The following is a 230,686-nucleotide window of genomic DNA, read 5'->3' on the forward strand; positions in this document are numbered from 1 at the left end:
TGCATTGTAGCTATGATGAATTATAACCTTCTTTCACGTTGATGAAAGCGGTAACAGGAGCGAAGCTAATGGACAAAAAAACGGGTAACGGGCAACTATGGTCGCTATGGTACAAGCAGCCGGCCTCACGATGGGAGGAGGCGCTCCCTGTCGGCAACGGCCGCATGGGCGGCATGGTTTTCGGAGACGCATATAACGAACGCATTCAATTGAACGAGGATACGTTATGGTCGGGATTTCCCCGCGATACGAACAATTACGAGGCGCTGCGCTATTTGAAGCGCGTGCGAGAACTGATTGCGGAGAAGAAATACGTAGAAGCCGAACAGCTCGTCCAGTCGAAGCTGCTTGGACGCAATGTGGAATCGTATCAGCCGCTCGGTGATTTGTGGTTGAAGCAAACGTTTGACGGCGGCGGCAAGCAGCAGGCCGCCGAGTATACAAGGTCGCTTGATCTGGATCATGCGATTCAGTCGGTTAGCTTCCGCATGGGCGATACGTTCTATCGCCGAGAGCTGTTCGTCAGCGCCGTCGATCAGGTGCTGTGCGTCAGGTATGAGGCGGAGGGGGAAGACGGCTTAACGATCGAAGCATCGCTCACCTCCCCGCAGCCATACGAGTCGAGCAGCGAGAATGACAGCCTGCTTACGCTTAACGGCCGTTGTCCTACGCATGTGGCGGACAACTATATGGGGGATCATCCGAGATCGGTGCAATACGAAGAGGATCGAGGCATCGCTTTCCAAGCGCGTCTTGCCATTCAACTTGGCGATGGCGTGACAACGACGGCTAGCGCGCACCGGCAAAGTATGACGGCGAAGCATGGGCGGACGATTACCCTGATCCTCTCCGCCGCAACGAGCTTCAAGGGGTACGACAAACAGCCGGAGGGCACGGCGGACGAGCTGCGCGAGGCCAACGACCGCCTATTAGAGGCGGCTGCCGCCCTTGGATACGATAAGCTGCGCGAGCGGCATATTGCGGAGCATCAGAAGCTGTTCCGGCGCGTTCAGCTGCATTTGGGCGTGACGGAGAACGGGCTCCTGCCGACCGATGAGCGGCTTGCCGCGTACAAGCGCGGCGAGAGCGATCCGGGGCTTGAGGCGCTCTACTTCCAATACGGCCGCTACCTGCTAATGGCAAGCTCAAGACCAGGCACGCAGCCTGCTAATCTGCAAGGCATATGGAATGATCGAATCCAGCCGCCTTGGAACAGCGACTATACGACGAACATCAATACCCAAATGAACTACTGGCCGGCAGAGCTCGCTAATTTGAGCGAATGTCATGAGCCGCTGCTGCGGATGATCGAAGAGCTTAGCGAGAACGGCACGCGGACAGCGGCGATCCATTATGGCGCGGAGGGCTGGGTCGCGCATCATAACGTCGATCTATGGCGCGCGTCCACTCCGACCGCCGGACATCCGAGCTGGGCGTTCTGGCCGCTTGGCGGCGTATGGTTGACGCAGCATCTATGGGAGCATTATTTGTACAATCCGGAGCTGGCGTTTCTGCGCGACAAAGCATATCCGCTCATGCGCGGCGCGGCATTGTTCTGTCTCGACTGGCTGGTTGAGTCCGAAGACGGATACCTGATGACGTCGCCTTCGACGTCGCCGGAAAATAAGTTTCTGACGGATGAGGGAGAAGCGTGCAGCGTAGCCGTTTCATCGGCGATGGATATCACGCTGATCCGCGAGCTGTTCGAGCATATGCTGGTTGCGGCTAACCTGCTTGGAGCGGATGAGCAATTGTCAACTAGGATTGAGTCGGCTCTCGGCAAACTGCCGCCTTTGCGAATTACGCCAAACGGGTTGCTTCAAGAATGGCATCATTGCTTTGAGGAGCAAGAGCCTGGGCACCGCCATGTGTCCCATCTCTACGGCATTTATCCGGGAACGGCCGTTAACCGCGAGAGTACGCCCGAGCTGCTAGAAGCGGGCAGGCAGTCGCTTGCGAGCCGGATTGCCAATGGCGGCGGGCATACGGGCTGGAGCTGCGCGTGGCTAATCAACTTGTACGCCCGTCTTCGCGAGCCGGAGCAGGCGTATCGGTTCATTCATACGCTTCTCGCCCGGTCGACGCATCCGAATCTGTTCGATGACCACCCTCCGTTCCAAATCGACGGCAACTTTGGCGGAACGGCCGGCATTGCGGAGCTGCTTCTCCAAAGCCATTTGGACAAGATCGAGCTATTGCCCTCTCTGCCGGAAGCATGGCCGACAGGGTATGTTAGAGGCTTGAAGGCCAGAGGCGGCTTCGAAGTCGATCTTAGCTGGGCTGATGGCAAGCTGACGGAAGCCCGCATCCATTCGACGCATGGGCAGAATTGCAGTTTGTCGTACGCGGATAGAGCGCTTGACGTTCGTTCGGCGAACGGAACGGCAATGGATGCAAGCAAGCCATTCACCACTACAGCCGGACAATGGTATACCATAACAGTCAAATAAATAAATAACGATGAAATGCGAAATAGACGAGGAGAGTGTCTTAATGACGAATCAAACGCGTTACCCTTATGAAAATTCGGCTTTGCCGGCGCATGAGCGCGCGGTCGATCTCGTGTCCCGCTTTACGCTTGAAGAGAAGGTCGAATCGATGGTGCAATACCAGCCGGCGATTGATCGGCTTGGCGTGAAGGCTTATAAACACGGTACGGAAGCCGCCCACGGCATGGCTTGGCTGGGCGAGGCGACGACTTTCCCGCAGCCGATCGGCCTTGGCTGTACCTGGAATCCGGAAATCATGAAGGAGATCGGATCGGTTATCGGCGACGAGGCGCGCGTCTATTATCAGCGCAATCCGGCAATTAACGGTCTTACTCTATGGGCGCCGACTGTCGATATGGAGCGCGATCCGCGTTGGGGGCGTACGGAGGAAGCGTACGGCGAAGATCCGAAGCTGACCGGAGAACTGACGGCCGGACTTGTACAGGGTATCCAAGGCGACCATCCGAAGTACTTTAAGGCGGTCGCGACGCTGAAGCATTTTATCGGCAACAACAATGAAATCAATCGAGGCAGCTGCTCGGCAAGCATCGACCCGCGCAACATGAAGGAATATTATCAAGCCGCGTTCAAGCCTGCTTTCGTTAAGGGCGGCGCGCATTCGATGATGACTTCGTATAATTCGGTCAACGGCACGCCGACGATTCTCCATGACGACGTTAACAAGGTCGTGAAGGAAGAGTGGGGCATGAACGGCTTTATCGTCAGCGATGCGGGCGATCTGCTGGGCATCGTGAACGATCACCACTATTACGACAATTATAAGGAAGCTGTCGCGCATTCGATCAAAGCGGGCATCGACAGCATTACCGACGACAAAGACAAGTCCTGCGCGGCTATCCGCGAAGCACTTGCAGAAGGGCTGCTAGCGGAAAGCGATCTTGACGTGGCGCTCATTAACACTTTCCGCGTGCGTTTCTTGCTAGGCGAATTCGATACGGATGAAGAAGTGCCTTATGCGAATACGCCAGAGTCGAAGCTATGCGCGCCTGAGCATGCCGAGCTGTCGCTCCGTGCCGCGCGTGAATCGATCGTATTGCTGAAGAACGAGAACAATGCGCTTCCGCTTAATAAAGAGAAGCTCCGCAGCGTTGCCGTTATTGGACCGCTTGCCGATATCGTGTACCGCGACTGGTACTCGGGCTCGCTCCCTTACAAAGTAACGCCGCTGCAAGGCATAACCAGCAAACTCGAAGGAAAGAACGTCACGTATAGCAGCGGAAACGACCGCATCGTTTTGCAATCGGCGGCAAGCGGCGAAGAGCTGCGTATCGCGGCTGACAACGGGAACCGTCTACAGGCTGCGGGCAAGGGCATCGCCGGCGATACGTTCGAGCTGGCCGATTGGGGCTGGGGCAGCTATACGCTGCAAAGCATCCGGAACGGCAAGTTGCTCACGAGCGCGGACGATGCGAACATTGCAGCCAACGCGGACGAAGCGTTCGGCTGGTTCGTGAAGGAAGTATTCAAGCTGGACGAGCAAGAGGGCGGCCAATTGGCTATCCGTACTTGGAACGGCAAGCCGGTCGTCGCTTCGGAAGGCGGAGCGGGCTCGCTCGTCGTATCCGAAGAGGACGGCGAAGGCGCGAACAAGCAATCCGGACTGTTCGCTAAGAAGGTCGTAAGCGATGGTATCGCCGAAGCAGTGGCAGCGGCGAAATCGGCAGAAACGGCAATCGTGTTCGTCGGCAACAATCCTCTCATTAACGGCAAAGAAGAGATCGATCGTCCGAGCCTTGACCTTGCCGCATCGCAGAACGAGCTGATCAGCGCCGTTCACGCGGCGAACCCGAATACGATCGTTGTCGTCATCGGCAGCTATCCGTTCGCGCTGAATGAAGTGAACGGCAGCATTCCGGCAGTCGTTTACTTGTCGCATGCGGGACAAGAGCTCGGCAACGCCGTAGCGGATGTTTTATTCGGCGACTACTCGCCGGCCGGACGCCTGAACATGACGTGGTACAAGTCGGAGGAGCAGCTTACCGACCTGATGGACTACGACATTCGCAAAGGAAAGCGGACTTATTTGTACTTCGACGGCGAGCCGCTTTATCCATTCGGTCACGGTCTTAGCTACGGTCGATTCTCGTATAGCGGACTAGAGATTGCCGACCGCACGAAAGGGATGAACGGCGAAGTTCAAGTCCAGCTTCGCGTTACGAATCATTCATCCATGAAAGCCGACGAGGTTGTACAGCTCTATGTCCGCGTTCAAGGCTCAAGAGTGGAACGTCCGCTCAAGAAGCTCGTTGGCTTCACGCGAATCGCGCTGCAGCCGGGCGAGACGAAGCTTGTCCAGCTTGCGGTACCGGCGGAAGAGCTGGCAATTTGGGACGTAACGCGCGACGTATTTTGTCTGGAGACGGCGGAATATACGTTCATGGCAGGCGGATCATCGGCCGACGTGAAGGCGGAGGCGTCGATTGCCATTGCAGGCGAAATCATACCGGCCCGCAATCTATCGCTTCAGACCCGAGCGGACAACTATGACGAGTATGCCGGCGTTTACTTGGACGAGAGCAAAGAAGGCGGCTCATGCATCCGTCTATCCGGTGAAACCGGCTGGATCGCCTTCAAAGACATCGATTGGAGCAATGGAGCCGCGAATATCGAGGTAAGAGCAGCCGGTGGCGAAGCAGGCGGCGCCATTACGGTTCGGTCAGGCGGCGAGAGCGGAGCCGTTGCGGCTATCCTCGAGGTGCGGGCGAGCGGAGAGCAACCTTGGAGCACCGTCTCGGTAAAGCTGGACGGAGTTGACGCATCGAAAGACTTGTATCTGGAACTGAGCGGCAGCGTTAAGCTGAGCAGCTTCCGGATCCACTAAGTACGCAATATTGCATGTCCTTTTGAAGAAGGAGACCCGAAGGAGTAAGCAGCGAGCATGCTGCAAGCTCCACGGGTCTCTTTTTTCACATCCGTATCTCCGATTCGAATCTGAAAAATTGTCTAATTATGAGGGTATGCTCCGGGTAAACAATGTTATATTATATAGGATGCTTATTTTAAAATAAGAAAACGCTTTCCTTGCCAAGGAGGCAGCTTGAGCGATGATCAGCATGAAAAAGATAACGAAAAAAATGAATAACGTACGTATCAAAAATAAACTGATTTTCTCGTTCGTCTTAGTCGTATTCGTGCCGGTGCTTATCGTGGGCGTGTTCTTGACCGTTGCATTCAGGCAGAACGTTCTCGACCAGGCCACGCAGCAGATTACGAATAACGTGGAGCGCATCAAGAAGCAGACAACCGACATTATCCGGATGCCGATCGAAATATCCGATACGCTGCTCGTGGACAGCCGCCTGACGAATGTCGTCAATACGCAGTATCAGTCTGCCTTCGAGGTTGTGAAGGCATTCTGGGATTATCGCGACTTCCGCGATTACATTAAGCTGTACAACGAGGTTTACAATATTCGTTTCTATACGACCAACATGACCATACTGGACAACTGGGAATTTCTGAAAGTAAAAGACGAGATTACTGCAATGCCCTGGTATAACTCCGCGCTGGCGCAAGAAGACATTGTTTGGGCGTATATTAACGACGAGACGAAGCAAAACAACAAATATTTAAGCCTTATTCGCAAAATATCATTCCCGACTTACCGTACGAGCGGCGTTCTCGTTATCGACGTTAATCCGCAGGAATTAAACGCGATGATCAGCCAAGAGCCGTTCGATACAATGATTATCGATGACAACGGTTATATTGTCGCTGCCAAAAACACCGGCTGGGTGGGACTGAGAATATCCGAGCTGGACTTTGCCAGCGAATTGACGGACAAGCCGGAAGGGACGTATGAATTCAAGTTCGAAGGCAAACCGTCCAAGGTTGTGATCGAGAATCTGATGCCGGCGTCCAGCAGCAACGGACTGAAGATCATATCGGTATTTACCATCGATAGTATAGTAAGCGGCGCTAACCGGATCAGTTTGTTAGGGTTCGGGATTATTATGATCAGTCTCGTCATCGCTTTCATATTGATCTACTTCTTCTCCTCCATTCTGGCGAAGCGCATGCTTGTGCTGAACAAAGATTTGAACAAAGTAGCGTTAGGCGACTTAAACGTGATTTCCGATGTGAGCGGCAATGACGAGATCGGACTGCTTTCGAGACAGTTCAACAACATGGTTGTCAGCATTCGGGGACTCATGGACGAAGTATCCGAATCGCATCAGCAGCAGGCGCAGTTGCAACTGAGGCAGAAAGAAATCAAGCTGAAGATGATGGCGAGCCAGATCAATCCGCATTTCCTGTTCAATGCGCTCGAATCCATTCGTATGAAAGCCCATATTAAAGGCGAGAAAGAGATATCCTACATTGTACGAATGCTAGGCAAAATGATCAGACGAAACCTCGAGGTCGGGACGAAGAAGATCGCGTTAAGGGACGAGATAGAGATCGTTCACAGCTATTTGGAAATTCAGAAGTTCAGGTACGGCGACGAGCGTCTCACCTTCCAGATTGATATTGCGCACCAAAGCGAAGGGATCGAGATACCGCCTCTCATTATTCAACCGCTAATTGAGAATGCGGTCGTTCATGGACTGGAGAACCGGGCTGAAGGCGGGTTCATATCCTTATCGACAAGAGTCGACGGCAATAAGCTCCGGGTGGAGGTTGCCGATAACGGCGTCGGCATCAGCGAGGAAAGAATGGGTCAAATTATTGCGTCGCTGCACGATATGGAAGAAGAAGACGAATACCGGATCGGACTCCGCAACGTTCATCAGAGACTGACAATGATATACGGCGAGGCTCATGGCCTCCAAATTCAGAGCGGAGCCGAGGGCACCCGCATTACGTTCGAGATACCGATGGGGGGTCATCATTATGCATAAAGTGTTGATTGTTGACGATGAACCGATGATACGCGAAGGGTTAAAAACGATTATCGAATGGGACAAGCATGGCTTTGTCGTTATAGGCGAAGCATCGAACGGTCTCGACGCGCTGGATAAATATCAAGCGCTGCAGCCCGATCTTATTCTTATCGACATCCGTATGCCGGGCATGGACGGTTTGCAGTTTATTAACGAAGTTAGAAAAAACGATACAACGACGAATTTTATCATTTTAAGCGGATATGCGGACTTTGAATATGCGAAGAAAGCGATCGGTTTCGGCGTTGACGGCTATATATTGAAGCCGGTGGACGAGGATGAGCTTGAGACGTATGTCGAGCGAATCGCCGGGAGCCTGAAGCGGAGAGGCGAGCAGCAGGTAAACAGCGAGCAGACGCTTCTGCTGCGCAGGGAGGAATTGCTTCAGAAGCTGTCTGGCGGTCACCTGCTAGAGGAGGTACCGGCAGATAACGAGGCGCAGGCGCTGCTCGGCATGACCGCGAAGTATTATCAGCTCATGTTGATTGAAGTATACAGCCGCGAGCATTCGTTAACGAGGGGCGATACGTTCAAGAAGAAGCTTGCCGAGCTGATCGAGCAGAAAGAAATGGGGTTTGTGTTCAGCGCCGAGCCATACATTGGCGTGCTGCTGAAAGATTATTTGCTTCAAAGCGGCTCAAGGGAACAGATGACCGGCTGGCTGACGGAACTGTGCGGTCCGAACGCAAGATTTGCAGCAGCCGTTAGCGAGCCTGTTCGCGACTGGCGGGAGCTGCAGGGCTGGGCACAACCCGTTAACGACTTGCTGAAGAGCCGATTCATGCTCAAAGGACAGCAGATTCATATCGCGACATTGTCCGAAGAGACAAGAGAAGTCGAGGACGACCTCTCACAAATCGTTGAATCGTTTGCGTTGCAGCTTTATTATATGATTGACATTGGCAGCGTAGAGGGCGTAGAGAAGGCGCTCAGCGAAGCGGAAGCCAAGATTGCGGCGATGGGTGGCGCTACCGAGCAGATGCTGAAGTCATCCTGGGCGAGTATTGTGTCGATTGTGTTGAACAAGGTAGCCACGGCTAATCCTTCCTTGCCGATACAAGAGTATTTACCGATGATTACCGCGCTCTACCTGGAGCATCATTATAATGAGATGCTCGATAAGCTGCAGCTCAAGCTGGCTGATTTGGCACAGAGGGTCGGCCGTTCGGATGCTTCTTCGGTCATGAAGCAAATAACGGATTTTATAGAGCGCCATTATTACGAGAATCTTAAGCTGGAAACATTGGCCGATCTGTTCAACTACAATAGCGGGTATTTGGGCAAAATGTTCAAAAGCCACACCGGACAGCACTTCAACACCTACCTCGATCAGATCCGAATCCAGCATGCGATCGAGCTGCTGCAGGAGGGGATGAAGGTGCATCAGGTTTCGGAGCGCGTCGGATATGCCAACGTCGATTACTTTCACAGCAAGTTCAAGAAGTACAAAGGCGTATCGCCTTCCACGTACAAAAAAATATAAGCCGGGCTTGCCGATCGTTCTCGTTCAGAACAAATGCGGCTGCCCGTCTTTTTTTTTATTCATGTCAAAAATAAAAATGAAAGCGCTTGAAAGAACTTATTTTTATATGATTTTCTCACGGATTTGTCGGGTGCAAGGGTATCCTTTCCGTCGGGTATCATTAGGACATAAGAGAGAGGGCAAGCTTTAGAAGATAAATAATCGATGCTTGCCAAGCCGACTGTGTTCGTTAAATAGGAGGAGCATTCATGAAATCGCTAACAGCAACAGACGTTCCGCAGAAAGGGACGGAGAAGAAGCGGTCTTCCGTATGGAAGAGAGCCCTTCAGCAGCGTTATTTGTATCTGATGTCACTGCCTTTCGTCATTTGGGTCATTGTATTCGCATACGTCCCGGTATGGGGCTGGATCACCGCATTCCAGAACTACAAACCAAAAAATTCGTTCTTGGATCAGAAGTGGGTAGGGCTGGACAATTTTGTTGAATTGTTCGGAGATGAACGATTCTATCTCGTCCTTCGCAATACGCTGGCCATGAGCTCGATGGGCCTTATCGTTGGATTTACGATTCCTGTCATATTCGCGCTGCTGCTTAACGAAATGAAGGGGCAGTTTTTCAAGCGTTCGATTCAAACGATTTCGTATTTGCCCCATTTCGTGTCATGGGTCGTTGTAGCCGGTCTCGTATCGAAGATGCTGTCAACCGACGGCGGCGCAGTCAACCAATTGTTGATGTCGCTCCATCTCATTGAAGAGCCGGTTCAATTCATGGCAAAGGGCAGCTGGTTCTGGGGAATCGTCACGTTGTCGGATCTATGGAAGGAGCTTGGGTGGAATTCGATCATCTTCTTGGCTGCGATGGCTGGCATCGATCCGGAGCTGTATGAGGCCTCGACGGTTGACGGCGCAGGCCGCTTCCGCAAAATGTGGCATATTACGCTGCCTGGCATTCGCACGACGTTCATGGTGCTTTTCATTCTTTCCATCGGGCATTTGGTCAGCATCGGCTTCGAGAAGCAAATGCTTCTAGGCAATCCTCTCGTAACGGATTATTCGGAAGTACTCGATTTGTACGCGCTCAAGTACGGGATTCAAATGAGCCGCTATTCGTATGGTACGGCAATCGGCATATTCAACTCCGTCGTCAGCATTCTGCTCGTATTAATCGCGAACGGTATTTACAAACGAGTCACCAAAGAATCAATCATATAGGAGGATCGGCATATGCAAGGGATACAGAGAAGCAGCGACAAAATATTCGATATATTCATTTATGTGATCATGGCGATCGTCGGGATCGTAACATTATATCCTTTCCTTAACGTACTCGCTATTTCATTAAACGATTCGGTAGACACCGTACGCGGCGGTATAACCATATTCCCAAGGGAATTTACTTGGAAAAACTACGAAACGATATTTGGCTTTGAAGGTCTAGTCACCGGGTTCAAAAACTCGGTGATCCGAACGGTTGTCGGTACGCTCTTCGGCGTTATCGCAGCTTCCATGCTGGCTTATACGTTAAGCCGTCCTGATTTTCAGGGAAGAAGATGGATGTCCTTCTTATTCGCCATGACGATGTACTTCTCGGGCGGTCTAATTCCAGGGTTCTTGCTTATCAAAAACTTGGGTCTGATCGGTTCGTTCTATGTGTACATCATTCCGGCCCTATTAAGCGTCTGGAACGTGTTCGTTGTTCGTTCCTACATCGACGGATTGCCGTACGCCCTGCAAGAGTCGGCTAAGATCGACGGCGCGAACGACTGGACGATCTTCTGGCGGATCATTCTTCCGCTGTGCCAGCCGGTGCTTGCAACAATCGCGTTATTCATCGCCGTAGGACATTGGAATGCTTGGTTTGATACGTATCTGTACAATGCCCGCGTTCCGGAGAATACGACGCTTCAATATGAATTGATGAAGGTGCTTCAGTCGACGCAATCGGGCAACAACTATCGCGACCCGAACGCGCAGCAAGCGATCGCGGCCGTATCGCCCGAATCGATCAAGATGGCGATTACGATCGTCGTTACCGTTCCAATCTTGCTGGTCTACCCATTCCTGCAGAAATATTTCGTAAAAGGAATGACATTAGGCGCAGTGAAAAGCTAACATTGGTAATAGCAGGTTCCCTGTTATATACAAACTATCTTTTATACAAGAAAAGGGAGGCTTTTAAGCAATGAAGAGAAAAACACAGTATGCTATAACGTTGCTTCTGGCGCTTGTGTTCGTTTTCGTAACGGCATGCGGATCCAGCAATAACGGCAACAACACAGGCAAGAATGCCGGGAACGGCACGAATGCACCTGCGGAATCCGAAAACCTCGAACCGATGACGATCCGTTTCGCATCCGGCGACGTCAATGCGAACTGGGACGATAACCAAAGCGATATCGGCAAGTTTCTGACAGAAAAAACAGGCATTTCGATTAAAGCCGAGTTTCCAGTAGGCGGTACGGATGCAGATATGTTCGCACTCATGGTAGCAAGCGACGATTATCCGGATCTCGTAATGCCAAAAGGCAACATCGGCAAGCTTGTTGACGCAGGTGCAATGGTCGACCTTCGTCCATTGATCGAAGAGCATGGTCCGAATATCAAAAAAGTTTACGGCGAATACCTCAACCGTCTTGTGTGGAGCGCGGATGACGATGCGATTTACACGCTTCCTCTAGACCTTGTCGGCCATACGTATTTCGATGCGGGCGGCGGTTTCCAACTGCAGCACCAAGTGCTTGAGGCAACTGGATACCCTGAGATCAAAACCGTTCAAGATTACGAGAACGCGATTAAAGCGTACCTAGAGAAAAACCCTAAGACGGAAGACGGCCAACCGCGTATCGGTATGTCCCTTAACGGCGGCGAATGGCAAATTTTGATTTCCGTTACAAACCCTGCTTTCTACGCTACAGGCGCTCCGGATGACGGCGAATTCTATGTCAACCAAGATACGCATGAAGCGATCATGCACTACCAACGTCCTGAAGAAAGAGAATACTTCCGTTGGTTGAACCATATGAACGATGTCGGCTTGCTTGACAAAGAAAGCTTCGTTCAGAAGTACGACCAATACAAAGCAAAAATCGCTTCCGGCCGCGTTATCGGTCTGATCGACCAAAACTGGGATTATGCAGATGCCGAGAACGCTCTGAAAGCCGAAGGCAAATTCGGCGCGACATACGCTCGTTTCCCTGTAACGCTGAACGATTCGTACCAAGATCATTCTTTCCAAGGTACAGGTTACCTGTCCGGTTTCGGCGTAGGTATTACGAAATCCGCTGCAGATCCGGTTCGTTTGATCAAATACCTTGACTACCTTGCTTCCGACGAAGGTCAAGTACTCGTGAACTGGGGTATCGAAGGCAAGCATTACAATGTCGTTGACGGCAAACGCGTTATCCCTGAAGACGTACAAGCTATGAAATCGAACGACAACAACACGTTCAAGAAAACGACCGGTATCGGCAACTACTTCTTGTCCGCTCGTTATGGCGACGGCGTACTGGATCCGACGGGCAACTACTATACAACGACGTTCCCTGAACAAATCCAAACCAATTATTCCGAAGCCGACAAAAAGACGCTTGCCGCATACGGCGTAAAAGTATACAAAGATTTCTGGCCGGCTGACGATGCGTTCCCAGAGCGCAAATACGGCGCTGCATGGACGTTGCCGTTCGAGACGGGCTCCAAAGCGAACGTTATTTTCCAGAAGACGCAAGATATTATGAAGAAACGTATTCCTGAAGCGATTCTTGCTAAGCCAGCTGACTTCGACAAAGTATACGACGCTTTCTTGAAAGACCTTGAAGATGCGAACGTAGCCGAGTTGAATGCCGAGTTTACGAAAATGGTTAAGGACCGCGTTGAGCTTTGGTCCAAATAAGCTTAAAATAAGAACAAAACGGGGAGCTCATGAAGATGAGCTCTTTCCGTTGTTTATTCGAGGGAGAGTGGTCAACCATGATTAACGAAAAGCTTTCGAAAATTTGGTACGGCGGAGACTATAATCCGGAGCAATGGCCGGACGAAGTAATGGAAGACGATATTCGCATGCTGAAGCTCGCGGACATCGATGTTGCAACGGTTAACGTATTTTCTTGGGCGCGTATTCAGCCGAACGAGGATACATACAATTTCGAGTGGCTCGACCGTATTATGGACAGGCTCTACAAGGATAATATATATATTACGCTTGCGACGAGCACGGGCGCGCATCCGGCTTGGATGGCTAAGAAATACCCCGATGTGACGCGGGTGGACTATGACGGACGCAAGCGCAAATTCGGCGGACGCCATAACTCATGCCCGAACAGTCCCGCGTATCGAAAATATTCAGCGATTCTGGCCGATAAAATCGCGGAGCGCTACAAAAATCATCCCGGACTTGTCGTTTGGCATATTTCCAACGAATATGGCGGCTACTGCTATTGCGATAATTGCGCCGAGCAATTCCGCGTATGGCTGCAGGCTCGTTACGGCAGCATCGAGCAGTTGAACAAAGCTTGGTACACCGGCTTCTGGGGCCATACGTTCTATGAGTGGGACGAGATCGTGCCTCCTAACGCGCTAAGCGAGGAGTGGGGCGGCAATCGGTCCAACTTCCAAAGCATCTCGCTCGATTACCGCAGATTCCAATCGGACAGCCTGCTTGACTGCTACCGCCTGGAGTATGACGCCATCCGCAAGCATTCGAGCGATGTTCAGATCACGACGAACCTAATGGGTACTTATCCCGAACTTGATTATTTCAAATGGGCCAAACATATGGATGTTGTTTCATGGGATAATTACCCGTCCATTGACACGCCGGTCAGCTTCACCGCTATGACGCATTCGCTGATGCGCGGTCTGAAGAGCGGCCAACCGTTCATGCTTATGGAGCAAACACCGAGCCAACAGAACTGGCAGGCCTATAATGCATTGAAGCGTCCTGGGGTCATGCGGTTGTGGAGTTATCAAGCGGTGGCGCATGGCGCGGACACCGTCATGTTCTTCCAGCTTCGCCGCTCGATCGGCGCTTGCGAGAAGTATCATGGCGCAGTGATCGAGCATGTCGGCCATGAGCATACCCGCGTATTCCGCGAATGCGCCGAGCTTGGCCACGAGCTGCAGCAGCTTGGCGATACGCTGCTTGATTCGCGCAACGATGCGAAGGCGGCCATCGTCTTCGATTGGGAGAACCGTTGGGCGGTCGAGCTGTCGAGCGGTCCGAGCATCGCGCTCAAGTATGTAGACGAAGTGCATAAGTATTACGATGCCTTGTTCGAATTGAACATTCAAACGGATATGATCAGCGTTGAAGAGAGCTTGGAAAAATACGAGCTCGTGATCGCTCCGGTCATGTATATGGTTAAACCGGGGTTTGCCGAGAAGGTCGAGCAATTCGTTGCCCGCGGCGGAACATTCATTACGACATTCTTCAGCGGTATCGTGAATGAGAACGATCTAGTGACAATTGGCGGCTATCCGGGCGAGCTGCGCAAAGTTCTCGGCATTTGGGCCGAGGAAATCGACGCTCTGCTGCCGGGCCAGACGAATCAAATCGTCGTTAACCAAGCGCGAGGCGAACTGGGCGGATCCTATTCTTGCAGCATCCTATGCGACCTCATTCATTCCGAAGGCGCAGAGGTCATCGCCCAATACGGCTCCGATTTCTACCAAGGCATGCCCGCATTGACCGTTAACAAATTCGGCGAAGGCGAAGCATGGTACGTGGCTTCCAGCCCTGACAAGGCGTTGCTGCAATCATTGCTATCCACAATTTGCAAGGAAAAAGGCATTGATCCATTGCTTGCCGCCCCAACAGGCGTGGAAGTTACTCGCCGGGTCAAGGATGGCAAGTCGTTCACCTTCGTGCTTAACCACAATGCCGAAGCCGCGCTCGTTCAGCTTCAAGATGAGCCAAGCAAAGATTTGCTTACCGGCCAGCTTGTAAGCGGCGAGTACTCCTTAGCTGCCAAAGGCGTACTCATAATCGAGCAATAGCGAACGGTTAGCTAGAACGAGTATTTTTGATATCGGGCAACAGGACAAGCTCCGGTCTCGCATGCGGCGGCATATAATGCGGATAGAAGCCCACTGCAAGGAGGAACGGCAGATGTTAAGGAAACGGCGTACACCACTTTCGTTATCGATCATTCTGCTCGTGCTGTACGTACTGCTCGTCATCATATTACTCACTTCATGGCTATAATGAATTTCATCGAAACTCCACAAACAACCACGAGCTTCTTCTCCTCAGAGAAGGAGCTCATCCTTTATCTCATTATTTAACTCTTTTGCTTTAATCTCCCATCATCTCAGGAAGGGTAATGGTTGAACCGAAAAGCCCGCAACCTCGACCCCAATTTTTCCTTATTCACTCAATCACCTCTTTTAGCTCTTCCAGCTCCTTTGCTTCACACTCCTACCAGCTCAGGATGAAGGCAATGAAATAAAGAAACAGAAAAACCACTAAGCACAAGAGCTCAAGTTAAGAACTCAAGATAAGAACTCAAGATAAGAACTCAAGACAAAAACTCAAGACAAGAACCCAAGCAAAATTCCAAGAAAAAGAAGCTATCAAAAAAAGAAACCCATGAAATCCGCTCATACGAGATCGACATAGTTAACGGAACGAGTTTGGACAAGTTGGTTCGGCTATCTCCTGTCCGGAGTGCGTCGCAATTCAGGGAAGGTTGCGGTGGATTACTGCTGTTTGCTTATCGTGATGCAATTAACTAACAATGGAGTTTGTTAGTGATGGCCTATATACCGATGATAAGTCCATGCGCTGTCTTTCTATGTAGCGTTTGTTAATTACCGACAGCATGGATTCAGTCCATGTAGGCTTAGATTGGTGCGAGCATGGCTGCGCAAGACAAAGACCGAGCAAATGAACGAGAGGGGAGCAGGATGGGTTGGAAGAAAGCTGATTAGCTAGTTGAGGCAGCGTTGATGTGGATGTTGGAAGATTTGCATGCCATCGATTAATTGTAAGTTGCTCGAGATCTGGATGGACATGATCTTTAATGAAGGAAATTTCCGACGAAGAGGATAATCGATTGCGGGCCTGACCGCCGTCAATAGCCAGCTTTATTTTGAAATAGGAAGATTCGTTCGGAAGAGTGCCGCTTGCAACGATTGCGGCATGCTCCTTATTTCTGCTTCAGCGGAGGGGTGCCCTTCCGTATAGTTTTAAAGGGAAATCTGAAATGGAATGACAATCGATCCGAATTATTCCTGAACAGAAGGGATAGCGAATCAAAAGGAATAAAAACATGATGACAATTTAATCTAAGGAAGTCGATCAAGGTTGACTATAAGAAGGTGGAGCATAAGTAATGCCATCGTGACAAATAATGAACCGGAAGACAGCTTGCTCTGTCATGATGAACATGAACAGGCGGCATCTAATGCGATTTTGCCGTTCGAGAGAAGGAGGGTACAGCATTGTCAACGAAGAGCACGGGCAGTCAGAAGTACAAGAAGATGACGATGTCGCCTAAGGAGTATCAGTCATTCGCGAAGACACGAGAGCCTTCGCGATCGATCTTCGCCAATTGCATTAGGGCGTTTATAATTGGCGGTCTAATATGCGTTCTCGGACAAGCGATTCAGGAAATGTTCGTGCATTTGATGGGGATGGACCGAGAAGCCGCGAGCAACCCGACTGTGGCGGTGCTTATTTTATTGTCGGTCATATTAACTTGTCTTGGTGTCTATGACAAGATCGCCCAATGGGCCGGAGCGGGCTCCGCTGTTCCCGTAACCGGCTTTGCGAACTCGATGTGCTCCGCGGCGCTTGAGCATCGCAGCGAGGGACTCGTGCTTGGTGTCGGCAGTAACATGTTCAAGTTGGCCGGCTCGGTTATCGTATTCGGCGTTGTTGCGGCTTTTGTCGTTGGTATCGTTCATCTTATTCTTGGAACTGGAGGGCAATAAGATGCTGCTCGGCAAACAATCGTGGAAGTTCGATAAGCGCCCGGTAATTGTCGGCGCCGCTACTGTCGTCGGCCCCGATGAAGGCGACGGACCGCTGGCGGCCGACTTTGATCTCATTCATCCCGAGCTTGACATGCAGCAGAAGAGCTGGGAAAAGGCGGAGCGGCTGCTGCTTGAGCAAGCGTCGGAATTTGCCATTCAGAACGCTGGCATTCAGAGTGGCGATCTGCAATATTTCGTCGGCGGCGATCTCATGAACCAGATTATTAGCAACAGCTTCGCCGCGAGATCGCTTGGCGTTCCCTATCTAGGAGTATTTGGCGCTTGCTCGACTTCGATGGAGTCGCTCGCAATTACGGCCATGATCGTCAATGCAGGTGGAGCCCATTATGCGCTAGCAGGAACTTGCAGTCATAACTGTACGGCAGAGAAGCAATTCCGGTACCCAACCGAATACGGATCGCAGAAGCCGCCGACAGCGCAATACACCGTTACGGGGGCAGGAGCGGCCGTCATAGCCGCTAAAGGCGATGGCCCGGTTATCGAGTGCGCGACAATCGGCAAAATCGTCGATCTAGGCATTAAGGACCCTTTCAATATGGGCGCGGCAATGGCGCCTGCTGCAGTCGATACGATTCAAATGCATTTTAACGATACGGGAAGAACGCCGAAGGACTATGATTTGATCGTGACCGGCGATCTCGCCGGTGTCGGCCATCCGATTGCGAAGGAGCTGCTTATGAAGGACGGCGTGCCGATGGATGAAACGGTCTTCAATGACTGCGGTCTCATGGTTTACGACGTGCAGCGGCAGAAGGTACAAGCGGGAGGGAGCGGCTGCGGCTGCTCGGCGGTCGTCACTTATGGACATCTGCTCAAGCGCATGCGTCAGGGAGAGCTCAAGCGGATATTGGTTGTGGCGACCGGGGCTCTGCTCTCTCCGCTATCGTACCAGCAGGGCGAGAGCATTCCATGCATTGCACATGCTGTTGCAATCTCGAATGGAGGTGATTAAGCGGTATGATCTTTTTGTGGGCATTTTTAGTGGGCGGGGCGATTTGCGTCGTTGGACAAATCATGTTCGATGTGTTCAAGCTTACCCCGGCGCATACGATGGCGACGCTTGTCGTTATCGGGGCGATCGTGGACGGATTCGACTTGTACGAGCCGCTTGTTAAGTTCGCCGGCGCCGGAGCGACCGTACCGATTACGAGCTTCGGAAACGCCCTTGTCCACGGCGCCTTAACCGAGCTTCATGATCAAGGGTGGATCGGCGTTATTTCAGGTATTTTCAAAGTCACAAGCGCGGGCGTTTCGGCGGCGATTATTTTCTCGTTTCTTGCGGCGCTTGTCGTTCGGCCCAAAGGGTAATAATAAGCAAAAGACTGTAAATTGGAGAGTCCTGTGGGATTCTCCAATTTTTTTTGGAGTGAAAAAATTTGTGCTTTCTAAAGGAATTACTGTAAAATAGTACTAGTGCTATTTTCATACTTGTAACTTTCCGGGAGGTAATAAAATGGATATGCGTCCTGCTGACATGCAATTATGTTCTTCGATATTACGTAGCTTAGAATCTTGTATCCTGGGAAAACACGACGAAATCGAGAGATTGCTCATTGCGGTCATCGCCGGCGGGCATGTATTGCTGGAAGACGTCCCCGGTACCGGGAAAACGCAATTGGTGAAAGCGTTAGCAAAAACGATCGGAGGCCAATTTCGGAGAATTCAATGCAACCCCGATCTTCTTCCAACAGATATAACCGGCGTTTCCATCTATCACCCTAAACAAGAAACATTCCTATTCCGGCCAGGTCCAGTAATGGCGAACATTTTGCTGGCCGATGAAATAAATAGAGCGACGACAAAGACGCAATCCGCTTTGCTTGAGGCGATGGAGGAGGGACATGTTACGGTTGACGGCGATACGTATGAACTGCCTCAGCCATTTATATTGCTCGCTACTCAAAATCCGATCGAGTTCGAAGGAACGTATTCGTTGCCGGAAGCGCAGCTTGACCGTTTCATGATGAAGCTCTCGCTTGGCTATCCGAGCCAGGAGGACGAGCAGCGAATGGTGTTGTCCGCAGAGGACGTTCATCCTTCGGATCGCGTAGAACAGTTGATTAGCATGGAGGATATGATCCAGATTCAGAAGCAAGCAATGAATGTGCATATCGATGATGCTGTAGGCAATTATTTAGTCAGTCTTATTCGGAGTACGCGCGAGCATGCCAGCGTTTTGCTGGGAGCCAGCCCTCGTGCCGCAATCGCCTTGGCAAGAGCGGCCAAAGCAAGCGCTTACGTAAAGCAGAGGCAGTTCGTCACGCCGGATGATGTGAAGGAGCTTGCTCCATACGTGCTGGCTCATAGAGTGCTGCTGCGGACAGAATCGCGGATGAACGGTCTCCGTCCGGAGGATGTTATCTCGCAGGTGCTCCAGAATACGAAAGTGCCGGTCCGGCTAGAGCGCTAAGTCAATGTCAAGCGCGAGATCTTCCAAGAGGCGTTGGCAGTTAGTGACTTTTATTTATACGGTCAGCCTATTTTATTTTCTATTCCAAGGCGGCAAAACCGCGTTTATGCTATTTGTCATACTCAATTTATTGCTGATCTACTTATTGCTTGGCAAATGGAGCGGCATAAATCGCGTCGATGGCAGCAGAACGTATGCCAGCCAAGGGGCATTGGCGATGGATCAATCGCTTGCAGCCGGCAGTTCGCTGGAGGTTAACTTGAATGTAAAGATTCCGGGCGTATACCCGCTGCCATACGTGATCGTGAGGGATCGGCTCCAGCGTCATAACGGGCAAGCGCTATCCTTTGAAACTTCGTTCGTCCCGAACTGGAAGCGGATCGGCAAGGTTGCGTATCAGACGCCGCCGCTTGTGCGCGGCGAATATCGATTCGTAGGCACGGAATGCTTAACCTATGACGTGTTCGGCTTATTCGAGCATGCTGGACGATTCGGCACCGAGACGGTGTTTACGGTGCTGCCCCAGACGGTACAGCTTAGACGATGGCATGGCGTGCAGCGCGGCATAAGGGGGCCCTACTCTCACGCGATCGCTTCCCGTTCTGCGAAGGAGACGACGCAGATTAACGGCGTTCGCGAATATTTGTACGGAGATCGTCTGTCCCGCGTTCATTGGAACGCCACGGCGAAGACGGGTCAATGGAAGTCGAAGGCGTTCGAGCGCGAATCGCTGCCGCGTACGCTAATTGTCCTTGACCGCAGTCCTGGCGCATATGGAGGCGAATTGCCCGATCGCTTTGAGCTTGCGGTCTCCACAGCAGCTTCGCTGCTGGAGAACGGCCTGAAGGAAGATACGGCGATGGGATTGCTATCCATCGGAGCCAGTATTACGATGCTGCCTCCAAAGTCGGGACTCGAGCAGCGGAATATGCTTATGAGGCACCTCACCTTCGTGGATGCCGACGCCACTTATTCGCTTTATTCATCGCTAATGATGGCCGATCAAGCGATCGAGCCGGGCAGCTTTGCCGTCGTCATTACGCCCGACTCCGGGCCGGATGTGCTGAAAAGCATGGAATGGCTGGCGCGCAAAGGCGTTACCCCTTGCTTGCTTCATATTGCTTCCTCGAAAGATCTGCTTAGCCATAATACGGCTTGGAATCGCGTGATGAGCGAGAAGGGCTGGCCCGTATACTCGATTCGGCAATTACAGGAGCTTCCGGGCGTGTTGGAAGGAGGCGGAATCGCATGAGCAAGCTTCTTCGGATAATAGGGGCTGGGTTCGTAGATCAGTGGTACATGAAACTGACGATGCTATTTGTCACCCTGCTAATTTGGCAGACAATTGCTATTTTCGATGAATTTTGGTGGGAAGAAACGTATACGATCGCCAGAGGAACGTTGCTGGCGGGCGCTATTATAGTACTTATAATTCCTTATCGCTTCCGCTTCACTAAGATCGTGCTGCATATTGCCGCGGCGCTCGTCATTACGATTCAATACGCGCCTATGGAATGGCTGATATCCAGACCCGAGAGCTTCCGCGATTGGTTCTGGTGGCTCCAGGCTCACGCGGTGCAATTGCATCCGTTTATTGAGATCAGCGGAGCTTTGCTGCTCATTCAAGTGCTCTTCGGACTATGGACCACGACGCGGTCTAGAATGTTTGCTTTTCTGGGCTTTGCCATCACGACGTTAACGATAGCCGATTCATTCACGCCGATCTGGTTATGGGAAGAGGTCGGCATCGTCGTATTTGTCGGTTTGCTGTGGCTTGTCGCTGGGCATCTGCATCGCTTGCAGAAGGAGCATCCGCGAAGCTGGAGCGAGTTGATTGAATATCCGCTTCAATTAATATGGCCGATTGCGCTTGTACTGGCCGTGCTTATGACCGTAGGGCTGAATATGCCTTCTTTGTCTCCGATCCTGCAAGATCCGTACACGATATGGAAAGAATCGAAAGGCGAGACGGTTCAGGTATTTCTAGGAGAGAAAGGGCTTGAGGCCGTTTCGCCATTCGGCAAGGGCAGCTCGAGCTCGGGTTATAGCAGAAATGACGAACAGTTGGGCGGCGGCTTCGACTTCGATTATTCGCCGATGATGACGGTCTCGACCTCGCATCGAAGCTATTGGCGCGGCGAGACTCGCTCCCTCTACACGGGCGAGGGATGGATAACGACGGGCGAGGCGGATGACGATGCAGGCGTAACGGACATTCTTCGGAAGGAGGAGCTGCCGCTCCGCGATGAGCGTTCGCTTGCGAAGACGGTGGAGGTCAGCCAAATCGTCACGATGCTTCGCAATGACGTCTATCCGGTCTTGTTCGCAGCTACTCCGGTCAATAAAGTGAACTGGGTTGGCAGCGAACAGACGACGTTTCCTCGCAGCCTCGAGTGGCTGACTAGCTCGTGGGAGCTGCACTGGAGCGAACTGTACGGTGAGCCGTATCCCGAGACTTATTCGGTCACCTCGCAAGTGACAGTGCTGGACGAGGCAGCGCTCAGGCAAGCAAGCGCTGGCTGGAGCGATACGAATAGGGACGCGGTGTACCTGCAGTTGCCGGATACGGTGCCGGACCGCGTGCGCGAGCTTGCTCGGCAGGTGACGGCAACGGCGACGAATGACTACGATAGGGCGAAGCTGCTCGTCGAATATTTGAGGCTTAACTTCAATTATAATAATAAGCCTGATCTATCCAAGGCAACTGGCAAGAGCCATGACTTTGTCGATACGTTCTTGTTCGAGATCAAGGAAGGCTATTGCGATTATTTCTCATCCGCGATGGCCGTATTATCCCGCAGTCTCGACCTGCCAACGCGCTGGGTGAAAGGATTTTCGCCGGGAGCGTTGCCGGTCAGCTCTTTCGGCGGTCCTCCGGGCGATATGATGGAAGAAGATTTGAATCCGGATGGCTCGGGAACGTACACGGTTCGCAATTCGGACGCGCATTCCTGGGTCGAGATTTATTTTGAAGGCTTTGGCTGGATTCCGTTCGAAGCTACGGCAGGTTTCTCGTTCCCTTACACCCTCCCCGAAGAAGAGGTTGCCCCATTGCCCGACCTTAACGCCGAAGGAGGAGGCGGCGGGACGATTGCCGAATCCGAATCAGGCAGCATCCACCCGGCATGGCTGTGGAGCTCGACCTCGTTTATTGTATTGTTTGCTGCAGTGTGGATGTTCGTTCGTCGAGACCGTCTGGTCGGAGTTTGGCGGAAGGTTCGACACGGTGCCTTTACATCGAATGACCGCATTGTGTTGGAGACCCATAAGCTGCTTCGCATATGCAAGAAACGAGGCATGGAACGCGAAGAGCATGAGACGATGCGCGAGGCCGTGCTGCGATGGTCGCAGAGTCAGAAGCGGCTGCGCGACGACTTCAGAATCGTGCTGGACGGCTTCGAACAAGCTAAATACAGCACGAAGCTTGCATCGAATGACGAGGTCGAACGATTCGTGAATAAGGTGAGATCGCTGATCGATCAGCTCAAATGACCAAGTACCGCCTGCCGACCAGTTCGGCGGCGGTTTTTTTTGCAACAAATTTGCATTGTATGGTATAGTTTCGTAAGATAGCAGGCAGAAAGCAGAGGGATTAGAATTATGTTTGAACGGTTGTTGCCGAACATGCGCGTGAATACGGTGTATGATATTGAATTAGATGTGTTGCATGCGCAGGGCATTCGCGGCATCATTACGGATCTGGACAATACCCTCGTCGGCGCAAAGGAAGCTTTGGCGACGCCGGAGCTTGTCACATGGCTTGACTATGTGCGGTCGCGAGGGTTTAAAGTTGTTATTGTTTCGAATAATAATGAATCACGGGTAGGGAAATTTGCAACGCCGTTGCAAATTCCGTTCATCCATGCGGCCCGCAAGCCGGCTGCGAAAGCGTTTCGCAAAGCGCTCGGCGTGCTTGGGCTTCCTGCCAATGAGACGGTCGTTATAGGCGATCAGATGATGACGGATGTGCTCGGCGGCAATCGTATGGGGCTATTCACGATTTTGGTTGCGGCGATATCGCCTTCCGACGAAGGGATCATGACGCGCGTCAACCGTCTAATAGAAAGAATAGCGCTGAGGCAACTGCGCAAAAAAGGGTTATGGTACGAGGGGGATACAAAGTGAACGAACAACAACTTAGTCAGACTGCGAGGTCTTGTGCGGGCTGCGGCGTCCAGCTTCAATCGGAGCGCTCGGACTTGGCTGGATTTTTGCCGGAGTCGGCCTTGCTTAGAGATCCGGTTATATGCCAGCGATGCTTCCGCATTCGCAATTATAATGAAGCATCGTCCGTAGCGGTTGATCAAGACGACTTCCTGCGGCTGCTGAGCAGCATCGGCTCGACCGACAGCCTTGTCGTGCATATCGTCGATCTGTACGATTTCGAGGGCAGTTTGATTTCCGGTTTGCAGCGTTTTGTCGGCAATAATCCGGTATTGCTTGTCGTTAACAAAATCGACTTGCTGCCTAAAGCAATGAACGTGAATCGCCTGCGCAACTGGGTGCAGAAGCAAGCGAAGGCGGAAGGTCTGCGTACGGTCGATATCGTGCTTTGCAGCGCGAAGCGCAATATGGGCTTCGAGCATGTCATCGATGCGCTTGAGCGTTACCGTGGCGATCGCGATGTCTACGTTGTCGGAGCGACCAATGTCGGCAAGTCGACATTGATCAATAGGCTTATTCGCGATTACAGCGATATGGAACGCGAGCTTACAACGTCCCGCTATCCGGGCACGACTCTCGATGCCGTACATATCCCGCTTGAGGATGGCAAAGCGATCATTGATACGCCTGGGATTGTCTATACGACTCGGATGACGGAAGTTGTTCCGCGCAGTTTCCTTGGGTCTCTTTTGCCGGACAAGCCGATCAAGCCGCTCGTTTATCAATTAAATTCGGGACAATCGCTGTTTATTGGCAGCCTTGTGCGATTCGATTTTGTCGAGGGCGACCGCCAGTCGTTCACACTTTATATATCGAACGCATTGAATGTTCATCGTACGAAGCTGGAGAGAGCCGATGCGTTGTACGAGGATCACCGAGGCGAGCTGCTCGGCGGACCTACGCGCGAGGAGCTGGAGGAAATTCCGGCTTGGACAAGACATTCGCTTCGCGTTCCTCGAGGCTCGAATAAGGATTTGTTCATCTCCGGTCTAGGCTGGATTCAGGTGAACGGTACGAATGGAGCAATGCTGGATCTGTACGCGCCGAAGGGCGTTAAAGTCATGCTGCGCGATTCGATGATCTAGGCGAGAGCGACGGAGGAGGGAACGGGCGTTGACGATTGCAGGGGAAGGCAACCGGATAGATAGCCATACGGCTTTATATGGCGTCATCGGAGATCCGATTCGTCACTCGAAATCGCCGATTATGATGAATCGGGCGTTTCGCGAGACAGGGATTAACGGCGCTTATATGGCTTTTCACGTAACGAATGATCGGTTGAGCGAGTTTATCGCTGGCATAAGAGCGATGGGGGTACGCGGAGTGAACGTAACGATTCCGCATAAGCTTGACGTCATGGCGTTTCTGGATGAAATTGATGACGGGGCCAGGGCGCTTGGAGCCGTCAATACGATTGTGAACGATAACGGGCGATTGATCGGCTACAATACGGATGGGATCGGCTATGTTCGATCTTTGAAGGAAGAAGCGGCAAGCTCGCTTGAAAGCAAGCGTATCGTTGTTATTGGCGCGGGGGGAGCAGCGCGCGGCATCGTCTTTGCGTTGTCCGGCGAGAAGCCCGGCCGGATGACGATCGTGAACCGTTCGGTTGCCAGAGCGTCTGAACTGGCGGAAGCTTTCAGCAACCGCGCCGATATTGCGGCTTTACCGCCGGAGCAGTTGCAGGAGGCTTGCTCGGACGCGGACATCGTGATTAATACGACGATGATCGGCATGTTTCCGAACACGGATGCAAGCCCGCTTGACGCTTCGTGGCTGAAGCCTGGGACGGTGGTCAGCGATATCGTATACAATCCGCTGAAGACGAAGCTGCTTCAGGAGGCAGAGGAGCGAGGCTGCATCATTCACGGCGGCTTGGGTATGTTCGTCTATCAGGGAGCATACGCCTTCGAGTACTGGACAGGCAGGCCCGCACCTACCGCGGCGATGCGCGAGGTTGTCACGGCGGCGTTGCTCGGTCAAGTTTAGATCGAAAAACAATAAATACGATATAGATGAATGAAAGAAGGAAACAATAGATGCTTACAGGTAAACAAAAAAGGTATTTAAGATCATTGGCTCATCACCTGACGCCGATCTTCCAAGTCGGAAAGGGCGGTACAAACGATCATCTTGTCCGCCATATTGTGGAAGCGATTGAGTTCCGCGAGCTGATTAAGATCTCCGTATTGAACAACTGCTTGGACGATCCGAAGGAAATCGGAGCGGAGATCGCGGACGCGGCAGGCGCGGAGCTTGTGCAGGTCATCGGCAAAACGATCGTCCTGTACAAAGAGTCCAAGGACAACAAACAAATCGTGCTCCCTAAGGCGACTTCGAAGTAAACGCGCTGCTGCCGGCGCTTTCGCGCCTGCGTAATTGCAGCGAATGAACAAACAACACAAGCGAGGAGGTCGCTCCCACTTGAGTAAGATCGGAATTATGGGCGGCACGTTCGATCCGGTTCATACAGGCCACTTGCTTGCCGCGGAGAAAGCCCGCGAGCAATGCGGTCTGCAGGAAGTATGGTTCATACCTTCCTACATGCCTCCGCTGAAGGCGAACGAGCCCGGCGTAAGCAGCGAGCATCGCTACGGCATGGTCGAAGCCGCGGTCGCGACGAACGATGCGTTCCGCGTGCTCGATATTGAGTTGAAGCGCGGAGGCATCAGTTACTCCTATGACACGGTCAGCGAACTAATCAAGCGTTACCCCGGTCGTTCCTTTGCTTACATTATCGGCTCGGATCGTATTAATGACTTGTGCAAATGGCATCGTATCGAAGAGCTTGCGGAGCTGGTAACGTTCATCGGGCTGGAGAGGCCGGCCGAGCCTGCGCAGCCGGGCCAGCTGCCGTCCTTCTTGAAGCAAAGGCTTACGATCGTCGAAATGCCGCCGATCGGCATATCGTCGACAGACATCCGCAACCGGTTAACCGCAGGACATTCAGTCCAATACATGGTACCGGATACGGTGCTTGAGTACATAAGGAGGTACGGCTTGTATGAATCGCGAGCAGATGATTGAATCGGTCCGCGCTCAAATGCCGGAACGGAGATGGCTGCATACGCTTGGCGTAATGGAGACATCAATAATATTAGCGAAACGCTTCGGCGAAGATCCGATACGAGCCGAACGAGCCGCTATTTTGCACGACGTCGCTAAATATTGGGCAACCGATCGGATGGAGTCGGTCATTCGCGAACGAGGACTTCCGGCCATTCTTCTGGAATACGACAAAGAGCTGTGGCATGCTCCGGTAGGCGCATGGGTTGCGGAGCATGAATACGGCATCGACGATATGGAAGTGCTGGACGCGATCCGCTATCACACGTCGGGACGCAGAGGCATGACGAAGTTGGACAAGGTCGTATGTTTGGCGGACTATATGGAGCCGGGGAGGGACTTCCCGGGTGTCGATAACATACGCGAACTAAGCGAGCAGGATCTCGATAAAGCGCTTGTCGCAGGCTTCGACTCCACCATCTCCTTCCTGCTGCAGAAGAACAGGCGCATCTTTCCGCTAACGATTGAAGCGAGGAACGCATTATTGGAATCATATATTTAAAGGAGGCTGAGCAATGGCGGTACATTCAGACGAATTGCTTCAAATTACGGTTGCGGCTGCGGAAGATAAGAAAGCGATAAGAATCGTCGGGCTTAACTTGAAGGAAGTTTCGCTTGTGGCGGATTATTTTGTAATATGCAGCGGCAATTCCGATACGCAGGTGCAGGCAATCGCAACGGAAATTCGCAAGCAGGCCGAGAAAAACGGCGTGCGCGTGCGCGGCATCGAGGGCGTAGATTCGGCAAGATGGGTGTTGATCGATCTTGGCGACGTTATCGTACACGTCTTTCATCGCGATGAGCGGGATTACTATAATATCGAGCGGCTATGGTCCGATGCGAAGGTTGTGGAGTTTGCATGAGCCTGACAGCCGGCACGATCGAGAAATTAAGGGTGGCACGCGAAGTGTCGCCCTACGGTTATTTTCTAACGAACGGGGAAGACGATGTGCTGCTCCATTATACGGAGCTCGAGGGCAAGAAACCGAAGCTTGACGATGAGATCGATGCTTTCATCTATTACGATTCGGAGGATCGCCTCGCCGCGACGATGAAGCGTCCTTACATGTTGTTAGGCGAGCTGGCTCGTCTAAAGGTCGCAGATGTGCATCCCAAACTTGGCTGCTTCCTGGAGATGGGCCTTGGCCGACAACTGCTGCTGCCATTGTCCGAGCTTCCCGAGAGCATTGAATACCGGCCGCTCCCGGGCGATGAAGTATTCGTCGTCATGAAGCATGACAAGATCGGCAGGCTTGTCGCGAAGATCGCTTTCGAAGAAGAATTGTCCAAGCTGGTGTTTCCCGCACCGTCGACATGGAATAATCAATGGGTAGAAGGCTGGGTATCCAAAACCTTGCAGCTCGGGTCTTTCGTCATCGTTGACGGAGGCGTGATCGGCTTCGGCGTTTATGGACTCATCCCTAGCTCGGAGCGGACGAAGCCGCTGCGCCTTGGCGAACGCGTACGCGCTCGCGTTACGTTCATCCGCGAGGACGGACGCGTGAATCTGTCCATGGCTCAGCGCAAGGAGATTGGACGCGTCGAGGATGCGGACCGCATACTCGCGTTCATGAAGGAGCGCCCGAACGGCGGCATGCCTTACTCGGACGAGACGGAAGCCGACATAATCAAGCTGAAGTTCGGTATTAGCAAAGGGGCGTTCAAGCGGGCGATCGGCAAGCTGATGCGTGAAGGTGTCGTTACGCAGAAGGGAAGCTGGACCTATCTCGTTCCTACAGCTGAAGCTGAGCCTGCTTCCGGTGAAGCAGAAGGGGCTGAGGGCTAATGGCGCGTTCCTACGGGCAGTTCGCAGCCGTATACGACCAGTTGATGGAGGATATGCCGTATGCGGAATGGCTTGGATTCGCTAGAGCGGGCTGGGTGCGCTACGGCATGCCTTCTACGGTTGTCGACTTGGGCTGCGGAACAGGCAGTTTGTCGATTCCGTTAGCAAGATCGGGTTTCCATGTCTATGGCATCGATTTATCCGCAGATATGCTCGCGGTTGCGCGCGGCAAGTGGAATGAGACTCCCCAGCAGGCTGTTAGGCCGCGTGCGGGAACGATCCGATGGCTGCAGCAGGACATGCGCGGCTGGGAGCTGCCAGAGCCCGTGGACGCGGTTATATCGTTCTGCGATTGCTTGAACTACTTGACGGAAGAAAGCGACATCGAGAAAGCATTCCGCGCGACGTATGCGGGATTGCGTCCGGGAGGCGTATTCCTGTTCGACGTGCATCCGCCGAAGCAATTCATTCGTTATGCGGAAGAGCAGCCTTTCGTGCTGGACGAAAGGGACGTCGCTTACATATGGACTTGCGAATTCGAAGAGGAGCGTTGCGAGATCGCGCATAGCTTGACGATATTCGCACGCGATTCGGACTCGCGCTTCTATCGCTTCGAAGAGAAGCATGTGCAGCGCGCATATGAGCCGGACTGGATCGAAGCAGCGCTTCGCCGCGCGGGCTTCAAAAGCGTGGACCGGTATGCGGACTTTCAACTGCAGCCTGCGAGCAGCGAATCTGAACGGCTTTTTTTCGCGGCGGTGAAATAATGACAAAGGGAAGAGGGATTGCACCGATATGCCGTTACGACGGCACATTGGGGCTATCCTTTTTTTATTTGCCGCCAGCAAAGCTGCCGATGGCTAAGGCGTACAAAGAGGCGCTCCATATGCCCGTCATTGCTGTCGGCCATGAGCCGGACTTACCTATGCAATACAGGAGAGCTTACTGATCATTGGATTGGAGATTTGCACAATGGGGCAGCACAACATCTAGGGTGAGGGTCGCAGTTTCTTGTCGAATAATGTCTATTATAAAAAAGGCGTCGGAAGCTCTCAATCTTGTCCGCTTCATACATGCTATCGCAGCCGTTTACTCCCGAAGCGCATCCTTCAGTCTGCTGTTCATCCCTTGCGCCGATGGCGAGCGGCGAACGGCGTCAACCTTCAGCCTCCGAATTTCGAGCTTTAACTTTTCGTTCGCGCGTTCCAATTCGTCTATATAAGCGAGCAATTCAGGCACCTCATAACCGGCATCCCGGAACAATGCGGCGACACAATCGCGCAGTGGCGCGGCTTCTTTAGATTCGTCCATATTAACCTCCAAAATAACTATAAAATGTCACTATCCCATCATATCCGCTTCTGTTAAAATAGTCGAGTGCCTTAAAAATAGAGATTAATAGTTTCTCCATATTTTGCATTGACTCCACCTATATCTTGATGTAAAATCAAAAACATCAACTACATATTGATGTATATAGGTGCCTTCAAAGGACGAGCATTAGCAAATCTTGATAAAGCGCATCTGACGAAAGCGCAGTCAGAGAGCGCTTTTTGATTGCTGAAATTCTAGTAGGGAGCGAGTCGAAATGCTAGTCGTATATGATTCGAAAACAGGCAATGTCAAGCGATTTATTAACAAACTGAATATGCGTGCCATGCCTATTGACGAGGAGAAATCGGTAGACGAGCCCTTTGTACTCGTCACGTATACGACAGGCTTCGGACAAGTTCCCGAGAAGGTAGCTTCTTTCTTAAAACGCAACTTCGAGCATCTTCGCGGTGTCTCGGCGAGCGGCAATCGAAATTGGGGTACGGGCTTCGCAAAAAGCGCGGACACGATTTCACAGATGTACGATGTACCCGTTATATCGAAGTTTGAATTATCAGGTACGAGTCAAGATACTGAGCATTTTGTCGAAAGGGTGCGAACTATTGAAGCATATTGAATTGAACAACGAATTGATGCAACGCGGCGCGGACGGTTTCTATCAGCTCGAGAAGGATAAAGAGGCGGTAGCCGCTTTTATGGCGGAAGTAGAAGAGAAGAGCGTGAAGTTCGATTCGCTTCGCCACAAGCTGGACTATTTAATCGAGAACGACTATTACGACAACGTGTTCGACAAATATACATACGATCAGGTTGAGGCTGTATTTACTTTGACGGCAAGCAGCGGCTTCGAGTTCCAATCGTACATGGCGGCATCGAAATTCTATAAAGACTACGCCATGAAGACGAATAACAAGGCGCAGTACCTCGAGCAATATTCCGATCGCGTAGCGATCGTTGCTTTGCACCTCGGCGAAGGCGACGCAGACCGAGCGCTGCGTATCGCCGATGCGATGATCGAGCAGCGCCTGCAGCCGGCTACGCCGACATTCCTGAACGCGGGCAAAAGCCGCCGCGGCGAGATGGTTTCCTGCTTCCTGCTGGAAATGGACGACTCCCTTAACTCGATCAACTACGTACTCGGCACTTGCATGCAGCTCTCCAAGATCGGCGGCGGCGTAGCCGTCAATCTATCGAAGCTGCGCGGGCGCGGCGAGCCGATCAAAGGCGTAGAAGGCGCGGCCAAAGGCATTATGCCCGTGCTCAAGCTGATGGAGGATGCTTTCTCCTACGCGGACCAAATGGGGCAGCGCAAAGGCTCCGGCGCCGGCTACTACAATATTTTCGGCTGGGACGTTATCGAGTTCCTCGATTGCAAAAAAATTAACGCCGACGAGAAAACACGGATCAAAACGTTGTCGATCGGCCTGATCATACCGAACAAATTTTACGAGTTAGCCGCAAGCAACCGGCCGCTCGTCGTATTCGGACCTCATTCCGTACAGAAGGCATACGGCAAGCATTTGGACGATCTCGATATGGACGAGATGTACGAAGAGCTTCTTGCGAACGACAAAGTAACGAAGAAAACGGTGATGAACGCACGCGACATGCTGACGAAGATCGCTTCGATCCAGCTTGAATCGGGTTATCCGTATATCATGAACAAATCGAACGCGAACAAGATCCACGCCTTGAAGGATATCGGTTCGATCAAAATGTCCAATCTTTGCACGGAAATTTTCCAACTGCAAGAAACATCGGAAATTAACGACTACGGCTATGACGATGTCATCCAGCGCGATATTAGCTGCAACCTGGCATCTCTCAATATTGTGAACGTAATGGAACGCAAGAAGCTGAAGGAATCGGTTCATGTGGGCATCGAAGCGTTGACGACCGTGAGCGACTTGTCCAAAATCGACAACGCGCCAGGCGTGCGCAAGGCGAACGAGGAGCTTCACTCCGTCGGTCTTGGCGCGATGAACCTGAACGGCTACTTGGCGAAGAACAAAATCGCTTATGAGAGCGAAGAAGCGAAAGACTTTGCCGGCGTATTCTTCATGATGATGAACTTCTACTCGATCGAGCAAAGCATGCTTATTGCCAAGGAACGCGGCACTACATTCAAAGATTTCGAACGTTCGGAATATGCGAAAGGCACTTATTTCGCGCGTTATATCGAGAACGACTTCCGTCCGAAGACTGAGAGAGTCGCGGAATTGTTCGAAGGCATGGATATTCCGTCACCGCAAGACTGGGAACAACTTAAGGGTCAGGTTCAGAAGCATGGCTTGTTCCATGCCTACCGTCTAGCCATCGCTCCTACGCAAAGCATTTCGTATATTCAAAATGCGACTTCGAGCGTTATGCCGATCGTCGAGCATATCGAGACGCGTACGTACGCAAACTCGACAACGTATTATCCGATGCCTTATTTGGCGCAGGAAAACTACTTCTACTACAAATCGGCCTACAATATCGATCAGTTCAAGCTGATTGACCTGATTGCCGAAATCGGACAGCATGTCGATCAAGGCATCTCGACCGTATTGCATGTCAACAGCAACGTAACAACCCGTGAGCTGGCGCGCTTCTATGTATATGCTGCGCAGAAGGGGCTCAAATCGCTCTACTATACGAGAACGAAGCGTCTTTCCGTTGAGGAATGCACGAGCTGCGCCGTATAAGATCCATTATATCGTTGCTTACGTAGCAAAGAAGGAGCTCACCTAATGAAAGCAGTAAACTGGAATCGCCCGGACGACGATTTTACGCTGACGTTCTGGCAGCAAAATGTAATGCAATTTTGGACGGACGAAGAAATTCCGTTATCGGATGATAAAATGGATTGGATGGACATGACAGACGACGAGCGCATGCTGTACAAAAACGTGCTCGGCGGTTTGACCCTGCTCGATACGATTCAGGGCGGCGTTGGCATGCCGAAGATTCTTGAGCATGTAGAAGGCTTGCAGCGCAAAGCAGTGCTGTCGTTCATGTCGATGATGGAGCAAATCCATGCGAAGTCGTACAGCAGCATCTTCACGACGCTGGCTTCCAACGAGGAGATCGACGCGATCTTCAAGTGGGTAGAGTCGAACGAGCAGCTTCAGAAGAAAGCGAATCTGATCGCTTCTTGGTACTCGAATATTACGGGGCCGAAAGAACTGTACAAAGCGATGGCGGCTTCCGTATTCCTGGAAAGCTACCTGTTCTACAGCGGCTTCTTCTATCCTTTGTACCTGGCTGGTCAAGGCAAAATGACGAGCAGCGGCGAGATCATCGACTTGATTCTTCGCGACGAGAGCATTCACGGCTTGTACGTAGGCGTACTCGCACAAGAGCTCTACCAAAATTTCAGCATAGAAGAGCAGAAGCAGCTGCACGAAGAACTGATCGCGCTTCTGGTCGAGCTGTACGAGAACGAGGTTGTGTACACGAACGATCTATACAGCCCGCTTGGTTTGCAGGATGAGGTTAACACGTACGTTCGTTACAATGCGAACAAGGCTCTGATGAACCTTGGCTTCGAACCGTATTTCCCGGAGGAGCCGGTCAACCCGATCGTGTTCAACGGAATCAGCACGCATACGAAGCAGCATGACTTTTTCTCCAAAAAAGGCAACGGCTACGTTCGTACGATCCACGTCGAGCCGCTTAACGACGACGACTTCGTATTCAACTTCTAAATACATGCAAGATTGGGGAGCATCAGGTCATTACGGCCTGATGTTCTTTTTTTAACTACCCTTATACTGGGAAGACGTGTTACACTAAAGGCAGAGAAAGCTCATCCTAGCGTACAAGTCCTGAAGGAATCGAAGGAGGAAATCGCGTGGAAAACTGCTCAATCGTAACGAAGCCCGCACTCCAATTGGTTGGAATCAGCTATAGCGGTCCTTACTCGCAATTTCCAGATGAAGCGATTCGTCTGCAAACGGAGTTTCTGGCAAGGAAACATGAATTGTATGGCGCAGCCAAGTCGCCGGTGCTCTACAGCCCATACTTCGGCAACGAGGTGTTCGTAACGTATTGGGCATGCTATGAGGTATCACATATGGAGGAACTCCCTTCCGGCATGGTTCAGATCACCATTCCGGCCATGCGATATGCCATGGCAGGTTGTTCCAATAAACGAATTGGTGAAGGATACGAGCAGCTAAAGACTTGGATGAACGAGATGCGCTTAGAGAAGCAAAACGATGCAGTGGCGCTTGAGCTGTTCTATATCGATGAGCATCATGTAGAGGAAGAGCCCGTTGAGCTGCTTATACCGCTTAAGGGTTAACATATAAAATGGATAGGCTTGCGGCACCGTAGCAAGCCTTTTTTATTTCGAAGGCGAGTAGGGAGGGACAAGGTGATGAATGACGGAGTAGAGTTATTTATCGTCGATGCGTTTACGAATGAACCGTTCAGAGGGAATCCGGCTGCGGTATGCTTATCGGACAAGGATAGAGAAGAGAGCTGGATGCAGCAGGTGGCTGCGGAGATGAACCTATCGGAGACGGCTTATGTCGTGCCTGCCGGCGCAGGCTTCGGCTCTAACGATTATCGTCTTCGCTGGTTCACGCCAAAGGCGGAGGTTGACCTATGCGGGCACGCCACTCTTGCCGCAGCTCATCAGCTATGGCAGACGGGACGGCTTCCTGCAGATGCGCACGCGCGTTTTCATACGAAGAGCGGCCTGTTGACGGCTTGGCGTGACGGGGCTTGGATTGCGATGGACTTTCCGGCAGAGCCTCCGGCGGCGGAGCAAGTGCCTGAGGAGCTGATTCAGGCACTTGGTCTTATTCCAAGGTTCGCTGGACGAAACCGAATCGACTATTTCATAGAGGTGGACAACGAGCAGACTGTGCGGACATTGAAACCGGATTTTGCGATGATTGCTAGGTTGCAGGCTCGCGGTGTAGTGGTGACAAGCCGCGCAGACGCTGATAGCGGAGCCGATTATGACTTCGTTTCACGGGCGTTCTATCCGGCGATTGGCGTTAACGAGGATCCGGTCACAGGATCTGCGCATTGCGCACTGGCACCCTATTGGTCGAAGCGGCTGAGGAAGGACGAGCTGATCGGCTATCAGGCATCGGAAAGAGGCGGTATCGTGCGGGTCAAGCCGGGCGGTGATCGCGTTTGCTTGTCCGGTCAAGCGATTACGGTACTCAAGGGTCAATTGGAGGGATAATTCGATGCAAATAATAAAGCTGCCTAAAGAGCAAATGGATAAGGTGATCGGCAATATTCAGCAATTTTTCGAGCTGGAGCGCTCGGAGACGATCGGTTCGATCGCCGCTGAGCAGCTGCTGGATATGATGCTGAAGGAGCTGGCTCCGTATGTGTACAACGGAGCGATCAGCGATGCGCGCAAAGCCGTATTCGAGAAGATGCAAACGCTCGAGGACGAGCTGTACGCGCTGGAGAAGCCGATAATGACGAAGAGAAGCTAGCGCGGTTCACAGCCATCCCCGGCAAACCGTATGATTCGATATTCGTAAATGCCGACGGTAAGCCGGCCGGCAGCTAGGCGAGCTTGCGTCAAAGCGTCGGTGCCTTCTTGCGGAAGCGTAACGGAGCCGCCTGCGCCATCCATATTGACGATGACCCATAGCGTATAGCCGTCCCCCTGCCTCGGAGCAACGATGGTGCCGGATGTCGCGTCCGTACGCAACTTAAGACCGGCTTCGCCGGCATAATAGGCAAACAGCCTCTTCAGCATAGCATCCCCGTCTTCTCCAACCGGCATCGAGCCGAGCAGCACGAGCTTGCCCTTGCCTATTGCCCGTTCGGTAATGAAAGAAAGACCCGACGCAACGCCGCCGTTCCGAATCTTTCCGATCGATTTCGCCCCAGGCTCTCGAGGCTCGAATACGGCGCTCCACATGCCAAGCGAAGCAGAAAGCCCGAACGCCTGGCCGACCGTCCCCGTTCCGTCGATCGGATAGGTATAGACGGTCTCCACGCCCGCCAGCTTCTCCAGCTGTCCAAGCGCCTCATTCGTATGAATCGTATGCTCCTCCGTCCGTCCGCCCGTAAGCGGTCCGGCAATCCATATGCCGCCGTTCCTGACGAAGGCAAGGGCACGCTCAAGAAAAACAGGCGATATAGAGGGGAGGAACGGCGTAAGCAGAAGCTTATAACCGCGAAGCTCCGCACCCTCCATAATAAGTTCGCGATGTATGCCCATCTCAAGCAAACGCGAGTAATACTCGGTAACCAAACCGCGGTAATTCAGCTTGCGCAGCGGCTCCGTTCGAAAAAAAGCTTTTGCCCGGTCCGAATACGTCATGGCTGCCTCAGCTTGCATAGGAACGGTTGCCAGCAGCAGCGGCTCAAGCTCCTCTTTGGCTAACGACGCCTCCAGCACGTTCTTGAATCCGATCGTCGGCTTTCCCCATGCGCTTAAGACGGAGCCGTGCGGCTGCTCGCAGCCCGCGCGGTGCTGCCGCCAGTGCCAATAGCAGAAACCTTCCGCACCCAAAGCATATGCTGCAACGGCTTCGGCTCTCACATAGCCGCCAGGATGCGGGACGGAGCAGCTCTCGATAGAGCCGCTGAAGGAAGGGCTCGTCTCCATAATCCAAAAAGGGGTTCCCCGCTTTACCGTCCTCCACAAGTCGCAGTTGATTAAATAAGCGGCATAGTTGCTTGCGGAAGCATACGTATCGTAAGAGGCAAAGTCGAGCCCTTGAAACAGCTTCTCGTTGTCGACGTGGAACGCGATGCTGCTGTTATGCGTAATGGGTGCAGCGGAATAGCTTCTAATCATAGCGGCTTGCTCGCCAGCGAATTCAGCGATTTTCTCCATCGAAAAGAGCTGGTACATCGTCTTTAGCGATGCGTTATGCAAAAAAGGCGCGAGTCCCGGCTGGGGCACTTGTTCGAAGCTTTCGTACCGCTGGCTCCAAATCGCCGTTCCCCAGTTCTCGTTTAACCGCTCGATACGCCCGTACCGATCCTCTAGCCATTTATGCCATAGGGAGTGGCAGCTCTCGCACAGGCATTCCGATACATGCGCTTTAAACTCGTTATCGAGCTGCCAGCCGATTAAACCGGGCAAATTTCCTACCGCTTCCGCAATATGCTTGGTGATCAAGGCGCTTCTCGTCCGGAAATAACCGTTATTCGTGCAAGCATGCTGCCTCGAGCCATGGCCCATCGCCTCGCCTCGCTCGTTCACATGCATTCGTTCAGGGTGGCCGTGCGACAGCCAGATCGGGGGCGTTGCCGTCGGCGTGCACATGATCGTATCAATCCCATGGGCATGCAGCCTCTCTATGATTTGAACGAAGAAGGTCAAGTCTATGGCATTTTCCGAAGGCTCCATCGTGCTCCATGCAAATTCGCCGATTCGCACGACGTTGATGCCGACCTCCTTCATCCAAGCGATATCGTGCGCCAACGCTTCCTCCTCCCATAACTCAGGGTACCAAGCAACCCCGTAATACAGCTTTCGGCTCATCATACCCGCCTTCCTTTCCATCGATAGTCAGATTAACTTTATCCGATCGGGTAACCGCTTACAATGCGACTTTATTGATCGCATTAGACACATGGTTACGATACTTTTGCCGGCTTTGGACTTTCTTGCACAGCCATCAAACAAGGCGGCGAACGACCGATTCAAGAATGTCTAATTGCCGAAAATCAACAATGGCTAGCATAATGTGGATACACCGCTGACGAAGCGATGGAAGACAACCGGAGGTGAACGAATATGAAGCAGGCAACGGCACCCGTGTCCAAAGGGCCATCTCCCGTCTATCGGCCAAGCGTGCTGCGAAGGTTTAAGAAGGACAAGTGGCTTTATATGCTGCTGCTGCCAGGATTGCTGTACTTTCTCGTTTTCAAATACGTTCCCATGTGGGGCGTGCTGCTCGCTTTCAAAAACTATCAGCCCTATACCGGCTTTTGGAATAGCGAGTGGGTCGGCACGATGCATTTCGAGCTGTTTTTCTCCAATCCGGAGTTTTTCATGTTGCTGCGAAATACGCTTGTCTTATCCTTATATAACCTCCTGTTTTTCTTTCCGGCGCCGATCATCCTGGCTATACTGCTGAACGAGGTTCGGATCGCCCTGTTCAAGCGGACGGTGCAGACGTTGATCTACGTGCCGCATTTTATTTCGATGGTTATCGTCGCCAGCATGACTTACGTGTTTCTGACGACGCAGGGAGGACCGGTCAACGAGCTGCTGTTCTCTTATACCGGCCGAAAAATCGAGTTTTTGGCAAGTCCGGACTGGTTTCGTCCGATCATTATTTTGCAAACGATTTGGAAGGAATGCGGCTGGGGAACGATTATATTCCTTGCGGCGCTGGCGGCGGTCGACGTCGAGCAGTACGAGGCCGCGATCATGGACGGCGCGAACCGCTGGAAGCAGATCTGGCATATTACGCTGCCGTCGATTCGAAGCACGATCGTCATCCTGCTCATCCTTCGGATGGGCAACGTGCTGGAAAACGGCTTCGAGCAAATTTACCTGCTGCTTAATCCGCTTAACCGGGAAGCGGCCGAGGTGTTCGATACTTACGTGTACACGATGGGCATTACCCAAGGCGCATTCAGCTACAGCACGGCAGTCGGGCTGTTCAAAGCGATAGTCGGCGTCATTCTCGTGCTTGGCAGCAACTATCTGGCGAAGCGATTCGGACAATCCGGACTTTATTAACGAATAAAAGCCGTAAGAAAGGAGCCTGATCATGGCCAAAACCTATCGATCCGCAGCAGGCACCGCATTCGACGCGTTCAACTATGTATTCCTTGGCGTATTTGCGCTGGCGGCCGTCCTTCCGTTCATCTATGTTATTTCGGGATCGTTCGCAACCGACGCGGAGCTGACGAAGAGAGCCGTATTTCTCATTCCGGAAACGTTCTCCGTAGCGGCCTACAACTTTATTTTCTCGACCAACACGATCATGAAAAGCATCGGCGTCTCCATGTACGTTACGGTCATCGGGACGGCAGTCAATCTGTTCTTCACCGTTACGATGGCTTATCCTTTAGCTCGGCGAAGCTTAATGGGACGGAATACGGTGCTGAATCTAGTCGTCTTCTCCATGCTGTTCGGGGGCGGGATGATTCCGACTTATCTCGTTATTCGCGAGCTCCATTTGATCGATTCGTATTGGGCGCTTATATTGCCCGGCGCGATCAGCGCGTTTAATTTGATCATCGTCAAAAACTTTTTTCAAGAGCTGCCGCCCGGCCTTGAGGAAGCGGCCAAGATCGACGGCTGCACGGAGCTGGGGCTGCTATGGAGAATCGTGCTTCCGCTGTCCAAGCCGGTGCTCGCCACCTTTACGCTGTTTTATGCGGTAGGCCATTGGAACGATTTTTTCGCCGCTTTGCTCTACATCAACGATCCGATGAAATGGCCGCTTCAGGTGCTGCTGCGTCAAATCGTATTGCTATCGCAAGCGGCGGCAGGCGACATTAATGCGATGGACCCCAATTTCGTAAAGCCGCCGGACCAATCGATCAAGATGGCGGTCATCGTCGTCGGCACCGTCCCGATTTTGCTCGTATACCCGTTCCTGCAAAAGCACTTTGCCAAAGGCGTATTGATCGGTTCCATCAAGGGTTAGGTCGTTACATCCTCTGCCGCCGCGAGCTTAACCGAAGCCGCAGGCAGACGGTTTTACGATATAATACAACTAATTAAGGGAGGTACATGCATGAAAGGAAATCGAAAGAGAGCAAACAAATGGGCTCCAATTGCGCTCGTAACGGCGCTTGCCGCCGGTACCCTGATCGGGTGCTCGCAGCAAAACGAAGGAGCTAATGGGGAAGAGCCGGGCAACGCGTCGCCGGATGCGGTTCAGACGGACGGAGGCGTGAAGGCGGAGGCGCCGCTCGAGCTCAACATCATGCTGCCTATTTTCAAAACGAATTATCCGAAGGATGACAGTCCGGTAGCCACCGAGCTGGAGAAGAAGACGAATACGGACATTCATTTCGAGTGGGTGCCGAACGCCTCCTACGTGGATAAGTTCAACATTACGCTTGCCTCGGGCAAGCTGCCTAAAATCATGTATGTGCCCGACGTGAAATCGCCGAGCTTCGTTAATGCGGCAAAATCCGGCGCGTTCTGGGAGCTGGGCGGCTATTTGAAGGATTATGAGAATTTAAGCCAGGCGAATCCGGTCATCTTGAACAACTCCTCCATCGAGGGCAAAAATTACGGTATTTACAGGGGCCGCGCGCTTGGAAGAAACGGCGTCTATTACAGGAAGGATTGGCTGGACAACGTAGGGCTTCCCGTACCGGAAACGATCGACGATTTCTACAATATGCTGAAAGCGTTCAAGGAGAAGGACCCGGATAAAAACGGCCAGGACGACACTTACGGCCTTGTGCTCGTCAAATGGACCGGAGGCTGGGCCAGCGGCTTCGACAACATTAAGCTATGGTTCGGCGCTCCGAACAAATGGGGCGAAAGGGACGGGCAGCTCGTGCCCGATCATCTGACGCCGGAGTACTTGGAAGCGCTGAAGTTCATGAAGAAGCTATACGACGAGAAGTTGATCAATCAGGATTTTGCCATCATGGATTCCGCAAAATGGACCGATCCGATCGTTAACAATCAAGCGGGCGTTATCATTGACGTGATCGACGGCGCGGCCCGCGCCGACGATAAAATTCACGCCGCGCTTGCGGCGGAAGGCAAAGACCAGCCGGACGTGCACTTCATGGATGTGTTCGGCGGCGTCAAGGATGCGGTCGGAAAGCTGCATACGCTGCCGACCTCCGGCTTCGCCGGCATGCTGGCCATCCCGAAATCGGCGGTAAAAACCGAGGAGGAGCTGAAGCGCATACTGGCGTTCATCGAACAATTGAACGCGCCGGAATTGCAGACGATGCTCGGATACGGCTTGGAGGGCGTGCATCATACGATCGAGGACGACTCCGTCGTCGTGAGCAAAGATACGGCGCTGATGGAATCCGAAGTAGAGGGCCTCAACCAAATGCTGACCTTCATTCCGGAGGACCGCGCGAAGAAGGTGAAGCAAACGCCGCTGCGCCTCAAGCAAACCGAGCTGCAGAAGGAGAACGAGCAATATATCGTATCCAATCCGGCCGAACCTTTCATCTCGCAGGTATACACGGAGAAGGGCGCTCAGCTTGACAATATTTTGAACGATGCCCGTATCAAATTCATCGTCGGACAGATCGACGAGGCCGGCTACCAGGCGGCGCTTGAGCTGTGGAAGAAAAGCGGCGGCGACGATTTAATCAAAGAAATGAACGAGCTGTACGCTGCAAGCAAGTAAGAAAAGGGCAGCCATCTTCACCTATAGACAGAGTCCGTTGCGCAAGCACTCCGGGCTCTGTCTATTGCCGTAGTTCTCGGGAATCATTTCTGCGGCTTCCAGAAAAAGGTCTTGTTCTCTAGGCTGCATGAGGTTTATTCTTGAAAAATAGAATTGAATGCGTTTACAAACGGAAGGCCGTTCCGCTCGCAAAACCATTATAAAAACCGGTTGGTGAGAATATGCAGAGTCTGCTTTATGGCAGGTTAAGGAAGCTCGTTCATAGAAACAACGGCAAGGGGAGAGCGAAAGGAAGCTTTTATCGCAAAAGCCTGATTATGATGCTGATCGTGACGAGCGTTCCCGGGCTCATTACCGGCGCGCTCGTATACGGCATGGCAGGCGGCAAGCTGAAGAACGAGCTGCTGCATATGCACAACAAGCAGATCGAGCAGCGGGCTCGCAATATCGACGCGCAGCTGACGAATTTGGAGCTCATGCTGTCGCACTGGGCGTTCGATACGAAGTTCGATTACAGCCTTACGGGTCGCAACTTCATTCGGGATTTCGAGAGGGCGCGCGACATTACGAAGACGCTGCTCGTCATGCAAGGGTCGAACACGATGAATAAGCTGGTCGGGCTTTACCTGGGAGGCGACGGGCAGCCCGTTCTGTTCGATCCCGAATACGATACGCTGACCTCCACGCCCGATCAAGCGGCGATTTATGAAAGCTTGCTCGCGGCCGGCAAAGTCGCTTATTGGACGGATATGTCTTTTAATCCGCAGCGTCCCGATTCTAAAGAATTGACGCTTGTTCATCAAATTCCGGGCGGAAGCCTGAAGCCGTTCGGCGCGCTGTACATTAGGCTCGATAACGAAAAAGTAGGCGATATGCTTCGCACGATGACGCCGTATGACGGCGGAGAGACCTTCCTCTTGCAGGACAACGGCAATTTGTTTGCATCTGCCGGCGCGGGCGGCTCCGAATCGGCGTTCGTCGTACGGCTCAAAGAAGGGATTTCATCGCGCGGCACGGAGGAAGGCTCTTTCCTGCTCGAATGGAACGGGGCCACGTTCACGGTGACCTACGGCAAGTTCTCGCGCATCGCGGACAGCTGGACCTATGTGTCCGCTTCGCCGATTTCAAGCATTACGGCGCCGGTCGTGTTCATTTCGAAGCTTATATTTATGGTTAGTTTAAGCGCATTGCTGCTCGCGGCGGTCCTTGCCTGGTTTGCGTCGCGCACGATTTATTCGCCGATCAAACGGCTCATGAACGTCTTGCTCGGAGAAAAACCGCTGACGGATGGTCGAGGCGACGAATTTTCGCTTATCGAACGGCAATGGATTCATTTGAACAGAGAAAGCACGGAGCTGCATACCCGGTTGTCCGAGCAGCTTCCTTACGTCAAGGAGAGCTTCCTTCATCAATTGCTTCAGGGCTACCTATACGCTTATTCGGAGGACAACTTGCTCGAAAGGATGGGACGGTACAGATGGAAAGTAAACAACCATCGCTTTATCGTTTTGTATGTGCAGTTGACCGGCATTGCGAGCTTGGAAGGGAAATTCAAATACGGGGACGAGGGGCTGGTGACGTTTGCGGCGGTGAATATGATCGAGGAGTTTGCCGTCAAACATTTCGAGCAGAGCAAGGCGATCAATTTCCACGATCTTGCGGCCGGACTTCTCGTTATCGTACCTAAGGGAGTAAGCTACGACGATGAACTGGCGTCGTTCGGCGAGGAGCTGACCCATGCGGTCAACCATATATTAAATATGCGCCTGACGATTGCGATCAGCGAGCCGTCGGACGGCATCGCCCAAATTCCGCTATTCTTCGAAGAGGTTAAGCATGCCGCCAATCAGCGTTATTTCAATAACGAAAATCAAATGATCGCGATGGGCACCCTGCATGCTGGCGGGGAAGGCGCGGCCGAGACGCAATATCCTTTCGCGCTCGAGAGGGAGTTCATTCAAGCGCTGCGAACGGGTCAAGAAACGGATGCCTATGAGCTGCTCCGCGCTTTCCTTGCTGCGCTGTCGCATGCGGGAGCGAAGGCGGTCGACGTCCAGCAAGGGATGCTGCATTTGCTCGGCAGCGTACAGCATGCCATTATGGTATCCGGCATCCAGCCCAACCGCTTATTCAAATGCGCGAATATGTACGAGCAGCTTTCGCAAATCAGGGAGCCGCAGCTCATTCTCGCCTGGTTCCAGAACAAAGTATGCGCGCCGTTTCTGACGGAGCTTGGCAGCCGTTCGGACTATCAGGTGAAACGGTTAATCGAGCAAGCGATGGTATACCTGCAGCATAATTACATGAAGGATTTGTCGCTTGACCACTGCGCGGACCATATCGGGATGAACCCGTTTTTCTTAAGCAAATCGTTCAAGCAGGTAACCGGCAAAAACTTTATCGATTATTTGACGGGTTTGCGCATGGATAAGGCAAAAGAGCTGCTGCGCGAATCGGGGCTCAAAATCAACGATGTCGCCGAGCAGGTCGGTTATCAGCACAGCTACTTCAATCGCATTTTCAAAAAGCTGGAGGGGATGACGCCAAGCCGCTACCGGGAGCTCAGCCAGCCGGAATGAACGGATGGCAACATAGTGCAATCGGGTAAAAAAGTGCAAAGAGCAGGCGAGCTTCGCAAACAATAATGTCTAATTGCCGGCAAGCGAAAACCGCTATACGATGGCCGTATGCTCCAAACATACGCGGGAATGAGGAGGTTGATTCGATTGTCAACGCCATTGTCTGTAAAGCTTCGTTGGCTGAACGGTACGGCGGCCACGGCTGCCGGAGTAACGTGGGGGATTCCATGGAAGGAGGGCGAGCTGCGGCGGGACGATCCGCTTGCCCTGCATGCCGCCGACGGCAGCGGTTCGGTCGCGATGCAAACCTGGCCTGCCGCCTATTGGCCTGACGGCAGCGTCAAGTGGTCCGCCCATGCGGCGACCGCGCTAAGTGCGCAGCCGGAAGGCTATCGGGTCATAAGGGGAGAAAGCGCTGCCGCATCCGTGAAGGTTACAGTACATGAGACGGAGGAGTCGATTGTGCTCGATACGGGCGTCATGCGCTGTTCGATACGCAAGCATGGAAATAAGCTTATAGACAGCATCGTACGGGAAGGCATTGAGATCTGCAACGGCGGAACGCTTGTCCAGGTCAAAGAAAGCCGCAGCGAGGCTTCCGGCGCGACAACGACCCGCGAGGAGCCCTTCAAAGGGAGCATCCGTAAGGCGACGGTCGAGCAGAGCGGTCCGGTCAGGGCGGTCGTGAAGCTGGAAGGAATGCACCGCTCTGACGCCTTGAGAAGAGAATGGCTGCCGTTCTCGCTTCGCTTGTACGTTTATGCCGGGCTGGAGACGATTCGGATCGTTCACACCTTCCATTATGACGGCAATCCGAACGAAGATTATATTAAGGCGCTTGGCATTTCGTTTGCGGTTCCGATGAGGGGACCTTTATATAATCGCCACGTGCGGTTCGCGGGAGACAGCGGCGTCTTCAGCGAATCGCCGAAGACGTTGCATACGAGGCGAACGAAGGGGAAATACCGCGAGCTGTTCGAGAAGCAGACGCAAGGCAAGCCAGTCGAGTTCGATGCCGAGGAGGATCGGTATTTTCTCGGCTTGCTCGACGACTCGGCCGTATGGGACGACTATAAACTGGTGCAGCGCTCGGCCGATCATTACGGCATCTGGAAGCGTACGCAGGAGCAATGCTGTTGGCTGAAATCGGCCGAGGGCAAGCGGGCAGGCGGTCTCGGTTACGTCGGCAGCGAGGGCGGAGGGCTTGCGGCCGGCGTGCGCGACTTCTGGCGAAAGCACCCGTCCGGCTTGTCCGTTCACGGAACGGCGAGAAGCGAAGCCGCACTGACCGCGTGGTTCTGGTCGCCTGACGGAGAAGCGATGGATCTGCGCCATTACGATACGAAGACGCATGTGGAATCGTCGTACGAAGGGGCGGAGGAGCTGCGGGCAACGCCGTACGGCATCGCCAATACGAGCGAGTTGACCGTCTGGTGCACCGCGGAAACGCCCGATCCGGATCGTTTGCAAGCGATGCAGGAGCATTCGGAGTCGCAGCCGCTGCTCGTATGCGAGCCGGAGTACTTCCATGAAGCGCGCGCCTTCGGCTTGTGGAGCTTGCCGGATACGAGCACGCCGGCCAAAGCGCAGTTGGAGGCGCGGCTGAATGGCATCGCGGCTTTCTATTTGTCCGAGGTGGAGCAGCGTAAATGGTACGGCTTCTGGGATTACGGCGATTTCATGCATAGCTACGATCCGGTCAGGCATGTATGGAACTACGATTTGGGAGGCTGCGCTTGGCAAAATACGGAGCTCGTGCCGAATATGTGGCTGTGGGTCATGTTCCTTCGTTCGGGACGAGGCGACCTGTTCCGGCTTGCGGAAGCGATGACCAGGCATACGAGCGAGGTGGACGTTTACCATTTCGGCGAATACGCAGGACTCGGCTCCCGGCATAACGTCGTCCATTGGGGCTGCGGCTGCAAGGAAGCGCGGATCGCGATGGCCGGTCTTCACCGCTACTATTATTATTTGACCGCGGATGAGCGTATCGGCGATTTGATGGACGAAGTGAAGGATGCGGATTTTTCGACGGTCAATCTGGATCCGATGCGCGCTTATTTTCCGAAGGACGAGCATAAGACGCATATCCGAATCGGGCCGGACTGGGCCGCATTCAGCTCGAATTGGATGACGAGATGGGAGCGGTTCGAGGACGAGGCATACCGGGACAAAATCATAACGGGCATCGATTGCGTCAAGCAGGCAAATTTCGGACTGATATCGGGACCGACATACGGCTACGATCAGCGTACGAGCAAGTTAACGCCGCTCGGCGACGATAATTGGGGACGCCATTTGGCGATTTGCATGGGCGCCCCGCAAGTATGGTTCGAGTTGGCCGCGATGCTGAAGGACCCGGAGTGGGAAGCGATGATGGCCGATTTCGGCATTTATTACAATCTGCCCCAGGAGCGGAAGGATCTTATTACCGGAGGGGCGATCAGCCATGACAGCTTCCATCATCCGGTGCTGAGCATCGGCATCGCCGCCTTCGGCGCTTATTATAGACAAGATGATTGGACGGCTCGTCATGCGTGGACCGTGCTGCTCGACAATCCGTTCGCCAAAGTTGATTTGCGGAAAGAGGCGGAAACGGTTACGTATGTCGATCGCTTAAGCGAGATCGATTGGATCAACACGAACGAAGCTGCGCAGTGGTCGCTTAATACGATTATCAGCCTCGAACTGATCGCGGAATGGCTGCCCGGCGGCGATACGGTGACGGACCGATGATACCGCCGGAGTGGAGGCTTCTCTATGAAAATCCTCTAGGCGCCCGAGAGGATTTGGCCGGTTTCCGGATGGAAGGGGAGGCTGCCATGTCGTTTCCGCAAGGGAGGCTCCGGCTGGAGAGCGCGAGAGGCGCGGAAGAAGGACAAAAAGCGAATTTCGTATTATGGTGCCCGGAGCAATTTCCAGCCGATATAGCCATCGAGTGGCAATTTCGGCCGATTCGGGAGCCGGGGCTGGCGATCTTGTTTTTTGCCGCCAGCGGAGCAGGCGGCGCCGATTTATTCGATTCGTCGTTAGCGCCGCGTTCAGGCGAGTATGAGCAATATCATAGCGGCGACATCGATGCGTTTCACTTATCGTATTATCGCAGACGCTGGGCGGAGGAAAGGCAATTCCATACGTGCAACTTGCGCAAAAGCCGCGGCTTTCATCTGACCGCGCAAGGGGCAGACCCGCTGCCCTCCGTCTTGGATTGCACGGAATCTTACAAGATGCTGCTCATGAAGAGGGGGCCGCGCATCGATTTTGCGATCAACGGACTGCCAATCCTCGCATGGGAGGATGACGGGGAAATGTTCGGTCCGTTGCTTGGAGGCGGCAAAATCGGCTTACGCCAAATGGCTCCTTTTATAGCGGAGTATGCGAATCTGAAGGTATACGGCTGAGCATTAGGCCAGCGTAATCAAGAAAGAAGGATGAGGAGGGTACGGAATATGCCAAAGATATTGCTTTGTTTCCCGGATGGCAAGCACAAGGCGCTTACGATGAGCTATGACGACGGGACGACGGCGGACCGCAGGCTCGTGTCTATATTTAACCGTCACGGCATTAAGGGGGCGTTTCACTTAAACGGAGGCTTGTTCGGCAAGGGAAACCGGATATCCGAGGAGGAAGCCGTGTCGTTATATGAAGGTCAAGAGGTGTCGGCCCATACGTTGACCCATCCGACGATCGCGCGTTGTCCAAGAGAGCAGCTCGTGCATGAAATCATGGAGGACAGGAAAAAGCTGGAGCGGCTTGCCGGCTATACCGTCAGAGGGATGTCCTACCCGAACGGCTCGTTCAATCAAGAAATCAAACGGATGCTGCCTTATTTGGGGATCGAATATGCAAGAGTCGTTCAAACGACGGGCGGATTCGGCATGCCGGACGACTGGCTCGAGTGGCAGCCGACCTGCCACCATAATGACCGTTTATTGGAGCGGGCCGAGACTTTTATCGATCTTCACAAATCGCAATATCTGTATTTGATGAACGTATGGGGACATAGCTATGAATTCGACAACGATAACAATTGGGAGCTGATCGAAAGCTTCTGCGAGCGAATATCGGGCCATGAAGACATCTGGTATGCAACCAATATCGAAATCGCTGATTATATGAGAGCCTATGGCCAAATGAAGTTTTCGGCGGATTTAAGCTTTGTTTATAATACGACCGCCACAGGCGTCTGGCTTAGCGTAGACGGACAGATTGTCGAGGTAAAGGGCGGCAGTCAGGCAGTGTTAGCATAAAGAACGGTTCATGACTGAATACGGGGGAGTAAGCTCATCATGATTGAAGGGACTAGGGATGCGCTATTGCTTGGCGAGATTGACATTCGCGCTGCGGGGCCGCGCTGCAAGCTGCTCGTAGGCGATTTGAACGGCGACGGCCAGATGGAGCTGCTGCTGGTACAGCCGGACAACCGTCAGGATGTACGGTATATTCCGCATCAGGTGCAATGCTTGACCGCATACGATCTGAGAGGCAAGCTGTTGTGGCAGATCGGCAAGCCGGACCCGGGAGCGGGAAGTCAGGGCTCCGACTATCCATGCCAAATTTATGATTTGGACGGCGACGGCAAGCTGGAGGTTTTGTGCGTGATGGAGGATCGGTTTCAGGTATTGGACGGTGCTACCGGCGAATGCAAAGAAGATTATCCGCTTCCTGATCCGCATGCGCATGATTGCATCGTGATCGCGAATTTATCCGGCGGCGACCGTGCCTCCGATATTTTGCTTAAGGACCGCTATCATAAAGTATGGGCTTTGAATCGGGACTTCGAGCTATTATGGACGCATGAGGGCAATCCCGGCCATTATCCGTGGGCGCATGACTTGGACGGCGACGGGAAGGACGAAGTCATGGCCGGTTACGATTTGCTCGATTCCAAGGGACGATTGCTCTGGAGCTGCAGCGATCTGGAAGACCATGCCGACTGCATATGGGTCGGCGACGTTAACGGCGACGGCGAGCCGGAGCTCGTCATCGGCGGCAGCGTAACGGTCATGTACGACCGCGGCGGCAATGAATTATGGAGGCATCAAGACTCGGTGGAATCCCAGCATATCGCGCTCGGTAAATTCCGCAGCGACTTGCCCGGTCTGCAGATCGCGGGGCTCGACCGAATTGCGCGCGAGGATGACGGTCTCGAAAGAAAGGGCAAGGATGCGTTGTTTCTGCTGGATGCGGAAGGGCGTCAGCTATGGAAGGAAGACCGCAAGACGGACGGCTGGCTGACGATCATCGAAACGATTCGGAACTGGGAGCACGAAGGGCCGGATTACATCCTGGCCTATCGCCGCGGCGGCGGCGTGTATCCGGCGCTGTATGACGGGTATATGAATCGCGTCGTGCAGTTCCCGTCGCATGGCTATGCCGTACATGCCGATTTGCTGGGCAAAGGGCATGAGCAGGTTATCATCTATAACGACGAGAGGGTATCGATTTATTCCAGCCAAGCTGTCGACCTGGCGGAGGCGCCGAACGGAAGGGCACTGCAGCAGCCGAAACGTCTATACAGCTCGACGCTGTACCCGGGCGGGGAAGCTTGAACCGGGAATCATCCCAATCGTTAATGCTCGGTTTCCATTAGCAGCTTTATCAGGCGCTTAGGGGCTGCATGCATATAGGCTTCTTTCAACAAAACGCCCATTTCCTGCCAATCTGCGGGATCGCTAATAGAGACCCAGCCTCGATGGCCGATATAGGCGGGCTTAAAAAAACGGTCCTCCTGGAGCAATATTTCCTGATTGTTTAAGTCTGATTTAAAGGTGACGCCATGATCGCTCATGATGATGAAAGATTTGTCTTTGACCTTGAACGTCGTATGGCCATGGCCGTCAATTAATTCCGTAACCTCGGGCAGCGGTTTACAAATACCGCGTACGTGCTCGAGCATGCGGAGTCCTTTAGCTGTTTTTATACCGCTCAAATCATGTGTCATCGAAATCCTCCTTTGCAGGTTCAAATTATCTGTCCTATTGGCTATATTATCATGGCATGCTCCATGTTTCCAAAATACGGGAACGTTTTTTAAACTACAATGGACCATTCAACTAACATTCAAGTCAACTATGTTTGATTAAAGGGAATTCCTCTAGTTATTTATTGCTAAATTACACCAAAGTATATAATAACAGGAAATTCTCATGTTAATGAAAGCAATCTCACCCATCCGACCGTAAAACGAAGATATTAACAGGACAAATTCCATCTATTTGATAAAGTGGACGTGGAGCGGCTCTTAACGGGAGAAATTCCAGTTATTAAGTTCCATGCCATGTTGTATGTCGATTTTAATCGTAGAAAAGCCCCCGCTGTCGCGTAATACGCGACAGCGGGGGCTTTTGCCGTTTTACATTGATTTTTTGGAAGCGGCAGAAATCGCTTTGAACATTGTCACTTTGTTTTTGCCGGTCGTCTTGGAACGGTACATCGCTTCATCAGCCTGCTTGACGAGATCCTGTACTTCTTTGCCTTCCTTATTCGTACTGACGCCGACGCTGATCGTAACCATTGTTTCCTGCTCAACGCGTCTTCGGATCGCTTCGGCGACGATCTCCGGTTTTACTTTGTCGGCGCTCATGCAGGCTAGGAGCTCTTCTCCGCCATAACGGCCGGCCGAGCCGATGCCGCTCGTCTCCTCCTTAATAATCTCGGACACTTGCTTCAATACGCCGTCTGCCTTGTGATGACCGTATGTATCGTTAAGCTTCTTGAAGTTGTCGATATCGCAGAAAATGATAGCCATCGGCCGGTTCTGAGCGAGCAGCTTCTGCGCTCTGGCCGTGAAATGGCGGCGATTGTAGAGGCCCGTAAGACCGTCTACGACGGATGATTGATAGGTTGAGATGAGCCGATCGATAACCCAATCAAAAAGCAGTAAAAATAATATCGTATAATAGATGATCGGCAACAGATGACTAAGCAGAATGAGCCACGGCAGCGAGCCTTGGAACAAATAATCGTCAGCAAGCCGGGATAGCTCATAGACGAAGAAAACGATAAGGCTGGCATTGTACTTGGCATTCATCTCCGCGCCGCGCGTATCAAGCAGTATCATGAACGTAACGATGACCGCATAGAAGTCCAGAGCCGGAAAAGTCATTATGGAACCGGCCGGAACCGTCCCGGGCGCGAACGGTTGGATCGCAAATTGGACGCCTGCTATGACGATCGTTAACATCATCATAATAATGAACGGGATTACTTTAAGCTGAGCGGAACGATGAGTATATAATTTCATGAAAACAAAGTTTATAATAATAAACGAGATGATTTGCAGCACCGTGGCGGATAAATAGATCCATGGCGATAAGGACCAGCCGGGATAAGCGAGTAGAATAAGCAAAACTTGCTCTGCAATGATAAGAGGTATCGCGCCCGCGAGCCACTTGTATGTCTGCTTGTTGCGATAGCTAACGTACAGCTTGATGGACATGAAGAGCATCAGTATGAGAATGATAATGACGGCAGCCGAAGAGAATAGCTGCCCGTTAGGTCCAGTAAGCCAATCGATAATTGTCATGTGTAAACCTCGTTAGTATGTAGTTAATGTACTAGCTTTACAGAAACATATGTTCTAATATATCATGTTTTACGGCGATGGAAAAGCTTTTTGCGTATTATGCGTCGAGCACAGAACGGTTAGGAAGAAGGAGAGTGGGACACATGAATATATTGCAGGCTTTGTTTTTCCCCCCGGAACAACCGGGCGGGGTATCATCGATGGTCCCTTATATACAGGAAAGATTCATGAAGCTGGGCTGGCAGATGGAGTTGTTCTCGCTGCCTAAGCGCGTAAGAGGCAAAGGACAAGAGGACGTAGTGTTCGAAACGTTCGATTGGACGGAATTCAGCGGAAATGCAATGGTGGACAAATATATTCAAACCTATCGCGATTACGTATGGTGGACCCGGCTTCGGCTGAATCGCCCGTTTGATATCATACACGCGCATCATCCTATCGCCGCGTTAGTTATGAAGCAGTTGTTCCCGGATACGCCGGTTGCCATGACGATTCACTCCAGCTACGAACGCGAGCTTATTTTGAACGGGAAAATTGAAGAGGGCGGACCGGAGCATCAATTTTTGATGAAAATATACGGAGAATTGGAAGCGAAGACGGATCAGCTTCTGACCGTATCGGAATCGTTCCGTTCCTATATCGCTCCGCAGGTGAAGCATCCCGAGCGTATTAAAGTCATTCCGAACGGCTTCGACGAGAAAAGGTTCAGACCAAGCGCGCATGAGAACGAAGTTACGCAGCTGATTACGGTTTGCAGGCTTGTGCCGGCAAAGGGCCTTGATATATTGTTGAAGGCTTGCGCGGAGCTTAAGCGCAGAGGGAATCCGTTCGTGCTTCATATTATCGGCGACGGCCCGATTCGCGAGGAGCTGGAGGCGCTCGCGGTGGAGCTGGATTTGTACGACGATATTATTTTTTATGGCTACATGCTTCATCCGGAAGAATTCATGCCTTTCTTCGATGTGTTCGTCCTGCCGTCGAGGGCGGAGGCGTTCGGTTCCGTATTCGCCGAGGCGGCATTATGCTGGCTGGCGCTAGTGGGAACGAATGTAGGCGGCATTGCCGAACAAATCGATGACGGCGTCAACGGCCTGCTCGTACCGCCGGAAGATCCGATTGCGCTCGCCGAAGCGCTGGAGAAGGTCGTGACGGATCCTTCCTACCGTTATAATCTGGCGCGCGCCGGCTGGGACAAAGCGAAGAAAGTCTATTCGCTGCAACGGGTCATTTCACAGCTTAAGAAAGTGTATATCAACCTGAAGCCGGAGTAACAACACTAGGCTTATTATTATAGAAACAGAGGCGGGGATGGGGTTCATGGCAGTACCGTTTCGATTCATACATGCGGCGGATTTGCATCTGGACAGTCCGTTTCGCGGATTGGCGAAAGCGCCGGAAGCGCTTCGCGAAAGGCTGGTCGAATCGACTTTCGCGGCTATGCGTCAATTAACCGATACGGCGATTGCCGAGAAAGTCGATTTTCTCGTGCTAGCAGGAGATTTGTTCGACGCTGCCGACCGGTCGCTGCGAGCTCAGCTGCGGCTTGCGCGCGAATGGGAGAGGCTCGCCGAGCATGGCATCGCCGTATTCGTCATTCACGGGAATCACGATCCGCTAAGCGGGGCAAGGGTAGATTTGAAGCTGCCCTCCTCTGTCCATATTTTTAGCGCGGACCAAATCGAATCGAAGCCGGCTTACCGTAGAGACGGTGAGCTGGCTGCTTTTGTTTACGGCATTTCCTACGGTTCACGAAGCGTAACGGACAACTTGGCGCTTCGTTATAGGGCGATGCCCGGCGCTCCATTCCATATCGCGATGCTGCACGGCAACGTTGGCGGCGATAACGGACATGACCCCTATGCGCCTTGCACGCTGGACGAGCTTACCGGCAATGCAGGCTTCCACTATTGGGCGCTAGGGCATATCCATCACCGCAAAGTGCTGCATAAATATCCGCATGTCGTCTATCCGGGCAACACGCAGGGACGAAATCCCCGCGAAACCGGGCAAAAGGGCTGCTACCTTGTAGATGTGACGGCAGCCGGGGCGGTAGATTTGCAATTCATGCCGCTGGACGATGTGCGCTGGCTGGAAGATCAAGTGTCGATCGCAGCGATCCAATCGGAGCATGAGCTGCTGCAGCAGCTTGAATCGGCGATGACACGGCTTGGGATGGATCTCGAAGGCCGCTTCGCCATGGTCAGGTTGGAGCTTGCGGGGCGAGGCCCGCTGCATCGCCGATTATCGGAACCGCAAGCGGTAGCTGCGCTGCTGGAGCAGCTTCAAGAGCTTGGCGAGGAGCGAATGACGTGGGTTTATGCGCTGGACAATCGTACGGCATCGGAGCTGGATTGGGAGGAAATTGCGGCGGAGGACAGCTTCGCCGGAGAGCTTTGCCGATTGAGCGCCAAGCTTGCCGCCGGCGAAGAGAGCTGGGAGGCTTTCGCCAAAGAGGCTGTTCATGCGATGGCCGGGCATCAGAAGCTAGGCAAGCTGCTGCGAAGCAAATGGGAGGAGCTGCCCGAGCAATGGCTGGAGCGATCCCGCGAGCATGTGCTTGGACTGATTGCCGGAGAGGGGAATGGCCAATGAGGCTTATGGAGGCCGAGATCGACGGGTTCGGTCAGTTACATAACGAGAAGATCGATCTGAATGCGCCAGTCACTATCCTGTATGGACCTAACGAGGCGGGCAAAAGCACCGTATTCGGCTTTATCCGAACGATGCTGTACGGCTTCGCGAAGCGCGGATCGGCTCAAGCTGCGGAACGGCAGGAGCCGGTCAACGGCGGACGCCATGGCGGGCGTTTATTTTGGCGCGATGGAGCGGGCAACGCCTATGTGATTCAGCGCTATGCGGCCGACGGAACGGGGAAGCTTACGCTGCGACAGCTTGAAGCGGAAGCAAGCGGCGACAGCGGGCTTGCCGAAGGGATATGGCTGCTGCAAGCGGAGCTGGAGCGGCGTTATTTGGGCGGTATCAGCGAACGGATGTATCGGCAATTGTTCGCTGTGACGCTTTCGGAGCTTCAGCAGGTCGGCGCTTTGTCCGGCGAGGAGCTAGGCCAATATTTGTATCAGGCCGGCTGGGATAACGGCAAGTCTATCGCTGCGGCCGAGAAGAAGCTGCGGGATGAGATGGAGGAGCTATTCAAGCCCAAGGGATCGATCAAAACGATGAACAAACAGCTTAGGGAGCTGGAACAGATCGATGCGGAGCTGCGCAAGCACGAGGATTCCATCGATGCTTACAATTCGCTTGTGCGGCAGTCTGAGAGACTGGAGGAAGAGCTCGCGGAGCGGGATCTAGAGCTTCCTAGACTAGCGTCGAGGCAGCAATTGCTTGCGAAAGCCTGCAAGGCAAGAGCGGTTTGGCTCCAAAAGGAGAAGCTGCTTATTGAGCGGGAAAGGTTTGCTTATGCCGAACGGATCAGCTCTGAAGCTGAGCGGAGCTGGCATGAGCTTTCGCGGCTAAGCGCAGAGCATGCTGCAGAGCTGGAGCGTTACCGGCAGCAGTTGTACTTGACGGAGCAGCAGCTGGAAGCTGCCGCCTATGATCAAGTGTTGCTGGATGCCGCCGTTGAGACAGAGACGCTTGTGCAGTCGGCGGAAGGTTACCGGCTCCTTAAGCTGGAGCTGGCCGAGCTTCGCACAGAGCTGCTGTCTCATGATGAAGCGATAGCCAGGCTGCTTGGCAGCATCGCGCCGGAGTGGACGGAGCGCCAGCTGCGCGAGCTCCGCGTAACGGTTGCCGACCGCGATTATATTCGCGGCCTGCGGCAGCAGGAGGCGGAGCAGGCGCGCGGCGAGGAACGGATCGCCGCGGAGCTCGAGGCGCTGAAGCGGCAAGAGCGCGAGGCGGAGAGCATCCGCGACGAAGCTGCGGCGGCGCTCGAACGCGAGGCCATGGCCGGCGAGCATGCGGCGGGCGGCTTCGCGCTTTTGCCGCGTACGCGGGAAGCGCTGAGGGGGGCGTGGAACGCCCTGGATTTGGCTTTCCGCGAGTGGGAGCTCGAGCGGACGCGTCTTGTCGCAGCCGCAGCGGCCGACGGGGCGGAGCCGTCGGCCGAGCGCGGCGCGGCTGCGGGCCGAGGCGGAGCCGGCCCGTTATGGGCTGCGGCGGCTGGAGCGGGCGGAGCGGCGTTGGCGCTTGGTGCTGTTGCTGCGGCGTCCAGCGGCGCTGATGGCGCTGCCGGAATTGGTTGGATAGCCGCTACCGTGATGGCGCTCATCGCGCTGGTGTTGATGGCGTTGGCGCTTGGACGATCGCCGAAAAACCGATCGCGCAGCGGCGGACGAGCTGGAGCTGGAGCGAGAGCGGAACGTAACAAGGCGGATAACGAGTCTCTTCGCGAGAGGGAGCGGCGGCTCGTACGCGCGTTAGCTGCCGTAATACGAGAACCGGAGCAAGCGGCGGCATCGATGTTATTCCCGCCGCGAGGCGACGGGGGCGGATCGGCTGAACAGACGCTTGCCGCCGAGCGGATGCGCAGCGGATTGCATGCCGCCGTTGAAGCAAGATTGGAGCGTCTCCAGATCGTTGAGCGACTGGAGGGCAGTATTAGCGAGCAAGCGCGCAAGCTGGTACGCTTGCGCGAGCAGCTGAACGAACGCAGCGAGGCAGCCGCCTCCGCAGCGTCATCGAAACAGGCAGCCGCTGCGCAGTGGCGCGGCTGGCTGGAAGAGCGGGCGCTGCCGCCGCATATGTCGCCGGCGGCAGCGCTCGAAGCGATCGAGCTTGCCGAGCAAGCTTTGCACCGGCTGCGCCAATACGACAAGCTGACGGCGAAGCAAACCGCCGTCGCCGAGCAGATCGCCGCTTTCGAATCGCAAGCGGCCAAGCTTTGCGCAGCGTTCGCTGACGCCGCCAAGCAATTGCCGGCAGATCCGGCGCTAGGCCTGCGATTGCTGCAGGCCGAGACGCGCCGTCATGCCGCCGTCATGGAGGAGGCGCTTCGCGCCCGGCAGCAGCAGGACGAGCTGCTGCATGCAATCGCTCGCGCCGAAGCCTCGCTCGCCGAGCTTCAGCCGCTTATGCAAGCTTTGCTGCATGAAGCGGATCTGCCAAGCGTTGCAGCGTACAAGGAAGCGCTGCTCCACCGAAGCACGCTCGCCGAGCTGGATCTCGCGCTGGACAAGCTGCGGCTTGAGCTGACAGCCGGGCTTAGCGAACAGCGACTGCGGGAGCTGGAGGAGCTGCTTCACGGCTATGACGAAGAGCAACTGCGAGCGCTGAATGACGAAGCGGAGCAAGAGCTTGCGAGGCTCGAAGCACAGCAGAAGGAGAGGCTGGAGCAGAAGGGGCGGCTGGGGCAAAAGATCGACCAACTGCTGCGGACGAAGGAGAGGCAACGACTGCTAGCCGACAGAGAACTGCTCCTATCGCAGCTGGATAGCGATGCAGAGCGCTATGCCATGCTTGCCGTCAGCGCCGCCTTGATCAGCCGAACGAGGCGGATCTACGAGGAGGAGCGCCAGCCTGTCGTGCTGCGCAACGCTTCGGGCCTAATCCGGGCGCTTACGGACGGCAAATACATCCGGGTGCTTAGCAGTCCCGGGGAGACGGGCATTAGGCTGGAATCGGCCGACCTCCGCATCGTCGACAGCAACATGCTGAGCCGCGGCACGGCGGAGCTTGTCTACTTGGCGATGCGCTTCGCGCTAGCGGAGGAAGCATCGCATGCGGTTAAGCTGCCGTTGCTGCTTGACGATGTGTTCGTTAACTTCGACAAGGAACGGCTGAAGGCGGCGGCGAAGCTCATTGCAGAGTTGTCGCAGCAAAGGCAGGTCATCGTAATGACCTGCCATGAGCATGTGCGCGCTGCGCTTCTGGACTATTGCAAGGACGCTTCGCTCGTTACTATCCGTACAGCCGTTCGCTAACGAGCTGCTTCGTCACGTCTGGGTTTGCTTGCGGATGATAAGGAGCAGCCAGCCGAGACTGATTAAGCCGAATACCGGGTACAGCGTCGATAACAGCGGGCCGAAGCCGATCTGGCTGGCGATATAGCAGACGACGAGAACGATGATCGTCAGAACGCCGCGAGCCCATTTTAACCGCTCATGCAGTTGAAGCGACAGGCCATAGATGCCGGCAATGAGGGTCGTGAAGATCTCGGCGAATATAAGCATAATATAAATGTATTGCACGGTGCTCCCGAGCTGCCTTGCAATGCCGCCCATCGGAATGGCGAATTGCTGAATGCCGGGCATATGGACCGATAAGGCGATATGCCCGGCCAGCAGCATGAAGCCGATCCCGATGCCTCCGACCCAAGAGCCCGCGATGATCGTCTTCCGATCTTTCACCTCTGCCCCTAGCGGCACGAGAACGGCTTGAGACATCGTTAGATTGAACGCCGCGTACAGGAAAGGCGCGGACCATGCCGCCCAAGGCGAATAATCGCTTGTCAGAGTAAGGAACTTGTCCGCTCCCGGCGTATGGAACGTATCGAACATGACGAAGCCCGTGAAGATCAGCATGAGCGGAACGACGATCGCATTCACCGTCAAGATCGCCTTCATCCCTTTGCGGAGCAGAAAATAGCAGGCGGCGGCCGTAATCAGCAAGCCCGATTGGTACGAAATGTTCCAATGCTCGTAGAAGATCGTGCCAGCGCCGGCGAGCATGACGGCGGTGACGCCCAATAGGACGACGAGCATGAAGTGGCTGATCCACCTTCCATATTTGTCGCCGAACAACGCCTTATTCAGATCCTCATACGATTTGGCGTTTATTTCGCTTGCAATCAGCATCATCTTCGCTCCGAGCCAAATGAACAGAATCGTGGCGATCGCGATTGTAAACGTGCCGTAGAAACCGAAACGGGTGAAAAACTGCAAAATTTCTTGACCGGATGCAAAGCCTGCTCCTACAATCGTACCTACGTACGTTGAAGCGATTTGCAGTACTTTGCCAGTACGCTTCCACATCGTCTACCGTCCTCCAATCGAAAAACGAACTTCTCTATTAAGAAGTTATGTCGCGAAGAGGACAGGCATGACATTTTTGCCCGAAGGGAACGATTTTCATGACAATGACGATTTCAATTGCCGTATTTATAGCGGCTCTCATTCTTATATTCATTAAGCCCAAAGGGGTGAATGAAGCATTTTTCGCGCTAGCGGGCGTTATATTGCTCTTTATCGGAGGATTGCTGCAGGCAGAGGATGCTTCGTACATATGGGGATTCGTATGGAATGCGACGTTCTCGTTGATTGGCATCATGATCTTCACGGCGCTGCTCGATCAGAACGGCTTCTTCCGATGGGCTGCGCTGCACATCGTTCATCGGCTTCATCACCGGAAAATGCTGTTGTTCGTTGGTTTGTCGCTGCTTGCCGCGTTTATTACGATCTTCTTTAACAACGATGGCACGATACTCATAATGGTGCCGATCGTGCTAGAGGTGACGGCATTGCTGCGGCTTTCGCGCGGAGGCAGGCTTGCTTATTTGCTCGGAGTCGGACTCATGGCCGATACGGCAAGCGCACCGCTTATGATGAGCAACCTAACGAATATATTGACGGCGGATTTCTTCCAAATCCCCTTTGGGGAGTATGCCTCAAGAATGCTGCTGCCGGGTTTGCTTGCCATAGCGGCAACGATAGGCGTCACTGCGTTCATCCTGCGGAAGGGGATACTTAACGAAGAAGTTGATCGTTCGAGTACGGTTGCGTTCCCGAAGCCGGCTACGGCCATAGGGGACAAGCGGGTTTTTCGACTGTCGTGGGTTATTATCGTCATTATGATGTCAGGGTACATATTATCGGAGGAAATGGGCTTGCCTATCTCGGTTATTGCTTTGGGCTGCGCGGCAGCGCAATGGGCGGCCTCAGCGATGGCAGGTCGTGCCCCGTTCAAGCAAACGGTGCTTCAAGCGCCATGGCTTATTATCGTATTTGCTTTATCGATGAATTTGATCGTATACAGCCTTCATATCCATGGAGCAGTCGCGTGGTTTCCGTCCCTGCTCGCGAAGGTAGCCGACCAGCATGAACTGGCGGGCATCTACGGATCAGGGCTCCTATTCGCTTTGTTAGCCGCGGCCATTAACAACCTGCCGGCCGTATTAATCTCATCACTTGCGATTGAAGGGGTAAACGGCCCTGATTACTTGCCGTATGCCAGCTTGATCGGGACCTCCGTCGGTGCCAAGCTGACGCCAATCGGCTCGCTTGCGACGCTGCTCTGGATGCAGCTGGTAAAACGAGGCGGCGTCGAGATCGGATGGAGGGAATACACGAAATACGGTATCGTATTGACGCTGCCTATCCTACTCGTAGCTTTGATTGGTTTATGCACGCAAAACTGGTCTTAATTGTCCGTTGCAGTCAGCAGCTTAATCGACACGATGCTGTTTTGTGCGGGATCGAGATCGATCTTCAGCAATGCGCCTTCGGCTTCGTAGGTAAGCAAGTACTCGGTTTGGGTGGACGGCTTCCCGAGTTGGCCGATAGCCGTATCGGGCTTGTCTCCAATCGCGAGTCCGCTAAGACCTGCCGAAATATGATCGCTATACACTTCAATATATTGTACGGAACGCGATTCATTAATACCGATGGCGAACCCGTCGTACTCGTTGACGGTTACCGCATCCGCATCTTCTTCAAGGCTGTAGCTGTCTATCGGCTCGCCGAATAGACGGGTCATCTCGTCTGCCGAATCGCCTATGCCGATACCGACGAGCTTCGGATTCGATGTCGCCCAGTGCTGAAACTCGCTCTCCGTATTGACAACCGCTTTATCCGGCTCGTCATTATGAAGCGCGGACGTCTCCCCGGGAATGTTGCTTTCCGTGCCTGCGTCGCTTAGGCTCGGTTCTTCGGACGGGGCTTGTTTATGTTCATCCTCCAGATACGTCTTCTGGGGGCTGTTTGCGTTATTGTTTTCTTGAAAGGGCTGCTGCTCCGCTATTTCCGCGACTGGGGGAGCTGTCGGCTCAGCCTGATTCTGACAACCGGCGATAACAAGAGCGAATACGGCTGCTGAAGCCGCCTTCGCGAATGCGGGCCTGTCTCTCCTAGGAGTTCTCATCGCTATCATTCCTTTCATCTTCATAAATAAGACGCACAAAAACAGGAAAAAGTTTCTCCTTTCCCCCACCCTGTTGGAATATTTTTCTTGTGTAAATAGAAGTATTATAAGGTTTACTTAGTAACCTGCCATGAAGGTTGCACTATCCGCCTGACGTATGTTACGTTATCGAAAAGGGATTTTTGGCGGAGGGAAATAAGATGGAACGATTGAAGCAACGAATATTGGAAGAGTCATCGGTATTGTCGAATGATGTGCTGCGGATGGATGCCCTGATTAATCATCAGGTCGATCCGGCGCTTACGATGGAGATGGGGCAAGAGTTTGCAAGAAGATTCGCAGAAGAGGAGATCACGAAGGTCATTACGGTCGAGTCGTCCGGCATTCCGGCAGCTTTCGCAACTGCGTACGTGCTCGGCGTTCCGCTCGTATTCGCAAGACGCAAGAAGACGCTGATCGCCGATCCGGACGCATATTGCGAGCGGGTGCCTTCTTTCACCAAAGGGATGGTTACGGATATCATGGTGTCGAAGCAGTTTCTGTCCAAGGAAGACAAGGTACTGTTCATAGACGATATTATTGCGAATGGCGACGCGGCGCGCGGCCTGATCAAAATTATCGAGCGTTCGGGAGCGACGCTTGTAGGCCTCGGCATCGTGGTCGAGAAATCGTTCCAAGCGGGCGGTAGAACGCTTAGAGAGCAAGGGATCAGGGTCGAGCCGCTCGTACGCATCTCATCGCTCGACAACGGCGAAATTACGTTCGAGTAAGATGTTCCAGCGATTACGCACTTTCGCGACAAGACAAAATGGCTTATAATGATACAGAAGCGAATGAGGGGAGGCACATGCTATGGGGGAAATGTCTACTGATTTTATGAATGCGAAGTTGAATGACGCAAAAATTCATTTTGAGCGTGCTTTGGATTGCAAACATACCGAATTTGACGATTTATATCCTTATATGATTGAGCATCCGCAATTTTTCTGGTACAAAAGATATGTGGCGTGGTCGGAGCTGCTTACGATCGTGAAGCTGTCCGATGAGCTGTCGATTGAATGGCGCGGCCAATTCAGCGAACGCCAGGCTGAATATATTGCCAAGCGCGTGATGTCCTCGCGCGTGCTCGACGAATGGTATGAGACGAACGATTCCAAGGAACATGTCAGCTAAAGCTTAATTAGACTCGTATAGAATGACTTGAATTGAACCTCAATGAGTGCTGCGCGCATTCGTTGAGGTTTTTCAAAATACAGGCCTATCGAATCGGAGGAATTGCATTGATAAGCGAAGATCAGCTTAATCAATATCGTCTAAGCGGCGAGAAGGTGCGCGTCGTGCGCGACGAGCTTGAGATGAACGATGTCGTCGGAATCGTCGTGGCATGGGATGACTCTTCCGTCGTCGTGCGCCGTCCGAATCGCCGTGTCGTAAAGCTAAGCCGCATATACAGCATTGCGCTTGCTTCGGAAGAGAGACCGGCGCCATACACAGACCCTACATAAGATGATACGTTCATTGTGGCTTTGCGTATTTTGTGTAAAGAAGCATAATGGATGAACAATAAGTATAAGGAGAGAGACGGATGAAATGTCCCGTATGTAATGATGTTAGAATGCGCGAGGTCGTGAAGGACGATGTGCTTATCGACGTATGTCCGGACTGCAAGGGCGTATGGCTGGATCGCGGCGAGCTGGATAAGCTCATGCAGGGCGTGAAGGAAATGAAGCAGGAGGTTGAAAGGCTGGAGCAATATTCGGCGGGCGCCGGAGCGTTTGGCGGACCGGCAGCAACGCCGGCGCAGCCTGCGAGCGGTCCTGCGCCGGGCTCATGGGCAGCCAATAACAATAATCAGCCGGTTAACAATAGTCAGCCGCAAGGGCAAGGAACGCCGAGTTTCCCTCAGGTGAGCAGCGGCGGTCCATTCGTTCAGCCTAATCAGCAGGGCCAGCCCATTCCGCCGCAGCAGCAAGGCGGCTTCGGTCAGCAGGGCTTCGGCAATCCGGGCAATCCGCAGGTGACTCCGATGAACAACTACGGCGGTTCGCAGCCTCAAGTTTTCGGCGGTGGCCATCAGCCCCCATACGGGCAACAAGGCTACAATAATAACAGCCATACTCAAGGCGGCTATGACAAGCATGGCTACGACAAATACGGCTACGATAAGCACGGATATAACAAATACGGTCATTCCCATAAACGCAAAAAAACGGTGCTAGACGTATTCGGAGATTTATTCGATTAAAACACCGCTGCGAGATAGAAGAAGGACTGTTGCCGCCCGCCGGGCGTCAACAGTCCTTTTCGCTTACCGGATTTTCGAAACGTCGTCGCATCGGTCGAAAAACTGCGTTTGCAGCTCCAGGACGGATGCATCGTGCTTAATGGCTCGGACGGCTTTGGCAAAGTTGTCGGCGCAGAAGGCGATATAGTCTTTGCCGTAATCGGCGGTAGCGAGCGAAGGATCGCCGGCGATTTGGTTAGGGAATTCCATATACCAATGGATGCCGGCAGCCGTCTTGTTGTCGACAAGCAGCCGCCCTCGCTCCGTGGGATGCCATTCTCCCGGGTTTAATCGGTCCATATGGACAAGCGCGGGCGCGATATGCATCATCTCGGACGTTTCCATGTGATCGGCATGACCGTATTCGCCGGGCGTGACATATCGGCTCTCGAGCTGCTGGTGCTGCTCGGCCGACAATCCCCACAAATCGTAGGCATAGACGGCATAGTCCTTTCGCTCATCGAGCATCGTTTGGACAAAATAGTTCAGCATATGATTGTTGCCGCCATGGCCGTTGGCCAAAATAATTTTGTTGAAGCCGTTGCGCCTAATTTCTTTGCACACTTCTTGCAATAGGCGCGTTTGCATTTCTCCGCCAAGCGCGACCGTTCCCGCGTAATGCTTAACCTCGGAAACCTGGCCGAATATATAGTAGGGGAAAATAACGATAGGTTCGGCTTCGGCGGTTTGCTCCACGATCGTTCTCGCAATCATCATATCGGTGCCAAGCGGCAGATGGTCGCCGTGCTTCTCCAGGCAGCCGATCGGCAGCACGCATACGCGTTTTGTCGACAGGACGGCTTCCTCGAATTGCTTGACGGTCAAATTTTCCCACAGCATAGGCTATATCCTTCCTCACGTTATTATTTAGAAGCTTTTGAAAGATGGACCGTCAAGATTGAGCTTAAGTAATCCAAATCCGCCTTCATTCTATTTTTCACTTCATCGTTCAAATCTTTGTCAGCATCGATCTTATTGACTAATGTATTTATTTTATTGATGCTTTCCTTTGAGTTTCTCGCTCCGTCTTTTTTTTCCTTCCAAGCTTTCTCGATCTGCTCAAGCTCCATATCGTACTTTTTGCCGTCTGCCATGCCTTCGTTCGGCACGTAGATCGTTTTGATTTTGCGCTGCATTTCGGCAATGATCGTTATTAAGGAAGCTGCTGCATCTTTATCCGGTACGATCGCTTGCTTGCTGAACAAGCCGGCCAGCAGCGCTTTGTCGTAACCGTTCCCAAACAAAGATTCGAATTCAAATAGCGCAGTGCCGGAAGCGCCGACGTCGACGGACTGTTTAATTTGCTGCAGCAGCATTTCGTTCGAAAGCCCGAGATTCGTTCCTACGCCGATCGCGATCAGCGCTTTGCCACCCGCGAGCGCTACGGAATTTTCGGCATCGCTTGCGACGGACGAAGCGTCCGGGTGATAGGACATCGGGAACAGCTGGTCGATGTAATTTTTCGCTAACCAGTCTTTCGGTTCCTGATGCATGAATACCGGGCCAACCGCGTAATTCGGCCATACGGCAGCGGAAACCCGGAGGTTTGGCTTGATCCTCTTCGCTTCACTGGATATGCGATATACGAATTCATTGATCGTGTTCGTTCGCAAATCGACCCAAGCGCTCCATAGCTCGTCGCCCGGATGCAGATCAATCGGATCGACGCCATGCTTTTGCTGGAACAGGTTTCGGGTGTACGGATCGTATCCAAAATCGTTTGTATAGTCGCCGGCATCGGGATAACGGATATAATCCAAATGCAAGCCGTCTACGTTATATGTTTGAAGCAGCTCCTTGTAGACGTCGGATACAAAATCTCTGACCTCGGGCTGCACGGGATTCAGGAAATAATACTGCGTGTTATAAAGCGGTACATCCTGATAATCGTGGCCTTGCCTGCTAATCATCGACCACTCTGGCTTCAGCGATCGAACAGGGCCCGCCATGCTGCCGACGCCGATCAGGAAGTTCTCTACCCAGGCATGAACCTCGATACCCGATTTCTTCGCTTCGTCCAAATATGCCTCAAGTGCATCGAACCCGGCGTACATCGGATTGTGCGCGGCTAGCGGGTTCTCCGTCGGATAGATCGTGTAGCCGTTCCACCAGGTTTCCAAATAAATCGCGTTTATATTAAGTTTGCGCAGTTTAGCCACATGCTCTTGAACCTGCGCAAGACTCGTTTCTTTCGGACGGATCCAGACCGCGCGGTGTTCGACGGCGCGCGACTCGTAGCCCATATAGGCGGCTTGATCGATTTGATCGCCAAGCTCCGCAAAGCTTTCCGTAAAATCGGCAAAATCGCCTTGCTCGGTTTGTTCTCTTAAATCCGCCAGTTCGGCTTTGACCGATGCCAATTGCTGCCCGATTCTATCGTAGGCGATATCCAGAAACTGCTGCTTCGCAAGCATCAGGCTTTGCTCAGCCGATTCGATGCCGATCTCGGCTTTATCCAAATACGATTCAGGCGTGAAGAGGAAGAGTACTTGCTTCTTGTCGGGCAGCAGTTTGAAGGTGCTGCCGACGGACACGTTCGCGCTTAGCCAATCGGACATGACGCCATGCCCCGAGACGACATAACCGCCGGCTGGGATGGCGGAGTTGTTTCCTCCCGTATGAACGACTTTGCCTCCGGCATTCACAACGACCTCGTAACCCCATGGGTTCGTGCCGGTCGAAGAACCGTAGCCGCTATCGTAAATAATAAGCTGATCGGTTCCGCGATGACCGGGGTAAGGCGAGTTGCTTCCGTCATCCCAGCCGCCCGGGTTATCTTCCCTCGTCTTCGGGTTAAAGGCATCATAAACCGTCTTATAAGCCTGGATCAATGATTCATTGTCGATATTCAACTCTATCGCGTCTCCTTCCCGAACCGTGCCGTTCAGTATACCGTAATAAGGGCTGTCGGCTTGGATCGAAAGCACATAGCCGCCGGCCGGAATTCGCGAATCGTTGTCAAGCCAATTGCCGCCGGCATCCTGCGCGATGGCGACGACGAGCGTAACAATGCCTTGCTCCACCGTTATTTCCAGCCCCCACGGATTCGTCTTTGTCGATGAGCCGAATGCAGGTTCGTATAGGACGATGTCCGCCGCACCGCGGGCATTATTGACTTGCGTAATCGGCACCACTTGGCCGTTCAAGGCAAAGTATTTGCTAGGCAGGACGGGAATAGGGAAGTCGGGCGTTAACGATTCGCCGATACGAAGCGCGTCTACCAAACCGGCTGCGCTGCCCGTTCCGGACAGGACGTATCCGTTCGAAGGAATGTAGGTGCCGCGCGGGCTTCCCGCATACGTTGCAGCGACGATGCCGTTCGTAATAATCGCTTCAACCGTATAGGCATCCGACGGAGGAGTCGCCTTGCCGGAATTTCTAGTGAAAATCGAGAGCTTGCCGTCCTCGTTCCCTTGATCGATCAAGTCGATGACGTATACGGAGCCATCTTCTAGCGTAACGGTAGGCGGTGACGCAGTCGCCCGGGGAACCGGCTCGGAGTAAGCCGTTGCCGATACGCTGAACAGTAGAAGAACGATGCAAAGGAGAAGCTTGCAATTATGTGTTGTCTTCATGAAATTCACCCCTAATCCTAAAAGTTATAGATGATCAGGCCAACGGGTTTCTATGCCTTGCTCGCGAAGGACAGTGAGGAAAGCTTCCAAATGCTGCGGATCGTCTCGTGCTTCATGCGGTGAAATGCGGTTTGCAATTGCATAACCGGCCAGATAACCGGCAGACTCGCCGATGTTCCATTCCGTCGGATGGAGTCGGTAGCAGCCGTTCGCGATTTGCGTGGTGCCGATATTTTTGCAGGCGGGCAGCATGTTTTTGACCCGGACGGGCAGCAGCGCCCCGAGCGGAATTTCATAAGGCAAAGACGGGATGAAGAAGCCTCGGTTCGATTTGGTCGTCGTATGGAGATCGAGATGATAGCTGCCGACCCCAACGCTGTCTTCGTATCGCCGGATGCCTTGCTTGCCCCTGACTTCGACGCTTACATCGTTTTCCGTAACGGTATACCGCGCTTTGATCCGGCGGGATTCGCGAATATAAGGCGCTTTGGCGATGCCGTCCTCCGTGCCTAGCACGTCGCCCCGAAGCCGAAGTCCCGGATAGCCCTTGCCGCCGTCGGGACGCGGAGCCTCGGTTTGCAGCCAATAGACGAGCGATAAGCTTTGCTGACGCGCTCCTTCCAGGTGGTTTTGCCTTTCTTCATCCGATACCTCGTAGATCGGGCCCAAGTAATAATCGTTTTGCGCCCAGTTAATCAACGTGATATCGCTTGCAAATAAACCGTCCTCGAATAGCGAGCGGTCGATGATGCGGCGGTATGTCCAGAACGGCATCGGCTCTTTCCCGTCGGGGAAGAACTTTATTTCTTTGACTTGGCTAGGGTCGTGTATATCGCCCATCTTCCAGCCGAACAGAGGGAAGCGGGAGAAGGGAGGGACGAGCGTTCGCCAATACTCGTATTGCTGCGGCTTATCGATCGTAAAATCGCCTTGCTCGACGTAGTCGAGAGCAAATACGAACGTAAAGGACTGCATATCGAGCGGATCGGCTTCGTCCAGCGCATGCGGCTCGCCCGTATCGCGCCTGGACTCGGCGCCGGACACGTATTCGACGCCGGCCAGCGGGAGGAGGTCGCCGCATTCCGTCGCATCCATATAAATGGAACCGCGCAGCGTCCGCAGCGAGCCGTCCGAGGCATGCCCCACGGTGACGGATTCGATTCGGTCATTCGCAGTCGCCGCCGACTCTACTTTCCAGCCGAGCCAAACGGATATGCGCCCGCTGCTCGTATACGGCGCCAGCATCGATTCCAGCACATGAAGCGCAACCTTCGGCTCATGGCAGAGCCGGCTCACCCAACCGTTGCCGGGATTTAGCCGTTCATCGTTGTTTGCTGCCTCATGAAGAGGGTAGTTGTCCTTGTAATAGCGGCGGACGCGGTCGCGGAACTCGCGGTAAGTCCTCGTGCATCCGAAGCTCTCGATCCATGGATGCTCATCCGGCGGAACGGACTGGCTCGTTAGTTGACCGCCGATCCAATCCGTTTCCTCCGTCATAATGACCTTCATCCCGAGCTTGGCGGCGGCTAAAGCCGCCATGCAGCCGCCAAGTCCGCCTCCAAGCACGATAACGTCGGCCTTTCCGTCGTGCCTCGCCATTTCATTCCCGCCTTTCTAGCATAATTTTCGCGAAACGGCTATATCGTAATAGAGGATAGAGATAATATCCACTTTATGTGCCGGAATTAAAAAAAATATCTTTTTTTTATCGAAGCCGGAAGGGAGCTGCAAGGCATGGAACAGGCAAATGACGAAGACGACAGCCTAAGGATCGGGGATATTTGCCGGTATTACGGAATCGGGGCTCTGTCAGCCGAAGCCGAGCAAGTATTTGGCGGTTACCTGCATCAGATGTGGCTTATACATACGACTTCCGGCCGATATGCGCTCAAGAGGCTGAATCCGGAAATTATGGCGCGTCCCGAAGCCAGGCCAAATTATTTGCGGTCGGAGCGAGTCGCGCGGGCAGCTGCGGCGGCGGGCATTCCCGCCGTATTGGCGATAGCCTTGAAGAATAGCCCGTTAGCCGATATTGCGGGATCGACTTATATGTTGTTCGAGTGGATAGAGGGGAGCATGCTGTCTCCATCGGAACGGGATGACCGTCATGCGCGAACCATCGGAGAGCTGCTTGAGCGTCTTCATAGGCTTCAGCTCCCGGATATGCCCAGTCTATCTTGGAAGGTGTACCCGCAGAGCCATTGGGAAGCTTTGCTTGAACGGGGAAGCCGTTGCCATATGCCGTGGTCGCAATCCTTCGAAGCGAGAAGACAATCGTTGCTTGAATGGAACAAGCTGTTCGAAGACGCGAGCATGCAGTTGCGGCACAAGGCTGCCGTCAGCCACTGCGACTTGAATCCGCGAAACGTACTTTGGAGCAGCGGCGGCCAGCCTTCCATCATCGACTGGGAATCGGCCGGCCCGACCCATCCGACGCTGGAATTAATCGATGCGGCTTTGAGCTGGAGCGAGCGAGATGACGGTCAGATCGACCGCCTCGCTTTCATGGCCGTCATCGAAGCGTATGCGAAAGCGGGAGGAGAAGCGCATGCGCCGATCGAAGCCGCCATTTACGGACGTATGGGAGGCATGCTCGATTGGCTGGAGTACAATATGCGGCGTTCGATGGACACGGTCATTTTCGGAGAGGACGAACAGAAGCTTGGCGCCGAGCAAGCGGACTTCACGTTTGCCTCGTTGCAAACGCTGTCGGCGAACGTCCCGGTGTGGGCGGAATGGGCGGCTCAAGCCTTTCGTAACGGAATATTATCGCGAAGCGAGTGGATACGATGAAAATAGCGGGACAAAAAATCAACCAATCGAATACGCTGCTCCTTATATCGAGCATTTACAGCTCATTGACGAAAGCGGAGAAGAAAGTAGCCGACTTCGTAAGGAACAATCCAGAGGAAGCCGTTATGGCAACGGTGACCGATTTGTCGGAGCAAGCGGGCGTAGGAGAAACGTCCGTCATCCGGTTTTGCCGCAAGCTGGGCTTCCGCGGTTATCATGAATTCAAGCTTTCAATCGCGCAGGATATCGTCAATCTCCCCTCGGTCTCGAACGTCGAGATCGAATTGGAAGACGATACGTTGACGAAAGCCCGCAAGATGACGGCCCGCAACGAAATGAAGCTCAAGAACACGCTTGACCTCATTAATCCCGGCGATCTGGACCGGGCGGTCCATCGCATGCTTGCAGCCGATAAAGTATATATTTACGGCGTTGGCTCTTCGGGTATTACGGCGCTCGACCTTCACTATCGCCTGATGCGGATCGGGATGAATGCGGAGGCCCACAGAGATTCGCACATTATTGCGATGTCGGCTTCCCTCGTGAAGAAGGGGGATGTCGTGTTCGGCATCTCGACGTCCGGCAGCACGCGCGACTTGGTTGATCCGATGCGTCAAGCGAAGGAGAACGGGGCGGAGGTCATATGCCTGACCAGCCATATGCGTTCGCCGATTACGGCGCATGCCGGCACGATCCTGCTTGTTCCCTCGCGGGAAATGCCGACCGAAGGCGGCTCTCTCTCTACGAAGATTATGCAAATCCATTTGCTGGACATTTTGTGCACGCTCTTGTCGTATAAGAAAAGCAATGCGGCCGAGGCGCTGGACAAAACGGCCCGTTCCGTTGCCGATAAACTATATTGAACGCAGGCAGAAAACCAGCCAAGCGATAAGGAATCGCTTGGCTGGTTTTCGTAGCCTTATTGGCCGGCTTCGTCTTGTTTTTCCGCTGCAAAGCTGTCAATGCTCTGTTTACGACGTTCGTTTTTGGCTTCGATGTCCTGCTTCTCCGTAGCCGAGATCTCGCTAGCATGCTCGTCCAAGTAATCCTCGGCTTCTCGCAAATTCTCAGTGGTATTGTCGATATGCTGCTGCAGATGAACCTCGTTATCTGCACGGTTATCCGGTTTTGCCATGTAAATCCCTCCTTTGCCAGCAAAATACCTATTTATAGTGAGCTTAAACGAATGATTTTATGCTCCGCTTCAATAATCGTTTCCAACGGATTAGCGAAATGCCGCATGTAACCGCTTAATATTCCGGCAATGAAGAATAAAGGTTTTTTTCTCTAATATATAAGTAATAAGTGGAGAAAAAATCCTGCATGTCGGCGACGAAAATTGGAGCTTACTATGCATCGGGGGGGGATGACCGGACTGCCGGAACGGCCGCTGTTACAAAGGATTGGGAAATGAAGGCGTACATTTCGACCATTGGAGGGGTAAAGCTATGCGCAAAATGAAAGGGTTTGCTACGGTTTTATTGACGGTCGTACTCGTTGTCGTGTCGGCATGCAGCCAGAACTCCGGCGAAGGAAGTGAAGGAACGAACGACAACAAGGCTACGAATGCTCCGGTCGCCGAGACGGCTGCCCCTACCGAAGCCCCGCCGGCAGTAGAGGAGCCCGTCATCGACATGAACGGCGAAACGCTCAAAATTATTCACTGGATCGACGGTCCCTCCGAGGAAACGCCCGAAGGAGCGCTTGCGATTGCGAAATGGAAAGAGGCGGAGGAGAAATACAACGTTAAAATCGTCTGGGAAAAGGTGCCTTGGGGCGAAAACATTAAAATGGTGACGAATGCCGCGCTTTCCGGCGAGTCCGTAGCCGACATCGTGCCGCTTGATTACTATTTCGCGATTCCGGCCATCAATCAAGGGTTGTTCATGCCGGTAGACGATTTCTTCGACTTCAACGATCCGAAATGGCCTGCGGGCTTGAAGCAGCACGGCATGGTAAACGGCAAAATGTACGGGTTCACCTCCAATATAAACAATGCGTCGGGCATTTATTACAATAAAACGTTGTTCGAGCGCGAGGGATTACCCGATCCGCATGAATTGATCGCGCAGGATAAATGGAACTGGGACGCTTTCCTCGACATCGCGAAGCGGGCGACGAAGGACACGAACGGCGACGGCGTGATCGATCAATGGGGCTTAACGAATATCGCCAGCAACCTGTCCAGAATTTTGATCCATTCCAACGACTCGGCTATTATCCAGCAAAAGGACGGCAAGCACGTATACGCGTATGATGATCCGAACTTGCTCGAAGCGCTTCGCTTCTTCAGCGATCTGTTCAACGTGCACAAGGTCGTAGCGCCTAACAAAAACGAAAATTTCGAGGATTACAACGAATCGCAAACGTTGTTTAACTCCGGCAAAGCAGCGATGGTTACCGGCGAGCTATGGGAAGGCGCGACGCGCACGACGATGACCGACGAACAAGGCTTCGTCTTCTTCCCTAAAGGACCCAAAGCGACGAAATGGCAAGGAAGCATCGAAAACTACGTGCAATTCTATATTCCGGCGAATGTAAAGCGGGCCAAAGAAAAAGCGTATATTTGGGAACAAATCCAAATGTGGGACCGCGTCGAGCCGAACAACCGCGAGGAATCGGAAAAGCAACTGCTAGCCGACGAACAGGACATCGAAGTGATGCTGGAGGCCATGAAACACGCGGAGCCGATCTTCCTGCCGCTCGGCGGAGCGCTCGGCGATATTTCCTACTCGATCGCGAACCGCGGCGAATCGCCGGAAACCGCGCTGGAAAGAACGAAGCAAATCGCGCAGGATGCGATCGACGCGGATCTCAATAAACCTGCTGATGCAGCCGCAACGCAATAGCCGATAAGAACGGCTCGTCTTTCCAAGGAGAACGAGGGGAATCCCTTGCAAGGATCCCCTCTGCTTACTGTTTGCATCATCCGCATTATCTCGTCAACATCCGAACAGGAATGAGGGGTTCGCATGCTGAAGGCAACCGGGAGAACCAAGAGATTGTTTTACGTCCTGCTGGTCCTAATCATCGTTCTGACATTCGTCTTCATCGTTCCCGCGAACCGGTCGTCAGGAAGCGAATACGTGCTGGAGCCGATCAAGGAGATGTCAGAGCCGATTGTCGACCGCATCAAAGGCCAAGCCTCGGCAGGAAACCGCTACGAGGCGTATCTATCCGAACACGCCGATGCGGCCAGGCCGGCCATGGAACTAATGATCGAGGGTGAATCCTACGCGGCAGTCGACGGCATGGACGTCGCTACGCTTGAAAGCTATGAAGGGGCATCTACGCCTGTCGTTTCTACGGAGGAATCGGGAGCCATTCATTGGGATGTCGATGTGCCCGAGGACGGCCTATATCATTTGAGCTTGCGTTATTTTCCGGCAGAGGGCAACACCTCTCCGATAGAAAGAGAACTGCTGATCGACGGAAGCGCGCCTTTCGAGGAAGCGTCCAGACTCGTTTTCTCGCGGGTATGGCGCAATGAAAGGCCCGGACTTACGCAGGATGCCAGAGGAAACGATTTGAGACCGAGACAGGTGGAGAGCCCGCAGTGGCAGGAAAGCGTCTTAAGGGATGCGGAAGGCTATTATCGGGATCCGTTCTCGTTTTATTTGACCAAAGGCCAACATCGAATAACACTCGTTTCTCACCGGGAACCGATGATCATAGATTACTTGAAGCTTTATCAGCAGGAAGCGATCCCCGCCTACGAGCAAGTGGCGTCCGCCTATCTAGAACGCGGGTATGAACCGACCAACGGCTTGTTTATTAAGCTTCAGGGCGAAAACGCCGCTTTCAAATCCAATCCTTCCTTATACCCGCTGAACGATCGGTCGAGTCCGGGAACGGAACCGTACCATGTATCCAAAATCAGAATGAATACGATCGGTGGCGTCAATTGGAAAATACCCGGCCAATGGATTTCCTGGGAGGTCGATATTCCACAGGACGGTCTCTATGAATTCGGCCTTCGTTATAAGCAAAATACGGTGAGAGGCGTCAATGTCGTCAGAGAGCTTACGATCGACGGAGTCGTTCCATTCAAGGAATCGGAAGCCATTCCGTTCCCTTATGACGGCGTGTGGCAAATCGGATCGCCAGGGGAGAACGGAAGTCCTTATCTCTATCACCTCACCAAAGGCAAGCACCGGATCAAGCTTGAGCTGACGATGGGCGAGCTTGCGGAGATTATTCGCATGGTACGTTCAAGCATCCAGCAGTTGAACGCCTTGTATCTCAAAATCATTATGATTACATCGGCTGCGCCGGATCCGCTCAGGGATTACGAGCTGGACAAAAAAATTCCCGAGCTGCAGGCCGTCTTCCAGGAGCAGAGCGAGCTGCTTGCGAAAGCCGCCGACCGCATGGACGAAATGGTCGGAGGGACGAGCGCCAGCACGACGATTCTGCGGACGACGTCTTATCAGCTGGACGATCTCGGCAGCCGGACGGAGACGCTGACCTCGCGGCTTAAGAGCTTCAAGGATAACGTGACGGCGCTTGGCACGTGGCTCCTTACCGTGAACGAGCAGCCGCTTGAAATCGATTATTTGTATTTCAAATCGCCTGACGTTGCAGCCCCGAAGGCAAGCACAGGAATCGTCGGCAAATCGGTGCACGAGGTGATGTCCTTCGCGAGATCGTTCTCGGAGGATTACAGCCATATCAGCAACGGGGAGCAGGACGAGAAAAGCATCAACGTCTGGATTGCCGCGGGCAGAGACCAGGCGCAGCTGCTTCGCTCGATGATCGATAACTCGTTTACGCCGCAGACCGGGATCGACGTGAACCTGCAGCTTGTCAGTCCGGCGGTCGTGCTGCCGGCCACGCTGGCGGGCAAAGGACCGGATATCGCGCTTACTCAAGGCGACGTCATCAATTTCGCGCTGCGGGGCGCGCTGCAGGATTTGACGGCGTTTCCCGATTTCGAAGCTGTGCGCAGCCGCTTCAAGGAAAGCGCCTTTACCGGCTTCAACTATCGGGACGGCGTATATGCGGTTCCGGAGACGCAGTCGTTTCCGATGCTGTTTTATCGGAAGGATATTTTGGAGGAGCTGAAGCTTGACGTTCCGATGACATGGGACGATATGTACCGGATCATTCCGGAGCTGCAGAAGCACAACATGGATCTTGCCCTGCCGCAAAATATCGTTTTCGAATCGATGCTCTACCAGAACGGAGGGCAATATTACCAGCAAGACGGCATCGCGACGGATTTGGATTCGGATATCGGGATCGAAACGTTCCGCAAGTGGACGGAGCTGTACACGAACTACAAACTTCCGATCGAATTCGATTTCATTAATCGTTTCCGTACGGGAGAGATGCCGATCGGCATCGCCGACTACACGACCTTCAACTTCCTGACGATATTCGCGCCCGAAATCAGAGGCCAATGGGGTTTCGTCGCGGTGCCGGGCACGAGAGCGAAGGACGGCACCGTCCATCACGAAACGATGAGCACGGCAACCGGAACCGTCATGTTCGATAACGCCAAAAACAAGGAAGCGGGCTGGGCGTTCATCAAGTGGTGGACCGACACGGAAGCGCAGGTGACGTTCGGGCGCGAGATGGAAGCGATTCTCGGGGAATCGGCGCGCTATGCCGCGGCCAACCAGGAAGCGCTAAAGCGGTTGCCTTGGTCGGCCAAGGAGATGAAGCAACTGACGGATGAGCTCGAGTGGGTCGTCGGGCGGCCCGCCGTTCCGGGAGGCTATTCGCTGGACCGCCACCTGTACAATGCGTTCTACGAGGTATATACCGAAGGGAGCGAGCCGCGCGAAACGCTGGAAAACTATGTGCGGACGATCAATCAGGAAATAACGATCAAGCGCCAGGAATTCGACTTGCCGACGAAGTAGAAGGGAGAGTTCCGCATGATTCAGCTTGCCAAGAAGGCCAAACTTTCGCTAGGAAACAAGTCGCCGCGCATTCGGTGGAGTCAAACGTGGAAGGAAGTCAGGCGCAACAAAACGATTTACGCGATGCTGGCGCCTTTTTTCCTTATCTTCTTCACGTTTACCGTTCTCCCTGTCTGCCTGTCGCTGCTTGTCAGCTTCACGAACTTCAATATGCTGGAATTCCCGCAATGGGTCGGCTGGAGAAATTACGCGCAATTGTTCGTAAGGGACGACGTATTCCTGATCGCTCTCAAAAACACGCTCATATTCGCCGCGATAACAGGCCCCGTCAGCTACATCGCCTGCTTCGTGCTCGCTTGGATCATTAACGAATTTCCTCCTAAGCTCAGAGCGGTCGCCACGCTCGTGTTTTATGCGCCGGCGTTGTCCGGAAGTGCGTTTATCGTTTGGACGCTGCTGTTCAGCGGCGATTCGTACGGCTATATCAACGCCTTCCTGCTCAAATGGCATCTGATCCTGGAGCCGATCCTATGGCTGAAGACGCCCAAGTACATTTTGCCGATCATCATCATCGTCCAGCTCTGGCTTAGTCTCGGAACGAGCTTTCTGGCGTTTATCGCCGGCTTGCAAAGCTTGGACAAAAATTTATTCGAAGCCGGCGCGATCGACGGCATACGCAACCGCTGGCAGGAGCTATGGTTCATCACGCTGCCGTCGATGCGGCCGATGCTTATGTTCGGAGCGGTCATCCAAATTACGGCGTCGTTCGGCGTCGCCGAGGTGGCGACGGCGCTCGCCGGATTTCCGAGCGTCAAGTACGCCGGACATACGATCGTCACGCATCTGATGGATTACGGCTCCATCCGCTTCGAAATGGGCTACGCATCGGCCATTGCGACCGTCCTGTTCGCCATGATGCTCGGCTCCAACCTGATCGTTCGAAGGCTGCTTGCGAAGGTGGGTGAGTGAAGCGATGCTGGCTATGTTAAGGAGGAAGAGAGTAAACCGGTCGTGGGCGGGCGATATATTCCTGTTTCTCATTCTTGCAGCCGTCGGCTATTTCATGGCGATGCCGCTCGTGTTCGTGATCAGCAACGCCTTCAAGCCGATCAACGAAATATTGAAGTTTCCGCCCGATTTTTTCGTGCATCATCCAACGCTGACGAATTTCTCGGATCTGTATCATTTGCTGGCCGGCTCCTGGGTCCCTTTCACGCGATACATTTTCAATACGTTCTTTATCGCTATATTGGGAACCGCCTTGCATGTCCTAATCGCTTCGCTCGCGGCGTACCCGCTAGCCAAACGCAGATTTCCGGGTAGAGGAGCGCTGTTCGGGATCGTCGTTCTGTCGCTGATGTTCTCCGCCACGGTGACCCAAATTACGAACTACATGACGATGTCGTGGCTAGGCTTTCTCGATACGCACCTGGCGGTTATCGTTCCGGCGATCGGCTCCTCGCTCGGGCTCTACTTAATGAAGCAATTCATGGAGCAAATTCCCGATTCGCTGCTTGAGGCGGCGCAAATCGACGGCTGCAGCGAGCTTCGCATCTTCTGGAGCGTGGTCATGCCGGTCGTCAAGCCGGCTTGGCTTACCCTCATCATCTTCTCGTTCCAAGGGTTATGGGGAGCGGGCGGCGCGGCGGGCTCGATGTATATATATAGCGAGCAGCTCAAAACGATCGATTACGCGCTCGGCCAAATATTGGCGGGAGGCATTATCCGGACGGGGCCGTCTATGGCGGCCACCCTGCTCCTGCTGACGGTTCCGATCCTCATCTTCGTGTTATCGCAAAGCAGCGTGATCCAAACGATGTCAACCTCCGGCATGAAAGATTGACGGGAAAGGGGAGGCTTACGTTGAACCAATTAATAAAAATGTTGCTGCTCTTCCCGCTAATGCTGATTGTGGTTGGCACGGCAGTTCCGGTCTCCGCTGCGCCGTACGACGGCTACAACTATTCCTGGTGGGGCGAGCCCGAGCCTGCGCCGGCCCCTTATTTGCCGCTCTTGCAAATCGCGGGCGAGTCGCTGCCGACGGGGGCGTTCCGAACGCCGGAGGATATCTTCATAACGGCGGATAACCTAATTTACGTCGCGGACACGGGCAACAACCGGATCGTTCGGATCGATGAGGAAGCCGAGACCGCGCAATCGATCGAAACGTTCATGAACGACGGCAATACCGATCGTTTCCTCGCGCCGCAAGGGCTGTTCGTCCGATCGAACGGCAATCTGCTCGTGGCGGATACGGGCAATAAGCGGATCGTCGAATTAACGAAGGCTGGCGATTTGGTCGCCATTATCGGGGCGCCTCAAAGCGACGTGCTTGGAGACGGCTTCGTCTACGAACCGATCAAGCTCGTCGGCGACTCGGCCGGGCGGCTGTACGTGGTCGGCAAAGGCGTGTTCAACGGCATTATGCAGTTCGATTCCGGGGGTCGATTTTCCGGTTTTATCGGCGTCAACAACGTGCGGGTCAACGTCGCCGACCTTTTCTGGAAACGGATCATGACGAAGGAGCAGCGCTCCAAGATGGAGCTGTTCATTCCGGTCGAATTCAACAACGTCGATATCGACGGCGAAGGCTTCATCTATGCGACGACGAGCGAGGCGTTCTCGAATGCGCCGGTCAAGCGTCTTAACCCGTCGGGAGCGGACGTATTGAAGCGCACGGGCTATCATCCTCCCAAAGGGGACATCCGGTTCCGCATCGGAGGCACGAGATCCGGTACTTCCGCGATCCAAAGCGTCGCCCTTGACCAAAACGGCATTTATAGCATTCTCGACAGCACGCGGGGACGAATATTCACATACGACCGGGAAGGGAAGCTGATGTACATTTACGGGCTGCTCGGCGAGCAGGTCGGGACGTTCAAGACGCCGGCCGACATCGACATGCTCGGCGACAAAATGGTCGTGCTGGACAAAGGGCTGAACCAGCTCGTCGTCTTCGAGCCGACGCGGTACGGGAAGGTGATCCGCGACGCGGTCATCTACAACGACACGGGCGAGGAGCAGAAGTCGGTCGAGTTATGGCGCGAAGCGCTAGGTCTGAACACGAATTTGGAAATCGCCTATCTGGGCATCGGCAAAGCGGAGCTGCGGCAGGGCAATAACGACGAGGCAATGAAGCAGTTCAAGCTTGGCATGCACCGCGAGTACTATTCAAGAGCTTTCGAGAGGTACCGCAAAGACTTCATGTGGGAGCATTTCGGCAAAATCGCGGCGGCAGCGATCGCGGCAGCGGCGTTGATTATTGCCGCGAGGATTGCGATCAAGCGGAACAAAGCCGAACCGGGGATGGCGGGTTTTGCCTGGTATACGATGTATCATCCGTTCAACGGCTTCTGGGAATTGAAGTTCGAGCGCAAAGGGAAGGTTTGGTTCGCGCTGCTGCTGCTTCTGCTGCTGTCGCTGCTCTATGTGCTGAAGCGGCAATATACCGGATTTATTTTCAACCCCGGCGTAAGCGCCGATAGCGTAAACGTCATCGACGAGGTCAAGTTCGTTCTCTTGCCGTTTTTTCTATGGTGCATCGCGAACTGGTCGACGACGACGCTGATGGACGGCGAAGGCAAGTTCAAGGAAATCGTAACGGCCAGCGCCTATGCGCTGCTTCCCGTCATCCTTATGCAGATACCGTTGATCTTATTGTCCAATATGATCACCATTCAAGAAGGCCCGTTCTATCGGTTGCTGGAATCGGCCGGCTTTCTTTGGTTTGTCGGGCTGCTATTCGCGGGCATGCTCACCGTGCACCAATATTCGGTTGCCAAAACCGTTATAACGATGCTGCTGACGATGATCGTGATGGGCATCATTATATTTTTGGGCTTGCTATTCTTCAGCTTGGCGCAGCAGATGGTATCGTTCGTAACGACGATCTACAAAGAGGCGATGTTCAGGATCGGGGAGGGATAATGACGTGACCAAACATCGAATTCGAAGCTTGGCGGTATTATTCCTAACGTCCCTTCTGATCTTGTCTGCAGCTTGCACCTCCGCAACGGCCGGCACCGAAGAGCCGGTCGGCGCTAGCGTACTGGAGAACGGCAATCCGGATGAGACACTGAAGGCACTGGGTGCAACCGCGAGCGTAGTGCCGCAAATCCAAGGACTTGAGCCTGTATTGGAAAATCGCGCGCTGCGCCTGTATATCAGCAGGAAAACGGCGGAGATCGCGGTGCTCGACCTTGTCAGCGGACAGATCTGGCGCTCGAATCCGGACAGCTCCGGCGATAAGTTGGCTTCGCCTTATTTGAAAGGAAAGTTGGCGTCGCAGCTGTCGTTCGTTTATTTGACCAAAAACGGTCAGAACAAAGACTATGACAGCTATAACAACAGCGTAAAGTTTAATCAGTTCGAAATCATCCAATCGGGGAGCGGCGTTTCGGTCGCTTATCGTTTCGGCGATCCCGATAAAGGGCTAGAGTCGATTCCGCTTATGGTGAGCAAGGAACGGTTCGAAGAGAGGCTGCTGGCCCGGCTCGAGGACCCGGCCGACCAGGAGCAGCTTAAGATCCGCTACAAATTCAATGAGGAAACCGGGATTTATGAACGCCGCGATATACCGAAAGCGGTCGTGAAGAGGCTGCTTGCTTTATTCGAGAAGATGGAATATACGCAAGAGGATCTGGCTATCGACAATAGCGGAGGCGGCGGGGAGGGCGAAACCGAAGAGGGGGCCAACCCGAAATTTACGGTGACGCTTCATTATACGCTTGTCGGCAATCAGTTGATCGCATCGGTCGACGCGGGAACGATCATGGAGGAAACGCCGCCCTACCGTATCCATACGATCAGCCTGCTCGAAAATTTCGGCGCGGCGGGAACGGGCGACGACGGCTATCTATTTCTGCCTGACGGATCGGGCACGCTCGTTCGCTTCAACAGCGGCAAAAGCTTGGCGCAGCCGATATTGATTCCGATTTACGGCGACGATTCCACGATTTACGCGCGGGAGAAGTTCAATACGCTGGAGCCGAGCCGCTTGCCGGTGTTCGGGATGAAAAAAAACGATGCGGCCTTTCTGGCCATCATCGAGGATGGCGAAGCGCTCGCCAAGCTGTCCGCCGATATCAGCGGCAGATTGCATGAATTCAATACGGTCGCGCCGCAGTTCACGATATTGCCCAAGGACGAGGTGCGTTTGAGCGCTAACGAGATCATGCACAAGACGCCGGCGCAATCGTACCGAGGCAAGCTTAAGATCCGCTACTCGTTCCTAAGCGGAGAGCAGGCCGGTTATGCCGGCATGGCGGCCAGCTACCGTACCTACTTGGAGGAAGCGTACGGGATGCGGAAATTAAAGCCAGAGGGCGATGCGCCTTTTTATCTGGAGTTGACCGGCACCATTCCGAAGAGGAAAAACCGGCTTGGTTTTCCGTATGAAGCGATCGTGCCGTTAACCGATCTTGAGCAGGCGGAGACGATCGTGCAGCGGTTAAACGCCGAGCAAATCGGCAACGTTCGTCTTAGCTACAAGGGTTGGTTCAACGAGGGGCTGAACCATGAGCGAGCGTCGTCGATCGATATGGACGGCGTCATCGGCAGCAAGAGCGAGTGGAAGCAACTGACGGAGAAGCTTCAGGCAAGCGGAGGCGGATTTTATCCGGATACGGCATTGCTTCGCGTTTACCGCGACTCCGGCGGCTTCAGCCCGAGTAAAGACGCCGCGCAGTACATTTCGCGCCGCTATGCGAAGCTATATGAATTCGACCGGGCGGCTTTCTTCCGCAGCGATCGATTCTCGCATTATTTGCTGTCCCCGACCAAGCTCGAAGCGACGGTAAACGGATTTTTATCCGACTACGGGAAGCTGAATCCAGGCTCCGTCTCCTTGCGCGATTTAGGCTCGGAGCTCTATTCGGACTTCCGCAGAAGCGGGGAAGTGACGAGAGAGGACGCCAAACGGAAAGTAACCGCGGCATTCGAACAAATCCATGAGCAGTCGCCCGACATCATGGTGAACGGCGGCAATGCTTACGCGCTGCCGTTCGCGTCTCATATCTTGAACCTGCCGCAGAAGAGCAACGAATACCAGCTTGCCGGCGAATCCGTTCCTTTCATCCAAATGGCGCTTCACGGGTACGTTGAATATGCGGGTAAAGCGTACAATACCGCAGATGACCAGGACGTAAGGGAAAACATGCTGCGCTCGCTGGAGACGGGCTCGAACGTTTACTTCAGTTGGTTCTATGAAGAGCCCTCGGTTCTGAAGGATACGAGGTTCAGCTATCTGTACTCGAATCATTACGAGCAATGGCTGGACGAAGCGGTTCAGGCCTATGCCGAGGTGGCCGCCGTGCTCAATAAGGTACGCGGGCAGAGCATGACGGACCATGAGAAGCTGGCCGAGCAGGTGTACAAAACGGAATACGGGAACGGCGTAAGCGTCATCGTCAATTATAGCGACGAGCCCTATGAATACGAGGGGACAATGATCGAAGCCAATCATTATGGGGTCAGGGGGGATACGAATGGCTAGGAAACGAACAATCAGCCTGCAGCGGAAGAAAGCCATATACGGCGTGCTGTTCGTTACCCCTTGGCTGCTTGGCTTCCTGCTGCTGATGTTGATTCCTTTCATCCAATCGCTGCTGTTCAGCTTCAACAAGCTGACGCTGAACGCCGAAGGGTATTCGCTCGAGTTCGTCGGGCTGCAAAACTATCGCCACATCTTTTTCGTCGACGCCTGGTACGTAAGAACGTTAAACGATGCAGTAGCCGTCATGGTCCTCGACGTGCCGCTCATTACGTTCTTCAGCTTATTTACGGCCACGCTTCTAGCGCAGAAATTCAGAGGGAGAATGCTTGCGAGAGCGATTATTTTCCTGCCCGTCGTACTCGCCTCGGGGGTGATCGCCAAGCTGGACAGCGGCAACTTCCTGGCGCAAATGATCGGCTCCGCGTCCGCGGATGTGGAGGGCAATTACTCCGGCCTGCGAAGCATCGAGCTGAGGCCGCTGCTGCTGCAGGCGGGGCTGAGCATGGAAATCGTCAGCTACTTGACGGGAGCCGTGGACCGGATTTATCAAATCATCAGCTCGTCCGGCGTGCAAATCCTCATTTTTCTCGCGGGTCTTCAATCGATATCGCCTTCGCTGTACGAGGCGGCGAAGATCGAAGGGGCGACGGGTTACGAGTCTTTTTGGAAAATAACGTTTCCGATGATTTCGCCGCTAATTTTGACGAATGTGGTGTATTCCATTATCGATTCTTTCTATGACAACAGCCTGACGCAAATGATTCAGGATTCGGCCTTCGGAAGATTGGATTTCGGCGTAAGCGCCGCGATGTCGTGGATTTATTTTCTCGTCATTTCGCTCATTCTGACGATCTCGACCTATGTGATCTCGAAGCGCGTCTTTTATTACGATTAGGGAGGGGGCCTGCGATATGGATTCGAGCAAAAGATCCGGCAAACGACTGCCGGCAGCCGCGGCCTCTGCCGCCGCGACCGCCGCAAGGTGGAATGACCGCCATAATCCGATCGAGAAGGCGAAGCATTGGCTTTGGGTCATCGTCCGTACCGTTCTCGTCACGGGCATATGCTTTGTTATTTTGTATCCGATTCTAACGAAGCTATCGATCGCTCTGCGCGACAAGCAGGATATGTTCGATGCGACGGTCGTCTGGCTTCCGCGGCATTTGACGCTGGAGAACATCCAAACCGTCATGGATTATCTTCGCTATCCGGAGGCGGTCACGAATACGCTGCTGCTGAGCATCGGAACGTCGCTGCTGCAACTCGTTTCCTGCGCGCTGGCCGGCTACGGCTTCGCAAGATTGCGGTTTCGCGGCAGCGGGCTATTATTCGGCATCGTTATCTTCACGATCGTCGTTCCGCCGCAAACGATTATGGTTCCGACTTATTTGCATTACCGTTTCTTTGACGTATTCGGTCTGTATGGGCTGTTTACCGGCAGCAAGGGAGTGAATCTGCTGGAGAGCTTCTGGCCGTTCTTTATCTCGTCGGGTCTCGCCATGGGTTTGAAAAACGGCTTGTATATTTTTATATTCAGGCAGTTTTTCCGTTCGCTTCCGAAGGACTTGGAGGAAGCGGCCTATGTGGACGGGGCGGGCATTCCCGGCACTTTCGTCCGGGTCATGCTGCCTAACGCGGCGCCCGGCATAGCCACGGTGCTGCTGTTCTCGTTCATTTGGCAATGGAACGACAGCTACTTCGTCAATCTGTTCGCGCCGAACTATACGCTGCTGGCGAGAATGCTCGATTTGCTGCCGGGCGCCGTGCGGCCTGAATACGTAGGAGGAATCTCGCACACGTCGCTCTACTTGAACACAGGTATTTTGCTCGGCATTATGCCTATCTTTATTCTCTATCTATTCGCGCAAAAGTATTTTGTCGAGAGCGTGGAGCGCACGGGGCTGGTAGGATAGCGGAAGCGAGCCAGGCTATAATGGCAAACGACGGAGGAGTGCTGCTATGAGCTATGCGGTTGGAGTAGATATAGGCGGGACCAAGATTCACTTTGCCGTCGTGGACGAGGAAGGAACGATCACCGAGCAACGAATCGTACCGACGGGCGCGGCGCAAGGACCGGAGCATGTCATGCAAAATGTAATGGACGGCATTAGCCGGTTGATGGCCGGGGGCGGCGTCTCGATCGACGGCATCGGGATCGGCAGCGCCGGCCAAATCGACTGCCGCTCCGGCTCCGTTTCGTTCGCGGTCGATACGCTGCCGGGCTGGACGGGGATGCCGATCAAGCAAATCGTGGAGCGAGGCTTCGGATTGCCGACTTATGTCGATAATGACGTGAACGTCATTGCCATCGCGGAGAAATGCTTCGGCTCCGCCAAGCTATTCGATCATTTTGTATGTCTCGCTTTGGGCACTGGCGTGGGCGGCGCCATCGTGGAGGCAGGCAAGCTGCTTCGGGGCAGCTCCGGAGGCGCCGGGGAGCTCGGCCATCTATCGGTCGATTTCAACGGCCCCCGGTGCAGCTGCGGCAACTATGGCTGCATGGAGCTCTATGCTTCGGGCCCGAGTATAGCGAGGCTGGCGAGAGAGGCAGGGTTTAAGGGCGGTTTGCAGTTATCTTCATCCGGAGAGGTCACTGCCAAGGAGGTAATCGCGGGTTGGACCGAAGGCGACGCGCTTGCGGGAAAAGTGATGGATACGGTCATCCGCGCGCTCGCCGCAGCTATTGCCGGCCTCATTCACGCGTTTAACCCGCAAGCCGTCATTATTGGCGGCGGGGTAGCCGAAGCCGGAGAGCCTTTCTTTGCGGCTCTGACGGAGCAGGCGGAAGCGAGGACGTCGTCTAGCATGTGGAACGACTGTCGCATTATGCCTGCCTCCGTCGGCGCGAATGCCGGCGTCATCGGAGCGGCGGCGCAGGTATGGCCGTTCAATACTGGGGCGTTCGGCAACCGGGTGGCATTATGACCAATCCGATTGTCGCGGGACTCAAAGACGGATTCATCGTATCGTGCCAAGCGCTTGCGAACGAGCCTTTGTTCGGCTCGGATATGATGGCCGCGATGGCAGTCGCGGCGGAAGACGGCGGGGCGGCGGCCATCCGGGCCAACACGCCGCAGGATATTGCGGTGATCAAGAGGAGGTGCAGGGTACCGGTCATCGGCCTGTACAAAAAACATTATCCGGACAGCGACGTGTACATTACGCCAACGATCCGGGAGGTGGATGACGTCGTTCGCGCGGGCGCGGATATCGTCGCTATCGACTGCACCTCTATGACGAGGCCGGGCAACGAAAGGCTCGATCGGCTCATAGCGGAAATTCGCAAGAGCTTTCCCGAGACGCCCATTATGGCCGATGTATCCACCTTCGAGGAAGGCGCGGCAGCGATGCGGCTCGGCGTCGACGTCGTCTCTACGACGTTGTCGGGCTATACGCCGTACAGTCCGCAACAGCCTTCTCCCGATATTGCGTTGGTAGCCAGACTGGCTGCGCTAGGAAGGGCGCCGGTATTCGCGGAGGGCCGAATATGGACGATCGAGGAGTGCTTGCGCTGCTTCGAAGCCGGCGCGCATGCCGTCGTCGTCGGTACGGCAATAACGCGGCCGCAAGAAATCGTACGGCGGTTCGTCACGCGCATCAGCACGCAAATGCAAGGGTTCGAGGGTTGATTCGATTCGCAGGAGAAAAGGGAGCGATGTTGACGATGAAAAAAGTAAAGATCGGCGTAATCGGCGCGGGAAGCATCTCGGACATTCATCTTGGTTCTTATTCGCGCAATCCGGAAGTGACTATTTATGCGATTTGCGATTTGAATGGGGAGCGCGCCAAGCAAAAAGCGGCCGTTTACGGCGCGGAGCACACGTATACCGATTACCGCGAGCTGCTGGCCGATCCGGCTATCGATGCGGTCAGTATCTGCACCTGGAACAATTCGCATGCGGAGATCAGCATCGCCGCCGTGGAGGCCGGCAAGCATGTGCTCGTGGAGAAGCCGCTCTGCAAAACGGTTGAAGAGGCGCTGCGGGTGGAACATGCGGTGAAGAAGAGCGGCAAGGTGCTGCAGGTCGGCTTCGTCCGGCGTTACGGCTCGAATACCGATATATTGAACCGCTTCATCGAGGTGGGGGAGCTGGGCGACATCTACTATGCCAAAGCGACATGCTTGCGCAGGCTCGGCAATCCGGGCGGCTGGTTCGCCGACAAGGAACGGTCTGGCGGGGGGCCGCTTATCGATCTCGGCGTCCACATCATCGACTTATGCTGGTATTTGATGGGCAAGCCGAAGGTGAAATCGATCAGCGGAAACACGTACAACAAGCTTGGCAACCGCGCCAACATCAACAATCTCTCGTTCTATAAAGCGTCGGATTACGATTCGAGCAAAAATACGGTGGAGGATCTGGCCAACGCGATGATTCGCTTCGAGAACGGAGCGTCCCTGATGGTCGACGTAAGCTTCACGCTGCACGCGAAGCAAGACGAAATCACGGTCAAAATATTCGGCGACAAGGGCGGCGCGGAGATCGAGCCCGGCTTGTTCATCGTGACCGAGAAGCATGACACGATCCTTAACGTAACGCCGCAGGTCGACCAACTGGCGTTCGATTTCACGAACGGCTTCCAGAACGAGATCAACCACTTCATCGACAGCTGCCTCGGCAGACAGGAAACGAGAAGCCCCGTAGAGGACGGATTAGAGGTTATGAAAATGCTGTGCGGCATTTACGAATCGGCGGCGCTTGGCAAAGAGATTCAGTTCGGTTGATGCAAAGGCAGGGCTGAACCGAAAGCGTGCTCTATCCGTTGTGGAGTCCTTTGTGAACTTGTATGTTGGATTATTGCATTAACTTTACCCTGTAGGAGGGCTTTTCCAAACCTATATTGGATGTGTGCACTAAACTCTACTTAAAAAGACTGCCAGAAGGCCGTTCAAGAGCGAAGTTGTTTAGAACAAGAGCATGGATAACCAATCTAGAGGTCTTGTAAGCAATTTCAGATCAAAAAAAGAACAATGGCGGTGCAGGAATATCTCGCTTGCGCCGCCATTTTTACTTTTTGCACTTCTTTATCTGCTTCACATTCTTCTTCACAATTCCAAAGTCTATTACAGCGTCAGATCGACTTCGAACATCCGGTTCCAGGGGAGATCGGCCTGTAGGCCGTCAATAGCGCCGCTTGCCGTCTCGCTTAAGTATTCTTTGCAAAAATCGTGCAGCTTCCGCGTGACGAGCTGCGACATTTGCTCGCGGATATGGCCTACCTGGAAGTAGGTACCGCCTAATTCGCCCAAATGGCCGGCGGCTTCCTGCCGTACGATCGATTGATAGCCCCAGTCTTCGATAAGGCGGTATAAGTAGAAATAGCTGCTCATGCGGTCGGTATGGGCGGGGCGGGAAGCTTGGTTGCGGTAATAGGAAACGATAATCGCGTGCGATACGACGGTTCCGAGCGCGTTGCCCGACGTATTCCAGCCGGCGTATGCCGTTATGCGGGGCAATAGGTTTTTTTTGGCCAACAGACGCATCAACGTATGGTCGGCGCCGTTGCAGGAAGCGACATCGGCAAGGGCGATCAGCTTGCCTTTGCCGGCAAGCGCTTCGATCGCCGTCGCGAACTCGGGAATATGCACTTCCGAGAAGTAAGAGCGGTGGCGGTCCCGGTACGGATTAGGCGATTCGGCGATCTCGTGCTGCGAGACGGGAGGGGAATGGACCATAAGGACGAAATCAGCGGTTGCCGTGGAATCGCCCATGTAAGCGCCTCCCGAATTCAGATGGGATTTGACGCTTTCGTTCAAGCTGCGATCCTCGTATTTCGGGATGATGGCCGGCCCTAGCGTAGAGGAATAGCGGACGGCAGCTTCAGGCATATAATTTTTGACCCGGCAGAACACTCTCGCGAAAAGGATGCATCCGATCTCGTCGGCGCCGGGGTAGAGCAGCACCCGGTCCATCAAATTAAGCCGTTCCACCGATAAAAGCAGCTTGCGCTGTTCCATCGGGCTGAAGCCGTATTTGGAATTGTCGTCGAGCGGAATAACAAGATGATCGATAACGCCTTCGCCCACGAGGCCGATCGCAAGCTCGTTCACTTCGGAATTGATAGCCCTGCGGCGTAAAAAATCAGTGAGCACGGCAGGCGGAACAACGGTTTGAAGAGACTCCCATTCCATTCGTTCATCTTCAGCCAGCGTCTCCGAGGCCCCCTTATCGCTCAGCCAGCCGTACCGGAAGAGGGGATGTCCGTATTGCTCGTAATAATCCGGTTCCTCGTCGCTGCTATTGTATGCGGGCGCACGCATAATCAAATTAAAGGCGTAGATGCGCAGGTTGGGGTTCGTTTGTTTTAACTCGCGGAGAAAGCTTAGTCTGGCCGCGCATTCCGCAAGCGGAAGCAGATGAAGGCGGGAAGGCACGATTCCGCCGTAGACGAGCAAATCGGCCGACACGATCAAATAATCGGCATCCGCCGTCTCCTCCAGCAGCCAATTGCGAATGCCTTCGACATTCGCAGGCTGTTTCTTGGCGCCAAGCAGCGAATGAGGCGGCGAAGCAAGCGTCAAATCGGTAATGGCGGCAAGCAGCTTGGGGAACTTTGCATTGCAAGGACGTTCGTCGAGCGGTACGTACGCGACTTTACTCATACAATGACCTCCCTGAATGAAGATAAAAGATGAAGTTTGCCCTTATTATACAACAGGAAAAGCAATTGGAATTATTTTTTTAATTTGCTTCGGATAACGGATATATTCTTCTTATGTGCAGTCATACCTATTTAATAAGAGGATGCTTACGAAGGGATAAGGAGGCGCAGCCGATTGTCTGTTTGGATGGATGAAGGGTTAAGAAGGCGGGCGCTGGCGGGCCCAGGCATACAGATCGATCCCACCTTTGCTTATTATCGGAACCGCACGGCAGAGAGCATCGCCTCGGAAATCGAGCTGGCGGGTTTTTGCTGCGTTCACTACTTTGTGGTCAACGAGCATGTCGTGGACGCAAGTCTGATCGAGGCATTCCGCCAACGAGGCATTCCGGTTTGGGCGATGGTCATCGGCAACGGTACGTTCTCAACGGAGCGGTATCCCGAGGAATGGCCATCCTGGCAAATGAAGCTGTTAAAGGAGACGAATGACGGCTTCCGGCGGTTATCCCCTTTCAGCGAAGGTTATGTACGATGGAAGAAAGCCGCGATGGCAAGGCTTGTGTCCGACTATCCGTTTGACGGCATCGAGATCGCCGAGCCGTATTTTCCGGAATGGGGCGGTATCGAGCGAGGCGTATACGGAGATGTCGGCCCGCTTGCGGAAGCGGCGTTTCTAGCCGAGCACGGCGTTCGGATGCCGGATTTCGAGAATCCCGAATCGGAACGATATTATGCAAAGGATCCGGTAACTTACCGAAAGTGGGTCGACTTCCGCGTCGAGGCGGTGAACGGGTTTATCGGCGAGATGATCAACGGCAAAGGCGGCGTGCGCGAGGCGAGGCCCGACATCATGGTTGCTACATGGTCGCTCGCCATAAATGCCGGAACGGAAAGCGTAGAACGTCTTAGGGACGATCAAGGACTGGATGCCCCGTCGATGATCGAGCACGCAAGGTCGGATATTCATTATTTGCAAACGCATTGGCCCGATTGGACGCGCGGCGATCTTCCGGGCGATTACGCGAAAGAATATAAACCTTTCGTCGATCATATTCGCAGCCTTCACCCGCGGATTCCGCTTGGCATCCAAGCCGATGTCGGATCGGCGAGGCATATGATCAAGGGCGGGGACTGGTTGTCCGCATTCAGCCAAACGGCGTTTGGGCTTGGTTACTCGGCATGGACGGCATACGAGTATCATACGGGGGGTTACATGTACGAAGCGAAGCCTGCGCCGATGCGAGTCGAACGGTTAAGCGCAAGCGAGGTCCGGTTAACGTTCAACAAAAGGATCGAGATTAATCCGGCTTTGGCGGACGAAAGCTTTACGATCCGGAGGGACGAACGCGCAAGCAAGCCGGGATGGGACTCGGTAGCGGTGGACGGCAATCGGATCTTGCTGACTTCCCGGCAACTGCCGGTAACGGCTTTTGAACTGGAGCTAAGCGGCATTCGGGATACGCCGGAGCGGTGGCTGTTTCCGGAGAAGCCGGCGAATACGGTTGCGGCGGGCACAAGAGTAACCGTACCGGGAGCGTGGCGAGGGTGAAATGGGACGGACATACGCACAGCCACTTTTGCCGCCATGGCAGCGATATCGATTTGAAGCACTATTTGCAAAAGGCGGAAGCGCTAGGATTTAGCCGCTATACGGTAAGCGAGCATCCGCCGCTGCCGGAAGGTTGGCTGAAGGATACGTCTCTCATGCAATCATTAGCGATGAATGCGGAGGAGCTTCCCGCTTATATCGCATGCGTGGACCGGCTCAAGAGCGAGTTCGACGGACGGCTGGAGGTGACGACCGGACTCGAGCTCGACTATTTATACGGAGATGAGACCTTCACCGAGCGTATCGTAAGCGATTGGCACGGCAAGCTCGACGACGTTATCCTTTCGGTTCATTATTTGCCAGGCAGGAGGGGCATGCGCTGCATCGATTATACGCCCGCCGACTTTCGTCAAGGCTTGCTCGCCTATTACGGCACGATGGAGAAGGTCGTTAACGAATATTACGATCACGTCGAGCTCGCGATCGATTCCGCTGCGGGCTGGCCGGTTCGAACGCGATTGGGGCATGTCAATCTGATCGAGAAGTTCCGGCTGCTTCTGCCCGGGATCGATGCAAGGCAGAGCGAGGAACGTTTGCGGAACATGATTCCGAAGCTGGCAGCCGCCGGTATAGGGATAGACGTCAATACCGCGGGAATGCGCAAGAGCACTTGCTTGAAGCCCTATGCGCCCGAATGGTTCGTCCGCGAATGCTTGTCTCGGGGTATCGCATGCGTATTCGGCTCCGATGCGCATCGTCCGGAAGATATCGGCAGCGGATGGGACTGGTATGCCGCAACCATTGCAGAGAAGGAGTGAGGTTTATATGGATACGCTTAGGCTTGGTTTTATAGGCACCGGAGGCATCGCTCATCTGCATGCAGGCCAGATGCTTGCGCTGCCGCAGGTCGAAATCGCCGCCGTCTCCGATCCGAACGAACAGGCGGCATCGCGTTTCGTGTCCGCATTCGGATTGGAGTCAGCCGGCGTATTCGGCGATCATCGTAACATGCTGCGCGAGGTCGGCTTGGATGCCGTCATCGTATGCTCGCCGCATACGCAGCATTTCGCGCAGGCGATGGATGCATTAAACGCAGGCTGCCATGTATTAATCGAGAAGCCGATGACCTGCTGCTCAGCGGAGGCGGAGCAGCTCATTCAAGCGGCGACGAATCGCGCGAGGCTGCTGCAGGTATCGTACCAGCGGCATTTTCAGCCGGAATTTTTGTATATCCGCAAAGCTATCGCCGACGGCGCCATAGGCAAGCTGACGTCGGTTAACGCGACCTTATACCAGGATTGGAAGCTCAGCCAGGCCGGCACGTGGAGACAAAATGCGGCGCTGTCGGGCGGAGGCATGCTGATGGATTCCGGCAGCCATATTATCGATGTTCTGCTATGGACGACCGGACTTACGCCGCTGGAGGTGAAGTCGACCTTGAGCACGCATGGTGCGCCGGTGGAGATCGACTCCTTCACAAGCATTCGCTTCGAGGAGGGGACGGTCGCTTCATTGAACGTTATCGGCAATGTGCCTGGCTACAGGGAGTATTATTCGTTTTGCGGCGAGCTTGGCGTCATCTATCTCGATAACGGCAGGCTGGAGTTGATCACGTACAAGGACGGAGCGATCGAAGTCCGGCTTCCCGAACGAACGACGAATCAGGACAAAAGCTTCGTCGACGCCATACGCGGCGAGCACGAGGTGCTCGTATCCGGCGAATATGCGAGCAAGGTCATCCAGTTGACGGAAGCGATCTACCGCAGCGCAAACTATCCAGTCGAGAATACGGGAGAGTGAGTGAATTGAAGATAGCTCTTAGCATGTGGAGCGTGCATAAATACTGGTACGAGCAAAAATGGGATACCGTCGATTTTCTCGAATTCGCATCCGAGGTTGGCGTCCAAGGCGTCGAGCTTCTCAGCTGCTTCTGGAAGGATAAGGAAAGGGACATTCCATTGATTGACGAAGCGCTGCAAATATACGGCTTGAAGGTCGCCTGCTTCAGCGCCTGCAACAACTTCGTCGTTGCAGATGAGAACGAGCGGAAAGCGCAAGTGAAGGAGGTTACGGACGCCGTCGACGCCGCAGTCCATTTCGGAGCAAAGGTCGTACGCGTCTTCTCGGGCGACCTGCCGAATGATTCGATTACGTATGAGCAGGGCTTGGCATATGTCGTCGATGGCTTGAGCGAAGCGGCCGAATACGCGCAGCGGAATGGCGTTACGCTATGCCTCGAAAATCACGGGTTGTTTGCCGGTCGCAGCGGACAGGTGATGGACATCATTCGCAAAGTGAACTCGGACGCGCTGCGCAGCACGTTCGATACGGGCAACTTTTTGCTTGTCGGGCAAAGCCCGAGCGAAGCGGCGGATGAACTGGAGGGTTATGTCGGCCATGTGCATGTCAAGGATTTCCTTCCCGTGCCGGAAGGAACGACAGGCGCTACTATTAGAGCGCTGACAGGTGAGCTCTACTTGGGCAAAATCGCCGGCGAAGGCGCGGTTGATCTGAAATACGTATTCGGGGCGCTCCGGAATGGAGGTTATGACGGCTGGCTGTCCGTCGAGTTCGAGGGGGACGAAGAACCGCAGCGCGGATCGATCGATGCAGTAGGCAACGTGACGCGAATCGTGGCGACGCTGTAGCTTAGCAGCTAACCGCCCCGGGTGTTGGAACGGAAGCCGGATTGGAGGGAAGCCGTGGATATTCATTTTCTTGGAACGGCGGCAGCGGAAGGATTTCCCGCGATGTTTTGCCGATGCGGGTACTGCTTGACAGCGCGCCGGCTTGGCGGGCCAAATATTCGAACGAGAAGCTCCGTCATCCTAGACGGCGTGCTGAAGATCGATTTTCCGCCCGACACGCTGCATCATGTGCTGCGCGACGGGATCGACCTCGGCCTCGTCAAGGATTTGTTCGTTACGCATACCCATCTGGATCATTTGCGCGCGGAAGATTTGGAAATGCGGCTGTCCGTATTCGCCCACGGGCTGGATTATCCGCTGCAGGTGTACGGCCACGACGCCGTTATTCGCAAATGCCGCGACGCCGTAGGCAGGCCGGATGCGCAGCGCCTTATCCTGAATAGAATCGTTCCTTTCGAGACGGTTGATACGGGAACGGCTAAAGTAACGGCGCTTCCGGCCAATCACGATCCCGACGAGACTTGCCTTCTTTACTGCATCGAGAAGGATGGGAAGCGGGTATTTTACGGTCACGATACCGGCCTTCTTCCCGAAGAGACTTGGGAATGGCTCGAGCGGACGACCGTCGATTTGGCCATATTGGATTGCACGAACGGCAATTTGCCCTATACCGGCGGCCATCTCAACATCGAAGCCGTTATCGAGATCCGCGACCGGCTTAGGACGAACGGCGTCCTTCATGACGGAAGCCGAGTGGTCGCTACCCATTTCTCGCATAATATCGGGCTGCTGCATGATGATTTAACGGCTATTTTCGATCAGGAACAGATCATTGTCGCTTATGACGGCTTGATTCTGTCGATCTAGTTAAGTTATTTGTTGAAAAAGTCATTACGGAGTGGGGTGATCGGAGAGAATGAAAGCTTCGGTGCTTTATTACCTGCAGTATGGGCATCACATTGATATTGAACGGCGGCAGGCCATGGATGAGGGCAGGGCGATTAGCAAACAGCTGGAAGAGCGGTATGCAAGGATGTCGGGCTTGGATCCGAATGATCCGTTGCGGGAGCAATTGGCAGCCGATTATTTGGACCAAATGGGAAGTTTGCCTCTTATCGAAGGATATCCGTATACGGAGCCATCCGATCTGGATGGTATTCGCGCGCTGAGGCCGGAATACGGACAGCGTGCGGAGCGGCAGAATGCGGCTTCGGAAGTTGCTGACATCGCGGATCGGGTATACGGCGCTTGGCTCGGCCGATCGGCGGGCTGCCTGCTCGGCCATCCGATCGAGGGCTGGCGAAGGGAACGAATTGCCGGGTTGCTTCGGGAAACGGACAATCATCCGATACGGTATTACATTTCGTCGGATATCGATCTCTCGATTGCCGCTAAATACGGCGTCGTGAATGAAGGGGGCTCCTACGGAAACCGATGCGTCAGCTGGATCAATAACGTGGAGCATATGGTGGAGGACGACGATCTGAATTATACGATACTAGGACTCGCCGTCGCGGAGAAGCATGGATATGAGTTCTCGCCGGACGACGTAGCGGAAGCATGGCTCAATCTGCTGCCAGCGCTTCGAACGTGCACGGCCGAAAGAATCGCTTACCGCAATTTGCTTAATCTGATCGCCCCGCCTGCATCCGCCTCCTATCGAAACGCGTACCGGGAGTGGATCGGCGCTCAAATCCGGGCCGACTTCTATGGGTATATTCATCCGGGCAACCCCGAAAAGGCGGCGGAGGGGGCGTGGCGGGACGCTTCCGTCTCCCACGTCAAAAACGGCATTTACGGTGCAATGTGGGTCGCGGCCATGCTGGCGGCCGCAGCCGTTACGGAAAAGATGGAGGAAATCGTCATGGCCGGACTCGGTCAAATTCCGGCGACCAGCAGGTTGGCCGGAGAGCTGACCGAGGTACTGCAATGGCATGCGGATGGCGTCTCCTATGAAGCGGCAGTTGAACGGATTCATGGCAAATACGATGAAGCCCATCCTTACCATTGGTGTCATACGATATCGAATGCGATGGTGGTAGCTGCGGCTTTGCTATATGGCGAAGGGGATTTGGAATCGACGATCGGAAAGGCGGTTATGGCGGGTTTCGATACGGACTGCAACGGAGCGACGGCGGGCTCCGTCATCGGCATGCGAAACGGGGCCTCCCGGCTGCCCGAGAAGTGGGTAGAGCCGCTCCGGGACAAAATCCGCTCGGGCGTCGACGGATTCGGGATCGTGCCGATATCGAAGCTCGCGGAACGGACGATGGCGATTGTTGGCTCCAATGAGGCGTATCGGAGCTTATGATTCGAACAAAGGGGCTGTCCCAAAAGCCAATGGCTTAGGGACGGCCCCTTGTGCATACACAGCTAACCTCTGGCTGCTATGTTGGATTTTTGTAGTAACTTGGGGCGGAATGAATGGCGGCGGGAAGCTATGTAGGATTTTCGCAGTAACTTTGAGCGTTTTGAGGGCATTTTCAGTATAAAACAGAGGTCTATCTTGCGAATATCCAATATAGCTCTCTATAAGGCGCGAAACAGCCTAAAGTTACTGCAATGATCCAGTATAGCCATTTCGCACAACCGACGCCATGAACGAACCCTTCGCCAAACACTTATGAAACAGCCTCTTTGTTAATGGATGCGGTGAGTTTATAGTCGAATTTCTTGCGAAAGGCGCTCACTTGACTATCGTTTAACGCCAAATTAATTGCCAGCCTATTGCCGATCAAGCTTAATTGCTGGGCATAATAAAAAAGGTTCGTAAATCGCTTATCGCGATATTACGAACCTGCTTGTGTGTGTGGTTGGTGCGGTCGAGAGGACTCGAACCTCCACGGCTGTTACACCACTAGAACCTGAATCTAGCGCGTCTGCCAATTCCGCCACGACCGCAAAATAATGTGTCAACAGGACATATCTTATCATGTATAATAGAACATAGTCAAGCATCGTATTAGAAAAAATAGAGGGATGGGTGGAGGAGCAGGCGTTGAACAAGCTGGAGCAGAAAATTTTGCAGGATGGCATCGTCTTAAATGAAAACGTGTTGAAGGTGGATTCCTTCCTTAATCATCAGGTTGATCCGCAATTGATGTGGGAGATCGGCAAGCTGTTCGTCGAACGTTTCGAAGGCAGCCGGATTACGAAAATATTGACGCTGGAATCGTCAGGAATCGCGCCTGCGGTTATGGCAGCCTTGCAGCTCGACGTACCGCTGATCTTCGCGCGCAAACGCAAATCGTTGACGCTGAAGGACGACTTATATACGGAGAGCGTCTATTCGTTTACGAAGCAAGAGGTGAGCGAGGTGTCCGTCTCGCGCAAGTTTCTCTCGGCAGGCGAACGGGTGCTCATTATTGACGACTTCCTGGCGAACGGCGACGCGGCGCTTGGCATGGCGGGCATTGTGAAGCAAGCGGAAGCGGAGGTCGTCGGCATCGGCATCGTGATCGAGAAGACGTTCCAGCCCGGAAGAGGGAAGTTGATCGACCTCGGCTACAAGGTAGAGTCGCTGGCAAGGATTAAGTCGCTTGAGGGCGGACAGGTTGCTTTCGCGGAACATTGACAACTGCGGCCCCGTGTAACTATAATGCTTACATACTAGAACGGCGGGAAGGTGAAGACGTGACTAGCAATCGATTCGCGATGGCGGTGCACATTATGACGTTATTGGATGTTAACGAAGGAGAGCGAATGACCTCCGAGCTGATTGCCGGAAGCGTCAATACGAATCCGGTCGTGATCCGCCGAATTATCGGCATGTTAAGCAAAGCAAGACTCGTTACGACGAACGCGGGTGTAGCGGGGGCGGTTATTGCGAGGCCTACCGATCAGATTACGCTGCTCGATATTTATAACGCGGTATCAAGTCCAACGCAGGACGAGCTGTTCGCCATCCACGAGAAGCCGAATCCGAATTGCGGCGTCGGGCGCAATATTCAGTCTTCTCTGGAGAAGGCGTTCGACGAAGCGAAGAAAGCGATGGAGAATAAGCTGAGCGAAATCACGTTAGCCCAGATCGCAGGCGACGTTGCCGGGAAAATAAACATTGAGTGAAGTAAGGGGCTGTCCCAACGCAATCTGACCCTTTCGAATGAACAATATCCGGATTCGAAAGCTAATTAGCAGTAGAGAATGCAATAGATGATGAGAGAGGCCTCCCGCGCGGGTGGCCTCTTACTCGTTTTTCGAGCAAGCGTGAATCTTTATCCGAATCCGGTTGAAAGTACAATTGGAAAATTATGTTGACGCTCACGAAATATCGTGCTACATTTTAATTGTTAATCGTAATGGTAACGATTATCACTAAGGCGATAAAGAAAAAGGAAACTCAAAATAAGGAGTGCAGAGCTAGTTGTGATGAAACGGGAAATAGATTTTATAAAATTCAACCCTACCCAAAATATGACGATCCTTGTTAAAACCAATCATCCGGCTGAAGAATACGAGCACATCTCCTCTAAAATCATGTCATATGACAGCGTATATGCTGAACAAGTAGGGTTTATAGAAAAACCGATTCAACAAGAGGCTGCCGCACATCTGCAAATGGCTGGAGGCGAGTTCTGCGGAAATGCTTGCATGGCATTGGCAGCGTTGATTGCATCCGAAAAAGGACTTAAGCATAATGATTTGGCGGAAATATGTTTGGAGGTTTCAGGCATAGATCAATTAATAAATTGCCGAGTGAAAAGAAATTTCGACGAATTTTCCTGTCAAGTTTCTATGCCTATTCCTAAAAAGATCGAACAGAGAACGATACAATACGAGGGAAACGATCTGGACATCATTATCGTGAGATACCCTGAGTTTATTCATATCGTGATCGAAGTGGAGCAATTCAATAAAAAGGTGAAAAAGAAAGCAGAAACATTGGCCAAGCTGCTTGGGTTAACTTTAGGATCCAACCTGATCGCTATTTTATTGTACAATCCGCATTCCGAAGAATTGGCACCGCTTATTTATGTTCCGCAACTGGATAGCATGATTTGGGAAAGAGGATGCGGTTCGGGTACTGCCTCTTTGGGAGCCTACTTGGCCTGGAAAAACAAGAGCGGGATCGTTGCGCAAATCAGGCAGCCAGGCGGCATTATTCATGCCATGGCCAAGTGGCATAAAGAAGAATTGGTTAGTCTCGCCATTGAAGGATCGGTCGGAATCGTAGCACGGGGCAAAGCTTTTATAGACGGTTAGCCAATACGCTTTGAGGAGTGGAAGGAATGAATGCGTTAGAAAACGTCCAGGTGCATTTAACTGAATTTTCAAAAAAATTCAATGATTTTTCAAGGGAATATAATCAATCCGTGCATCATTTCCCGCAACTGGAAAGGGTAATCGATGACTATTCGAAATTTATCACCGATAGGGGAAACAAGGAAGCTTGGGAACGATTGGAACGGGAAGAGCTCGGCGATCTGAATCCGCTTGTATTGGATTTAAGGAGAAAATCGGCACTTTGCGTTGCTATCATGGAGAAATATCGCGCTATCAAATTACAGGACGGGAAGGCCGAGATAACCGATTATTTCAAAAATATAGAAGCCTGCATCGAAAAGGAATTCGGCAGCTTTCAAGTTGCTTCCGACTCCAAAGTCATATTAGTTGGCTCGGGCGCATTCCCGATGACGCCGCTATTAATCGCAAAACGAACGGGAGCGGAGGTTGTCGGAATCGATATCGACGAGGAAGCCCTTCAGCTTGGCCGAAAGGTCGTAGAGAAATTAGGCAACGATTTGAACATTCGATTGGAAAAAACGTTAATTGAAAATCTTGCATTTGCGCAAGAGGCGACCCATATCATTTTCAGTTCAACGGTTGAAATTAAATACGAGCTATTGGATCAGTTACATGCATTGACGAATCAAGATGTAGTTGTGGCTATGAGATATGGCAACGGGTTCAAGTCCTTGTTTAATTACCCCATGCAAGAGGTCGACGAGAATAAGTGGAAGATGGTTGATGATATATTGCGACCGGATGACGTGTTCGATATTGCTTTGTATAAAAAAGTATAGATTTACCGGGAGGCTTATATGAGCGGTTTTAAGCGAGTCTTAGTATTAGGAACCGGCCCTGCATCCATTCAGCTTGCTGTCACGTTAAAAAACCAATTGCATTGCCGCGTAGGAATAGTTGGAAGAGAATCGTCCCGTTCGGAGCCTTTTTTCGCGGCGCTCAAGCAAAATGACCGACGCGTTCGCGCAAGCATTCAAAATGAAAAGCATCGCAAGCTGGAAGGCGAATGCATCATTGATGAAGTTTTGATGGGGTACGGAGAAGTGAAGGCGGAATGGGATACTCTTATTATGGCCGTGACAACGGATGCGTATATCGAGGTATTAAAACAAATAGAAGATAAGGTGCTAAAACAAGTCGGCTGCATCGTTCTCGTTTCTCCAACGTTCGGTTCGAATAGCTTAATAAGCCATTATATGAACGATTATAATCCGAATGCGGAAGTGATCAGCTTCTCTACCTATTACGGCGATACGCGTTGGAAACACGATGGACCTTCCAATCAGGTCATTACAACAGGGGTCAAGAAAAAAACGTTTATCGGCTCGACGCATGCTCCGTCCGGAAATGTGGACATCTTATGCCAAGTGTACGAGCGTTTAGGCATTGCCCTGGAAGTTATGGCATCTCCAATCGAGGCGGAAACAAGAAATATTTCTTTGTACGTGCACCCGCCGCTGTTCATGAACGATTTTTCGTTAAGCGCCATTTTTGACGAAGCGGACAGCAAAAAATATGTATATAAAATGTATCCCGAGGGACCTATCACGCCATATTTGATACGCGACATGCTGGCCCAATGGAAAGAGATTACGGCTATTTTAGGGAAGGTAAATATACAAAGCATGAATTTGCTCCAATTTATGACGGATGACAATTATCCGGTAAGGTTGGAAAGCTTATCGCGTCACGATATAGAGAACTTCAATCATTTAGAGACGATTCATCAAGAGTATTTATTATACATACGTTATACGTCATTATTGATCGATCCTTTCTCGGAGCCCGATCAGGACGGAAAGTACTTTGATTTTTCCGCCGTTCCTTTTAGGAAAATGTTCGTCAATCGGGAAGGGCATTTAGATATACCCAGAATGCCAAAGGAAGACTATTACCGCATAAAAATCATTCAAGGAATCGCGAGATATTTAGAAGTGGGATGCCCGACCATAGACAAATTCATTCACACTTATGAGGGCAAAATCGAAAAGGTAGCTGGGGCTCATAAAGGAGAGCCGTTGTCCGGCGCTTTTGCCGTTCAGCATTTTGACGAGGATTTGAAGAGGATATGCAGTGAAATAGGTAAAAAAATAGTGTAACTGAAAAGTTTATAGGAGGAAATACGATGTATAAAAGAAATGTTTTCATTTATTTATGTGCGGTTGCTTGTTTTATTGTCCTGCTGGCGGGCTGCAGCGGAGAAAATGCCGGTAAAACGATATCGGCGGATAACGAAGCGGAATCCGAACTCATTTATGCATCGGCCAAAGATATAAACGATATGAATCCTCATTTTTACGCAGGCTCCATGCCGGCTCAAGGCATGGTATATGAATCTTTAATCGAAAATACGAAAGAAGGCATCAAGCCCCTGCTTGCGGAATCATGGGAAGTTTCGAATGACGGAAAAACATATACCTTCCATTTAAGAAAAGACGTGAAGTTCCATGATGGAGAACCGTTCAACGCGGAAGCGGTGAAACAAAATTTCGATGCCGTCCAGGCTAACAAAGAAAAGCATTCCTGGATTAAACTATCCACTAAAATAACGGGTACGAATGTCGTAGACGAATATACATTTGAATTAGTCCTGTCGGAAGCCTATTATCCAACGTTAGTCGAATTGTCGATGACCAGGCCCTATGTATTCCTATCGCCGAAGGACTTTATTGACGGAGGTACAAAAGACGGCGTAAACGGCTACCACGGCACAGGGCCTTACGTGCTGACCGAGCATAAAACCGACGAGAAGGCCACTTTCGAAGCGAATGAAACCTACTGGGGCGGCGCGCCTAAAATAAACAAAATTACTTCAAAAGTATTGCCGGCGGGGGAAACGACATTTTTAGCCCTTCAAAAAGGAGAAATAAACTTTATTTTCACGGATGATCGCGGAACGGACAGTATCGACGTGGAGGCCATGAATCAACTCGTGGATTCGGGCGATTATCAGCTGGTGAAAAGCGAAGCCATGAATACGAAAATGATCGTAGCCAATAGCAGCAAATCGGATAATCCGGTCAGCGAAACGGCTGTTCGTGAAGCCATTTGGCACGCGATCGACAGGGAAACCATTACTCGGGATATCTTTAACGGGACGGAAGAAGCGGCCGATACGCTATTCTCGGCTAACGTCAATTATGCAGCTGTCGAACTGAAGAAACGGGATTATGATTTGGAAGCGGCGAAAGACAGCTTAGAACAAGCAGGCTGGAAATTGGCGGAAGGCTCGGTTAGAACGAAAGACGGCAACCCATTGGCAATAAAATTATATTACGACAGCAATTCTTCATCCCAAAAAACGCAGGCCGAATATATCCAAAGCTCTCTAAAAGAGGTGGGCATTCAACTGGACATTGCCGGCGAGGAGTCAACCTCGATCGCGAATAGAAGATCCACCGGCGACTATGATCTATTATTCAATCAAACATGGGGACTTGCGTATGATCCGCAAAGCACGATCTCCGCTTTTACTTCCGAGTCCGCTTATTTGCATACGACTAGCGGCATCGCGAATGCGGATGAGCTGTACGACAAAATCGATGAGGTAATGGTATCCACCGATGAGGACACGCGAAAGTCATTGTATGCCGATATTATGAAGATCGTTCATGACGAAGCCGTCTTTATTCCGATTTCGAATGGCCGCGTCACTGTAGTTGCCCCAAAAAACGTAAACGGCATTTCATTTAAGCAAACGCAATTCGAGCTGCCATTCGAGCAAATGAGTTTTAAATAACGAGGCCGATGGGAAGCTACATTGTTAAAAGACTATCGTTAACCGTCCCGCTGCTCTTCATTATTTCATTGTTAACGTTTGTATTGATCAACCTTTCTCCCTTGGATCCGGCCGTCGTCGTATTGCAAGCGCAAGAAATTCCTGAAATAACGGATGAGCTGATTGCCGAGACGAGAGCGGAGCTGGGAATGGATAAGCCGTTTATCATCCAATATTTGAATTGGGCGTTAGACTGCTTAAGGTTGGACTTCGGGGATTCATACGTCACGGGAGAAACCGTATGGTCGTCGATAGCGCCCGCATTTCTCAATACGCTTAAGCTAACGTTCGTTTCATCCGTGTGCATTATCGTTTTGTCCATCGCATTAGGCGTGATCTGTGCGCTTAGGGAAGGGAAAATAGCGGATAGATCGATAAGAGGCATTTCCTTTTTCCTGACGGCAATGCCTTCATACTGGCTTGCGTCCATTATGATCTGGTATTTCTCCGTTAAGCTGGATTTATTGCCGACAAGCGGGATGGATTCGTATAAAAGCTATATTCTCCCGGTCATTGTGATTACGGTAAGTTATGCAGGCATTTATTTCAGAACCGTTAGAAGCTCGATGATAAGCAATCTTAATGAAGATTATGTTCTATATGGCAGGGCTAGCGGTTTAAGCGAAAAGAAGATTACGATGCATATTTTAAGAAATTCATTGCAGGTTGCGATATCGATATTTTGCATGGCTATCCCCATTATTCTGGGAAGCACGGTAGTCATCGAAAATGTTTTTGCGTGGCCCGGATTAGGAAGGCTGAGCGTTAAATCCATTCTAAGCAGGGATTTTCCCATTATCCAAGCCTATGTTCTCATACTGGCAGCAGCCTTTGTCGCGTTTAATACCTTTTCGGACATTGTCAATGCCGCGATGAATCCTAAATTAAGAAAGGATATCTAATGCGAACTTTGAAAAACTTGAGTCGAGATAGGCTCGCTATCGCATCTTTAATCGTCATTGCGATCACGATCGTCGCCGGTGTATTTGCTCCTTTATTTGCGCCGCATGACCCGGCTGAAGTCAATATGAAGCTTCGGTACGCATCCTCGTCGTGGGAATATGCATTGGGCAACGATCATTTGGGAAGATGTATTTTATCCAGGATCATTTATGGCATTCGTCCCAGCGTCCTATGGGTTTTGGTTGCATTGATCCTGTCTGTTTTTATTGGAGCTGTCATCGGCTTTATTTCAGGTTATTTCAGAGGCAAAACCGATGCTTTTTTGATGCGAATCTGCGATATTATGCTCTCGTTCCCGGGTTACGTGATGACCTTGGCGGTTGTGGGCATATTGGGGGCGGGCCTTGAAAATATATTAATCGCGTTCGTCGTAATGAAATGGGCGTGGTTTGCCAGAGTCATCCGAACGTCCGTCATGCAGTATGCCGAAATGAATTATGTGAAGTTCGCGAAAGCATCCGGCATTGGTCATTGGAGGATAATGGTCAAGCATATTATACCAGTTACCTTTGCCGATATCGCCGTTATATCGAGCGGTTCTATTTGTTCGATGATCTTGCAAATATCGGGCCTCTCCTTTCTCGGTTTGGGCATTCAAGCCCCGAATGCGGAGTGGGGAATGATGTTGAACGAGGCGAGGGAAGTGATGTTTTCAAGACCGGAGCTTATGCTGGCCCCCGGCTTGGCCATTATTTTGATCGTTTCGGCGTTCAATTTTGTTTCCGATGCCCTTCAAGTCGCATTGGATCCTAAATTAACGACCTCTAACGCTAGCCTTCAAGAAGAAGAGGGGAAACAACCCGTATATGAATATATTAGAAGTTGAACATTTAAAGCTATGGGATGCCAACCGGAATAAAGTCATTATCCATAATAGTTCTTTCCATTTAAAGCAAGGAAGCTGCCTGGCGATCGTCGGCGAAAGCGGCAGCGGGAAGTCCGTGACCTGCAGAGCCATTATGAGATTGAATAAAGCCTGGATTCGTCAATCGGGAGACATTTTATTTAAAGGAGAAAACTTGAATCATCTTACCGAAAAGGAGATGAGGAAACGAAGAGGAAAAAATCTTTGTTTGATTTTGCAAAACGGCATGCGTGCATTCGATCCTTCTTGCGTGGTCGGCGTTCATTTAAAGGAGACGCTTGCCGAGCATTTTGGCTGGAGCAAAAGCGAGACGGAACAAAGAATGAAAAAGGCTATGGAAAGCGTTATGCTGAAAGATCCGCTGGAGATCATGAACAAGTATCCGCACCAGCTATCGGGGGGGATGCTGCAACGGGTCATGATTGCACTCGCCATCGTATTGGAGCCCGACATTATTATCGCCGATGAGCCGACGACGGCTCTGGATACCATCTCGCAATATGAAGTCGTTGAACAATTTACGAAGCTGCGAGAGCGCTGGGGCTGCTCGATGATCTTTATCTCGCATGATTTGGGCGTCGTCAAAAAAGTCGCCGACGACGTTTTGGTCATGAAGGATGGAGTCATTGTCGAAAGAGGAAATATTCATGCCGTTTTTTCAGAAGCGAAGCATGAATATACCAACTATTTAGTATCCTCCAGACTGGCGCTCAGCAGCCGTTTCAAAAAAATAATGGGGGAGGAGATGTAAATGCTGAAAGTTGCCAATATCGAAAAATCATATCGTAAAGGCGGATTGTTTTCTAAAGAAAAGCAGAAGATCTTGAACAATATTACCTTCGAATGCTATAACGGCGAGTGTCTCGGCATTATCGGAGAAAGCGGAAGCGGCAAATCAACGATAGGCCGTTTAATCGCAGGAATCGAAAAACCCGATCGCGGTACGATTTTATTCGAAGGAAACAATGTGCAGGATCGAACCGTGCGCTTCGGCAATATCAGCGCCGTGTTTCAAGATTATACATCCTCCATAAACCCGTTTTTTACGGTTGAAGAGGCCATTGTGGAGCCGTTAAAGGCTCGAAAAAAGGATCAAAAAGAAACCCGCAGCAGGATTGATCGACTCTTATACCAAGTAGGTTTAAATCCGTCCTATAGAAAAAAACATCCTCATGAGCTATCGGGAGGAGAGGTTCAAAGGGTATGTATCGCAAGAGCCCTATCGACGGAACCGAAATGCATTTTATTCGACGAAGCGATCAGCTCCTTGGATGTATCCGTCCAAACCCAGATCCTTGATCTATTAAAGGAATTGAAAAAAAAGCATAAAATGAGCTATGTTTTTATAACTCATGATATTCAGGCCGCTGCCTATATTTGCGACAGGGTCATTATTTTTAGAAATGGTGAAATCGAAGAAACGGTCCATTTGGAAAACCTTAAGGACGTTCAGTCCGAATACGCGAAAAAGTTGTTGAAGTTTTTAATAACCTTTTAATAAAGGGAAGTCGACATAGGAGGATTAAAGATTGTGAGCGGAGCTATGTCTTGGCCATTTCTGCGTTTGTATTTGTTGGCTCTTCTTTATTTTAGCGCCAATGCCATATTGAATGTGATTATCCCTTTGCAGGGGGGATCGCTCGGGGCCAGCAGCACAACCATCGGCTTGATCATGGGAGCCTATATGTTTACAACCATGTTCTTCCGTCCGTGGGCAGGTCGGATCATTCAAAAGCACGGGCCGATAAAGGTGCTGCGCCTTATTCTAATTACGAATGGATTTGCTTTAATCCTATATACGTTTACCGGATTAGAAGGTTATTTAATAGCGCGGATATTGCAAGGGGTGTCCACGGCCTTTTTTTCAATGGCCTTGCAGATAGGCATTATCGATTCATTGCCGGAGAAGGATCGCTCTCAGGGCATTTCGTTGTATTCCTTGTTTTCTTTTATACCGGGCATTATAGGTCCTCTGCTGGCGTTAAGCATTTGGCAAGCCGGGAGTATGGATAGCTTTACAATCGTGATGATAGCCATTGCCGTCTTTTCGGGGGTGTTCGGTTATACCGTCAAAATGGATAAAGGTAGCGAACAGCCGTCTGCCAACCCTAACGAGCAAGGATTAAGCACGCTGCAATTATATAGTCAACTGGTAACAAATCGGGTCCTGTTTAAATGCAGTTTGTTGATGTTGGTCTCCCACATGGTGTTTGGGGCGATTACTACCTTTATTCCACTGTACGCTCCCCAATTAGAAAACGGAAATGCCGGAATTTATCTCATGCTTCAGGCGGGCATTGTCGTATTGGCTCGTATCGCTTTAAGAAAAAAGATTCCCTCCGACGGGAAATGGCATTCCTCTTTTATGATGGGGATTATGCTTCTTCTGGCAGTAGCGGCGCTATTCGTAAGCCTTTCTATATATGCAGGAGCTGTCTTTTTTTATGCGGGCGCCATTTTATTGGGACTAGCCCAGGCCGTTATTTATCCAACCTTAACAACCTATTTATCCTTTATTTTGCCCCAGGAGAATCGAAATGTGTTAATCGGTTTATTTATCGCTACGGCTGATTTAGGCATTTCAATGGGCGGCTTCTTAATGGGGCCGATAGCCGATTTATCCTCATACTCGTTTATGTATATGATTTGCGCTATTTTGGGCGCTGCGATGATCATTCTTTCCTATGAAAAAAAGGTCCGCAGATCGCTCCAAGAGCAATTCCACGAACCTGTTAACTGAATGGTTGGTGCGGTCAAGAGGACTCGAACCTCCACGTCATTGCTGACACTAGAACCTGAATCTAGCGCGTCTGCCAATTCCGCCATGACCGCATATTACGTTCCTTATGTTAGCATGGCGTTCAGCCGGGAGTCAACACCTTGGCTAAAGTTCTAATATTCAGCATATTTTCCTTCGCTATCACAAACAATGAAATTAAAAAAGAATGGTGGAGCGTTTATGTTGAAACGATGGGGACACGGTAAAGGCATACGGGTACTTATATTCACAATAGCATTATGTTTATTAGCCGTCGGACAGATGAAAGCAACTGCGCTAGCTTCCGCACTTGAACGGCCGCAGTCGCAGAAACGTTTCGTTGCCATCGTCATCGACGATTTCGGCAACGGAATGGCGGGAACGGAGGAGATGATGAAGCTGCCGGTGAAGTTCACGGCAGCCATTATGCCGTTCCTGCCAACGACGAAGCAGGATGCCGAGCTATCGCATAAGAAGGGCCATGATGTCATTGTCCATATGCCGATGGAGCCGAACAAAGGACTAAGGAAATGGTTGGGTCCGGGCGCTCTTACGACCGATTTGTCCGACGAAGAAGTTCGAAAGCGCGTAGAAGCGGCAATCGACGATGTGCCGCATGCGATAGGCATGAACAATCACATGGGCTCGAAAGTGACGGCCGACGAACGGATGATGCGTATCGTGCTTGGCGTATGCAAGGAGCGCGGCCTGTTCTTTCTCGACAGCCGAACCACCTACAAGACGGTCGTACCGAAAATCGCGGCCGAGCTTGGCGTTCCGTTAGTGTCCAACGACGTATTTCTTGACGATGTCTATTCCGTAGGGCATATTTCGAAACAAATATCGCTGCTGCGCAAGCATATGGAATCGCATGAGATCGGCGTCACGATCGGACATGTCGGCCCTTCCGGCCTTAAGACGGCTTCCGTACTAAAACAATCGATTCCAGTCATGCAATCCGATGTGCAGTTCGTGAAGCTTTCGGCGCTGGTGAGCGGGTCAGCGGGCAATCCACTTATATTGCCGAATCCCTAAGGCGACGGCTTCCGCTATTTCCTGCTGCTTGGCGGGGTCGGTCAACATACCGCGATCCCGCTCGGAGCTGATGAAGCCCATCTCGACGATGACGGAGGGCTGCTGCACTCGGCGGAGCAAATAGAACGGCTTTCCTTCGCGCGGCAGAAATCCGGTGTTCTGCTGCCTGTTGAGCGCATCCTGAATGCAGAATGCAAGCAGCGCGCTTTCGCCGCTCGTCTGATGCAGAACGAGAGGCCCATACTTGGATTTGTTCTTGGCCGAGTTGACATGCAAGCTGACGAGAAGCTCGCTGTCGATTTCTTCCGTTAATTGTCTGCGCTGCGATAGGTCTTTGCGATGTCTGGAGCGGCTTAGTTGCCAGCGATTGTCCTCGCTTAGCGCATAATCGCTGGTGCGGTTCATAACGGCGGCGATACCTTGCGCGCGCAAGATCGCATACAGCTTCTGCGCTACGGCCAGATTAATATCTTTCTCCAGCATATCGCCGTAAGATGCTCCTCCGTCGATGCCTCCGTGGCCGACATCAATGATGACGACGGTGTTCGGAAGCGCCCAACCATGCTCCGATTCCGATATTACAGGTTGGAACGGCATGGCAGCCGCAGCCGGTCGCGAGCCAATGGGAATAAGAAGCAGCGCAGCTATAAGGCAGGCGAACGGGAAACGATGCATAACGGGAATTCCTCCATTGCGTAAAAGGGATATGCTTATCGTGGCTAATCGGAGGAAAACTCATGCACGTTTATGTTTGGAACAAGCGGGGAAAGCTTATATCATCAACAATATTGCAGACTTTTTGGATGGGGGAACGATCGTAATGGCCAAAATTAAAGGAGCAAATGAACTCGCGAAATATATGACGGAGCAATTCGTTACCTACATGGAGACGCCGAAGGAACAGAGGAAACAGACAAGATCGTCAGCCAAAGCGCTAAGGGAGCCATGGCTGACGCGTTGGTTCGGATGGGGACCGGCAAGCTTGATGATATGGTGGAAAATAAGGGCGGAGCGTCAGAGCACTTCAGCTATAAAAAGAGCCAAGACCCAGCAAGAGCTGTAGCGGAATGAATCGGCGCAAACCGCTTGTTTCGTCAGCTTCCAAAGCGATATAAGGATGCCCGCTTGTCCAGTTGTGATAGCCTACAACAGACCAGGCATATAACATTTGGCCATCGAACCGCTCGGCGACATACCGCAGCTGCTGTTGGCCATTTATTTTTACAAGCAGCGATGAGTATTTGACAGGGTTGATTGCCAATGGTTTACTCGTCATCCATGGAAGCTTGGCGAAAGGATCGAATGAAGGCAAGGAATGCGATTTCTGAACCTTGTGTTCGACATTCGCTTGGTATAAGGCTCCTTGCGCCTCCTCTGCCTTGGACGCTGCAGCCCAGCTTTTATTCGTCGTCGGCAACTGCTCCCCGCTAGCTGCGTCGGTATAGAAATCGGCATTGCCCGACGATATTTTCCAGGCCGCGAGCAGCGGATGGATATAGATGCGCTCCATATTCACGTTATCAGCACCTTGATCCAATCCGAGCTGCAGCATGGAATGCTGCAAAGAATCGCCTCCGAAGAGCGGTTCGCTGCTTATCCCGTATTCGCCTAATTGAAAACCTCCCGCCTCCGTCGCGTTCAACACCATATAACCGATGATCGTTTTCTGTTTCTTCACGAGCACTAGCCAACTATGCATACCCGGTCCAAGCGCCGTGATCGTTAATTCGGCGTTTTCCCATCCCGCGAACTGCGGCTGAGCGGCGATTTGTTTGGCAAAAGCATGTGCTTGACCGGTAATTTCATCCGTAACTGTCGTCACCGATGAATTAGCTGCGTCAGCACGAGCTTCCTCCATGCCGATTAAAGAATACCCGTTAGAGAAACCGCTTAAAGAGTAAAGAGGCAATCCGATTAGAGCAACCGAAGCGAGCAGCTTCCGCCATTTCATGAGTGGCAATGAACGAACCCCTTTCCGTAGTCGCAAAGGACTGTAATACTTACTATGGGGACAAGCCTAGATCAACATGCTTGAATTGTACGCGGTATGGAGCAAAAAGGCTGTTGCAACTTGTCGGGCGAAGGCGGTCATGCGACCGCCTTTTTTTGACGTTTCCGTACGAATGAGGTCAGATTGTCGTCAGTCGATGCCCTCAAGGTGGAAGATGCCGCAATTAATGGCGGATGCCGTCACCCGAGGCTCGAATTGCCATCGGATTTCGGCTTGCCGCTGAGCGAATTGCTCCTCGATCGCTGCCTTCGATTCTCCCGGAGCGTTCGAGACAAGGGGCTCGTAATAGCCTTTAATTCTTGCGAGCTCTTCCTCCAGCCTTGCGGATGCATCTCCGGCCCAGCCGTAATCATAGCTCTTAAGCTTGCGTTCGAGCGCGGCTTCCACGATATTCAGCGCCTTGTTGTACGACAGGCCATTGCGCGTAATATGAACGTTGGAGGGCAGCCGGGGCGAAAGCTTCATGTTCAGCAGCCGATCATGGAATTGTTCCACGCATAAGCCCGTCGCCAGCGAAACCCCGAAGCAATGGATCTCCTCGCGCTTGCGGTCGCAGGCGAATTCAACGCGCATATTCACGCCGAGCCACGCGGTGTATGGAGAAGAGCTGTAAGGATGCGGACTCTTCTTGTCCATCTCTTGGAATAAGTAAACGAAGCTGCCCTTCGTCTTGGCCGCATCGAACAGCTGCTCCAGCTTGCGCGAGCCGAAGTAAAGATCCTCGCGCGGAACGCGAACGCCCGCGGCCAAGCTGCCGTGTACGAATCCGAGAGAGCGGTTTAGCGCTGCATTCGTCGCTTGATCCATTTCCGATTCGGCAGCTCTTGCCTTCGAAGCTGCTTCGTTCTCATTCGCCATCGCTTCGTACTTCTGCTTATCGGTAACGAGCAAATAAGTCATCGTCTCCGGCTCCGTACCCATCCGATCGACGAAGCTCCAGTAATATGGCCGGTTCGTCAGTTCACGGTCTGCATTTGGGGAAAGCTTAACGGTGAAGTGAGCCGGAGATTTCTCCAAGATCGAGCATTCCGTTGCATCCAAGTACCGATTGACGAACTTATGAACTTGTTTCTCGTTCATGGTCGCACCTCCACGGTTTGTCCGAGCTTATCCGTATGGATGAGCAGCTCATGCGAATGCGGATTCGAGGAGGTCAACGTATCGCCGGCCGTCGACTGCACTTCGCCGCGGATCTGGTTAAGCGAAGAGCCCAGCTCGCTAATCTGCTGCTTCAGATCGTTATCGTTGCCCGCTTCCAGCAGCAATCGCGCCAGTCGCTGCTCAATGGAACCGTCGCCTTTCTCGAAGCGTTCCAGGATATGGTCGAGCTCGCCTATGACGAGCTCGAATAGATTGATCTTCTCATGCAGCAAACTAACGATATGCTCCTCAATCGTGCCAAGCGTACATAGATTGTATATTTTCACGTCCTCGGTCTGGCCAAGACGGTGCACCCGCCCGATTCGCTGCTCGACGCGCATCGGATTCCATGGCAGATCGAAATTTATCATATGGTGGCAGAACTGCAGGTTGATGCCCTCGCCGCCGGCTTCCGTCGCGATCAGCACTTGTGCGTTGCCGCGGAAAAGGTCCATCATCCAATCTTTTTTGCCGCGATTCATGCCGCCGCGATAAGGGACGGCGGTCATATTGTGCGTGCGGAAAAATTGCAGCAAATATTCTTGCGTCGCCCGATATTCCGTGAAAATAATGACCTTCTCGTTCATTTCCTTCACGAGCTCCAACGTTTTTTCGGCTTTTGTATTTGCCTTTATGCTCTTGATCTTCTCGACGAGTTCCCAAATTCTCGGACGCATCGGCGAATCTTCGCTCGTCTTCTTGAACAAATTAACAAGCGTAAGGAAAACGGCGTCGCGGCTGCTGCATACTTCGCGCTGCAGCGTTACGAGCGACAGCATGCTCGACAGATCGCCTCCGCTCTCGTCGTACCGTTCTTTGACGAAGCCGGTTACGGCATCGTAGAGCGCTTTCTCGTCTTCGGAAAGGGCGAGGGGGACGTTGCGAACGAGACGTTTCGTAAAATGAATGCCGCCGTCGCCGCGCCGATTGCGGATCATGACGCCTGAGAGCGCTTCTTGAAGCTGATCCTCGTTCTTCGGCAGCCGCTTATCGACGACGAAGTTGGCGGCGAAGTCGCTTTGGCCGCCAAGCTGCCCCGGCTTAAGGAGGGTAATGAGATTGAACAGCTCGTCGAGATCGTTTTGGATCGGCGTTGCGGTTAGGAGCAAGCAATATTTTTTGCGAAGCAGGTTCGCGAATTGGTAGTTTGTCGTTTTTTTGTTCTTGAGCTTGTGTGCCTCGTCGATGATGATGAGGTCGTAATCGGTATTCAATACGAGCTCGCGATGAGGGTCGCGCTTCGCCGTGTCAATTGAGGCGACGACGACGTCGTATCCCCAAGTGTACTCCTTCTTCTGGGCAACGGCGGAGATGCCGAACTTCTGGTTCAGCTCGCGTACCCATTGCAATACGAGCGATGCGGGAACGAGAATGAGCGCGCGCTTCACAAGGCCGCGAACCATGTATTCCTTGAGCACGAGGCCGGCTTCTATCGTTTTGCCAAGTCCGACTTCGTCGGCGAGAATCGCCCGTCCGCCCATTTCATGCAGCACCTTGCGCGCCGTGCCGATCTGATGCGGCATCGGCTCGAAGTCGGGAAGACTGCGCAAGCATTGCAATTGCTCGAAGCTCTCAATGCGTCTCGCTTGCTCGGCTTCCATAGCAAGCTGATAGAGTGTCCAGTCGTCCCACGGACCTCCTTTGGCGATACGGTTCTGAAGCTCATCAAACCAGGAACGGTCGTATTGCAGATCGACTAGCGGATGAAGCTTTTTCGTGACGTAGGATATTCCCGTATCGGTTGAACTCATCTGTGGCTGGTTCGTAAATGACATGGAGATCAGCTCCCTTCCGCATGGATTAGGCATAAGTTGTCATTAGTATGGCCTTTTCAACAAAGATTAATAAGATGGCGCACAAAAAAGAGTGCGGACAAGCCCGATCGAGATAGAAGGCATGTAAGCGGAGTTCATAAAGGAAATTCGAGGAAAATAAGAGTGTGAATCAACATATGGTATAGTATAATGAATATAATACACAATATATTGTGATTGTTGGCGAGGGTTGGCTATTCGGAATGGGAAAAGGATGGAGTATGGGAGGAGACTGAGACGGCGATGGGTACAGAACAGGGAACCAAGCTGGAGGGGCTTAGCGAGAAAATATTTTTGGATCGTTACGCATGGAAGCATGCCGATTCCAGGCAAGTCAAAGTCGGCGATACGGTGCTCGTCTTGACGAAGGACGATTCGAAGTTTCCGACTAAGCAAGTCGGGGAAGTTACGGAGCTGTCCAGCGCCGGCGCGCGAGTGCAGCTTCGGAGCGGCGAGGTTGTCGATACGACAACCGCGAAGCTGTCGCTTACGATTGAGAAAACGCCGGAGGAGATGTGGGATCGGCTGGCTAAGGCAATGGCTTCGGCGGAGCTGACGGAGGATAAGCGCGGGGAGTGGCAGGAGCGTTTTCGGTATATTTTAGACGATTGGAAGTTAGTCCCGGGAGGCAGAATCGCTGCCGGAGCAGGCGCGAGCGAGGAACTGACTCTATTTAACTGTTACGTGATCCCATCCCCGAAGGACAGCAGGGGCGGCATTATGAAGTCGCTCTCGGAGATGACCGAAATTATGGCCCGCGGCGGTGGCGTCGGCATGAATCTGTCCTCGCTCCGCCCGCGTCGTTCGATCGTCGCCGGCGTCAACGGCGCATCCAGCGGGTCTGTCTCTTGGGGCGGATTGTTCAGTTATACGACGGGGTTGATCGAGCAAGGCGGTTCAAGAAGAGGCGCCTTAATGCTAATGATTAACGACTGGCATCCTGATGTGATGGAGTTCATTACGGTCAAGCAAACGATGGGGCAGGTGACGAATGCCAATCTGTCGGTGTGCGTCAGCAATGCATTCATGCACGCGGTAAAAGAAGACCTCGATTGGGAGCTCGTATTTCCCGATACGAGGGAAGAGGGTTATGACGAGCTGTGGACAGGCGATCTGGAAGCGTGGCGCAAGTCGGGCAAGAAAGTGATTCCCTATAAAACGGTTCGCGCTCGCGATATATGGCAGACGATCATCGAGTCGGCATGGAAGTCGGCGGAGCCGGGCGTCGTCTTCATGGAGTATTACAATCAAATGTCGAACAGCTGGTATTTTAATCCGATAATCAGTACGAATCCCTGCGGTGAACAAGGACTTCCAGCGTGGGGCGTCTGCAACCTCTCGGCGGTCAATTTGTCGAGATTCTACGATGAAGAGAAGCATGACGTCGCATGGGATGAGCTGGCGAAGGTGACGCGGTGGTCGGTTCGTTTTCTCGATAATGTCATTGAAACGACGCCGTACCATTTCGAGGAGAATGAACGAAATCAGAAGCTGGAACGTCGAATTGGGCTTGGTACGATGGGACTTGCTGAATTGATGATCAAGCTGCGCATCCGATACGGCAGCCCTGAATCGCTTGCGTTCCTTGATAAGCTGTATGCCTTTATGGCGAGAGAGTCCTACCTCGCTTCGGCAGAAATTGCGGGAGAGAAAGGATCGTTCAAAGCGTTCAAAGCAGATCCGTTCCTGCAAAGCGGATTCATGCGCAATATAACGGAGCGGTATCCGGAGGTTGGGCAAGCGATTAGGGATAACGGCATGCGCAACGTTACGGTCTTGACGCAAGCGCCGACGGGCAGTACCGGAACGATGGTCGGCACTTCGACGGGCATTGAACCGTACTTCGCCTTCGAGTATTACCGCCAAAGCCGACTCGGCCACGATAAACAATTTGTGCCGATTGCCGCGCAGTGGAAGGAAGAGCATCCGGGAGAAGAACTCCCCGACTATTTCGTAACGTCGATGAGTTTGTCCGCGGAGGATCATATTCGCGTACAGGCAGCGATTCAGCGTTGGGTAGATAGCTCGATCTCGAAGACGGCGAATTGCCCGGCCGACTTCACCGTGGAAGAGACGGCGCGGCTGTATGAACTGGCCTTCGAGCTTGGCTGCAAGGGCGTAACGATCTACCGCGATGGTAGTCGAGACGTGCAGGTGCTTTCAACCAAGAAGGAAGAAGACAAGCAAGTTCCTGCGGCGATCGAGACAATGCCAGACGAAGAGATTGCGCCACAGGTAGAAGAAACGAAAGAAACGCAATCGATCAAGGCAGGACAGGTACTGGATAAGGAATACAAACGTCGGCCTCAAGTATTGAAGGGTGCAACCTATAAAGTCAACACACCGTTCGGCATGGCTTACATTACGATCAACGATTTGAACGGATCGCCAGCCGAGATTTTCCTGAACGTCGGCAAAGCAGGGTCGGACGTATTCGCTATGGCGGAAGCGCTTGGCCGCGTCTGCTCGCTGTTCCTTCGTTACGGCGATCATGGCAACAAATCGAAGCTGCTTATTAAGCATTTGAAAGGGATCGGCGGATCGGGTGCAATCGGGTTTGGCGTGAATCGGGTGGAGTCGATTGCCGATGCGGTGGCAAAGGCGCTGGAGATTCATACGGAGGGCGCAGAGGAGTACGCGGCTGCGGTGGAAGCACCGACTATCCAAGCGGACAATCCGCATGCAGATCATCATGCCGATACTTCACGCGACTTATGTCCGTCATGCGGCTCGGCAACGCTAATTAATATCGAAGGCTGCAAGCAATGCAGTACGTGTGGTTACAGCAAGTGTAATTGAGTAAGTTGCAGAGCTAGAGACAGGCAGGCAGCATTTCAGGGCAAACCTGACAACGAATGTGGAAGAGGCCGCGAACCATATCGACATGGTCGTGGCCTTCATCTTCATTCGTTTTTTTCTTTGTTCAATTGCCATAACGCAAGCAATTATTTCTCCGTCTTAATCGAAATGACTCGATTTTCTTCGTCCCATTCGACCGATGCGCCTAGGCCTTCGCTTATAAAACGAAGCGGAACCATTGTCTTGCCCCTGACTACCAACGGCGGAGCCGTTAATGTCGTGTTTTGCCCGTTTATTGACGCGGCTGTCGTTCTGATTTTGAGTTTGATCTTATTCCGATCGTTCCATATTGTAATATCGCCGTTATCATATTGGACTTGACCGCCCATTTCCTCAATCACTCCTCGCAGCGGAACGAAAGAAACCCCTTTAATGACGATCGGGTTTGTCGTCAGCTTAGCCTCTGAATCGTTAAGGTTAAGCGTGATCGCTTTCCAGACGGGTCTAAGATGAGGCTCCGTCGCCATCTTATTTGTTAGATTCGCGTATTTATTATAATCGGGATCATTGATCATTTCATTTCCGGTAATCGAAGTGATCCTGCCGTAAGAGTGTACGGTGCCATTCAATAGTAACAATAAAGTCGAATAATTGAAGTCTATTTGCTTCAATTCATTTGGTTTTATAACTAAACCAATCTTTTGGATAGCAGCCGCATCGTTAAATTTGACAGTATCTCCAGTCGTTTTTATGACGGCGCAGCTAGAATGCCCGCAGCTAAAAGTTAGGACATCTATCATGACTTGCTTGATCTTTAATGTTTTTTGAACCTCCCAGAGTGTGCCGTCGTCCTTGGTCACATAGATTCGGTTGGACATATCATCGATTTCCGTTACTGGAAAATCAAAGAGCTTTACGGGTTCCCATTTGGATACGACGTTATCGATAATATCGAAATAACTGCTTAACACACCCCATGCCCACGTTATTCCGGCCTCGTCCGTTGCAGCCGAGAAGCCATCGCCCGCATAGATGGACTTTATATTTTGAAGACCCGGCACCATCATAGGCGTAGTAGCCTTAGCAATGGATTGCTTCCATTCGGATCTTCCGAGCTTGCCCAAGTTTGCATCTCCCCAGGACCAAACCGTGCCATCCGACTTTAAGGCAAGGACATGATAAGAACCGGCTTGGATATCAACAACGTTAGTCAGCGCTTTGATTTGTGTTGGTTTAACGAAGTCTTCAATGCCGGATATGGAGTTTAATGTCCCGTTGCCCTGCAACCCCGTTGCTTGACCCCACACCCAGACCGTCCCGTCCTTTTTCAGCGCAAAGCTATTGGTATCACTGGTTTCGATTTTTTGAGCATCCTGTAATACGGGAACAGCGGCAGTTTTATAGCCTGTTGTCCCGTCGCCTACTTGACCGGAGAAATTATCGCCCCATGCCCATACAACGCCGTTCTGATCCAAAGCTAACGCGTGGGTGTCTCCAAAAGACGACGTACTGATCTGTACAATGTCGTTCAAGTATCTGGTATTGGCTTCCGTTCCGGCATATAGATTCGTTGGAAAAATCATAAGGGTTGCAAGAACAGCAGCAAGAAACAGCTTCGGTTTTTTAAAGTAGTTATTCATCAGAGTCCCCCTCTACATATTAGGCAATATTTGTAAGACGTCTGCTGGCATAGAAAAGTTGCGACTAAATAAGAGACGGCATGACCTAATACAGAACCAAGGAGCAGTATGCTTAAAGGATTTTTGAGTTTCCACTATAAGTGTTTTCCGTAAAGGTTGCGCTTTCATTCGTGCACTCTTAATATTGAATATGAAATAATTAATTCATATAACGATTAATATATTTATTTATTCTACTAGAGGAGGAGGAGCGCTATTGTTCGGACATTTTCGCAAAATAAGCCTTATTAAGCAAATCGTATATTTGATCCTCATTATGCTTATTATTTTGCTCATTTCATTCATCGTCTCCAACTCGATCGCGAAGAGCACCGTCGAGCTGAAGGTGACGGAATCGGCTACGAAAATCATGCTTCAGGTCGAGGAAACAATAACAAGCTTCTATAAAGATATGGATGGGATCTCATACTCGCTGCTGTACAGTCCGACGATCCAGTCGTATTTGGGAACAAATGAAATATTGTCCCGCATTCTGATGAACAATGACATTGCCTCGCAATTTTCCAGTACGCTTGCTCTTAAGGAAAACATACGAGGCATCCAAATTTACGATAACGAAAGCAAAATGATCGCGAGCGAAGGAAGATCGATTGAACCGCTTGCCGTTAGCCGAGTGTCTGATATCCGCTATTCCGGAATTATGAGAAACGCATCGGGTGGCCTGTACTATACGATTGCCGTACCGATCTATAATTTGCAGAACAACTACGTGCTCAAGGATTACCGCGGCATGTCGCTGTTCATTATGGACGTTTCGAACTTCGATACGATACTGAATAAGTCGAAGATTACGCCAAACGCAAAGATGATGCTGCTAGACCATGCCAATAAAATCATATCAAGCACGAATGTCGAGAGAGTCATAACGGACTTCGACACCGAAGCTTGGCGCAAGGACAGCCGTTATATCGTCCAAGAAATCACATTATCGTATACCGGCTGGAAGATCGTTAGCGTAATTCCGAAGGACGAGCTGCTGCAGGATCTGGATACGGTGAAGCAGCTCAATGTCGCGACGTACGTCATTATATTCTCGATTTTCTGCTTGTTCCTGCTCATCTTCTACGGGCGAATATTGAAGCCGGTAAAGTCGCTTCTCGATTTCGTCAAGTCATATGCGAAGAGCGGGGGGCACAGACGGTTCAACATCGTCTATCATAACGAAATCGGCGTGCTTGCCGACAACTTGAACAAAATGCTGGATGATATCGATATGCTCAGCAGCGATGTCCAGATTGCCCAGAAGCAAATGTATGAAGCTGAAATCGTAAAGAAACAAATGGAAATCGCAGCCTACCGCAATCAGATTAATCCGCACTTTCTGTATAACACGCTGGAGTGCATTCGTGCGATGGCGTTCTATTACAAGGCTGATGATATTGCGGACATCTCCGCATCGCTGTCGAATATGTTCCGCTATTCGGTTAAAGGAGACAATATCGTCACGGTACAGGATGAGATTGCCCATCTTAAGGAATATGCGGCGATTATCGACTTTCGGTTCAGGGGGAAAATTCAGGTTGTCATTCAAGCGGATGAAACTTTGCTTGCCGAACAAACGTTGAAGATGCTGCTTCAGCCGATCGTCGAGAACGCGGTATTCCACGGTCTGGAGAGAAAGATCGACCCGGGAAAGGTAACGGTTATTATAAGTCGTACATCCGGCAACCGAATTCGTCTGTCGATCAGTGACGACGGTTTAGGAATGAACGTGGATAAGCTGAAGGAGCTGAAAGCTTGTTTGCATCAATTCGAGGAGCCGGGCTTCATGATGAATACCGGGGACAAAGGCATTGGTCTTGCTAATATTTACCGCAGAATGAAGCTGTTTTACGGTGATCAGGCGGATATGGAAATCGAAAGCGACTTGAATACAGGAACGACGGTAAGCATCGCTTTCTTGGCGGATAAGCTGCTGTTGGAAACGGGGGACGCCGCACATGCATAACGTATTAATCGTCGACGATGAGCCTTGGGTAGCTTATGGCATAACGCATGTTATCGATTGGAACAGTCTCGGGTACAACGTCATCGGGGAAGCGCATGACGGCCTAACCGCCTTGCGGATCATTCAAGAGAAGAAGCCGGAGCTCATTATTTCCGATATCCGCATGCCCGGATTGGACGGCATTGAACTATTGGAGCGGATCAACCTTTTGCAGTTGGAGACGAAGGTCATTCTGATTAGCGGCTATGCCGACTTCGAATATGCGCAGAGGGCGCTGCGGCTCGGCGCTTTCGATTACCTGCTTAAGCAGGTCGACAAGGAGAAGCTGACGGAATCGGTGGCACGGCTATCCGAGCTGCTGGAACAAGAGCGCCGGGCGGGCTTAAGAACAGACCAATTTCTCGATGAATTGTTCGAATGGCTCGAGCCGGACAATACGATGACGATCGGCCGTATTTTGGCGAATAAAGGGGTAGAGACGCCATATCCCGATTACCGTTTGCTAAGCTGCCTCTATTCGCCGCAATCGCAGGCTGCGAGCTTCTCGAAGGAGGGGTTATACGAGCGTGAAGGGGTAATCGCCGTCAAAGTCCGCACCGGTCAGCATAAGCTATCGATTCTGCTTAATTACGACGAGAGCGAGTACCCGCTGCATTTCTTGAATCATATATCCGATTATTTGCTGAACGCCCAGTATACCGGAATTAGCAGTCTCGGCCAAGTATCCACGCCTATCGCAAGGCTCTATCAAGAGTCCGACATCGCGGCATGCACCGCTGCCATGCACCAAGGTGCCCAGATCATTTCGTACAAGCAGGGCGACCTGTCTCCGGACATACGCAAGGTGATGCTGAATCTCGAAGTAAGCATCAAGGAGCAAGCCCGCGATGGGATCTTCGGTTTGCTGGACCGTTTATGCGCGGCATGCAGGGAGCAAAGTCTGTACATCGACCAGATCGCGATGATCTACAATCAGATCGTATCGATTATTTATAAATATCATGGCGGCTCAACGCGAATCGCCGAGATCGAGCATCTTCACTATGAGCATATTGCCCGTTATTACAGCTCTGCCGAGAGTCTCTTCGATCGGATCAAATCATTCTTCGGTCTGCTGACGGAGGAAGAGGTTCATATTCATAACGTACAGGTCGAGAAAATGCTTGAATATATCGACAGCCGTTATACCGAAGATCTATTGCTTAGCGCCATCGCCAAGCATTTCAAGATCAGCATCGGCTACTTAAGCACGCTCATCAAGAAAGAGACGGGCATGACGTATTCGGACTATATCATGAATAAAAGATTAAGCATGGCCAAAGATTTGCTCGGCGATGCCTCGTTATCGATACATGATATCGTTCACCGTGTCGGGTACAAAGATTATTTTCATTTCAACAAGCTGTTCAAGAAACAATTCGGCATTACGCCTAGCAAATATCGCAAGCTTTAACGAATCTGCGAACGGAACACCAAAACTGCGAACTCGGAACATGTAACGGCCGCAAGCCGAACGATATGATTAAGATGTTCGAACAAACAGATTTTTAAATATGGGAGGTCGTTTTCTATCATGAAAGGGAAATTCGTGCTCATCGCGTTAGTAGTGGTTTCAATGCTGTTCGCAGGCTGCTCTAACAGCAATAATGAAACCGCTAACAATCCGAATGGCGAAAGCAAAGGCAATGCAACAAACGACGGAGGAGCGGTCACGCCTTCAAAAGCGGTATGGTTCTCTACGATTGACTTCTGGAATCCGCCGACAACATGGAGCACCGATCCGAAAACGGTTCAAGGCGCTATTACGGAGAAAACAGGATTGACATTCGAATTCAACATTCCGGCTCAGGACGGCGATACGAAGCTGAATCTGATGCTTGTATCCGGCAGCGATTTTCCGGACGTCATTACGGTCACGAACGACGTCGTCGCGAAGAAATTGATCGAAGCGGATAAAGTATGGGAGCTGGATGAGTTTCTGAAACAATACGATCCGGAATCCCATCTGCTTACTGATTTCCCGGCCGACGTGAAGGAAACGATTAATCAGCGCGATGGCGGCTTCTACGCTTATCCGAGCCATATTAGTTCCGAAGATGCGAGAGCGGTTTATCCGCCAACGGGCCAATTTTATGTCGATTTGGTTGAATACGGCTCCAATGGCGGGATGCTCGTCAATGAGAAGCTATTGACCGAAGCGGGACTTACGCTTGACGATATCAGGACCGAATCCGGCTTGCTCGCGGCTTACCAGAAGATCAAGGATATGGATTTGAAAGTCGACGGCGCGCCTGTCATTCCGCTTCTCGTAGACGGCAAAGGCTTCCAAGGACCGACACTCGGATTCTTGCAAGATACGTTCGGCGCGATGCCGGTGGACAAGGAAGGCAACTATCGCGACAAGCTGCTTGCTCCCGAAACGAAGGAGGCGCTTAGCTTCCTGTACAAAGCGCAAAAGGGAGGATACTTCGAGCCGGGGCAGATGACGGTTGACAATGCGGCGGTGAAAGCGGATATCGCATCGGGTCGGGTCTTCACGTTCATCGGCAATACGGCAGATACGTCGTTCCAATTGAACGATTATTGGACATCCTCCGGGGCGATCCTGTCGGATGCTGGAACGAAGCCGGTTCTTGGCAAAAACAAGCGGGCTGGCGGCGGCTGGATGAAGACATTCATCTCCAAATCGACCAAAGAACCGGAGAAGCTCGCGAAGTGGCTTAGCTTCATGAGCAGCAAGGAAGGCATGATGCTGCATATTTACGGCTTCGAGGGCGTTCATTATACGCTTGACGGCAACGGCCAGCTCGTGAAGACGGAGCAGGGCTTAAAGGATGCGGAGCAATACATGACAACGGGCGTTAGCGCGTTCTGGCCTTTCCACCATACGACTTTCTCCTACGGCACGCAGCAAGCGCCAACCGAGGAAACCGATAAGCAAGCTGTTACAGCCAACCGCGTTCAGGCGGCGTTCGGCAAATCGGAGGAGACGGAAATATACAACAACAGCGCATTCGCCTTGCCTAGCGATTTGTTCGATGCAAACAGTAAATTCGCGAACGACGAGCTGCAAATCAAGACGTATAAGGAAGCGCAGATTGCTAAGATCATCATGGCGAAAAGCGACGGCGATTTCACCAAGCTGTATGACGAAATGATGGTTCAATTGAAGAAGCTTGGCATTGAGGAGTTGGACAAGGAACGGAATAAATACGTGCAAGAGAAAAACGCGGAGTACGGCGTTAATGTGAAGGGAATCAACTCATAGCCGCTGTTTAATAGGAATGTGGTGTCAAGGCGCGTTTGAAAGCAAGCCGCGCTTTGGCATCGCCAGCGCAGGATGGAGGAAAAAGCGATGTCGTCGCGCAAACAGAAAGGCTTTCGGCTCGGTTACGATTTTTGGACGCAATTCGAACTCAAATTGATGTTAGTGCCTGCCGTACTGCTCATTTTCGTATTTGATTTCTCGCCTTTATTCGGGTTGTTGATCGCTTTCAAAAACTTCGAGCCCATTATGGGCATTAAAGGCATATTCACAAGCGAGTGGAACCATTTTCAACATTTTATACTCGTCTTTCAAAACTTTCAATTTTGGCCGATGGTTAGAAATACGCTTGGCATCAATCTGTTAAGCGCTTTAATCGGCATCCCCGTAACGATGCTGTTCGCTTTATTGCTTAATGAAATCAAGCACCATAAATTCAAGTCGCTCGTTCAAACGGTGACGTATTTACCGCATTTTCTTTCTTGGGTTATTTTCGGCGGCTTATTCATTACGCTGCTTAACTCGGCAGGCATTGTGAACGTCCTGCTCATGGAGCTTCATTTGATCGACAAGCCGATTCAATTTTTGGCCGATCCCAAATACTTTTGGGGTGTCGCGATCGGAACGGGGCTGCTGAAGGATATCGGCTGGGGAGCCATCCTTTATTTGGCCGCAATGGCGGGCGTAGACCAAAGCTTGTACGAAGCTGCCGCGATCGACGGGGCCGGACGCATCAAACGAATGTGGTATATAACAATTCCGGGGATACTGCCGACCCTGATGGTGTTGATCATATTTGCCGTGAGCGGCATGTTGAATAACAACTTTACGCAAATTTTCGTGCTGCAAAATTCGCTGAATTTGCCGACGAGCCAAGTTATCGATACGTACGTCTATCAGACCGGCTTGCTGCAATTCCAATTCGCGTCGGCTACGGCGATCGGTTTATTGAAAACCGTATTTGCGCTGCTGCTGCTCGTTGGCGCGAACGCATTGTCGAGGAAATTGACAAAAACAGGATTGTTCTGAGGAGAGAACTACATGGTTGGAGGAAAAACGGCAGGAGAACGCATATTCAATCTAACAACCGTCGCGATAATGATCATCCTGATGGTTGTCACCTTATATCCGTTTTGGTTTTCGTTAATAAGCTCGTTGAACAGCGGCGCCGATCTGGCCCGAGGTCCCGTCTTTCTGATGCCGCGGGAATTTACGTTTGGCAGTTGGACGGCGGTTTTGTCCGATCCCGGCATCATGAAGGCGCTCTGGATTACCGCTTCCCGCACATTGATCGTAACTGCCGTATCTATCTTTTACACGGCGATGTTCGCGTACGCCTTTTCCAGATCGTATTTGAGAGGGAAGAAGTTTTACGTCGTAATCGGGTTTATAAGCATGTACTTCAGCGGCGGCATCATTCCTTCCTTCATGCTGATGAATTGGCTCGGGCTGTACGATCATTATCTCGTTTATATTTTGCCAGCGCTGTTCGGCGGCTTCTGGAACGTTATTATATTCAACGCCAATTACAAGGCGCTTCCCGAGGCTCTGTTCGAATCGGCCAAGATGGACGGCGCCAGCGAGTTCCGTATTTTCCTGCAGATCGTCATTCCGCTCTCGAAGCCGGTGCTTGCCGCGCTGGGCGTATTCACGGCGGTCGGCGTCTGGAACGACTACGGGACGACGCTTTACTTCACGCAATCGAATGATTTGCAGACGCTGCAATATATGATTCTTAGATTAATTCAATCCAACCGCGCGGTCGAAAATATGATGAGCATGCAGGGCACGAATCTTGCCGTTTCCTCGCTGCTTAACGGTACGCAAGGCCAAGGGCCGGTTACGGCCCAGACCATCGAGCTTGCGGCAATGGTCATCGCTTCGATTCCGATGATCATTATGTACCCGTTCGCGCAGAAGTTTTTCGTCAAAGGCGTTCTTGTGGGCTCTGTCAAAGGTTAAACGATTCGGTTCGGAGGAGCGTCACGTTGTTGCGGGCGATCGGTATATACGACGATACTCGGTCGGCGTCAAGCGTACGCTCTTCTTGAACTGCCTCATAAAGTGAACCTCGTTGTCATATCCGCAAAGCTCGGCGATCGTCTTCACGTCGTGAGGAGAGTTTTCCAGCAGATAGAGCGCATATTCCAGCCGGTTGTGAATGACGTCATTGATGACGGACACGCCGAATATTTCTTTGTACAGCTGTTGAAAATGCGATCGGCTCATATTCATGCTTGCCGCCAGCTCATTGACCGAATACGAAACGGAGGGCGTATTGTAAATCATGTTTCGAAGGTTAATGAATTGGCCGTAATGCTTGCTGATATGATGGTTGGAATCGATGCGGCTGCGCATTTCGCTTAGCTTCATGAGCAGACAGCGCACCGTGGCCTCCATAATCTCTCGTTTGTAAGGACCGTTATGGATATGCTCGCTTTGGAGCTCGCTCACTTTCCTGGAAATATAAAAAGGATCATGAGCCGTCATGATCGTGTCAAGCGGCAGCTGAAGCTGCTCGCAAAGCTCGTCCATTTCATCGGAATCGAAGTGGAACCAGTCATGAACCATCGGCTGCTCGATGACCCTATAGTATTGCTTGCTGCCTTTACTAAATAGGATATAGCTGTTTTGCTCGGTAACGATTCGTTTTCCTTGCGATTCGATTTCCATTTTGCTGCGGAACAGGAGAAACAAATAATCGCCGGACCCTTCCGGCCGGTCGACGACAAACCCTTCTTCATGCATGACATTGTAACCGCATCGCTTGATTTGAATCAAAATGATCCCTCCGTTATAAACTGGACAATAAATCAGTAAATACCTATCATACATCATTTACGATTGCCGTTCAAAGATGGAAAATAGGGTGGTATAACACGGATGATAATTCAGCTAAGAGGATGAGTGAAGCCTATGGGTGCCAACACGGAGCAGTATGCGGGGTATTTGTTCGCTTATTTCAAGGGCGAGCGTTACGTAGACGGGGAACAAATATATTTCGCGCTTAGCGAAGGAAATAACGCGCTTGCTTGGAGGAACTGAACGGAGGACGACCGGTTCTTGTTTCGACGCTTGGGGAGATTACGGGTAAGGCGAGGGGCCTATTCTCTTCAAGTCGAATACCGAAGACAAGTGGTACGCTTTCGTCGATGAATACGTGGATCGCGGCTATATTCCGCTCGAATCGACGGATTTGAGCTCGGGCAAACGGTCGTTGCCCGCTCGCTATACCATGCCGGCATCTCCGCGCCTTGGCTCGGTTATACCCGCCACACGGCTCGAATACGATAGACTGCTAGAACGATATGGAGGATGAGTTCATGAAGAAGCAGCTGCAACAAATGCCGACTTTGATCGGCGAATGGGCAGATCCGTTTCTGTTCCGGGACGGAGAAGATTACTACATGTATCCGACGAAGGACAGTGCAGGATGGCTCTACGAGAAATTTCATGTGTTCCATAGCAAGGACTTGGCGAATTGGGACGGCCCTTACTTGGCGCTGGATCTGAATGAAGTGGAATGGGCGAAGACGCGAGCTTGGGCGCCGGGCATTAACAAGTATAAGGACAAGTATTATATGTACTTCTCCGCGGAAGCGCAGATCGGCGTTGCAGTATCCGATTCACCGCTTGGGCCGTTCAAGGATTTACTTGGCAAGCCGCTAATCACAAGGGATGAGTATGCCTGCCAAAGCATCGATGCCGACCTGTTCGTCGACGATGACGGACAGCCTTATTTGCTATGGGGACAGGGCAAGTGCTGGATCGTACCGCTGGAGGATGACATGGTCACTTTCAAAACGAAGCCAGTGCTGTTGTCCGATCAACTGTACGCGCGTCGCGGGCAAGATCCGAGCGTGTTCGACAGCGGCGTCTATAACGAAGGTCCGCATATGCAGAAGATCGGCGGAAAGTATATGCTGACGTGGAGCAACTACGATACGCGCGATCCTAGATACCAGATTTGTTTCGCGTCGAGCAATCATATTTATGGTCCTTACGAATGCCCGGAGGACAACCGCGTTACAAGGCCTTCCGAAAATTTCTTCGGAACGGGACACGCTTCAATGGCGGAATACGGCGGAGACTGGTATTTATGCTACCATCGGCTGATTGACCCTGCGGGTACCGTATTGCGCGAAACATGCATTAGCAAAATCGAATTCATCGACGGCAAGCCGAACGTCGATGTAGACCGTTGGATATCGGCGGACGGAGGGGATGTCGAATGAGCAAAAAACAAGGAAAGCTTACGATCCACACAACACAACAGGGAGCCGAGCTGGGCGATCTGTTCGGCATATTTTTCGAGGACCTGAACCATGCGGCCGACGGGGGGCTCTATGCGGAGCTTGTCCGCAACCGTTCATTCGAATTTGATCCGATCGATCACCGGGATTTTCACGCGCTTACCGCTTGGGAGAAAGTGGAGAGAGGCGGCGGGCGTGCAGAGCTGTCGATCGAGGATTCGCAACCGATGAACGTGCGGAATAAGCACTATGCCGTTATTGCCATTCAAGAGGCCGGCGATGGAGTCGGAATCATGAATATGGGCTTTAATACGGGAATTCCGGTCAGGGCGGGAGAAAACTACCGGTTCTCCTTCTACGCTCGGCGCGATGAGAGCTTGAACGAGCCGGTACGCATTGCGATCGAAAGCAAGACAGGCATCGTTCATGGGGAAGCGGTTGTTGTGGTGGATTCGGCCGAATGGAAACGTTACGAAGCGGAAATGACCGCGGATGAAACGAATTTCAGCAGCAGACTGACGATTGTAACGGGCGGAACGGGCAAGCTGTATGTGGATATGGTTTCGTTATTCCCGGTACTCACCTACCAAGGACGCACGAACGGGCTGCGGGAAGATATTGCGACGTTACTGGCGGAGTTGAAACCGAAGTTCATGCGTTTCCCGGGCGGATGTCTGGTGCACGACGGCTCGTTGAACCCCGATGACCGCAACTCGATGTATCGATGGAAAAATACGATCGGCCCGGTCGAGCAGCGTCCGTCGAGAAGAAATAATTGGAGCTATAATCAGACGCTCGGATTAGGTTATTACGAATACTTCCTGTTCTGCGAGGACATAGGAGCGAAGCCGATCCCTATCTTGCCGGGCGGTTATGACCCGCATCATAAGCGGATTGTGCCGATTGACGAATTAGGTCCTTGGATCGACGACGCGCTGGATCTGATTGAATTCGCGAACGGCGATCCGTCTACGGAATGGGGTTCCATCCGCGCCGAGCTTGGTCATCCCGAGCCGTTCGGGCTCGAATATATCGGCATTGGCAACGAGGAGGTCGGCGAACCGTTTTTCGAGCGGTATACCTACTTCCACCGGGCGATCAAGGCGAAGTATCCGGCTATGAAAATCATTAATTCCAGCGGCCCGTTTGCGGCCGGGGGAGAATATGAGCGAGGCTGGCAATCGGCGCGGGAGAACGGTTCCGATCTGGTGGACGAGCATTACTATCAATCTCCGGAATGGTTTCTGGCCAACTTCGACCGCTATGACGGTTTTAAAGCCGATGAGCCGAAGGTGTTTCTAGGCGAATACGCCTCGTGGGGAAATACGTATTATAATGCGCTCGCGGAAGCGTCATTCATGATTGGCTTGGAACGCAACGCCCATGCGGTCGGGCTTGCCTGCTATGCGCCGATGCTTTGCAACGTCGATTACGTGAACTGGAAGCCCGACCTTATTTGGTTCAACAACCATGAGGTGTTCGGGACGGCGAATTACTACGTGCAGAAGCTGTTCATGCATCATCAAGGCGACCGATTGCTTCGTATCGAAGCGAGCGGCTTCGAGGAACCGTTATCCGTTGAAACGAAACCGATCAATGGCGCTATCGAGCTGGGCACGGACGCAAGCAGCGTGCTGTATTCGAACGTTAAGATCGTGAATAACGATACTGGCGAAGAGCGGACGTTCGCCGATTGGACGGCCGAGCTGTCGGATACCGAGGAGGCTCGCCAAGAAGGCAAGGCTAAGCGGTTCGAACGCCTATGCGAAACGGATTGGTCCAACTATACGTTGCACATGTCGGCTAAGAGAACGGGCGGACCTAGAGGGTTCGTGGTCGCCTTCGGCCAAGCGGACGACAATAACAAGCTGTTCTGGGAAATTAGCGGATGGCAAAATCAAGATTCCGCGATCAGCTCCCGCGTGAACGGGCGCGGTTCCTGCTTAACCCAAAGTCTGTTCACCGTCGAGACCGGCGTTGCCTATGAGCTAGCGCTCGAAGTGTCGGGAAGGAAAATTCGCGCATTCATCAATGGCGAGCTTATGCATGAAACGGAGGACCGGCTTGCCGTCATTCGGCCGCTCTATTATTCCTCCAGCGTTGACGGCGCAACAGGCGACACGATCGTCAAAGTCGTCAATATGCAGGGGGTCGGCGTATCCGCTCATATCGAATTGGAGGGTTTGCCAACGGTCGGCAGGCGCCGTGCCGAAAGCTATGAAATGTCAGGCCATTCGCTCGAGGACGAGAACAGTTTCGAGCAGCCTAGGAAGATTGCGCCAGTGGAGCGAGAGTTCTCGTTCGACGGCAACGAATTTGCGCATGAGTTTCCACCGTACTCCTTAACTGTATTTAGAATTGGTTAGACCGCAGCATGAAAGCTGTTGGATAGAGGCTGACCCGCCAGGTGTAAGAACACTCGGCGGGTCAGTCAATATGTGTGATTTCGCCATCCCATTGTTAAGGGGTGGTTTTTTTTGTGCTCAGCGCGCTACAGCTACTATAGCGTCGTTTTGGGCAACTAAATAGATCGGTTGGTTGAAAATAGGCCAAATCGTTCGATTTCGGGACGCTAATCAGGCAGAATGTTCGGATTTCGGAAGATTAACCTCTTGTCGAATGATAGTTTTTGTGACATCATCAGGCTTATAAATTGTCTAACTACTCTGAAATCTAGCGAAGGAGCAAAGCTCATGACGAAATTCAAAGGCGGAGACATTCCAAGGGAAAAAGTGAAAATGGCTAAGCATTATCCATTCTTCATCGGGGACACGATAGGCGTGGAGAGCTACTGGCAGAAGCTTCATTGGCATGACGTGCTCGAGATTAATTTGATCAAATCAGGTACCGGCTATTACATGATCAACGGGCGGAAATTCGAGTTCCAGGAAGGCGATATTTTGCTCATCAACTCCAATGATCTGCACTGCGCTTACGAGACGAAAGATCTTATTATGCAGGTTACGTCCTTCGATCCGGCATGGCTGATCAGCAGCTTGCGTCTCGATCCGGAGCTGCTCAGCCCCTTCCGCGAAATGGGGGTATACTTCTCTAATCTGCTCGATCGCGAGCATCCGCGAATGCACAAGATGAGAGCGCTTCTATTGGAACTGCAAGAGGAGCATGAAAGCGAAGAGCGTTCCTATACAACGATCGTATATGCGCTGCTGCTGCGGTTTCTCGCCATCGTCAACCGGGAATTCAGGATCGAAGGAGCGGCTATTGCCGCAAGTCCGATCAGCGAGCGCCAGCTCGACAAAATGCGTTATGTCATCCATGAGATGGAGCAGAACTTCGCGCACCCGTGGACGCTGGAGGAGCTGGCGGCGCTTGTCTATTTGAGCCCTTCCCGTTTCAGCGATATTTTCAAGCGGACGGTCGGCATGCCGCCCCTGTTGTACCTCATCCATATCCGGCTGGAGAAGGCGGTCGCGATGCTCGAAAACAATCAATTGAAAATTACGAACGTTGCCCTGGAATGCGGATTTCGTACATTATCGAACTTCAATAGACTGTTCAAAAAACATATCGGCGCCTCGCCTAAGCAATCCAGACGCTTTCATGGCTCTTAACCAGTAAAATAGTGTCGGTTTTCAAACGTATAGGCGAGGAATGAACCATAACTTGCCTTTACAATATGAATATATCAAGTTAACCGAATATGTTATGAAACCTAACGCTTATGTGACTGGAAAAAGAAAAGGGGAGGGAACGCGATGCCGCAATTGAGCGTGAAGACGGCGGAACAAGAGTATAGAAAGCCGAATCTGCTGCGGAGAATCGGCAAGCAGTGGGATATTCAGCTAATGGTCGTGCCTGCGCTGCTCTTCATTATTGTATTCAGCTACATTCCAATGTACGGGGTGCTGATGTCGTTCCAGGATTATAGCTTGTTCAAAGGGTTCATGAACAGTCCGTGGGTTGGGTTCAAGCATTTCGAAATGTTCTTCCATGCACCCGAGTTTTGGACGGTGATGCGAAATACGCTCGTCATTAGCCTCTTAAAACTTGGGATCGGATTTCCTGCACCGATCCTGCTTGCGCTCATGTTGAACGAGATTGGCGGCCGGGTGTTCAAACGGCTTGTGCAAACGATCAGTTATTTGCCCCACTTCCTCTCGTGGGTCATCGTGTCGGGCTTCGTTATTTCGTTGCTCTCGACCGATAACGGCAGCGTGAACATGCTGCTTCAAGCGCTGAATATTATCGACGAACCGGTCAACTTCCTTGCGGAGCCGAAGTATTTCTGGTCGATCCTCGTCGCGACGGGCGTATGGAAGGAAATCGGCTTTTCATCCATCGTCTATCTGGCGGCGATCGCGGGTATCAACCCTCATCTCTATGAGGCTGCATCGATCGACGGCGCCAGCCGGATCAGGCAGATGTTCACGATCACGATTCCTTCGATTTTGCCGGTCATCATCGTATTTTCCATCCTGGCTATCGGCAACTTGCTTAATGCGGGCTTCGACGACATTTTGCTGCTTGCAACGAACCCGGGCCTTCGAGAAGTGAGCGAGGTCATCGATACCTACGTATACCGCGTAGGCGTGCTGAATTCCAGATATTCATATGCGACGGCTGCCGGGTTGTTCAAAGCGTTAATTAGCGTCGCGCTCCTCGCCGGGGCGAATTACTTGGCTCGCAAATCGGGCAACAGCTTATGGTAACGGGAAGGGGCGTGCGAAGCGATGAAGCTGGCGACGGAAGATAAGCTGTTTGTTGGATTGATCTATATCATCCTGGCCGTTCTGGGCTTTACGGCATTGTATCCATTCTGGAACGCGGCGGTCATTTCGTTTAACTCGGGAGCCGATACGATGCTCGGCGGGATAACATTCTGGCCAAGGGATTTTACGTTGCAGAACTACGAGGTGGTATTCAAAGACAAGCGTCTCATTGACGCCTTCGTTATATCCGTCTTGCGTACGGCAGCGGGCACGGTAACGTCCATTGCCGCTACGGCGATCTTCGCTTACGGAATGACGAAGCGGGGGCTGATCGGCCGCAGGATTTATATGATTATGTGCGTCATTACGATGTATTTCGGCGGAGGACTTATCCCGAGTTACTTGCTTATTCAAGAACTGAACCTGATGAACAGCTTTTGGGTCATGGTTATTCCCGGAATAATCAGCGTTTGGAACATGATTATATTCCGTACCTTTTTTAACGGCATCCCGCAAGGACTGGAAGAGTCGGCGCAGATCGACGGCTCGTCGAACTGGGGTATTTTCTTCCGTATCGTGCTTCCGTTATCAGGGCCTGTTATTGCTACATTGGCGTTGTTCACCGCGGTATATCATTGGAATGATTGGTTTACGCCAAGTATTTACATTACCAATACGGACTTGCTGCCGATCCAAACGAAGCTGAACCAAATTCTGAACTCGAATATTATGCTCGAGCAAATGCAGAATATGGATTCCGCGGCGCAAGGAAGGATGAACCGGATGAGATCCGTAACGACCAAGTCGTTATCGATGGCAACGATGATGGTAGCGACCGTGCCTATTCTTTGCATTTATCCGTTCGTGCAAAAGTACTTCGTCAAAGGCGTTTTAATCGGTTCCCTTAAGGAATAGGCGAGGGTATAAGGCATTAGTCTTAACCATAGATAAGCATGGGGAAGGGAGCTTAAAGACATGAAAAAGGTGAACAAAGCGTTTCTCTCGGCATTGTCAGTCACAATCGTTATCGTATTTGCGCTTGCAGGATGTTCGGGCTCTAACAATGCCAACGAGCCGGCTAAGGAGGGCAACAACGGTGAAGACGGAGGGACGGAGCAGACCAGCGAAGCGTACGAGCTTGGCAAAGAGCCGCTGGAATTTTCCTTCTATGGCCATTATGACTGGTATACCATGCCTGTTTGGGGCGAAGATCTAGCGACCAAATGGATCAAAGAGAATAAAAAAGTGAACGTCGTGCCGATCAGCTCCGGCGGCGCAGCCAAGAACAAGCTAAGCACGATGATCGTCTCCAAAGAGCTTCCCGACGTGATGTGGATGGAACGCGGCGCCGACGTAGAGAAGCTTCGCGCAGAAGGGCTGCTCGTTCCGTTCGACGATTATTTGGATAAATATCCGAATTTGAAAAAATGGGCAGGAGAGTCGACGCTGGATATGCTTCGTTCCCCGGACGGCAAGCTGTATCAGTTCCCGAACTGGTATACGACGCAGCCGAACGGCAACTCGGGTTACCTCGTAAACAAAAAAATCTACAACGAGCTAGGCGCGCCAAGCCTCGAAACGGTAGACGATCTGTATGCATACTTAAAGCAAGTTAAGGAGAAGTATCCGGACGTCGTGCCGCTCGAGCTTGGTCAGACGGCAGCCGGCATGGACGTCATGGTATCGGCATTTGCGGAGAACCGGCCTTTTACATTCAACACGATGATGGCCGTTCCGCAGGATAACAAGCTCGTATCGTTGTTTGCGGATCCTGTATATCGCGAGCTATTGCAGTTCACAAGCAAGCTGTACCGCGAGAAGCTGATCTCGCAGGATACATTCACGCAGAAGCTGGAGCAAGTCGAGTCGAAAGTCGTTAGCGGCAAAGTTGCGGTATATGTAGCTTCAAGTCCGACAGAGTTCGGTGCCATCGGCAACTCGCAGCTCAGCGCGCAAGATCCGGAAGCAGGCTACATCATGGTGTGGCCGGTCCATAAGGCTGGTCTTGACAAAAACAAAATATTCCCTGGCGATTACAAGCAGCTTGGCTGGAACGTTAGCGTCATTACGAAAAACGCGAAAAACCCGGAAGCGATCTTCGCTTTCCTCGATTGGTTCACCGGTCCGGAAGGACAACGTACGATTATGTGGGGTCCGGAGGGCTTGTATTGGGACGGTGTCGACGCAGAGGAAGCTCCTCTCTTCACGGATAAATTCACGAGCGATACGAAAGGCCGCGACGAGCTTATGAACTCGACGGTAAACTTCCAATGGAACGGCAACACCGTATACGTCGACAATTCCAAAACGAAATTCGAATCTACGCTGCCGGCCGAGAAGCGCAGCTGGGAGACGTACTGGCAGTCCGAGATTACGTGGAAAACGCAATTCAATACGACCGAATACGTAAATCTCGATCCGGCAGGCGATTCCGAAGAAGGCATTATCGCGCAAAGCATTCTTTCCATCTATGAGCAAGCAAGGGCGAAAGCGGTCATGAACGCCAAATCGGACGAAGAAGTCATTGCCATCCTCGACAAAGCCGAGGATGACGCCCAGAAAGCGGGCTACGAGAAGCTGCTTGCTTACAAAACGGAGAAGTGGCAAGAAAACGTGGCTAAATTAAGTGAATAAATTGTATTAGAGACAATATGGCGACGGAGGCCGTCCATCGCTGCTTGCGCATGCGCTTCCTGGCAGGAGGCGCATGCGCGAGAGGGCGGGCCGGTCTCTCGTAGCCCAGTAACCGCATGGGAGAGATCGTATTTGACATATTATTTGGGTATCGATGGAGGAGGAAGCAAGACGCTGGCGGTCGTAACCGACGGCGCGGGGCGTGTCTTAGGCCGCGGCGTAAGCGGATGCGGCAACCATCAGCTCGGCGCAGAGCTTGCTGACGGGAGCATCCGGGCAGCAATCCAAGCGGCTATGGAGCAGGCAAATGTAAATCACGAGGATATACGATTTACGGCGTTTGGGCTGGCTGGCGCCGATCGTGAAGCCGATTTTCATATTTTGCGACCGATGATCGCTGCAATGGGCTTCGAGCATCATCACATTGTATGCGACACCGTTATTGGTTTACGTGCCGGAACGAAGCAGCCCGACGGCGTCGTTATCATTTGCGGCAGCGGCACGAATTGTTACGGCGTTAACGCGCTTGGCGAAGAGATGCAGTGCGGAGGCTTCGGCTATTCGTTCGGGGATTTCGGAGGCGGCTCCGACTTGGCCGTCGAGGCATTCCGCGCGGTCATCCGTGCTTGGGACGGCAGGGAGAAGTCTACGGCTTTAACCGGTCCGATGCTGCATATGCTCGGGTTCGAGACGGTCGAAGAGATGTTTCATGCGTATTTGGACGATTACAAGAGAGCGCCGCATACGCTGGCGAAGCTGCTGTTCGAGGTGGCGGACAGCGACGAAGCGGCAAGGAAAATCCTGCAAAGGCAAGGAACGGAGCTCGGCATTTCGGCGAGCGCAGTCATCCGCAGGCTGAATATGGGTAACGACAAGTTCGATCTCGTCATGGTCGGCAGTGTGCTGACCCGAGGCGACAGCAGGTTTATCGCGCCTTATATCGAGGAACAGGTGAAAGCGGTTGCTCCGAATTGTACGCTTCGCGTTCTGCAAATGGAACCGGTTGCGGGAGCGTTATTGCTGGCCATGGAGAAAAGCGGGCAACGGGTGGAAGCAGCCGTATACGATAATTTGAACGCCGATTTGGCGGTAAAGGAGAGAAACGCGGAATGGGCACTCGATTGAAAGTTGCAGTCATAGGCGGCGGCTCGTCTTATACCCCTGAACTCATAGAAGGTTTTATATTGAATTTCGCTGCATTACCGGTAACGGAAATCGTACTCGTGGATATTCCCGAGGGCAGGCACAAGCTGGCTGCGGTCGGACAGCTTGCTCGGCGGATGATCGAGAAATCGGGTTTGCCGATCAACCTGACTTTAACGCTTGACCGCCGCGGCGCGCTTCTTGACGCGGACTTCGTATCGACCCAGATGCGGATCGGAATGCTCGAAGCGCGGGGATGGGACGAATCGATACCGCTGAAGTACGATATGATCGGGCAAGAGACGACAGGCGCGGAAGGCATGATGAAAGCGCTTCGCACGATTCCCGTCCTGCTTGATATATGCAAGGATATGGAAGAGCTATGTCCCGACGCATGGCTGCTTAACTTCACGAACCCGGCGGGGATGGTGACGGAAGCGATTCATAAGCATTCGACGATCAAGTCGATCGGGTTATGCAACTCGCCGATAGCCGCATACAAGTGGCTATCCGGGTTATACAACGTTCCGATTGACCGCATTTATTGCGAGTTCGCCGGTCTCAATCATCTTCATTGGGTCAGCCGGATCGAGATTGACGGCGAATCGAAGCTGGAAGAACTGCTGGACAGCCGCGGAGGCTATACGGCGGCTAACGTTCCGCAATTTGCCTGGAATGAAACTCTGATTAAGTCGGTTGGCGCGATTCCATCTTATTACTTGAAATATTTCTATCTGCACCGAGAGATGCTGGCGGAGCAGAAGACGGCGGCGGCCAAAGGCGAATCGCGGGCGGAGACGGTGAAACGGCTGGAAGATGAACTGTTCGACATTTACAAAAACCCGGAGCTTGCCGAGAAGCCGAAGCAGCTTGAGCAGCGCGGAGGCGCTTATTACTCCGAGGCAGCCGTTAAGCTCATGAATTCGCTCTATAACGATACCGGCGATATCCAGACGCTAAACGTTCGCAACGGCGGCATTCTGGACTTCCTGCCGGATGACGCATGCATCGAGGTGAACTGCAAGGTGACGAAGGAAGGGCCGATTCCGCAGCCGGTTTCGACTGTTCCAGCGTCGGCGAAAGGTCTTATTCACGCCGTGAAAACGTACGAGTCGCTGGCCATAACGGCGGCGGTCACGGGCAGCCGCGATACGGCGCTGCTTGCGCTGACCAGTCATCCGCTCGTCGATTCAGCAAATGCGGCGGAACGTATGTTTGCGGAAATGCTGGAGCAAAATAAAGCGTATTTGCCTAAGTTTTTCGGATAATTTCTTAATTGCGGAAGCCCTGAAAGGTCTATTCTGACCTTACGGGGTTTCTTTCTATTTCATTCCGTTTCAAACATTTGCAACAAAATGATACGGCGTTACGTTTTAGACTAGGAACGCAAACACATCCAATAAGGCAGGTGCATCTAATGTCATTCCTATCCAAACATCGCAATCGCAAAAGCATCGCAGCTCTAGTCGCTGCCGCGTCGTTAACCGCTATGCTGCCAACCGCTGCTTTCGGAGCGGTGCAAGCGGCACCGACCGTACAATTTCAAATCGGCAGCCTTACTGCTGTAAACGATAATGGGCCCTTCACGCTCGTGAACGCCCCTTACATCGAACAGGGCGTCGCAATGGTTCCCGTGCGCGCGCTGGCCGACGGACTGGAAGCGAAGCTGGAGTGGGATCCCGCCGAGAAGTCGATCAAGCTGGAACGGAGCGGCTTGACGGTATCGCTGAAGGCAGGAGACGATTCGATGGTCGGCACATTCGTGAAAAACGTCAAGCTGCCGGCAAAGGTCGCAATCGTGCGCGGACAAGCTTTCGTCCCTGCGAAGAGCGTGGCTCAGCTGCTTGGCGCGGGTACGACATGGGAGGCGAAGACGAAGAAGGTGACGATTAAGATAAACGGCGAGGAAGCCGGCGTCGTCTCGGAACGTTTCACATTCAGCCCAGGCGAGGAAGGCTGGCAAGGCGGCTTTGCCGATCTGCCCGTCGATTACGACCCTTCGATCTACGAGCTTCTCTATGCTAGAGAGCTATTGCCGCTTAAGGACAATGGGTCGAATTACGGGTTGAAGCTTAACGGAATGAACCGCAGCGACGACTTGTTCATGTTCGCGACTCGGAAGATTACCGGTTTGAAGCCGAACGCGACTTATGATGCTGCGTTAGCGTTCACGCTGTATACGGACCAAGCGGGCGATATGATGGGCGTCGGCGGAGCGCCGGGCGAGGCGGTCAGCATCAAAGCGGGCTTCGTGTCGCAGGAGCCGAAGGTCGTGAAAGAGGAGGAAGGCGGGCAGGTTTATTACAAGGTGGACGTGGATAAGGGCAACCAGTCCGTCGAAGGGGCGGATATGAAGATCGTCGGCAATATGGTTAAGGAAGATGGCGGAGCGGAAGGCTTCCAACCAAAGCCGATGAGCCATGCGGCGACGCTGAAAGCGAATGCCGCGGGAGAGCTGTTCGTCATCATCGGCAGCGACTCCGGATACGAAGGGCTGACAACGTTGTATTTGGACGATGTGTCCGTTACGTTGACGCCGCGTACGTAACGTATCGCCTATGATGGCACGCTTTATAGACAGCGATTTTTCGCGGAATGCGGAAGATCGCTGTTTTTTTTCCTTTGAAACGGGTTGGGAACTGAGGTAAGATGCAGTAAAGCAGCGTGAATGCGCTTATTATGCAAGGGGAAGTGAGAACAAGAAATGACGATAACCGTTCAAGATGTGATCGACTGGTTGGAACGGCCGGTCAGGCGTATCGACAACACGGTGGATGGGCTGAATGCGGGGCAGCCATCGATGGAAGTGACGGGCATCGCCGTCACTTTCGTAGCGTCGCAGCATGCGATCGAAGAAACGATTGCGAGGGGAGCTAACCTGCTTATCACCCATGAAGGCGAATATTTCAGTCATCGGGGAGGACGAGAGCAGTGGCCGGATGATTCGGTCGTCGAGGAGAAGAGACGATTAATTGAACAATCGGGAATCGCAATTTACCGTTTCCATGATTATTGGCATGCTTACAAGCCGGATGGCATTACGGAAGGACTGAAGGAGGCGCTTGGCCTTAGCACCTATGAGCGGGATGAGCTGTCTTATGCATCCGTGATTGAACTTCCAGAAGCAAAATCCCTTAAGGAAATTGCGCTTGATGCGAAAGGGAGGCTCGATTTACCCCATGCCAGAGTAGTTGGCGACCCGGCGAAGATGTGCCGGTTAATCGGGTTATCGGCAGGTTATCGCGGCGGCGGCGCGAACTCGATCCCGTTGTTCAGCCGCTACAATCTAGATCTCATTATAACCGGCGAAGGACCGGAATGGGAGACTCCCGAATATGTTCGCGACGCAGTATATCAAGGAACAGGCCGCGCGATTTTACTGCTCGGCCATGCGGAAAGCGAAGAACCGGGCATGAAGCGTTTGGCCAAGTTGCTGGAGCGCGAGTTCGATGGCGTGCCGGTAAGCTTCGTGAAGCAAACGCCGCTATTCAACTTCCTTTAGCGGTGCTGATAATCTATTTTTTTCAAAGTGAATCCTATCGTTTGTCAGGTTGTTTTTGACCTATTATTCGTTACGATATATAAATACGAAATGGATAGGAGGCTGTATGGTGCAATGACGACAGAACAACATGACCGACAGGATAAACGCAATGGAGGCTATGAGGGGTGGCTTCGGTATACGCATATTGAGGACGCTTACAAGAGAGAGGCTTACAGCGTGCGATGCTCGCAATTACAAATCATGGGCGAGTCGCCCGTTATTCATACGGCGCGAACCGAATTAGCGGCGGCGCTGGATACGATGTTAGGCGTGAAGCCCAGGGAAATGAATGGCACTGGCGGTGAATCGTTCGGCATTATTGGTGGAACCATCGACAGTTTCACTCGCTGTGACGCCAGAATCCCAGAGGACTGTCATTTAGATGAGCTTGGCGTGGACGGTTACGTCATCCAGGCAGAGGAGACAGGCCCGATATGGCTCTTTGCAGCATCTGATAATGGCGTGCTCTATGCGGTATATCATCTGCTTCGCTTACTCCAGACTGATCAGCCAATCGGAAAGCTATCCATTCGCGAGACGCCGGTTAACGGGCTGCGGATGCTCGATCATTGGGACAACATGGACGGTACGATTGAGCGTGGATATGCGGGCAACAGTATTTTTTTCCGTGACAATCGCATCGTCGCCGATAGGGATCGTATTCGGGACTACGCGCGTTTGCTCGCGTCGGTGGGCATTAACGCGGTAGCGATCAACAATGTTAACGTTCATCGTGAGGAAACGAAGCTCATAACGGAACCATTACTGCCGGACGTTGCAAAGGTGGCAGACGTATTCGGCGCTTACGGCATCCGTCTCTACTTAAGCGTCAACTTCGCAAGTCCGATCGAGATCGGCGGACTGGATACGGCCGACCCGCTTCATCCGGACGTCTCCGCCTGGTGGAGAGCGAAGGCGAAGGACATCTATCGCTATGTGCCATCGTTCGGAGGATTTGTTGTCAAGGCCGATTCCGAATTCCGGCCAGGACCGTTCACTTACGGCCGCAACCATGCGGACGGCGCGAATATGCTCGCGGATGCGCTTGCGCCGTTTGGGGGACATGTCATATGGCGCTGCTTCGTCTATAACTGCTTGCAGGATTGGCGCGACAGGTCGACCGATCGTGCCCGCGCGGCGTATGATCATTTTAAGCCGCTTGACGGCCAGTTCCGCGATAATGTTCTGCTTCAGATTAAGAACGGGCCGATGGACTTTCAAGTACGCGAGCCTGTGTCGCCACTATTTGGCGGATTGTCGCGGACGAACCAACTGCTGGAGCTGCAGATTACGCAGGAGTATACCGGGCAGCAGCGTCATCTTTGTTATCTCGTCCCGCAGTGGAAGGAGGCGTTGGACTTCGATACCTTCGCAAGGGGCGAAGGATCGACGGTTGCGTCGGCGGCAAGCGGAGCGCTGTTCGGCACGAAGCTTGGCGGCATGGCGGCGGTATCCAATGTAGGCGACGACAGTTGCTGGACGGGACATCCGCTGGCGCAAGCCAATCTGTTCGGGTTCGCAAGGCTGGCGTGGAATCCGGCTTTAGACGCGGAAGAGATTGCGGCCGAATGGACGGCGATGACGTTCGGAGCCGACCCGGATGCGCAGCGGGTTATAACGGATATGCTGCTTGATTCGCTAACCATCTACGAATCTTATACTGCACCGCTCGGAGTAGGCTGGATGGTAAATCCGGGGCATCATTACGGCCCGAACGTGGACGGTTACGAATATTCGAAGTGGGGCACATACCACTTTGCGGACTGCAACGGCATAGGCGTTGATCGTACGGTGCGTTCGGGAACGGGTTATACGGGACAATATGCACTGCCGCAGTACGAGCGATATGAGTCTCTTGAACAATGTCCGGACGAACTGCTATTATTTTTCCACCATGTTCCTTATACGCACAAACTTAAATCTGGTAAAACCGTTATTCAGCATATTTATGATACGCGCTTTGAAGGAACGGAAAGAGCGGCAATGCTTGTCACGAGATGGGATTCCATTAAGCGCTCGATCGACGCCGAGATCTATCGGCTTGTGCGGGAGCGGCTGGTCCAGCAAGCGGAGCATGCGAAGGAATGGCGAGATGTGCTGAACACGTACTTCTGCCGCAAATCAGGCATCGCCGACGAGCTGGGCAGGACGATTTTTTAAAGACGGAACGTAAAATCGAAAAGAGAATGGAGGCTCAGGCTGTGGTCCTGAGCCTTTTTTTTTGTTCAGTTATCGAACAAACTAAATATTTTATACCAAAAACTAATCATTGTAGGGTTACGCTTGAACTTCTTTGAAGTTATAATTATCGGTGCTTCTAAATTACAATGTTCGTGTAATTTGTATCCGTTTACATGTAGCTTTTTGAAAACATTTCGAATAAATGGCAGGGAGGAAAGATGCAGGATGAAAAAGTCATTCTCGTCGACGATGAAGTTTTTGCACGGAAAGGCTTGCGGGCTCTTATTCCTTGGCATGAGCTTGGCTATACGATTGAGGCCGAGGAGGCTTCGGACGGTGAAGAAGCGCTGGGGCTGATCGAGGTTACACAGCCCGATCCATAAGATCAAGCTGCATATCGACGCGAATTATCGCGAGAACATGAGCCTTAAAAGTATTGCGAAACAATTCTATATGAATCCCATTTACTTGGGCTAGCTTTTCAAGAAGACGTACCATGTATATTTCAACGATTACGTTCTCGGTCTTCGGGTGCAGGAGGCGAAGCTTCTGCTTAGGTAGACCGACTGCAAAGTATATGAGATTGCAGCGAAGGCAGGCTTCAGCAACGCCGATTATTTCGTCACCCAATTCGAGAAGGTAGAAGGCAAGTCCCCAACGGAATACAAGCAATCATTAATCGCACGCAGCAAATCACAAAAATAACGGTAGGTGAGTGTATGTTCCAGCGAATGAACGATATTCGGCTGCGCAATAAAATGATCATCGTATTTGTACTTGCCGTACTCATTCCCGTCGTGCTGACGAACGTCATCTTCTTTAACTTGACGACGAGCAGCGTGAAAAAGCAGAAGCTGGCTGATATCAACCGGGGGCTCGAGCAAATACGCAATGAAGTTAATGATCAGATCGAGTCGGCGGTAGGCATATCGACCGTACTATACAATGACACGTTATTGAATGAGTATATTGAGAGACAGTACGGCAATCAGTCCGATTATGTGGAAAATTACCATACGTATATGATCAATTTGCTTGATAAATACAGTCCGGTGTATGAGGCTATTCAGGCGGTCACAATCTATTCCACCAATGATACGATTCTATATGGCGGGCGTGTGCAAAGAATCAACAGTCACGTTCGTGAGCAGAATTGGTACAAAAGCGTGATGAGCAAATTGTCGGCGCAGCCGGCTCTGGAACGCAATAATCCTGAGTATCCAGGACTTGCGCCTAATACACTGAGCATCATCCGGAAAATGGTCGATTCTGGTGTCAATGGTTCGGCAGAGAAGCTGATTAAGATCGATATGCATCCCCAAACCATAAGAGAAATGCTGCAAAACGTTACGCTCGAGGGAACGGTCTATTTAATTCGCAATAATGAAATTCAATATTCGTCGGATCCGCAGCAACCGCTTAATGACGGAAGCGGACGAAGTATACGCTATGACCAGCCGGATTCGTCCGGTGATATGATCGTGCTGGAAAAAGATTTCGGCAACGTTACTTATCTGGAGGACTGGAAAATCGTTGGCGAGTTCAAGGAGCGTGAGGTGCTGGAGGACGTTAGCAAATCGAAGTTATTCGTTGTGTATATGTCAATTGCGAATATTCTCGTTCCGACACTTATTCTCGTATGGTTCACTCGGTCGCTAAGCGATCGGCTTGTCCGCATTCTTAAGCAGATGAAGCGGGTAAAGAACCATTCGTTTGAGACGATTAACGATACCCCTTCAGCGGATGAGATCGGTCAGCTAACGGAGGAGTTTAACCGGATGACGCTGCAGATCAAGTCTCTGATCGACGATGTCTATATCGCTGACATTCAGAAGAAAGAGCTTCAGCTGAGCCGCAATCAATCGCAGCTTCATGCCCTGCAAAGCCAGATCAATCCGCATTTCCTGTTCAATTCGCTGGAGACGATTCGGATGCGAAGCTTGATGAAGGACGAGCTTGAGACGGCGAAGATCATTCATAATATGGCCAAGATATTCCGCAAGTCGCTTAGTTGGGGCAAGGACTGGATTACGCTCAAGGACGAGCTAGACCTTGTCGCATGTTTCCTTGAAATTCAGAAATACCGGTTCGGCGATAAGTTGAATTATACGATTCATGCCGATGAAAGTGTACTGTCGACGATGATTCCGAAAATGACGCTGCAGCCGCTTGTCGAGAATGCAAGCATTCACGGAATCGAGCCGCTCAAGGAGGCTGGATGGATTCACATTCATATCGAGAGAATGGCAACGGGGATTGCCTATACGATTAAGGATAATGGCGTAGGCATTCCGCAGGAGAAGCTAACGCACATGCTCGCTGGACTAGATAAGGATGACACGGTTTCCGACAATGTAGGTATGCGCAACGTCTATTTGCGGTTCAAAGGGTTTTATGGAGACAAGGCGGACTTCCAGATTAGGAGTGAGCCGGTCCAAGGGACGGAAATCACGATTGTAATATCCGATTCTGAAGACATATGACCTATAACAAAGCGCTTTCGCAACGAGCTGATGAAGATGCTGCAGAACTCCAACGCGTCGATTAGCGGCGGAGACGTGGCGGGCGCTGCTGCCAGCGCGAGCCAAAGCGGCAGCAATTATGTAACGCCGACCTCGATTCGGGCAACAATGACGATTGTAGCAAGCTTGCCGATCATCATGGTATACCCCTTCCTACAGCGTTATTTTGTCAAAGGCTTGACACTTGGCGGCGTGAAGGGTTAATAGTAGAATATCGGATGCAGTTAGAATAGCCTGTCGCTGACAGGCTATTTCTGCAATTGTGTAACTTTTTAAAAGGCGGGTGGATACTGATGGGCAATAACGGGATCATTCATGAAGCAACGACGAAGCAACGGCTGCTTGCGATGACGTTCGATGACGGACCGGATGAGACGTATACGCCACAATTACTGCAGGTGCTGGCGGCGCATGGGGCGAAGGCGACATTTTATATGATAGGAAGTTCGATTGAGGCTTACCCGGATGTTGCTAGAGCGGTACATAGTCAGGGCCATGAGATTGGCAACCATACCTATAACCATCCTTATTTAACGAAGATTGCTCATGCGGAGCGCAAGGAACAGCTGGAGCGAACTCACGCTTTGATAATCGAAATAACCGGCAGCAGTCCGGCTACATTCCGGCCGCCTTATATCGATTACAACGATGAAGTCGCGGCTGAGGCTGCTGCCATGGACTACCAGATGATTGGCGCGGTTAATATGGAGGCGATGGATTGGGCAGCTCCCGGCGTTGACCATATCGTCAGCAAGACGATGGAACAAGTAAGAAACGGCGGCATTCTAATATTTCATGACGGATATGGCGATCGTTCGCAGACGGTAGAGGCTGTAAAGCAGCTCGTGCCCGAGTTGATGCATCAGGGCTATCGCTTTGTGACGGTAAGCGAGCTGCTGAAGACGGCCGAACCAGTATAGTCGCGTAAGGAAGATCTGTGAATCGTTAGTGAGGAGCGTTCCCAGGAGCAGCTCCTTTTGTTTATTCGCGTTTACAATAATTACAAATGCAGGTGATACTAGCTTGACAATTCCTTATTACACTTGATCGTGTAGATCAAACAATTAATAAGGAGTGGACAAGTTGAACAAAACGATTGACCGTAAAACATTTCTGTCTTATCTGGGTACGGGCGCTGCTGCCCTGGCAGCTGCATCCGCAGGCCTCGGAACGCTGAATGGCAAAGCATCCGCCATGTCATCCACGGCAGATCATCTGTTTGGCTTCAATACGAATCGTGTAAGCGGCTATTTTGAACCGATTGCTCCATCCTCGGAAGATAAGCTCCTGCTCCCAAAAAATTTCAAATACGATGTCGTCGCTGCTTTCGACGATGTGATTAACGCGGCTGGCGAGCGCTTCGGCGAAGGCAGCGACTATAACGCTTATTTCCCTCTTGAAGGCTCTAACGTACGGGGGCTTCTCGTCACTAACCACGAATATAGTACAATCTTCTCGCTCGGCCCGGTGAAGGATGGCAAGATGACAAAGGAGCAGCTTCACAACAATCTTTACTACCAAGGCATGTCTGTCATCGAAGTGTATCGCGACGAGAAGGGCGTATGGAAGATGGATATTAATTCATCCCATGCCCGCAGAATCAACGGCTATACGAAGTTTGATCTTACCGGTCCGGCAAAAGGCGGTTCCGCGCTTGGCGGCGCGACGACGGCTGTCGGCACGTTCGCGAACTGCTCCGGCGGCGTAACACTCTGGAATACAGTATTATCGTGCGAAGAAAACTTCGCGGAGACGGCAGCTGCGTCAAGCTTGCCTGAAACGCACTACGGATGGGTCATCGAGATTGATCCGTTCGATAAGAAATACTTAAAGAAGCATACAGCACTTGGACGCTTCAATCATGAGAATACGGCAATGGGAATAGCGAAGGACGGCCGCGTTGTCGTATATATGGGCGACGACAAGAAGGACGCTTGCGTCTATAAGTTTATTTCGAAGGGCCAGTACAACAAGTCGCTGGGTCGCGGCAACTCTGCTCTGCTTGAGGAAGGCACGTTGTACGTTGCCAACTTGAAGAAAGGCGAATGGGTGCCTGTTACGCTCGAAGCTGTGTCGAAAGCGATTAAGGACAAGCCTGAATTGCAGAAGAAGTTCGTAACGCAAGGCGATGTCGTTACTTTTTGCCAGGAAGCTGCGCTGCTCGTTGGAGGCACGCCGACGGACCGTCCGGAAGATATCGAAATTTCGCCATTCGACAATACGATCTTCATCTGCCATACGAACAACGATAATCATGGCAACATTCACGGCCATATTACGCGTATTTTCGAGGGCGGCAGCGATCTCGGATCGTTAACGTTCGACTTTGAGATTTTCGCCGCTGGCGGCCGTCAATCGGGCTTCAGCTCGCCTGACAATCTGGCTTTCGATTCCAACGGGCATCTGTGGGTCGTTACCGATATTTCCAGCTCCAGCCAAAATAAAGGCGTGCACAAATCGTTCATGAACAACGGCCTGTTCGTTATTCCGACGAGCGGACCTGACCAAGCGAAAGCGCTCCAGTTCGCATCCGCGCCGGTTGAGAGCGAACTGACTGGGCCGTTCTTCACGCCGGACGAGCAGACGCTGTTCTTGTCTATACAGCATCCGGGCGAGAATACGACCGATCTGAACAAACCTACAAGCAGATGGCCGCACCGTGCCGGCGATAGCAAGGCAAGATCCGGTGTCGTCGCGATTAGCGGATTTAAGCTTGGCTAAGCGGTACTAACTCTTTTCAATCAGCCACGGATTTTCTCCGTGGCTGAATACTATTCTTTAGGAGATGACTGATTATGCCATTCGGAAATATTGGAATTGGTGGTTTAGTTTTGATTCTTATCATTGCCCTGATTATCTTCGGACCTTCTAAGCTGCCAGAACTCGGTAAAGCGTTTGGACGTACGTTAAGTGAATTTAAAGGCGCTACTCGCGGTCTTGTAAATGGCGAGGACGAGGAGAAAAAGAAACCTGAGGCGGGACAGGAAAGCGTCCTTCCGAATAAGTAATATGAAAAATCAAAACGAACAAAATTTACTTGGACATTTGGAGGAAATGAGGGCACGTATCATACGTACCCTCATCGCTTTCTTGGTATCCATGGTAGCGGCTTTCATATACGTACGTGATATTTATCAGTGGCTGGTAAGAGATATGGATCAAAAGCTGGTCGTGCTTGGTCCATCAGATGTAATGTGGGTGTATTTTATGATTGCAGGTGTGGTCGCTATTGCGGTAACACTGCCAGTTGCCGCTTATCAAACATGGAAATTTGTTCAACCTGCAGTACCAGAACAAGCGCAACGAGCTACATTGCTGTTCATACCAGGAATCACTTTTTTATTTGTGATTGGAATATGTTTTGGTTACTTTATTTTGTTCCCGATGGTTCTTCATTTTATGAATGAGATGGCTGCGAATGATTTTGCCACCATGTATACAGCCGAAAAATATTTTACCTTCATGATCCATATGACAGTTCCGTTTGGTATTTTATTTGAAATGCCAGCGGTTGTTATGTTTCTTACCAAGCTTGGAATTTTGAACCCGAATAGATTGGCAAAGGCGCGTAAACTGGCTTATTTCGTTCTTGTAATTATTGCGGTTACCATTACGCCACCGGATATTTTATCGGATATAATTGTGATTGTACCGTTATTCTTGCTTTATGAAATCAGTATTACGATTTCTAAAGTTGTATATCGTAATCAGCTCAAAATGCAAAATGATATTGTAACGAGTTAATTGTGTTCGTAACAAAGAGCAGCCATGTAGGCTGCTCTTTGCGTTTAGTGAGACATAGTTCAGGTTTTATCACCTTAGTACTAATCAAGGACTAAATTATTTTACAATAATAGAAAATAACTATCGGAATGAAAAGGTAACGGCATTTATAGCGAGCAAATGGTGGCCAAACTATAATGCTACATAGAAACTAGCCAGCGAAAAAGGAGTGTATGAAACCTACAAGAAGGAAGTTCACTCCCGAAGAAAAAGCGCGTCTAGTGCTGGAAATTTTGAAAGAAGAAAAATCCGTTTCTCAGCTAGCAGCTGAGCATGGTATCCATGCCAATGTCCTCACTCGGTGAAAGACGGAAGCGATTCAGAACCTCTCGCAATTGTTCGTAGACGATCGAAAAAGCATCATGAAAATGAAACTGGATTACGAATAGCAAATCACGGACTCTACGCCGAGGTTGGAAAGGCCTCCACCCAATTGTCGTGGATCAAAAAAAATCTGGCCTCTAATGGCCACGTGAACACTTTTCGCCTAAAATAGCCCCTTTCTGAATGGATTGTTAATTGCTAATTAACGTAAACATTACCTGCCCCATCTTTCAAATTGTGTCCTTTGAAACCATGACCCCGTGTTGTACGTCTTAATAACAGGCGAAAGGGAGAAGCTGAGATCAGATCCATAGCAAACGATTAGGCAAGGAGAGTTCACGATGCAAATTAGAATGCTGGCTTACCGCGAGCCTCCGCCGATGGAGCTGCTGCTAATGGCCGATCCGTCGGAGAAGCTGGTGAACGAATATTTGAACCGGGGACAATGCATGGTTGCCGAAGCCGGCGGCGTTATTATAGGCGTCTATGTATTGCTGCCGACAAGGCCGGAGACGATCGAGATCGTGAATGTAGCAGTCGCCGAGAGCGAGCAGGGCAGAGGCGTCGGCAAGCAGTTAGTCAATCATGCGATCCAGACCGCTAAGCAGCTTGGCTACAAGACGATCGAGATCGGCACGGGCAACTCGGGCGTCGGTCAGCTCGCGCTCTATCAGAAATGCGGATTCAGAATGGTCGGCATCGACAGGGATTTCTTCATAAGGCATTATGATGAGCCCATCTATGAAAACGGCATTCAGGTGGTCGATATGGTTCGGCTATCGCAAGATTTGTAAATAAACGCATGAAGAAGCTGAGTCGCGCGTCCGAGTCAGCTTCTTCATTTGTTGTCCCGTAATTAGAAATCAAGCTTCATTCTCGAGAAATAGCCGTAGCTGGAGCCGATATACAAATCATTCCCTTCGCGGTTCATTAAGCCGTTTATTATATTTCTTAAGCGCAATTCGGGATACCCAAACATGACGTCATGGATGCGGTTCATCTGCTTGCCGGTTTGCTTATCAAGCACTAACAAATCTTTGTCGTACGAGAGCAGCAGCTTATCGTCTAGCGGGATGATTATACCTGATCCGTAATACGACGCGGTTGTGTCAAGAGTGGATGCTTCAGTTTGCCAACGAATACGGCCGTCGGATTTGTTTACGGCCGTCGGTATGTTGTTCACGGTCATGTAGACGGCATCGCCATCGAAGACCGCTCCCGCCCCTTTGCCTGGAATGGTCCATAAGGTCTTGCCGCTAGCCGTGTCGTACAAAGCAGTCTTATATTGCTTCGGATCGGCGTGTCCGTCGCCATCGATCGGCTGTTGAATGAGCAAGTAACGCAAGTCCAGCGCAAAAACGAGCTCGTGGCTGCCGATCATATATCTAGCCTTAACCTGCTTCGACTTCGTGCTTATATCCATTAACAGAAGCTCGTTGCCAAGCATGATCCACTTCTCCAGCTTCTCGGGCTCGAACGGATTGCCAGGCGGCTCAATGAATGGCCGTGAGTACAAGCTTGGCGTTTCAGATTGGGTGCCTTCCGATTCCGTCTCCCATAGCAGCTTGCCCGTAAGCGGATCCAATGCCTGCAATTTATTATTCTGAACGATCATAATCGTGGCATATCGTTCGCCATCGCTTATGATTTCATAATTACTTTTGATCGGCTTGCTCCATCTTTGTTTTCCGGTTTTGGCATTAAGGGCAATAAGCTTGCCTTCGCCATTCGTTTCTGACTGACCGGTGTATAAAATAAGGGTGTTTTGCGCTCTAGCTGCTCTGAAGGATTTGCCAATCTTCGTGCCGTCGAACGTCCATACGGGTTTGCCGTCAGACAGCCTAATGCGGCTTACGCGCTGTACATATTTTTTTGCAGCGGGATCATAGTCGATGAATACGTTGGCATATTCGCGATTACTGTCCATGTAAGCATCGAAGCCGCCAAACCCGGCATCGATCCTCCACAACGTCTCGCCGGTCTTCCGGTCGACCGCGTATAGCCCAGCGTTATCATGCATGCCGCTAAATCCGCCGTCATCTCCTATGAGCAGCAGAATGCGATCCGTGACCGCCTGCAGATACGTATGGCCAAGGTTATATTCATTTCGCCATGTCCAGTCGACAGCTCTGGTAGGACTCGGCGGAAGAACGCGATATTCATGCACGTACTCATAAGGATACGAGTACGCGCCAACCTCTGCTTGCTCGGCAAGTCTTGCAGCCTGAATCAGATGCCATTCCTCAACCTTCCCCTCCTCGTTGAACGTAATCGTAAAATGCACTTCGCCAAGCTCATAACGCCAAGTAACGCCAAGGCGCATCGTCTGATCTGTCTGGCTCAGATTGCGTGATGTTTCGATAAAATGCGGCTCGCCCAGCAATTGTCTTACCTCTGTTACACCGGTTCCTTTGGACATTGTAGACTCGATTATCGATATGGCTTCATTTATCGGAAGCGACGTGCCCGGATCGAGAATGCCGCCGTGTACGGTTTCGTTCAGCTCGATGTCTGCAGCGGATAACCATAGCAATACAGGGCGATTCACATGATGATCGCCATAGGGGCGAACCGGCGATTGAAGAACGCCGTACCAGTCTTTCCAACGGATGGCGCTATAGATCGACTTGCCAAGATGGATGCCGTCCGCCGTCAGCGTGCTGCCGGGAAATAACGCAAACCTGGAGCCAGGCTTGATCTTCAGCAGTGACGGCTCACTCACCTGAATGTCTTTGGCGGCGTCTGTACCGTACCAGATCGGAAGCCATACGAGCCCGGCTTCTTCGGTGGAAAAGGCTATCCATTCTCCTCGCCGCTCCGACACTTTAAATACATCGCCTGCTTTGCCATAGTAGCTGGCTTCGAGCGGAATCGACGAAATATCGGCTTCTCCTGCGAAGATAGGCGCTAACGAGCTTAGCGTGACCTGGCCGTCTACCGCTTCCAGTTGGAGCGGAATGGTTGTTGACATTAGAGTTGGCTCGGCAGCCGATGTAGGCATCTGGGTTGCAACAGGCTGAACGTTCGTGTCGCAGCCAATCATCGAATTAAGAGCTGCGGCTAGCGATATAACGAGAACGATACGGAACCTTTTTTTCTGGCGAGGGAAATGCATTCAAACGCTCCCTTTGCATTGGTTATTTTTCCATTAGACGTAAGCTTTTCGGAAATGTTTCTATGCATCGCCGTGATCGCATGCTTCATAGATTTCAAGTAGTAGTAAACCATGCGGATATGGTATAGTATTGGCAAAATATACCTAAGAGACGATGGAGATGAGCGATCCTATGAGCTTTGAGGTTATCGAAGCGACGATTACGTCCATGCAGGCTGCGCTGGCAGCAGGAAAGATTACCTCTAGAGAGCTTGTGCTTATTTATCTGGACCGAATAGCGACTCACGACAAGAACGGGCTTACGATCAATTCGGTGCTGTCGATTAACCCGGATGCGATATTCATCGCCGACGCGCTTGATAGCGAGAGAGCCGCACAGGGGATACGAGGACCTTTGCACGGTATCCCAATCTTGCTGAAGGACAATATCAATTCCGGCGATCAGATGTGCACGAGTGCCGGTTCGCTGGCACTGGCCGGTTCATACGCAGGCGAGGACGCGACTGTCGTGCAGCGTTTGCGGGAAGCGGGAGCCATTATACTCGGCAAAGCGAATATGACGGAGTTCGCGAACTTCATGACGGACGGCATGCCGTCCGGTTATAGCTCTAGGGGCGGGCAAGTGCTCAACCCGTATAATATCTCGAAGCCGACGGGCGGCTCAAGCGCGGGCTCGGGCGCAGCGGTCGCTTGCAACTTCTGCATGGCGTCCATAGGCACGGAGACGTCGGGTTCGATTCTCAATCCGGCGAATTTAAGCTCGACTGTCGGCATAAAACCTACAGTGGGGCTCGTCAGCCGCTCCGGTGTCCTTCCTTTGTCGACGAGCCAGGATACAGTCGGTCCGATCGCTCGAACGGTTACGGATGCAGCCATCGTATTAACCGCGATAGCCGGTTATGATGCAGAAGATGTCGCAACGGGGGCAATGAAGTGGAAGGGACAGAGCGATTATACGAAGTATTTGGTACGCGGCGGTCTGGAGGGGGCAAGGATCGGAATTCCAAGGGACTATTATTTCGAGGAGCTAACGGACGAACAACACGCGATATTCAATGCGGCCGTCGAAGCGATGAAGGAGCGGGGCGCGATGATCGTCGACGCTGCCGATATTAAGACAGCACGCCGGATCGGCTATTCTTCGGTCGTGCTTAATGAATTCAAGTCGGCGATCAACGCTTACTTAAGCAAGCTGCCCGCCGGCGCTAAGATGCGCACGCTCAAAGAGATCATCGCCTTCAACAACGAGCATCCCATTGAAGCGCTGCGCTACGGCCAGACGACGTTGCTCGCGGCGGAGACGACTACGTCGGGAACGATGACCGAAACGGCGTATTTGCGAGATCGTGCCAACGATTTGCAGCTTTGCAAGATCGAAGGCATCGATGCGACGCTGGCGGAGCATCAGCTTGACGCCTTGCTGTTCCCGGCCGATTTCGGAGCTCGAATTACGTCGCGCGCAGGGTATCCTAGCGTAATCGTCCCTGCCGGCTATACATCCGAAGGCGTACCGTTCGGCGTCACGTTCGCCGGCGCGGCTTACAGCGAGCCGGCGCTCATTCAGTTTGCTTACGACTACGAGCAGAGCTCGCTCGTCCGCAAGCCGCCATCGCTCAAGAGCTACCTCTAATCGCCCACCTAAAGCGCTGTCATATGACTATCGCTTCACTTTGAAGTGGACGACGGCGCTGTAGAGCATTTTCTCCGACTTCGCATTGAACGTTGCCTGATGTCTGACAGAATGGACGTCAAGCATAAGCGCTTTGTTCATCTCGATCTGATTAGCGATCATTCGCTCCAGCGTCTTCAAATCCTGCGCTTCGAAAAACTCGATTTTCGTATCGATTAAATCCAGGCGGAAATCCATATTTGAGTCTCCAATCTTTAAGTTTCTATGATTACTACTCATTATACCTATTCATAAGGATGAGAGCGAGGGTGAACCCGGTTTGATAGATCGCATATGGAAGTATAAGTTTCATTACATCATCGTATTGCCGGCGTTGCTTTTGATATTCATATTTAAGCTGATCCCGTTTTTCCAAAATATTGTATTTTCGTTTGTGGACTATAAGCCGTTTCTTGGATTATTTGAAAGTCCGTGGGTCGGCTTCGGCAACTTCAAGGCGTTGTTCGAAGACACCCTATTCCGGGATGCGCTGCGCAATACGCTAATCATAAATATCGGTTTCGCGCTAGTTGCCGGTGTAATTGCGTGGTTGCTGGCACTTGCGTTAAGTTCCATGCGGATAAGAGTGGTCAGAGGAGCGTTCCAAACGATATTCCTTATACCATACGTGGTGCCGTCGGTCTTCATTGCCGGGATCGTCATGCTCTTGTTGTCGCCTGCTCATTCTCCATTCCATCTAACGGATAAGCTGCTGCTTGCAGACCCGTTATGGACGAAACCAATCTTGATTGGAATCGAAGTGTTCCGAAGCTTGGGTATTCCGGCGATGATCGGACTGGCTGCAATCTTGTCCAATAAGACGGCCCAATCAGCCGGTAAGCGGGGCAGACCCAATGCGGCAGCCGCAGGAAGAGCGATTGCCGCCTACCTCATTCTACAACTATCGTTTTTATTCTCGAGCGATTTTGAATTAACGACAATTTTGGTTAACCCATTGACAATGGATAGCGGAATAACAATCGATTATTATATATATACGATTGGATTGATGCAGGCGAATTACGGCTTATCTTCCGCAGCTGGCGCGTTTGTAGCCTTCATCCAGTTCATCCTTGTCCTGCTGGCGTATCAATTGGTGAGAGGCAGGTTTCTTGGCGATCTGTTCAGCGGTACGAAGCCTCATATCGATTCACAATCCTCTGAACATTCAAGTAAATGGTGGGGAACGGCCGTTTCTGCGATATATGCGGCAATTGTACTACTGTTCGTATATTTGCTGATCATAGAACCTTTCACGAAGAAAAGCGATTCGGCGCAGCGGTTGCACGATCTCTTCTCGTTTTGGAATATAGCCGGATATACGATAAGCAATTTCGCTGCGGCAGTCGTTTTCATGCTCGTGTCGGTAACGCTTGCGTATCCGTTAACCGTGAAGAAACTGCCGGGACGTCAGTTATATAAGCTGTTTTTACTGTTTGTGCTGATAACTGCCTCGAATCAGATTAGCGAATACTTCTTCTTTAGAGAGCTTGATATGGTAAACACCTTATTTCCGCAAATATTCACGGGATTTTTTGCGCTAGCTTCTGTATTCGTGCTGAAATCGATATTTAATAGCCGGCATGCCGAGCTTAAGGAGCAAGCGGAGGCGAGCGGCAGAGGCGAGCTGCATACGTTCTTCACTTTATTTATCCCTAAGGTGTGGAAGCCGCTGCTGGCGCTTGGCGTTCTGCAATTCATAGCTTTATGGAATGCCTATTTGCCTTCCGTCATTTACGTGGTTCGAGAGGAATCTTATTCTCCCGTTGCCAAGGGATTACGTTTGTTGCTTAGCGCACCTGAGAACTTTGCCGATCCAATCCTCTGGCAATATTGCGCGATTATTAGTTTGCCGCCAATCGTATTGCTGCTTATTTTCCGCAAATGGATCATTTCCGAAGTGCTTGCAAGTCAGGTTACAAAATAATAAATAGGGGCATTCATATTAAGCCGGAAGAGCCGCGCAAGCTTTACTGGGCCGATAAGCTCGGCATCATGTCGAGACCGGTGTCAGTACGTGGCTTTGTATGGACGCAATGCCGGACGTCACCCGATGGATATCTTTATACACTGCACCTAATGCCACCATAAAAGCGAAGAGCGCAGCCCAATAGGGTCGGCGCTCTTTCCTGTTTTAGCTATACCTCAAATCTAGCAATTCGTGTATACTGTTGGTATTGTTGACAGAAGGGGTTGCTAGGGGAGAATGTATGTAGATCCATCGTTAGTGCACAAGAAGGAAAAAGGCTATTATGTGTTGGCGCTTATTGTAAGTATAATAGCGACGCTAGTTTTGCTCATTTCGATTATCGGCATTTATATTTTGTTATTTATCGTTGTTGTTCCTCTGCTGGCGCAAGCGATATCGAACGCGAGCATAAGGTTGAACGGCGTTCGCATTACGCCGAAGCAGTTTCCCGAGATCCATGAATTGGTGTATCAACAGAGCGCTCGAATGGGGCTGCCGTACTTGCCGGACGTTTATATTATGGAATCGAGCGGTGTGCTGAACGCATTCGCTACCCGGTTTTTCGGCAGAAATATGGTTGTGCTCTATTCCGACTTGTTCGAGCTGATGAACAGGGGAGGAGAAAAGGAGCTGGCCTTTGTGATCAGCCATGAGCTGGCTCATCTGCAGCGCAGACATCTGACGAAGCAGCTGTTCATAATTCCTGCCATGTGGCTTCCGTTCCTTGGGGATGCATACTCTCGTGCTTGCGAATACACATGTGATAGAATGGCCGCTCATTTTACGGAAGATCCAGAAGCGGCAATGAATGGCTTAACGGTACTTGCCGTCGGCAAGAGCTTGTACAAGCAGGTCGATCGCGAAGACTATTTGCTTCAGAGCAGCGGCGAGAGAGGGCTGTTCGTGTGGCTGGCTGAGAAGCTGTCCACCCATCCGCCTCTGCCGAAGCGGATCGAGGCCATTCAGCGTTATGCCGATCCTCACAGGGCGTCGATATTCCGGTCGTCTAAAATGGCGTTGGTTATTGTCCTTTCGGCATGCCTTGTCGTTATCGCCATGTTCGTAACCGGCGTTGCTCTCTCCAGTCAACTGATGAAGCTGGCGTCGGGGGCCTTTGAGGAAGGGTATAGCGACGAGGAGCTGCTTGATGCGGCGATGAACGGCGAGACGTCTCGCGTCGTTGAGTTGTTGGATCAAGGGGCTAACCCCGATGCCGCCGATTATGGTGGTTGGACTGCCCTTATGAGCGCTATCGATCAGAATAATGCCGAGATGGCCAGAGCGTTGCTTAATGCGGGTGCGAATACGGATTTGACAGAGGATGAATATGAGAATTCAGCTTTAACGATAGCGATTTCGAGCGGCAATGAAGAGATTGCCGAGCTGTTGCTGGGACATGAAGCCAATCCGAATTTGCAAGACAGCTTTGGGTGGACGCCGCTTATGACTGCCGCATCGTACGGTGAGGAGGGTATGGCTAGACTGCTGCTGGAGAATGGAGCGGATACGAGTTTAACGGATGAGAACGGGTGGACAGCCTTTGATTACGCCATGGATGCCGGTTATGAAACGCTCGCTCAGCTGCTGAAGCCAGGAATGGCAGAAGCAGCTTAGCGGCGGCTTCTGCCGCTTCGTTATACGTACACAAAGAAAGAGAAGCTTGAGTGCTCAAGCTTCTCTTTCTTTGATGTTGCTATGTATGATAACTGTACCTTATTGGTTCACGATGGTCGGGACGACACGATTTGAACATGCGACCCCCTGGTCCCAAACCAGGTGCTCTACCAAGCTGAGCTACGTCCCGTGAAGAGATGGTGCCGTCGAGAGGACTTGAACCCCCAACCTACTGATTACAAGTCAGTTGCTCTACCAATTGAGCTACAACGGCGCGTTATTCTCTTAGACACAAGATGTATTATTGCATATAACTCGTCCTTTATGCAAGCTTTTTTTTGAAAAAAATTTCGACTTTCTTCTAAGTCTATGATTTGCAACCGAACCACGCCTCGCTTAAGCGCCGAATACCATCCTCCAACTGCGCTTCCTCCATGCCTCCGAACCCGATCATGATGTAGCCAGGCGGACAATCATCGGCATTGTTCCAATGATGCACTGGCGAATAGACGCGGCAATCCACGCGCTCCGCTAGCTGAAGAAGCTCTGTGCTGTCGCGCCCCTTTACATCCAGCAGCAAGTGAAGGCCGGACCGGTCGCCGATTACTTCGACGAGCTCCCCCATCCAGTGCTGAATGGCAGCCGTAACCGCCTTGTGCTTTCCGTGGTAGATACGTTTCATCTTGCGTATATGTCTGGCGAAATGTCCCCGCTTCATGAACAGCGTAACCGCCTTCTGGATGATGGGGGATACGGGCTGGCTGTAACTCGCAAGCTTGCTTTGAACCGATGCCATTAATCGTGGAGGCAGGACGAGGTAGCTTAAGCGGGCCGCCGGCAGGAACGACTTCGACAGCGTACCCATATAGATTACCTTCTCGGCTGTATCTAACGCTTTGAGTGCGGGAACAGGATGTCCGTAATAGCGGAATTCGCTATCGTAATCGTCCTCCAGCAGGAGTCCGTCGCAATCAATCGCCCATTGCAGCAGCCGTGTCCGTTTATGAATAGGCAGTACCATGCCTACCGGAAATTGATGGGAGGGAGTGACGTAGGCGACCTGCACTTCTTCCGTATATAGACCTTCCACATGAATGCCGTCATATTCTAGCTTAATAGGCGATATGGAGCAGCCATGATTGCGAAGAACCGTCTTGACTCCCGAATAACCGGGCTCTTCCATGCCAATGCGGCGCTCACGAAGCGACAGTATTTGGCAGAGCATGCTCACCGAATGCTGGGTACCGGCGCAAACGACAATCTGCTCAGGCTTGCAATGGACGCCGCGCGATTCGAAGACGTATCGGGCAATCTCCTCGCGCAGCTCTACATCCCCCTGAAAGTGTCCGTAGCCGAGCACATCGCTTGACCTGCGCGAGACGGCATCGACGAGGCAGCTCTTCCACGCTTCATGAGGAAACCGTTCGATGTCCATATCGCCATACTGAAAGTCGTAGCGAACGTTGCTTAGCGGTGCCTTAGGCGTCACTGTTGCCGGCATATAGTTATCAGTCCCGTCCGGCTCTGTTATTGGCCATACGAGCTCCTCAAGCGGCAATACGCGGTATCCGCCGCGTTGCTTGCTATCGATATAGCCTTCCGACAACAACTGCTGGTAAGCCGATTCAATCGTATTTTTACTTACGCCGAGGTGCAGCGCGAGCTGGCGGATTGCTGGCAACTGTACGCCTTCGACAAGCAAGCCCGCTTCAATCTGGGAACGAATATATTTGTATAGCTGAAAATAGATCGGCTGATTGCCCTGTTTATCGAGTATTGGAGAAATGGCGATCATCGACATCGATTGCTGACCCCCTTCGGATTAGCTAATCTGTCACTTTTCGTAGTGACAAAGACAGCATAAGATGAGAGTAACACAGATCAAATCCATCTGGGAAGGTGAAGCCATGTTTACCGTACGTCTCGATGCGAGGGAGTGCAGCGATCAATCGAAGATTGATGATTTTCTGAATCAAGCGCAGACCGGATTTCTCGGCCTGTCGGACGGCAAGCTGCCGTACGTCGTACCGCTTAATTTTGTATGGCGGAATGGTGCGATTTATTTTCATGGAGCTGAAGAAGGCAGGAAAGCGAGCGTGATAGAGAGCAATAATGAGGCATGCTTCACGGTCAGTGAAAATTACGGAACGATCACGCATTCCGTCCCGGCACATACGGATACCGCTTATATGAGCGTTATGATATTCGGCAAAGCGGAGTATGTCACGGATAGGGAAGAGGCGCACGCAGCGATGCAGGCGCTGCTTGATAAGTATGTAGCCGGCTATTACAAGGATCCGCTCGCCAGAGCGCATTTGGAGCGGTATCGCTCCTCCAAAGGAAGCGCTACGCATGTCTGCAAAGTTACCTGCGAGTCATTGACGGCAAAGGAAAACGCAGCCGTTGAGGGCAAGATGTACAAGCAATCGCAAACGGTGAGAAACGTTTGACCATGTGCAGTCGCACAAAAAAAGAGGATGCTGCTCCGCGATTCGAATCGCGGGGCAACATCCTCTTGTTGCTTTAATTTAGGATTAGGCCAGTTCACCTTCGACAATGCTCTCGTTCTGTTGAATGAGCATTTCGACTTTACGAATTCGGTTCTTGCTCGTCTCGCGGATAATAAACATGAGATTTTCGTAATGATGTTCCTTGCCGGGCTTCGGATCCTGGACTTGGCTGTACAGCCAGCCGCCCACCGTATCGACATCCTCGTCCTCGAAGTTCGTACCCGTCATGTCTGATAGTTCATCCAGCGACACTTTGCCGTCCAGCAAGTAGCAGTTGTCCGCCAGTTGCTCAATGTCCTTGCGCTCGTCGGCGTCGAACTCATCGCGAATCTCGCCGACGATCTCTTCCAGAATATCTTCAATCGTGATGAGTCCCGATGTTCCGCCGTACTCGTCGACCAGGATGGCGATATGAACGCGTTCCTGTTGCATTCTCTTCAGCAGCGACTTGACCGGCGTTACCTCGGATACGCTAAGTACCGGATGCACGAGCTTCTTGAACTCGAAGTTGCTGTTCGATTCGTATTGAAGGAAAAGCTGCTTCGTATTGATCATGCCGACGATATTATCTTTGCTCTCCAAAGCGACCGGGAAACGCGTATATTGTTCCTTGCGAATGATTTCCATGTTTTCTTGCAATGTTTTGTTCGTATATAAACAGATCATATCGGTACGGGGGACCATGATTTCCTTGGCCAGCAGCTCGTCGAACGCGAAGATTCGGCTCACGTAACCGTATTCGGTATTGTTGATCATCCCGCTTTGATAGCTTTCATTAAGAATAATTTGAATTTCTTCCTCGGTATGCGCTTCTTCATGCTCTTTGGCCGGTTTAAGGCCGAACAGTCTGACGATTCCGTTCGCCGAGCCGTTAAGCAACCAAATGAACGGGTACATAAGCGTATGGAAGAAAATAATCGGTTTTGCGGTCAGGAAGCTAATAAATTCGGCTTTCTGGATCGCCCATGTCTTCGGAGCAAGCTCGCCGACGACGACATGGAGGAACGTAACGGAAACGAATGCAATGAGAAAAGATAAAATATGGCTAACATCGCTATTTAGCTCAAGTCGTTCAAATAAGGGTAAAAGCATTTTTTCAACGGTCGGTTCCCCCAACCAGCCCAGCCCGAGCGCAGTAATCGTTATACCTAATTGGCAGGCTGACAAGTAGGCATCCAGATTGCTCGTAACCCGTTGAACGGCAAGCGCGTTCTTCCGGCCCTCAAGCACTAACTGATCGATTCTGCTGGAGCGAAGCCGGATAATCGCGAACTCCGTCGCCACGAAAAAAGCAGTTAATAAAATAAGAAGAGCAATCATGAATAAATTGAATCCTATACCCATTTTCGTTTCTCACTACCCTTTTTGTTGTGAATTTTATTGTATTAGCCAACCATATAAACGAGTGGTAATTAAACTATACCGAATGATTACAACAAATGACAACCGTCGTATGCAACGTTAAGCGACGTTATCGTACGATTAGCGGTATTTTGGAAAGCGCAAAGGCTTGTTTTCATTGAATATCGTCCCTTTACAAGCCTCTAATGCAGGCATATGATAAGTTCATAAGAACTTGTAATCATTTTTGACAAAGTCGTGTATGCGAGGAGGAAAGAAAATGGAGTCCTTTACCCTTACCCGCAAAGAAATGGCGGAGCTATTGCTCTCTTTGCACGGCAGCAGCAGCCGGAGGCCGCTTCAAGTCCTGCAGAGCGCATGGGCGAAGTCGCATCAATACGATCTGGAGAAAGGGACGACATTGCCTGCCTTTCTCGCTACGCTTCTGCCTCCTATTATAGAGAAGATCATTAAAGGCAGTGAGGTGAAAGGCTTCTCGCTGCAGGAAATATCGGCGCTTGGACAGCTGATCGAACATTCGAACCTTTCCATTACTTCTATGCAAAACTGGGTCAAAAGAGACTTTAAGCCGTATTTCGACTGTCCGAAGGCCGGCAAAAAATATTCGCTAAACCAAGCGGCGCTATTGTTCGTTATCGACGATCTGAAGTCGAATCTCGACTTTGAGTCGATTCGGAAGCTGTTCGATATCGTGCTCGGCAAGCCGGAGGACGAGAGCGTCGATCTCGTCGGTCCGATCGAGCTGTATGCCGCGTACACCTCGATGTTCGAGGAGCTTGATGCCAACAACGACCAATTGCTCGATATTACCGGCCATCTCAAAGAGCAGCCGCATCAGGATCTGCTTGCGGAGCAGGTTATTCGCCATGCGGCCAATCGATTCGCGGACAGGCTCTCCGGACTGACGGACAAGCAGCGGGAAGCGATACGCAATATCCTGCTCATTGCCGTCATATCGATCCAAACGTCCTATTTCCATTCTCTCGTCAGACGTTATTGCAATGCGACCTTATTCCTGCATTCGACATAAAAAACGGGATAAAGGGTTGTGCAATATTGGTAATCTGTCCTATACTGTACCTGATATAAATAAACTGAAAAAGGCAAACTTGTCGAAAGGCAAGGACGCAAAGCTATGGGCCTAAGGGGTAGCACGCTATGGCTGCCAGGCCGCCGGACAGGTTAGAAGAGCTTTATTTAGCTATCCGCCTTCTGGGGACCGGATAGCTTTTTGCTTTTTTTTCAGGTAGACAGAGGGAGCGGGAGAAGCAGCATGAAAGCAACATCGTGGACAGCAACAGGAAAGGCAGGGCTTGCAAAAGCCTTGCAAGCAGTAAGGCGAGTAAGCTTGAATAAGTCGAACGGGAAGAAGATTACGACGAAGTTGTTTGCCATTTCCGCCATTATTACCGTATTTAACTTAGGAGCCGGCGCATTTATCTATACGCAGAACTTATCGGTTGCGAGCGCGGTACAAGAATCCGAGAAACTATCCGAGGCCGAACGCAATTACCAGGCGGTTTCGGGCAAGATGCTTAAGACGATGCTCCGGATGATCGACGTGATCGAGAACGGTACGGAGGAAGATAACGCTAATGCGATCAAGACCGATATGGAGACGGTACCAGCAAGCTTGAAGGAATTAGCGAAGCAGTTCATCGCCATGGACAATAAATATCCGCCCGATGAAGAAGGTCAAAAATATGTAAATCAAATCAAGGTTCTAGAGCTCGCTTACAATCAGTTGAGCACGACTTCTATCGATGTCAATCAATTAACGGCCGAAGAGAAGTCGCTGCGCGTGTCGGATTTGATCAGTGTCTATACGATCATCATTGATTATTCCAAAGAAGCGATGGAGAAAAGACTGGCTGCCGACACGCAAGATACGCAGCAGTCGCTTAACAAAAGCATCGACAGCGCGAATATTATTATTCTCGTGAACATTATTTTGTTGGCTATACTGCCTGCTGTAATGATATTCGGTATTACCCGCTCGATCAGGACCGGCTTGACCGGCATCATGAAGCGGATCGACGCGTATCGGAACAATCAATTCACCGAACAGGCGAGGCTGGCCCGTGCCGATGAATTCGGAGAGATCGACGCTTCGCTTGCCGACATGGGCAACAACCTGCGCCAGACGATCAAAGCAACGATTGACGTTAGCGGGACCGTGCTCGGCGTATCGAATCAGATGACCGAGAAGATCGGCAGCAACCGCGAAGCTTCGGAGCAGGTCAAAGACCAAATCGAGTCCGGCAAGACGTCGCTGCTTTCCCAATACGACGACGCATCCTCGATATCGGCGGTTACGGAGCAAATATCGGCAAGCTCGGAAGAGATTGCAGCGTCCAGCGAATACATAAACGGCGATATGCAGAAGATGAAGCAGGCGTCGCTGAGCGGCTCGGAGCAAATGGCCGGCGTCGTTCTGAAAGTGAACGAGACGGCTCTGCAGTTCGATAAGTTGACTGCCGTTTTCCAACTAATGACGGAACGTTACGGCAACGTATCGAAGTCCTTGGCAGGCATTCAAGATATTAATACGCAGACGAATCTGTTGTCGCTGAACGCTTCGATCGAATCGGCGCGCGCGGGCGAGCACGGCCGCGGCTTCGCGGTCGTTGCCGAAGAAATTCGCAAGATGTCCGGCCAGACCGATGCGATATCCAAGCAGATTACGAAGGAGCTGGCGCTTATTCAAGCGGATGTCGCGGCTAGCGGACGTACGATAAGCCAATTCTCGGAAGTAATCAAGTCTACTAGAGAGGCATCCGTGACGGCAAGCGAGACGTTCCAATCGATCGAAACGCAGAGCGGTATCTTATCCGTCCAGGTCAGCGAAATATCGACCGCGATCAACGAGATTACGCAAGGGATGACGCATATCGTATCCGCGGTAGACAATCTGCTTGAAAAATCGACGGAAGTGAACGGACAGATGGGGGAAATCAGCGGTTTGTCCGACAAGCAGAACGGTATTTCCGACGAGCTGGGCGAGCTGTCGCAGCGGTTGACGGAATCGTCGGTGGCGCTGAAAGAACGGGCCTCGGTATTCAAAATTTAAGATCGACAAGCAGGGAGTACGGGGCGACAGATGCTTCGTACTCCTTTTTTTGGAACGGACTGGGGTATCGAACGCCTTCGCTTCTGTCGATATAGTAGGAGTAACGGAGTTTAACCCTACATATTGGAGATAGGTGATACGATGAGCGAAATGAACTTTCAAGTAAATTTGCAGGGCATGATCGAACTGCTCTCCAAGCATCTATATTCGAATCCGGGCGTGTTCGCAAGAGAGCTGCTTCAGAATGGCGTCGACGCTATTACTGCTCGCAAGAAGCTCGGGCATTCCTTTGAACCGAAAATTTTGATCGAGCTTTATGCTTCGAAAACCGTCGTGATCCATGACAACGGCATCGGCTTAACGGAGCCGGAAATTCACCGCTTTCTTTCGCAGATCGGCAGTACGTCCAAACGCGAAGAGCTTGATGGCGGCGACGACTATATCGGCCAGTTCGGCGTCGGCATGTTGTCCTGCTTCGTTGTCAGCACGGAGATTGTGCTCATTACGCGTTCAGCGCTGGAAGGCGATACGCTGGAATGGCGAGGTCGTCAGGACGGTACCTACACGATTCGAAAGCTTAAGCGCGAGGCGCCGATCGGTACATCGATTTATTTGACATGCAAGGAAGACTATGAGGAATATTACGAATGGTATAAATTAGAGCAGCTTATGACGCATTACGGCGAGTTTCTGCCGGTGCCGATCCTATTATCCGAGGATCGCTACGAGCGCAATATTAACGGAGCGCTGCCGCCATGGCAATTGGACGGGCAGCTTGCCCTGGAGTACGGCGAGACGCAGCTCGGTCACCGGTTTCTGGAAGCGATCCCGATCAAGTCGCTGATCGGCGAAGCGGATGGCATTGCGTATATATTGCCTTATGCAGTCAGTCTGCAAGCGGAGAAGAAGCATAAGGTGTACGTGAAGCGGATGCTGCTATCCGATCAGATGAGTCAGATCTTGCCGGAATGGGCTTTTTTCGTAACATGCATCGTTAATGTCGGCGGATTGAAGCCTACGGCGTCGCGCGAATCCTTTATCGAGAATGAACTGTTCTTTACCGTCAGGGACGAACTCGGCCAATGCTTGAAGCGCCATCTTATGCTGCTGGCTCTGACGGATCCCGATTTGTTCGAGAAGATCGTGAAGATCCATTACGTTTCGCTGAAGGCGATGGCGGTCGAGGATGACGAGCTGTACCAGTTGTTCATTCGGTACCTCTCGTTCGAGACCCCTTACGGCATGATGCGAATGGGAGACATTTTGCAGCGGAGTTCGAATATCGTCGTATCGTCGACATTAGACGAGTTCCGGCAAGTGGCGCGCGTGGCGAAGGCGCAGAACGTTATGGTCATTAATGGTGGATACGTGCATGACTTTGAACTCGTTCGCAAGCTGGAGGAGTACGATAAGGACACCCAGGTAGGAGTCCTTGATCCGATCAACTTCACTAATCTGTTCCAAGATCTGACGGCCTCGGAGCTTATAACGGCGTCGCCGTTCCTTTCCCTTGCGGATAAGCTGCTGGAACGATTCCAATGCCGGAGCGCGGTAAAGCGGTTCGAGCCCGCGGAGCTTCCCGTTTTATACAATACGAATGAGGAATTCAACTTTTTGCGCATGGCGGAGCAGACGAGAGCGGAGTCGAACGAGTTGTTCGGCAGCGTTCTGGACGTCGTCATTCATGAAATCCATGAAGTGCCTTATGCAAGGCTATGTTTCAATTACAATAATCCGATCGTGCAGCAGGCGATCGACTGCGGCAATCCGGAGATGCAGAAGCTTTGTATTGAAACCCTGTATACCCAGTCGCTGCTGCTCGGGCATTATCCCATGAGCTCGGAGGAGATGAAGCTGATGAACATGTCTTTCATGAGCGCCCTTTCGATAGGACTCGGTCAGGCAGGTGAGACATAAGCATGAAGCAACGGTACGACGAGCTGCGCAGCGAGGCATGGAACTTGCCGGACGGCAAGCAGAAGGTGACGGTGCTGGAGGAGGCAGTCCGCATCGCCGACCTGTATATGTCGAAGGAGGACGCTTATTACGCTAGAATGTCCTACTCGGAGGCGGCGTTAATGTCGGGCTTCGAGGAACGCTTTATCGTTTCCTTCGCCTGGTGTTTATCACAATTCGAGAAGCAGCCGGAGCTGTACGACAGCCATCAGCTTATCTGGCATTACAAATGGCTAATCGGCATCATATGGCGCTTTCCGCAATTTGGCGCCGTACAGATCGCCGATATCTATTATGATTTCAAAAGAATGTGCCTACAATACGGACACAGCCTTCGGCCTTATTATTCGAAAATCCACATGTACGCGCTGGTTAGCGGGCATGCCGAGCTAGCTCAGACGTATTATGAGGCGTGGAGAAAAGCGCCGTATGACGCAATGTCCGATTGCCGGGCATGCGAGCAAAACATGTTCGGCTATTTTCACTTGGCATCAGGCAGGTACAAGCGGGGACTGCAAACCTTGAAGCCGATCCTGAGCGGCAAGATGTCCTGCCGTTCGATCCCGCAAAATACGTACAGCCACGTACTCATGCCGCTGCTTGAGATCGATCAACATGACGAAGCGGCCAAGCTTGCACGCAAGTGCTCGCGGATGTTGAAAGGGCCTGGATACTTAGAGGAGTACGGCAGGTTGATCGGATATTATGCGGCAACCGACTTGAACAAAGCGGCCAAACTGCTGGAAAGCACGGCTGCTTACGCGATAAGCAACAAGACAGACTGGAATCGATTCCAATATTTGATCGGGGCAAAAGCTTTCTTCTCGTTATGGAATGAAAAGAAGCGCAAAAGGAAGCTGAACGTTCACAGTTCTTTCACAAGCGAGTGGGTAGAGGCCGAAAGCGAAAGGCTGGCAAGGGCTTTCGACGATCGCAACGGCAATGAATATTGCCAAGGGCTGCTTGCCCATAAGGTAAATCAGGTTCGGAAGCGCCGTACTTGCTGACGAGGCTGTTGACGACAATCGAACGGTAGTGGTTCATTTGTACTAACGACAGCAGAGAGGGTTATGGATGGATATGTTAAAACAATTTATGAAAGCTTCGCGCATTCGAGTCATTCCGGTTATGCTCATACCAATTGTTATGGGATCTCTGGCTGCATATGCATGGGACGGCGTATTCGACGTATGGCTCTTCCTATTGACGTTGATCGGCGCGGCCTCCGCGCATCTGTTCTCCAATATGATTAACGATCTATGGGATTATTACAACGGTACGGATGAGGCTGCCCATGCAAGCAAGGATGCGATCTCGACTAACTCCGGTTACCTGACTAACGGGACATGGAGCGTAAAAAAATTCGCATTCGTTACTTGGCTGCTATTCTTTATCGCGGCAGCTTGCGGGATCGTGCTTAGCATTTTCAGCGGTTTCGAGGTGATGGTGTTCGCCGTGCTTGGTTCGCTGCTTGCCTACTTCTACGTAGCGCCGCCGATTCGCTTCGGCTATCGCGGCAAAGGGTACAGCGAGCTTGCAATTCTGTTCTCGTTCGGCATCTTGCCGGTAGTCGGCTCTTATTACGTACAGACGCTGCTCCTCGACACTAGGGCGCTGCTGCTATCGTTGCCGATCGGTTTTTTGACGACGCTTATTTTATTCAATCATCATTTCCTGCATTGGCAGACTGATCGAGAAGCCGGCAAGCGAACGCTCGTTGTCGTCTGGGGCGAGAGAATAGCGCTGCTCTTCTCGCAAGTGTTAATGTATTTAGCTTACTGCGCGCTTGCCGTTTGCGTCATTCAAGAAGCGCTTCCCGTCTATGCATTGCTAGGCATTGTGACCGCCATTCCGCTGTACCGCGTTTACGGTAAGCTGGGAAACCGCAATGAATCGAGAGCTTACTTGCCGTTAATGGCCGGTTCCCTTAGGGCAACCATGCAATGCGGCGTTATTATGATCGTATCGTTATTGATTCAAGCCTTCATCCAATAATTCAATCCTGCATTCCACAACCAAGAGAGAGGTATACATCATGGACAACCAATGGGTATTAGGCGACTTTCATACCATTCTTAACGAGGGCGAAGTTTGGAAAATGGGCGGGTTTACGCTGCCGGACGGCAGCTTCTGGCATTATCGCGAGCCGGATGCCGTCGTCATCGTTCGCAATGGGCTGCTTTATGTTCGGGCACCATTAAGCCGTAGTCATGATCGCATCCAGATTCTCGACAACGCAAAGCATATGTATTATTCGGCGGAACCGGTTATAGTACCGGAGAACGGCGAGATCAGCTTCGAGCTTCGAATTCGCGCGCGGGCGCAAAATACGGCGAAGGACGATCTATACGACGGGTTTGTATCGCTTAACCTGCTGGACTTCACAACGGGAGGCGCACTTGATTTCTTCGCATCACCGGACAAATATGCAAGCGTGTATGCCGTATTGCCGTTCCCTGGCGTGAAAGTGCCGGAGACCGATCAAACGCGTTACTTCTGCGTATTCAAGGAAGATGACGATTTCGACGCCGGACAATTCAATACGTACAAGATCGCGTACAACCGAGCCAAGGACGAAGTCGCATTCTATGTGAACGGCAGGGAAGTACGGCGGGAGCGGAACGTTCCCGTCAAGTTCAAACAATTCACGGTCGCGCTCGGCATAATGACCGAGAAGGACTTAACGCCGGAAGGCAGCGTATCCGTGCATGGCCAGACGGTAATAGGCGAATGGTCGCCCGTTACGATCGTGGTAAAATAATAGCATCACACTGCAAAGGAGCAAACGCATGCTGTTCGTTCTAATCGCATTATGGGCCATCGCGGCCATCTTATGGTTATCCGACCGCCGCTCGGACATTAATCGTCGATTAGGCGCCGTCGCTTTCTGCGGCGGCGCAGGCGCGCTTGCTGCCGTACTGGATTTAAGCTGGATTCCGGCTGCCGCGGAAGCGGGCATGAGCGCAAGCAATCGGCAGCTGCTTTATTATGTGCAGGCCGCATCATCGCTATTGTCTTACTACGGGCTGCCGTATTTCTTCCTATTATTCGCGCTGGCTTACCATCGCATACGCATGCCGGCGGCAATGTACAGGCTCGTTCAATGGCTGCTTGTTATCCCCGCTCTCCTTTGTTTGCTCCTCACGCCGCCTTATAATGAATTGTATCCGATTACTTTTACGATCGTCGTATGGTGGGCCGTACCGTTCATCCTGTTCGGAACGGCATTAATCTTGATGAAGCGTCAACCGTATGCGGCTTTGTCCAGAAGGCACTGGATCGTCTGTTCGGCCGTATTGCCTCCTGTCTTGTTCAGCATGGTTATGAATTACGTTCTTCCAAGCACTGGCATGCTTCGGATGTGGGTGTACAATACGTGGTTCGTTGGACTGGGCGCGACGGTATTCGTCGTCGGTTTGTTCACCTATGGCTTTATGGGCGTGCGGGTGTTGATTGACCGGCGAAGATTCGATACGACGTACCGCGCAGTCACTTCGGGCACGGCGATCTTGAACCATGCGATTAAAAACGATGCGGCGAAGATGAGGTTGTTTTCGGAGAAAATGAAGACGTATGCAATCGAAACGAACCAAGCGGAACTGCTTGCCGATATCGAGACGGTGCTGTCGGCTTCGAAGCATATGCAAGATATGGTTGGCAGAGTTCACCAGCGCACGGAAGACTTGATGTTAAGGCCGCAGCGGGAGCCGCTGGCCGATGTCGTATTAAGAACGGTGAAACCAATCGAAGCGCTTCATAAGCGCGTTACCTTCTATCTTGCATTGGAGGAAGGATGGAGCGGCATGATCGATTCCGCGCAGATCGGCGAGGCGCTTGGCAATCTTGTTGTGAATGCGCTTGAAGCGATGAAGGGCGAGGGCGATTTGCGCATAACCTTAACCGAGCAGAAGCGAGAACTCGTGATCGAAGTGCGGGATTCGGGTCCTGGCATGGACAAAAACCAGATTGCCAAAGCTTTCGAGCCGTTCTATACGACTAAGGCCGGAAGCGGCGCGAACTTCGGTCTTGGCTTGCCTTATGCGTTCCAAGTGATGCGCAAGCATAAGGGAGCGCTTCATGTGATGAGCAGACCGGGACATGGCACATCGGTGCTCATGACTTTTCCGAAGAAGGGCATTCAGGCGGCGAGGATAGAGACGCCCGCGAAGAAAGGGGGAGAAGTGCATGTCGTCGATTAAAGTATGGATCATAGAAGATGATCCGGATTGGCTGCGCGGCTTGACAGCCTTTCTGAACAAGGAGCAGGATATCGAAGTCATCTGGACCGAATCCGATGCGCGGCAAGCGCAGCTGACCATTCAGACGGCAACGCAAGCCGCCGATGTTATATTGATGGACATTATGATGGACGGCAAGCCGGAAGGAATCGAGCTTGCCGACGAAGCGAGTAGACGAACCGGTGCTCGCGTCATTATGCTTACTTCGATGGAAGAAAAGGAGCTTATCTTCCGTTCGTTCCAGGCCGGAGCGATCGATTATCAGATCAAATCCGATTTCGAGTCGCTGCCGGCAGCCGTAAGGGCGGCGTATGCAAAGCAATCCACGATCAGCGCCGCGGCCGCCGAGCAGATGAGGGAGGAATTCCGGAGGCTGAAGCTGGTGGAGCGCGAGTTCGAGGTGAAGAAGATGGAGGATCTTATTACGCCCTCCGAGCTTCAGCTCCTGAATCTGATCGACCAAGGCTATTCGCAGTCGCAGATCGCCGATAAGCTTGTCGTTTCGCTGCGGACGGTCAAAAATCACGTCAATCATATTTTGAAAAAGCTGCGCTTGCCCGGCTCGAAGGAAGCGGCCAAGAAGGTAAAGGACTTGGGACTGCTGAATAAGGACGATGATAGTACCAAATAAACTTGGTACTATTTTTTTTGCCAAATTATCGCAAAATAAGAAGGGGGCTAGAATAAACTCCACACAAAGGAGGCAATGTCGGTATGTCGTTCGAAATGTTTTCTGCCGCGCATTATGCAGCTTTATTGGCCGCGGCCGTCGTTTTCGCATGGATCGTCCTGCAGCGCCGCAAGCTGCGAGTACCTTCCGTCAACCGGACTTTTCGGTGGGTGACGGCATCGGTGCTAATAGGCTGCGAGGTCGCTCTTCAAGCCTCCTATTTGATCGAGGGCGAGTGGTCATACGGATCGCTGCCGCTGCAGTTGTGCAGTCTTACGCTGCTGCTTGCCGCAGCATTGCTTATGACCGGCAGCAAGCGATTGTACGACATCGTCTTTTTCCTCGGTATCTTGGGAGCTTTGCAGGCGCTCATCACGCCTAATCTCGGTCAAGACTTTCCTCACTTTCGTTACTTCCACTTCTTTATTGCGCATATTGGCATAATCGCCGCAGGCTTGTTCGTTATCGCCGTAGAGAGATATCGGCCGACGTATAAGTCCGTATGTAACGCATGGATCTGGCTGCACATTCTTGCCGTTCCCGCAGCCGCGGTCAATTACATGACGGGCTATACGAATTTTATGTTTCTGGCACGCAAGCCGGGCACGGCATCGCTGCTCGACATGCTTGCTCCCTGGCCATGGTATATTTTGCAGCTTGAAGTCGTTGTTATCGCGTTATGTTTGTTGCTCTTATGGGTGGTTGCTCTGGTTCGCAGAATAAAGGGATGATGCCCGGTCGGGCGCAGCTGCTGCGAATGCTTATTATTTCTAGACTGTCAGCGATGCGGCAGGAAAAAATAAATTGTCGACCGGACAATACGACCGAGAGGCAATGGTCAATCGCGGAATCCTGGCAGCTGATTGCCCAACTGCCCTTCGGCAAACCGACTGCTCCTGCAGGCGAGAAGCCATTAAAACCGATTGAAGAAAGAGTTAAAATATTCAAGTAAACAATTCCCGTTCGAAGCGCCGATTGCCGAGAACGGCGTTTTTTTCTGACGCGCTGGCGGTCGGCTCTAAAAAGCGGTACAATAAAAACCGATATAGTAAACATAATAATGGTTTTTCTTTTTCCATAATGAAGATACATAGCTAGGGAGGTAACCATGAGCATTGACCCGCGAACGATGAAAACTTTACTACAGCTCCAGCTTACGCCGAGCGTTGACTTTCAAGCGAATTCGAATCCGCTGACGAAGACGGAGACGGACGGCTCGCCTTCCTTATTCGATACGTTATTATCGCAATATATGAATGGGGCAGTCGACACCGGCACCGGAGCAAATGTTGCTTCTGCCCTGCCAACTGACATGCTATCGCAATTAACGTCGCTTGGCAGCCTGAGCGGCTTAAACAGCTTGTCCGAACTTGGCCTCTCCGACAACTTGCCGGATGCGAAGTGGGCAGGCTCCGGTCACTACGATGAGCTCATTCAGCAGGCTTCGGCTAAGTATGGCGTCGATCCTTCCTTGATCGAAGCGGTTATTAAGACGGAGTCCGGCTTTCAGAGCGATGCAGTGTCTTCCGCAGGAGCAAAGGGACTCATGCAGCTGATGGACGGAACGGCCAGAGGGCTTGGCGTCAGCAATTCCTTCGATCCGGAGCAGAATATTAACGGAGGAACGAAATATTTGTCGCTGCTTATGCGCAAATATAACGGCAACGAGCAAGTCGCCCTTGCCGCATATAATGCCGGACCGGGCAGAATCGACCGCTTAGGTATCGGAACGAACGGAGAGCTCCAAGCAGCTATCGGGAGCTTGCCGGAAGAGACGCAGCGTTACGTGACGAAAGTGCTTCAAGCCAAGCAATAATTTCTTCGCATTCACCGCGGAACATGAGCTTAATCCCCCGCAAGGCGGTGGCTTCCGTTCACGCATGAGATCACGACATTTGCCATTCGCGGATAGCGATTGGCTGTCGCTGATCTTTTTGTTTTTATTGAAGAGGAGATGGAGGGAACATCGATGCTGTATTTTGATCATTGCGCGTCTACGCCGCCCTATGAAGAGGTCGTTCAGACGATGATGGAAGTAATGAAGTCCCATTACGCGAATCCGTCGTCGCTGCACCAAAGAGGCACGGCGGCAGACAAGCTTATCGAGCGGGCTCGCTCGGTCGTGTCGAAGCAGTTCGGCACACGCGGAGGAGAGTGGATATTTACGTCCGGCGGGACGGAATCGAACAATATAGCGATCAAAGGGATTGCCAAGCAATATAGCGGCCGGGGCAAGCATCTCATAACGACCGAAATCGAGCATGCCTCGGTATATGAAACGTTTGCGCAGCTTGAGCAAGACGGATTTAACGTCACGTATTTGCCTGTCAGCGCAAGCGGTCATGTGAGCGTGGAACAAGTAGCGGACGCATTGACGGAAGAAACCATTCTCGTTAGCGTCATGCATGTCAATAATGAGATCGGCACGGTACAGCCGATCGAGCTAATCGGACATTTGTTAAAGCGATACCCGAAGGTGTTCTTCCATGTCGATGCCGTGCAAAGCATCGGCAAGATGTCGATCGACATCGAGAAATGGGGCATCGATCTCGTTAGCGGTTCGGCGCATAAGCTTCGCGGCCCGCGCGGCGTCGGCTTGCTCTATGTCAGGAACGGGATTAAGCTGTACCCGCTTCTGACAGGCGGTTCGCAGGAGGCGGGCTTCCGCGCCGGGACGCAGAACGTGCCGGCGATCGTCGCTGCGGCGAAGGCGCTTCGCATGTCACGCGAGACGGAAGAAGCCAGATATACAGAGATGTCCGCACTAAGATCGCGGCTTGCGTCCATCGTGAACGCGATACCCGAGCTTAAGCTGAACGGCGGAGAGCCGCTTGCGCCGAATATCGTCCATTTTTCCTATCCCGGTATGAAGCCCGAGGTCGTCGTCCATAAGCTTGAGCAGCATGGTATAATGGCATCAACGAAGTCGGCTTGTTCGTCGAAGGACAACATGCCAAGCCGGGTGCTCCTCGCGCTTGGAGCAAGCGCGGAGCATGCTTCCGGCGGCATACGGATCAGCTTCGGCGATGAACACCGTTCCCATGATATCGATAGAGTCGGCACGGCGCTGCGGCAAGTTGTCGCGGAGCTTAAGCCGCTTGAGAGGAGATTGACTTAAGTTTGTTATACGATCAAATTATTGTACGATACGGCGATCTGACGATGAAAGGACGCAACCGCAATCAGTTCGAGAAACGGATGCTTCAGCAGGTGAAGCAGGCACTCGTTCCGTTCGGGAGTGTTTCCTATTTCAAGTCGTTCGGACGCTTGTACGTTCGATTGAACGGGCAGCCTTATGAGCCGGTAGCGGATCGCTTAAAGGATCTGTTCGGCATAACGACGATTAGTCCCGTTGTTAGCGTTCAATCTGAGCTGGAGGAAATTCGGGCCGCGGCATTGTCGCTGATGCAATCGATCGAGAAGCCGCCAGCCACATTCAAAGTAAGCGTGAAGCGCGCGTGGAAAGGGTTTCCCCATAGCTCGCAAGAGATGAATCATCTTGTGGGAGGCCATGTGCTGCGTGCCATGGAAAACCTGAAAGTCGATGTCCGCAAACCGGAGATTGAGCTCAAGGTCGATATTCAAGAGGAAGGCACGTATGTCTTCTGGGAAATCATTCAAGCGGGCGGCGGATTCCCGTTCGCAACGAACGGAAAGGTTATGCTGCTGCTGTCCGGCGGCATCGACAGTCCGGTAGCGGGCTGGATGGCGCTTCGCAAAGGGCTGGAGGTCGAAGCGGTTCACTTCCATAGCTATCCGTTCACGAGCGAGAAGGCGAAGGATAAGGTCGTCGATCTGGCAACTCGTCTGTCGTATTTCAGCGGCGCGCCAATGAAGCTTCATCTCGTGCCGTTCACCGACATTCAGACTAGGCTTGCTCAGCAGAAGAGCGATAATATTATCATTACGCTTATGCGCCGGGCTATGCTTCGAATTACGGACAAGCTTGCCGAGCGGAATGGAGCAAACGGTATCGTAACGGGCGAAAGCCTCGGTCAAGTTGCCAGCCAAACGCTTGCAAGCATGAACGTGATCGGACGGGCAACGGAACTGCCGCTGCTAAAGCCGCTTGTAATGATGGACAAGCAAGAGATAATACGAGAGGCGGAGAAGATCGGTACCTTCGAGACATCGATCTTGCCTTATGAGGATTGTTGTACGTTGTTCCTGCCGAAGTCGCCGAGCACGAATCCGAATTTGCGCGTCGTTGAGAAAGTAGAGGCGCTTATCCCGGAGTTGGATGCGATGATCGATGCTGCCGTTGAAGGGACTGAGGTGCTGGTGCTAACTCCGAGCGGCATTCAGACCGTCCATAGCGAAGGCGAGGACGACTGGTTTTAGTTTTGAATGCGGAAGGCTGCCCTGCGTCATGTTCGTAATGACCTGCAGGGCAGCCCTTCGTCCGTTTAATCTTGCTTTTCCTTTTGTTTTCTTAAGGCCTTGTTGGATTGAACTCGATTGGTAAGCCAGCCTGCCGCAATGACGATTATGATGATTACGATGATGAACGTCCAATTGGCAAGCGGATAACGCTCGAAATAATCGGCGAACGACTTCTCGTGCGTAATCATTTTGGCGGCAGTATAGGCGAGCACGCCCGAACCCGCATACACAATCCACTCGAAGCGGTTAATGAGCTTGATGAACAGCGTGCTGCCCCATACGACAACAGGAACGCTAATAAGCAGTCCCAGAATGACGAGCAGCGTGTCTCCGTGAGCCGCGCCGGCGACGGCGATGACATTGTCGATGCCCATTGCCGCATCGGCAATAATGATGGTGCGAATCGATTGCCACAGTGTATTGCCCGCTTGAATATTCTCATGAGTATCCTCTTGCACGAGCAGCTTGTAAGCAATCCAGATGAGCAGAAGCCCGCCGATTAAATTCAGCCACGGAACAGCAAGCAATTGCACGACAAGCAATGTTGCAACGACGCGAATGGCGACCGCGCCAACCGTCCCCCAGATGACTGCTCTACGCTGCTGTTCTTTAGGCAGGTTTCTTGCCGCCAGCCCAATGACGATCGCATTATCGCCCGCGAGGATCAAGTCAATGAAAATAATAGCGGCGAGCGCCGACCAAAAATCGACCGAGAACAGATCCATGAGACCGCTAACCTCCATCCTTACCTTGCTGCGGCGGCTGCCGCGCGAATCCGGCTTTGTGGAAAGTATATTCACGAATTATGGACATATTCGCCACAGCTTGTTCATACCTCTGATAAGAGGGGGTATGAGCATTGGACAGCGTATTTATTTTCTTGCAAATCGTCTTGATCAATGTGCTGCTAAGCGGGGATAATGCGATCGTCATCGCGATGGCGAGCGGACAGCTGCCGCCTCATCAGCGAAAGCGGGCCATATGGTGGGGGACGCTGGCAGCGGTCGGGCTGCGTATTCTGATTACGCTCGTTGCCATCAAGCTGCTGCAAATTCCGTTTTTGCAAGCTGCGGGAGCGTTATTGCTTCTATATATCGCGGTGAAGCTTCTGGCGGATGCGGGAAACGGGCATGAGGGACAAGCCGTCAAGAAGGCGGGCACGCTCGGACAAGCGATCTGGACGATCGTAGCCGCCGACTTCATTATGAGTCTCGATAACGTGCTCGCGATCGCGGCGGTAGCGGATGGCGATCTCATACTTATCTTGTTGGGCATCGCAATCAGCATACCGATGATTATATGGGGCAGCCAAATGTTGGGAGCGCTGCTGCAGAAGCTTCCCGCGCTTTCCTATATCGGAGCCGCGCTGCTCGGATATGCCGCAGGCGACATGCTCATGCATGATCCGGGCCTCAACAGCCTGCTGTTCCATGGCTCGAAGGTGCTCGCGGAAGCGATTCCGCTGCTATGCGTTCCGCTCGTTATCGCGCTGGCAACCGTGAGAAGAAAGCAGTGGTAAACAGCCTTTACAGCAATTACCGTTCGCGCCGGAGATGGCTTGAACGGTTTTTTTTGTGAACACGTATTGTTCACACTGGTATTTTCGTCGCGGTTCCATTAAACTAGTATAGATAAAAACTGTCGTCTTTCGTCAACATCTGCGATTGACTCGTAAGGAGCGGAACGGGAATGCCTAATAACAAATATTCCGCTGGAATTATTTTGCTGTTAGCCGGGGTCGTTATTTTGTTGGGCAAATTAGGAGTATTCAGCCTTTTGGGGGCTATATTTTGGCCGCTGCTCGTCTTAATTCCGGGAGTTCTGCTGCATGTGCTTTATTTCGGCAGGCTTCTGCCAGCAGTAGCTCTTGTCCCTGGCGGGATGCTCGTCGTCTATGCCCTGTTGTTCGTCGTTTGCAATTTATTTGGATGGGATAGCTTGAAATATTTGTGGCCGCTGTTTATATTTGGCGTAGCAGCAGGCCTTTACGAATATTATTTGTTCGGTTCATCCAGGCAACGAGTATTGTTTAGGGCGGCGCTTGCGCTTGCAGCCGCTTCGGCCGTATTCATTGTTCTTGTATTGATGTGGAGCTGGGGAATTTATGCGATTGCCGTCGTTTTGATCGGGGCAGGAGCATGGATGACGCTCGGCAGAGGAAGTCGCAGGCGTTGGTAAGGTTTTAAATAAAAACAAAATGGAGTGGATTACTAGTTATGCAAGCAAGAGAGAACTTACGGAATATCGCCATTATTGCCCACGTTGACCATGGCAAAACAACATTGGTCGACAAACTGCTTCAACAATCGGGTACTTTCCGCGAGCACGAAGCGGTACAAGAGAGGGCAATGGATTCCAACGATCTGGAACGCGAACGCGGTATTACGATTTTGGCTAAGAACACGGCAATCAATTACAAAGACTATTTGATCAACATCGTGGACACGCCTGGACATGCCGACTTCGGCGGCGAGGTAGAACGGATTATGAAAATGGTTGACGGCGTACTGCTCGTTGTCGACGCGTTCGAGGGCTGCATGCCGCAAACGAAGTTCGTGCTGCGCAAAGCGCTTGAATCGAAGCTGACGCCAATCGTTGTCGTGAACAAAATCGACCGTCCGAACGCAAGACCTTCCGAGGTTGTCGACGAAGTTCTTGACCTGTTCATCGAGCTTGGCGCGAACGACGATCAACTTGAATTCCCGGTTGTCTATGCATCCGCATTGATGGGAACTTCCAGTCTTGATCCGGAGAAGCAAGATGAGAACATGGAAGCGATGTACGAAACGATCGTCAGCCATATCCCATCGCCAACGGAAGACGTGGAACAGCCGCTTCAATATCTCGTTACGCTGCTTGACTACAACGAATATTTGGGCCGTATCGCAATCGGCCGCGTCAACCGCGGTATTATTCGCCAAGGACAACCCGTTGCCGTTATGACGCGCGAGGGTGGGACGAAGCAAGCAAGAATCGAGAAGCTGTTCGGCTTCCAAGGATTGAAGCGAGTTGAGATAGCAGAAGCCGGTGCTGGCGATATCGTCGCAATCGCAGGCATTCGCGAGATCAATATCGGCGAGACGATCGCCGATCCGACCAACCCTGAAGCGCTGCCGGTACTGAAGATCGACGAGCCGACGCTCCAAATGACTTTCCTCGTCAACAACAGTCCGTTCGCGGGCCGCGAAGGCAAATGGGTAACGTCCCGTAAGCTCCGCGAACGTTTGTTCAAGGAACTTGAGACGGACGTAGCGCTTCGCGTTGAGGAAACGGATAGCCCCGACGCATTCATCGTATCCGGCCGCGGCGAGCTTCACCTCGGCATCCTGATCGAGAATATGCGCCGCGAAGGCTACGAGCTTCAAGTATCGAAGCCGGAAGTAATTATCAAGGAAATCGACGGCCAGAAGAAAGAGCCTTACGAGCGCCTGCTGATTGACGTGCCCGAGGAAAGCATGGGCGCGGTCATGGAGAGCTTGGGTACTCGCAAAGCCGAGATGGTCAATATGATTAACAACGGCAGCGGCCAAGTTCGTCTGGAGTTCATTATTCCTGCACGCGGCTTGATCGGCTACCGAACGCAATTTTTGACGATGACACGCGGCTACGGCATCATGAACAGCGCATTCGACAGCTACGGTCCGCTCGCGGGGACGAATGTCGGCGGCCGTCACCAAGGCGTGCTCGTGGCAAGCGAGAACGGAACGTCGACATTCTACGGCATGATGGGCGTAGAGGATCGCGGCATTCAGTTCCTGGAGCCGGGTACGGAAATTTACGAAGGCATGATCGTAGGCGAGCATACGCGCGAGAACGATATTATCGTCAACATCTGCAAAGTGAAACAGCTTAACAACATTCGCTCTGCGGGCAAGGACGATACGGTAACGCTGAAGACTCCGCGTCTGTTCTCGCTGGAGCAAGCGCTTGAGTACTTGAACGATGACGAGTATTGCGAAATTACGCCGAAGTCGATTCGTCTTCGCAAGAAAATCTTGAATAAGAGCGAGCGGGAGCGTGCGGAGAAACACCGTAAGACGGCTCAAGCAGGCGTTTAATAATGGTGGTGGAGCTAAGGTTTTGCATATGCAAAACCTTAGCTTGTACTTAAGGAGGAAGTTCGAATTATGCAGGAATGGCTAAGCGACCATAAACTCGTTTCCTATTTGCTCATACTCGGATTTACGATTTATATTTTCAACAAGGTGTTCCGGGCTCAGCAGAGGCTGCCGTTGTTTAAGGAAATTCTCGTTTATGCGCTCATTGCATTCGGTTCCTTCGTCTTGATGATCTTGCAGGTGGATAAGCTGCCGATTATTCAATGCATGGGCATTGCGGTCCTTATGATGCTTATGCTTCGCGGCCGCCAGCTCTACGATAAGTGGAAGGGCAATAGACCGGACGATGCTCCTTCACAGAAGGCGGAGCCTGGCAAATGAGGCTTGAGGACGCTCTATTCAATTGGTTGCAAATTCAGATCGTGTCGGCTGCAAGACCTGACGATGGGGCAGCCGCCGATACGCTTTCTTTTTTTGCGCAAATATTGATAGAGGATCATCAGGTCAGCCACTTCGAAATCGCGAAGACGGACGATACGATGATTCATCTGAAGTACGAGAAGGACGGCCGCTCGAAGCTGCAGCTATTTCCAAGGGAATCGGCCGAGCAGTTGCTTGCGGATATCGAATCGAATCCCAAATACAACTAATGCTTGAAGGTGAATACTATGAGTCAAGGATCGACTTCATTGCCTCCAAGAACGAGCTCGCGTCAAACGCCGTCTAAACCTAATAAGCAGAAGAAACAAAAGAAAAAACGTTCGATTTTAAAAACGTTTTTCGTTCTGCTATTCGGGCTGCTGCTTATCGTTGCGGCGGCTCTTGTTTATTTAGTGTTCAAGACCGACGACGCGATCAAGCAAATTGGAGCTGACAACAATACGGTAGTCATACCTGAGGGTGAGTCCGTCAAAGAGAAGGCTGTCGGCCTTGTTATTATGGGGCTGGATTCGCGCACACACGGGGGCGGCTTGAATACGGACGTCATGATGGTTGCGTCGTTCAATCCGACCTCCAAGACAGCGACGGTAGTATCAATCCCTCGCGATTCGAGAATTGACGTGGACGGCTACAAAACACGCAAGGCTAACGGTTATTATGCGGCATTTTATAATACGGCAATCAAAGACGGCATGAAGAAGGAAGCGGCGCATGCGGAAGCGAAACGCCATATGCGCGAGATGATGAGCGACTTCTTCGGCATTGATGTCAAATATTCGGCAGTCATCAACTTCCAAGGCTTCGTCGATGTCGTTGACGTGCTTGGCGGCGTTGAGGTGGATGTCGATATGCGAATGAAATATAAGAGCAAGGCGGACGGCACCGACATCGATCTGCAGAAGGGCCTTCAGGTGCTCGACGGCGATGATGCTCTTGATTTTGTAAGATATCGTCAATCTAATGACGGGACGAATATGTCCAGCGATTTCGACCGCAATAAACGACAATCGGATGTGTTAGGGGCACTTGCCGATAAGATGAAATCGTTAGGCGGGATCGCGAAGATCGATAAAGTCATCGATGCAGTCGGCGACAATATGACGATGGATATGCCGTCTTCGGAGATTAAGGCAATGATCGCAAGTTATTTCGGCATGGGCCGCAGCGATATTACGTTCATTCCGCTTGAAGGCGACTGGAAAAGTCCTTACGTTTATTTGGATGACCAGAAGCTTGCGGAAGCGCGTTCCGCGTTGCAGGCAAAAATGGCTGAATAACCGTAGACTCGGCTTAATAAACTGAGTATAATAATGCTACGCAAACCATTTTTGTTGTTCCTATCCAAGGGAGGCTATGCGATGGTGATACCCATTCCAGCACGATCCGGACGAGTGAACGAGGTTAGAAGCAGCCATTCCTACTTCATGAACGATGAATGCTACCGGAATTCAGCGGGAGAGAAGGCGCAGGATGTTGTGCGTTGCGGCTTGCGCTTGTCCGCAGGCGAAGGTATCCATCTTATAGCAGACGAAAGATTCGCGGCGGTTCGACTGGATGTACAAGTATCCGCTGCCATAGAGAAAGCCTAGTGAGCATTCACTAGGCTTTTTGCGTCTTTTGGACCTTGTTTGCAAAATCTTAACACGTCATTGGATTGCGTGCGCGGCTATTTGTTAGGTCTCGGCTCTTGCCTGCCGTCACCCGGATCATTCGGCATGAGATCCCTTGGCATCTGCGGAACGATACGTCCGATAATATCGGACATCTCCTCCGCAAAACCGGCAATCGGCCTGCCTCTTCGAATGTCGTCGCCGATCTCGTTAATGCGCTGGGTGAGGTCCATGTCTGCCGTAACGAGCGCATCGATGCCGTAAGGGTCCTTGCTGAAGGCTTCGGCAACCGAATACTTCAAAGTGCCTACCCGAGAACGTTCCAGATTGGCATCAACGTCGATGCCGACGATAGCCGTATTGCCGAATACGACGCAACGGGCGTTTTCCACACCGTCGACGCCTTCCGCAAGCTGCTCCAGATGCTTCGCAACCTGCTCGGAGCTTCTTATTTCTTTATTGCGCGGATCGGATTGTTGGGCCTCCACGCGGCCATTATTTTGCGGAGAGGGTGATGTTTCATTACGTGCGACGGTACTGCAGCCTGTCGCCACAATCGCAATAATGAACGCGGAAGCGAGCCATTTGTACATGAATTCCACCTCGTTTTATACGTGCTTAGTGTAATGACGCCTGTATGCCTTAGTGTGGCCGATCGCAGCCTGCACTATGTACGACCCTTAACCATTAGCAAGGCTCGCTAAGCTTCCAATGAATTTCCTACGCCGGGAGGGTTCTCATGAAAAAAATATTCGTGCTTGATACTAACGTGCTGCTTCATGATCCGCAAGCGATCTTCGCTTTCGACGATAATGAAGTCATAATTCCCGCGGTTGTCCTAGAGGAAATTGATTCGAAGAAAAGGCTGGCCGACGAGCTTGGCCGCAACGCCCGGTCGATATCCCGCGTTCTCGATAAGATGCGGGAGAACGGTCACTTGCACGAAGGCATCACGCTTCCAAGCGGGGGCTTGCTGAAGGTGGAGCTGAATCACCGCAGCTTTATTCGCGTACAGGAAATGTTCGGGGAGATGTCGAACGACAACCGAATATTGGCTGTAGCGCTTAATTATCATAATGAGCAAGACAATGAAACCGAGAAGCGGAGCATCGTTCTCGTCAGCAAAGACGTGCTCGTCCGTATTAAGGCGGATGTGCTGGGCTTGCAGGCTCAAGATTATTTGTCCGACAGAGTCGTCGTCTCTTCGGACTTCTATACAGGCTACATGACGCTTTATGTTCATCCTGCGGTCATTGACGAGTTTTACACCTACCGTTTTTTGACGATTAACAATATGCATCTGAATATTCGTTTGAACCCGAATGAATTCGTCATTTTACGGGACGAGATGGGCACATCCAAGTCCGCGCTGCTCAAAGTGAGCCAGGACGGCGTGAAGCTGGAGCCGCTGTATCTTAGCAACGATCCCGTATGGGGCATTACCGCGCGCAATGCGCAGCAGCGGATGGCGCTGGAGCTGCTCTTGAACGACGATATCCCGCTCGTCACGCTTACGGGCAAGGCAGGTACGGGCAAGACGCTGCTTGCGCTTGCGGCAGGACTGCTTAAGGTAGAGGATGAGCATAAATACAAAAAATTGCTGATCGCGCGCCCCGTCGTACCGATGGGCAAGGATATCGGGTATTTGCCGGGCGAGAAGGAAGAGAAGCTTCGGCCTTGGATGCAGCCGATCTACGACAATCTCGAATATTTATTCGATACGAAGAAGTCCGGCGATATCGATAAAATATTGATGGGTCTCGGAAGCATTCAGGTCGAGGCGCTAACCTATATTCGCGGCAGATCGATACCTGGACAGTTCATTATTATCGACGAAGCGCAAAACCTAACGAAGCATGAGGTGAAGACGATCGTCTCGCGCGTCGGCGAGGGCAGCAAAATTGTGCTGATGGGCGATCCCGAGCAGATCGACCATCCTTATCTCGATTCGATCAGCAACGGCCTCACGCACATCGTGGAGCGCTTCAAGAACGAAGGCAGCAGCGGCCATATGACGCTCGAGAAGGGCGAACGTTCCAAGCTTGCGCAGCTTGCCGCAGATTTGTTGTAAGCGGCCGAAAGGTCTGTATTGGAGGATTGCAGTAGCTTTTTCCAAGCGGGAAGCCTCTCTAGGCCTATGTTGGATATTTGTTATGAACTTTCACTTGGATAGTTCCATGAAGCCGCACGCGAACGAGGTTCCTGCTAAAATCCAACATAGCAGGAGATTTGGGCTTGTAAGGATGTTTTATCCTGCAGAAAGAGAGTGTCGATTCAATCGGACACTCTCTTTCCGCATTACGGAAAAGACTTGAGCAGGTAAGATAGCTATGCTGGATTTTTGCTCCAACTTCGTTCGATAAGGCTAAAGTTAGAGCGCTATCATGGATTTCCTGCATTAACTTTGCTTAAAAAAAAGGGCTTTGGACAAAAAATGGGTTTATTGCTATCCTATGTATGCAGGTCAAATAGCTGGAGAGGAAGAAAGCTGTGTCCCTGAGAAGATGGATGCCCCTTGCGATCGGCGGGATCCTCATCATTGCGTTGCTTGGCATTCCGTTATCCCCCGGCACCGGTCAGACGAGCACGGGCAAACCGGATGGCCGTTCGGTCGATCAGCCTCCGGACGGAGAGCAGTCGGTTGATCCTTCTATTGAATTAATTGTAAACGTTTCCTTAACGGCTGAGCAATTCACGCGGCTAGGTCAGTTGAATCGCGCCTTTATGATGAAATACCCACATATTCAAGTGAAATTGATGAATCAAGCGTATGGGAACGAGGCTTATTCGTTATGGTTAGAGCAGAGCAGGCAAGGTACGGCAGCTGATATCATGCTGCTTCCCAGCGCCTGGATAAGACCGTTTGCGATGCAAGGGTATCTTAAGCCGGTAGACAGCCTATTGACTGGCGACGCGCTATCCGACCAAATGCCGGGCTTGATTGAACCTCTTAAGTGGAACGGCTATGTCTGGGGCATGCCGAAGGACTACAATCCATATCTGGTCTTCTGGAACTCCCAATTGCTCGCGGAAGCTGGCATGTCTGCACCGCCTGACAATTGGCGGAGCTTCGAGGAAACGGCGCTTAAGCTCATGGAGCGTAAGCCGGAGGCAAAGCTCGTCAATCTTGCGCAGGGCGATCTCCTGCAGCTGCTCGTCTGGCTGCGTACGTTCGATCCGCCGGGAAGCCCGAATGGCGATTCATTGCTCAAACCGGGGGCGGCTGTCATCGAGCAATTGAATTGGCTTCAACTAGCGCAGCCGCAACTAAGCAAGGTAGGGGCGCAAGGAGGAGGCTATTTATTAAGCGATGCAATTAGTCGAAACGAGCTGCTTGCCGCCGTTATGCCATGGTCCGAATATTTGGAATTAACGGTGTCCGTAAAGAACCGTCTGGAGATCAATCGCGAAGCGATCGTCAGTCCTTGGCTGAATGGCCGAAGCTTCGCCGTATCCGCACGCTCGGAGGCGGAGGACGAAGCGTTGTTATGGATTCAGGAAATGACGGATTCGTTGGCTCAGCAGCAGTTTTACGACGAGTCGGGCGTATTGCCGTCCAGAGCGTCGCTTTATGGTCTCGGCAATGCCTATCAGTCCGATCAATCGATCGTTCCGCCATCATGGTGGGTAACGATTATGAACGATATGACTTATGTCGAAAGCGCAGCATCGATCGATACGAACTGGCCAATTAGATGGAGGGAGTGGCAGTCGCAATGGGAGGTCCACATCGACGGAGCTCCTCAATTTTTCGCATTCGGCGATTATATAGCCAAAAGCAAATAAACAGCGGCTGTCCCGAGTAAACTCGCGAATTAGCCGCCGTTTATTTTGCACACTTGTAGTTATTTGATAATCAGAGACTGAGGCTCAGCTTGACGATGAGCTCTCCGTCCTTGATTTCAACGGATTTCGCTTCGAGGAAAGATATGATAAGTCCGGGGTAGAAACCGAGATCGAATTCCTCCTCAAGAGAGTTTCTGGTCGTATCCGGCAGCTTAAATCCGTTAAAGAGCAACTCCTCCACATGAAATATAATGCCGTTCGCAGGCTCAACCTGTACCGTATAGCTGCCGGTTATGCTGATCTCCAGATTGTCGCTCTTCCCAGTGGCCGTGACTTTGCCATCTTCGAAAGTAAAGGCGAATCGTTCGAACATTTCGTTCTGCTCGCGCAGAAAGGCGTTTAGGTCGTCTTGCGGCACGCGGAGCGTATAGTTGAAACCTTCAATTTCCAAAAAAGTCTTGTTGTCCTGTATCCATGACGGCAGCTTCTGCATCGCCTTCGATAGTTCGCTGAAATATTGCTTTACTTCCTTAAGCCCCTCCGTCTCCCAGAACGAAGTCAGCTCTCCGATCATCAAACGAAGCCGTTCGGCGTCCGAGCGCCCTTCAAGCTGTTCATCCAGCTGCTGCTCCAGAGCGAGCACTCTGCTGCGCTGCGTTTGCAGCCGCTCCTCGAGGCTGCCAAGCGCAATTTGCCGTTCTTTGAGCTGTTCATAACCTTCCTTCATCTTCTCGTATTGCTGCGCGTAGCCGTTCAGGGTATGCTTGTCATGTGTAATCAGGATGTCGGCGTAATCGATAATTTGGAACAGATCGGATAGCGAATTGGCCGAAAGCAAAGCCGTGAACAGAAAATCCCGTTCTCCCATATAGTAAGCGCGCAGAACGCTTCCTGCCTGCTCGCGCTTACTCTCGATCTTCTCTTGCTGCTCCGCCAACTGCTGCTCTTTATCGGCCATCGACAGCAGCAATGCCTGCTTCTCTTCTTGAATGCGGCCGATCTCTTTGTCAATCTCGACAACGGACAAGCTTGTCTCGAGAACGGAATGGATGTCGTCACTCACTTCAGGCTGAGGCTCGGCCGAAACGGGGAGTCGGATTAACAGCAGCGCCATGATCAGCGCGGTTATGCCTGTCACGGCGATACGTCTTCGAATGGTGGGTTGTCTCACCGGCATCCTCCTTCCTCAGCATTCATTTTATGCGGCAATCAAATCTATTATATCTCACATCTGGAAAAGGATGAACATGCGATGGGCGATAACGAACTGAAGCGTCGGTTGGAGCAGCGAATTAACGATTCCGTATTATCGGGTTGGAATGCGGACGAATTCGGTAAACGCCATACGATGCCATGCATTAGTTTTCGTGATTATATGGAGCTCTGCCTTTATGATGAACCGGATGGCTACTACCGGGGCGGAAACGTACGCATCGGCAAAAAAGGGGACTTCTATACAAGCTCAGCCATTGGCGCCGTTATGGCAGGATCGCTAGCCTCATACATTGTGAATTATAGACTCGAGCACGGGGGACCATTTCGGCTTATGGAATGGGGAGCGGGGACGGGACGATTATCCGCCCAGATCGCGCAGGCGTGCCTGTCGTCGGATCCGGAATGGATGCAGAAGGTAAGCTTGATTCTCGTGGACGATAATCCCGTGCATCGGGAAACGGCTGTAGAAGAGCTGGAGTCAGCGGGAATTGGCGGTATGCAAACAGCTATTCTTCCGTCTGCCGAAGCTTGGGCTATGGATTGGAACGGCCCTACTGTCGTCATTGCGAACGAGCTGTTGGATGCGCTTCCCGTTCATCGCGTGCAACGGGTTCAAGGTGAGCTGCATGAGCTAGGTGTCGCCAGAGACGGGGCGAACGGCGGTTTTCAATATGTTTGGATGCGGATTACCGACGAGCGGATAGAGCATACGCTTGAACGGAGCGGCATAATTCTTCGCAAGGGGCAAATAACGGAAGTGAATTTGGCCGCGGAGGATTGGCTGAGGATGCTTGGCAGCAAGCTGGGGCGCGGGAGGCTTATCTTGATTGATTATGGACATGAGGCTCAGGAATACGCGGCTGAGCATCGGATGTTTGGCACGCTGCTATGCTACTGGAAGCATCAAGCAAGCGATAATCCGCTCGTTCGTCCAGGGGAGCAGGATATAACGGCTCATGTCAATTTTACGCAAATACGTCAAGCTGCGGAGCGGCTCGGTTGGAAAACGGTGTATAATGCCAGCCAGAAGCAGTTTCTGCTCGATAACGGCATTATGGACATGCTGCGGCAGCATGACGGCCAAGATCCGTTCGGCGCCGAGGCCCGAATGAACAGAGCGGTGAGGCAACTGCTTCTAAGCGATCAAATGAGCGAAACGTTTAAAGTGATGGTCCTGGAGAAAAGCGAATGAAAAAACGACGCCTGTCCGAGTGGATGGCGTCGTTCTTCGTTCTCTTCTCTGTCGATTGTTTAGAAAGGAAGATCCATCATAAATACGGACCAATACGTGAATCCTACGAAAGCAATGACCATATAACCCCAGAACATCGCTATGTAAGTTCTCTCGGAGAAATTCAAGTATCCCAAAAAGACAAAAGCGACGGCCTGAGCGAAAAACAGTAACGCAAACTCCGTCATGTGGCCTGCGAAAGCCATTAGTCCGATTACCAAGGTCCAAAAACCAAGTACCCGATACATGCGCGCCATGATAACATCCCCCTTCCGCTAAGACCCGATTTTCTAGAATCATTATAACGTTTGCCCCTAGGAGTGTAAACCTTCATCCGTGACGAAATCGCAAACTTTTTGTCCGAAGCCTTCCGTCTGTCTATAGTTTGTTCCAATATGCGCACTTACATGTATGATTGTTTGAAAAAATGGTTATACAAATTAGTATCCAATAGATTCTATGAACTCTACCAAGGGCATAGAGATAAGTAAGCGCCTTTACGTTAGGAGGTTTTGGTTGCATGACAGCAGTCAGACAAGATGCGTGGAGTCCGGACGACGATTTAATTCTCGCCGAGGTTACACTACGCCATATTAGAGAGGGAAGTACACAGCTCGCGGCTTTTGAGGAAGTGGGCGAAAGGATCGGGCGCACATCCGCGGCATGCGGATTCCGCTGGAATAGCTGTGTTCGCAAGCGTTATGAGGAAGCGATCCAAATTGCGAAACAGCAGCGCCAGAAGCGCAATTACTTGAAGAAACAAACGATAGTGGCAACGCCGCATGTATCGTCGCTAGCGGTATACGAGACGGAGGAGCGCAGTCTAGGCCTTGGGCGCGATGCCGTTTCTATGGAAGAAGGTTTGTCGGTAGACGCCGTTATTCGCTTTTTGCGCGGATGGAAGACGACCTATCAAGATTTGTCGCGTCAAATCAAGCTGTTCGAGAAAGAGCTGAAAGACAAGGACGAGGAGCTATACCGGCTTCGGGACGAGAATGAGAGATTGTCTCGCGAGGTTAACAACGTCCAAACGGATTACCGTGCCGTCAATGACGATTACAAAACATTGATTCAGATCATGGACCGTGCTCGCCGCTTAACCGTGCTGACGAGTGAAGAAGAAGCAAAGCCGCGTTTCAAGATGGACGCAAACGGAAATTTGGAACGTATCGAATAAGTTATAAAATGGACATGGGAAAGAGGCTTGCCGCGCGAATACAGCGGTAAGCCTCTTGCCCGTTATAGGGAACGTTTGATACCATGTATCGAAGCGGGTTAGGGTAATATTGCCATTTCGAAAGGGGCATGGACGTGCAAATACATGTCGTTGGAGCCGGCTCGATCGGGTTATTAATAAGCGCGAAGCTCGCAGCGGCGGGCGCACGCGTTACGATATGGACGAGAACGATGGAACAGGCCGAACTTATTGCAAAGCAAGGATTGCTTCTTCACCGGCTGGACGGCAAAGAGCAAGCCGTACGCTTGCGGAGCGACTGGATCGAGCATGCAAATGCGAATCCTACCATCGAACACGCTTCTAAGTGGATTATTATAACGGTGAAGCAGACACACCTGGATGATCCTCTTCTGTCCAGGATTGCCGCACTTGCCGGCCCGGCCCGGGAAGGACAAGCCTTCACTGCCGTACTGGCGCTTCAGAACGGAATCGGCCATATGCGGAAGATAGGCGATGCGATGGCGGGAATGCCACTGTATGCCGCTGTGACATCCGATGGCGCTAGACGATTGGACATGCGTACCGTCAGCCATACGGGAGCAGGAGAGCTATGGTTCGGATCAATGGACGAGAAGGGGAGCAACGGGGATAATAGGAGCGGAAATGAGCAAAAAATGTTGCTGAAGACGCTTCAATCGGCAGGATTTGCCGCTTTTCTGTCGAATGATTCCGAGGAGATGATGGATCGGATCTATAACAAATTACTTGTGAACGCCGTCATTAATCCGCTTACTTCCATCTTCGACGTTAACAATGGCGACTTGCCGAACCACCCGCGGCGCGAGGCGTTAATGCGAGCTCTTTATGCGGAGTCGGAGATGATACTTGTGAAGGCGGGCATGACGCCGCCGCGAGAAGGCTGGCAGAGCGTGCTCGATGTGTGCGGCCGTACTAGCGGAAATATATCGTCGATGCTGAGCGATGTGAGAGCGGGTCGATCGACCGAGATAGAAGCCATTAACGGCGGCATCGCGGATCTTGCGGAACGACACGGAATAAATGCGCCGCTGAACCTGGCCGTCATTGCGTTGATTGAAGCGATGCAGGGAAGGATGAATCCGAAAGGGGTAAGCTTGGATGGACGCGATATGGAATAGCATTGTACATATATACGGTTATTTGGCGTTAATCCCAGTCATTCCTTTCATCATCGTTTTCTTTGCTTACAAGGTCTATGCGAAGGATACGAAGAAGGCGGTACGTCTCGCGATGGACGTAACGACCGTTTTTCTAATCGGCATTGTCGCTGTATTATTCGATAAACAGTTCGGCAGCCGGTTCGGACTATATGGCATTTTGCTTGTGATGGTTCTTGGAGCGGGGCTGCTTGGAAATGCGCAATTCCGCAAGAGGGGAATCGTCGACGCGAAAAAAATTTTTCGCACCGTTTGGCGGCTTAGCTTCTTCTCGATGGCCGTGCTGTACGTTCTGCTCATGTTCATCGGGCTGGGCGAAACATTCTTCAAAATATAAACGCTAAAACGTTTCGCAAACGCGCGGGGCGTTTTTGTTTTGACGGGCGGCTTATCCTTTGTGTACAATTGGAGCACGGACGACATGCAATTAGGAGGCTTATGACTGCGCTATGAATAATGAAATATATAAACTTACGAGTGCTCAGCCTTTAACGGAAGCTTTCATTCATCGGACTGACGATCGAATCATCGATTTATTCGGCTATCACCCGGGGGAAGAGCAAGCATGGGCCTCAAGGCTCGATAGTCTTGCCGCAAGGGCCGGAGCGAGAGCGAACGCATCGGATGTTGCCGCAGTATTGACGGCCTATCAAGCGAGACTGAAGCCGTCCGCCGAGACCGCTTCGAACATTGCCGCGATTGCGGAAGGAGCTCCGGTCGTCGTAGGCGGCCAACAAGCCGGTCTATGGACAGGGCCGCTTCTCGTTATACATAAAGCCGTATCCATTATAAATGCCGCCAAGTCGGCGAGCGCACAGCTAGGAAGACAGGTCGTGCCGGTGTTCTGGATCGCCGGCGAAGATCATGATTGGGACGAGGCGAATCATGCTTACGTGCTGACCGCCGAGCAGGAGCTGCGCAAGCTGTCCATGGCGCGCCCGGAGGGGGCTCGTACCTGCGTAAGCCGGACGAGTGTATCTGCGGAAGCGTGGGAGCAACTGCTGCAAGAGCTCGAAGCGGCATTGCCGCATTCCGAGTTCAAAGGGCCATTAGTTGAGGAACTGCGCGATATGGCGCTGCATTCGAGCTCGTTGTCGGATATGTTCGCAGCCCTTCTCGGCCGCTTGTTCGGCAAGGAAGGCCTCGTGCTGCTCGATGCCGACGATCCCGCGCTGCGGCGCGTGGAAGCTCCTATGTTCAAACAAATGATCGAACGGAACGATGAGCTGGAGCAAGCCTATGTGAGAACGGCTGAGCAGGTGAAGACGCTCGGCTATACGCTGCAGGCAGATGTCGTGGCGGGCAGTGCGAATCTATTCCTGTTCCAAGCGGATAAAGGCGACGAGCGTACGCTGCTGCACAAGCTTGGCGGATCTTTCCAAGACCGCAAGCAAACGCTGTCGATAACGAAGGATGAGCTGCTGCAGCTCGCGGAAAGCCGTCCGGAGCAATTCAGCAACAACGTGCTGACGCGTCCTTTAATGCAGGATTATCTGTTCCCTGTGCTTGCGACGGTGCTTGGCCCGGGAGAGATCGCTTACTGGGCGCTGACAGGCGGTGCCTTCCGTATGCTTGGCATGGAAATGCCGATCATCGTGCCGCGCATGTCGTACACGCTGATCGAGGGAACGGTAGCAAAGCATATGCAGAAGTATGAGCTGACTTTCTCCGATGTGATGGAACGTTTCGAGGATCGGAAGGCAGATTGGTTGAAGCAGCAGGATGGCCTTTCGATCGAAGGACAGTTCGATAGCGCAAAGCAATCGTTCATCGAGCTGTATAAGCCGCTGCTTGAGCTGGCGACATCGGTTGCGCCGTCGCTTGCGAAGCTCGGCGACACGAACATGCAGAAGATCGTCGAGCAGATCGAATACATGGGCTCGAAGACGGTAGACACGTTCAACAAGCAGTTCGAGGCGTCGATTCGGCAGTTGGACCGTATCGGACTGTCTGTCAAGCCTGCGGGCAAGCCGCAAGAGCGCGTCCTTAACATGGTTATCTATTGGAATCGCTATGGCCTCAATTGGCTGGACAAATTGCTGGAAGCGCCATATAGCCGAACGGGCGGCCATGAAATCGTACACCTATAATACTGGAGGCTAACGAAACATAATGAACACTATTGATAAAAGCATTATTACCGATCTTTCCTTAGCGCCGGAAGGCCATCTTAAGATCGATTGGGTTAGCGCCCATATGCCGGTACTTAACCGCATTCGCGAGCAATTCGAGAAGGAGCAGCCGTTCAAAGGATTAAAGGTAACGATCGCGCTTCACCTTGAAGCGAAGACGGCTTACTTGGCCAAAGTGGTCAAAGCTGGCGGAGCAGAAGTTACGATTACAGGCAGCAACCCTCTATCGACGCAGGACGACGTGTGCGCAGCGCTCGTAGAGGACGGAATTACGGTATTCGCGAAGTACAACCCGTCTGCGCAGGAGTTCAAGGAACTGAACATTAAAGCGCTGGAATCGAAGCCGGATCTGATTATTGACGACGGCGGCGACTTGGCAACGATCTTGCACTCCGAGCGGAAGGATCTCGCCGTCAATATCCGCGGCGGCGCGGAAGAAACGACGACGGGCATCATTCGCCTGAAGGCAATGGAGAAGGACGGCTCGCTCGCATTCCCGATGGTTGCGGTCAATGACGCGTTTTGCAAGCATTTGTTCGACAATCGTTACGGTACGGGCCAGTCCGTGTTCGATGGCATCAATCGTACGACGAATCTCGTTGTCGCTGGCAAGACGGTTGTCGTTGTCGGCTACGGCTGGTGCGGCAAGGGCGTTGCGATGCGTGCGAAAGGGCTTGGCGCGAATGTCGTCGTGACGGAAATCGACGCGATTAAAGCAGTCGAGGCATATATGGACGGTTTCGCCGTTATGCCAATGCTTGAAGCTGCTAAAGTCGGCGAAATTTTCGTTACCGTAACAGGCAACCGCGATGTGATTCGCGGCGAGCATTACGAAGTAATGAAGAACGGCGCAATCTTGTCCAATGCCGGACATTTCGACGTCGAAGTGAACAAGCCGGAGCTTGCTGCGCTTTCGAGCAACATTCGCACCGTTCGCAAGAACATCGAAGAATATCGGCTGAAGGATGGACGAAGCATTTATCTGCTTGCCGAAGGTCGGCTTGTCAACCTCGCGGCCGGCGACGGCCACCCGGCGGAAATTATGGATATGACGTTTGCGCTTCAAGCGTTGTCGCTTCAATATGTGAACGACCGCTATAAGGAGCTTGGCAGCCATGTTGAGAAAGTTCCTTACGAGCTGGATGAGCAAGTTGCTCGACTGAAGCTTGAATCGCTTGGCTTCGCCATCGATACGTTGAGCGAGCAGCAGAAGGCGTATCTCGACAGCTGGAAGGAAGAATAGAAAGTTTGTTAAGCAGGCCGCCCGGGTAATCGGGCGGCCTGCTTGCTTTTATTTTTGATTAGAGGCGCAGGCACGGAAACCTTTTGTAAGCTTTCCTCGTCATAGTGGAAAATAAGAAGGGGGAGTTTTATGATGTCGGGTGAAAGAACCAGATTTCAATGGCTAACGCCGCTGGTCGTCATGCTGGTCCTGCTGCTCGCGGCTTGCTCATCTGCCAATTCAGATAGCGGAGGCATGTCAGAAGAAGGAAGCTCGAACAAGAACGTGGCACAAAGCGCAGATGAGTCGGCCATGGAGGTTACAACGCAAGCGAGTGCAGAAGACGGTGAGGCACAAGGGAATGCAGAGCAGCCCGGTACCGGTTTCGCTAGCGGCGCAGCGGCTCAGACGGATGCATTCAGCCAGAAGATCATTTATTCGGCTGCGCTGTCCATGGAGGTAGAAGAGTTAGAGGCAGCGAGGACAGCGCTGAAGAATGCCATCCACCAGAGCGGGTCTTATATTTTGCAATTTCAGGACACGAAGCAAAACGGCGAAATCGGTTCGACATACACGATCAAGGTGCCTGCGGACGGCTTTATGCCGTTCATTGACCGTATCGGCGAAATCGAGCATCGGCATTTCGAAACGAATGTAACCGGCAAGGACGTGTCCGAGCAGTATGTAGACACCGAATCAAGACTGAAGGCGAAGCAATTGGTGGAGTCAAGACTGCTTGTAATGATGGAGCAAGCGGCTAAGGCCGATGATCTGCTCAAGTTCTCGAATCAGCTGTCCGCCGTGCAGGAGGAGATCGAAGTTTTGAAAGGCCGGCTGCGGTATCTCGATCATAACGTCGCTTATTCGACCGTCGAGCTCCGTCTCTATCAAACGGATCAGAGCTTATATACGGCCAGCGGGGAGAAGAAGGGGCTCGGTGCCAAAATGTCGGATGCGCTGACGGGCAGTGCCAAAACGGTGGTCGCTGGGCTTCAGCTGCTGCTTGTTATCGTCGCAGGCGCGCTCCCTGTTCTCGTTGTGCTTGCGATTATTGCCATTCCGGTCGTTTGGATGATGAAGCGCAAACGCAGATCGGCAAGCGGCGGCAGCGGCAACCCGCCAGCCGATGACGACAATGTACCTCCAGCCGGGTAACCGTTCAAGGGTGCAAGGTCGGGTTTTTCACGGGATGTCGAAAATATTCCCTTCTTGACGAATATAGAAAATAGGTACTAATCCCTAAGGTAATTATGCTGTGTTCATGACTCTATAACTAAAACTGAACATTTTCTCAAAAATCCTGCTCACAGAGCAGGATTTTTATTTTAGGTGGCGAACTAGTTTATCTTAGTGGGGAAAAGTGGGGGAAAGTGGAGAGCTTGTGGGGAGGGGTGGAGCGGACTTATGTTTATGGGGGAGTTTCAACATAGCATCGATGAAAAAGGCCGTATAATCATCCCAGCAAAGTTCCGCGATTCACTCGGTTCTACCTTTATCGCTACCCGCGGTCTCGATAATTGCTTGTTCGTCTATCCGATGAGCGAGTGGTCCGTCTTGGAAGAGAAGCTTAAAACATTGCCGCTGATGAAGGCGGATGCTCGTGCGTTCACCCGGTTTTTCTTCTCCGGGGCAACCGAATGCGAGCTGGACAAACAGGGAAGGGTAAACTTACCCAGTCATCTGCGCGAATACGCGAAGCTGGACAAGGAATGCATGGTGCTTGGCGTGTCCGGCCGCGTGGAAATATGGAGCAAACAAACATGGGACGGCTACTACGAGCAATCGGAGCAGGCGTTCAACGAAATTGCGGAGAAGCTCGTCGATTTCGATTTCAACTTCTAGAGACGACAACAAGATTAGGAGGGCTGATACGTGTTTCAGCATATTACCGTGCTATTGGAAGAAGCAGTTGATGGCCTCGATATCAAGCCGGACGGCATTTATGTCGATTGTACGCTTGGAGGAGCAGGTCATAGCGAGCTCATCGCGTCGCGGCTTGGCAAGGGAGGCCGTTTGATCGCATTCGATCAGGATGATCTGGCGCTAGACAACGCTCGAGTTAGGCTGGCGCCATATATGGATAAAGTAACGCTCGTCAGGAGCAATTTCCGCGAGCTCGAGCAGCAGCTGCTCGGCTGCGGCGTACCGGTACAGGACGGCATACCGCAGGTCGACGGGATTTTATTCGATCTCGGCGTCTCCAGCCCGCAGCTAGACGAGGCGGAACGGGGGTTCAGCTACAATCACGATGCGCCGCTCGATATGCGAATGGACCGCGAGGAGCATCTAACCGCTCACGAGATTGTGAACACATGGGAGGAACGGGACCTATCCCGTATTCTCGATCGTTACGGCGAAGAGAAGTTCGCCCGCAATATTGCCAGATCGATCGTTAAAGCGAGGGAGAAGGCGCCGATCGAGAAGACCGGCGAGCTGGCCGAGCTGATTAAGATGGCGATACCGGCTGCGACCAGGCGGACCGGCGGCCATCCGGCGAAGCGGTCGTTCCAAGCGCTGCGCATAGCGGTTAACGACGAATTAGGCGCAGAGGAAGAGGCTCTGGAGCAGGCGGTCAGATGCTTGAAGCCGGGCGGGCGGGCATCGGTCATTACGTTCCATTCGTTGGAGGATCGAATCTGCAAACAAATTTTTGCGAAATACGTGGAGAAATGCACATGTCCGACGGACTTCCCGTTGTGCGTATGCGGCAATAAAGGCGTATTGAAATTAGTGAATCGCAAACCGATCGTGCCAAGCGAAAGAGAGCTTGAGCTGAATCCGCGAGCACGGTCGGCGAAACTTAGAGTCGCACAAAAATTGTAAGCTAGAGGGGGATTTGAGATGGCGTACGTGAATGGCAACTTGGCCCTGCAACCGAAGCGAAAGCCGGAGAAGCAGCAGGCTATCCGTGATACGAAACGCGTAGTGGTTAAGAAAAAAACGATTCCGATGCAAGAGAAGCTGCTCTATTTGTTCACTATCCTGATGTGCGTTGTTGTGGCCTTTGTCATTATTTCAAGGTACGCGCAAATCTACGATATGAACCTCCAAATCAAGCAGTTGAACAACGAGTATCAGACGATGAATGTCGAAATGGAAGAACTGAAGAAGCAAGTCGAGATGCTGAACGATCCGGAACGAATTCGCAAGATGGCCGAGACGCAAGGGATGGTGAGCATAACCGACAGCGGGATTACGGTGAAGACCGGCGTGAACGGTGACGGCGTGCAATCCGCTATGCGTGAATGAGGTGGTTGAACGATGAAGAAAAGAATTAAATTGCGGACATTGGTATTTGGAGGGATAATGACCCTCCTTTTTTTCTTTCTAATAAGCCGAATCTATTGGGTGCAAGTCGTTGATGGCGCGGAATGGTATGAACGTGCGGTGAAGCGCTGGTCGGCGCAGGAGACGATCGTAGCGAAGCGCGGCACGATAACGGATCGCAACGGCAACGTGATTGCCATGGATTCGCATGCGTATACGGTAGCGGTCAATCCGCAAGCGATTAACGATGCGGGAATTACGGAAGAAGTGGTAGCGGGACTACATAAAATATTGAATAAACCGGAGTCCGAGCTCCGTAAAATAGTGACGGCCAAAGACGATAAAGGCGCTTTTTACAAACAGCGCGAGGTGCGCCAGGAGGGCTTTAAGATCGATAAAGCGCTGGCGGACCAGGTTAAGGCGCTGCGTGACGAAATAAAGGAACAGCTCGCCAAGGATAAGAAGAAAGTCAGCGATGTCGGCATTTATTTGATGGATGAGCTGAAACGCTATTATCCTAGTCAGTTGCTGGCCTCGCAATTGGTAGGGTTCGTCGATAAGGAGGGCAAGGCGAAGTCGGGCGTAGAGGCTTATTTTAACGATCAGTTGGAAGGAGTTAACGGAGAAATTAAATTTTTGAAGGACGGAAAGAGAGTCCAATTGTCAGATGGGGAAGTGGAGTACCAAGCGCCCGAGGAAGGTCAGGATATCGCGCTGACGATCGATAGCATCATCCAGAGTTACGTGGAGGAAGCGCTTCGCGAAATCGTTGCGAAGTACAATCCCAAGAGCATTACGGCAATCGCAGCGGATCCGAACACGATGGAAATATTGGCGATGGCGAATATGCCGGAGTTTAATCCGAACTCCTATTGGGACAGCAATTATGCCAACTACAATAATCATGGCGTCGTTTCGTTATACGAGCCGGGCTCGACGTTCAAGATTATGACGCTCGCAGCTGCGGTGGAAGAAGGCGTCTTCAATCCGAATGAAACGTATAAGTCGGGCAGCGTGACGATCTACGGCGATACGATTCGCGATATTCAGCGCGGCGGCTGGGGGACGATCTCCTATTTGGACGGTCTCAAGCATTCGAGTAACGTTGCCTTCGTTAACTTAGGCTATGAGAAGCTTGGAGCGGAGAAGCTGCGCGATTATTTGACCAAGTTCGGCTTCGCTCAGAAAACGGGCATCCAGCTAAGCGGCGAGCGAACCGGCGTACTGCAGATGCAGTATCCGATCGAGGTGGCGACGGCAGCTATCGGGCAAGGTGTCGCGGTAACGCCGATCCAGCAAGTGGCTGCCGTAGCGGCTGTCGCCAACGGCGGCAAGCTGATGCAGCCGCAAATCATTAAGAGCATTACGGATCCGACGACGAAGAAGACGACCGTGTTCGAACCGAAGGTCGTTCGCCAAGTGATCTCGAAGGAAACGTCGCGCAAAGTAGGCGAATATTTGGAGCAGGTCGTATCCGACCAAGAGATCGGTACGGGCAGAAGAGCTTTCATCGAAGGGTATCGGATTGCAGGCAAGACGGGTACGGCGGAGAAGTCGATCGATGGCAAATATTCCGAGGATAAGTTCGTCGTATCCTTTGTCGGGTATGCGCCGGTCGAGAATCCGAAGATCGTCCTGTATATCGTGGTCGACGAGCCGGATGACAGCACGGTCGGCGGCGGTTTGGTAGCGGCTCCGGCTTTCCGCGAGATTATGCTCAAGAGCTTGCGCCATATGGGCATTATGCCGGATACGAGCTTAATCAAGGAAGAGGCGAAGAAGGAAGCGCCGGTTGTCGTTCCTGCGGTTACGGATTTATTGGTTGCACAGGCGAAAGCGACTTTGACGCCGAAGAACATTCAGTACGAGCTGATCGGCAATGGCAAAACCGTGCTGCAGCAAATCCCGGCTGCCGGCAGTATCGTTAACCCAAGTCAGCGCGTCTACTTGCTGACGGAACAGCGAGACAAGCTTAAAGTGCCGAATATGACAGGACTTTCTCTGCGCGACGCGCTGGAGATCACGACCTTGCTCGGCATTCAGCTTATGCCTGAGGGACAAGGCTACGTCGTCTCGCAGAAGGAAGAGACGAAGAACGGCAAGCGTACGCTGAAGATTGTGCTTGCACCGCAGACGGGAGCGGGCGCAGTCGAAGGGGATGACGGGTCTGCCGATTCGAGCGATGAACAAAACAACGGGACTGGCGATACCGGAGAAGCCGACAACGGCGATTCGAATGCAACAGGAGATCAAGACGGCGAGAGCGGCGGAGAGCAGCAGAATTCGATTACCTCGGAGTAGCAACGGCAGCGGACTTTACGGCAGATAGCTTGTTCTATAACCCCCTTGTCCCGAATAGGCTGGGAATGAGCGTAAGCGTACGCTCGTCTTTAATCAGCTGGGCTTAAGGGGGAACATGTAATGAAGGTATCAAATGTAACGGTGAGAAGACGCTTATTTATCGTGCTGCTGTGCGCCGGGGTCATGTTCGTCGCATTATGTGTCCGCCTTGGCTATGTGCAGCTGTGGATGGGCGAGCAGCTAGCCGGCAAAGCGGAAGATTCATGGCGGCGCAATGTCCCTTATGCACCTAAGCGGGGCGAGATATGGGACCGAAACGGCGTTCAGCTTGCGTATAATATAAGCTCGCCGACCGTTTTCGCCATTCCTGCTCAAATTAAGGACAGGCAAGCGGCCGCCGCGGCTCTTGCGCCTCTTCTGGATATGTCCGAAGAAACGTTATATAACAAAATGAAGCCGGGAACGATGATCGTAAGCTTGAAGCCGGGCGGCCGCAAAATGACGCTGGAAAAGGCGCAGCAAATACGCGATCTAAGCATTCCCGGCATCGTTGTGGCCGAAGACAATAAACGGTATTACCCTTTCGGAAGCTTGGCCGCGCATGTGCTCGGTTTTACCGGCATCGACAATCAAGGACTTACCGGTATCGAGTCCAAGTTCAACAAGGAGCTGAGCGGTATCGCGGGCAATGTATCGTTCCTTGCGGATGCGGCCGGTCGGCAAATGCCTAATTCCTCGGATACGTACATTCCGCCCAAGGACGGGCTGACGCTGCAGTTGACGATAGATAAACAGATTCAAGCGGTCATGGAGCGGGAGCTCGATCAAGCGATGACCGGCCTGCAAGCCGACAGCGTCATAGCGATTGCGATGGATCCGAATAATGGAGAAATTCTGGGCATGGCCAGCAGACCGACCTATGAGCCGGCTAACTACAAGCAAGTCTCTGCCGAAGTGTATAACCGCAATTTGCCGATCTGGATGACGTATGAGCCGGGATCGACGTTTAAGATTATTACGCTTGCGGCAGCGCTGGAAGAGAAGAAGGTCAACCTGACGACCGAGCGTTTCTTCGACCCGGGCGCGATTGAAGTAGGGGGCGCAAGACTCCGCTGCTGGAAGAAGGGCGGCCATGGCAGCCAGACATTCCTCGAGGTTGTCGAGAACTCCTGCAATCCGGGCTTCGTCACGTTAGGCAATCGTCTTGGCAAAGAGAAGCTGTTCGAGTATATCCGCAACTTCGGCTTCGGCCAGAAGACGGGCATCGATATCGGCGGCGAGGAGAACGGCATTCTTTTCAAGCTGAACCAGGTTGGACCTGTCGAGCTTGCGACGACGGCATTCGGGCAAGGGGTATCCGTAACGCCGATTCAACAAATTACGGCCGTGTCGGCGGCGATTAACGGCGGGACGCTATATAAGCCGCATGTTGCCAAATCATGGATCAATCCAAGCACGGGAGAGACGGTCCAGACCATTGAGCCCGAACCGGTGCGCCAAGTCATATCCGAAGACACGTCGAGACAGGTAAGGGAAGCGCTGGAGAACGTCGTAGCCAAAGGTACGGGCCGCAACGCATTCATCGATGGCTATCGCGTCGGCGGCAAGACGGGGACGGCGCAGAAAGTAATTAACGGACGTTATTCGCCGAACGAGCATATCGTATCCTTCGTCGGCTTCGCGCCGGCGGACGATCCGCAGATCGTGATCTATGTCGCGGTCGACAATCCGCAAGGGATTCAGTTCGGGGGCATCGTGGCGGCACCCATTGTCAGAAACATGATGGAGGACGCGCTTACGATTCTCGAAGTCCCTCGCAGAGAGCAGCAGATTGGCAAGACATATAAGCTCGGAGAGACGCCTATCGTCGCCGTGCCGAATCTTGTTGGCAAGACGGTGTCGGATATTTACGAGGATATGAACATGAATTTCAACCTAACGTCCGCCGGATCGGGCAAAACGGTCATTCGCCAAGCACCGGCGGCCGGTACGAGAGTAGAGCGTGGATCGACGATCCGAATCTATTTGGGCGACGAGGATGATATAAACCATACGCATTGAATATACTATACGGATAGTTGTCGAGTAATTAACGATTAGGCGTACGCCTGCATATATTGAATCCTGTCGAGCTACATCGAGGGAGGAGACTTTTGCGGATGCGTATAATCGAACTAGCTGAGCTGCTCATTACCGCAAGGCTTATAGGAGACGGCGAAACGGTGTTAACGGGCATTGCATCGGATTCGCGCAAGGTGGAGAACGGTCAATTGTTCATCTGCTTATCCGGGAGCAAGACGGACGGACATCTGCATGCGCCGGAAGCAATACGGCGCGGTGCTTGCGCTATCGTAGCGGAGAGAGTGCTGGATATCGACGTTCCCCAACTGATCGTGAAGGACAGCAGGCATGCGGCGGCCGTCATTGCCGATCATTATTACGGCTATCCAAGCCGCGATATGAAGCTAATCGGCGTCACCGGCACGAACGGCAAGACAACGACAACGTATTTGATTGAACAAATATTGCAGGACCAGCGGCAATCGACCGGTGTCATCGGTACGATCGAATGGCGGTATGCGGGCAGTGCCTTCGAAGTATCGGGCACGACGCCGCATTCGATAGAACTTCATCGCTATCTTGCGGAAATGCGAGAGGTGGGCACCGCCTATTGCGCCCTGGAAGTTTCCTCGCATGCCCTTGCGCAAGGCAGGGTGAAGGGCTGCAGGTTTCGAACGGCGGTATTCACGAATTTAACGCAGGATCATCTCGATTACCATCAGACGATGGAGAGCTATGCTGCAGCCAAAGGGCTGTTCTTCTCCCGTCTAGGCAATGAATTCGCCGCCGATGAATCGGAGCGCGCCTATGCGGTGCTCAATGCCGATGATGAGGCTTCAGCGTTTTTTGCAAAGCTGACTTCGGCCGAGGTAGTGACCTACGGCATCGATCGCGAAGCGGATGTGCGCGCGTCGAACGTGCGTATAACCGCGAACGGTGCGACCTTTCACGTAACGACTTTCCGAGGCGAGATCGACATCTCGTTGCAGATGGCAGGCCGATTCAACGTCTACAACGCGCTTGCCGCTATGTCGGCGGCACTCATCGAAGGCATCGAGCTATCGCGGATTAAAGCTAGCCTTGAAGCGATTCCGGGCGTGCCCGGACGAATCGAGTCGGTCAATGCGGGCCAAAGCTTCGCCGTCATCGTCGATTACGCCCATACGCCCGACGGACTTGAAAATGTGCTTCTAGCCATTCGCCAGTTTGCGGAGAAGCGCGTACTGTGCGTATTCGGCTGCGGCGGCGACAGAGATCGCAAGAAGCGCCCTATTATGGGTGCCATAGCGGCGGCATATTCCGATTATGTGCTCGTGACGTCGGATAATCCTCGCACGGAGGATCGTTTTATGATATTAAAGGATATAGAGGTTGGCTTGCAGGAGGCGAAGATTAGCTCGGATAAGTACGAACTGATCGCCGATCGCAAAGCCGCCATTCAAAAAGCGGTTGAAATGGCAAGCCCAGGCGATGTAGTATTGATTGCGGGGAAAGGTCATGAAAACTATCAAGAGATCGAAGGCGTCAAGCATCCATTCGATGATCGCAGTGTTGCGAGAGACGCGATAAGGGGATTATTACATTGATTAGAAGAACGATTGAACAGATAGCGCAAATGGCAGGAGCGAGATATGCCGGAAGCAGCAAGGATATGATGATTCACGGCGTGACGAAGGACTCGCGCCTTCCTTCGGCTGGCAAGCTGTACGTGCCGATTATAGGCGAGAAGTTCGACGGACACGACTTTGCCGTACAAGCGGTAGAGAACGGCGCCGTCGCCTCGCTCTGGAAGAAAGGGCACGAAGTGCCGGAGGCGCTGGCGAATATTCCGCTGCTCGTTGTCGGCGATACGCTGGTCGCGCTTCAGCGTCTTGCCGCCGCTTATCGCAGCGAGTTGCCCGTGCGCGTCGTAGGCATAACCGGCAGCAACGGCAAGACGACAACGAAGGATATGACCGCTGCTATATTAGGCACGACCTATCATGTCCATAAGACGGAAGGCAACTTGAATAACGAGATCGGCCTTCCGATGACCGTACTGGAGTTCGAGGAAGAGATCGAGGCTGCGGTGCTGGAGATGGGCATGAGCGGCTTTGGCGAAATCGATCTGCTGACGAAGATCGCGCAGCCCGATGCGGCGATCATTACGAATGTCGGCGACGCGCATATGCAGCAGCTTGGTTCGAGAGAGGGCATTGCCAAGGCGAAGCTGGAGATTACGGCCGGTCTTGGCGATACGAGCGTCTTGTTCTTCAACGGCGACGAGCCGCTGCTTAAGGCGGAGCTTGACGACATGACTCTCCCCGAAGGGCTGCTCTGCCGGACGTTCGGTCTTGGCAGCCGGAACGAGTGGTCGGCGGCCGATATCGAGCTGGAGCCGGAAGCTTCGACTTTCACGGTCATGTATAATGGCGAGCCAAGCGAAATGCAGCACATTCGCATTCCCGTTCCGGGCGTGCATAATGTCAGCAATGCGCTTGCTGCAATAGCGGTCGGCCGATTATTCGGCGTTCCGGCTGCGAGCATCGCGGAAGGGCTTCGCTCGATGAAGCTGACCGGCATGCGCATTCAACCGGTACGAGCGTTCAACGGCGCAATCATGCTCAACGATGCGTACAATGCGAATCCGACAGCCGCCCGCGCGGCGATCGACTTGATCGCGGAGCTTGACGGCTTCCGCCGAAAATGGGTCGTGCTTGGCGATATGCTTGAGCTGGGCCCGGACGAAAACCGGTTCCATTATGACCTTGGCGCGTATATAACACCTGAGAAGGCGGACGCCGTGCTGACGTTCGGCCCGTTGTCGGAGCATACGTCGGCCGGAGCGAGAACGCAATTCGCGAAGAGTGGCGCGGAAGCGTCGGTCATTCATTTTGAAGAGAAGGAAAAGCTTGCACAGTGGCTTGCGGACGAACTTGCGCCGGAAGACATCGTGCTCGTCAAAGGCTCGCGCGGCATGCGGATGGAGCAGATTGTCCAAGCTTTAGAAACGAGGTGAGGAAATGGATATGATGGTCATCTTATTCTCTATAGGCGCTTCCTTTCTGCTAGCCGTGCTGCTAGGACCATTGTTCATTCCTGTGCTTCGGCGTATGAAGTTCGGCCAGCAAATTCGGACGGACGGCCCGCAAAGCCATCTGAAGAAGAGCGGCACGCCGACGATGGGCGGCATCATTATAATGGTGGCGCTTATGATCGCTTTCCTTAAGTTCTCGGACAAGACGAATGAGTTTTGGGTGCTGCTCACCGCATCGCTCGGTTTCGGTCTGGTCGGTTTCCTTGATGATTATATTAAAATCGTATTCAAACGCTCGCTGGGCCTGACGGCCAGGCAGAAGCTGCTCGGTCAGCTGCTGTTCTCGATTATCGTCTGCGCCTTGCTCTACAACATGGGGCATAGCACAGAGGTGTCCATCCCCGGTACGGGCTGGGGCGCCGATCTCGGATGGTTCTATTATCCGCTCGTCGTCATTATGATGTTCGCGGGAAGCAATTCGGTGAACTTCACCGATGGACTTGACGGTTTGCTTGCAGGGACAAGCGCAATCGCGTTCGGCGCTTTCACGATCGTAGCCTTGCAGACGTCGTCGCATGAATCGGCCGTATTCTCTGCTGCAATGGTCGGCGCGGTGCTAGGTTTCCTCGTCTTCAATAGGCATCCGGCTAAAGTGTTCATGGGCGATATGGGCTCCCTAGGCATCGGCGGCGGTATTGCCGCGGTGGCGATTCTGACGAAAACGGAGCTGCTTCTCATTGTGATCGGCGGCGTATTCGTTCTCGAGATGTTGTCCGTCATCCTGCAGGTGACATCGTTCAAGCTGCGCGGCAAGCGCATCTTCAAGATGAGCCCGATCCATCATCACTTCGAGCTGATCGGCTGGTCGGAGTGGAAAGTGGTTACGGTGTTCTGGCTAGTCGGACTCGTATTTGCCGTACTCGGCTTGCTGTTCGTTATCTAAACATAGAAGATTCAGCGGCGCCCTGCGTGCTCGGGTGCCGCTATGATCCATAGAAGGGACTGTCTGTTATGAATCATCCGTCAGCTTACCGGGATAAACGCGTCATCGTGCTCGGTTTGGCCAGAAGCGGCGTCAGCGTCGCGAAAGTATTCCATAGCCTCGGTGCCGAGGTTGTCGTCAACGATATGAAAAAACGCGAATTATGCCCCGAAGCGGATGAACTGACTGCTTTGGGCATTTCTGTGCTATGCGGCTATCATCCGAGCGATCTCGTAACGGCAGATACGGCGCTGTTAGTTAAAAATCCCGGCATTCCTTACACGGCAGCGCCGGTTCAGCAAGCGATAGAGCATGGCGTTGAGATTATTACGGAGGTAGAGGCCGCTTATTGGCTGTCGCCTGCACCGATCATCGGCATCACTGGCAGCAACGGCAAGACGACGACGACGACCTGGCTTGGCGAGCTGCTGACAGCAGCAGGTTTGAAACCTATCATCGCCGGTAATATTGGGCGTCCGCTCTGCGAAGCCGCACTGGAGGCTACGCCGGAAGATTGGCTTGTGGCGGAGCTTAGCAGCTTCCAGCTCAAAGGCACGAACGCTTTCCGGCCGCGCATTGGACTGCTGCTCAATTTGGCGGAGACGCACTTGGATTATCATGGCGGAATGGACGATTATGTCGCATCGAAGGCAAAGCTGTTCGTCAATCAGACGGCCGAGGACATTGCCGTTCTTAATTGGGATGATCCTATATGCCGTCGTATCTCGGAAGGACTTGAAGCAAAGCTGCTGCCGTTCTCGCTATATGAGCGGCTGGAGACAGGCGTATATGTTGAGCCTCCGTTCAGCAGGGAAGATGGAAGTACGAATGCCGGTTGCGAGCCGGTTGCGAGACAAATCGTTTATCGCTCGGCGGCTTCCGAGGAGGCTAAGGTCGTCGTTCCCGTCGACGAACTTGGCATTCCGGGCCGCCACAACGTCGCTAACGCGCTCGCGGCCGTTGCGGCAAGTATTGCGGCAGGCGCCGCGATCGAACGGCTTGTAGAGCCGCTACGGCAGTTTAAAGCGGTTGAGCATCGGCTGGAGTACGTACGCGAAGCTGGAGGCGTCAAATACTATAATGACTCGAAGGCAACCAATCCTGCTTCGACGATGATGGCGATCGGCTCGCTGCCGGGCAAGATCGTATTGATCGCGGGCGGTTTGGACCGCGGTTCCGACTATATGGAACTGCTTCCAATCTTCCGCGATCGGCTGAAAGGGCTCGTCGCCCTTGGCGAAACGCGAGGCAAGCTTGCGCGCGTCGCCGAGCTGGCAGGTTTAGGCAGCGTCGAAATCGCCGAACCTGTGGAGGACGCCGAGCGTACGCTGCGACAAGCGGTTAAGCAGGCGGCGGCTCTCGCGGGGCCGGGCGACATCGTGCTGTTGTCTCCGGCCTGCGCGAGCTGGGATATGTTTGCCTCATACGAGCAGAGAGGGCGCATTTTTAAAGAATCGGCGCATACCTTGTAAGTAGGGGGCATGTCCCTACTTTCCCATGCTAAGAGGTGTGTTCGCTATGGTTAAAGCGCGTTCTGCCCCGGATATTTGGCTGCTAGCAGCAATTGGGCTTATTCTGGCGATCGGGCTTGTTATGGTTTACAGCGCGAGCGCCGTGCTTGCTTTTCACGAGTACGGCGATCGTTTTTATTTTGTCAAACGTCAGCTATTGTTTGCCGGACTAGGCATAGGTGCGTTACTATTTACTATGAATACTCACTATTCCGTCTGGAAGAAGTGGGCGCCGGCAGCGATTCTTATTTGCTTCGGGCTGCTCGTCATCGTACTGATTCCCGGCATAGGCGTCGTGCGCGGCGGTGCGCGAAGCTGGCTCGGCATAAGCTCGTTCGGCATTCAGCCATCCGAGTTCATGAAGTTGGCGATGATCCTGTTTCTAGCCAAATGGCTGTCGGAGAAGCAGCAGACGATTACCCAGTTCACGAAAGGACTGCTGCCGCCGCTTGGCCTTGTCGGCCTTGCTTTCGGGCTTATTATGCTGCAGCCCGATCTGGGCTCCGGCACGGTCATGCTCGGTGCGTCTATCATTCTTATCTTTACGGCCGGAGCGCGAATGGCGCATCTTGGCGGTCTCGCCATGCTTGGCGTGGTCGGATTCGTCGGTCTGATCTTGGCTGCTCCTTACAGGCTGCAGCGGATTACGAGCTTTCTGGATCCGTGGGCCGATCCGCTTGGCGGCGGCTATCAAATCATTCAATCGCTTTATGCGATCGGGCCGGGCGGCCTGGTCGGGCTTGGCCTTGGCATGAGCCGGCAGAAGTACAGCTATTTGCCGGAGCCGCAGACCGACTTTATATTTTCCATCGTAGCCGAGGAGCTTGGCTTCATCGGAGGCGCCACTTTAATTTTATTATTCCTTGTGCTTATATGGCGCGGCATGCGCGCGGCGATATCGGCTCCGGATACGTTCGGAAGCCTGCTCGCCGTCGGCATTACGGGCATCGTAGGCGTTCAGGTGCTGATTAATATCGGCGTCGTTATCGGGATGATGCCCGTCACCGGGATTACGCTCCCGCTTATCAGCTACGGGGGATCGTCGTTGACGCTGCTGCTCACCGCGCTTGGCATTTTACTTAATATATCCCGTTATTCGAGGTGAAGGTTCATATGCGTATCGTATTGACCGGAGGAGGTACCGGCGGCCATATTTACCCGGCTGTCGCGATCGGCAAGCAAATGCAGCAGGACAATCCGGACACGCAGCTGCTTTATATCGGAACGAACAAAGGAATGGAGAGCCGGATCGTGCCGGAGCAGGGCATTCCTTTTGAAGCGATAGAGATTACGGGCTTTCGCCGCAAGCTGTCGATCGACAACGTGAAGACGGTTCTAAGATTTCTCAAGGGGGTCAGGCGATCCAAAGCGCTGCTGCGCAAGTTCAAGCCAGATGTCGTAGTCGGAACGGGCGGCTATGTGTGCGGCCCCGTTGTGTATGCGGCGGCGAAGCTGGGCATACCGACGCTCATTCATGAGCAGAACGCGATTCCGGGCTTAACGAATCAGTTTCTGTCGCGTTACGCCAGCACGATAGGCGTCAGCTTCAAGCAATCGGAGAAGCTGTTCCCGAAAGCGAAGAAGACGCTCTATACGGGCAACCCGTGCGCGACGAACGTGCTGCGGGCGGCGACGGGCAAAGGCTGTGCGTCACTGGGCCTGCCGCCGCGCAGCCGCTTCGTGCTCATCGTTGGCGGCAGCCGCGGGGCTAAAGCGCTTAACGAGGCGGTGATCGAGATGGCGCCGCTTATGGGGCAGACGACCGACGTTCACTTTGTCTTCGTAACGGGGGACAGTTATTACGCATCGACTTCAAGTCGCATTGAACAAGTGAGTCCGGACGGTATGAAAAATGTGAAGCTCATTCCATATCTGAACAATATGGCCGAGGTGCTAGTGGATGCGACGCTTGTCGTAAGCCGCTCAGGCGCTTCTTCGCTTGCGGAGATGACGGCGCTCGGGCTGCCGTCCATCCTCATCCCGTCGCCGAACGTGACCAATAACCATCAAGAAGCGAACGCGCGCAGTCTTGTTGACGCGGGAGCGGCAGAGATGATCCTGGAGAAGGATTTGACAGGGGAATCCCTGTTGTCGCGCATCCAGAAGCTGTTGAACGACGATAAGCTGATGAAACAAATGGCCGAGGCATCGAAGTCTTTTGCTATGCCCGATTCGGCAGCTATCATCGCTTCGGAGCTGAAGCGGCTGCAAACGAGCAAGTAGGCTGCTGTCACACAAAAGTACGCATAGGCATAATATACTCTATATTCGTGACCATCGCCCAGGCGGCGGATGTCGCAACTACAATCGTGAATCAGCGGGTTTAGTCTACGCTTAAACCTTTTAGGAGGGTCTACCAATGGAAGCATTTAAAGCGGAATTGGAACAAGCCGGCGTCGGTGAAGTTCTGTACGATGTACCGCTATCGAACTATACAACATGGAAAATCGGCGGCCCTGCCGATGTACTCATTCTTCCGGAGAGCAAAGAGCAATTGATTGCCGCGATCCGGCTGCTGAATAAGCATCGGATAAGCTGGACGAATTTGGGCCGCGGCTCAAATATGCTCGTGAGCGACAAAGGGATTCGCGGTGTTGTGATCAAGCCGAGCGGAGGGTTGGATTTTGTGCGTTTCGACGGTTCGCTAGTCACTGCGGGAGCTGGCTATTCATTCGTCAAGCTGGCCGTTGTGGCAGGCAAGGAGGGGCTTTCTGGGCTCGAGTTCGCAAGAGGAATTCCGGGCACGGTCGGCGGAGCCGTCTACATGAATGCAGGAGCGCACGCATCCGATGTGTCACGTATTTTCAAGTCAGCTGAGATTGTGCTGGAGACAGGAGAATTGGTAACGTTCGATCGAGACGACATGAAGTTTTCCTATCGTCACTCGATTCTTCAAGAGCTGAAGGGTTCTGTCGTTGAGGCGACCTTCGAGCTTGCGGAAGGTGACAGCAAGGAAATTTCCGCAGCAACGACCGCTTACATGGATAGACGCCGTCGTACGCAGCCGGTTCAGTCGGCTTGCGCAGGCAGCGTGTTCCGCAATCCGCCGAATGATTTTGCAGCAAGGCTCATTCAAGAGGCAGGCTTAAAGGGGTATCGCTACGGAGGCGCTCAAGTGTCAGAAGTTCATGCCAATTTCATTGTAAACGCCGGGCAAGCGACTGCTGAAGACGTTCTCGCCCTCATGTCCTACATTCAGAGCACCGTTCAGGAACGCTTCGGCGTCCAGTTGGTGCCGGAAGTATTGGTGGTGGGCGAGCGGTAATTCGGAGGTGATACATTGGACAAATTGGTGATTGAAGGTGGGAAACCTCTCTCAGGAACCATAGTTATCCAAGGAGCGAAAAATGCCGCGTTGCCGATATTGGCGGCCAGCTTGCTGGCCGAGGGCACATTTACGATTGAACATGTGCCTGAATTGCTGGATATCGACGTCATGCTGAACATTTTGCGCGAACTGGGATGCCGCGCCGAGCATTCGGGAGATACGGTGGTGCTGGATACAGAGCCCGCTCATACGTCCCATGTGCCGGAATCGTTAATGAAACAAATGCGATCTTCTATTTTCCTAATGGGACCGCTCCTCGCCCGCTTCGGCGAAGCCGAAGTGTACCAGCCGGGAGGCTGCGCGATCGGCGAGAGAAAGATAGACCTTCATTTGCAAGGCTTGCAAGCGCTTGGCGCGGAAATCGAGGAGTTTGGCAACCGGATCGTCTGCCGTGCGGAGAAGCTGCGCGGGGCGGATATTCATCTGAGCTTTCCGAGCGTAGGCGCTACGGAGAACATTATGATGGCCGCGGTAACGGCCGAAGGCCGGACGACGCTAACGAATGCGGCGCGCGAGCCGGAGATTCAAGATTTGCAACGTTTTCTCAACGCTATGGGCGCGAAAATCATGGGGGCCGGAACGGATACGATAACGATAGAAGGGGTACAGTCGCTTAATCCCTGTCATTATCGGGTTATTCCGGACCGTATCGTAGCGGGTACGATCATGGTTGCGGCAGCCGCGACGCGCGGCCAGGTAACGCTTCAAAATACGCAGCCCGCGCATCTGTCATCGCTCATCCATGTGCTGCGTCGCGCAGGTGTTCAAATCGTTGTCGACGGTGATATAATTAGAGTAGGCAGCGCCACTAGACCGAAGGCGGTCGAGAGAGTCGTTACATCGCCGTATCCTGCATTCCCTACCGATTTGCAGTCTCAACTGATGGTGCTTTTAACGCTGGCGGACGGCGTCAGCATTATGAAGGAAACGATTTTCGAAGGACGTCTCAAGCATGTCGATGAATTATCGCGCATGGGCGCCGATATTCGCGTCGATATGAATGCGGCTTTCATCCGCGGCGTGCCGCGACTGTATGGGGCAACTGTTGAAGCAACCGATCTGCGTGCAGGCGCTGCGCTTGTCATTGCAGGATTGGCGGCTCATGGCCGGACGGTTGTCGAACAGATTCATCACATTGACCGCGGCTACGACAAGATCGAATCGATGTTGACGAGGCTGGGCGCTCGCATCTCGCGCTACTCTCCGGTGCCGAATAATTAATTCTATGCTGGAAGCTGATCAGTTAGAAACGTCCGGCTTCATCCTTGCTCAAACTTGATCCGAAGCCGGCGTCAACCTTTACGCTTGAAATATAAGTCATTATGAGTTATACGCTTATAACAAAGCTTATATTTCGTCGCGAAACGAATGCTCACGCCTTCTGAGATCGGCGTTTGCCGTTTGCGCTTGAACGCGATTATTACAGCTCTGAACTCGGCCGCCCGAAGCGGACCGGCTGCGTTTGGAGTTTTTCGTATAGAAAGTAGGGGACAAGTATGAGCGAAATAATGCCGGTCTTAAAGGAACCAGCCAAGAAGCGCAAAGGCAGCCGCAAGCTGCTTGTTGTCCTTTTTTTGTTATTCCTCGTATTGCTTGCAGTATTGTTCTTTAATTCTTCCATTAGCAAAATAGCAGAGGTACAAATCGTAGGCATGAAGCTCGCAACGAAGGCCGAAGTTGCGCAAGCTGCCGCTATTGCGGCAGGCGACGCCTTCTTCGGCACGACGTCTAGCACGATCGAGAAGAGGGTAGAGAAGCTTCCGCAGATTGAAAGCGCGGCGGTTAGCAAGGTGTTTCCCGGAGTCGTCCAAATTACAGTGCAGGAATATCCGATCGTTGCATTCGAATTGTCGCCGAAAGGCGAATTAACGGCTCTCTTGTCGAACGGGACGAGCATAGCCGCGCAAACGGAAGCGATGCTCGTAGCGGACAAGCCCGTACTCACGGGATGGACGGCGAAGGACCCTTTGAAAGTATCGTTGACGAAGCAGCTTGGCAAAATTCCGGTCAAGCAGCTCTCCGATTTATCGGAGATTATTCCAGTCCCTTCCAAAGCGTATCCGGACCGAATCAAAATTTATACGCGTACGAAATTCGAAGTCATTACGTCGGTATCGGTGCTGCCAGAGAAGATCGAAGCGCTGAACGCCGTTATTGAAACGCAGGAGCCCGGCCGCATCACGATGCTGCTTGCCGATACGTACGTGCCGTTCAACGTGGAGGAACAAGAAGATAAGGACGCGGAATCGGAGTAGGATCCCGCCTCTTACCCCTTATATTGGAAGGTTGAACGAGCTGAAATCGTCATTTTAACACCCCAAGCATTAATTTTCTTTCACTTGGCCCCTGTAAAGCGCTTAAACATGCCGTACTATGAAAAAATAGACTACTCAATAGCTTGAAAGAATGGTAGAATTTTAGTTATCGCATTTATACTCGCTGTAGCTGACTGTAATCAAGAGATGACCTGAGCTCTGCAAGGGGCAGGGCTCGCTTGAAAGTGAAAAGAACACCGAAAAATTTGTAGAAAAAAGAGGGAAAATAATAGGCGCGTTGAATATGTAGAAATACCTTTTTTGAAATGGAAATTTAATTAATTAGTTGAAACGGAGGTGCCGCGGTTGAGCAGCAACGACATCATCGTCAGTTTGGACATCGGTACATCCAAGGTTCGTGCGATAATTGGCGAAGTATCCAACGGAGCCATTAATATTATTGGAGTCGGATCTGCCGATTCCGAAGGTATTCGCAAGGGAGCAATTGTAGATATTGACCAGACCGTGCAATCGATCCGCAATGCCGTCGAGCATGCGGAGCGCATGGTAGGTATTCAAATATCGGATGTCTATGTAGGCATTCAGGGCAACCATATTGCTCTACAGACGAACCGTGGAGTTGTAGCCGTATCCAATGAGGATCGGGAAATCGGTGAAGAAGATATTGAACGCGTGGTACAAGCTGCCAAAGTGGTAGCTTTGCCGCCGGAACGCGAAATCATTAACCTTGTGCCTAAGCAGTACTTGGTAGACGGATTGGAAGGCATTTCAGATCCGCGCGGCATGATCGGCGTCAGACTCGAAGTCGAAGCAACGATTGTTACGGGAACGAAGACCGCGATACATAACTTAATGCGGTGCGTGGAGAAAGCCGGACTGCGTATTTCCGGCGTTATTCTATTGTCTCTCGCTTCAGGCGTCATGTCATTGACCAAAGACGAGAAAATGATTGGAACGGTACTTACCGATATTGGCGCGGGATCGTGCACGATCGCGATTTATGATCAAGGCGGTCTTGCCGCTACATCCACGCTGCCGATTGGCGGAGAATACGTAACGAATGATATAGCTTACGGTCTGCGTACGCAGAGCGAACAAGCAGAGAAGATCAAGTTGAAGTACGGATGCGCTAATGTGACCGATGCGGCGGAGGACGTCAAGTTCAAAGTGACCCGCATGGGAAGCAATGCGGAGAAGGAATTTTCGCAGTTTGATCTCGCAAGCATCATCGAACCGAGAATGCAGGAAATTTTCCATCTTATCCGGCAAGAAGTTCGCAAGCTTGGTTACGGAGACAAGGTTAACGGCTATGTGTTGACCGGAGGTGCCGTATCCATGCCAGGCACGCTGGCGCTCGCTCAGTCCGAGCTCGAATCCAGCGTCCGAATTGCGTTGCCGGATTATATCGGAGTAAGAGACCCAGCATACAGCAGCGGCGTCGGTATGATCCAATACGTATCGAAGTATATGGGGCCGCACGGAGCAGGAACCGTGAAGAAACAGGCAAGCCGCAGCAAGGCAGCACCGACAACTTCCTCCAAACCCGGTATGATGGAACGAATCAAAAATATGTTTAACGAATTTATTTGAAAATATAACATTTTATATGTCGGTTAATATACGATGCTTATATTTCAACGCGAAACGCAGCTGCGCCGGATAGGAACGGCATCGGCCGTTTACGCATGACTGGGGGAAAAGAAGGATGTTGGAATTCGATATCGATCTTGAGCAGTTGGCTCAAATTAAAGTAATCGGTGTTGGCGGCGGCGGAAGCAACGCCGTTAACCGAATGATAGAAAACGGCGTCAAAGGCGTAGAATTTATTACAGTAAACACGGATGCGCAGGCGCTTCACCTGGCGAAATCCGAGCATAAGCTGCAAATCGGCGACAAGCTTACGCGCGGACTTGGCGCGGGCGCTAACCCGGACGTAGGCCATAAGGCTGCCGAAGAATCCCGCGAGAGCATTACGAACCAGCTCAAGGGCGCGGACATGGTTTTCGTCACAGCAGGTATGGGCGGCGGCACGGGTACGGGAGCTGCTCCTGTCATTGCCGAGATCGCTCGCGAATGCGGCGCGTTGACGGTAGGTGTCGTTACTCGTCCGTTTACTTTCGAAGGACGCAAGCGTTCCGGACAATCCGAGCTCGGCATCGAAGCGCTTAAGGAAAAAGTAGATACGCTAATCGTTATTCCGAACGATCGTTTGCTAGAGATCGTCGACAAGAAGACGCCGATGCTCGAAGCATTCCGTGAAGCGGATAACGTGCTCCGTCAAGCGGTACAAGGTATTTCCGACTTGATCGCCGTTCCTGGTCTCATCAACCTTGACTTTGCCGATATTAAGACCATTATGACAGAACGCGGTTCAGCGCTTATGGGTATCGGTATCGCGACAGGCGAGAATCGTGCTGCCGAAGCTGCAAGAAAAGCGATTATGAGCCCGTTGCTGGAAACGTCCATTGACGGCGCGCGCGGCGTCATTATGAATATTACGGGCGGCAGTAACCTATCGCTCTATGAAGTCAACGAAGCGGCTGAAATCGTAACTTCCGCTTCTGATCCGGACGTGAATATGATTTTCGGCGCTATTATCGATGAGGATCTGAAGGACGAGATCAAAGTAACGGTAATCGCGACAGGCTTCGAGCATAAGCCATCGCCATCATCGCGTCACGCTGCTCAGCCTCAAGCCTCACAACCGGAAACGAGACAGTCGACTGCTAGCTCGTCGAACACGGTCAAGCCGTTTGGCTCGAACGCCGCGTCGAGCGATCAACTCGAAATTCCTGCATTTTTGCGCAATCGTCCCCGCGGCGACCGCTAAGCTTACAAAGCCCGCTCAATTGGCCTAGCCGAATGAGCGGGATTTTTTTGTTGAGCGGTCAACCGTACATGCCACAAAGCTGAACCTACTGCTAACAGCTGCCTCGGCTCTTAGTACTTGATTGTAAGCACAGATATGATCTTTCAGGACGAGAGTAACTAAAGTGTGTTTTCTGTAAGCGCACGTATGATCTTACAGGTCTTGAGTAACTATAGTGTGTTGTCTGTAATTCTTATTGCAATAGTAAAAATAAGAATGTTGTTTTTATGGATCGCGCTATATTAAAATTATACCAATATGGCATAAGCAGTGTAGAACACCGCTTTCTTTGGACGATATATTCGTTCTAGAGGAAGCGGTGTTTATTTTTTAATGAAAGTGGTGTTGTCGTAAAAACCGATTATCATTCTATTTATGATTCTTGGATGGCAAAAAGCTTGAAGATGAAGAAAGGTGAGGACAGAAGACGGCTTAGAAGAGAACATGGGTATGCTGAAAAGCTATTTTTGGAGAAGGTTTGGTTTCCATTGTTTCAACATTTTAATTGTTGACACCCGAATACGAAGTCGAAGACTATATTGACGGGAAGCGTTATTTGGATTTTGCCTACATACGCGATACCCTTCGTCTAGCAATTGAGATTGATGGGTACAAACAGCATGCGTCGCAAATAACACGTGCTCAATTTTCTGATTCGTTGATGAGACAAAATCATCTCATCTTAGACGGATGGCGTATTTTAAGATTTTCATTCGATCATATCAATGATAAACCCCGAATGTGCCAGCAAGTTATACAGCAATTTAGGGGTAATTATTTCGGAGGTTCATCTGAGTTGCTTGATGGCGTTAATATATTTGAAGCCGAGGTCATTCGTCTTGGATTCCGACGTCAACGCAATATACGTGTTGCAGATGTTTGTGCGAAGTTAGAAATGAACAAGCGGAGTTCTCGGAAACTTCTGCATAATATGCTGGACGAGCAGCTTCTAGTTCATTCTGGTGTTGGACAAGTTAGAATTCGATCGTATAAGGTTAACCCAGCACTAAAACTCGACAAGAAAGGATTACCATTTCCTTAACTTAAGGTCGATTGGAGGCAACATCGTATAGACTCTATTAGTGCGTATGCGCTAACAGAGGGATACCTTAGTTACTGGTGAGCTGTAAGACCATATGCGCTCTTACAGCACTGTTAACGTAACTTGCAACTCCGCATGGACACTGTAAGTGCATATGTGCGCTTATAGAAAAGACACACTTGTATCTCGCGATCTGTAAGAACTTAGGTGCTCTTACAGATCACTCAAGCACAAAGATTGCGCATACGCTCCCCCACCGATAGGCGAGGTACTGTTGAACGTGAGCCAACAACCCGGTTTAACCACCTCTTCCACGTCTATTTTCCTATGTATTCACTCGCGGATTTTATATACATACTCGACAAAAAAAGATATGTCATGACGTCATGAATAGACAGACTTTGAAATACAATTTTTATATACTAGTGTCAATCGTTCTCCAAGGCTCCCGCTGCAAAGGTATGGCAGGAAGGTGGCCAATCTCTACATGTATGTCGATATTATGTTTTTGCGTGAGCTTCTTGTCGATGGTGCTATATTGCTAACGACGGCCTGGGTTCGGCATTTGAAGCCCCGCCACTGGCGCGTTCTATTAGCTGCTGCTGTCGGAGGCTGTTATGTCGTGTTGATGTTTTACCCGCAGCTTAGCTTTATGTTTACGCTTGGCGTCAAAGTCGCAATGTCGCTCGTGATGGTTTGGATTGCTTTCGGTTTTGCAACGGTTCAACATTATTTGCGTACGGTAGCCGCCTTCTATGCAGTCAACTTTGTTGCGGCGGGTGCGATATTGGGCATCTATTATTTGCTTATGCAGGGCTCTGGCGAAGTATGGAGGACGATCACTTTTGTTAGCGGGAGTATGCATGTCGAGTTGAAAATGGGATTGTTCTATTTTCTGGCTGCGTTTTGTATCGGTCTGTATATATACCGTACCGTATTGACGCAAAAACGAGAACGGGAGCTGCTGCACACCCATTTGGCCGAGGTAACGATTACAATCGGTGAACGAACGGAAACTTGCGTCGGTCTGATCGACACGGGCAATCAACTCTATGATCCGCTTACACGGACGCCGGTTATGGTTATGGAGGCTTCCGTCTGGGAAGCGGATTTGCCGCCTGCATGGCTAAGCAGCATACGCAGCGCCCAAGTTGACCGTCTAGTGGCCGGCATGGACAGTCAGCCCTTTATTTGGCAAGATCGGCTTCGGCTCGTTCCTTACAGAGGCGTCAATCGCGGCTCGCAATTCATGCTTGCGCTAAAGCCCGATCACGTTGAAGTCAACCGAGAAGGACAAGTATTTGAAACGCGTAAGGTGCTCATCGGACTTGACGGTGGAAAGCTAGCATCTGATGGGGCTTATCAAGCGATCATTCATCCGTCAATGGTTAGAGAATAACGATCGCAAGCTAGCTCATACAATCGGGGAGGGATGGGCCCATGCTCGTCAAGTGGAAATTGATCCTGCAGTTATACTATTATCGTGTTTTATTTTTATTCGGACTAAAAAGCGATGAGATTTATTATATCGGCGGTAGTGAAGCGCTTCCGCCTCCCTTGACGCGCGAGGAAGAGGAGTATCTGCTGGAGAAGCTGCCTAGCGGCGACTCGGCAATTCGTGCGATGCTGATCGAACGCAACCTAAGGCTCGTTGTTTATATCGCCCGCAAATTCGAGAATACCGGCATTCATATCGAAGATCTCGTCTCGATCGGCGCTATTGGACTTATTAAGGCAGTCAACACGTTCGATCCGGAGAAAAAGATTAAGTTGGCAACATACGCATCGCGCTGTATCGAGAATGAAATCTTGATGTACTTGCGCCGCAACAGCAAGACGCGAACGGAAGTGTCGTTCGACGAACCGCTTAATATCGACTGGGACGGCAATGAGCTGCTGCTATCGGACGTTCTCGGAACGGAGAACGATACGATCTACCGCAATATCGAGGAACAGGTCGATCGCAAGCTGCTGCATAAGGCGCTGGAGAAGCTTTCGGAGCGCGAGCGGATCATCATGGAGCTGCGTTTTGGACTTGCCGACGGCGAGGAAAAGACGCAGAAGGATGTAGCGGATCTTCTCGGCATTTCGCAATCTTATATTTCACGACTGGAGAAGCGGATAATTAAGCGGCTGCGTAAGGAGTTTAACAAAATGGTGTAGAACCAAATCGACATGCGAATGTCGAACGGTGTCAAATTAGGAATAAAAAGAGGTCCCGAGGAGATAATGTACATTAATGTTTCTCCTTGGGAGGTAATCACGTTGACCCGAAATAAAGTCGAGATCTGTGGAGTGGATACCGCGAAACTGCCTGTCCTAACGAATGTCGAAATGCGCGAGCTGTTTACGGCATTGCAAACCCGCAACGAGTGGGCAGCAAGAGAGAAATTGGTTAACGGCAATTTGAGGCTTGTTCTTAGCGTCATACAACGGTTTAACAATAGGGGAGAGTTTGTGGACGACTTGTTCCAAGTCGGCTGCATCGGACTCATGAAGGCGATAGATAATTTCGACCTTGGCCAGAACGTCAAATTTTCCACCTATGCCGTACCGATGATTATCGGTGAAATTCGCCGTTATTTACGCGACAACAACCCGATTCGCGTGTCGCGCAGCCTGCGGGATATTGCCTATAAGGCGCTTCAGGTGAGGGACAGCCTGACGAACAAAAATTCTCGCGAGCCGACGATTTTTGAAATATCCGAAGCGCTGAATGTGCCGAAAGAGGACGTTGTATTCGCGCTTGACGCGATTCAGGATCCCGTATCGCTATTCGAGCCGATCTACCATGACGGCGGCGACCCGATTTACGTGATGGATCAGATTAGCGACGATCGCAACAAGGATGTATCGTGGATCGAGGAGATCGCGCTGCGAGAAGCGATGCACAAGCTGAACGACAGGGAAAAGATGATCTTGTCGATGCGTTTCTTCGAAGGCAAGACGCAGATGGAGGTTGCCGACGAGATAGGCATCTCGCAGGCGCAGGTATCGAGGCTTGAAAAATCGGCGATTCAACAAATGCAGAAGCATGTTAAAACGTGAATTGGCAACATAAATAACGAAATAAGTGGACGAAGTGAAAGAGCCTGCCCGAGATCATTCCCGCGGCAGGCTCTTTTGCTCGTTTTTTTGCTCCTATAGGACATTTTGGGCATTTGGCTCATATAGTAATAAGAAGAAGGTTCGGACGACAAATCCGATGGAAAAGTGGTGATTAGAAGTGAAAATATCTGATTTTCAAACGAAGGACGTTATTAATATAGTGGATGGCAAAAAGCTCGGGCAAATATCGGATCTAGAGCTAGATTTGCGGCAAGGAAGGATCGATTCGATTGTCGTGCCGCAGTTTACGAAGTTTTTTGGCGTTTTCGGCGGGGGCGGAACGGAGGTTGTGATCCCTTGGCGCAATATTGTAAAGATAGGAGCAGACGTTGTGCTTGTTCGAATGGACGATACGAAATCGCTGCGCGCGGAGGACGAAGATTTGCACGCTCGCTCATAAGGCTGTAAACTGTGCTTAAGCATCTTCGAATAATAATGAATTCAGGTATCTCTTGTTGACAGAGGTGACGTACAGATGGACGTGTTTAAGGAAGTTCACTCGGCGAAGGGACCTTCGCTTTTTTTGTTGTCCGAATGGGGAAAAGCTAACCCGGATTTGACGGCAGGCTTCACGGGCCGCAATGGCGGCGTGAGCGGCGGGCAGTGGCGATCGCTTAACGTAGGGCTGCATGTCGGCGATGACGCAGCGGTTGTCGTAGCTAATCGGCAGCGGCTTGCGGACGCCATCGATTGGCCGTTCGAAGCGTGGACTTGCGCGGAGCAAGTCCATGGCAACAAAGTGTACAAAGTGACTTCTGCCGATAAGGGCAAAGGCAAATTGTCGCTTGATGACGTAATCCCTGATTGCGACGCGATTATGACGAATGAGCCTAACGTGCTGCTCACCTCGTTTTACGCCGATTGCGTGCCGCTTTATTTCTACGATCCGGAGCACGGGGCGGTTGCGCTCGCTCATGCCGGCTGGAGAGGGACGGTCCGGCGAATCGCCGAGGAGACGATCCGGGCGATGGAGAAGGCGTACGGCTCGAAGCCTGAAGCGCTTATGGCTGCGATTGGACCGGCTATCGACAGCTGCTGCTATGAGGTAGACGGCGTCGTGATTGAACAAGTGGAAAAGGTTATTGCATCTCTCGGCCTTAGCGCAGAAACGGCCGATATCGTGCTCCAGAAGAGCGATAACGGCAAAGCTCACATTAACTTGAAAGAAATAAACCGACAGATTATGATAAAAGCAGGAATTTTGCCGATCCATATCGAATTAACAAAGTGGTGCACGGGCTGCAGACGGGATTTATTTTTTTCCCATCGCATGGAGAACGGCTTAACCGGCCGGATGGCCAGTTGGATCGGCATTCGCGAAAGGTGAGGCATATGAGTCATTTATCGGAACGAATGAAGGAAGTAGAGCTGCGAATCGAGCAGGCATGCCGCAGGGCAGAACGCAATAAGGAAGATATTAAAATTATTGCGGTGACGAAATACGTGTCCACGGAAACGACGCTTGCCGCCGTAAAGGCAGGCCTTGCGCATCTTGGCGAGAATCGATGGCAAAATGCGCGCGACAAGTGGGAGGCGCTTGAGAGCGAGGCCGTGCAAGGCATCATTAACAGGCCGACCTGGCACTATATCGGATCGCTGCAGACGAACAAGGCGAAAGACGTCGTCGGAAAGTTTACATACATTCATTCGTTGGACAGGCTGTCGCTTGCGCAAGCGATCGACAAACAAGCCGCCCAGCTAGACATTATCGTACCTTGCTTCATTCAAGTGAACGTGTCGGGTGAAGATTCCAAGCACGGCTTAGAGCCGGATCGGCTATTCACCTTCGTTGAGGAGCTGGCGCAGTTCTCTTCCATTAAGCCAATCGGGCTAATGACGATGGCGCCTTACGAAGCCGAAGCTGAAGGGACAAGACCCGTATTCAGGGCTTTAAGGGAGCTCCGGGATGCGCTTGATGAACGCGCTCAAACGTCAAATTCGATCAATACGATTACGGAATTATCGATGGGCATGTCGAATGACTTCGAGGTGGCGATAGAAGAAGGAGCAACGTGGATTCGTTTAGGCACCGTATTAATAGGTAAAGAGGAGGAATGAGCAATGAGCGTCATGAACCGGTTTATGAATTTTCTTGGCTTGCAGGAGGAAGAAGAAGTTGTAGAGCGTGAGAGAATACCGCAGGTGGATGAACAAGAACCTGAAACTTCGCCCTTCGAAACGCGTAAAAATACGAAGAGCAATAACGTAGTCAGCATTCATTCGCAGAAAAATGTAAGAGTCGTGCTTAGCGAGCCGCGTTCCTATGACGAAGCGCAGGAAATTGCCGACCATTTGCGTTCGCGTCGGGCCGTCATCGTTAATCTGCAGCGCGTTCGTACAGATCTGGCCGTACGCATTGTTGATTTCCTTAGCGGCACGGTGTACGCTTTAAGTGGCAACATCTCGAAGCTTGGGCCTAATATTTTTCTATGCACGCCGGAATCGGTCGAAATTCAAGGCGCTATAACGGAGATGTTGGCAGAGGAGAACGATTACACTAAAATGAGGTGACCCCAAAGTTGTTTATGAGTCCTGCAGGTTTTATCGGAACGCTTATCAGCATATACAGCTTCCTGATTATCGGTTATGTGCTGTTGTCTTGGTTGCCAAACGCCCGTGAGAGCTTCATCGGCGTCTTCCTAGGCAAGATCGTCGAGCCTTACCTTGGTATTTTCAGAAGATTTATACCGCCAATCGGCGGTATGCTAGATATATCGCCAATCGTCGCGATCTTCGCCCTTCGTTTCATCGGGCTTGGTTTGACGGCTGTAGTCGATTTTATCTTCGGATTATTTTAGTAAGGGAATGACTTGTGATGAAGCAAGCCATATATAATCATTTTCACCCCGACGAGAAAGCTTTCGTCGATCGGGCGATGGAATGGGTTGAGCGGTCCGCACAGCAGCATGAGCTGAAGCGGACCGATTTTTTGGACCCAAGACAAATGGAGATCGTTACGATGCTCGTTAACCGTAACGCGGACGTTGCTGTTCGGTTCGAAGGCGGGTATCCGGAAGCGGAACGCATGCGTGCCATAATCGGACCTGATTACCGGGATCTGGACAGCGAGCAAGCGGGCGTGGCCGTGCTGGCTGTCAATAGTCCAACCCAAGGACAGCTTGAGCTAGATCATGGCGATTACTTAGGCGCGTTGCTAGGGCTTGGCATTAAGCGCGACCGGATTGGCGATATTCATGTGCATGATGACTTTAGTCATATTATTGTCACGGACGAGATTGCCGATTATTTAAATATACACTTGCGTCAAGTGCATCGTGTGAACGTGCTGACCGATGTGCTTCCATTGTCCGAGCTGAGAACCGTTATTCCGAAGCTTGAAGAAATGAGCCTGTCCGTGGCTTCGATGAGACTGGACGGCATTGCAAGCGATGTATACCGGATTAGCCGCTCCAAGATCGTCGATCCGATAAGGGCTGGAAGATGCAGGGTGAATTGGAAGGCGGAGGAGGACCCGTCGGAATCGCTAAAGCAAGGTGATGTCGTTTCTTTCAAGGGGCTAGGCAGGTTTAAAGTGCTTGAAGTCGACGGTGTGACAAAAAAGGGCAGAATTCGCGTTAAAATCGGCAAATTTATTTAACGGATTGCAGGAATTCAGTCGCCGCTGTCGAAAATGTTCTCAACAATGGTACAAGCCGGATGCCAGCAATACAATACCTTGAGGAGGTGCGCCAATGCCGTTAACGCCATTGGACATACATAACAAAGAGTTTGGACGCAGATTACGCGGCTACGACGAGGATGAAGTAAATGAATTTCTCGATCAAGTCATCAAGGACTACGAATCGATCATTCGTGAAAATAAAGAGCTGCAAAATCAAATTCTGAATGTTCAAGAGAAGCTGAATCATTTTACGAACATTGAGGAAACGTTAAGCAAGACGATCATCGTAGCGCAGGAGGCTGCCGATGAGGTTCGCAACAACGCGAAGAAGGAAGCGCAGCTTATTATCAAGGAAGCGGAGAAGAACGCTGACCGCATTATTAACGAGTCGCTGTCCAAGTCGCGTAAAGTGTCTCTGGAAGTCGAAGAGCTTAAGAAGCAAGCATCGATCTACCGGGCGCGTTTCCGTACGCTTGTGGAAGCGCAGCTCGAGCTTCTTGGCCAAGACGGCTGGGATACGCTGGACTCGCAGTCCAGACATGCGGAGATTGAACTGCAACGCGGGTAATGCAGCGAATAAATGGGCAGCGTACCATTTGACAATTGGCAGTCCGATACGCTATAACTATTAGTAATTGTTAAGTTGTAACTTCGTTGACGAGAAGGAGTACGCTTGTCAACCACTCCTCAGAGAGCCGGCGGCTGCTGAAAGTCCGGCGAGTGGTCCATGCGGAAAATCATCTCCGAGAAGCGATGCCGAAAGCTATAGTAAGCATCGACGGCTGTCCCCCGTTATAGGGAACGCGAATGATACGTTCGCGACTAAGGTGCCGCGTGATAAGCAGGGTCTATGATCTAGACCGCGCTATATTCGGCTTGTCCCGACTTCACGGGGCAAGAGCGGAACAAGGGTGGTAACGCGAGCAAGCCTCGTCCCTTTTTTACAGGGGACGGGGCTTTATTTTTTTTATGAAGAGTTTTGACTATGAGGGAGATGAAGCGATGGAACGCGTAGATGTGAAGGAACGCGCCCGCAGCCGTGAGCTGCGCGTGCTGAACCAATGGAGAGAGAACGATACGTTCAAGCAATCGATTGCGAATCGTGAAGGAAAGCCGAATTTCGTATTTTATGAAGGACCGCCTACCGCGAACGGAGCGCCTCATATCGGTCACGTGCTGGGCCGCGTTATCAAAGACTTTATTTGCCGTTATAAGACGATGGCAGGTTATCGCGTTATTCGTAAAGCCGGCTGGGATACGCATGGCTTGCCGGTCGAGCTTGGCGTAGAGAAGCAACTGGGCATCTCCGGCAAGCAGGAAATCGAAAATTACGGCGTAGAGGAATTCGTCAAGAAATGCAAAGCGAGCGTATTCGAATACGAGAAGCAATGGCGCGAGCTGACGGAAGCAATCGCGTACTGGACGGATCTCGACAATCCATACATCACGCTGAAGAACGAGTATATCGAGAGCGTATGGCATATTCTCTCCAATATCCATGGCAAAGGGCTGCTTTACCGTGGACATCGCGTCAGCCCGTACTGCCCGGATTGCCAAACGACGTTAAGCTCGCATGAGGTAGCGCAAGGGTATGAGGATGTAAAGGACCTTAGCGCGACGGTGAAGTTCAAGCTGGAGTCGTCGGGCGAGTATGTGCTTGCATGGACGACAACGCCGTGGACGCTGCCTGCGAACGTAGCGCTGGCCGTTAATCCGGAGCTGGACTATATCCGTGCGGCTAAGAACGGCGAAGTGTATATCGTAGCTCAAGCTTTGGCGGAGAAGGTTTTGAAAGAGGATTATGAGACGCTGTCGGTCGTAAAGGGCGCCGAGCTTGTAGGTCGGCGTTATTCGCCGCCATTCGGCTATGTGCCTGTCGAGCGCGGCCATATCGTGATCGCAGGTGATTTCGTCAGTGATTCAAGCGGTACAGGCATCGTTCATATTGCGCCAGCGCATGGTGATGACGACTACAAGGTATCGCGCGAGAACAACATCAGCATGCTGAGCGTCGTTGATCTTGCTGGCCGTTACGTTGCCGAGGTTACCGACTTCGCAGGCCGTTTCGTGAAGGATCCGGAGCTTGATATCGATATCGTGAAGTCGCTCAGCGAACGCGGCTTGCTCTATGGCAAGGAGCGTTACGAGCACAGCTATCCGTTCTGCTGGCGCTGCAAGACGCCGCTTATCTATTATGCGATGGAGAGCTGGTTCATTAAGACGACAGCGGTGAAGGATCAACTGATTGCGAACAACAATAGCGTCGACTGGTATCCGGGACATATCCGCGAAGGCCGCTTCGGCAAGTTCCTGGAGGATCTGGTGGACTGGAACATCAGCCGGAACCGTTATTGGGGAACGCCGCTTAACGTATGGGTGTGCGAAGCAACGGGCAAGGAATACGCGCCGAGCAGCATCGCAGATCTCCGCGAGCGGGCCATAGATTTCGTTCCGGAAGATATTGAATTGCATAAGCCTTATGTCGATGAGATCAAGCTGAAGTCGCCATTCGCCGAAGGCGCAGTAATGACGCGCACGCCGGAAGTGATAGACGTCTGGTTCGACAGCGGCTCGATGCCGTTCGCGCAGCAGCATCATCCGTTCGAGAACGAGCAGCAGTTCGCCGACCAATACCCGGCGGACATCATCTGCGAGGGCATCGACCAGACTCGCGGCTGGTTCTACAGCTTGATCGCGGTATCAACGCTGTATAACGGCAAAGCGCCTTACAAAGCGGTTATCTCGACGGGACATATTCTTGACGAGAACGGCCAGAAGATGTCCAAGTCGAAAGGCAATGTTATCGACCCATGGGAGATCATCAACGAGTACGGCACGGACGCCTTCCGCTGGGCATTGCTTGCCGATAGCGCGCCTTGGAACAGCAAGCGCTTCTCCAAAGGCATCGTAGGCGAAGCGAAATCGAAGGTCATCGACACGATCGTCAACACGCATGCCTTCTATGCGCTGTATGCATCGATCGATGGTTTCGACCCTGCTGCGCATCCGGTTAACGTCTCTGCGAACAAGCTTGACCGCTGGGTATTGTCCCGCTTGAACAGCTTGGTTCGTACCGTAAATAAGGGTCTTGAAGTCAATGACTTCCTTAACCCTGCCAAATCGATCGAAACGTTCGTCGATGAGCTTAGCAACTGGTATATCCGCCGTTCGCGCGACCGATTCTGGGGCAGCGGCTTGTCTCAGGACAAAATAGCCGCTTACCAGACGCTTCAAAGCGTGCTGCTGACGTTGTCCCGCGTTATCGCGCCTTACGCGCCATTGCTCGCGGAAGACGTATACGGCAACCTCGGCGGCAGCGGCAGCGTCCACCTTGCCGACTATCCGCAAGCTGACGAATCCGCAATCGACGAGACGCTCGAACGCGATATGGAGAGCGCGAAGCAGATCGTCGAGCTGGCGCGCAACGTTCGTAACGAGACTGGCATCAAGACGCGTCAGCCATTGTCGGAACTGATCGTTTCCCTTGACCGCGAGTTCGATGTAGCGGGCTACGAGGATATCGTGAAGGACGAAATCAACGTGAAGACGATAACGATCCAGAATACGGACAGCGGCTTCGTCGACTTCGCATTCAAGCTGAATCTGAAGGTTGCCGGCAAGAAATTCGGCAAGCATGTCGGCCCCATCCAGGCATACTTGAAAGGATTGACGGCAGAACAAACGAGAGCGACAGTCGGCGAAGGAAGTTTAGTCTTCACGAGCGCTGAAGGCGAGGCGCTGACGATTGCAGTGGATGAGCTTCTTGTGGAGAAACAAGCGAAGTCCGGTTTCGCCTCCGCATCGGGAGGCGGCATTACTGTCGCATTGAACACGGACATTACGCCTGAGCTGGAACAAGAGGGCTGGGTACGCGAAGTAATCCGCGCCGTGCAGGATACCCGTAAGAAGCTTGATCTGCCGATCGAGAAGCGGATTGATCTCGTGCTTTCGGTTGACGGGGAGCTGTTGGTTGCGCTAACGGCATTCGATGATGTACTTCGCGACAATGTGCTGATCCAATCGGTTGCTTATGAAGAACTGGCGGAGATGGAACGCGTGACGCTTGGCGACAAGAAGATTGGAATTTTCATTAAAGGTTAAGGTTATCCTATAGAGAAGTATGACAAGCGAAGAACGAGCGCCGCAGCACTGCGGCCGCTGCCCTCAAGCAGCAATGGAAGCCCGCTTGACCGCAGTAGTGGCTGCGGCCAAGCGGGCCTCGTTTTTTTGCGAAGATAATGCGTTAAATGGTTGTTATTGGTGTAAAAATCCCTATGCAGCTTTTTTTAACCATCGCATTCGCTTGCCAAGGAGGAGACTTCTCATGAAACCGACAAACGACGATATAGCCCAATCAACCGAGGCCGAGGACTTCGATGAAGTTCAATCGTCTTTAAGCAAACTTGATAAACGTCTGCAGCATATCGCATCGGAGATGGAGCGGACGCATATCGCAGAGTATGTCGATCTGCTGAACCGCCCGTTCTCGCTTATATGGCGCAATCTGCTCGCAGGTACGGCAAGAGGCGTCGGCATCGCGATCGGCTTTACTTTTTTTGCCGCAACGATTCTTTATGTGCTTCGTATATTAGGAGCGCTTAACTTGCCGATTATCGGCGATTACATAGCGGACATCGTAAGAATTGTACAAATACAGCTTGAAGGAAAAACCTATTGAAGCTCGTCCGATTCCGGATTCTCGAGACTATGGTCGCCTTCGCCGGTTTCCATATATCGGTTATATTCCCGGTTGCGAACGACGGATAAATGACGTCCGGTTATATCGGTAGCAAGGAAGCTCTCGATTGATTCGACGTAGCCGTCGTTTTCTTCGGCTTCGATGCCTACATGATCGTAATCGGTTACGTCACGGTTCTCTGACATGGCAGGCGAATCGGTATTGCCATATTGCTCAACGATTTGCCAAGCGTCTTCGCCGTCGAAGCCGTTATAGCCATCTTCATGATCGTCCATGCTCGTTCTGCCGAATGGAGGATAGAGAAAGGGCTCTTCGGCTGGACGCCTATCGGATACAATCTGGCGGGGCGCGTACTCGATACTGTAGAGCGTATCGGGTGCAGCCTCCAGTCGTTCAAATGGAATAGGCTGACCGGATGCCTTGCATATGCCATAGGTGCCATTGTCCATGGCGGCAAGCGCAGCGTCGATCCGTTCAAGATGAAGCTCTTCTTGTTCATGCAAGGCAATATCCTTCTCCCGTTCATAGAGCTCGGTGGCCGTATCGCCGGGATGGTTGTCGATCGGCGTGAGCTCCCCCGTGCCGTAGCGAAGGGATGAGGCTAGACCGTAATGATCGTTACGCGATAATCGGTTCTCGATCTCGCGCCGTTCGTCTTCTAGTCTCATGCGCAGAAGCGCAAGCTGGGCGCTTGTTAAGGTTGTCATTTACGACACCGTCCTTTGTTGTGAACATGATTGCTTCTTTAGCTTTAGCAGCAGAGCTTGTTTTCAGTATGGACTTCGATGGAAGATGGACAATGAAGTTCGCTGGCTCAGGTAGTCCGGGATATGCTACAATTATTTGGATGATCCGGACAAGCTTCAAAGAAAAATTAGGAGTGATAAGATGCGCCTTTACTTTTATTGGATTGCGGTGGTTGTGTTTGTACTTGATTATGTAACGAAAAAAATCATTGCAACCCAATTGGAAATTGGGGAACAGATCAGCATCATCGGCAACTTCTTCTTAATTACATCGCATCGCAACCGCGGCGCTGCTTTCGGCATTTTACAGGACCAACGAGTATTTTTTATCATTATTACAACCGTAGTTCTGACGGGCATCATCTGGTATATTCAGGCCATGCGGAAGTCGTCCAAGCCATGGCTGTTAACCGGTCTAGGACTTGTTCTAGGCGGTGCGCTGGGCAACTTCATTGACCGTATTCGTTTCGGCGAGGTTGTTGACTTTCTGCAGTTCAACTTCGGCTCGTATTCGTTTCCGATCTTCAATGTAGCGGATTCCGGAATAGTCGTCGGCGTAATTCTGATCTTGATCGATACATTGCTGACTGCCCGCGATGAGAAAAAAACAGTGAACAACGGAGAGGACAAGGATTCTAACAAACATGAGCAACAGCCTGTTTAATGAAGAGACGTTGGAGTGGGTCGTAGCGCCCGAGCAATCGGGCGAGCGCATCGATAAGTATATAACGGAAAGCATTGATTCGGAAGGCATATCGCGTACGCAAGTGCAGGAATGGATTAAGTCCGGAGCGGCCGTTGTCGACGGACAGACGGTCAAAGCGAACTTCAAAGTGTCCGAAGGCAATGTTGTTCAGCTCACAATTCCGGAACCGGAAGATGCGGCTATTTTGCCGGAAAATATTCCGCTCGACGTCATGTACGAGGACTCGGACGTAATCGTTGTGAATAAGCCGCGCGGCATGGTCGTGCATCCTGCGGTCGGTCATTCGTCGGGGACGCTCGTCAATGCGCTTATGTTTCATTGCAAAGATTTGTCGGGCATTAACGGAGTCGTCCGTCCCGGCATCGTGCATCGCATCGACAAGGATACGACGGGACTGCTCATGGCCGCGAAGAACGATCTCGCGCATGTGTCGCTTGCACAGCAATTGAAGGAACACACGGTCACGCGCAAATATATGGCGTTAGTACACGGCAATCTGCAGCATGACCAAGGAACAATCGATGCGCCGATCGGCCGCGATTCGCGCGACCGCAAGCTGTTCACCGTAACCGATCATAACAGCAGGCATGCCGTCACGCACTTCGTCGTGCTGGAAAGAATCGGTACGGATTACACGCTGGTTGAGCTTCAGCTCGAGACGGGACGTACGCATCAAATCCGCGTTCATATGAAATACATCGGTCATCCTCTTGCGGGAGATCCTGTATACGGGCGAAACAAGACGGTTGCGCTGAACGGACAAGCGCTGCATGCGGCCGAGCTTGGATTCGCGCATCCGCGTACGGGCAAGCGGCTGGAGTTTACGGTACCGATTCCGGCAGATATGGAGCATGTATTGAATAGTTTGCGTTTGCGATAAAGCGAGAGCTTGTCGCGCAATAGTGCAAACTTTTCGCTACATTATTCATTATTTCATTGCCAGAAGTACGATATTCTATTGATATCATTGAGCTAAACTTATGAAGGATAGGTGACGATACGCAAATGACTTCCATTAATCAGAACTATTTGGAGCTGCAAGGCAGCTACTTATTCTCCGAAATTGCGAAACGCCGTACGAAATTCATTCAAGAAAACCCGAACGCGGAAATAATAAGCCTGGGCATTGGCGACGTAACGCGCGGCTTGCCTGACGCGGTGCTGAAAGCGATGCACGGCGCGGTGGACGAGCTTGCGGCGCCGGGATCGTTCCGTGGCTACGGTCCGGAGCAGGGTTACGATTTCTTGATTAACGCGATTATCGAGAACGACTACAAGGCTCGCGGTATCGATATCGCGACGAACGAAGTGTTCGTCAGCGACGGTTCGAAATGCGACGTGGGCAACATCCAGGAAATCTTCAGCGAAAACAGCATCGTTGCCGTACAAGATCCTGTATATCCGGTATACGTCGATACAAACGTTATGGCTGGCCGCTCCGGCAAGTATAATCAAGAGACGAAGCGTTATGAAAATATCGCTTACCTCTCGTGCACGGCCGAGAACGACTTCAAGCCAAGCTTGCCTGACCGCAAGGTCGACATTATTTACCTTTGCTACCCGAACAATCCGACTGGCATGACGCTTACGAAGGAAGAGCTTAAAGTATGGGTTGACTACGCGAAAGCGAACAACTGCATTATCCTGTACGATTCGGCCTACGAAGCGTTCATCCAAGAAGAGGACGTTCCGCACAGCATCTATGAAATCGAAGGCGCGAAGGAAGTGGCGATCGAGTTCCGCAGCTTCTCGAAAACAGCGGGTTTCACAGGCGTACGCTGCGCATATACCGTTGTGCCTCGCGAGTTGAAAGGTCTGGACGCGGCCGGCAACGAAGTGCTCATTAACGATCTCTGGAATCGTCGCCATACAACGAAGTTCAACGGCGTATCGTACGTTACGCAGCGCGGCGCCGCCGCCATCTACTCCGAAGAAGGCAGAGAGCAAATCAAAGCGCTAGTTGATTACTACATGACGAACGCAGGCATTATCCGTGACGGTCTTGCTTCAATCGGCTTGGAAGTGTTCGGCGGCGTCAACGCTCCTTACATTTGGCTGAAGACGCCGGGCGGCATGGATTCCTGGTCGTTCTTCGACAAGCTGCTCTCCGAAGCTAATATCGTAGGTACGCCGGGCGTTGGCTTCGGCCAAAGCGGGCAAGGCTACTTCCGCCTTACTGCCTTCGGCAGCCGTGAAAATACGGAAAAAGCAGTTGAACGTATCCGCAAATTAAGCCTGTAATAGAAAGCGCTGCTCTTGCTTACGGTGCGGGTTAGATGCGCACTCTTTATCATTGGAAATGATCCAACATTGCTTGACAAGTTTTGTCGAACGTGGGATAATTCTTTTGATAAACGGCAGTACCTTTAACTCAGTCCCGTGAGGCTGGCAAGGTAGCGTGAATAATAGGTTGATGAATCGATAACGACAGGTAGGACATCCCATGGCAGCGCCCTCTGAGACGAGGGTGCTCAGGGCATGACCCACTATCTTTTCACGACCGATCACAAAACTCCTTGCGAAATTGCAAGGAGTTTTTTGTGTCTAGCGCGACAGCAGGACAAGGGCGGCAAAGCTTAAGGCTTGAACGACGGATCAGAGGGAGGCGGCGCGTAAGTGGCGGAAGAAGAGCACTTAATCATCATGGATGAAACGGCGATTCGCCGGGCATTAACGCGAATTGCTCACGAGATCGTGGAGAAGAACAAAGGCATCGACAATTGCATCGTCGTAGGCATTCGTACGAGAGGCATTTACCTCGCTCGAAGAATTGCCGAGCGGATCAAGGAAATCGAGGGCAAGCCTTTGCCGGTAAGCGAGCTGGACATTACGCGTTATCGCGACGATCGCTCGAAAGCGTTGCTTACGTCGGATATGGAAGCGGCGGCCGGAATCGGCGATATGGGAGCTTTGCCGATAGACGTGCAGGATAAGCGGATCATTTTGTTCGACGACGTGCTCTACACGGGAAGAACGATCCGGGCGGCTATGGATGCGCTTATGGATTGCGGAAGACCGCAGAGCATACAGCTCGCCGTTCTCGTCGATCGAGGACATCGCGAGCTGCCGATCAGACCCGATTTTGTAGGCAAAAACGTCCCGACCTCGAAGCAGGAGCAAATCGAAGTATCGCTAACCGAAATTGATTCGTCCGATCAAGTCATAATAATTCACCAGAGGGGGCAAGCCGGATGACGATGACGAAGCTGAAACAACGTAGTTTGCTCGGTTTGAAAGAGCTCAGCAAAGAGGAGATCGAGTCGATACTCGACCGAGCCGCCTATTGGGAGCAACACCCGAATAAAGTTCATACCGCGATGCAAGGCAAGTTCGCGGCCAATATGTTCTTCGAGAACAGCACGAGAACGAGATTTTCGTTCGAGGTCGCGGAGAAGAGGCTGGGCGCGGAAGTGCTTAACTTCTCTGCCGCCGTATCGAGCGTACAGAAAGGCGAATCGATCTACGATACGGTTCGCACATTGGAATCGATGGGCATCGACGCAGGCGTCATCCGCCTGAAGCCGATCGGCGTGCTGGCCGAGATCGCAACGAAAATCAAAGTGCCGCTCATTAACGCGGGGGACGGCAATAACGAGCATCCGACGCAGGCGCTGCTCGACATGTACACGATGCGCAAGCAATTCGGCAACTTGAATGGATTAAGCGTCTCCGTCGTCGGAGATGTCCAACATAGCCGGGTTGCACGCTCCAATCTATGGGCGCTGCAGAAGTTCGGAGCGAAAGTCCGCTTCTGCGCACCGGCGAATATGCAAGCATCCGATCTCGATGTGCCTTACGTATCCATCGATGAAGCGCTCAAATCCGATGTCGTCATGATGCTGAGGGTTCAGCTTGAGCGTCATGAGACGGGAATGTTGAATTCCGCGGAGAGCTACCGCGAACAGTACGGTTTAACGGCGGAGAGAGCGGCTAAGCTTGCCGAGCATGCAATCATCATGCATCCGGCACCGATTAACCGAAACGTAGAAATTGACGATGAATTGGTCGAGCATCCGCAATCCCGCATTTTCCCGCAGATGGAGAACGGTGTTCCGATTCGAATGGCCGTAGTAGAACGAGCACTGAGCTAACGGAGTGAAGGCAGAATAAAACCGGAGGGTGGATCTAGCAATGTCATTGTGGATTACAAACGGCAACATATGGAATGAAGCTTCGGGGAGCCTGGAAGCCAAACATGTCAGAGTAGAGAACGGCAAGATTGAGCAAATCGTTGACGGAGCGCAAGTTCCCGATACGGGAAGCGCGGAAGTCATCGATGCGAAGGGCAAGCTCGTATCGGCAGG

Annotated in this window: 196 protein-coding genes, 4 tRNA genes, 4 pseudogenes, 1 riboswitch and 1 other annotated feature (1 of these 206 running past the window's edge); of the genes and pseudogenes, 174 read left to right on the forward strand and 30 right to left on the reverse strand. The window is 52.1% G+C overall.

Annotated elements, in window-relative coordinates; translation table 11 throughout:
- The first annotated feature begins 68 nt into the window (after positions 1–68).
- The 24 genes from J2T14_RS06740 to J2T14_RS06855 all read left to right on the forward strand — a co-directional run bounded on the left by J2T14_RS06740 (position 69) and on the right by J2T14_RS06855 (position 29,242).
- Positions 69–2,450 (forward strand): glycoside hydrolase family 95 protein, encoded by a 2,382-nt coding sequence (locus J2T14_RS06740; protein ID WP_307469171.1) that lies wholly within the window; start codon positions 69–71, stop codon positions 2,448–2,450.
- A gap of 43 nt (positions 2,451–2,493) precedes the next feature.
- Entirely contained in the window at positions 2,494–5,331 is a 2,838-nt protein-coding gene (locus tag J2T14_RS06745; protein WP_307469174.1) for a glycoside hydrolase family 3 C-terminal domain-containing protein, read from the forward strand.
- Between the two features lie 223 nt (positions 5,332–5,554).
- Positions 5,555–7,351 (forward strand): sensor histidine kinase, encoded by a 1,797-nt coding sequence (locus J2T14_RS06750; RefSeq protein WP_307469176.1) that lies wholly within the window; start codon positions 5,555–5,557, stop codon positions 7,349–7,351.
- Complete coding sequence (locus tag J2T14_RS06755; RefSeq protein ID WP_307469178.1) at positions 7,344–8,876, forward strand: response regulator transcription factor; 1,533 nt, start codon at positions 7,344–7,346, stop codon at positions 8,874–8,876. The genes J2T14_RS06750 and J2T14_RS06755 overlap by 8 nt, the downstream gene beginning before the upstream one ends.
- A 248-nt stretch (positions 8,877–9,124) precedes the next feature.
- Complete coding sequence (locus J2T14_RS06760) at positions 9,125–10,087, forward strand: ABC transporter permease (protein WP_307469181.1); 963 nt, start codon at positions 9,125–9,127, stop codon at positions 10,085–10,087.
- Positions 10,088–10,099: 12 nt separating this feature from the next.
- Positions 10,100–10,987, forward strand: coding sequence for a carbohydrate ABC transporter permease (locus J2T14_RS06765; protein ID WP_307203614.1), 888 nt, complete (start codon positions 10,100–10,102; stop codon positions 10,985–10,987).
- 70 nt (positions 10,988–11,057) lie between these two features.
- Entirely contained in the window at positions 11,058–12,764 is a 1,707-nt protein-coding gene (locus J2T14_RS06770; protein ID WP_307469184.1) for an ABC transporter substrate-binding protein, read from the forward strand.
- 77 nt (positions 12,765–12,841) lie between these two features.
- Positions 12,842–14,866, forward strand: a complete 2,025-nt coding sequence (locus J2T14_RS06775; RefSeq protein WP_307469187.1) for a beta-galactosidase — start codon at positions 12,842–12,844, stop codon at positions 14,864–14,866.
- Positions 14,867–16,312: 1,446 nt separating this feature from the next.
- Positions 16,313–16,804: a stage V sporulation protein AC gene (gene spoVAC, locus J2T14_RS06780; protein WP_307469189.1), complete on the forward strand. Its 492-nt coding sequence runs from the start codon at positions 16,313–16,315 to the stop codon at positions 16,802–16,804.
- 1 nt (position 16,805) lies between these two features.
- Positions 16,806–17,819 (forward strand): stage V sporulation protein AD, encoded by a 1,014-nt coding sequence (gene spoVAD, locus J2T14_RS06785; RefSeq protein ID WP_307203619.1) that lies wholly within the window; start codon positions 16,806–16,808, stop codon positions 17,817–17,819.
- Positions 17,820–17,824: 5 nt separating this feature from the next.
- Positions 17,825–18,175 carry a stage V sporulation protein AE gene (gene spoVAE / locus J2T14_RS06790; protein ID WP_307203620.1) on the forward strand — a complete coding sequence of 117 codons (351 nt, stop codon included), beginning with the start codon at positions 17,825–17,827 and terminating at the stop codon, positions 18,173–18,175.
- 145 nt (positions 18,176–18,320) lie between these two features.
- On the forward strand, positions 18,321–19,277 hold the full coding sequence (locus J2T14_RS06795) for an AAA family ATPase (RefSeq protein WP_307469190.1): 957 nt from the start codon (positions 18,321–18,323) through the stop codon (positions 19,275–19,277).
- Between the two features lie 43 nt (positions 19,278–19,320).
- Positions 19,321–20,529: a DUF58 domain-containing protein gene (locus J2T14_RS06800; protein WP_307469191.1), complete on the forward strand. Its 1,209-nt coding sequence runs from the start codon at positions 19,321–19,323 to the stop codon at positions 20,527–20,529.
- The gene (locus tag J2T14_RS06805; RefSeq protein ID WP_307469194.1) at positions 20,526–22,769 is read left to right on the forward strand and encodes a DUF4129 domain-containing transglutaminase family protein; all 2,244 of its coding nucleotides are present in this window, start codon (positions 20,526–20,528) and stop codon (positions 22,767–22,769) included. Before J2T14_RS06800 ends, J2T14_RS06805 begins: the two co-directional genes overlap by 4 nt.
- Positions 22,770–22,877: 108 nt before the next feature.
- Positions 22,878–23,402 carry a YqeG family HAD IIIA-type phosphatase gene (locus J2T14_RS06810; protein ID WP_307203625.1) on the forward strand — a complete coding sequence of 175 codons (525 nt, stop codon included), beginning with the start codon at positions 22,878–22,880 and terminating at the stop codon, positions 23,400–23,402.
- Entirely contained in the window at positions 23,399–24,526 is a 1,128-nt protein-coding gene (yqeH, locus tag J2T14_RS06815; protein ID WP_373458116.1) for a ribosome biogenesis GTPase YqeH, read from the forward strand. The genes J2T14_RS06810 and yqeH overlap by 4 nt, the downstream gene beginning before the upstream one ends.
- A gap of 28 nt (positions 24,527–24,554) precedes the next feature.
- Positions 24,555–25,430: a shikimate dehydrogenase gene (locus tag J2T14_RS06820; protein ID WP_307469196.1), complete on the forward strand. Its 876-nt coding sequence runs from the start codon at positions 24,555–24,557 to the stop codon at positions 25,428–25,430.
- A 50-nt stretch (positions 25,431–25,480) separates the two neighbouring features.
- A complete protein-coding gene (yhbY, locus tag J2T14_RS06825; RefSeq protein WP_307203628.1) occupies positions 25,481–25,786 on the forward strand; it encodes a ribosome assembly RNA-binding protein YhbY in 306 nt (101 codons plus the stop codon).
- A 79-nt stretch (positions 25,787–25,865) separates the two neighbouring features.
- Entirely contained in the window at positions 25,866–26,468 is a 603-nt protein-coding gene (locus J2T14_RS06830) for a nicotinate-nucleotide adenylyltransferase (RefSeq protein WP_307203630.1), read from the forward strand.
- Entirely contained in the window at positions 26,446–27,009 is a 564-nt protein-coding gene (gene yqeK / locus J2T14_RS06835; RefSeq protein WP_307203631.1) for a bis(5'-nucleosyl)-tetraphosphatase (symmetrical) YqeK, read from the forward strand. The genes J2T14_RS06830 and yqeK overlap by 23 nt, the downstream gene beginning before the upstream one ends.
- A 13-nt stretch (positions 27,010–27,022) precedes the next feature.
- A complete protein-coding gene (gene rsfS / locus J2T14_RS06840; protein WP_307203632.1) occupies positions 27,023–27,370 on the forward strand; it encodes a ribosome silencing factor in 348 nt (115 codons plus the stop codon).
- Entirely contained in the window at positions 27,367–28,293 is a 927-nt protein-coding gene (locus tag J2T14_RS06845; RefSeq protein ID WP_307469200.1) for a CvfB family protein, read from the forward strand. Before rsfS ends, J2T14_RS06845 begins: the two co-directional genes overlap by 4 nt.
- A complete protein-coding gene (locus tag J2T14_RS06850; RefSeq protein ID WP_307469203.1) occupies positions 28,293–29,060 on the forward strand; it encodes a class I SAM-dependent DNA methyltransferase in 768 nt (255 codons plus the stop codon). The genes J2T14_RS06845 and J2T14_RS06850 overlap by 1 nt, the downstream gene beginning before the upstream one ends.
- Positions 29,060–29,242: a hypothetical protein gene (locus J2T14_RS06855; protein WP_307469205.1), complete on the forward strand. Its 183-nt coding sequence runs from the start codon at positions 29,060–29,062 to the stop codon at positions 29,240–29,242. The genes J2T14_RS06850 and J2T14_RS06855 overlap by 1 nt, the downstream gene beginning before the upstream one ends.
- A gap of 140 nt (positions 29,243–29,382) precedes the next feature.
- Here the strand turns inward: J2T14_RS06855 and J2T14_RS06860 are convergent, their stop codons facing one another.
- Positions 29,383–29,604 carry a hypothetical protein gene (locus J2T14_RS06860; protein WP_307203635.1) on the reverse strand — a complete coding sequence of 74 codons (222 nt, stop codon included), beginning with the start codon at positions 29,602–29,604 and terminating at the stop codon, positions 29,383–29,385.
- Positions 29,605–29,881: 277 nt separating this feature from the next.
- Here J2T14_RS06860 and nrdI point away from each other — a divergent pair, with 277 nt between their 5' ends.
- The 6 genes from nrdI to J2T14_RS06890 all read left to right on the forward strand — a co-directional run bounded on the left by nrdI (position 29,882) and on the right by J2T14_RS06890 (position 35,072).
- Positions 29,882–30,241, forward strand: a complete 360-nt coding sequence (gene nrdI / locus J2T14_RS06865; protein ID WP_307469208.1) for a class Ib ribonucleoside-diphosphate reductase assembly flavoprotein NrdI — start codon at positions 29,882–29,884, stop codon at positions 30,239–30,241.
- The gene (gene nrdE, locus J2T14_RS06870) at positions 30,228–32,312 is read left to right on the forward strand and encodes a class 1b ribonucleoside-diphosphate reductase subunit alpha (RefSeq protein ID WP_307469210.1); all 2,085 of its coding nucleotides are present in this window, start codon (positions 30,228–30,230) and stop codon (positions 32,310–32,312) included. The genes nrdI and nrdE overlap by 14 nt, the downstream gene beginning before the upstream one ends.
- 45 nt (positions 32,313–32,357) lie before the next feature.
- A complete protein-coding gene (gene nrdF / locus J2T14_RS06875; RefSeq protein ID WP_307203639.1) occupies positions 32,358–33,314 on the forward strand; it encodes a class 1b ribonucleoside-diphosphate reductase subunit beta in 957 nt (318 codons plus the stop codon).
- Positions 33,315–33,460: 146 nt separating this feature from the next.
- On the forward strand, positions 33,461–33,913 hold the full coding sequence (locus J2T14_RS06880; RefSeq protein WP_307203640.1) for a GyrI-like domain-containing protein: 453 nt from the start codon (positions 33,461–33,463) through the stop codon (positions 33,911–33,913).
- A gap of 75 nt (positions 33,914–33,988) precedes the next feature.
- Complete coding sequence (locus J2T14_RS06885) at positions 33,989–34,810, forward strand: PhzF family phenazine biosynthesis protein (protein WP_307469213.1); 822 nt, start codon at positions 33,989–33,991, stop codon at positions 34,808–34,810.
- 4 nt (positions 34,811–34,814) lie between these two features.
- Positions 34,815–35,072 (forward strand): DUF2164 domain-containing protein, encoded by a 258-nt coding sequence (locus J2T14_RS06890; RefSeq protein WP_307469216.1) that lies wholly within the window; start codon positions 34,815–34,817, stop codon positions 35,070–35,072.
- Here J2T14_RS06890 and J2T14_RS06895 read toward each other — a convergent pair.
- Entirely contained in the window at positions 35,069–37,084 is a 2,016-nt protein-coding gene (locus tag J2T14_RS06895; RefSeq protein ID WP_307470391.1) for a beta-galactosidase, read from the reverse strand. The two genes, J2T14_RS06890 and J2T14_RS06895, sit on opposite strands and share 4 nt — an antisense overlap.
- 255 nt (positions 37,085–37,339) lie before the next feature.
- On the opposite strand from J2T14_RS06895, the gene J2T14_RS06900 reads away from it, so the two are divergent.
- The 8 genes from J2T14_RS06900 (at position 37,340) to J2T14_RS06935 (ending at position 49,026) form a co-directional block, all read left to right on the forward strand.
- Entirely contained in the window at positions 37,340–38,293 is a 954-nt protein-coding gene (locus J2T14_RS06900; protein ID WP_307203645.1) for an ABC transporter permease, read from the forward strand.
- 31 nt (positions 38,294–38,324) lie between these two features.
- A complete protein-coding gene (locus tag J2T14_RS06905) occupies positions 38,325–39,209 on the forward strand; it encodes a carbohydrate ABC transporter permease (RefSeq protein WP_307469217.1) in 885 nt (294 codons plus the stop codon).
- 90 nt (positions 39,210–39,299) lie between these two features.
- Entirely contained in the window at positions 39,300–40,895 is a 1,596-nt protein-coding gene (locus tag J2T14_RS06910; RefSeq protein ID WP_307469219.1) for an extracellular solute-binding protein, read from the forward strand.
- A gap of 221 nt (positions 40,896–41,116) precedes the next feature.
- Positions 41,117–43,474, forward strand: coding sequence for an AraC family transcriptional regulator (locus J2T14_RS06915; RefSeq protein ID WP_307469221.1), 2,358 nt, complete (start codon positions 41,117–41,119; stop codon positions 43,472–43,474).
- Between the two features lie 147 nt (positions 43,475–43,621).
- Positions 43,622–46,210 carry an exo-rhamnogalacturonan lyase family protein gene (locus J2T14_RS06920; protein ID WP_307469224.1) on the forward strand — a complete coding sequence of 863 codons (2,589 nt, stop codon included), beginning with the start codon at positions 43,622–43,624 and terminating at the stop codon, positions 46,208–46,210.
- Positions 46,207–46,875 carry a DUF1961 family protein gene (locus J2T14_RS06925; protein ID WP_307469225.1) on the forward strand — a complete coding sequence of 223 codons (669 nt, stop codon included), beginning with the start codon at positions 46,207–46,209 and terminating at the stop codon, positions 46,873–46,875. Before J2T14_RS06920 ends, J2T14_RS06925 begins: the two co-directional genes overlap by 4 nt.
- A 48-nt stretch (positions 46,876–46,923) precedes the next feature.
- On the forward strand, positions 46,924–47,724 hold the full coding sequence (locus J2T14_RS06930; protein ID WP_307203652.1) for a polysaccharide deacetylase family protein: 801 nt from the start codon (positions 46,924–46,926) through the stop codon (positions 47,722–47,724).
- Positions 47,725–47,763: 39 nt separating this feature from the next.
- Entirely contained in the window at positions 47,764–49,026 is a 1,263-nt protein-coding gene (locus J2T14_RS06935; RefSeq protein WP_307469227.1) for a rhamnogalacturonan lyase family protein, read from the forward strand.
- 20 nt (positions 49,027–49,046) lie between these two features.
- Here the strand turns inward: J2T14_RS06935 and J2T14_RS06940 are convergent, their stop codons facing one another.
- Together J2T14_RS06940 and J2T14_RS06945 are read right to left on the reverse strand one after the other, a co-directional pair.
- Positions 49,047–49,418 carry an MmcQ/YjbR family DNA-binding protein gene (locus tag J2T14_RS06940; RefSeq protein WP_307469230.1) on the reverse strand — a complete coding sequence of 124 codons (372 nt, stop codon included), beginning with the start codon at positions 49,416–49,418 and terminating at the stop codon, positions 49,047–49,049.
- A gap of 411 nt (positions 49,419–49,829) precedes the next feature.
- Positions 49,830–51,002 carry a GGDEF domain-containing protein gene (locus tag J2T14_RS06945; protein ID WP_307469233.1) on the reverse strand — a complete coding sequence of 391 codons (1,173 nt, stop codon included), beginning with the start codon at positions 51,000–51,002 and terminating at the stop codon, positions 49,830–49,832.
- 143 nt (positions 51,003–51,145) lie between these two features.
- On the opposite strand from J2T14_RS06945, the gene J2T14_RS06950 reads away from it, so the two are divergent.
- From J2T14_RS06950 to J2T14_RS06960, 3 genes are read left to right on the forward strand one after another with little or no spacing between them, the layout of a single operon-like run.
- Entirely contained in the window at positions 51,146–52,273 is a 1,128-nt protein-coding gene (locus tag J2T14_RS06950; RefSeq protein ID WP_307203656.1) for a glycosyltransferase family 4 protein, read from the forward strand.
- A gap of 46 nt (positions 52,274–52,319) precedes the next feature.
- Positions 52,320–53,594, forward strand: a complete 1,275-nt coding sequence (locus J2T14_RS06955; protein WP_307469234.1) for a metallophosphoesterase family protein — start codon at positions 52,320–52,322, stop codon at positions 53,592–53,594.
- Complete coding sequence (locus J2T14_RS06960) at positions 53,591–56,884, forward strand: AAA family ATPase (protein WP_307469236.1); 3,294 nt, start codon at positions 53,591–53,593, stop codon at positions 56,882–56,884. Before J2T14_RS06955 ends, J2T14_RS06960 begins: the two co-directional genes overlap by 4 nt.
- A 12-nt stretch (positions 56,885–56,896) precedes the next feature.
- Here the strand turns inward: J2T14_RS06960 and J2T14_RS06965 are convergent, their stop codons facing one another.
- Complete coding sequence (locus tag J2T14_RS06965) at positions 56,897–57,934, reverse strand: YkvI family membrane protein (RefSeq protein ID WP_307469237.1); 1,038 nt, start codon at positions 57,932–57,934, stop codon at positions 56,897–56,899.
- Between the two features lie 98 nt (positions 57,935–58,032).
- Here J2T14_RS06965 and J2T14_RS06970 point away from each other — a divergent pair, with 98 nt between their 5' ends.
- The gene (locus J2T14_RS06970; protein WP_307469239.1) at positions 58,033–59,322 is read left to right on the forward strand and encodes an ArsB/NhaD family transporter; all 1,290 of its coding nucleotides are present in this window, start codon (positions 58,033–58,035) and stop codon (positions 59,320–59,322) included.
- Here J2T14_RS06970 and J2T14_RS06975 read toward each other — a convergent pair.
- A complete protein-coding gene (locus J2T14_RS06975) occupies positions 59,319–60,038 on the reverse strand; it encodes a hypothetical protein (protein ID WP_307469241.1) in 720 nt (239 codons plus the stop codon). The two genes, J2T14_RS06970 and J2T14_RS06975, sit on opposite strands and share 4 nt — an antisense overlap.
- Before the next feature lie 200 nt (positions 60,039–60,238).
- Between J2T14_RS06975 and J2T14_RS06980 the strand changes: the two genes are divergently transcribed.
- The 4 genes and pseudogenes from J2T14_RS06980 to J2T14_RS06995 all read left to right on the forward strand — a co-directional run.
- Complete coding sequence (locus J2T14_RS06980) at positions 60,239–60,808, forward strand: xanthine phosphoribosyltransferase (RefSeq protein WP_307469244.1); 570 nt, start codon at positions 60,239–60,241, stop codon at positions 60,806–60,808.
- Positions 60,809–60,890: 82 nt separating this feature from the next.
- Positions 60,891–61,211 carry a hypothetical protein gene (locus J2T14_RS06985; protein ID WP_307203664.1) on the forward strand — a complete coding sequence of 107 codons (321 nt, stop codon included), beginning with the start codon at positions 60,891–60,893 and terminating at the stop codon, positions 61,209–61,211.
- A 107-nt stretch (positions 61,212–61,318) separates the two neighbouring features.
- Positions 61,319–61,543: a hypothetical protein gene (locus tag J2T14_RS06990; protein WP_307203665.1), complete on the forward strand. Its 225-nt coding sequence runs from the start codon at positions 61,319–61,321 to the stop codon at positions 61,541–61,543.
- Positions 61,544–61,623: 80 nt separating this feature from the next.
- Positions 61,624–61,773 (forward strand): annotated as a pseudogene (locus tag J2T14_RS06995) (TFIIB-type zinc ribbon-containing protein); the annotation flags it as partial.
- A gap of 573 nt (positions 61,774–62,346) precedes the next feature.
- Here the strand turns inward: J2T14_RS06995 and J2T14_RS07000 are convergent.
- Genes J2T14_RS07000 through J2T14_RS07010 form a run of 3 tightly spaced genes read right to left on the reverse strand, consistent with a single transcriptional unit; the run spans position 62,347 to position 67,496 of the window.
- The gene (locus J2T14_RS07000; protein ID WP_307469248.1) at positions 62,347–63,162 is read right to left on the reverse strand and encodes a creatininase family protein; all 816 of its coding nucleotides are present in this window, start codon (positions 63,160–63,162) and stop codon (positions 62,347–62,349) included.
- Between the two features lie 23 nt (positions 63,163–63,185).
- A complete protein-coding gene (locus tag J2T14_RS07005) occupies positions 63,186–65,897 on the reverse strand; it encodes a glycoside hydrolase family 10 protein (protein WP_307469250.1) in 2,712 nt (903 codons plus the stop codon).
- A 24-nt stretch (positions 65,898–65,921) separates the two neighbouring features.
- Positions 65,922–67,496, reverse strand: coding sequence for an FAD-dependent oxidoreductase (locus tag J2T14_RS07010; RefSeq protein WP_307469252.1), 1,575 nt, complete (start codon positions 67,494–67,496; stop codon positions 65,922–65,924).
- Positions 67,497–67,631: 135 nt separating this feature from the next.
- Here J2T14_RS07010 and J2T14_RS07015 point away from each other — a divergent pair, with 135 nt between their 5' ends.
- Entirely contained in the window at positions 67,632–68,690 is a 1,059-nt protein-coding gene (locus J2T14_RS07015; RefSeq protein WP_307469253.1) for a phosphotransferase, read from the forward strand.
- Positions 68,687–69,553, forward strand: a complete 867-nt coding sequence (locus J2T14_RS07020) for a MurR/RpiR family transcriptional regulator (RefSeq protein WP_307469256.1) — start codon at positions 68,687–68,689, stop codon at positions 69,551–69,553. Before J2T14_RS07015 ends, J2T14_RS07020 begins: the two co-directional genes overlap by 4 nt.
- A 56-nt stretch (positions 69,554–69,609) precedes the next feature.
- On the opposite strand, the gene tlp is transcribed toward J2T14_RS07020, so the two are convergent.
- Positions 69,610–69,825 carry a small acid-soluble spore protein Tlp gene (gene tlp / locus J2T14_RS07025; RefSeq protein WP_307203673.1) on the reverse strand — a complete coding sequence of 72 codons (216 nt, stop codon included), beginning with the start codon at positions 69,823–69,825 and terminating at the stop codon, positions 69,610–69,612.
- 313 nt (positions 69,826–70,138) lie between these two features.
- On the opposite strand from tlp, the gene J2T14_RS07030 reads away from it, so the two are divergent.
- From J2T14_RS07030 to J2T14_RS07080, 11 genes are all read left to right on the forward strand, one after another.
- The gene (locus J2T14_RS07030; protein ID WP_307469259.1) at positions 70,139–71,539 is read left to right on the forward strand and encodes an ABC transporter substrate-binding protein; all 1,401 of its coding nucleotides are present in this window, start codon (positions 70,139–70,141) and stop codon (positions 71,537–71,539) included.
- A 123-nt stretch (positions 71,540–71,662) separates the two neighbouring features.
- Complete coding sequence (locus J2T14_RS07035) at positions 71,663–74,557, forward strand: extracellular solute-binding protein (protein WP_307469261.1); 2,895 nt, start codon at positions 71,663–71,665, stop codon at positions 74,555–74,557.
- A gap of 15 nt (positions 74,558–74,572) precedes the next feature.
- Positions 74,573–75,526: a carbohydrate ABC transporter permease gene (locus J2T14_RS07040; protein WP_307469263.1), complete on the forward strand. Its 954-nt coding sequence runs from the start codon at positions 74,573–74,575 to the stop codon at positions 75,524–75,526.
- Positions 75,527–75,530: 4 nt separating this feature from the next.
- Positions 75,531–76,400: a carbohydrate ABC transporter permease gene (locus J2T14_RS07045; protein ID WP_307203678.1), complete on the forward strand. Its 870-nt coding sequence runs from the start codon at positions 75,531–75,533 to the stop codon at positions 76,398–76,400.
- A gap of 20 nt (positions 76,401–76,420) precedes the next feature.
- Complete coding sequence (locus J2T14_RS07050) at positions 76,421–78,484, forward strand: YIP1 family protein (RefSeq protein ID WP_307469266.1); 2,064 nt, start codon at positions 76,421–76,423, stop codon at positions 78,482–78,484.
- A gap of 4 nt (positions 78,485–78,488) precedes the next feature.
- Positions 78,489–81,050 (forward strand): DUF5696 domain-containing protein, encoded by a 2,562-nt coding sequence (locus tag J2T14_RS07055; RefSeq protein ID WP_307469268.1) that lies wholly within the window; start codon positions 78,489–78,491, stop codon positions 81,048–81,050.
- Entirely contained in the window at positions 81,043–81,945 is a 903-nt protein-coding gene (locus tag J2T14_RS07060) for a carbohydrate ABC transporter permease (protein WP_307469271.1), read from the forward strand. The genes J2T14_RS07055 and J2T14_RS07060 overlap by 8 nt, the downstream gene beginning before the upstream one ends.
- 16 nt (positions 81,946–81,961) lie before the next feature.
- On the forward strand, positions 81,962–82,963 hold the full coding sequence (locus J2T14_RS07065) for a carbohydrate ABC transporter permease (RefSeq protein ID WP_307469275.1): 1,002 nt from the start codon (positions 81,962–81,964) through the stop codon (positions 82,961–82,963).
- A 46-nt stretch (positions 82,964–83,009) separates the two neighbouring features.
- Positions 83,010–83,975, forward strand: a complete 966-nt coding sequence (locus J2T14_RS07070) for an ROK family protein (RefSeq protein WP_307469277.1) — start codon at positions 83,010–83,012, stop codon at positions 83,973–83,975.
- A complete protein-coding gene (locus J2T14_RS07075; protein WP_307469278.1) occupies positions 83,930–84,679 on the forward strand; it encodes an N-acetylmannosamine-6-phosphate 2-epimerase in 750 nt (249 codons plus the stop codon). Before J2T14_RS07070 ends, J2T14_RS07075 begins: the two co-directional genes overlap by 46 nt.
- Before the next feature lie 35 nt (positions 84,680–84,714).
- A complete protein-coding gene (locus J2T14_RS07080) occupies positions 84,715–85,776 on the forward strand; it encodes a Gfo/Idh/MocA family protein (protein ID WP_307470392.1) in 1,062 nt (353 codons plus the stop codon).
- Between the two features lie 339 nt (positions 85,777–86,115).
- Here J2T14_RS07080 and J2T14_RS07085 read toward each other — a convergent pair whose 3' ends face one another.
- Positions 86,116–87,654 (reverse strand): DUF4127 family protein, encoded by a 1,539-nt coding sequence (locus J2T14_RS07085; RefSeq protein ID WP_307469279.1) that lies wholly within the window; start codon positions 87,652–87,654, stop codon positions 86,116–86,118.
- A gap of 174 nt (positions 87,655–87,828) precedes the next feature.
- On the opposite strand from J2T14_RS07085, the gene J2T14_RS07090 reads away from it, so the two are divergent.
- From J2T14_RS07090 to J2T14_RS07115, 6 genes are read left to right on the forward strand one after another with little or no spacing between them, the layout of a single operon-like run.
- A complete protein-coding gene (locus J2T14_RS07090) occupies positions 87,829–89,202 on the forward strand; it encodes an N-acyl-D-glucosamine 2-epimerase (RefSeq protein WP_307469281.1) in 1,374 nt (457 codons plus the stop codon).
- Positions 89,199–90,020 carry a histidinol-phosphatase HisJ gene (hisJ, locus tag J2T14_RS07095; RefSeq protein ID WP_307469282.1) on the forward strand — a complete coding sequence of 274 codons (822 nt, stop codon included), beginning with the start codon at positions 89,199–89,201 and terminating at the stop codon, positions 90,018–90,020. The genes J2T14_RS07090 and hisJ overlap by 4 nt, the downstream gene beginning before the upstream one ends.
- A gap of 7 nt (positions 90,021–90,027) precedes the next feature.
- On the forward strand, positions 90,028–91,002 hold the full coding sequence (locus J2T14_RS07100; RefSeq protein ID WP_307469286.1) for a Gfo/Idh/MocA family protein: 975 nt from the start codon (positions 90,028–90,030) through the stop codon (positions 91,000–91,002).
- A gap of 5 nt (positions 91,003–91,007) precedes the next feature.
- Complete coding sequence (locus J2T14_RS07105) at positions 91,008–91,850, forward strand: sugar phosphate isomerase/epimerase family protein (RefSeq protein ID WP_307469289.1); 843 nt, start codon at positions 91,008–91,010, stop codon at positions 91,848–91,850.
- 54 nt (positions 91,851–91,904) lie between these two features.
- Positions 91,905–92,717: an MBL fold metallo-hydrolase gene (locus tag J2T14_RS07110; RefSeq protein WP_307469292.1), complete on the forward strand. Its 813-nt coding sequence runs from the start codon at positions 91,905–91,907 to the stop codon at positions 92,715–92,717.
- Between the two features lie 49 nt (positions 92,718–92,766).
- Positions 92,767–94,161 (forward strand): ADP-ribosylglycohydrolase family protein, encoded by a 1,395-nt coding sequence (locus J2T14_RS07115; protein ID WP_307469294.1) that lies wholly within the window; start codon positions 92,767–92,769, stop codon positions 94,159–94,161.
- Between the two features lie 503 nt (positions 94,162–94,664).
- On the opposite strand, the gene J2T14_RS07120 is transcribed toward J2T14_RS07115, so the two are convergent.
- A tRNA-Leu gene (locus J2T14_RS07120) sits at positions 94,665–94,751 on the reverse strand.
- Between the two features lie 97 nt (positions 94,752–94,848).
- Between J2T14_RS07120 and J2T14_RS07125 the strand changes: the two genes are divergently transcribed.
- The 11 genes from J2T14_RS07125 to cntE all read left to right on the forward strand — a co-directional run bounded on the left by J2T14_RS07125 (position 94,849) and on the right by cntE (position 105,440).
- Positions 94,849–95,424, forward strand: coding sequence for a xanthine phosphoribosyltransferase (locus J2T14_RS07125; protein ID WP_307469295.1), 576 nt, complete (start codon positions 94,849–94,851; stop codon positions 95,422–95,424).
- A 59-nt stretch (positions 95,425–95,483) separates the two neighbouring features.
- Complete coding sequence (locus J2T14_RS07130) at positions 95,484–95,915, forward strand: Rrf2 family transcriptional regulator (protein ID WP_307469297.1); 432 nt, start codon at positions 95,484–95,486, stop codon at positions 95,913–95,915.
- Positions 95,916–96,218: 303 nt separating this feature from the next.
- Positions 96,219–97,052, forward strand: a complete 834-nt coding sequence (locus tag J2T14_RS07135; RefSeq protein WP_307470395.1) for a diaminopimelate epimerase — start codon at positions 96,219–96,221, stop codon at positions 97,050–97,052.
- A 26-nt stretch (positions 97,053–97,078) separates the two neighbouring features.
- On the forward strand, positions 97,079–97,873 hold the full coding sequence (locus J2T14_RS07140) for a nicotianamine synthase family protein (RefSeq protein WP_307469298.1): 795 nt from the start codon (positions 97,079–97,081) through the stop codon (positions 97,871–97,873).
- 18 nt (positions 97,874–97,891) lie between these two features.
- Entirely contained in the window at positions 97,892–99,193 is a 1,302-nt protein-coding gene (locus J2T14_RS07145) for an opine metallophore biosynthesis dehydrogenase (RefSeq protein ID WP_307469301.1), read from the forward strand.
- Between the two features lie 26 nt (positions 99,194–99,219).
- Positions 99,220–100,833 carry a staphylopine-dependent metal ABC transporter substrate-binding lipoprotein gene (gene cntA / locus J2T14_RS07150; RefSeq protein WP_307469303.1) on the forward strand — a complete coding sequence of 538 codons (1,614 nt, stop codon included), beginning with the start codon at positions 99,220–99,222 and terminating at the stop codon, positions 100,831–100,833.
- An 8-nt stretch (positions 100,834–100,841) separates the two neighbouring features.
- Positions 100,842–101,774: a nickel/cobalt ABC transporter permease gene (opp1B, locus tag J2T14_RS07155; protein ID WP_307203701.1), complete on the forward strand. Its 933-nt coding sequence runs from the start codon at positions 100,842–100,844 to the stop codon at positions 101,772–101,774.
- Positions 101,774–102,661, forward strand: a complete 888-nt coding sequence (gene cntC, locus J2T14_RS07160) for a staphylopine uptake ABC transporter permease subunit CntC (RefSeq protein ID WP_307203702.1) — start codon at positions 101,774–101,776, stop codon at positions 102,659–102,661. Before opp1B ends, cntC begins: the two co-directional genes overlap by 1 nt.
- The gene (gene cntD / locus J2T14_RS07165) at positions 102,642–103,451 is read left to right on the forward strand and encodes a staphylopine uptake ABC transporter ATP-binding protein CntD (RefSeq protein WP_307469304.1); all 810 of its coding nucleotides are present in this window, start codon (positions 102,642–102,644) and stop codon (positions 103,449–103,451) included. The genes cntC and cntD overlap by 20 nt, the downstream gene beginning before the upstream one ends.
- Complete coding sequence (locus tag J2T14_RS07170; protein WP_307469305.1) at positions 103,452–104,198, forward strand: ABC transporter ATP-binding protein; 747 nt, start codon at positions 103,452–103,454, stop codon at positions 104,196–104,198.
- A 33-nt stretch (positions 104,199–104,231) separates the two neighbouring features.
- A complete protein-coding gene (gene cntE / locus J2T14_RS07175) occupies positions 104,232–105,440 on the forward strand; it encodes a staphylopine family metallophore export MFS transporter CntE (RefSeq protein WP_307469306.1) in 1,209 nt (402 codons plus the stop codon).
- A gap of 5 nt (positions 105,441–105,445) precedes the next feature.
- On the opposite strand, the gene J2T14_RS07180 is transcribed toward cntE, so the two are convergent.
- Positions 105,446–105,532: transfer RNA gene (locus J2T14_RS07180), tRNA-Leu, on the reverse strand.
- A gap of 127 nt (positions 105,533–105,659) precedes the next feature.
- Here J2T14_RS07180 and J2T14_RS07185 point away from each other — a divergent pair.
- Positions 105,660–106,493: a divergent polysaccharide deacetylase family protein gene (locus J2T14_RS07185; RefSeq protein ID WP_307469307.1), complete on the forward strand. Its 834-nt coding sequence runs from the start codon at positions 105,660–105,662 to the stop codon at positions 106,491–106,493.
- On the opposite strand, the gene J2T14_RS07190 is transcribed toward J2T14_RS07185, so the two are convergent.
- The gene (locus tag J2T14_RS07190) at positions 106,458–107,168 is read right to left on the reverse strand and encodes an N-acetylmuramoyl-L-alanine amidase family protein (RefSeq protein WP_307203707.1); all 711 of its coding nucleotides are present in this window, start codon (positions 107,166–107,168) and stop codon (positions 106,458–106,460) included. The genes J2T14_RS07185 and J2T14_RS07190 overlap by 36 nt on opposite strands.
- Positions 107,169–107,313: 145 nt before the next feature.
- On the opposite strand from J2T14_RS07190, the gene J2T14_RS07195 reads away from it, so the two are divergent.
- Positions 107,314–107,556: a YqzE family protein gene (locus tag J2T14_RS07195; protein ID WP_307469309.1), complete on the forward strand. Its 243-nt coding sequence runs from the start codon at positions 107,314–107,316 to the stop codon at positions 107,554–107,556.
- On the opposite strand, the gene J2T14_RS07200 is transcribed toward J2T14_RS07195, so the two are convergent.
- From J2T14_RS07200 to J2T14_RS07210, 3 genes are all read right to left on the reverse strand, one after another.
- On the reverse strand, positions 107,518–108,453 hold the full coding sequence (locus J2T14_RS07200) for a hypothetical protein (RefSeq protein WP_307469312.1): 936 nt from the start codon (positions 108,451–108,453) through the stop codon (positions 107,518–107,520). The genes J2T14_RS07195 and J2T14_RS07200 overlap by 39 nt on opposite strands.
- 180 nt (positions 108,454–108,633) lie before the next feature.
- Complete coding sequence (locus J2T14_RS07205; RefSeq protein WP_307469316.1) at positions 108,634–109,584, reverse strand: YqhG family protein; 951 nt, start codon at positions 109,582–109,584, stop codon at positions 108,634–108,636.
- A complete protein-coding gene (locus tag J2T14_RS07210; RefSeq protein ID WP_307470397.1) occupies positions 109,581–111,395 on the reverse strand; it encodes a DEAD/DEAH box helicase in 1,815 nt (604 codons plus the stop codon). Before J2T14_RS07210 ends, J2T14_RS07205 begins: the two co-directional genes overlap by 4 nt.
- A 306-nt stretch (positions 111,396–111,701) precedes the next feature.
- Between J2T14_RS07210 and J2T14_RS07215 the strand changes: the two genes are divergently transcribed.
- Positions 111,702–114,257 carry an adenosylcobalamin-dependent ribonucleoside-diphosphate reductase gene (locus J2T14_RS07215; protein ID WP_307469319.1) on the forward strand — a complete coding sequence of 852 codons (2,556 nt, stop codon included), beginning with the start codon at positions 111,702–111,704 and terminating at the stop codon, positions 114,255–114,257.
- 146 nt (positions 114,258–114,403) lie between these two features.
- Here the strand turns inward: J2T14_RS07215 and J2T14_RS07220 are convergent, their stop codons facing one another.
- Positions 114,404–115,897, reverse strand: coding sequence for a stalk domain-containing protein (locus J2T14_RS07220; RefSeq protein ID WP_307469321.1), 1,494 nt, complete (start codon positions 115,895–115,897; stop codon positions 114,404–114,406).
- 256 nt (positions 115,898–116,153) lie between these two features.
- Between J2T14_RS07220 and J2T14_RS07225 the strand changes: the two genes are divergently transcribed.
- From J2T14_RS07225 to J2T14_RS07245, 5 genes are all read left to right on the forward strand, one after another.
- Complete coding sequence (locus tag J2T14_RS07225) at positions 116,154–117,905, forward strand: sensor histidine kinase (protein ID WP_307469323.1); 1,752 nt, start codon at positions 116,154–116,156, stop codon at positions 117,903–117,905.
- Complete coding sequence (locus J2T14_RS07230; RefSeq protein ID WP_307469326.1) at positions 117,898–119,358, forward strand: response regulator; 1,461 nt, start codon at positions 117,898–117,900, stop codon at positions 119,356–119,358. The genes J2T14_RS07225 and J2T14_RS07230 overlap by 8 nt, the downstream gene beginning before the upstream one ends.
- 120 nt (positions 119,359–119,478) lie before the next feature.
- Entirely contained in the window at positions 119,479–121,173 is a 1,695-nt protein-coding gene (locus tag J2T14_RS07235; RefSeq protein WP_307469329.1) for a hypothetical protein, read from the forward strand.
- A gap of 87 nt (positions 121,174–121,260) precedes the next feature.
- Positions 121,261–122,199 (forward strand): ABC transporter permease, encoded by a 939-nt coding sequence (locus J2T14_RS07240; protein WP_307469331.1) that lies wholly within the window; start codon positions 121,261–121,263, stop codon positions 122,197–122,199.
- A gap of 12 nt (positions 122,200–122,211) precedes the next feature.
- Complete coding sequence (locus J2T14_RS07245) at positions 122,212–123,132, forward strand: carbohydrate ABC transporter permease (protein ID WP_307469332.1); 921 nt, start codon at positions 122,212–122,214, stop codon at positions 123,130–123,132.
- A gap of 21 nt (positions 123,133–123,153) precedes the next feature.
- On the opposite strand, the gene J2T14_RS07250 is transcribed toward J2T14_RS07245, so the two are convergent.
- A complete protein-coding gene (locus J2T14_RS07250) occupies positions 123,154–123,951 on the reverse strand; it encodes an AraC family transcriptional regulator (protein WP_307469333.1) in 798 nt (265 codons plus the stop codon).
- Between the two features lie 135 nt (positions 123,952–124,086).
- Between J2T14_RS07250 and J2T14_RS07255 the strand changes: the two genes are divergently transcribed.
- From J2T14_RS07255 to J2T14_RS07355, 22 genes and pseudogenes are all read left to right on the forward strand, one after another.
- A complete protein-coding gene (locus J2T14_RS07255) occupies positions 124,087–124,215 on the forward strand; it encodes a hypothetical protein (RefSeq protein WP_307469336.1) in 129 nt (42 codons plus the stop codon).
- Between the two features lie 278 nt (positions 124,216–124,493).
- Positions 124,494–125,405: a family 43 glycosylhydrolase gene (locus J2T14_RS07260; protein ID WP_307469338.1), complete on the forward strand. Its 912-nt coding sequence runs from the start codon at positions 124,494–124,496 to the stop codon at positions 125,403–125,405.
- Positions 125,402–127,789, forward strand: a complete 2,388-nt coding sequence (locus J2T14_RS07265; protein WP_307469340.1) for an alpha-L-arabinofuranosidase C-terminal domain-containing protein — start codon at positions 125,402–125,404, stop codon at positions 127,787–127,789. Before J2T14_RS07260 ends, J2T14_RS07265 begins: the two co-directional genes overlap by 4 nt.
- A gap of 327 nt (positions 127,790–128,116) precedes the next feature.
- Positions 128,117–128,995, forward strand: a complete 879-nt coding sequence (locus tag J2T14_RS07270) for an AraC family transcriptional regulator (protein ID WP_307469343.1) — start codon at positions 128,117–128,119, stop codon at positions 128,993–128,995.
- A 144-nt stretch (positions 128,996–129,139) separates the two neighbouring features.
- A complete protein-coding gene (locus J2T14_RS07275) occupies positions 129,140–130,093 on the forward strand; it encodes an ABC transporter permease (RefSeq protein WP_307203726.1) in 954 nt (317 codons plus the stop codon).
- 21 nt (positions 130,094–130,114) lie between these two features.
- A complete protein-coding gene (locus J2T14_RS07280; RefSeq protein WP_307469347.1) occupies positions 130,115–131,008 on the forward strand; it encodes a carbohydrate ABC transporter permease in 894 nt (297 codons plus the stop codon).
- Positions 131,009–131,068: 60 nt separating this feature from the next.
- Positions 131,069–132,727, forward strand: coding sequence for an extracellular solute-binding protein (locus J2T14_RS07285; protein WP_307469350.1), 1,659 nt, complete (start codon positions 131,069–131,071; stop codon positions 132,725–132,727).
- A 132-nt stretch (positions 132,728–132,859) separates the two neighbouring features.
- The gene (locus tag J2T14_RS07290; protein WP_307469354.1) at positions 132,860–133,852 is read left to right on the forward strand and encodes an N-acetylglucosamine kinase; all 993 of its coding nucleotides are present in this window, start codon (positions 132,860–132,862) and stop codon (positions 133,850–133,852) included.
- Positions 133,837–135,138 carry a 6-phospho-beta-glucosidase gene (locus J2T14_RS07295; protein ID WP_307469359.1) on the forward strand — a complete coding sequence of 434 codons (1,302 nt, stop codon included), beginning with the start codon at positions 133,837–133,839 and terminating at the stop codon, positions 135,136–135,138. Before J2T14_RS07290 ends, J2T14_RS07295 begins: the two co-directional genes overlap by 16 nt.
- 149 nt (positions 135,139–135,287) lie before the next feature.
- The gene (locus J2T14_RS07300) at positions 135,288–136,418 is read left to right on the forward strand and encodes a copper amine oxidase N-terminal domain-containing protein (protein WP_307469361.1); all 1,131 of its coding nucleotides are present in this window, start codon (positions 135,288–135,290) and stop codon (positions 136,416–136,418) included.
- Between the two features lie 156 nt (positions 136,419–136,574).
- Positions 136,575–137,372: a Nif3-like dinuclear metal center hexameric protein gene (locus tag J2T14_RS07305; protein ID WP_307469364.1), complete on the forward strand. Its 798-nt coding sequence runs from the start codon at positions 136,575–136,577 to the stop codon at positions 137,370–137,372.
- Between the two features lie 114 nt (positions 137,373–137,486).
- Positions 137,487–139,574: an alpha-glucuronidase family glycosyl hydrolase gene (locus tag J2T14_RS07310; protein WP_307469367.1), complete on the forward strand. Its 2,088-nt coding sequence runs from the start codon at positions 137,487–137,489 to the stop codon at positions 139,572–139,574.
- A 239-nt stretch (positions 139,575–139,813) separates the two neighbouring features.
- The gene (locus J2T14_RS07315; RefSeq protein WP_307469369.1) at positions 139,814–139,978 is read left to right on the forward strand and encodes a hypothetical protein; all 165 of its coding nucleotides are present in this window, start codon (positions 139,814–139,816) and stop codon (positions 139,976–139,978) included.
- Positions 139,979–140,009: 31 nt separating this feature from the next.
- Positions 140,010–140,300, forward strand: a pseudogene (locus J2T14_RS07320) (helix-turn-helix domain-containing protein); the annotation flags it as partial.
- A 14-nt stretch (positions 140,301–140,314) separates the two neighbouring features.
- A complete protein-coding gene (locus J2T14_RS07325; RefSeq protein ID WP_307469371.1) occupies positions 140,315–142,078 on the forward strand; it encodes a sensor histidine kinase in 1,764 nt (587 codons plus the stop codon).
- A gap of 24 nt (positions 142,079–142,102) precedes the next feature.
- A pseudogene (locus tag J2T14_RS07330) lies at positions 142,103–142,321 on the forward strand (carbohydrate ABC transporter permease); the annotation flags it as partial.
- Between the two features lie 89 nt (positions 142,322–142,410).
- Positions 142,411–143,037, forward strand: a complete 627-nt coding sequence (locus J2T14_RS07335) for a polysaccharide deacetylase family protein (protein ID WP_307469373.1) — start codon at positions 142,411–142,413, stop codon at positions 143,035–143,037.
- A gap of 163 nt (positions 143,038–143,200) precedes the next feature.
- Positions 143,201–144,838, forward strand: coding sequence for a PhoX family protein (locus J2T14_RS07340; protein WP_307469379.1), 1,638 nt, complete (start codon positions 143,201–143,203; stop codon positions 144,836–144,838).
- 74 nt (positions 144,839–144,912) lie between these two features.
- Positions 144,913–145,125 carry a twin-arginine translocase TatA/TatE family subunit gene (tatA, locus tag J2T14_RS07345; protein ID WP_307203739.1) on the forward strand — a complete coding sequence of 71 codons (213 nt, stop codon included), beginning with the start codon at positions 144,913–144,915 and terminating at the stop codon, positions 145,123–145,125.
- A 1-nt stretch (position 145,126) separates the two neighbouring features.
- Entirely contained in the window at positions 145,127–145,861 is a 735-nt protein-coding gene (tatC, locus tag J2T14_RS07350; RefSeq protein WP_307203740.1) for a twin-arginine translocase subunit TatC, read from the forward strand.
- A 212-nt stretch (positions 145,862–146,073) separates the two neighbouring features.
- Positions 146,074–146,205: a transposase gene (locus J2T14_RS30820; protein WP_373458117.1), complete on the forward strand. Its 132-nt coding sequence runs from the start codon at positions 146,074–146,076 to the stop codon at positions 146,203–146,205.
- Between the two features lie 360 nt (positions 146,206–146,565).
- On the forward strand, positions 146,566–147,018 hold the full coding sequence (locus J2T14_RS07355; protein WP_307203742.1) for a GNAT family N-acetyltransferase: 453 nt from the start codon (positions 146,566–146,568) through the stop codon (positions 147,016–147,018).
- A gap of 62 nt (positions 147,019–147,080) precedes the next feature.
- Here J2T14_RS07355 and J2T14_RS07360 read toward each other — a convergent pair whose 3' ends face one another.
- The gene (locus J2T14_RS07360) at positions 147,081–149,339 is read right to left on the reverse strand and encodes an outer membrane protein assembly factor BamB family protein (RefSeq protein ID WP_307469384.1); all 2,259 of its coding nucleotides are present in this window, start codon (positions 149,337–149,339) and stop codon (positions 147,081–147,083) included.
- Between the two features lie 160 nt (positions 149,340–149,499).
- On the opposite strand from J2T14_RS07360, the gene J2T14_RS07365 reads away from it, so the two are divergent.
- Entirely contained in the window at positions 149,500–150,969 is a 1,470-nt protein-coding gene (locus J2T14_RS07365) for an amidase family protein (protein ID WP_307469387.1), read from the forward strand.
- Positions 150,970–150,996: 27 nt separating this feature from the next.
- Here the strand turns inward: J2T14_RS07365 and J2T14_RS07370 are convergent, their stop codons facing one another.
- The gene (locus J2T14_RS07370; protein WP_307469391.1) at positions 150,997–151,206 is read right to left on the reverse strand and encodes a DUF2536 family protein; all 210 of its coding nucleotides are present in this window, start codon (positions 151,204–151,206) and stop codon (positions 150,997–150,999) included.
- Positions 151,207–151,288: 82 nt separating this feature from the next.
- On the opposite strand from J2T14_RS07370, the gene J2T14_RS07375 reads away from it, so the two are divergent.
- Both J2T14_RS07375 and J2T14_RS07380 read left to right on the forward strand, forming a co-directional pair.
- Positions 151,289–152,935: a hypothetical protein gene (locus J2T14_RS07375; RefSeq protein WP_307469392.1), complete on the forward strand. Its 1,647-nt coding sequence runs from the start codon at positions 151,289–151,291 to the stop codon at positions 152,933–152,935.
- 279 nt (positions 152,936–153,214) lie between these two features.
- Positions 153,215–154,591, forward strand: a complete 1,377-nt coding sequence (locus tag J2T14_RS07380) for a M48 family metallopeptidase (RefSeq protein WP_307203748.1) — start codon at positions 153,215–153,217, stop codon at positions 154,589–154,591.
- A 113-nt stretch (positions 154,592–154,704) separates the two neighbouring features.
- Here J2T14_RS07380 and J2T14_RS07385 read toward each other — a convergent pair.
- The 3 genes from J2T14_RS07385 to pdxR all read right to left on the reverse strand — a co-directional run bounded on the left by J2T14_RS07385 (position 154,705) and on the right by pdxR (position 156,392).
- Positions 154,705–154,781: transfer RNA gene (locus J2T14_RS07385), tRNA-Pro, on the reverse strand.
- Positions 154,782–154,789: 8 nt separating this feature from the next.
- A tRNA-Thr gene (locus tag J2T14_RS07390) sits at positions 154,790–154,865 on the reverse strand.
- A gap of 93 nt (positions 154,866–154,958) precedes the next feature.
- Complete coding sequence (pdxR, locus tag J2T14_RS07395) at positions 154,959–156,392, reverse strand: MocR-like pyridoxine biosynthesis transcription factor PdxR (protein WP_307469394.1); 1,434 nt, start codon at positions 156,390–156,392, stop codon at positions 154,959–154,961.
- Positions 156,393–156,498: 106 nt separating this feature from the next.
- Here pdxR and J2T14_RS07400 point away from each other — a divergent pair, with 106 nt between their 5' ends.
- Complete coding sequence (locus tag J2T14_RS07400) at positions 156,499–157,041, forward strand: pyridoxamine 5'-phosphate oxidase family protein (RefSeq protein WP_307469397.1); 543 nt, start codon at positions 156,499–156,501, stop codon at positions 157,039–157,041.
- 84 nt (positions 157,042–157,125) lie between these two features.
- Here the strand turns inward: J2T14_RS07400 and J2T14_RS07405 are convergent, their stop codons facing one another.
- Positions 157,126–158,445, reverse strand: coding sequence for a hemolysin family protein (locus J2T14_RS07405; RefSeq protein WP_307203750.1), 1,320 nt, complete (start codon positions 158,443–158,445; stop codon positions 157,126–157,128).
- Between the two features lie 277 nt (positions 158,446–158,722).
- Here J2T14_RS07405 and J2T14_RS07410 point away from each other — a divergent pair, with 277 nt between their 5' ends.
- The 13 genes and pseudogenes from J2T14_RS07410 (at position 158,723) to thiI (ending at position 172,738) form a co-directional block, all read left to right on the forward strand.
- Complete coding sequence (locus J2T14_RS07410; protein WP_307469400.1) at positions 158,723–159,493, forward strand: DUF1836 domain-containing protein; 771 nt, start codon at positions 158,723–158,725, stop codon at positions 159,491–159,493.
- A gap of 62 nt (positions 159,494–159,555) precedes the next feature.
- Positions 159,556–159,641, forward strand: a riboswitch (cyclic di-GMP riboswitch).
- A gap of 95 nt (positions 159,642–159,736) precedes the next feature.
- Positions 159,737–161,533 (forward strand): methyl-accepting chemotaxis protein, encoded by a 1,797-nt coding sequence (locus J2T14_RS07415; protein ID WP_307469402.1) that lies wholly within the window; start codon positions 159,737–159,739, stop codon positions 161,531–161,533.
- 141 nt (positions 161,534–161,674) lie between these two features.
- A complete protein-coding gene (locus tag J2T14_RS07420; protein ID WP_307469404.1) occupies positions 161,675–163,450 on the forward strand; it encodes an HSP90 family protein in 1,776 nt (591 codons plus the stop codon).
- Positions 163,451–163,452: 2 nt separating this feature from the next.
- Positions 163,453–164,496, forward strand: coding sequence for a hypothetical protein (locus J2T14_RS07425; protein WP_307469406.1), 1,044 nt, complete (start codon positions 163,453–163,455; stop codon positions 164,494–164,496).
- Positions 164,497–164,563: 67 nt separating this feature from the next.
- On the forward strand, positions 164,564–165,484 hold the full coding sequence (locus J2T14_RS07430) for a prenyltransferase (protein WP_307469408.1): 921 nt from the start codon (positions 164,564–164,566) through the stop codon (positions 165,482–165,484).
- 40 nt (positions 165,485–165,524) lie between these two features.
- The gene (locus tag J2T14_RS07435) at positions 165,525–166,250 is read left to right on the forward strand and encodes a DUF6081 family protein (RefSeq protein ID WP_307469411.1); all 726 of its coding nucleotides are present in this window, start codon (positions 165,525–165,527) and stop codon (positions 166,248–166,250) included.
- Positions 166,251–166,278: 28 nt separating this feature from the next.
- A complete protein-coding gene (locus J2T14_RS07440; protein ID WP_307469412.1) occupies positions 166,279–167,688 on the forward strand; it encodes a sensor histidine kinase in 1,410 nt (469 codons plus the stop codon).
- The gene (locus J2T14_RS07445; protein WP_307469415.1) at positions 167,675–168,358 is read left to right on the forward strand and encodes a response regulator; all 684 of its coding nucleotides are present in this window, start codon (positions 167,675–167,677) and stop codon (positions 168,356–168,358) included. Before J2T14_RS07440 ends, J2T14_RS07445 begins: the two co-directional genes overlap by 14 nt.
- Positions 168,359–168,441: 83 nt before the next feature.
- Positions 168,442–169,128: a YwaF family protein gene (locus J2T14_RS07450; RefSeq protein ID WP_307469417.1), complete on the forward strand. Its 687-nt coding sequence runs from the start codon at positions 168,442–168,444 to the stop codon at positions 169,126–169,128.
- A 116-nt stretch (positions 169,129–169,244) separates the two neighbouring features.
- Positions 169,245–169,349 (forward strand): annotated as a pseudogene (locus tag J2T14_RS07455) (nitroreductase family protein); the annotation flags it as partial.
- A gap of 156 nt (positions 169,350–169,505) precedes the next feature.
- The gene (locus J2T14_RS07460) at positions 169,506–170,213 is read left to right on the forward strand and encodes a lytic transglycosylase domain-containing protein (protein ID WP_307469419.1); all 708 of its coding nucleotides are present in this window, start codon (positions 169,506–169,508) and stop codon (positions 170,211–170,213) included.
- Between the two features lie 153 nt (positions 170,214–170,366).
- Complete coding sequence (locus J2T14_RS07465; RefSeq protein ID WP_307469421.1) at positions 170,367–171,515, forward strand: cysteine desulfurase family protein; 1,149 nt, start codon at positions 170,367–170,369, stop codon at positions 171,513–171,515.
- A gap of 2 nt (positions 171,516–171,517) precedes the next feature.
- Positions 171,518–172,738 carry a tRNA uracil 4-sulfurtransferase ThiI gene (gene thiI, locus J2T14_RS07470; RefSeq protein WP_307469425.1) on the forward strand — a complete coding sequence of 407 codons (1,221 nt, stop codon included), beginning with the start codon at positions 171,518–171,520 and terminating at the stop codon, positions 172,736–172,738.
- Between the two features lie 65 nt (positions 172,739–172,803).
- Here the strand turns inward: thiI and J2T14_RS07475 are convergent, their stop codons facing one another.
- Positions 172,804–173,505 (reverse strand): TerC family protein, encoded by a 702-nt coding sequence (locus J2T14_RS07475; RefSeq protein ID WP_307469428.1) that lies wholly within the window; start codon positions 173,503–173,505, stop codon positions 172,804–172,806.
- A 134-nt stretch (positions 173,506–173,639) separates the two neighbouring features.
- Here J2T14_RS07475 and J2T14_RS07480 point away from each other — a divergent pair, with 134 nt between their 5' ends.
- From J2T14_RS07480 to J2T14_RS07510, 7 genes are all read left to right on the forward strand, one after another.
- Positions 173,640–174,299 carry a TerC family protein gene (locus J2T14_RS07480; RefSeq protein ID WP_307203766.1) on the forward strand — a complete coding sequence of 220 codons (660 nt, stop codon included), beginning with the start codon at positions 173,640–173,642 and terminating at the stop codon, positions 174,297–174,299.
- A gap of 170 nt (positions 174,300–174,469) precedes the next feature.
- A complete protein-coding gene (locus tag J2T14_RS07485; protein WP_307203767.1) occupies positions 174,470–174,958 on the forward strand; it encodes a hypothetical protein in 489 nt (162 codons plus the stop codon).
- 38 nt (positions 174,959–174,996) lie between these two features.
- A complete protein-coding gene (typA, locus tag J2T14_RS07490; RefSeq protein ID WP_307203768.1) occupies positions 174,997–176,838 on the forward strand; it encodes a translational GTPase TypA in 1,842 nt (613 codons plus the stop codon).
- Between the two features lie 69 nt (positions 176,839–176,907).
- Complete coding sequence (locus tag J2T14_RS07495; protein ID WP_307203769.1) at positions 176,908–177,219, forward strand: YlaH-like family protein; 312 nt, start codon at positions 176,908–176,910, stop codon at positions 177,217–177,219.
- On the forward strand, positions 177,216–177,488 hold the full coding sequence (locus J2T14_RS07500) for a hypothetical protein (RefSeq protein ID WP_307203770.1): 273 nt from the start codon (positions 177,216–177,218) through the stop codon (positions 177,486–177,488). The genes J2T14_RS07495 and J2T14_RS07500 overlap by 4 nt, the downstream gene beginning before the upstream one ends.
- An 18-nt stretch (positions 177,489–177,506) precedes the next feature.
- Complete coding sequence (locus tag J2T14_RS07505) at positions 177,507–178,556, forward strand: LCP family protein (RefSeq protein ID WP_307469430.1); 1,050 nt, start codon at positions 177,507–177,509, stop codon at positions 178,554–178,556.
- A gap of 81 nt (positions 178,557–178,637) precedes the next feature.
- The gene (locus J2T14_RS07510) at positions 178,638–178,868 is read left to right on the forward strand and encodes a hypothetical protein (RefSeq protein WP_307203773.1); all 231 of its coding nucleotides are present in this window, start codon (positions 178,638–178,640) and stop codon (positions 178,866–178,868) included.
- Positions 178,869–178,945: 77 nt separating this feature from the next.
- On the opposite strand, the gene J2T14_RS07515 is transcribed toward J2T14_RS07510, so the two are convergent.
- Positions 178,946–179,482 carry a YhcN/YlaJ family sporulation lipoprotein gene (locus J2T14_RS07515; protein WP_307469432.1) on the reverse strand — a complete coding sequence of 179 codons (537 nt, stop codon included), beginning with the start codon at positions 179,480–179,482 and terminating at the stop codon, positions 178,946–178,948.
- Between the two features lie 146 nt (positions 179,483–179,628).
- On the opposite strand from J2T14_RS07515, the gene J2T14_RS07520 reads away from it, so the two are divergent.
- Positions 179,629–180,960, forward strand: coding sequence for a PhoH family protein (locus tag J2T14_RS07520; protein ID WP_307203775.1), 1,332 nt, complete (start codon positions 179,629–179,631; stop codon positions 180,958–180,960).
- A gap of 419 nt (positions 180,961–181,379) precedes the next feature.
- Entirely contained in the window at positions 181,380–182,675 is a 1,296-nt protein-coding gene (locus J2T14_RS07525; RefSeq protein ID WP_307469435.1) for an ABC transporter substrate-binding protein, read from the forward strand.
- A gap of 70 nt (positions 182,676–182,745) precedes the next feature.
- On the opposite strand, the gene J2T14_RS07530 is transcribed toward J2T14_RS07525, so the two are convergent.
- Positions 182,746–183,846 carry a coiled-coil domain-containing protein gene (locus J2T14_RS07530; RefSeq protein WP_307469438.1) on the reverse strand — a complete coding sequence of 367 codons (1,101 nt, stop codon included), beginning with the start codon at positions 183,844–183,846 and terminating at the stop codon, positions 182,746–182,748.
- 81 nt (positions 183,847–183,927) lie between these two features.
- Between J2T14_RS07530 and J2T14_RS07535 the strand changes: the two genes are divergently transcribed.
- Entirely contained in the window at positions 183,928–185,082 is a 1,155-nt protein-coding gene (locus J2T14_RS07535; protein WP_307469446.1) for a class I SAM-dependent methyltransferase, read from the forward strand.
- Between the two features lie 59 nt (positions 185,083–185,141).
- Here J2T14_RS07535 and J2T14_RS07540 read toward each other — a convergent pair whose 3' ends face one another.
- Positions 185,142–185,378: a DUF2626 domain-containing protein gene (locus tag J2T14_RS07540; RefSeq protein WP_307203780.1), complete on the reverse strand. Its 237-nt coding sequence runs from the start codon at positions 185,376–185,378 to the stop codon at positions 185,142–185,144.
- A gap of 263 nt (positions 185,379–185,641) precedes the next feature.
- Here J2T14_RS07540 and J2T14_RS07545 point away from each other — a divergent pair, with 263 nt between their 5' ends.
- The 35 genes from J2T14_RS07545 (at position 185,642) to J2T14_RS07715 (ending at position 224,909) form a co-directional block, all read left to right on the forward strand.
- Complete coding sequence (locus J2T14_RS07545; protein ID WP_307203781.1) at positions 185,642–186,298, forward strand: RsfA family transcriptional regulator; 657 nt, start codon at positions 185,642–185,644, stop codon at positions 186,296–186,298.
- Positions 186,299–186,426: 128 nt separating this feature from the next.
- The gene (locus J2T14_RS07550) at positions 186,427–187,455 is read left to right on the forward strand and encodes a ketopantoate reductase family protein (protein WP_307469449.1); all 1,029 of its coding nucleotides are present in this window, start codon (positions 186,427–186,429) and stop codon (positions 187,453–187,455) included.
- Complete coding sequence (locus J2T14_RS07555; protein WP_307469451.1) at positions 187,436–187,831, forward strand: DUF3397 domain-containing protein; 396 nt, start codon at positions 187,436–187,438, stop codon at positions 187,829–187,831. Before J2T14_RS07550 ends, J2T14_RS07555 begins: the two co-directional genes overlap by 20 nt.
- Before the next feature lie 112 nt (positions 187,832–187,943).
- Positions 187,944–189,584, forward strand: coding sequence for a bacillithiol biosynthesis cysteine-adding enzyme BshC (gene bshC, locus J2T14_RS07560; RefSeq protein ID WP_307469454.1), 1,641 nt, complete (start codon positions 187,944–187,946; stop codon positions 189,582–189,584).
- Positions 189,585–189,606: 22 nt separating this feature from the next.
- On the forward strand, positions 189,607–190,869 hold the full coding sequence (locus tag J2T14_RS07565) for an adenosylhomocysteinase (RefSeq protein WP_307469455.1): 1,263 nt from the start codon (positions 189,607–189,609) through the stop codon (positions 190,867–190,869).
- Positions 190,870–190,998: 129 nt separating this feature from the next.
- On the forward strand, positions 190,999–192,003 hold the full coding sequence (locus tag J2T14_RS07570) for a DUF4349 domain-containing protein (protein WP_307469457.1): 1,005 nt from the start codon (positions 190,999–191,001) through the stop codon (positions 192,001–192,003).
- A 249-nt stretch (positions 192,004–192,252) separates the two neighbouring features.
- Entirely contained in the window at positions 192,253–192,690 is a 438-nt protein-coding gene (gene mraZ, locus J2T14_RS07575) for a division/cell wall cluster transcriptional repressor MraZ (RefSeq protein ID WP_307469458.1), read from the forward strand.
- Between the two features lie 30 nt (positions 192,691–192,720).
- Positions 192,721–193,671, forward strand: a complete 951-nt coding sequence (rsmH, locus tag J2T14_RS07580) for a 16S rRNA (cytosine(1402)-N(4))-methyltransferase RsmH (RefSeq protein WP_307469460.1) — start codon at positions 192,721–192,723, stop codon at positions 193,669–193,671.
- A gap of 18 nt (positions 193,672–193,689) precedes the next feature.
- A complete protein-coding gene (gene ftsL, locus J2T14_RS07585; protein WP_307203790.1) occupies positions 193,690–194,097 on the forward strand; it encodes a cell division protein FtsL in 408 nt (135 codons plus the stop codon).
- A 12-nt stretch (positions 194,098–194,109) separates the two neighbouring features.
- The gene (locus J2T14_RS07590) at positions 194,110–196,416 is read left to right on the forward strand and encodes a penicillin-binding protein (protein WP_307469463.1); all 2,307 of its coding nucleotides are present in this window, start codon (positions 194,110–194,112) and stop codon (positions 196,414–196,416) included.
- Between the two features lie 120 nt (positions 196,417–196,536).
- Positions 196,537–198,477 (forward strand): stage V sporulation protein D, encoded by a 1,941-nt coding sequence (locus tag J2T14_RS07595; protein WP_307469466.1) that lies wholly within the window; start codon positions 196,537–196,539, stop codon positions 198,475–198,477.
- 98 nt (positions 198,478–198,575) lie between these two features.
- A complete protein-coding gene (locus tag J2T14_RS07600) occupies positions 198,576–200,063 on the forward strand; it encodes a UDP-N-acetylmuramoyl-L-alanyl-D-glutamate--2,6-diaminopimelate ligase (RefSeq protein ID WP_307469468.1) in 1,488 nt (495 codons plus the stop codon).
- Positions 200,060–201,475 (forward strand): UDP-N-acetylmuramoyl-tripeptide--D-alanyl-D-alanine ligase, encoded by a 1,416-nt coding sequence (locus J2T14_RS07605; protein ID WP_307469470.1) that lies wholly within the window; start codon positions 200,060–200,062, stop codon positions 201,473–201,475. Before J2T14_RS07600 ends, J2T14_RS07605 begins: the two co-directional genes overlap by 4 nt.
- 4 nt (positions 201,476–201,479) lie before the next feature.
- Positions 201,480–202,436 (forward strand): phospho-N-acetylmuramoyl-pentapeptide-transferase, encoded by a 957-nt coding sequence (gene mraY, locus J2T14_RS07610; protein ID WP_307469474.1) that lies wholly within the window; start codon positions 201,480–201,482, stop codon positions 202,434–202,436.
- 68 nt (positions 202,437–202,504) lie between these two features.
- Positions 202,505–203,947 carry a UDP-N-acetylmuramoyl-L-alanine--D-glutamate ligase gene (gene murD, locus J2T14_RS07615; protein ID WP_307469476.1) on the forward strand — a complete coding sequence of 481 codons (1,443 nt, stop codon included), beginning with the start codon at positions 202,505–202,507 and terminating at the stop codon, positions 203,945–203,947.
- A 46-nt stretch (positions 203,948–203,993) separates the two neighbouring features.
- Positions 203,994–205,091 (forward strand): stage V sporulation protein E, encoded by a 1,098-nt coding sequence (gene spoVE, locus J2T14_RS07620; protein ID WP_307203798.1) that lies wholly within the window; start codon positions 203,994–203,996, stop codon positions 205,089–205,091.
- Positions 205,092–205,099: 8 nt separating this feature from the next.
- Entirely contained in the window at positions 205,100–206,209 is a 1,110-nt protein-coding gene (gene murG / locus J2T14_RS07625) for an undecaprenyldiphospho-muramoylpentapeptide beta-N-acetylglucosaminyltransferase (RefSeq protein WP_307469479.1), read from the forward strand.
- A gap of 136 nt (positions 206,210–206,345) precedes the next feature.
- Positions 206,346–207,251, forward strand: a complete 906-nt coding sequence (gene murB / locus J2T14_RS07630; protein WP_307469482.1) for a UDP-N-acetylmuramate dehydrogenase — start codon at positions 206,346–206,348, stop codon at positions 207,249–207,251.
- Positions 207,252–207,266: 15 nt separating this feature from the next.
- The gene (gene murA, locus J2T14_RS07635; protein ID WP_307203801.1) at positions 207,267–208,535 is read left to right on the forward strand and encodes a UDP-N-acetylglucosamine 1-carboxyvinyltransferase; all 1,269 of its coding nucleotides are present in this window, start codon (positions 207,267–207,269) and stop codon (positions 208,533–208,535) included.
- Between the two features lie 275 nt (positions 208,536–208,810).
- Positions 208,811–209,569, forward strand: a complete 759-nt coding sequence (locus J2T14_RS07640) for a cell division protein FtsQ/DivIB (RefSeq protein WP_307469485.1) — start codon at positions 208,811–208,813, stop codon at positions 209,567–209,569.
- Between the two features lie 366 nt (positions 209,570–209,935).
- Complete coding sequence (gene ftsA, locus J2T14_RS07645) at positions 209,936–211,180, forward strand: cell division protein FtsA (RefSeq protein WP_307469488.1); 1,245 nt, start codon at positions 209,936–209,938, stop codon at positions 211,178–211,180.
- A 115-nt stretch (positions 211,181–211,295) separates the two neighbouring features.
- The gene (gene ftsZ, locus J2T14_RS07650; protein WP_307469491.1) at positions 211,296–212,420 is read left to right on the forward strand and encodes a cell division protein FtsZ; all 1,125 of its coding nucleotides are present in this window, start codon (positions 211,296–211,298) and stop codon (positions 212,418–212,420) included.
- A 595-nt stretch (positions 212,421–213,015) separates the two neighbouring features.
- Positions 213,016–213,501: a DNA-binding response regulator gene (locus J2T14_RS07655; protein WP_307469492.1), complete on the forward strand. Its 486-nt coding sequence runs from the start codon at positions 213,016–213,018 to the stop codon at positions 213,499–213,501.
- 487 nt (positions 213,502–213,988) lie between these two features.
- Positions 213,989–214,900 carry a sigma-E processing peptidase SpoIIGA gene (gene spoIIGA / locus J2T14_RS07660; RefSeq protein WP_307469494.1) on the forward strand — a complete coding sequence of 304 codons (912 nt, stop codon included), beginning with the start codon at positions 213,989–213,991 and terminating at the stop codon, positions 214,898–214,900.
- 41 nt (positions 214,901–214,941) lie between these two features.
- Positions 214,942–215,664 carry an RNA polymerase sporulation sigma factor SigE gene (gene sigE / locus J2T14_RS07665; RefSeq protein WP_307203808.1) on the forward strand — a complete coding sequence of 241 codons (723 nt, stop codon included), beginning with the start codon at positions 214,942–214,944 and terminating at the stop codon, positions 215,662–215,664.
- Between the two features lie 102 nt (positions 215,665–215,766).
- On the forward strand, positions 215,767–216,549 hold the full coding sequence (sigG, locus tag J2T14_RS07670) for an RNA polymerase sporulation sigma factor SigG (protein ID WP_307203809.1): 783 nt from the start codon (positions 215,767–215,769) through the stop codon (positions 216,547–216,549).
- A gap of 178 nt (positions 216,550–216,727) precedes the next feature.
- A complete protein-coding gene (locus J2T14_RS07675; protein ID WP_307203813.1) occupies positions 216,728–217,009 on the forward strand; it encodes a PRC-barrel domain-containing protein in 282 nt (93 codons plus the stop codon).
- 75 nt (positions 217,010–217,084) lie between these two features.
- Entirely contained in the window at positions 217,085–217,936 is an 852-nt protein-coding gene (pgeF, locus tag J2T14_RS07680; protein ID WP_307469496.1) for a peptidoglycan editing factor PgeF, read from the forward strand.
- Between the two features lie 5 nt (positions 217,937–217,941).
- Positions 217,942–218,667 (forward strand): YggS family pyridoxal phosphate-dependent enzyme, encoded by a 726-nt coding sequence (locus J2T14_RS07685; RefSeq protein WP_307469498.1) that lies wholly within the window; start codon positions 217,942–217,944, stop codon positions 218,665–218,667.
- Positions 218,668–218,670: 3 nt separating this feature from the next.
- A complete protein-coding gene (locus J2T14_RS07690) occupies positions 218,671–219,120 on the forward strand; it encodes a cell division protein SepF (RefSeq protein ID WP_307203816.1) in 450 nt (149 codons plus the stop codon).
- A 14-nt stretch (positions 219,121–219,134) separates the two neighbouring features.
- On the forward strand, positions 219,135–219,407 hold the full coding sequence (locus J2T14_RS07695; protein ID WP_307203817.1) for a YggT family protein: 273 nt from the start codon (positions 219,135–219,137) through the stop codon (positions 219,405–219,407).
- Positions 219,408–219,424: 17 nt separating this feature from the next.
- Positions 219,425–220,207 carry a YlmH family RNA-binding protein gene (locus tag J2T14_RS07700; RefSeq protein WP_307469501.1) on the forward strand — a complete coding sequence of 261 codons (783 nt, stop codon included), beginning with the start codon at positions 219,425–219,427 and terminating at the stop codon, positions 220,205–220,207.
- 94 nt (positions 220,208–220,301) lie between these two features.
- A complete protein-coding gene (locus J2T14_RS07705; RefSeq protein WP_307469504.1) occupies positions 220,302–220,799 on the forward strand; it encodes a DivIVA domain-containing protein in 498 nt (165 codons plus the stop codon).
- 77 nt (positions 220,800–220,876) lie between these two features.
- Positions 220,877–221,172, forward strand: a binding site (T-box leader).
- A gap of 61 nt (positions 221,173–221,233) precedes the next feature.
- Positions 221,234–224,332, forward strand: a complete 3,099-nt coding sequence (gene ileS, locus J2T14_RS07710; RefSeq protein WP_307469506.1) for an isoleucine--tRNA ligase — start codon at positions 221,234–221,236, stop codon at positions 224,330–224,332.
- A 223-nt stretch (positions 224,333–224,555) separates the two neighbouring features.
- The gene (locus J2T14_RS07715; protein WP_307469508.1) at positions 224,556–224,909 is read left to right on the forward strand and encodes a DUF5665 domain-containing protein; all 354 of its coding nucleotides are present in this window, start codon (positions 224,556–224,558) and stop codon (positions 224,907–224,909) included.
- Here J2T14_RS07715 and J2T14_RS07720 read toward each other — a convergent pair.
- A complete protein-coding gene (locus J2T14_RS07720; RefSeq protein WP_307203822.1) occupies positions 224,903–225,637 on the reverse strand; it encodes a TraR/DksA C4-type zinc finger protein in 735 nt (244 codons plus the stop codon). The two genes, J2T14_RS07715 and J2T14_RS07720, sit on opposite strands and share 7 nt — an antisense overlap.
- A gap of 181 nt (positions 225,638–225,818) precedes the next feature.
- Between J2T14_RS07720 and lspA the strand changes: the two genes are divergently transcribed.
- The 6 genes from lspA to J2T14_RS07750 all read left to right on the forward strand — a co-directional run.
- The gene (gene lspA, locus J2T14_RS07725; protein WP_307203823.1) at positions 225,819–226,340 is read left to right on the forward strand and encodes a signal peptidase II; all 522 of its coding nucleotides are present in this window, start codon (positions 225,819–225,821) and stop codon (positions 226,338–226,340) included.
- The gene (locus J2T14_RS07730) at positions 226,321–227,262 is read left to right on the forward strand and encodes an RluA family pseudouridine synthase (protein WP_307469510.1); all 942 of its coding nucleotides are present in this window, start codon (positions 226,321–226,323) and stop codon (positions 227,260–227,262) included. Before lspA ends, J2T14_RS07730 begins: the two co-directional genes overlap by 20 nt.
- A 125-nt stretch (positions 227,263–227,387) precedes the next feature.
- Positions 227,388–228,623 (forward strand): LL-diaminopimelate aminotransferase, encoded by a 1,236-nt coding sequence (locus J2T14_RS07735; protein ID WP_307469512.1) that lies wholly within the window; start codon positions 227,388–227,390, stop codon positions 228,621–228,623.
- Positions 228,624–229,025: 402 nt separating this feature from the next.
- Positions 229,026–229,577: a bifunctional pyr operon transcriptional regulator/uracil phosphoribosyltransferase PyrR gene (gene pyrR, locus J2T14_RS07740; protein ID WP_373458129.1), complete on the forward strand. Its 552-nt coding sequence runs from the start codon at positions 229,026–229,028 to the stop codon at positions 229,575–229,577.
- Positions 229,574–230,473, forward strand: coding sequence for an aspartate carbamoyltransferase catalytic subunit (locus J2T14_RS07745; RefSeq protein ID WP_307203827.1), 900 nt, complete (start codon positions 229,574–229,576; stop codon positions 230,471–230,473). Before pyrR ends, J2T14_RS07745 begins: the two co-directional genes overlap by 4 nt.
- A 40-nt stretch (positions 230,474–230,513) precedes the next feature.
- Positions 230,514–230,686, forward strand: partial view of a dihydroorotase gene (locus J2T14_RS07750; protein WP_307469515.1) — the 5' portion only. Its footprint extends 1,114 nt past the window's final position; the window shows 173 of its 1,287 coding nt (coding positions 1–173); its start codon is at positions 230,514–230,516; its stop codon lies off the right edge, out of view.

The sequence above is a fragment of the Paenibacillus harenae genome (genome assembly GCF_030812415.1).
Lineage (GTDB): Bacteria > Bacillota > Bacilli > Paenibacillales > Paenibacillaceae > Pristimantibacillus > Pristimantibacillus harenae_A.

Bases quoted from the DNA above. Each gene is read 5' to 3' on its own strand.
- J2T14_RS06740 (WP_307469171.1), top strand. From the start codon at position 69: ATGGACAAAAAAACGGGTAACGGGCAACTATGGTCGCTATGGTACAAG.
- J2T14_RS06745 (WP_307469174.1), top strand. From the start codon at position 2,494: ATGACGAATCAAACGCGTTACCCTTATGAAAATTCGGCTTTGCCGGCG.
- J2T14_RS06750 (WP_307469176.1), top strand. From the start codon at position 5,555: ATGATCAGCATGAAAAAGATAACGAAAAAAATGAATAACGTACGTATC.
- J2T14_RS06755 (WP_307469178.1), top strand. From the start codon at position 7,344: ATGCATAAAGTGTTGATTGTTGACGATGAACCGATGATACGCGAAGGG.
- J2T14_RS06760 (WP_307469181.1), top strand. From the start codon at position 9,125: ATGAAATCGCTAACAGCAACAGACGTTCCGCAGAAAGGGACGGAGAAG.
- J2T14_RS06765 (WP_307203614.1), top strand. From the start codon at position 10,100: ATGCAAGGGATACAGAGAAGCAGCGACAAAATATTCGATATATTCATT.
- J2T14_RS06770 (WP_307469184.1), top strand. From the start codon at position 11,058: ATGAAGAGAAAAACACAGTATGCTATAACGTTGCTTCTGGCGCTTGTG.
- J2T14_RS06775 (WP_307469187.1), top strand. From the start codon at position 12,842: ATGATTAACGAAAAGCTTTCGAAAATTTGGTACGGCGGAGACTATAAT.
- spoVAD (WP_307203619.1), top strand. From the start codon at position 16,806: ATGCTGCTCGGCAAACAATCGTGGAAGTTCGATAAGCGCCCGGTAATT.
- spoVAE (WP_307203620.1), top strand. From the start codon at position 17,825: ATGATCTTTTTGTGGGCATTTTTAGTGGGCGGGGCGATTTGCGTCGTT.
- J2T14_RS06795 (WP_307469190.1), top strand. From the start codon at position 18,321: ATGGATATGCGTCCTGCTGACATGCAATTATGTTCTTCGATATTACGT.
- J2T14_RS06805 (WP_307469194.1), top strand. From the start codon at position 20,526: ATGAGCAAGCTTCTTCGGATAATAGGGGCTGGGTTCGTAGATCAGTGG.
- J2T14_RS06810 (WP_307203625.1), top strand. From the start codon at position 22,878: ATGTTTGAACGGTTGTTGCCGAACATGCGCGTGAATACGGTGTATGAT.
- yhbY (WP_307203628.1), top strand. From the start codon at position 25,481: ATGCTTACAGGTAAACAAAAAAGGTATTTAAGATCATTGGCTCATCAC.
- yqeK (WP_307203631.1), top strand. From the start codon at position 26,446: ATGAATCGCGAGCAGATGATTGAATCGGTCCGCGCTCAAATGCCGGAA.
- rsfS (WP_307203632.1), top strand. From the start codon at position 27,023: ATGGCGGTACATTCAGACGAATTGCTTCAAATTACGGTTGCGGCTGCG.
- J2T14_RS06845 (WP_307469200.1), top strand. From the start codon at position 27,367: ATGAGCCTGACAGCCGGCACGATCGAGAAATTAAGGGTGGCACGCGAA.
- J2T14_RS06850 (WP_307469203.1), top strand. From the start codon at position 28,293: ATGGCGCGTTCCTACGGGCAGTTCGCAGCCGTATACGACCAGTTGATG.
- J2T14_RS06855 (WP_307469205.1), top strand. From the start codon at position 29,060: ATGACAAAGGGAAGAGGGATTGCACCGATATGCCGTTACGACGGCACA.
- J2T14_RS06860 (WP_307203635.1), bottom strand. From the start codon at position 29,604: ATGGACGAATCTAAAGAAGCCGCGCCACTGCGCGATTGTGTCGCCGCA.
- nrdI (WP_307469208.1), top strand. From the start codon at position 29,882: ATGCTAGTCGTATATGATTCGAAAACAGGCAATGTCAAGCGATTTATT.
- nrdF (WP_307203639.1), top strand. From the start codon at position 32,358: ATGAAAGCAGTAAACTGGAATCGCCCGGACGACGATTTTACGCTGACG.
- J2T14_RS06885 (WP_307469213.1), top strand. From the start codon at position 33,989: ATGAATGACGGAGTAGAGTTATTTATCGTCGATGCGTTTACGAATGAA.
- J2T14_RS06890 (WP_307469216.1), top strand. From the start codon at position 34,815: ATGCAAATAATAAAGCTGCCTAAAGAGCAAATGGATAAGGTGATCGGC.
- J2T14_RS06895 (WP_307470391.1), bottom strand. From the start codon at position 37,084: ATGAGCCGAAAGCTGTATTACGGGGTTGCTTGGTACCCTGAGTTATGG.
- J2T14_RS06900 (WP_307203645.1), top strand. From the start codon at position 37,340: ATGAAGCAGGCAACGGCACCCGTGTCCAAAGGGCCATCTCCCGTCTAT.
- J2T14_RS06905 (WP_307469217.1), top strand. From the start codon at position 38,325: ATGGCCAAAACCTATCGATCCGCAGCAGGCACCGCATTCGACGCGTTC.
- J2T14_RS06910 (WP_307469219.1), top strand. From the start codon at position 39,300: ATGAAAGGAAATCGAAAGAGAGCAAACAAATGGGCTCCAATTGCGCTC.
- J2T14_RS06915 (WP_307469221.1), top strand. From the start codon at position 41,117: ATGCAGAGTCTGCTTTATGGCAGGTTAAGGAAGCTCGTTCATAGAAAC.
- J2T14_RS06925 (WP_307469225.1), top strand. From the start codon at position 46,207: ATGATACCGCCGGAGTGGAGGCTTCTCTATGAAAATCCTCTAGGCGCC.
- J2T14_RS06930 (WP_307203652.1), top strand. From the start codon at position 46,924: ATGCCAAAGATATTGCTTTGTTTCCCGGATGGCAAGCACAAGGCGCTT.
- J2T14_RS06935 (WP_307469227.1), top strand. From the start codon at position 47,764: ATGATTGAAGGGACTAGGGATGCGCTATTGCTTGGCGAGATTGACATT.
- J2T14_RS06940 (WP_307469230.1), bottom strand. From the start codon at position 49,418: ATGACACATGATTTGAGCGGTATAAAAACAGCTAAAGGACTCCGCATG.
- J2T14_RS06945 (WP_307469233.1), bottom strand. From the start codon at position 51,002: ATGACAATTATCGATTGGCTTACTGGACCTAACGGGCAGCTATTCTCT.
- J2T14_RS06950 (WP_307203656.1), top strand. From the start codon at position 51,146: ATGAATATATTGCAGGCTTTGTTTTTCCCCCCGGAACAACCGGGCGGG.
- J2T14_RS06955 (WP_307469234.1), top strand. From the start codon at position 52,320: ATGGCAGTACCGTTTCGATTCATACATGCGGCGGATTTGCATCTGGAC.
- J2T14_RS06960 (WP_307469236.1), top strand. From the start codon at position 53,591: ATGAGGCTTATGGAGGCCGAGATCGACGGGTTCGGTCAGTTACATAAC.
- J2T14_RS06965 (WP_307469237.1), bottom strand. From the start codon at position 57,934: ATGTGGAAGCGTACTGGCAAAGTACTGCAAATCGCTTCAACGTACGTA.
- J2T14_RS06970 (WP_307469239.1), top strand. From the start codon at position 58,033: ATGACAATGACGATTTCAATTGCCGTATTTATAGCGGCTCTCATTCTT.
- J2T14_RS06975 (WP_307469241.1), bottom strand. From the start codon at position 60,038: ATGAGAACTCCTAGGAGAGACAGGCCCGCATTCGCGAAGGCGGCTTCA.
- J2T14_RS06980 (WP_307469244.1), top strand. From the start codon at position 60,239: ATGGAACGATTGAAGCAACGAATATTGGAAGAGTCATCGGTATTGTCG.
- J2T14_RS06985 (WP_307203664.1), top strand. From the start codon at position 60,891: ATGGGGGAAATGTCTACTGATTTTATGAATGCGAAGTTGAATGACGCA.
- J2T14_RS07000 (WP_307469248.1), bottom strand. From the start codon at position 63,162: ATGCTGTGGGAAAATTTGACCGTCAAGCAATTCGAGGAAGCCGTCCTG.
- J2T14_RS07005 (WP_307469250.1), bottom strand. From the start codon at position 65,897: ATGAAGACAACACATAATTGCAAGCTTCTCCTTTGCATCGTTCTTCTA.
- J2T14_RS07010 (WP_307469252.1), bottom strand. From the start codon at position 67,496: ATGGCGAGGCACGACGGAAAGGCCGACGTTATCGTGCTTGGAGGCGGA.
- J2T14_RS07015 (WP_307469253.1), top strand. From the start codon at position 67,632: ATGGAACAGGCAAATGACGAAGACGACAGCCTAAGGATCGGGGATATT.
- J2T14_RS07020 (WP_307469256.1), top strand. From the start codon at position 68,687: ATGAAAATAGCGGGACAAAAAATCAACCAATCGAATACGCTGCTCCTT.
- tlp (WP_307203673.1), bottom strand. From the start codon at position 69,825: ATGGCAAAACCGGATAACCGTGCAGATAACGAGGTTCATCTGCAGCAG.
- J2T14_RS07030 (WP_307469259.1), top strand. From the start codon at position 70,139: ATGCGCAAAATGAAAGGGTTTGCTACGGTTTTATTGACGGTCGTACTC.
- J2T14_RS07035 (WP_307469261.1), top strand. From the start codon at position 71,663: ATGCTGAAGGCAACCGGGAGAACCAAGAGATTGTTTTACGTCCTGCTG.
- J2T14_RS07040 (WP_307469263.1), top strand. From the start codon at position 74,573: ATGATTCAGCTTGCCAAGAAGGCCAAACTTTCGCTAGGAAACAAGTCG.
- J2T14_RS07045 (WP_307203678.1), top strand. From the start codon at position 75,531: ATGCTGGCTATGTTAAGGAGGAAGAGAGTAAACCGGTCGTGGGCGGGC.
- J2T14_RS07060 (WP_307469271.1), top strand. From the start codon at position 81,043: ATGGCTAGGAAACGAACAATCAGCCTGCAGCGGAAGAAAGCCATATAC.
- J2T14_RS07065 (WP_307469275.1), top strand. From the start codon at position 81,962: ATGGATTCGAGCAAAAGATCCGGCAAACGACTGCCGGCAGCCGCGGCC.
- J2T14_RS07070 (WP_307469277.1), top strand. From the start codon at position 83,010: ATGAGCTATGCGGTTGGAGTAGATATAGGCGGGACCAAGATTCACTTT.
- J2T14_RS07075 (WP_307469278.1), top strand. From the start codon at position 83,930: ATGGCCGTTCAATACTGGGGCGTTCGGCAACCGGGTGGCATTATGACC.
- J2T14_RS07080 (WP_307470392.1), top strand. From the start codon at position 84,715: ATGAAAAAAGTAAAGATCGGCGTAATCGGCGCGGGAAGCATCTCGGAC.
- J2T14_RS07085 (WP_307469279.1), bottom strand. From the start codon at position 87,654: ATGAGTAAAGTCGCGTACGTACCGCTCGACGAACGTCCTTGCAATGCA.
- J2T14_RS07100 (WP_307469286.1), top strand. From the start codon at position 90,028: ATGGATACGCTTAGGCTTGGTTTTATAGGCACCGGAGGCATCGCTCAT.
- J2T14_RS07115 (WP_307469294.1), top strand. From the start codon at position 92,767: ATGAAAGCTTCGGTGCTTTATTACCTGCAGTATGGGCATCACATTGAT.
- J2T14_RS07135 (WP_307470395.1), top strand. From the start codon at position 96,219: ATGAAACGGGAAATAGATTTTATAAAATTCAACCCTACCCAAAATATG.
- J2T14_RS07140 (WP_307469298.1), top strand. From the start codon at position 97,079: ATGAATGCGTTAGAAAACGTCCAGGTGCATTTAACTGAATTTTCAAAA.
- J2T14_RS07145 (WP_307469301.1), top strand. From the start codon at position 97,892: ATGAGCGGTTTTAAGCGAGTCTTAGTATTAGGAACCGGCCCTGCATCC.
- cntA (WP_307469303.1), top strand. From the start codon at position 99,220: ATGTATAAAAGAAATGTTTTCATTTATTTATGTGCGGTTGCTTGTTTT.
- opp1B (WP_307203701.1), top strand. From the start codon at position 100,842: ATGGGAAGCTACATTGTTAAAAGACTATCGTTAACCGTCCCGCTGCTC.
- cntC (WP_307203702.1), top strand. From the start codon at position 101,774: ATGCGAACTTTGAAAAACTTGAGTCGAGATAGGCTCGCTATCGCATCT.
- cntD (WP_307469304.1), top strand. From the start codon at position 102,642: ATGAATATATTAGAAGTTGAACATTTAAAGCTATGGGATGCCAACCGG.
- J2T14_RS07170 (WP_307469305.1), top strand. From the start codon at position 103,452: ATGCTGAAAGTTGCCAATATCGAAAAATCATATCGTAAAGGCGGATTG.
- J2T14_RS07185 (WP_307469307.1), top strand. From the start codon at position 105,660: ATGTTGAAACGATGGGGACACGGTAAAGGCATACGGGTACTTATATTC.
- J2T14_RS07190 (WP_307203707.1), bottom strand. From the start codon at position 107,168: ATGCATCGTTTCCCGTTCGCCTGCCTTATAGCTGCGCTGCTTCTTATT.
- J2T14_RS07195 (WP_307469309.1), top strand. From the start codon at position 107,314: ATGGCCAAAATTAAAGGAGCAAATGAACTCGCGAAATATATGACGGAG.
- J2T14_RS07205 (WP_307469316.1), bottom strand. From the start codon at position 109,584: ATGAACGAGAAACAAGTTCATAAGTTCGTCAATCGGTACTTGGATGCA.
- J2T14_RS07210 (WP_307470397.1), bottom strand. From the start codon at position 111,395: ATGAGTTCAACCGATACGGGAATATCCTACGTCACGAAAAAGCTTCAT.
- J2T14_RS07215 (WP_307469319.1), top strand. From the start codon at position 111,702: ATGGGTACAGAACAGGGAACCAAGCTGGAGGGGCTTAGCGAGAAAATA.
- J2T14_RS07220 (WP_307469321.1), bottom strand. From the start codon at position 115,897: ATGAATAACTACTTTAAAAAACCGAAGCTGTTTCTTGCTGCTGTTCTT.
- J2T14_RS07230 (WP_307469326.1), top strand. From the start codon at position 117,898: ATGCATAACGTATTAATCGTCGACGATGAGCCTTGGGTAGCTTATGGC.
- J2T14_RS07235 (WP_307469329.1), top strand. From the start codon at position 119,479: ATGAAAGGGAAATTCGTGCTCATCGCGTTAGTAGTGGTTTCAATGCTG.
- J2T14_RS07240 (WP_307469331.1), top strand. From the start codon at position 121,261: ATGTCGTCGCGCAAACAGAAAGGCTTTCGGCTCGGTTACGATTTTTGG.
- J2T14_RS07245 (WP_307469332.1), top strand. From the start codon at position 122,212: ATGGTTGGAGGAAAAACGGCAGGAGAACGCATATTCAATCTAACAACC.
- J2T14_RS07255 (WP_307469336.1), top strand. From the start codon at position 124,087: ATGGGTGCCAACACGGAGCAGTATGCGGGGTATTTGTTCGCTTATTTC.
- J2T14_RS07260 (WP_307469338.1), top strand. From the start codon at position 124,494: ATGAAGAAGCAGCTGCAACAAATGCCGACTTTGATCGGCGAATGGGCA.
- J2T14_RS07265 (WP_307469340.1), top strand. From the start codon at position 125,402: ATGAGCAAAAAACAAGGAAAGCTTACGATCCACACAACACAACAGGGA.
- J2T14_RS07270 (WP_307469343.1), top strand. From the start codon at position 128,117: ATGACGAAATTCAAAGGCGGAGACATTCCAAGGGAAAAAGTGAAAATG.
- J2T14_RS07275 (WP_307203726.1), top strand. From the start codon at position 129,140: ATGCCGCAATTGAGCGTGAAGACGGCGGAACAAGAGTATAGAAAGCCG.
- J2T14_RS07280 (WP_307469347.1), top strand. From the start codon at position 130,115: ATGAAGCTGGCGACGGAAGATAAGCTGTTTGTTGGATTGATCTATATC.
- J2T14_RS07285 (WP_307469350.1), top strand. From the start codon at position 131,069: ATGAAAAAGGTGAACAAAGCGTTTCTCTCGGCATTGTCAGTCACAATC.
- J2T14_RS07295 (WP_307469359.1), top strand. From the start codon at position 133,837: ATGGGCACTCGATTGAAAGTTGCAGTCATAGGCGGCGGCTCGTCTTAT.
- J2T14_RS07300 (WP_307469361.1), top strand. From the start codon at position 135,288: ATGTCATTCCTATCCAAACATCGCAATCGCAAAAGCATCGCAGCTCTA.
- J2T14_RS07305 (WP_307469364.1), top strand. From the start codon at position 136,575: ATGACGATAACCGTTCAAGATGTGATCGACTGGTTGGAACGGCCGGTC.
- J2T14_RS07310 (WP_307469367.1), top strand. From the start codon at position 137,487: ATGACGACAGAACAACATGACCGACAGGATAAACGCAATGGAGGCTAT.
- J2T14_RS07315 (WP_307469369.1), top strand. From the start codon at position 139,814: ATGCAGGATGAAAAAGTCATTCTCGTCGACGATGAAGTTTTTGCACGG.
- J2T14_RS07325 (WP_307469371.1), top strand. From the start codon at position 140,315: ATGTTCCAGCGAATGAACGATATTCGGCTGCGCAATAAAATGATCATC.
- J2T14_RS07335 (WP_307469373.1), top strand. From the start codon at position 142,411: ATGGGCAATAACGGGATCATTCATGAAGCAACGACGAAGCAACGGCTG.
- tatA (WP_307203739.1), top strand. From the start codon at position 144,913: ATGCCATTCGGAAATATTGGAATTGGTGGTTTAGTTTTGATTCTTATC.
- tatC (WP_307203740.1), top strand. From the start codon at position 145,127: ATGAAAAATCAAAACGAACAAAATTTACTTGGACATTTGGAGGAAATG.
- J2T14_RS30820 (WP_373458117.1), top strand. From the start codon at position 146,074: ATGAAACCTACAAGAAGGAAGTTCACTCCCGAAGAAAAAGCGCGTCTA.
- J2T14_RS07355 (WP_307203742.1), top strand. From the start codon at position 146,566: ATGCAAATTAGAATGCTGGCTTACCGCGAGCCTCCGCCGATGGAGCTG.
- J2T14_RS07360 (WP_307469384.1), bottom strand. From the start codon at position 149,339: ATGCATTTCCCTCGCCAGAAAAAAAGGTTCCGTATCGTTCTCGTTATA.
- J2T14_RS07365 (WP_307469387.1), top strand. From the start codon at position 149,500: ATGAGCGATCCTATGAGCTTTGAGGTTATCGAAGCGACGATTACGTCC.
- J2T14_RS07370 (WP_307469391.1), bottom strand. From the start codon at position 151,206: ATGGATTTCCGCCTGGATTTAATCGATACGAAAATCGAGTTTTTCGAA.
- J2T14_RS07380 (WP_307203748.1), top strand. From the start codon at position 153,215: ATGTATGTAGATCCATCGTTAGTGCACAAGAAGGAAAAAGGCTATTAT.
- pdxR (WP_307469394.1), bottom strand. From the start codon at position 156,392: ATGTCGATGATCGCCATTTCTCCAATACTCGATAAACAGGGCAATCAG.
- J2T14_RS07400 (WP_307469397.1), top strand. From the start codon at position 156,499: ATGTTTACCGTACGTCTCGATGCGAGGGAGTGCAGCGATCAATCGAAG.
- J2T14_RS07405 (WP_307203750.1), bottom strand. From the start codon at position 158,445: ATGGGTATAGGATTCAATTTATTCATGATTGCTCTTCTTATTTTATTA.
- J2T14_RS07410 (WP_307469400.1), top strand. From the start codon at position 158,723: ATGGAGTCCTTTACCCTTACCCGCAAAGAAATGGCGGAGCTATTGCTC.
- J2T14_RS07415 (WP_307469402.1), top strand. From the start codon at position 159,737: ATGAAAGCAACATCGTGGACAGCAACAGGAAAGGCAGGGCTTGCAAAA.
- J2T14_RS07420 (WP_307469404.1), top strand. From the start codon at position 161,675: ATGAGCGAAATGAACTTTCAAGTAAATTTGCAGGGCATGATCGAACTG.
- J2T14_RS07425 (WP_307469406.1), top strand. From the start codon at position 163,453: ATGAAGCAACGGTACGACGAGCTGCGCAGCGAGGCATGGAACTTGCCG.
- J2T14_RS07430 (WP_307469408.1), top strand. From the start codon at position 164,564: ATGGATATGTTAAAACAATTTATGAAAGCTTCGCGCATTCGAGTCATT.
- J2T14_RS07435 (WP_307469411.1), top strand. From the start codon at position 165,525: ATGGACAACCAATGGGTATTAGGCGACTTTCATACCATTCTTAACGAG.
- J2T14_RS07440 (WP_307469412.1), top strand. From the start codon at position 166,279: ATGCTGTTCGTTCTAATCGCATTATGGGCCATCGCGGCCATCTTATGG.
- J2T14_RS07445 (WP_307469415.1), top strand. From the start codon at position 167,675: ATGTCGTCGATTAAAGTATGGATCATAGAAGATGATCCGGATTGGCTG.
- J2T14_RS07450 (WP_307469417.1), top strand. From the start codon at position 168,442: ATGTCGTTCGAAATGTTTTCTGCCGCGCATTATGCAGCTTTATTGGCC.
- J2T14_RS07460 (WP_307469419.1), top strand. From the start codon at position 169,506: ATGAGCATTGACCCGCGAACGATGAAAACTTTACTACAGCTCCAGCTT.
- J2T14_RS07465 (WP_307469421.1), top strand. From the start codon at position 170,367: ATGCTGTATTTTGATCATTGCGCGTCTACGCCGCCCTATGAAGAGGTC.
- J2T14_RS07475 (WP_307469428.1), bottom strand. From the start codon at position 173,505: ATGGATCTGTTCTCGGTCGATTTTTGGTCGGCGCTCGCCGCTATTATT.
- J2T14_RS07485 (WP_307203767.1), top strand. From the start codon at position 174,470: ATGCCTAATAACAAATATTCCGCTGGAATTATTTTGCTGTTAGCCGGG.
- typA (WP_307203768.1), top strand. From the start codon at position 174,997: ATGCAAGCAAGAGAGAACTTACGGAATATCGCCATTATTGCCCACGTT.
- J2T14_RS07495 (WP_307203769.1), top strand. From the start codon at position 176,908: ATGCAGGAATGGCTAAGCGACCATAAACTCGTTTCCTATTTGCTCATA.
- J2T14_RS07500 (WP_307203770.1), top strand. From the start codon at position 177,216: ATGAGGCTTGAGGACGCTCTATTCAATTGGTTGCAAATTCAGATCGTG.
- J2T14_RS07505 (WP_307469430.1), top strand. From the start codon at position 177,507: ATGAGTCAAGGATCGACTTCATTGCCTCCAAGAACGAGCTCGCGTCAA.
- J2T14_RS07510 (WP_307203773.1), top strand. From the start codon at position 178,638: ATGGTGATACCCATTCCAGCACGATCCGGACGAGTGAACGAGGTTAGA.
- J2T14_RS07515 (WP_307469432.1), bottom strand. From the start codon at position 179,482: ATGTACAAATGGCTCGCTTCCGCGTTCATTATTGCGATTGTGGCGACA.
- J2T14_RS07520 (WP_307203775.1), top strand. From the start codon at position 179,629: ATGAAAAAAATATTCGTGCTTGATACTAACGTGCTGCTTCATGATCCG.
- J2T14_RS07535 (WP_307469446.1), top strand. From the start codon at position 183,928: ATGGGCGATAACGAACTGAAGCGTCGGTTGGAGCAGCGAATTAACGAT.
- J2T14_RS07540 (WP_307203780.1), bottom strand. From the start codon at position 185,378: ATGGCGCGCATGTATCGGGTACTTGGTTTTTGGACCTTGGTAATCGGA.
- J2T14_RS07545 (WP_307203781.1), top strand. From the start codon at position 185,642: ATGACAGCAGTCAGACAAGATGCGTGGAGTCCGGACGACGATTTAATT.
- J2T14_RS07550 (WP_307469449.1), top strand. From the start codon at position 186,427: ATGGACGTGCAAATACATGTCGTTGGAGCCGGCTCGATCGGGTTATTA.
- J2T14_RS07555 (WP_307469451.1), top strand. From the start codon at position 187,436: ATGGACGCGATATGGAATAGCATTGTACATATATACGGTTATTTGGCG.
- bshC (WP_307469454.1), top strand. From the start codon at position 187,944: ATGAATAATGAAATATATAAACTTACGAGTGCTCAGCCTTTAACGGAA.
- J2T14_RS07565 (WP_307469455.1), top strand. From the start codon at position 189,607: ATGAACACTATTGATAAAAGCATTATTACCGATCTTTCCTTAGCGCCG.
- J2T14_RS07570 (WP_307469457.1), top strand. From the start codon at position 190,999: ATGATGTCGGGTGAAAGAACCAGATTTCAATGGCTAACGCCGCTGGTC.
- mraZ (WP_307469458.1), top strand. From the start codon at position 192,253: ATGTTTATGGGGGAGTTTCAACATAGCATCGATGAAAAAGGCCGTATA.
- ftsL (WP_307203790.1), top strand. From the start codon at position 193,690: ATGGCGTACGTGAATGGCAACTTGGCCCTGCAACCGAAGCGAAAGCCG.
- J2T14_RS07590 (WP_307469463.1), top strand. From the start codon at position 194,110: ATGAAGAAAAGAATTAAATTGCGGACATTGGTATTTGGAGGGATAATG.
- J2T14_RS07595 (WP_307469466.1), top strand. From the start codon at position 196,537: ATGAAGGTATCAAATGTAACGGTGAGAAGACGCTTATTTATCGTGCTG.
- J2T14_RS07600 (WP_307469468.1), top strand. From the start codon at position 198,576: ATGCGTATAATCGAACTAGCTGAGCTGCTCATTACCGCAAGGCTTATA.
- mraY (WP_307469474.1), top strand. From the start codon at position 201,480: ATGGATATGATGGTCATCTTATTCTCTATAGGCGCTTCCTTTCTGCTA.
- murD (WP_307469476.1), top strand. From the start codon at position 202,505: ATGAATCATCCGTCAGCTTACCGGGATAAACGCGTCATCGTGCTCGGT.
- spoVE (WP_307203798.1), top strand. From the start codon at position 203,994: ATGGTTAAAGCGCGTTCTGCCCCGGATATTTGGCTGCTAGCAGCAATT.
- murG (WP_307469479.1), top strand. From the start codon at position 205,100: ATGCGTATCGTATTGACCGGAGGAGGTACCGGCGGCCATATTTACCCG.
- murB (WP_307469482.1), top strand. From the start codon at position 206,346: ATGGAAGCATTTAAAGCGGAATTGGAACAAGCCGGCGTCGGTGAAGTT.
- J2T14_RS07640 (WP_307469485.1), top strand. From the start codon at position 208,811: ATGAGCGAAATAATGCCGGTCTTAAAGGAACCAGCCAAGAAGCGCAAA.
- ftsZ (WP_307469491.1), top strand. From the start codon at position 211,296: ATGTTGGAATTCGATATCGATCTTGAGCAGTTGGCTCAAATTAAAGTA.
- spoIIGA (WP_307469494.1), top strand. From the start codon at position 213,989: ATGTATGTCGATATTATGTTTTTGCGTGAGCTTCTTGTCGATGGTGCT.
- sigE (WP_307203808.1), top strand. From the start codon at position 214,942: ATGCTCGTCAAGTGGAAATTGATCCTGCAGTTATACTATTATCGTGTT.
- pgeF (WP_307469496.1), top strand. From the start codon at position 217,085: ATGGACGTGTTTAAGGAAGTTCACTCGGCGAAGGGACCTTCGCTTTTT.
- J2T14_RS07685 (WP_307469498.1), top strand. From the start codon at position 217,942: ATGAGTCATTTATCGGAACGAATGAAGGAAGTAGAGCTGCGAATCGAG.
- J2T14_RS07690 (WP_307203816.1), top strand. From the start codon at position 218,671: ATGAGCGTCATGAACCGGTTTATGAATTTTCTTGGCTTGCAGGAGGAA.
- J2T14_RS07695 (WP_307203817.1), top strand. From the start codon at position 219,135: ATGAGTCCTGCAGGTTTTATCGGAACGCTTATCAGCATATACAGCTTC.
- J2T14_RS07700 (WP_307469501.1), top strand. From the start codon at position 219,425: ATGAAGCAAGCCATATATAATCATTTTCACCCCGACGAGAAAGCTTTC.
- J2T14_RS07705 (WP_307469504.1), top strand. From the start codon at position 220,302: ATGCCGTTAACGCCATTGGACATACATAACAAAGAGTTTGGACGCAGA.
- ileS (WP_307469506.1), top strand. From the start codon at position 221,234: ATGGAACGCGTAGATGTGAAGGAACGCGCCCGCAGCCGTGAGCTGCGC.
- J2T14_RS07715 (WP_307469508.1), top strand. From the start codon at position 224,556: ATGAAACCGACAAACGACGATATAGCCCAATCAACCGAGGCCGAGGAC.
- J2T14_RS07720 (WP_307203822.1), bottom strand. From the start codon at position 225,637: ATGACAACCTTAACAAGCGCCCAGCTTGCGCTTCTGCGCATGAGACTA.
- lspA (WP_307203823.1), top strand. From the start codon at position 225,819: ATGCGCCTTTACTTTTATTGGATTGCGGTGGTTGTGTTTGTACTTGAT.
- J2T14_RS07730 (WP_307469510.1), top strand. From the start codon at position 226,321: ATGAGCAACAGCCTGTTTAATGAAGAGACGTTGGAGTGGGTCGTAGCG.
- J2T14_RS07735 (WP_307469512.1), top strand. From the start codon at position 227,388: ATGACTTCCATTAATCAGAACTATTTGGAGCTGCAAGGCAGCTACTTA.
- pyrR (WP_373458129.1), top strand. From the start codon at position 229,026: ATGGATGAAACGGCGATTCGCCGGGCATTAACGCGAATTGCTCACGAG.
- J2T14_RS07745 (WP_307203827.1), top strand. From the start codon at position 229,574: ATGACGATGACGAAGCTGAAACAACGTAGTTTGCTCGGTTTGAAAGAG.